The sequence below is a fragment of the Streptomyces sp. 5K101 genome (assembly GCF_046506645.1).
Lineage (GTDB): Bacteria > Actinomycetota > Actinomycetes > Streptomycetales > Streptomycetaceae > Streptomyces.
Window position 1 is genome coordinate 1 of record NZ_JBKFFO010000007.1, and the last position, 229299, is coordinate 229299.

General features: G+C 70.9%; 189 protein-coding genes, 1 tRNA gene, 8 pseudogenes and 1 riboswitch (1 of these 199 only partly in view). Of the genes and pseudogenes, 83 read left to right on the plus strand and 115 right to left on the minus strand.

The features are described 5' to 3' along the window. Positions 1 to 379 precede the first annotated feature (379 nt). The 5 genes from ACLB9X_RS15325 to ACLB9X_RS15345 all read right to left on the minus strand — a co-directional run bounded on the left by ACLB9X_RS15325 (position 380) and on the right by ACLB9X_RS15345 (position 6976). The gene (locus tag ACLB9X_RS15325; protein ID WP_410360908.1) at positions 380 to 1663 is read right to left on the minus strand and encodes an FAD-dependent monooxygenase; all 1284 of its coding nucleotides are present in this window, start codon (positions 1661 to 1663) and stop codon (positions 380 to 382) included. 42 nt (positions 1664 to 1705) lie between these two features. After that, a complete protein-coding gene (locus ACLB9X_RS15330; protein WP_410360909.1) occupies positions 1706 to 2827 on the minus strand; it encodes a monodechloroaminopyrrolnitrin synthase PrnB family protein in 1122 nt (373 codons plus the stop codon). 117 nt (positions 2828 to 2944) lie between these two features. Further along, positions 2945 to 4405: an MFS transporter gene (locus tag ACLB9X_RS15335; protein ID WP_410360910.1), complete on the minus strand. Its 1461-nt coding sequence runs from the start codon at positions 4403 to 4405 to the stop codon at positions 2945 to 2947. Continuing rightward, entirely contained in the window at positions 4402 to 5862 is a 1461-nt protein-coding gene (locus ACLB9X_RS15340) for a 4-hydroxyphenylacetate 3-hydroxylase family protein (RefSeq protein ID WP_410360911.1), read from the minus strand. The genes ACLB9X_RS15335 and ACLB9X_RS15340 overlap by 4 nt, the downstream gene beginning before the upstream one ends. Positions 5863 to 6010: 148 nt before the next feature. Then, positions 6011 to 6976 carry an AraC family transcriptional regulator gene (locus ACLB9X_RS15345; protein ID WP_410360912.1) on the minus strand — a complete coding sequence of 322 codons (966 nt, stop codon included), beginning with the start codon at positions 6974 to 6976 and terminating at the stop codon, positions 6011 to 6013. Between the two features lie 118 nt (positions 6977 to 7094). Here ACLB9X_RS15345 and ACLB9X_RS15350 point away from each other — a divergent pair, with 118 nt between their 5' ends. From ACLB9X_RS15350 to ACLB9X_RS15375, 6 genes are all read left to right on the plus strand, one after another. Beyond that, positions 7095 to 8054, plus strand: coding sequence for an SDR family oxidoreductase (locus tag ACLB9X_RS15350; protein WP_410360913.1), 960 nt, complete (start codon positions 7095 to 7097; stop codon positions 8052 to 8054). 271 nt (positions 8055 to 8325) lie between these two features. Next, positions 8326 to 10371: an alpha-1,4-glucan--maltose-1-phosphate maltosyltransferase gene (locus ACLB9X_RS15355; RefSeq protein ID WP_410360914.1), complete on the plus strand. Its 2046-nt coding sequence runs from the start codon at positions 8326 to 8328 to the stop codon at positions 10369 to 10371. After that, positions 10368 to 12140, plus strand: a complete 1773-nt coding sequence (treS, locus tag ACLB9X_RS15360) for a maltose alpha-D-glucosyltransferase (protein ID WP_410360915.1) — start codon at positions 10368 to 10370, stop codon at positions 12138 to 12140. Before ACLB9X_RS15355 ends, treS begins: the two co-directional genes overlap by 4 nt. Before the next feature lie 175 nt (positions 12141 to 12315). Then, positions 12316 to 13680 (plus strand): maltokinase N-terminal cap-like domain-containing protein, encoded by a 1365-nt coding sequence (locus tag ACLB9X_RS15365; RefSeq protein WP_410360916.1) that lies wholly within the window; start codon positions 12316 to 12318, stop codon positions 13678 to 13680. A 419-nt stretch (positions 13681 to 14099) separates the two neighbouring features. Next, entirely contained in the window at positions 14100 to 16781 is a 2682-nt protein-coding gene (gene glgB, locus ACLB9X_RS15370) for a 1,4-alpha-glucan branching enzyme (protein WP_410361182.1), read from the plus strand. 346 nt (positions 16782 to 17127) lie between these two features. After that, positions 17128 to 18189 (plus strand): IS30 family transposase, encoded by a 1062-nt coding sequence (locus ACLB9X_RS15375; protein WP_410361183.1) that lies wholly within the window; start codon positions 17128 to 17130, stop codon positions 18187 to 18189. A 32-nt stretch (positions 18190 to 18221) separates the two neighbouring features. Here the strand turns inward: ACLB9X_RS15375 and ACLB9X_RS15380 are convergent, their stop codons facing one another. From ACLB9X_RS15380 to ACLB9X_RS15390, 3 genes and pseudogenes are all read right to left on the minus strand, one after another. Then, positions 18222 to 20489: a HelD family protein gene (locus ACLB9X_RS15380; RefSeq protein ID WP_410360917.1), complete on the minus strand. Its 2268-nt coding sequence runs from the start codon at positions 20487 to 20489 to the stop codon at positions 18222 to 18224. Between the two features lie 267 nt (positions 20490 to 20756). Next, a pseudogene (locus tag ACLB9X_RS15385) lies at positions 20757 to 20855 on the minus strand (MerR family DNA-binding transcriptional regulator); the annotation flags it as partial. A 54-nt stretch (positions 20856 to 20909) separates the two neighbouring features. Then, positions 20910 to 21431: an Lrp/AsnC family transcriptional regulator gene (locus ACLB9X_RS15390; RefSeq protein WP_410360918.1), complete on the minus strand. Its 522-nt coding sequence runs from the start codon at positions 21429 to 21431 to the stop codon at positions 20910 to 20912. Positions 21432 to 21517: 86 nt separating this feature from the next. Between ACLB9X_RS15390 and ACLB9X_RS15395 the strand changes: the two genes are divergently transcribed. Continuing rightward, positions 21518 to 22438: an NAD-dependent epimerase/dehydratase family protein gene (locus ACLB9X_RS15395; protein ID WP_410360919.1), complete on the plus strand. Its 921-nt coding sequence runs from the start codon at positions 21518 to 21520 to the stop codon at positions 22436 to 22438. Next, positions 22435 to 22907: pseudogene (locus ACLB9X_RS15400) on the plus strand (aldo/keto reductase). Before ACLB9X_RS15395 ends, ACLB9X_RS15400 begins: the two are co-directional and overlap by 4 nt. Before the next feature lie 245 nt (positions 22908 to 23152). On the opposite strand, the gene ACLB9X_RS15405 reads toward ACLB9X_RS15400, so the two are convergent. Further along, the gene (locus ACLB9X_RS15405) at positions 23153 to 24514 is read right to left on the minus strand and encodes a cation:dicarboxylate symporter family transporter (RefSeq protein ID WP_410360920.1); all 1362 of its coding nucleotides are present in this window, start codon (positions 24512 to 24514) and stop codon (positions 23153 to 23155) included. Between the two features lie 127 nt (positions 24515 to 24641). Here ACLB9X_RS15405 and ACLB9X_RS15410 point away from each other — a divergent pair, with 127 nt between their 5' ends. The 6 genes from ACLB9X_RS15410 (at position 24642) to ACLB9X_RS15435 (ending at position 31141) form a co-directional block, all read left to right on the plus strand. Beyond that, positions 24642 to 26294 carry an ATP-binding protein gene (locus ACLB9X_RS15410; protein WP_410360921.1) on the plus strand — a complete coding sequence of 551 codons (1653 nt, stop codon included), beginning with the start codon at positions 24642 to 24644 and terminating at the stop codon, positions 26292 to 26294. 121 nt (positions 26295 to 26415) lie between these two features. After that, positions 26416 to 27096 carry a response regulator gene (locus ACLB9X_RS15415; RefSeq protein WP_410360922.1) on the plus strand — a complete coding sequence of 227 codons (681 nt, stop codon included), beginning with the start codon at positions 26416 to 26418 and terminating at the stop codon, positions 27094 to 27096. A 150-nt stretch (positions 27097 to 27246) separates the two neighbouring features. Beyond that, positions 27247 to 28605, plus strand: a complete 1359-nt coding sequence (locus tag ACLB9X_RS15420) for an ABC transporter substrate-binding protein (protein WP_410360923.1) — start codon at positions 27247 to 27249, stop codon at positions 28603 to 28605. 7 nt (positions 28606 to 28612) lie between these two features. Then, positions 28613 to 29479: a carbohydrate ABC transporter permease gene (locus tag ACLB9X_RS15425; protein ID WP_410360924.1), complete on the plus strand. Its 867-nt coding sequence runs from the start codon at positions 28613 to 28615 to the stop codon at positions 29477 to 29479. Next, on the plus strand, positions 29479 to 30315 hold the full coding sequence (locus ACLB9X_RS15430) for a carbohydrate ABC transporter permease (protein ID WP_410361184.1): 837 nt from the start codon (positions 29479 to 29481) through the stop codon (positions 30313 to 30315). Before ACLB9X_RS15425 ends, ACLB9X_RS15430 begins: the two co-directional genes overlap by 1 nt. Positions 30316 to 30529: 214 nt before the next feature. After that, on the plus strand, positions 30530 to 31141 hold the full coding sequence (locus tag ACLB9X_RS15435) for a helix-turn-helix domain-containing protein (protein WP_410361185.1): 612 nt from the start codon (positions 30530 to 30532) through the stop codon (positions 31139 to 31141). Between the two features lie 22 nt (positions 31142 to 31163). On the opposite strand, the gene ACLB9X_RS15440 is transcribed toward ACLB9X_RS15435, so the two are convergent. From ACLB9X_RS15440 to ACLB9X_RS15455, 4 genes are all read right to left on the minus strand, one after another. Beyond that, positions 31164 to 32138, minus strand: a complete 975-nt coding sequence (locus ACLB9X_RS15440; protein WP_410360925.1) for a LuxR C-terminal-related transcriptional regulator — start codon at positions 32136 to 32138, stop codon at positions 31164 to 31166. A 194-nt stretch (positions 32139 to 32332) separates the two neighbouring features. Continuing rightward, positions 32333 to 33883: a M4 family metallopeptidase gene (locus ACLB9X_RS15445; RefSeq protein ID WP_410361186.1), complete on the minus strand. Its 1551-nt coding sequence runs from the start codon at positions 33881 to 33883 to the stop codon at positions 32333 to 32335. Between the two features lie 454 nt (positions 33884 to 34337). Continuing rightward, complete coding sequence (locus ACLB9X_RS15450; RefSeq protein WP_410360926.1) at positions 34338 to 35393, minus strand: helix-turn-helix domain-containing protein; 1056 nt, start codon at positions 35391 to 35393, stop codon at positions 34338 to 34340. A 246-nt stretch (positions 35394 to 35639) separates the two neighbouring features. Continuing rightward, a complete protein-coding gene (locus ACLB9X_RS15455) occupies positions 35640 to 36665 on the minus strand; it encodes an ATP-dependent 6-phosphofructokinase (protein ID WP_410360927.1) in 1026 nt (341 codons plus the stop codon). Between the two features lie 263 nt (positions 36666 to 36928). Here ACLB9X_RS15455 and pta point away from each other — a divergent pair, with 263 nt between their 5' ends. The 3 genes from pta to pyk all read left to right on the plus strand — a co-directional run bounded on the left by pta (position 36929) and on the right by pyk (position 41749). After that, positions 36929 to 39022, plus strand: coding sequence for a phosphate acetyltransferase (gene pta / locus ACLB9X_RS15460; RefSeq protein WP_410360928.1), 2094 nt, complete (start codon positions 36929 to 36931; stop codon positions 39020 to 39022). Continuing rightward, the gene (locus ACLB9X_RS15465) at positions 39019 to 40227 is read left to right on the plus strand and encodes an acetate kinase (protein ID WP_410360929.1); all 1209 of its coding nucleotides are present in this window, start codon (positions 39019 to 39021) and stop codon (positions 40225 to 40227) included. Before pta ends, ACLB9X_RS15465 begins: the two co-directional genes overlap by 4 nt. Positions 40228 to 40315: 88 nt before the next feature. Next, positions 40316 to 41749, plus strand: a complete 1434-nt coding sequence (gene pyk, locus ACLB9X_RS15470; protein WP_410360930.1) for a pyruvate kinase — start codon at positions 40316 to 40318, stop codon at positions 41747 to 41749. 97 nt (positions 41750 to 41846) lie between these two features. Here pyk and ACLB9X_RS15475 read toward each other — a convergent pair whose 3' ends face one another. The 4 genes from ACLB9X_RS15475 to ACLB9X_RS15490 form a co-directional block, all read right to left on the minus strand. Beyond that, on the minus strand, positions 41847 to 43100 hold the full coding sequence (locus ACLB9X_RS15475) for a hypothetical protein (protein WP_410360931.1): 1254 nt from the start codon (positions 43098 to 43100) through the stop codon (positions 41847 to 41849). Then, a complete protein-coding gene (locus ACLB9X_RS15480; protein WP_410360932.1) occupies positions 43090 to 43644 on the minus strand; it encodes a DUF6114 domain-containing protein in 555 nt (184 codons plus the stop codon). Before ACLB9X_RS15480 ends, ACLB9X_RS15475 begins: the two co-directional genes overlap by 11 nt. Before the next feature lie 100 nt (positions 43645 to 43744). After that, positions 43745 to 44377 (minus strand): DUF6230 family protein, encoded by a 633-nt coding sequence (locus tag ACLB9X_RS15485; protein ID WP_410360933.1) that lies wholly within the window; start codon positions 44375 to 44377, stop codon positions 43745 to 43747. 646 nt (positions 44378 to 45023) lie between these two features. Then, positions 45024 to 45992, minus strand: a complete 969-nt coding sequence (locus ACLB9X_RS15490) for a tetratricopeptide repeat protein (RefSeq protein ID WP_410360934.1) — start codon at positions 45990 to 45992, stop codon at positions 45024 to 45026. Positions 45993 to 46209: 217 nt separating this feature from the next. On the opposite strand from ACLB9X_RS15490, the gene ACLB9X_RS15495 reads away from it, so the two are divergent. Then, the gene (locus ACLB9X_RS15495) at positions 46210 to 46857 is read left to right on the plus strand and encodes a TetR/AcrR family transcriptional regulator (protein ID WP_410360935.1); all 648 of its coding nucleotides are present in this window, start codon (positions 46210 to 46212) and stop codon (positions 46855 to 46857) included. Between the two features lie 96 nt (positions 46858 to 46953). Here the strand turns inward: ACLB9X_RS15495 and ACLB9X_RS15500 are convergent, their stop codons facing one another. The 5 genes from ACLB9X_RS15500 to ACLB9X_RS15520 form a co-directional block, all read right to left on the minus strand. Then, positions 46954 to 48654, minus strand: coding sequence for a methylmalonyl-CoA mutase (locus ACLB9X_RS15500; protein ID WP_410360936.1), 1701 nt, complete (start codon positions 48652 to 48654; stop codon positions 46954 to 46956). A 79-nt stretch (positions 48655 to 48733) separates the two neighbouring features. Continuing rightward, the gene (locus ACLB9X_RS15505; protein WP_410360937.1) at positions 48734 to 49063 is read right to left on the minus strand and encodes a DUF3817 domain-containing protein; all 330 of its coding nucleotides are present in this window, start codon (positions 49061 to 49063) and stop codon (positions 48734 to 48736) included. 73 nt (positions 49064 to 49136) lie between these two features. Beyond that, the gene (locus tag ACLB9X_RS15510) at positions 49137 to 49646 is read right to left on the minus strand and encodes a MarR family winged helix-turn-helix transcriptional regulator (protein WP_410360938.1); all 510 of its coding nucleotides are present in this window, start codon (positions 49644 to 49646) and stop codon (positions 49137 to 49139) included. A 103-nt stretch (positions 49647 to 49749) separates the two neighbouring features. Next, a complete protein-coding gene (locus ACLB9X_RS15515) occupies positions 49750 to 50043 on the minus strand; it encodes an MTH1187 family thiamine-binding protein (RefSeq protein ID WP_410360939.1) in 294 nt (97 codons plus the stop codon). Next, the gene (locus ACLB9X_RS15520) at positions 50040 to 50384 is read right to left on the minus strand and encodes a DUF3817 domain-containing protein (RefSeq protein ID WP_410360940.1); all 345 of its coding nucleotides are present in this window, start codon (positions 50382 to 50384) and stop codon (positions 50040 to 50042) included. Before ACLB9X_RS15520 ends, ACLB9X_RS15515 begins: the two co-directional genes overlap by 4 nt. 187 nt (positions 50385 to 50571) lie before the next feature. On the opposite strand from ACLB9X_RS15520, the gene ACLB9X_RS15525 reads away from it, so the two are divergent. The 4 genes from ACLB9X_RS15525 to ACLB9X_RS15540 all read left to right on the plus strand — a co-directional run bounded on the left by ACLB9X_RS15525 (position 50572) and on the right by ACLB9X_RS15540 (position 53243). Continuing rightward, positions 50572 to 51210: an AIM24 family protein gene (locus tag ACLB9X_RS15525; RefSeq protein WP_410360941.1), complete on the plus strand. Its 639-nt coding sequence runs from the start codon at positions 50572 to 50574 to the stop codon at positions 51208 to 51210. Position 51211: 1 nt separating this feature from the next. Continuing rightward, positions 51212 to 51862 (plus strand): AIM24 family protein, encoded by a 651-nt coding sequence (locus ACLB9X_RS15530; RefSeq protein WP_410360942.1) that lies wholly within the window; start codon positions 51212 to 51214, stop codon positions 51860 to 51862. Beyond that, positions 51859 to 52641 (plus strand): AIM24 family protein, encoded by a 783-nt coding sequence (locus tag ACLB9X_RS15535; protein WP_410360943.1) that lies wholly within the window; start codon positions 51859 to 51861, stop codon positions 52639 to 52641. The genes ACLB9X_RS15530 and ACLB9X_RS15535 overlap by 4 nt, the downstream gene beginning before the upstream one ends. A 125-nt stretch (positions 52642 to 52766) precedes the next feature. Then, on the plus strand, positions 52767 to 53243 hold the full coding sequence (locus ACLB9X_RS15540; RefSeq protein ID WP_410360944.1) for a MarR family winged helix-turn-helix transcriptional regulator: 477 nt from the start codon (positions 52767 to 52769) through the stop codon (positions 53241 to 53243). A 47-nt stretch (positions 53244 to 53290) separates the two neighbouring features. Here the strand turns inward: ACLB9X_RS15540 and ACLB9X_RS15545 are convergent. Beyond that, a pseudogene (locus tag ACLB9X_RS15545) lies at positions 53291 to 54543 on the minus strand (sensor histidine kinase); the annotation flags it as partial. Between the two features lie 15 nt (positions 54544 to 54558). Here ACLB9X_RS15545 and ACLB9X_RS15550 point away from each other — a divergent pair. Beyond that, positions 54559 to 54687 carry a hypothetical protein gene (locus ACLB9X_RS15550; RefSeq protein WP_410360945.1) on the plus strand — a complete coding sequence of 43 codons (129 nt, stop codon included), beginning with the start codon at positions 54559 to 54561 and terminating at the stop codon, positions 54685 to 54687. 169 nt (positions 54688 to 54856) lie between these two features. Here the strand turns inward: ACLB9X_RS15550 and meaB are convergent, their stop codons facing one another. Both meaB and ACLB9X_RS15560 read right to left on the minus strand, forming a co-directional pair. Beyond that, a complete protein-coding gene (meaB, locus tag ACLB9X_RS15555; RefSeq protein ID WP_410360946.1) occupies positions 54857 to 55813 on the minus strand; it encodes a methylmalonyl Co-A mutase-associated GTPase MeaB in 957 nt (318 codons plus the stop codon). Between the two features lie 30 nt (positions 55814 to 55843). Continuing rightward, complete coding sequence (locus ACLB9X_RS15560; RefSeq protein ID WP_410360947.1) at positions 55844 to 57046, minus strand: acetyl-CoA C-acetyltransferase; 1203 nt, start codon at positions 57044 to 57046, stop codon at positions 55844 to 55846. A gap of 144 nt (positions 57047 to 57190) precedes the next feature. On the opposite strand from ACLB9X_RS15560, the gene mce reads away from it, so the two are divergent. The 7 genes from mce to ACLB9X_RS15595 all read left to right on the plus strand — a co-directional run bounded on the left by mce (position 57191) and on the right by ACLB9X_RS15595 (position 67011). Continuing rightward, the gene (mce, locus tag ACLB9X_RS15565; protein ID WP_177147620.1) at positions 57191 to 57619 is read left to right on the plus strand and encodes a methylmalonyl-CoA epimerase; all 429 of its coding nucleotides are present in this window, start codon (positions 57191 to 57193) and stop codon (positions 57617 to 57619) included. A gap of 167 nt (positions 57620 to 57786) precedes the next feature. Beyond that, the gene (gene scy, locus ACLB9X_RS15570; protein ID WP_410360948.1) at positions 57787 to 61830 is read left to right on the plus strand and encodes a polarized growth protein Scy; all 4044 of its coding nucleotides are present in this window, start codon (positions 57787 to 57789) and stop codon (positions 61828 to 61830) included. Positions 61831 to 62000: 170 nt separating this feature from the next. Beyond that, positions 62001 to 62939 (plus strand): cellulose-binding protein, encoded by a 939-nt coding sequence (locus ACLB9X_RS15575; protein WP_410360949.1) that lies wholly within the window; start codon positions 62001 to 62003, stop codon positions 62937 to 62939. Between the two features lie 139 nt (positions 62940 to 63078). After that, positions 63079 to 64065: an ATP-binding cassette domain-containing protein gene (locus ACLB9X_RS15580; RefSeq protein WP_410360950.1), complete on the plus strand. Its 987-nt coding sequence runs from the start codon at positions 63079 to 63081 to the stop codon at positions 64063 to 64065. A gap of 3 nt (positions 64066 to 64068) precedes the next feature. Further along, a complete protein-coding gene (locus ACLB9X_RS15585) occupies positions 64069 to 64848 on the plus strand; it encodes an ABC transporter permease (RefSeq protein WP_410360951.1) in 780 nt (259 codons plus the stop codon). A gap of 160 nt (positions 64849 to 65008) precedes the next feature. Further along, entirely contained in the window at positions 65009 to 66181 is a 1173-nt protein-coding gene (locus ACLB9X_RS15590) for an ABC transporter ATP-binding protein (protein ID WP_410360952.1), read from the plus strand. Continuing rightward, positions 66178 to 67011: an ABC transporter permease gene (locus ACLB9X_RS15595; RefSeq protein ID WP_410360953.1), complete on the plus strand. Its 834-nt coding sequence runs from the start codon at positions 66178 to 66180 to the stop codon at positions 67009 to 67011. The genes ACLB9X_RS15590 and ACLB9X_RS15595 overlap by 4 nt, the downstream gene beginning before the upstream one ends. Before the next feature lie 3 nt (positions 67012 to 67014). On the opposite strand, the gene ACLB9X_RS15600 is transcribed toward ACLB9X_RS15595, so the two are convergent. Then, positions 67015 to 67347 carry an ATP/GTP-binding protein gene (locus ACLB9X_RS15600; protein ID WP_410360954.1) on the minus strand — a complete coding sequence of 111 codons (333 nt, stop codon included), beginning with the start codon at positions 67345 to 67347 and terminating at the stop codon, positions 67015 to 67017. 214 nt (positions 67348 to 67561) lie between these two features. On the opposite strand from ACLB9X_RS15600, the gene ACLB9X_RS15605 reads away from it, so the two are divergent. Further along, on the plus strand, positions 67562 to 68593 hold the full coding sequence (locus tag ACLB9X_RS15605; protein ID WP_410360955.1) for an LLM class flavin-dependent oxidoreductase: 1032 nt from the start codon (positions 67562 to 67564) through the stop codon (positions 68591 to 68593). Between the two features lie 133 nt (positions 68594 to 68726). Here ACLB9X_RS15605 and ACLB9X_RS15610 read toward each other — a convergent pair whose 3' ends face one another. Further along, entirely contained in the window at positions 68727 to 69119 is a 393-nt protein-coding gene (locus ACLB9X_RS15610) for an SCO5389 family protein (protein WP_410360956.1), read from the minus strand. Between the two features lie 243 nt (positions 69120 to 69362). Here ACLB9X_RS15610 and nucS point away from each other — a divergent pair, with 243 nt between their 5' ends. Continuing rightward, the gene (nucS, locus tag ACLB9X_RS15615; RefSeq protein ID WP_177147610.1) at positions 69363 to 70025 is read left to right on the plus strand and encodes an endonuclease NucS; all 663 of its coding nucleotides are present in this window, start codon (positions 69363 to 69365) and stop codon (positions 70023 to 70025) included. Positions 70026 to 70257: 232 nt separating this feature from the next. On the opposite strand, the gene ACLB9X_RS15620 is transcribed toward nucS, so the two are convergent. The 3 genes from ACLB9X_RS15620 to ACLB9X_RS15630 all read right to left on the minus strand — a co-directional run bounded on the left by ACLB9X_RS15620 (position 70258) and on the right by ACLB9X_RS15630 (position 74462). Further along, positions 70258 to 72648: an ATP-binding protein gene (locus ACLB9X_RS15620; RefSeq protein WP_410360957.1), complete on the minus strand. Its 2391-nt coding sequence runs from the start codon at positions 72646 to 72648 to the stop codon at positions 70258 to 70260. 490 nt (positions 72649 to 73138) lie between these two features. Then, the gene (locus tag ACLB9X_RS15625) at positions 73139 to 73462 is read right to left on the minus strand and encodes an STAS domain-containing protein (RefSeq protein ID WP_177147608.1); all 324 of its coding nucleotides are present in this window, start codon (positions 73460 to 73462) and stop codon (positions 73139 to 73141) included. Positions 73463 to 73613: 151 nt separating this feature from the next. Continuing rightward, entirely contained in the window at positions 73614 to 74462 is an 849-nt protein-coding gene (locus tag ACLB9X_RS15630) for a 3-hydroxyacyl-CoA dehydrogenase family protein (protein WP_392325530.1), read from the minus strand. 220 nt (positions 74463 to 74682) lie between these two features. Between ACLB9X_RS15630 and ACLB9X_RS15635 the strand changes: the two genes are divergently transcribed. Beyond that, entirely contained in the window at positions 74683 to 75255 is a 573-nt protein-coding gene (locus ACLB9X_RS15635) for a cob(I)yrinic acid a,c-diamide adenosyltransferase (protein WP_410360958.1), read from the plus strand. Here the strand turns inward: ACLB9X_RS15635 and ACLB9X_RS15640 are convergent. Then, complete coding sequence (locus tag ACLB9X_RS15640) at positions 75188 to 75877, minus strand: hypothetical protein (RefSeq protein ID WP_410360959.1); 690 nt, start codon at positions 75875 to 75877, stop codon at positions 75188 to 75190. The two genes, ACLB9X_RS15635 and ACLB9X_RS15640, sit on opposite strands and share 68 nt — an antisense overlap. A 735-nt stretch (positions 75878 to 76612) precedes the next feature. Here ACLB9X_RS15640 and ACLB9X_RS15645 point away from each other — a divergent pair. From ACLB9X_RS15645 to ACLB9X_RS15655, 3 genes and pseudogenes are all read left to right on the plus strand, one after another. Further along, positions 76613 to 76711: pseudogene (locus ACLB9X_RS15645) on the plus strand (hypothetical protein); the annotation flags it as partial. A 439-nt stretch (positions 76712 to 77150) separates the two neighbouring features. Next, positions 77151 to 77576: pseudogene (locus tag ACLB9X_RS15650) on the plus strand (LuxR C-terminal-related transcriptional regulator); the annotation flags it as partial. A 251-nt stretch (positions 77577 to 77827) separates the two neighbouring features. Further along, positions 77828 to 79594, plus strand: coding sequence for a glycosyl hydrolase family 18 protein (locus tag ACLB9X_RS15655; RefSeq protein ID WP_410361187.1), 1767 nt, complete (start codon positions 77828 to 77830; stop codon positions 79592 to 79594). Between the two features lie 119 nt (positions 79595 to 79713). On the opposite strand, the gene ACLB9X_RS15660 is transcribed toward ACLB9X_RS15655, so the two are convergent. The 25 genes from ACLB9X_RS15660 to ACLB9X_RS15780 form a co-directional block, all read right to left on the minus strand. Beyond that, the gene (locus ACLB9X_RS15660; RefSeq protein ID WP_410360960.1) at positions 79714 to 80160 is read right to left on the minus strand and encodes a DUF2550 domain-containing protein; all 447 of its coding nucleotides are present in this window, start codon (positions 80158 to 80160) and stop codon (positions 79714 to 79716) included. Positions 80161 to 80289: 129 nt separating this feature from the next. After that, a complete protein-coding gene (locus ACLB9X_RS15665; RefSeq protein ID WP_410360961.1) occupies positions 80290 to 80664 on the minus strand; it encodes a F0F1 ATP synthase subunit epsilon in 375 nt (124 codons plus the stop codon). A gap of 196 nt (positions 80665 to 80860) precedes the next feature. Further along, the gene (gene atpD, locus ACLB9X_RS15670) at positions 80861 to 82303 is read right to left on the minus strand and encodes a F0F1 ATP synthase subunit beta (RefSeq protein WP_410360962.1); all 1443 of its coding nucleotides are present in this window, start codon (positions 82301 to 82303) and stop codon (positions 80861 to 80863) included. Then, positions 82303 to 83220, minus strand: coding sequence for a F0F1 ATP synthase subunit gamma (locus ACLB9X_RS15675; protein ID WP_410360963.1), 918 nt, complete (start codon positions 83218 to 83220; stop codon positions 82303 to 82305). The genes atpD and ACLB9X_RS15675 overlap by 1 nt, the downstream gene beginning before the upstream one ends. 20 nt (positions 83221 to 83240) lie before the next feature. Next, positions 83241 to 84839, minus strand: a complete 1599-nt coding sequence (atpA, locus tag ACLB9X_RS15680) for a F0F1 ATP synthase subunit alpha (protein ID WP_410360964.1) — start codon at positions 84837 to 84839, stop codon at positions 83241 to 83243. A gap of 148 nt (positions 84840 to 84987) precedes the next feature. Continuing rightward, positions 84988 to 85803: a F0F1 ATP synthase subunit delta gene (locus tag ACLB9X_RS15685; protein WP_410360965.1), complete on the minus strand. Its 816-nt coding sequence runs from the start codon at positions 85801 to 85803 to the stop codon at positions 84988 to 84990. Further along, positions 85800 to 86348, minus strand: a complete 549-nt coding sequence (locus ACLB9X_RS15690) for a F0F1 ATP synthase subunit B (protein ID WP_410360966.1) — start codon at positions 86346 to 86348, stop codon at positions 85800 to 85802. The genes ACLB9X_RS15685 and ACLB9X_RS15690 overlap by 4 nt, the downstream gene beginning before the upstream one ends. Before the next feature lie 38 nt (positions 86349 to 86386). Further along, complete coding sequence (atpE, locus tag ACLB9X_RS15695; RefSeq protein ID WP_307708312.1) at positions 86387 to 86623, minus strand: ATP synthase F0 subunit C; 237 nt, start codon at positions 86621 to 86623, stop codon at positions 86387 to 86389. 76 nt (positions 86624 to 86699) lie between these two features. After that, positions 86700 to 87470, minus strand: a complete 771-nt coding sequence (atpB, locus tag ACLB9X_RS15700) for a F0F1 ATP synthase subunit A (protein ID WP_410361188.1) — start codon at positions 87468 to 87470, stop codon at positions 86700 to 86702. A gap of 274 nt (positions 87471 to 87744) precedes the next feature. Then, complete coding sequence (locus ACLB9X_RS15705; RefSeq protein ID WP_410360967.1) at positions 87745 to 88182, minus strand: hypothetical protein; 438 nt, start codon at positions 88180 to 88182, stop codon at positions 87745 to 87747. Positions 88183 to 88523: 341 nt separating this feature from the next. After that, positions 88524 to 89852, minus strand: a complete 1329-nt coding sequence (locus tag ACLB9X_RS15710; RefSeq protein WP_410360968.1) for an MraY family glycosyltransferase — start codon at positions 89850 to 89852, stop codon at positions 88524 to 88526. Positions 89853 to 89953: 101 nt separating this feature from the next. Continuing rightward, a complete protein-coding gene (glyA, locus tag ACLB9X_RS15715; protein WP_410360969.1) occupies positions 89954 to 91213 on the minus strand; it encodes a serine hydroxymethyltransferase in 1260 nt (419 codons plus the stop codon). A 128-nt stretch (positions 91214 to 91341) separates the two neighbouring features. Beyond that, complete coding sequence (locus tag ACLB9X_RS15720; protein WP_410360970.1) at positions 91342 to 91992, minus strand: protein-tyrosine-phosphatase; 651 nt, start codon at positions 91990 to 91992, stop codon at positions 91342 to 91344. A 28-nt stretch (positions 91993 to 92020) separates the two neighbouring features. Further along, positions 92021 to 92668 carry an L-threonylcarbamoyladenylate synthase gene (locus tag ACLB9X_RS15725; protein ID WP_410360971.1) on the minus strand — a complete coding sequence of 216 codons (648 nt, stop codon included), beginning with the start codon at positions 92666 to 92668 and terminating at the stop codon, positions 92021 to 92023. Positions 92669 to 92912: 244 nt separating this feature from the next. Next, on the minus strand, positions 92913 to 93758 hold the full coding sequence (gene prmC / locus ACLB9X_RS15730) for a peptide chain release factor N(5)-glutamine methyltransferase (RefSeq protein ID WP_410360972.1): 846 nt from the start codon (positions 93756 to 93758) through the stop codon (positions 92913 to 92915). A gap of 41 nt (positions 93759 to 93799) precedes the next feature. Beyond that, positions 93800 to 94879 (minus strand): peptide chain release factor 1, encoded by a 1080-nt coding sequence (gene prfA / locus ACLB9X_RS15735; protein WP_410360973.1) that lies wholly within the window; start codon positions 94877 to 94879, stop codon positions 93800 to 93802. A gap of 107 nt (positions 94880 to 94986) precedes the next feature. Then, on the minus strand, positions 94987 to 95211 hold the full coding sequence (rpmE, locus tag ACLB9X_RS15740) for a 50S ribosomal protein L31 (protein WP_264247201.1): 225 nt from the start codon (positions 95209 to 95211) through the stop codon (positions 94987 to 94989). Positions 95212 to 95413: 202 nt separating this feature from the next. After that, positions 95414 to 96481 (minus strand): LCP family protein, encoded by a 1068-nt coding sequence (locus ACLB9X_RS15745; protein WP_410360974.1) that lies wholly within the window; start codon positions 96479 to 96481, stop codon positions 95414 to 95416. Positions 96482 to 96695: 214 nt separating this feature from the next. Continuing rightward, positions 96696 to 98732 (minus strand): transcription termination factor Rho, encoded by a 2037-nt coding sequence (gene rho / locus ACLB9X_RS15750; protein ID WP_410360975.1) that lies wholly within the window; start codon positions 98730 to 98732, stop codon positions 96696 to 96698. Positions 98733 to 99125: 393 nt separating this feature from the next. After that, positions 99126 to 100046 (minus strand): homoserine kinase, encoded by a 921-nt coding sequence (gene thrB / locus ACLB9X_RS15755; RefSeq protein ID WP_410360976.1) that lies wholly within the window; start codon positions 100044 to 100046, stop codon positions 99126 to 99128. A gap of 345 nt (positions 100047 to 100391) precedes the next feature. Beyond that, positions 100392 to 101462 carry a threonine synthase gene (gene thrC / locus ACLB9X_RS15760; RefSeq protein ID WP_410360977.1) on the minus strand — a complete coding sequence of 357 codons (1071 nt, stop codon included), beginning with the start codon at positions 101460 to 101462 and terminating at the stop codon, positions 100392 to 100394. A gap of 7 nt (positions 101463 to 101469) precedes the next feature. Continuing rightward, complete coding sequence (locus tag ACLB9X_RS15765) at positions 101470 to 102762, minus strand: homoserine dehydrogenase (protein WP_410360978.1); 1293 nt, start codon at positions 102760 to 102762, stop codon at positions 101470 to 101472. Positions 102763 to 102857: 95 nt separating this feature from the next. After that, positions 102858 to 104249 carry a diaminopimelate decarboxylase gene (gene lysA, locus ACLB9X_RS15770; RefSeq protein ID WP_410360979.1) on the minus strand — a complete coding sequence of 464 codons (1392 nt, stop codon included), beginning with the start codon at positions 104247 to 104249 and terminating at the stop codon, positions 102858 to 102860. A 14-nt stretch (positions 104250 to 104263) separates the two neighbouring features. Beyond that, positions 104264 to 105394 carry an ArgS-related anticodon-binding protein NrtL gene (nrtL, locus tag ACLB9X_RS15775; protein WP_410360980.1) on the minus strand — a complete coding sequence of 377 codons (1131 nt, stop codon included), beginning with the start codon at positions 105392 to 105394 and terminating at the stop codon, positions 104264 to 104266. Between the two features lie 95 nt (positions 105395 to 105489). After that, on the minus strand, positions 105490 to 105981 hold the full coding sequence (locus ACLB9X_RS15780; RefSeq protein ID WP_410360981.1) for a response regulator: 492 nt from the start codon (positions 105979 to 105981) through the stop codon (positions 105490 to 105492). Positions 105982 to 106125: 144 nt separating this feature from the next. On the opposite strand from ACLB9X_RS15780, the gene ACLB9X_RS15785 reads away from it, so the two are divergent. Next, positions 106126 to 106197, plus strand: a tRNA-Arg gene (locus ACLB9X_RS15785). Positions 106198 to 106454: 257 nt separating this feature from the next. On the opposite strand, the gene ACLB9X_RS15790 is transcribed toward ACLB9X_RS15785, so the two are convergent. From ACLB9X_RS15790 to ACLB9X_RS15825, 8 genes are all read right to left on the minus strand, one after another. Further along, on the minus strand, positions 106455 to 107846 hold the full coding sequence (locus tag ACLB9X_RS15790) for a tyrosine-type recombinase/integrase (protein WP_410360982.1): 1392 nt from the start codon (positions 107844 to 107846) through the stop codon (positions 106455 to 106457). Continuing rightward, positions 107843 to 108064 (minus strand): helix-turn-helix transcriptional regulator, encoded by a 222-nt coding sequence (locus tag ACLB9X_RS15795; RefSeq protein WP_410360983.1) that lies wholly within the window; start codon positions 108062 to 108064, stop codon positions 107843 to 107845. The genes ACLB9X_RS15790 and ACLB9X_RS15795 overlap by 4 nt, the downstream gene beginning before the upstream one ends. Then, the gene (locus ACLB9X_RS15800; protein ID WP_410360984.1) at positions 108045 to 109418 is read right to left on the minus strand and encodes a replication initiator; all 1374 of its coding nucleotides are present in this window, start codon (positions 109416 to 109418) and stop codon (positions 108045 to 108047) included. The genes ACLB9X_RS15795 and ACLB9X_RS15800 overlap by 20 nt, the downstream gene beginning before the upstream one ends. Then, on the minus strand, positions 109415 to 109675 hold the full coding sequence (locus ACLB9X_RS15805; protein ID WP_410360985.1) for a hypothetical protein: 261 nt from the start codon (positions 109673 to 109675) through the stop codon (positions 109415 to 109417). The genes ACLB9X_RS15800 and ACLB9X_RS15805 overlap by 4 nt, the downstream gene beginning before the upstream one ends. 104 nt (positions 109676 to 109779) lie before the next feature. Then, positions 109780 to 110070, minus strand: a complete 291-nt coding sequence (locus ACLB9X_RS15810) for a hypothetical protein (protein WP_410360986.1) — start codon at positions 110068 to 110070, stop codon at positions 109780 to 109782. A 32-nt stretch (positions 110071 to 110102) separates the two neighbouring features. Next, the gene (locus tag ACLB9X_RS15815; RefSeq protein WP_410360987.1) at positions 110103 to 110297 is read right to left on the minus strand and encodes a hypothetical protein; all 195 of its coding nucleotides are present in this window, start codon (positions 110295 to 110297) and stop codon (positions 110103 to 110105) included. A 12-nt stretch (positions 110298 to 110309) separates the two neighbouring features. Continuing rightward, positions 110310 to 111623, minus strand: a complete 1314-nt coding sequence (locus ACLB9X_RS15820) for an FtsK/SpoIIIE domain-containing protein (protein ID WP_410360988.1) — start codon at positions 111621 to 111623, stop codon at positions 110310 to 110312. A gap of 5 nt (positions 111624 to 111628) precedes the next feature. Further along, complete coding sequence (locus ACLB9X_RS15825; RefSeq protein ID WP_410360989.1) at positions 111629 to 111976, minus strand: hypothetical protein; 348 nt, start codon at positions 111974 to 111976, stop codon at positions 111629 to 111631. Positions 111977 to 112180: 204 nt separating this feature from the next. Here ACLB9X_RS15825 and ACLB9X_RS15830 point away from each other — a divergent pair, with 204 nt between their 5' ends. Together ACLB9X_RS15830 and ACLB9X_RS15835 are read left to right on the plus strand one after the other, a co-directional pair. Beyond that, positions 112181 to 112921, plus strand: coding sequence for a GntR family transcriptional regulator (locus tag ACLB9X_RS15830; RefSeq protein WP_410360990.1), 741 nt, complete (start codon positions 112181 to 112183; stop codon positions 112919 to 112921). A gap of 672 nt (positions 112922 to 113593) precedes the next feature. Continuing rightward, entirely contained in the window at positions 113594 to 115393 is a 1800-nt protein-coding gene (locus ACLB9X_RS15835; protein WP_410360991.1) for a hypothetical protein, read from the plus strand. Between the two features lie 448 nt (positions 115394 to 115841). On the opposite strand, the gene ACLB9X_RS15840 is transcribed toward ACLB9X_RS15835, so the two are convergent. After that, a complete protein-coding gene (locus ACLB9X_RS15840; RefSeq protein ID WP_410360992.1) occupies positions 115842 to 116225 on the minus strand; it encodes a hypothetical protein in 384 nt (127 codons plus the stop codon). Positions 116226 to 116823: 598 nt separating this feature from the next. Between ACLB9X_RS15840 and ACLB9X_RS15845 the strand changes: the two genes are divergently transcribed. Further along, positions 116824 to 118425, plus strand: coding sequence for a restriction endonuclease (locus tag ACLB9X_RS15845; RefSeq protein ID WP_410360993.1), 1602 nt, complete (start codon positions 116824 to 116826; stop codon positions 118423 to 118425). A 256-nt stretch (positions 118426 to 118681) separates the two neighbouring features. Here the strand turns inward: ACLB9X_RS15845 and ACLB9X_RS15850 are convergent, their stop codons facing one another. From ACLB9X_RS15850 to ACLB9X_RS15865, 4 genes are all read right to left on the minus strand, one after another. Then, positions 118682 to 119641 (minus strand): restriction endonuclease, encoded by a 960-nt coding sequence (locus tag ACLB9X_RS15850; protein WP_410360994.1) that lies wholly within the window; start codon positions 119639 to 119641, stop codon positions 118682 to 118684. 634 nt (positions 119642 to 120275) lie between these two features. Continuing rightward, entirely contained in the window at positions 120276 to 120503 is a 228-nt protein-coding gene (locus tag ACLB9X_RS15855; RefSeq protein ID WP_410360995.1) for a hypothetical protein, read from the minus strand. Positions 120504 to 120609: 106 nt separating this feature from the next. Next, the gene (locus tag ACLB9X_RS15860) at positions 120610 to 120921 is read right to left on the minus strand and encodes a hypothetical protein (RefSeq protein ID WP_410360996.1); all 312 of its coding nucleotides are present in this window, start codon (positions 120919 to 120921) and stop codon (positions 120610 to 120612) included. Further along, the gene (locus tag ACLB9X_RS15865; protein ID WP_410360997.1) at positions 120911 to 121462 is read right to left on the minus strand and encodes a bifunctional DNA primase/polymerase; all 552 of its coding nucleotides are present in this window, start codon (positions 121460 to 121462) and stop codon (positions 120911 to 120913) included. The genes ACLB9X_RS15860 and ACLB9X_RS15865 overlap by 11 nt, the downstream gene beginning before the upstream one ends. A 413-nt stretch (positions 121463 to 121875) precedes the next feature. Here ACLB9X_RS15865 and ACLB9X_RS15870 point away from each other — a divergent pair, with 413 nt between their 5' ends. Next, the gene (locus tag ACLB9X_RS15870) at positions 121876 to 123123 is read left to right on the plus strand and encodes a hypothetical protein (RefSeq protein ID WP_410360998.1); all 1248 of its coding nucleotides are present in this window, start codon (positions 121876 to 121878) and stop codon (positions 123121 to 123123) included. 20 nt (positions 123124 to 123143) lie between these two features. On the opposite strand, the gene ACLB9X_RS15875 is transcribed toward ACLB9X_RS15870, so the two are convergent. Both ACLB9X_RS15875 and ACLB9X_RS15880 read right to left on the minus strand, forming a co-directional pair. Then, positions 123144 to 124073 (minus strand): phosphotransferase, encoded by a 930-nt coding sequence (locus ACLB9X_RS15875; protein ID WP_410360999.1) that lies wholly within the window; start codon positions 124071 to 124073, stop codon positions 123144 to 123146. 398 nt (positions 124074 to 124471) lie between these two features. Further along, on the minus strand, positions 124472 to 125590 hold the full coding sequence (locus tag ACLB9X_RS15880; RefSeq protein WP_410361000.1) for a site-2 protease family protein: 1119 nt from the start codon (positions 125588 to 125590) through the stop codon (positions 124472 to 124474). A 426-nt stretch (positions 125591 to 126016) separates the two neighbouring features. Here ACLB9X_RS15880 and ctaD point away from each other — a divergent pair, with 426 nt between their 5' ends. Both ctaD and ACLB9X_RS15890 read left to right on the plus strand, forming a co-directional pair. Then, positions 126017 to 127681 carry a cytochrome c oxidase subunit I gene (gene ctaD, locus ACLB9X_RS15885; RefSeq protein ID WP_410361001.1) on the plus strand — a complete coding sequence of 555 codons (1665 nt, stop codon included), beginning with the start codon at positions 126017 to 126019 and terminating at the stop codon, positions 127679 to 127681. Continuing rightward, entirely contained in the window at positions 127678 to 128097 is a 420-nt protein-coding gene (locus ACLB9X_RS15890) for a cytochrome c oxidase subunit 4 (RefSeq protein WP_410361002.1), read from the plus strand. Before ctaD ends, ACLB9X_RS15890 begins: the two co-directional genes overlap by 4 nt. On the opposite strand, the gene ACLB9X_RS15895 is transcribed toward ACLB9X_RS15890, so the two are convergent. Continuing rightward, entirely contained in the window at positions 128058 to 129677 is a 1620-nt protein-coding gene (locus tag ACLB9X_RS15895; RefSeq protein WP_410361003.1) for a cytochrome b, read from the minus strand. The two genes, ACLB9X_RS15890 and ACLB9X_RS15895, sit on opposite strands and share 40 nt — an antisense overlap. A gap of 439 nt (positions 129678 to 130116) precedes the next feature. On the opposite strand from ACLB9X_RS15895, the gene ACLB9X_RS15900 reads away from it, so the two are divergent. Further along, positions 130117 to 130878 carry a hypothetical protein gene (locus ACLB9X_RS15900; RefSeq protein WP_410361004.1) on the plus strand — a complete coding sequence of 254 codons (762 nt, stop codon included), beginning with the start codon at positions 130117 to 130119 and terminating at the stop codon, positions 130876 to 130878. Positions 130879 to 130988: 110 nt separating this feature from the next. On the opposite strand, the gene ACLB9X_RS15905 is transcribed toward ACLB9X_RS15900, so the two are convergent. The 3 genes from ACLB9X_RS15905 to ACLB9X_RS15915 form a co-directional block, all read right to left on the minus strand. Further along, entirely contained in the window at positions 130989 to 131063 is a 75-nt protein-coding gene (locus ACLB9X_RS15905) for a 50S ribosomal protein bL37 (RefSeq protein WP_373297613.1), read from the minus strand. A gap of 238 nt (positions 131064 to 131301) precedes the next feature. Next, positions 131302 to 133368, minus strand: coding sequence for an RICIN domain-containing protein (locus tag ACLB9X_RS15910; protein WP_410361005.1), 2067 nt, complete (start codon positions 133366 to 133368; stop codon positions 131302 to 131304). A gap of 732 nt (positions 133369 to 134100) precedes the next feature. After that, positions 134101 to 135126, minus strand: a complete 1026-nt coding sequence (locus ACLB9X_RS15915; RefSeq protein ID WP_410361006.1) for a Ku protein — start codon at positions 135124 to 135126, stop codon at positions 134101 to 134103. Positions 135127 to 135167: 41 nt separating this feature from the next. On the opposite strand from ACLB9X_RS15915, the gene ligD reads away from it, so the two are divergent. From ligD to ACLB9X_RS15930, 3 genes are all read left to right on the plus strand, one after another. Next, positions 135168 to 136043 (plus strand): non-homologous end-joining DNA ligase, encoded by an 876-nt coding sequence (gene ligD / locus ACLB9X_RS15920; RefSeq protein WP_410361007.1) that lies wholly within the window; start codon positions 135168 to 135170, stop codon positions 136041 to 136043. Next, complete coding sequence (locus ACLB9X_RS15925; RefSeq protein ID WP_410361008.1) at positions 136040 to 136945, plus strand: ATP-dependent DNA ligase; 906 nt, start codon at positions 136040 to 136042, stop codon at positions 136943 to 136945. The genes ligD and ACLB9X_RS15925 overlap by 4 nt, the downstream gene beginning before the upstream one ends. Positions 136946 to 137025: 80 nt before the next feature. Next, positions 137026 to 137457, plus strand: a complete 432-nt coding sequence (locus tag ACLB9X_RS15930) for a DUF4440 domain-containing protein (protein ID WP_410361009.1) — start codon at positions 137026 to 137028, stop codon at positions 137455 to 137457. Between the two features lie 22 nt (positions 137458 to 137479). Here the strand turns inward: ACLB9X_RS15930 and ACLB9X_RS15935 are convergent, their stop codons facing one another. After that, on the minus strand, positions 137480 to 138286 hold the full coding sequence (locus tag ACLB9X_RS15935; RefSeq protein ID WP_410361010.1) for an NERD domain-containing protein: 807 nt from the start codon (positions 138284 to 138286) through the stop codon (positions 137480 to 137482). Positions 138287 to 138443: 157 nt separating this feature from the next. Here ACLB9X_RS15935 and ACLB9X_RS15940 point away from each other — a divergent pair, with 157 nt between their 5' ends. From ACLB9X_RS15940 to ACLB9X_RS15965, 6 genes are all read left to right on the plus strand, one after another. Beyond that, a complete protein-coding gene (locus tag ACLB9X_RS15940; protein ID WP_410361189.1) occupies positions 138444 to 140549 on the plus strand; it encodes a PBS lyase in 2106 nt (701 codons plus the stop codon). A 93-nt stretch (positions 140550 to 140642) separates the two neighbouring features. After that, positions 140643 to 140918, plus strand: coding sequence for a zinc-ribbon domain-containing protein (locus tag ACLB9X_RS15945; RefSeq protein ID WP_410361011.1), 276 nt, complete (start codon positions 140643 to 140645; stop codon positions 140916 to 140918). A 101-nt stretch (positions 140919 to 141019) separates the two neighbouring features. Continuing rightward, on the plus strand, positions 141020 to 142399 hold the full coding sequence (locus tag ACLB9X_RS15950; protein ID WP_410361012.1) for an FtsW/RodA/SpoVE family cell cycle protein: 1380 nt from the start codon (positions 141020 to 141022) through the stop codon (positions 142397 to 142399). Further along, on the plus strand, positions 142396 to 143853 hold the full coding sequence (locus ACLB9X_RS15955; RefSeq protein ID WP_410361013.1) for a penicillin-binding transpeptidase domain-containing protein: 1458 nt from the start codon (positions 142396 to 142398) through the stop codon (positions 143851 to 143853). Before ACLB9X_RS15950 ends, ACLB9X_RS15955 begins: the two co-directional genes overlap by 4 nt. 4 nt (positions 143854 to 143857) lie before the next feature. Further along, on the plus strand, positions 143858 to 144916 hold the full coding sequence (locus tag ACLB9X_RS15960) for an amidase family protein (protein ID WP_410361014.1): 1059 nt from the start codon (positions 143858 to 143860) through the stop codon (positions 144914 to 144916). Further along, positions 144913 to 145374, plus strand: coding sequence for a DUF3291 domain-containing protein (locus tag ACLB9X_RS15965; protein WP_410361015.1), 462 nt, complete (start codon positions 144913 to 144915; stop codon positions 145372 to 145374). The genes ACLB9X_RS15960 and ACLB9X_RS15965 overlap by 4 nt, the downstream gene beginning before the upstream one ends. On the opposite strand, the gene ACLB9X_RS15970 is transcribed toward ACLB9X_RS15965, so the two are convergent. Beyond that, on the minus strand, positions 145375 to 145974 hold the full coding sequence (locus tag ACLB9X_RS15970) for a Uma2 family endonuclease (protein WP_410361016.1): 600 nt from the start codon (positions 145972 to 145974) through the stop codon (positions 145375 to 145377). A gap of 111 nt (positions 145975 to 146085) precedes the next feature. Then, complete coding sequence (locus ACLB9X_RS15975; RefSeq protein ID WP_410361017.1) at positions 146086 to 147201, minus strand: ferritin-like domain-containing protein; 1116 nt, start codon at positions 147199 to 147201, stop codon at positions 146086 to 146088. Positions 147202 to 147380: 179 nt separating this feature from the next. Here ACLB9X_RS15975 and ACLB9X_RS15980 point away from each other — a divergent pair, with 179 nt between their 5' ends. The 3 genes from ACLB9X_RS15980 to ACLB9X_RS15990 are packed head-to-tail and all read left to right on the plus strand — an operon-like array spanning position 147381 to position 149362. After that, entirely contained in the window at positions 147381 to 148316 is a 936-nt protein-coding gene (locus tag ACLB9X_RS15980; RefSeq protein ID WP_410361018.1) for an AurF N-oxygenase family protein, read from the plus strand. A 31-nt stretch (positions 148317 to 148347) separates the two neighbouring features. After that, the gene (locus tag ACLB9X_RS15985) at positions 148348 to 149076 is read left to right on the plus strand and encodes a TetR/AcrR family transcriptional regulator (protein WP_410361019.1); all 729 of its coding nucleotides are present in this window, start codon (positions 148348 to 148350) and stop codon (positions 149074 to 149076) included. Between the two features lie 10 nt (positions 149077 to 149086). Then, positions 149087 to 149362 carry a hypothetical protein gene (locus ACLB9X_RS15990; protein ID WP_410361020.1) on the plus strand — a complete coding sequence of 92 codons (276 nt, stop codon included), beginning with the start codon at positions 149087 to 149089 and terminating at the stop codon, positions 149360 to 149362. 471 nt (positions 149363 to 149833) lie between these two features. Here ACLB9X_RS15990 and ACLB9X_RS15995 read toward each other — a convergent pair whose 3' ends face one another. From ACLB9X_RS15995 to ACLB9X_RS16015, 5 genes are read right to left on the minus strand one after another with little or no spacing between them, the layout of a single operon-like run. After that, positions 149834 to 151072, minus strand: coding sequence for a styrene monooxygenase/indole monooxygenase family protein (locus ACLB9X_RS15995; RefSeq protein ID WP_410361021.1), 1239 nt, complete (start codon positions 151070 to 151072; stop codon positions 149834 to 149836). A gap of 29 nt (positions 151073 to 151101) precedes the next feature. Further along, positions 151102 to 151800, minus strand: coding sequence for a GTP-binding protein (locus ACLB9X_RS16000; protein ID WP_410361022.1), 699 nt, complete (start codon positions 151798 to 151800; stop codon positions 151102 to 151104). After that, complete coding sequence (locus tag ACLB9X_RS16005) at positions 151781 to 152191, minus strand: DUF742 domain-containing protein (protein ID WP_177147545.1); 411 nt, start codon at positions 152189 to 152191, stop codon at positions 151781 to 151783. Before ACLB9X_RS16005 ends, ACLB9X_RS16000 begins: the two co-directional genes overlap by 20 nt. Further along, complete coding sequence (locus tag ACLB9X_RS16010) at positions 152188 to 152670, minus strand: roadblock/LC7 domain-containing protein (protein WP_410361023.1); 483 nt, start codon at positions 152668 to 152670, stop codon at positions 152188 to 152190. The genes ACLB9X_RS16005 and ACLB9X_RS16010 overlap by 4 nt, the downstream gene beginning before the upstream one ends. Then, complete coding sequence (locus ACLB9X_RS16015; RefSeq protein ID WP_410361024.1) at positions 152667 to 156341, minus strand: nitrate- and nitrite sensing domain-containing protein; 3675 nt, start codon at positions 156339 to 156341, stop codon at positions 152667 to 152669. Before ACLB9X_RS16015 ends, ACLB9X_RS16010 begins: the two co-directional genes overlap by 4 nt. Positions 156342 to 156707: 366 nt before the next feature. On the opposite strand from ACLB9X_RS16015, the gene ACLB9X_RS16020 reads away from it, so the two are divergent. After that, positions 156708 to 157496, plus strand: coding sequence for a hypothetical protein (locus ACLB9X_RS16020; RefSeq protein ID WP_410361025.1), 789 nt, complete (start codon positions 156708 to 156710; stop codon positions 157494 to 157496). Between the two features lie 31 nt (positions 157497 to 157527). On the opposite strand, the gene ACLB9X_RS16025 is transcribed toward ACLB9X_RS16020, so the two are convergent. Next, positions 157528 to 158010 carry a MarR family winged helix-turn-helix transcriptional regulator gene (locus ACLB9X_RS16025; protein ID WP_410361026.1) on the minus strand — a complete coding sequence of 161 codons (483 nt, stop codon included), beginning with the start codon at positions 158008 to 158010 and terminating at the stop codon, positions 157528 to 157530. Positions 158011 to 158243: 233 nt separating this feature from the next. Between ACLB9X_RS16025 and ACLB9X_RS16030 the strand changes: the two genes are divergently transcribed. Beyond that, positions 158244 to 159086 carry a lysozyme gene (locus tag ACLB9X_RS16030; protein ID WP_410361027.1) on the plus strand — a complete coding sequence of 281 codons (843 nt, stop codon included), beginning with the start codon at positions 158244 to 158246 and terminating at the stop codon, positions 159084 to 159086. Between the two features lie 76 nt (positions 159087 to 159162). Here the strand turns inward: ACLB9X_RS16030 and ACLB9X_RS16035 are convergent, their stop codons facing one another. Both ACLB9X_RS16035 and lon read right to left on the minus strand, forming a co-directional pair. Further along, complete coding sequence (locus ACLB9X_RS16035; RefSeq protein WP_410361028.1) at positions 159163 to 159963, minus strand: pentapeptide repeat-containing protein; 801 nt, start codon at positions 159961 to 159963, stop codon at positions 159163 to 159165. A 268-nt stretch (positions 159964 to 160231) separates the two neighbouring features. After that, positions 160232 to 162643 (minus strand): endopeptidase La, encoded by a 2412-nt coding sequence (gene lon, locus ACLB9X_RS16040; RefSeq protein ID WP_410361029.1) that lies wholly within the window; start codon positions 162641 to 162643, stop codon positions 160232 to 160234. A gap of 190 nt (positions 162644 to 162833) precedes the next feature. Here lon and ACLB9X_RS16045 point away from each other — a divergent pair, with 190 nt between their 5' ends. The 5 genes from ACLB9X_RS16045 (at position 162834) to ACLB9X_RS16065 (ending at position 170744) form a co-directional block, all read left to right on the plus strand. Next, positions 162834 to 163475: a GNAT family N-acetyltransferase gene (locus ACLB9X_RS16045; RefSeq protein ID WP_410361030.1), complete on the plus strand. Its 642-nt coding sequence runs from the start codon at positions 162834 to 162836 to the stop codon at positions 163473 to 163475. 544 nt (positions 163476 to 164019) lie between these two features. Further along, positions 164020 to 164715: a spermidine synthase gene (locus ACLB9X_RS16050; protein ID WP_410361031.1), complete on the plus strand. Its 696-nt coding sequence runs from the start codon at positions 164020 to 164022 to the stop codon at positions 164713 to 164715. A 103-nt stretch (positions 164716 to 164818) separates the two neighbouring features. After that, positions 164819 to 165556: a response regulator transcription factor gene (locus ACLB9X_RS16055; protein ID WP_177147533.1), complete on the plus strand. Its 738-nt coding sequence runs from the start codon at positions 164819 to 164821 to the stop codon at positions 165554 to 165556. Beyond that, complete coding sequence (locus ACLB9X_RS16060; RefSeq protein WP_410361032.1) at positions 165553 to 166656, plus strand: ATP-binding protein; 1104 nt, start codon at positions 165553 to 165555, stop codon at positions 166654 to 166656. The genes ACLB9X_RS16055 and ACLB9X_RS16060 overlap by 4 nt, the downstream gene beginning before the upstream one ends. A 278-nt stretch (positions 166657 to 166934) precedes the next feature. Next, positions 166935 to 170744, plus strand: a complete 3810-nt coding sequence (locus tag ACLB9X_RS16065) for a multifunctional oxoglutarate decarboxylase/oxoglutarate dehydrogenase thiamine pyrophosphate-binding subunit/dihydrolipoyllysine-residue succinyltransferase subunit (protein ID WP_410361033.1) — start codon at positions 166935 to 166937, stop codon at positions 170742 to 170744. A gap of 204 nt (positions 170745 to 170948) precedes the next feature. On the opposite strand, the gene fxsT is transcribed toward ACLB9X_RS16065, so the two are convergent. From fxsT to ACLB9X_RS16100, 7 genes are all read right to left on the minus strand, one after another. Beyond that, positions 170949 to 173930 (minus strand): FxSxx-COOH system tetratricopeptide repeat protein, encoded by a 2982-nt coding sequence (gene fxsT, locus ACLB9X_RS16070; protein ID WP_410361034.1) that lies wholly within the window; start codon positions 173928 to 173930, stop codon positions 170949 to 170951. A gap of 68 nt (positions 173931 to 173998) precedes the next feature. Continuing rightward, the gene (locus ACLB9X_RS16075; RefSeq protein WP_410361035.1) at positions 173999 to 175225 is read right to left on the minus strand and encodes an FxsB family cyclophane-forming radical SAM/SPASM peptide maturase; all 1227 of its coding nucleotides are present in this window, start codon (positions 175223 to 175225) and stop codon (positions 173999 to 174001) included. Further along, the gene (locus ACLB9X_RS16080; protein ID WP_410361036.1) at positions 175222 to 175398 is read right to left on the minus strand and encodes a YxD-tail cyclophane-containing RiPP peptide; all 177 of its coding nucleotides are present in this window, start codon (positions 175396 to 175398) and stop codon (positions 175222 to 175224) included. Before ACLB9X_RS16080 ends, ACLB9X_RS16075 begins: the two co-directional genes overlap by 4 nt. Then, complete coding sequence (locus tag ACLB9X_RS16085; protein WP_410361037.1) at positions 175395 to 178766, minus strand: SAV_2336 N-terminal domain-related protein; 3372 nt, start codon at positions 178764 to 178766, stop codon at positions 175395 to 175397. The genes ACLB9X_RS16080 and ACLB9X_RS16085 overlap by 4 nt, the downstream gene beginning before the upstream one ends. 7 nt (positions 178767 to 178773) lie before the next feature. Next, positions 178774 to 179784, minus strand: a complete 1011-nt coding sequence (locus tag ACLB9X_RS16090; RefSeq protein WP_410361038.1) for an AAA family ATPase — start codon at positions 179782 to 179784, stop codon at positions 178774 to 178776. 126 nt (positions 179785 to 179910) lie between these two features. Further along, entirely contained in the window at positions 179911 to 181878 is a 1968-nt protein-coding gene (locus tag ACLB9X_RS16095; protein WP_410361039.1) for a trypsin-like peptidase domain-containing protein, read from the minus strand. Beyond that, positions 181871 to 182227, minus strand: a complete 357-nt coding sequence (locus ACLB9X_RS16100) for a CU044_2847 family protein (protein WP_410361040.1) — start codon at positions 182225 to 182227, stop codon at positions 181871 to 181873. The genes ACLB9X_RS16095 and ACLB9X_RS16100 overlap by 8 nt, the downstream gene beginning before the upstream one ends. 167 nt (positions 182228 to 182394) lie before the next feature. On the opposite strand from ACLB9X_RS16100, the gene ACLB9X_RS16105 reads away from it, so the two are divergent. The 3 genes from ACLB9X_RS16105 (at position 182395) to ACLB9X_RS16115 (ending at position 185352) form a co-directional block, all read left to right on the plus strand. Next, positions 182395 to 182577: a DUF6104 family protein gene (locus tag ACLB9X_RS16105; RefSeq protein WP_019075209.1), complete on the plus strand. Its 183-nt coding sequence runs from the start codon at positions 182395 to 182397 to the stop codon at positions 182575 to 182577. 947 nt (positions 182578 to 183524) lie between these two features. Continuing rightward, on the plus strand, positions 183525 to 184385 hold the full coding sequence (locus ACLB9X_RS16110; RefSeq protein ID WP_410361041.1) for a DUF4097 family beta strand repeat-containing protein: 861 nt from the start codon (positions 183525 to 183527) through the stop codon (positions 184383 to 184385). Between the two features lies 1 nt (position 184386). Beyond that, positions 184387 to 185352: a helix-turn-helix transcriptional regulator gene (locus ACLB9X_RS16115; RefSeq protein WP_410361042.1), complete on the plus strand. Its 966-nt coding sequence runs from the start codon at positions 184387 to 184389 to the stop codon at positions 185350 to 185352. Between the two features lie 45 nt (positions 185353 to 185397). Here ACLB9X_RS16115 and ACLB9X_RS16120 read toward each other — a convergent pair whose 3' ends face one another. The 4 genes from ACLB9X_RS16120 to ACLB9X_RS16135 all read right to left on the minus strand — a co-directional run bounded on the left by ACLB9X_RS16120 (position 185398) and on the right by ACLB9X_RS16135 (position 192299). Continuing rightward, positions 185398 to 188154 carry an ABC transporter substrate-binding protein gene (locus ACLB9X_RS16120; protein ID WP_410361043.1) on the minus strand — a complete coding sequence of 919 codons (2757 nt, stop codon included), beginning with the start codon at positions 188152 to 188154 and terminating at the stop codon, positions 185398 to 185400. Between the two features lie 102 nt (positions 188155 to 188256). After that, on the minus strand, positions 188257 to 189657 hold the full coding sequence (locus ACLB9X_RS16125; RefSeq protein ID WP_410361190.1) for a cellulase family glycosylhydrolase: 1401 nt from the start codon (positions 189655 to 189657) through the stop codon (positions 188257 to 188259). A gap of 72 nt (positions 189658 to 189729) precedes the next feature. Further along, positions 189730 to 190695 (minus strand): zinc-binding dehydrogenase, encoded by a 966-nt coding sequence (locus ACLB9X_RS16130; RefSeq protein ID WP_410361044.1) that lies wholly within the window; start codon positions 190693 to 190695, stop codon positions 189730 to 189732. Between the two features lie 392 nt (positions 190696 to 191087). Then, positions 191088 to 192299: an NADP-dependent malic enzyme gene (locus tag ACLB9X_RS16135; protein WP_410361045.1), complete on the minus strand. Its 1212-nt coding sequence runs from the start codon at positions 192297 to 192299 to the stop codon at positions 191088 to 191090. A gap of 524 nt (positions 192300 to 192823) precedes the next feature. Between ACLB9X_RS16135 and ACLB9X_RS16140 the strand changes: the two genes are divergently transcribed. The 4 genes from ACLB9X_RS16140 (at position 192824) to ACLB9X_RS16155 (ending at position 196325) form a co-directional block, all read left to right on the plus strand. After that, entirely contained in the window at positions 192824 to 193783 is a 960-nt protein-coding gene (locus ACLB9X_RS16140) for an ABC transporter substrate-binding protein (protein ID WP_410361046.1), read from the plus strand. A 43-nt stretch (positions 193784 to 193826) separates the two neighbouring features. Further along, on the plus strand, positions 193827 to 194780 hold the full coding sequence (locus ACLB9X_RS16145) for an amino acid ABC transporter permease (RefSeq protein WP_410361047.1): 954 nt from the start codon (positions 193827 to 193829) through the stop codon (positions 194778 to 194780). Between the two features lies 1 nt (position 194781). Next, complete coding sequence (locus ACLB9X_RS16150; RefSeq protein WP_410361048.1) at positions 194782 to 195543, plus strand: amino acid ABC transporter ATP-binding protein; 762 nt, start codon at positions 194782 to 194784, stop codon at positions 195541 to 195543. A gap of 167 nt (positions 195544 to 195710) precedes the next feature. Then, positions 195711 to 196325 (plus strand): CGNR zinc finger domain-containing protein, encoded by a 615-nt coding sequence (locus ACLB9X_RS16155; protein WP_410361049.1) that lies wholly within the window; start codon positions 195711 to 195713, stop codon positions 196323 to 196325. Here the strand turns inward: ACLB9X_RS16155 and sodX are convergent. After that, a complete protein-coding gene (gene sodX, locus ACLB9X_RS16160; protein ID WP_410361050.1) occupies positions 196244 to 196669 on the minus strand; it encodes a nickel-type superoxide dismutase maturation protease in 426 nt (141 codons plus the stop codon). The genes ACLB9X_RS16155 and sodX overlap by 82 nt on opposite strands. Positions 196670 to 196818: 149 nt before the next feature. Here sodX and sodN point away from each other — a divergent pair, with 149 nt between their 5' ends. Next, a complete protein-coding gene (gene sodN, locus ACLB9X_RS16165; protein ID WP_089511141.1) occupies positions 196819 to 197214 on the plus strand; it encodes a superoxide dismutase, Ni in 396 nt (131 codons plus the stop codon). Between the two features lie 212 nt (positions 197215 to 197426). Here the strand turns inward: sodN and ACLB9X_RS16170 are convergent, their stop codons facing one another. The 4 genes and pseudogenes from ACLB9X_RS16170 to ACLB9X_RS16185 all read right to left on the minus strand — a co-directional run bounded on the left by ACLB9X_RS16170 (position 197427) and on the right by ACLB9X_RS16185 (position 201595). Continuing rightward, positions 197427 to 197960 carry an SMI1/KNR4 family protein gene (locus ACLB9X_RS16170; protein WP_410361051.1) on the minus strand — a complete coding sequence of 178 codons (534 nt, stop codon included), beginning with the start codon at positions 197958 to 197960 and terminating at the stop codon, positions 197427 to 197429. Between the two features lie 96 nt (positions 197961 to 198056). Further along, positions 198057 to 199015: pseudogene (locus ACLB9X_RS16175) on the minus strand (zinc-dependent alcohol dehydrogenase). 182 nt (positions 199016 to 199197) lie between these two features. Beyond that, the gene (locus ACLB9X_RS16180; RefSeq protein ID WP_410361052.1) at positions 199198 to 199641 is read right to left on the minus strand and encodes a DUF6304 family protein; all 444 of its coding nucleotides are present in this window, start codon (positions 199639 to 199641) and stop codon (positions 199198 to 199200) included. Between the two features lie 535 nt (positions 199642 to 200176). Next, positions 200177 to 201595, minus strand: a complete 1419-nt coding sequence (locus ACLB9X_RS16185) for a family 2B encapsulin nanocompartment shell protein (protein ID WP_410361053.1) — start codon at positions 201593 to 201595, stop codon at positions 200177 to 200179. Positions 201596 to 201746: 151 nt separating this feature from the next. Between ACLB9X_RS16185 and ACLB9X_RS16190 the strand changes: the two genes are divergently transcribed. Further along, a complete protein-coding gene (locus ACLB9X_RS16190; protein ID WP_410361191.1) occupies positions 201747 to 202694 on the plus strand; it encodes a 1-aminocyclopropane-1-carboxylate deaminase/D-cysteine desulfhydrase in 948 nt (315 codons plus the stop codon). Here the strand turns inward: ACLB9X_RS16190 and ACLB9X_RS16195 are convergent. After that, complete coding sequence (locus ACLB9X_RS16195; protein ID WP_410361054.1) at positions 202676 to 204271, minus strand: Na+/H+ antiporter; 1596 nt, start codon at positions 204269 to 204271, stop codon at positions 202676 to 202678. The two genes, ACLB9X_RS16190 and ACLB9X_RS16195, sit on opposite strands and share 19 nt — an antisense overlap. 43 nt (positions 204272 to 204314) lie before the next feature. Here ACLB9X_RS16195 and ACLB9X_RS16200 point away from each other — a divergent pair, with 43 nt between their 5' ends. The 3 genes from ACLB9X_RS16200 to ACLB9X_RS16210 all read left to right on the plus strand — a co-directional run bounded on the left by ACLB9X_RS16200 (position 204315) and on the right by ACLB9X_RS16210 (position 206202). Next, complete coding sequence (locus ACLB9X_RS16200) at positions 204315 to 204575, plus strand: UBP-type zinc finger domain-containing protein (RefSeq protein WP_410361055.1); 261 nt, start codon at positions 204315 to 204317, stop codon at positions 204573 to 204575. 245 nt (positions 204576 to 204820) lie between these two features. Further along, complete coding sequence (locus ACLB9X_RS16205; RefSeq protein WP_018845530.1) at positions 204821 to 205234, plus strand: anti-sigma regulatory factor; 414 nt, start codon at positions 204821 to 204823, stop codon at positions 205232 to 205234. A gap of 23 nt (positions 205235 to 205257) precedes the next feature. Further along, a complete protein-coding gene (locus ACLB9X_RS16210) occupies positions 205258 to 206202 on the plus strand; it encodes an RNA polymerase sigma factor SigF (RefSeq protein WP_410361056.1) in 945 nt (314 codons plus the stop codon). Positions 206203 to 206451: 249 nt separating this feature from the next. Here ACLB9X_RS16210 and ACLB9X_RS16215 read toward each other — a convergent pair whose 3' ends face one another. Then, the gene (locus tag ACLB9X_RS16215; RefSeq protein ID WP_410361057.1) at positions 206452 to 206862 is read right to left on the minus strand and encodes a hypothetical protein; all 411 of its coding nucleotides are present in this window, start codon (positions 206860 to 206862) and stop codon (positions 206452 to 206454) included. 70 nt (positions 206863 to 206932) lie between these two features. Between ACLB9X_RS16215 and ACLB9X_RS16220 the strand changes: the two genes are divergently transcribed. Together ACLB9X_RS16220 and ACLB9X_RS16225 are read left to right on the plus strand one after the other, a co-directional pair. Further along, positions 206933 to 207901 (plus strand): diacylglycerol/lipid kinase family protein, encoded by a 969-nt coding sequence (locus ACLB9X_RS16220; RefSeq protein ID WP_410361058.1) that lies wholly within the window; start codon positions 206933 to 206935, stop codon positions 207899 to 207901. 317 nt (positions 207902 to 208218) lie between these two features. Continuing rightward, complete coding sequence (locus ACLB9X_RS16225) at positions 208219 to 208476, plus strand: WhiB family transcriptional regulator (protein ID WP_003953983.1); 258 nt, start codon at positions 208219 to 208221, stop codon at positions 208474 to 208476. A 165-nt stretch (positions 208477 to 208641) separates the two neighbouring features. Here the strand turns inward: ACLB9X_RS16225 and ACLB9X_RS16230 are convergent, their stop codons facing one another. The 6 genes and pseudogenes from ACLB9X_RS16230 to ACLB9X_RS16255 form a co-directional block, all read right to left on the minus strand. Then, the gene (locus ACLB9X_RS16230) at positions 208642 to 210117 is read right to left on the minus strand and encodes a sensor histidine kinase (RefSeq protein WP_410361192.1); all 1476 of its coding nucleotides are present in this window, start codon (positions 210115 to 210117) and stop codon (positions 208642 to 208644) included. Between the two features lie 298 nt (positions 210118 to 210415). After that, positions 210416 to 211519, minus strand: a pseudogene (locus ACLB9X_RS16235) (SIS domain-containing protein). A 94-nt stretch (positions 211520 to 211613) separates the two neighbouring features. Next, the gene (locus tag ACLB9X_RS16240; protein WP_410361059.1) at positions 211614 to 213161 is read right to left on the minus strand and encodes a glycoside hydrolase family 3 protein; all 1548 of its coding nucleotides are present in this window, start codon (positions 213159 to 213161) and stop codon (positions 211614 to 211616) included. A gap of 9 nt (positions 213162 to 213170) precedes the next feature. Continuing rightward, positions 213171 to 214037 (minus strand): carbohydrate ABC transporter permease, encoded by an 867-nt coding sequence (locus ACLB9X_RS16245; protein WP_410361060.1) that lies wholly within the window; start codon positions 214035 to 214037, stop codon positions 213171 to 213173. Continuing rightward, positions 214034 to 215032, minus strand: coding sequence for a carbohydrate ABC transporter permease (locus ACLB9X_RS16250; RefSeq protein WP_410361061.1), 999 nt, complete (start codon positions 215030 to 215032; stop codon positions 214034 to 214036). Before ACLB9X_RS16250 ends, ACLB9X_RS16245 begins: the two co-directional genes overlap by 4 nt. A 121-nt stretch (positions 215033 to 215153) precedes the next feature. After that, positions 215154 to 216452 carry a sugar ABC transporter substrate-binding protein gene (locus tag ACLB9X_RS16255; protein ID WP_410361062.1) on the minus strand — a complete coding sequence of 433 codons (1299 nt, stop codon included), beginning with the start codon at positions 216450 to 216452 and terminating at the stop codon, positions 215154 to 215156. Between the two features lie 300 nt (positions 216453 to 216752). Here ACLB9X_RS16255 and ACLB9X_RS16260 point away from each other — a divergent pair, with 300 nt between their 5' ends. From ACLB9X_RS16260 to ACLB9X_RS16285, 6 genes and pseudogenes are all read left to right on the plus strand, one after another. Continuing rightward, a complete protein-coding gene (locus ACLB9X_RS16260; RefSeq protein WP_410361063.1) occupies positions 216753 to 217520 on the plus strand; it encodes a GntR family transcriptional regulator in 768 nt (255 codons plus the stop codon). 269 nt (positions 217521 to 217789) lie between these two features. Then, complete coding sequence (locus ACLB9X_RS16265) at positions 217790 to 218071, plus strand: DUF3311 domain-containing protein (RefSeq protein WP_410361064.1); 282 nt, start codon at positions 217790 to 217792, stop codon at positions 218069 to 218071. Beyond that, entirely contained in the window at positions 218068 to 219702 is a 1635-nt protein-coding gene (gene mctP / locus ACLB9X_RS16270) for a monocarboxylate uptake permease MctP (RefSeq protein ID WP_410361065.1), read from the plus strand. The genes ACLB9X_RS16265 and mctP overlap by 4 nt, the downstream gene beginning before the upstream one ends. Before the next feature lie 84 nt (positions 219703 to 219786). Then, a pseudogene (locus ACLB9X_RS16275) lies at positions 219787 to 220297 on the plus strand (GNAT family N-acetyltransferase). Between the two features lie 44 nt (positions 220298 to 220341). Next, a riboswitch (cobalamin riboswitch) is annotated at positions 220342 to 220475 on the plus strand. Between the two features lie 140 nt (positions 220476 to 220615). Then, positions 220616 to 222979: a ribonucleoside-diphosphate reductase subunit alpha gene (locus ACLB9X_RS16280; RefSeq protein WP_410361066.1), complete on the plus strand. Its 2364-nt coding sequence runs from the start codon at positions 220616 to 220618 to the stop codon at positions 222977 to 222979. Further along, on the plus strand, positions 222979 to 223992 hold the full coding sequence (locus tag ACLB9X_RS16285) for a ribonucleotide-diphosphate reductase subunit beta (RefSeq protein ID WP_410361067.1): 1014 nt from the start codon (positions 222979 to 222981) through the stop codon (positions 223990 to 223992). The genes ACLB9X_RS16280 and ACLB9X_RS16285 overlap by 1 nt, the downstream gene beginning before the upstream one ends. A gap of 76 nt (positions 223993 to 224068) precedes the next feature. Here ACLB9X_RS16285 and ACLB9X_RS16290 read toward each other — a convergent pair whose 3' ends face one another. The 5 genes from ACLB9X_RS16290 to ACLB9X_RS16310 all read right to left on the minus strand — a co-directional run. After that, positions 224069 to 224806: a D-Ala-D-Ala carboxypeptidase family metallohydrolase gene (locus ACLB9X_RS16290; protein ID WP_410361068.1), complete on the minus strand. Its 738-nt coding sequence runs from the start codon at positions 224804 to 224806 to the stop codon at positions 224069 to 224071. A gap of 170 nt (positions 224807 to 224976) precedes the next feature. After that, on the minus strand, positions 224977 to 225609 hold the full coding sequence (gene def, locus ACLB9X_RS16295; RefSeq protein ID WP_410361069.1) for a peptide deformylase: 633 nt from the start codon (positions 225607 to 225609) through the stop codon (positions 224977 to 224979). A gap of 81 nt (positions 225610 to 225690) precedes the next feature. After that, positions 225691 to 226671: a tetratricopeptide repeat protein gene (locus tag ACLB9X_RS16300; protein ID WP_410361070.1), complete on the minus strand. Its 981-nt coding sequence runs from the start codon at positions 226669 to 226671 to the stop codon at positions 225691 to 225693. A 118-nt stretch (positions 226672 to 226789) separates the two neighbouring features. Then, positions 226790 to 228085, minus strand: coding sequence for an HD-GYP domain-containing protein (locus ACLB9X_RS16305; RefSeq protein ID WP_410361071.1), 1296 nt, complete (start codon positions 228083 to 228085; stop codon positions 226790 to 226792). Next, positions 228082 to 229299, minus strand: the 3' portion of a protein-coding gene (locus ACLB9X_RS16310) for an HD-GYP domain-containing protein (protein WP_410361072.1). 120 nt of this gene lie beyond the right edge of the window; 1218 of the gene's 1338 nt are visible here — the last part of the coding sequence; the start codon falls outside the window, past its right edge; its stop codon occupies positions 228082 to 228084. The genes ACLB9X_RS16305 and ACLB9X_RS16310 overlap by 4 nt, the downstream gene beginning before the upstream one ends.

A 229299-nucleotide genomic window follows, 5' to 3' on the forward strand; every position in this document is an offset into this window, starting at 1 on the left:
ACCCTGCGGCCGCGATGGAGCAGGCGGAACCACCCGCTCGAACAGCTCCCACAACTCGTCCGGCACAAAGCGCTCAACTATCACCACGCCGTGCAGACTACCCAGCACCCCAAATGAGACGACGTCTAAGACGGCGTCGACGGTCGATCGTGCTCGGTCCCCCCCAGACTTCGTCCGGGGGTACCCCCACGTTCCTCGGGACCTCCGCGCTCCCCCAGCTACCGCTGGGTGGGGGTCCCACCACGCCCGCAGGGCGTAGGGGGAGTGCCCCCATCCCTTTCGACACCGCCGCGCCCCTTCGGCTCACTCGCCCATGTGCGCGGCCAGGACCTGCCGTCGGCCGCGGGAAACCGCCGCCGACGGCAACCACCAACGGCCGCTAGAGGGACGTGCGCAAAGTTCCCCCGTACGGGGAACCCTGGTTGACACTCTGCGGGTCGAACGCGCCGGCGGCCGCGTACCGGGCCGCGATCTCGGCGAGTTCGGACTCCGGGATCACGTCGTGGACGTCCGTGAATCCGCCGGGCGCACGCCGGTGCGCCAGATCGATGACCACTTCCGGGCCCTGCTGCCGGTTCGACAGCTGCAGGCGGGTCATGGCCGGCCGGCGGTCCGCCTCGTAGGCGGCGAGCGCGGTCACGGGGTCGCGGTGGCGGGCCAGCGCGTGGGCCAGCGCGCGGCCGTCGACGATGGACTGGGTCGCCCCGTTGGAGCCGATCGGGTACATCGCGTGGGCCGCGTCGCCGATCAGCGTCGTACGGCCCAGGGACCAGGCGGGCAGCGGGTCGCGGTCCACCATCGGGTACTCGTACGCGGCGTCGGCGGCGGCGAGGACCTCCGGGACGCTGACCCCGTCGAACTCCCAGCCCTCGAAGCGGCCCGCGAAGGATGCCACGGGGACGGCCCGGTTCCAGTCGCCGCGGAAGGTGCCCCCGGCCGTCCCGGAGGGCGCGGCGAGCGCCCAGTTGACGAGGACGTCGCCACCGTCGGCGGGCTCGGAGATCGGGTAGACGACCGCCCTCAGCCGGTCGTCCCCGGCGATGAGCATGAAGCGGCCCGCGCGGGCGGCGGGCATGCGGGAGATCCCGCGCCAGACGAGCATCCCGTTCCACGGCGGATCCCCCTCGCCGGGATGGAGGGCGGCGCGTACGGCGGAGCGGATGCCGTCCGCGCCGATGAGCAGATCGGGTTCCAGCGAGGCGCGGCCCCGGGTGGATCCGTCGCTGTGCTCCAGGGTGACGCGCGGGCGGGCGCCGGGGAGGGGGTCGACGCCGATCACGCGTACGCCGCCGAGCAGGGCGCACTCGCCGAGCCGGGCCCGCACGGCCTGTGCCAGCACACGGTGCAGCTCGCCACGGTGGACGGACAGCTGGGGCCAGTGGTAGCCGGCACCCAGCCCGCGCGGGTCGCGGGAGATGAGGCCGCCGCTGCGGTGGTAGTAGCGCAGTTCCCGGGTGCGTACGGCGCGTTCCTCGACGCGGTCGAGCACGCCGAGCGCGTCGAGTTCGCGCACCGCGTTGGGCATGATGTTCAGGCCGGCGCCGACGGGGCGGATCTGCTCGGTCGCCTCGACGACCGTGATCCGCTCGAACCCCGCCTGGTGCAGGGCCAGCGCCGCGGTCAGACCGGCGATGCCGCCGCCGGCGATCATGATGTGGGTCATGGGGACGGTCTCCTCGGACTCTCCTGTGGCTCTCCTCGACGGTCAGCGGGCGACACGGGCGGGCGGCTCCACGGAGCGGCGCACCAGGGTCTCGTTGTCCCGGGTCAGGTCGAGCACGGAGCGCAGGAGGGCGACGGGGGCGCCGCCGCTGCCCGCGTCGTAGAGCCGTACCTCGTCGCTGTACGCCTTGCGCGCGATGGTGAGGTGGCGGGCGCGGAAGGTCTTGAGGATGCGCAGGACGCGGGCGAGGGAGACGGCCGACGCGGTGAGCGTGGCGGGGACGCGGCCGCCGCCCTCCCAGCTGAAGGCGGCGGAGAGCTTGGAGACCGCCGAGACGCCGCCGCGGTGGGCCGCGTAGTGCGCGCGCCAGGACGGCAGGCTGTACTCGACGGACTCGTCGAGGAAGGCGTCGTAGCGCTCGTTACCGCGGTCGCACTGCCACAGCGTCAGGTCGACCAGCCAGAGCGGGACCTGGGCGGCGGCGGGGCCGAGATAGGCGCGGCCGGCGACGTCGATCTCCTCGAAGTAGGAGCGCATTTCGCGGGCGAAGAAGGCGGGCGAGACGCGGGCGACGGTGAGGTCGATGGCGTCGACCATGGCCTGCACCTGCTGGGCGACGCGGTCGAGGACGAGGGCGAAGCAGGGATCGTAGGGCTCCAGACGGGCGAGTTCCGCGCAGGTGTCGAGCGAGGCGACGAGGCTGGGGAAGACCATGCGGACGGCGTCCTGGAGATTGCCCTCCATCGGGTCGCCCGTGTACATCCGCCGGCGCTTCCCGGACGGGTTCCAGGTCGTGTAGTGGTGCACGGTGTCGCGCGGGATCATGTCGGTGCGGCGGCCGAGTTCCTCGAGGACGGGCAGCGCCTCGGGGACGGCCGCGAGCGGCTGCGTGCCGTGACGTTTCAGCGAGCCGAGGAGGATGCCGAGGTCGCGCATCGCGGCGAGCGCGTCGACGATGCCGAGGGAGGCCACCCGGTCCTCGTCGGGTACGAGGGTGCGCAGGGCGACGGTGAGCGCGGGGACGTCCGCGTCCGCGTTCATCGCGGGGAGTGCGGCGAGGAGCGCGTCCGCGCCGAGCGGGTCCGCCGCGCATATCTCCGATATCCGGTAACGCGGTTCGCCAAGCACATCGAGACCGGGCGCGACAAGGTCGTACAGGGTCAACGGAATGTCCCTTCGGACAGAACGGTTCACTGGGTGGGATGTGGGGCGGGTGGTGCGCGGGCGCCGTGGTGCCGCAGGGCCGCACGGCTCTCGCAGGGGACACCGTCCCGCCCCGGTTCACTCCACGGCGCCGCCGACCCGGTCCTGGCGTGGCGGCGCCATGGCGGGCGCGGGCAGCCGCAGCCGGGAGGAGAGGAGGGTGGCCAGGGCCGCGAACACGGCTCCGGCCAGAAGGGCCGACCTGAAGCCCGCGGTCTCGGCCGCGGCGTCACCGGCTGCCGCGGTCCCCGCGGTGGCGACGGCGACCAGGACGGCGAGCCCGAGGACCGAGCCGAACTGCTGGCTGGTGTTGACGAGTCCGGAGGCGAGTCCGGTCTCGTCGGGCGACGCGTCGGCGGTCGCCGCCACGTTGGTGGTGACCATGACGAGGGGCAGGGCGACTCCCAGGACGAGGCTCGGGGCCAGGACGGTGGCCGGGAACGTGCCGTCGGCGTCGAGGGCGAGCGCCAGCCACACCATGCCGGCGAGCAGCAGGCCGAAGCCGAGCGTCATGGTGCGGCGCAGCCCCAGTCGGCCGATGAGCCGGCCGGTCTGCGGCGCGACCGCGACGACGACCAGGGACAGCGGCAGCAGGCCGAGGCCGCCGGCGAGCGGGGTGTGGCCGAGCACGCTCTGCAGGAAGAGGCTGACCAGGAAGAACATCGGGAACAGCGCCATCTGCGCCAGTGCCGCGAGGACGTTGGCGAGCCGCAGGGCGGGCCGGCCCAGCACGGCGGGCGGCACGAGCGGCCGGGCGGCGCGCCGCTCCAGCAGGGCGAACGCGACGAGCAGGGCGAGCCCCGCCGCCCCGCTCAGCAGCGTCCGCACGCCGGTCCAGCCGGCCTCGCCCGCGCCGACGAGGGCGTACGCGAGGAGCCCGAGCCCGCCGGTGGCGGTGAGGGCGCCGCCGATGTCGAAGCCCCGTTCGCGGCGGCGTGCGCCCGGGGCGAGCAGCCGCAGGGCGGCGGCGGCGAGCACGAGCGCGACGAGGACGTTGAGCCAGAACGTGGCGCGCCAGCCGAGGAGATCGGTGAGCACGCCGCCGAGCACCGTGCCGAGCACCCCGCCGAGCCCGCCCATCGCGGCGAACACCCCGAGCGCCCGGTGCCGGCCGGGCCCGTCGGGGAACAGCGTGAGCAGCAGGGCGAAGGCGGCGGCCGCGGCGAGCGCCGCGCCCACGCCCTGCGCGGCACGCGCGGCGATCAGCGGCCCGGGACTGCCGGCGACGGCGCCCGCGGCGGACGCGGCGGCGAGCAGCCCGAGGCCGGTCAGGTAGAGCCTGCGGTGTCCGAACAGGTCGGCGGCCCGACCGCCGAGCAGCAGCAGTCCGCCGAAGGTGATGAGGTACGCGTTGGCCACCCACGACAGCCCGGCGGAGCCGGACCCGAGGTCGTCGCCCACGGAGGGCAGGGCGACGTTGACGATCGCGGTGTCCATGATGAGGAGCAGCTGGGTGGCGGCGAGCAGCAGGAGCGCGGGGCCGGCCCCGGACGCGGCCCGGTCGGCGTGGGTCGCGTCCGCGCTGCGGTCGGGGGTCACCGTCGCGGGGTCCTCTCGTCGAGCGCGTACCCGGACAGACACGCCCGTGCCAGCGCCTCGCAGCTGTCGGTGTCGCCCTCCCACACCTGCTGCGTCAGGTAGACGTGCGGTGCGCCGTGGTAGAAGCGCTCATACTGCTCGTGGCGGGAGGCGAACTCCGAGCCGAGCGCGTCCCACGCCAGCTTCAGCAGTTTGACGCGGTCCTCGGCCGGGTGGCCCGGCGAGCGGATGTACTTCCGTACCAGCGGCCCCAGTTCGGGGTGGAGCAGGTCCTCGGCGGAGGCGGGGAGCTGGATGACTCCGCCGCCCGCCAGCGTCTTGATCTCCTGCACCGCCGCCGGGTACAGCTCGCCCGCCACGATGCGCTGCGCGAACGAGATCTCCTTGCCGGGCATCACGCCACCGCGGCCGCCGTCGACCTGCTCGTACGACGCCTCGGCCGCCAGCACGAACGCCTTGGCCTGCGCCACCCTGCCCATCAGCCGCCCGATCGCCTGGGTGACGGGCGGCAGCTGGTAGGTGTTGTTCGCCTTGGTCAGCAGGATGGCGATGCCGGTCAGGAACTCCAGCTTGGTCCAGAAGCGGGTGGCGGCCTGGTGCACGAAGTTCACGTACGCCGGGGTGCGCCACCACATGCCGAACGTCGCGTCGACGTTCCGGTAGGTCAGCACCCGCTCCCACGGCACGAACACGTCGTCGCACACGAGCAGCGCGTCGTTCTCGTCGAACCGCGAGGAGAGCGGGTTGTCGAAGACGCTGCGGGCCTGTGCCTCGTAGGAGGTACGGGAGAGGAACTTCAGGCCGGGGGTGGCGATGGGCACCGAGAAGCACAGGGCGTGGTCGACGTCCTGGGGCGCGAGCGGTTCGATGGTGCCGACGACGACCTCGTTGCCGAAGACGGCCGCCGTGCCGATCATCTTGGCGCCGCGCACCACGACGCCGCCGTCCTTCTCCGCGACGACCCGCACGACCAGGTCGTCCTCCTCCTGCTCGGACGCCGCCTTGGTGCGGTCGATCTGTGGGTTGGTGATGGTGAACGTCGGGTAGAGGTCGCCCTCGGCCAGCCTGCGGTGGCAGGCGACCGCGTTGTCCGCGCCGTCGAAGCCGTCGGTGGTGAACACCGCGGGCGCCGCCGCGAATCCGGCCGCGCCGCCCGCCATGTAGTCGGGGGTGCGCCCGAGGAAGCCGAAGCTCGACTCGGCCCACACCTTGTACGCGCGGCGCCGCTCGACGAGGTCCTCGTACGAGCGCGGGACCTTGAACGCGCGGTGCGCGCCGTCCGCGGTGAGCACGGACGCGTACCGCGGGTCCTGTGCCAGGTCGTAGAGCCGGGCGAGCGACGCGGCGGTGTTGCGGAAGGCGGCATGGCGCGTGACGTCGGCGACGCGTTCGCCGTCGAGCCACACCTCGCGCCCGTCCCGCAGCGATGCGAGGTATTCCTGGCCGGACCTGGTCAACGTCTCTCCTCGAAGGGACTGCGGCTGGACGGACTCCGCCCAGCCGCGCTCGGGGCCGGCCGGCGGTGCCCGGTTTCAGCCGAGCCTGTCCCCCGCCGAGGACACCGGGCAATGAACGACCGTCCAGCGGTCCTTAAGAACCGGCCATTCATGCGGCTGACGCACCCTTGCTGCGGTACTCGCCGGGCGTCATCCCGTACCACTTGCGGAAGGCCAGGTGGAAGCCGACCGTGCTCTGGTAGCCGACCCGTTCGGGCACGGCCGACTGCGGCAGCGAGGTCTCGCCCAGCAGCCGGGCAGCCTCCTGCATCCGGCGGCCCGTCAGATGGCGGGCGGGCGCCTCGCCGACGAGGTCCCGGAAGGCCGCGGTGAACGCGGAGCGGGACATGCCGACCTCGCGGGCGAGCGACTCGATGGTCCACGGCTCGGCGAACCGGGTCGCGATGATCACCATGGCCCGGCTGATGCCGGGGTGCCCGAGGACGGGCAGCGCCGAGGGGTTTCCGGCCAGGTCGCGCAGCAGCGGCCGCAGCGCGAGCACGAGCGCCATCTCGAAGGCGCGCAGGGTGATGAGCCGGTCGCCCGGTCCCACCGGCCGGTCGGTCGTGGCGAGCAGCCGCAGGGTGTCGCGCAGCAGCGGCTCCCGGTCGACCTGGGAGCCGTCGAGCACCAGGGCCCAGGGCAGCGCCTTGTACAGGCTGCTGGCCGCGCTCGCGTCGTAGTGCAGTCCGGCGCACAGCATTCTGCTGACGGGCCCCTCCCCCTCGATGCGGATCTCGCCGGACGTGCCGGGGCGGCGCTCGGGCAGCACCGCCGCGAGCGAGACGCCCCGCCGGTCGGGGCGGTCCGCGAGCCGGTGCGCCGTCCCGGTCGGGAAGACGGCCAGGTCGCCGGTGCGCAGTTCGATCGGCGTCTGGTCCTCGCCGGTGATCCAGCAACCCCCTTCGGTGATGAAGTGCAGTACGGCGCAGCTCTGCTCGGCGTCCCCCTCGATGGCCCACGGCGCGCGCAGATGCCACCTGCTGTCGAACACCCCGGTGAGCCGCAGCGGTTTCAGCAGCTCGCTCAGGAGGTCGTCACGCTCACTATGGGTCGGTTCCAGTGGTCGGTCCATTGGACGATCCTTCAACCCCCGCCCCGGATTGTTAATTGATCGGCCGAAGCCGCCGCCGCGAGCCTGGAAGTGCCGTTCACGGCAGCAGCCACACCCTATCGAAGGGCCCTTCTGAGACATGTCCGATCACATTCCGATGCGCGTAGCCGTGGTGGGGGCGACCGGTTTCCAGGGCGGTGCCACGGCCCGTCTGCTGGCCGAGCGGGGCCACCGGGTACGCACCCTGAGCCGCAAGCCCGAGGAGGACCGCCCGAAGCTGCCCGGGGTCTCGGTCGCGAGCGGCGACCTGGGGCGGCAGGAGGACGTGCGGCAGCTCTTCCAGGGCGCGACCCATGCCGTGGTGACGATGCCGCTGGTGTACGAGGCCGAGAAGGTCATGCGCTACGCCCAGCACATCGCGCGGGGGGCCCGGGACAGCAAGGTGCACCGGATCGTCTACAACGCCAACACCCGTGTCCCGCAGCGGACGACGAACATCGCGGCCTTCGAGACACGGCGCCTGGTGGAGACGGTGCTGCGCGAGAGCCTCGCGGAGAGCGGCGTGGAACTTGTCGTCGTGCGCCCTCCCGTGTATCTGGACAACCTCTTCAGCCCGTGGAACGGACCGGCGCTGGTGAACGAGGGCGTGCTCGCCTACCCGCTGCCGGCCGGCGTCCGCACCGCCTGGATCTCCCACGGCGACCTGGCCCAGGCGGTGTACGGGGCCCTCACCGCCGAGGGGGCGGCCGGCCGGGCCTTCGACATCGGCGGCGAACGGACCCTCACCGGACCGGAGCTGGCCGAGGCGTTCGCCCGGGGGCTCGGACGTCCCGTGCGCTACACGGCACTCGACCCGCACGTCTTCGAGCAGGGACTCGCGCAGATCCTGGGCCATCGAGCAGCGGCCGGCGTGGCCGGGATCTACCACTTCATGGCGAGCGGCGCCGAGCCGGGCCTGATGGCGGGCGACGACGGCGCGGCGGCTCGGGAGCTGTCGTTCACGGCGGCGCCGGTGGACGAGTGGGTCACCCGGCAGCCGTGGCAGATGTGGTCGGGCCGTACGGCCGAGTCGCAGTCGGAGTCCGCCGAGACGGCCTGACGGCCCGTCGGCAGCGATCGTATACAAGGGTCAAACAGGAAGGACCGGTTCCGTCACCGTGACGGTCCGGTCCTTTTTCGTCCACCTTGCGCGCCCCGCTACGTCCTAGTAGTTAACACATCGCCGGATTGGCCTCCCCGACGGCGTGGGAAGGCTCATCCGGTACGTACGCGAGCGCAGCCCCCGATCGCATCCTTTCCGGCCACCCGAGTGAACGCGGACAGGAGCCGACATGCCCGCACCCGGCCAGTCACCGACCGAGCAGTTACAAATGAGACGCATCCGACCCGCCCTGCCCGTACAGCCCTCAGGTGATGTTGTGAACTCGCTCATTGGTCGCATTCCCGTCCTGGACGTACGCCCGCTCGTCGACTGCGGCAGAAGGCCGGCGAAAGCCGTGGCGGGTGAGACCTTCCAGGTCACCGCCACGGTCTTCCGCGAGGGCCACGAAGCGGTCGCGGCCAATGTCGTGCTGCACGACCCGAAGGGCCGCCCGGGGCCCTTCACCCCCATGCGGGAGCTCGCCCCGGGCACCGACCGGTGGGGCGCCGACGTCACGCCCGACTGCGAGGGCGCGTGGACCTACACGGTGGAGGCGTGGAGCGATCCGGTCGCCACCTGGCGGCACCACGCCGAGATCAAGATCCCGGCCGGCATCGACACCGAACTGGTGCTCGCGGAAGGCGCCGAGCTGTACGAGCGGGCGGCGGCCGGGGTGCCCAAGAAGGACGGCCGGGAGGCGGTCCTCGCGGTCGCCGACGCGCTCCGCGACACCGAACGGTCCGCCGACGCGCGGCTCGCCGCCGCCCTCGCCGCCGACGCCGCCGCCGCGCTCGCCCGTCACCCCCTGCGCGAACACGTCAGCTGCTCGGCTCCGCTGCCGCTCAAGGTCGAGCGCCGGCGCGCGCTGTACGGCTCCTGGTACGAACTGTTCCCGCGCTCGGAGGGCGCGGTGGTGACGGAGGGCGAGCCGCCCGTCTCCGGGACGCTGCGCACCGCGGCCGAGCGGCTGCCGGCCGTCGCGGCGATGGGCTTCGACGTGGTGTACCTGCCGCCCGTCCACCCCATCGGCACCACCCACCGCAAGGGCCGCGACAACTCCCTGACGGCGGGCCCGCACGACGTCGGCGTGCCCTGGGCGATCGGCTCGACCGAGGGCGGACACGACGCGATCCACCCCGACCTCGGCACGCTCGCGGACTTCGACCACTTCGTGCGGGCGGCCCGCTCGCTGCGCATGGAGGTCGCGCTGGACTTCGCGCTCCAGTGCTCGCCCGACCACCCCTGGGTGAAGGAGCACCCGGAGTGGTTCCGCCACCGCCCCGACGGCTCCATCGCGTACGCGGAGAACCCGCCGAAGAAGTACCAGGACATCTACCCCATCGCGTTCGACGCGGACATGTTGGGTCTGGTGCGCGAGACGGTGCGGCTGCTGCGGTTCTGGATGGACCGCGGAGTGCGCATCTTCCGCGTCGACAACCCGCACACCAAGCCCGTCGTCTTCTGGGAGCAGGTGATCGCCGAGATCAACGGGACGGACCCCGACGTGGTCTTCCTCGCGGAGGCGTTCACCAGACCGGCCATGATGCACACCCTGGCCGCGATCGGCTTCCAGCAGTCGTACACCTACTTCACCTGGCGCAACAGCAAGCACGAACTCACCGAGTACGTCCGGGAACTGTCGGGCGAGGCCGCCTCGTACATGCGGCCGAACTTCTTCGTGAACACGCCCGACATCCTGCACGCCTACCTCCAGGAGGGCGGCCGGCCCGCGTTCGAGGTGCGTGCGGTGCTGGCGGCCACGCTGTCGCCGTCGTGGGGCGTGTACGCCGGGTACGAGCTGTGCGAGAACGTCCCGCTGCGCGGCGGCAGCGAGGAGTACCGCTGCTCGGAGAAGTACCAACTGCGGCCCCGCGACTGGGAGTCGGCCGAGCGGGAGGGCCGCACGATCTCCCCGCTCATCACCCTGCTGAACCGGCTCAGGCGTCGTCACCCCGCGCTTCAGCAGCTGCGCGACGTCCACTTCCACCACGCCGACAACGAGGCGGTGATCGTCTACTCCAAGCGCTCGGGCCAGGACGTCGTACTCGTCGTCGCCAACCTCGACCCCCACCACACCCAGGAGGCCACGGTCTCGTTGGACATGCCGCGACTCGGACTCCGAGAACACGAGACCGTACCGGTGCGCGACGAGCTCACCGGAGAGACCTATCACTGGGGCAGGGCCAACTATGTGCGCCTCGAGCCGGGCATCACGCCCGCGCACATCGTCGCCCTGCGACCGTCCCCGCAGACCGGAGGGTCACCCACATCATGATCGTCAATGAGCCCGTTCCCGACACCTTCGAGGACACTCCCGCCCGCGACCGCGACCCCGACTGGTTCAAGCGGGCCGTCTTCTACGAGGTCCTCGTCCGCTCCTTCCAGGACAGCAACGGCGACGGCATCGGCGACCTCAAGGGAATCACCGCCAAACTGGACTATCTGCAGTGGCTGGGCGTCGACTGCCTGTGGCTGCCGCCGTTCTTCAAGTCACCCCTGAAGGACGGCGGTTACGACGTCGCCGACTACACCTCGGTGCTGCCCGACTTCGGCGACCTGGCCGACTTCGTGGAGTTCGTGGACGCCGCCCACCAGCGCGGCATGCGCGTCATCATCGACTTCGTGGTGAACCACACCAGCGACCAGCACCCGTGGTTCCAGGAGTCCCGGACCAACCCCGACGGCCCGTACGGCGACTACTACGTCTGGGCCGACGACGACAAGCAGTACCAGGACGCCCGCATCATCTTCGTCGACACGGAGTCGTCGAACTGGACCTTCGACCCGGTACGCAAGCAGTACTACTGGCACCGGTTCTTCTCCCACCAGCCGGACCTCAACTACGAGAACCCCGCCGTGCAGGAGGAGATCATCTCGGCGCTGCGGTTCTGGCTGGACCTGGGCATCGACGGATTCCGGCTCGACGCCGTGCCGTACCTGTACCAGGAGGAGGGCACCAACTGCGAGAACCTGCCGCGCACGCACTCCTTCCTGAAGCGGGTGCGCAAGGAGATCGACGCCCACTACCCCGACACCGTGCTCCTCGCCGAGGCCAACCAGTGGCCCGAGGACGTCGTCGACTACTTCGGCGACTACGCCGCCGGCGGCGACGAGTGCCACATGGCGTTCCACTTCCCGGTGATGCCGCGGATCTTCATGGCGGTGCGGCGCGAGTCCCGTTACCCGGTCTCGGAGATCCTGGCCAAGACCCCCGCCATCCCGAAGAACTGCCAGTGGGGCATCTTCCTGCGCAACCACGACGAGCTCACGCTCGAGATGGTCACGGACGAAGAACGCGACTACATGTACGCGGAGTACGCCAAGGACCCGCGGATGCGCGCCAACATCGGCATCCGCCGCCGCCTCGCCCCGCTGCTGGACAACGACCGCAACCAGATCGAGCTGTTCACCGCGCTGCTGCTGTCCCTGCCCGGCTCGCCGATCCTCTACTACGGCGACGAGATCGGCATGGGCGACAACATCTGGCTCGGCGACCGCGACGCGGTGCGCACGCCGATGCAGTGGACCCCCGACCGCAACGCCGGCTTTTCCTCCTGCGACCCGGGCCGGCTGTACCTGCCGACCATCATGGACCCGGTCTACGGCTACCAGGTCACCAACGTCGAGGCGTCGATGTCGTCTCCGTCGTCGCTGCTGCACTGGACCCGCCGGATGATCGAGATCCGCAAGCAGAACCCGGCCTTCGGACTCGGTTCGTACACCGAACTGCCGTCGTCGAACCCGGCGGTGCTCGCCTTCCTGCGCGAGGCCCCCTCGAAGGAGGACGGCGGGGACGATCTGGTGCTCTGCGTGCACAACTTCTCCCGGTTCGCCCAGCCGACCGAGCTCGATCTGCGGACGTACAGCGGGCGGCACCCGGTGGAACTGATCGGCGGGGTGCGGTTCCCGGCCATCGGCCAGTGGCCGTATCTGCTGACGCTCGCGGGCCACGGCTTCTACTGGTTCCGCCTGCGCAAGGACGCCGCACCGGCGTCGGCACCGGCCGTGCTGCCCGGCACCGCCACGGGAAACACCGTGCCCTGACGGCCCCCTGAGGGGGAATCACGGTCGAAAGGCGCCCCCGGCGCCGGCGGGGCGGTTTCCGCCGCCCCGCACCGGGCACTCTCCCCCTCATCCCCGCGCGCCGCCGGACAGCCACAGCTGTAATCCGGGACACTTTGCGCATTCGTGGTGTACCCGGGGAAAGGACGCGATGCCCATGTCGGAGGCTGCATCCACCCGGATCCCGCTCGCTCTGCTTCCGTCGCTCGCCCCCTTGCTCCACCAATGGCTGCCCCTGCAGCGCTGGTTCGCGGGCAAGGGAACGCCGGTCACCGGTTTCTCGCTCGTGTCGGTGACCGAGCTGCTGCCTCTGCGGGGTCCGGGACCGGGCCTGCTGCACCTGCTCGTACGGGTCGAGCAGCCCGGGTCGCCGGGCGACTGCTACCAACTGCTCGTCGGGGTACGGGAGGCCCTGCCGCCCGCACTCGCCCCCGCGCTCATCGGCCATCTCACCGACGGCCCGCTGGCCGGGCGCACCGTGTACGAGGGCACCCACGACCCACGGCTCGCCGCCCTGCTCCTGGAGCGGCTGCGCACGCCGGGGTCGCTGGGGCCGCTGCGCTTCCGGCGGTACGACGGCTCGCCCGCGGTCCCCGGCGGGCTCGCGCCCCGGCTGCTCGGCGCCGAGCAGTCCAACTCCTCGCTCGTATACGGCGACACGTACATCCTCAAGCTCTTCCGCCGCCTGCACCCCGGCCCCAACCCCGATCTGGAGCTGCCGCTCGCGCTGGCCCGTGCCGGATGCGAGCGCGTCCCCACGCTGGTCGCCTGGTACGAGTCGGCCGCGCCGGAACCTTTCACCCTGGGGGTGCTCCAGCCGTTCCTGCGCGGCTCGCGCGACGGCTGGGTGCTCGCCCTGGAGGCCCTGGCCGAGGGCCGCTCCTTCCGGGCGGAGGCCCGCGAGCTCGGGCACGTGACCGCCGAGGTGCACACCGCGCTGGCGCGCGCGCTGCCGAGCGTGAAGCTGAGCGGCGGGCAGAGCGAGGAGCTGGCCCACGCGATGACCCGGCGGCTGGAGGACGCCGTGGGCGCCGTTCCCGCGCTGGAGCCGTACGCGCCGGGACTGCGGAAGGCGTTCGAGGCGGTGGCGGTGCTCGGGCGGCGCGGACGCATCTGGGCCGCGCAGCGCGTGCACGGCGATCTGCACCTCGGCCAGATACTGCGCGGTCCCGTGGCGACGCCCTGGTCCGTCATCGACTTCGAGGGCGAGCCGGCCCGGCCGCTCACCGAGCGCTGCCGCCCGCAGCCGGTGGTGCGCGACGTCGCCGGGATGCTCCGCTCGTTCGACTACGCCGCCCGTACGCACCGCCCGTGGAATCCGGCCTGGGCGGAGGCGTGCCGCGACGCGTACTGCACGGGCTACGCGGAGGCGTGCGGCAGCGACCCGCGCACCGAGCCCGAACTGCTGCGTGCCTACGAGACCGACAAGGCCGTGTACGAGGTCGTGTACGAGGCCAGGCACCGGCCGGACTGGCTGCCGGTGCCGATGGCCGCGATCGACCGCCTCGCGACGCTCGACTGACCCCTCAGGAGGCCCACCCCGTGACCCCGCGCCGCTCCCCCCACCCCGCCGCCCCGCCCCCCACCGAGCCCCCGGCACCGCCCGTACCCACCACACCGGCCCCACCCGAGCCGGCGCCCGCGCCCGGGGGGCGCGACACCGGCCGGGAGCGGGCCGGAACGCCCGCTCCGGCGGGGGCGGGGGCGGGGGACACCACGGCGGCGACCCCCCGGCCCGCAGCGGCCGTGCTCGCACCCGAGGGACGGTGCACAGGCACCGAGCCCGCGACCGGTCCCGACGCCGGACAGGAGCCGGGCGGGGCGCCCGTGCCCACGGCGGGCGAGGGCTCGTCGCCCGAGGTCGGCCGGGAACCGGGCGCAACACCCGCGCCCACGGTGGCCGGGGACACCACGGCGGCGACCCCCCGGCCCGCAGCGGCCGTGCTCGCCCCCGAGGGACGGCGCACAGGCACCGAGCCCGCGACCGTAGCCAACACCGGCCGGGAGCCGGACGGAACACCCGCGCCCACGGCGGGCGCGGCTGAGGGGCGTGACACGGCAGCCGCGGCCCCGGCCGGTGCCGACGAGGCCGCAGACGGGGGCGCTGCCGGGACGACGGCCACGGCCCGGTGCGCGGGCGACGCACCCGTGCCCTCCGCGCGGCGCGGGACCGGGGCCGACGCCCCCGCCCGCAAGGCCACGGCGGACCCCGTCCCCGCGGTCGGCGGTGAGGCAGCCGCGTCGCGGCGCGTCACCGCGGCGCGCAAGGCCGATCCCGTGGAGGACGGCCCCGCGCGCGAGCCGTTGGCCGTGGGCGGGGCCACGGCGCGCGCGGCAAGGACCGCGGCGAACCCGGCCGGCGGGTCCGCGCCCGCCAAGCGCGGCGGCCGCACCGGCACGGGCTCCGGCGGGCGCGGCACACCGCGCCCCCGGACCGGCGGCGTACGGGCCGCCAGGCCGCTCGGGGACGACGACCGCGGACGGCTCCTGTCCGGCAGCCACCACGACCCGCACGCCGTCCTCGGCGCGCACTCGGTCCGCGGCGGCATCGAGATCCGCGCCCTGCGTCCGCACGCGCTCTCCGTGACCGTCGTCGCCAAGGGGCTGCGTGCCGAGCTGAACGACGAGGGCGACGGCTTCTTCTCCGGTGTGCTCCCCCAGCGGACCGTCCCCGACTACCGGCTGCTCGTCACCTACGAGGGCCACGAGGACGGCTTCGAGGTCGAGGACCCGTACCGCCTGCTGCCCGCGCTGGGCGAACTCGACCTGCATCTCATCGGCGAGGGTCGGCACGAGGAGCTGTGGAAGGCGCTCGGCGCGCACCCCATGACGCACCAGGGCGTGACCGGCACCCGGTTCACGGTCTGGGCGCCCGACGCCCGCGGCGTCCGTGTCGTGGGCGACTTCAACTTCTGGGACGGCACCGGCCACCCCATGCGGTCGCTCGGTGCGACGGGCGTGTGGGAGCTGTTCCTGCCGGGCGTCGGCGAGGGCACCCTGTACAAGTTCGAGATCACCCGCCCGGACGGCTGGCGTACGCAGCGGGCCGATCCGATGGCCCGGCGCACCGAGGTGCCGCCCGCGAACGCCTCGATCGTGACCGTGTCCCACCACGTGTGGCAGGACGGCGAGTGGATGGCGCACCGCGGCGACCGCCCGGTCCACGAGGCGCCGTTCTCCGTGTACGAGGTGCATCTGCCCTCGTGGCGCCCCGGCCTGACGTACCGCCTGCTCGCCGAGCAGCTGCCCCGGTACGTGAAGGATCTCGGCTTCACGCACGTGGAGTTCATGCCGGTCGCCGAGCACCCCTTCGGCGGCTCCTGGGGCTACCAGGTCACCGGCTTCTACGCGCCGACGTCCCGCATGGGCACCCCGGACGACTTCCGCTTCCTCGTCGACAGCCTGCACCAAGCGGGCATCGGCGTGCTGGTGGACTGGGTGCCCGCGCACTTCCCGCGCGACGACTGGGCGCTGGCGGAGTTCGACGGGCGGCCGTTGTACGAGCACAGCGACCCCGGGCGGGCGGCGCACCCGGACTGGGGCACGCTGGAGTTCGACTACGGGCGCAAGGAGGTGCGCAACTTCCTGGTCGCGAACGCCACGTACTGGTGCGAGGAGTTCCACGTCGACGGGCTGCGCGTGGACGCCGTCGCGTCGATGCTCTATCTCGACTACTCGCGCGAGGAAGGCCAGTGGTCGCCGAACGAGCACGGCGGCCGGGAGAACCTGGACGCGGTCTCCTTCCTGCAGGAGATGAACGCGACCGTCTACCGGCGCAACCCCGGCGTCGTCACGATCGCCGAGGAGTCGACGGCGTGGAACGGCGTGACCCGGCCCACCCACCACGGCGGCCTCGGCTTCGGTCTGAAGTGGAACATGGGCTGGATGCACGACTCGCTGCAGTACGTGGCGAAGGAGCCGGTGCACCGCAAGTTCCACCACAACGAGATGACGTTCTCGATGGTGTACGCGTACAGCGAGAACTACGTGCTGCCCATCTCGCACGACGAGGTCGTGCACGGCAAGCGGGCGCTGGTGAGCAAGATGCCGGGCGACTGGTGGCAGCAGCGGGCCAACCACCGCGCGTACCTCGGCTTCATGTGGGCCCATCCGGGCAAGCAACTGCTGTTCATGGGCCAGGAGTTCGCCCAGGGCGCGGAGTGGTCCGAGGGCCACGGCCCCGACTGGTGGCTGCTGGACCCGTCGTACTCGGCGGAGCCCGACCACCGGGGCGTACGGGACCTGGTGCGCGAGCTGAACGCGGTCTACGCCGACGCGCCCGAGCTGTGGCAGCTGGACACCGTGCCGGAGGGCTTCGCCTGGGTGGACGGCGGGGCGGCCGAGGACAACGTCTTCGCCTTCCTGCGGTTCGACAAGGAGGGCACGCCACTGCTCGCCGTGAGCAACTTCTCGCCGGTGGTGCGCCACGACTTCCGGCTCGGGGTGCCGGGGTCGGTGTCCGCCTGGGTGGAGGTCCTGAACACCGACGAGGAGCGGTTCGGCGGCTCGGGCGTGCGCAACGCGGACCCGATGAAGCCCGAGCAGGTGGAGTCGCACGGCCGGCCGGCGTCGATCGCGCCGACGCTGCCGCCGCTGGCGACGATCTGGCTGCGCCCGGCCTGACGGGCGCGAGGTGCCCCGCTGCCGGTGCTTGGGTTCTAATGATCGTCGCAACACCTGACGTCCGGGTGGGCGATGAAAAGCAAGACCAGTACTGCCGGGGGGCGCCCGAACGGTAAGAGGGCGTCCCCCGAGGTGAAGCAGCGGTTTCTCGAACTGGTACACGAAGGTGTGAGCATCAGGAGAAGCCAGCCGCATCGTCGGGATCAACCGCAGGACCGGCCAAGAGTGGCTGAACGGCCGCGCCGAGCGTGTAACGGCCAGGGGCGGCAACAAGGCGATCCGCGCCGCGGTGCAACCAGTTGTCGGTGCTCCACGCACGTTTCCCCTTAACCCGCGCAGGGGCGAGCTGAGAGCCCCTGCGCTCCCCGTTTCGAGCCGATACCTGTCCGAGGAGGAGCGCATCCGCATCGCTGACCTGCGGCGGGAAAAGAAGTCCATCCGGTCGATCGCGGCCGCCCTGGGCCGCAGCCCGTCGACCGTCAGTCGTGAGATCCGACGTAACTGCAACAGCAACGTCAGGCCGACGCACCCCTCGTACTACAGGCCGTTTGCCGCTCAGAAACGGGCGGAGTCACGGCGCTCGCGCCCCAAGCCGAGACGAGTCGAAACATGTCTTGAGCTGCAATCTTTCATCCAGAGGCGCCTGGACGAGAAGTGGAGTCCTGAGCAGATCGCGAACATCCTCCGCCTGGAGTTCCCAGACCGCCCGGAGATGAACGTGAGTCACGAGACGATCTACCGGGCCCTGTATGCCCAGCCCCGAGGCGGCCTATGGCGCGAGATCGGCCGTCGTCTGCGAACCGGCCGAAGCCTGAGGAAGCGGCGCCGGCGCCCCGACCAGAGAACCCCTCGCTTCACACACCCGAGGGTCATGATCAGCCAGCGTCCCGCCGAGGCCGACGACAGGGCGATCCCGGGCCACTGGGAAGGCGACCTGATCGTCGGCGCGAAGAACGGATCCGCCATCGGCACCCTCGTGGAACGCAGCACCCGCTACACGCTGCTCGTTCACCTGCCAAACGGCCATAGCCCCGGAGTCATGCAAACCGCCCTCTGGGAGGCCGTCAGGGGCCTGCCAGCCACCTTGAAGCGGTCGCTGACCTGGGACCAAGGCACGGAGATGGCGCACCACCACGCCTTCTCGAAGACATCCGGGGTGCCGGTGTACTTCTGCGATCCTCACAGCCCCTGGCAGCGAGGATTGAACGAGAACACCAACGGCCTGCTGCGGCGGTACTTCCCGAAGGGCGCGAACCTGTCGAAGTACTCCAGGGAGGACCTGGACGCCGTAGCGGCTGAGCTGAACGCAAGGCCGCGGAAGACGCTCGGCTGGAACAGTCCAGCCGAGCGCTTCTCCGAGCTACTGAAGAACGACCCCAACACTCCCTGTGTTGCGACGATTTGTTGAATCCACCGTGCGGCGGCGGGGCACCGGTGCGTCTACGCCTCGGTGCTCACCAGGCCGAGCCGCTGGGTGGCGCGGGTGCAGGCGACGTAGAGGTCGTTCACGCCGCGCGCGGAGCCCGAGCGGATGAGGCCGGGCTCGACCACGATCACCGTGTCGAACTCCAGCCCCTTCGCCGCCTTCGGGTCGAGCAGCACGACGGGCCGGGTCAGGTCCGGCTCCTCGCCCGCGGTCACGTCCGGCAGTTCGGCGGCGAGCGCGGTGTGCAGCGCGGCTGGTGCGATCACCGCGAGCCGCCCCTCGTGCGGCGCCCGGGCGACGTGCTCGGCCACGGTGCGGGCGAGTTCGTGCGGGGCGACCACGACCTGCCAGGGGTCGACACCGGTCGAGCGCACCGAGCGTGGCGGCTCGAACGCCGGGTCCTCGGCACGCCGGACCTCGGCCGCGAGCGCCATGATCTCGGCGGGCGTACGGTAGTTGACGCCGAGCCGGGTGTGCTCGAAACGGTCGCCCACGTACGGCTCCAGGATCTCCCGCCACGATGCGCAGCCCGCCGCGTCACCGGTCTGCGCCGGGTCGCCGACGAGGGTCATCGACCGGGTCGGGCAGCGGCGCATCAGCAGCCGCCACGCCATCGCGGACAGCTCCTGGGCCTCGTCGACGATGATGTGCCCGAACGCCCAGGTGCGGTCGGCGGCCGCGCGGGCGGCCGCGCTGCGGTGGTCGGCCTCCTCGTGGCGCTCGGCCATGCGCTCGGCGTCGATGATGTCGTGCGCCGCGAGCACCTCGGACTCCTCGTCCTCGAACTCGTACGTCTGCGAGCCGTGCGACAGCTCCAGGACACCCTGCGCGTAGGCGATCCGGTCCTGGCGCTCGGCCTCGGCCGCGGCCCGCTCCGCGCTGTCGTCGAAGCCGAGGAGCTCGGCGGCCTCGTCGAGCAGCGGCACGTCGGCGGGCGTCCAGGCTCCGCCGGTGCGCCGGACGGCGGCGGCGTCCTCGGGGTCCAGGTACGGCTCCGGCTCGGCGAGGAAGTCCGCGACCAGCTGCTGCGGCGTGAGCGGGGGCCACAGCGTGTCGATGGCCGCGTGGACCTCGGCGCTGGTGGCGATCTCCTTGCCGAGCTGGGCGATGTCGTCGAGTCCCAGCAGGTTCTCACCGCCGTACGGGTCGGCGCCGAGCCGGTCGACGAGCTGCTCGGTCAGGGCGTCGATGATGCGGAAGGCGAAGTGGGGGCGGGCCAGGTTGTGCGGGAGTGCGGTGTCCCGGGCCCGGTCGCGGGCCTCGTACGCCATCTCCCGGTGCAGCAGCAGCGTCCCGTACTCGGCGTGGTCGATCTCCAGGGCGGGTTCGGGCAGGGCGCCGCCGTCCTCGCCGCTGGCCGCGGGCAGGGTCTCGGGGAGTGTCTGCCGGCCGGCGACGACGCGGGCGAGGACGTCCGCCATCCGGGCCGAGCCCTTGACGGCCGCGGCCTCGGGGGTGTCGGTGCCGGTGGCGTGCACGCCGGGGAACAGCTCGCCCATCGTCGACAGCAGGACGCCGGTCTCGCCGAGGGAGGGCAGCACTTCGCCGATGTAGCCGAGGAAGGCGGGGTTGGGGCCGACGATCAGGACGGCACGGCGGGCGAGCTGCTCGCGGTGGGCGTAGAGGAGGTACGCGGCGCGGTGCAGCGCGACCGCGGTCTTCCCCGTGCCTGGTCCGCCCTCGACGACGAGCACGCCGTGGCGCGGGGCGCGGATGATGCGGTCCTGTTCGGCCTGGATGGTCTGCACGATGTCGGCCATACGTCCGGTGCGGGCGGCGCCGAGGGCGGCGAGCAGCACCTCGTCGGCGTCGTGTGCCTCGTATCCGGTGCGGGTGGTGTCCGCGAGGTCGAGGATCTCGTCGTGGAGCGCGGTGACGGTCCGGCCCCGGGTGCTGATGTGCCGCCGCCTGCTGAGTCCCATCGCCTCGTGGCCGGTGGCGAGGTAAAAAGGCCGGGCGACGGGCGCGCGCCAGTCGATGAGCATCGGGGTGCGCTGCGGATCGTCCTTGCGCATTCCGATGCGGCCGATGTGATGGCGGGTGCCGTCCTTGAGATCGATGCGGCCGAAACACAGACCGTTGTCGACCGCGTTGAGCGCGGAAAGGTGCGCACCGTGTTCGGCGACGCACACGTCCCGTTCCACGCGGGACTGGGCGAGACCGGTACTGGCCTGCCTCAACGTGGTCGCGACGGCCCCTTCGGCCTCCTCGCGCAGCGCGTCGAGACGCTCGTAGAGCCCGGTGATGAATTGCTGCTCGTTCTGCAATTCCTCGGTTGACAATTCAGCTCCTGACGCGATATCGTGTCACCCAATGCACTTCTCCGCGTTTATCGCCATGCCGTGAAGCAGGCGAACTTGGAAACATTCAATATACGCAGAAAAAGCCCCGTGCCGTCAATTCGGCCCGGGGTGTTTTTCTGCCCGTGGACACACCCATGCATGTATCGACGCACATCGCCGCGGCGACGGCGCTGCTGCGTCGGCACGGCGCGGCCGGCCTGGCCCACCCCGGAGGCACCCTCCTCGCCCACCTGGCGCGGGTCGAGCGTTCACCGCGCGCCGGGCGGGCAGGAGCCCGCGGGACTCGTAGTGGCGCAGAGTGCGGGTGGTGGTGCCGGCCCGCTCCGCGAGCTCGCCGATTCGCATGTCCCCGACCGTGATCCTTGACGCCGACGTCAAGGCAACAACGGCGGGCGGCGCTCAACCGCCGTACGGCAGCAGCGGCTTGCGCTCCAGCGGGGAGGTCAGCACGATCGACGTCGTCGTGCGGCCGAGCGCCGAGACCTGTTTGAGCACGTCCTCCAGATGGACCGTGTCCGTGACGGCGACCTTGAGGATCCAGCAGTCCTCGCCCACGACGTGGTGCGCCTCGATCACCTCCGGGCGCTCCAGCAGCTCCAGCGTCCTCGGGTGCTTGAAGTCGTGCCCGCCGTGGGGACTCACACGGATGAACGCCTGGATGCCGTGCCCGAGCCGGGCCGGTGAGACACGCGCCCCGTAGCCCGTGATCACCCCGGACGCCTCCAGTCTGCGGACGCGCTCGGTGACCGCCGCCGGGCTCAGCCGGACCCGGCGTCCGAGCTCGCTGAGCTTGACGCGGCCGTCCCTCTGGAGGATCTCCAGGATGTGCCGGTCGACGGCGTCCAGAGCGGCGACCGACGTTTCCCCGGCGCCGGCCCTCGAAAGCCGTGGTTCTTTCGGCGCGGCGGCCGGATCTCCCATGTCTCCCCCTTCAGGACACGACCCGCAAACATAACACTTGTATCCCGCAAGGAAATCGGCGGGCAGGAAACGAGGATCCGGGTCGGATGAGGGACGTACTGGTCATCGGTGGAAATCGGTATTTCGGAAAGCGGCTGATATCCCGGCTGCTGAATTCCGGCGACCGGGTCACCGTGCTCAATCGCGGTTCGAGCGCCCCGCCCGCGGGCGTGACGGCCTTGCGGGCCGACCGCGGCGACGAGCACGCCCTGCGGACCGCGCTCGGCCCGCGCGGCTTCGACGTGGTGGTCGACCAGGTCTGCTACACCCCGCGCCAGGCGGACATCGCCCGCCGCGTGTTCGCGGGCCGCACCGGGCGCTACGTCATGACCTCCACCGTGGAGGTCTACGAGTACGAGGACTCCGCCGCGCCGGTCGGCGAGAACGCCGTGGACCCGCTGACCCTGCCGGTCGACCTCGCCGCCCCGTGGGACGACGCAGACTTCCGGGACGGGCACTACGGCGAGGGCAAGCGCCAGGCGGAGGCCGTCTTCGCGGCCGGTGCCGGCTTCGACTGGGTGTCCGTGCGGACCGCCCATGTGCTGGGCGGGGCCGACGACTTCACGGGGAGGCTGGGGCACTACGCGTCCCTGATGCGCGCGGGCCGCCCGGTCGCGGTGCCCGCGACGAACCACCCGGCCACCTACATTCACGTCGAGGAGATCGCCGACTTCCTCTTCTGGGCGGCCGCGCGGGACTTCACCGGCCCCGTGAACGAGAATTCCCACGGACCGCTCACGACCGCGGACATCTGCGCGGCGATCGGTCCTCTCACGGGCACCGAGGCGGAATTCACGGCGGTGGAGGTGGGCGAGACGTCGCCGTTCTCCTTCGCCCGTTCCTACGGCATGGACAATGCCCGCGCCACCGCACTGGGCTTCGCGTTCGGCCACACCGCCGACTGGCTGGGCCGCGCCGTCGCCGAGACGCTCGGCGCGCACGGGGGCGACGGGGAGGCCCGGCGGTGAGACACCACATGCTCGGCGACCTCCGCGTCGGCGCCATCGGGTACGGGGCCATGCCCCTGTCCATCGAGGGCCACCCCGACGAACGGCAGGCCGTCGCCACCGTCCACGCGGCGCTCGACGCGGGCGTCACCCTGATCGACACGGCCGACTCGTACCACGTGCCCGTCGGCGAACCGGGAACCGGCGAACTGCTCGTGGCCCGCGCGCTCGCCTCGTACGGCGGGGACACCGGCTGCGTGCTCGTCGCCACCAAAGGCGGCCGGGGGCGCACGGCCGACGGTCGGCCTTCCACACCGTGGCGCGCGAGCGCGGGGTCAGCCCGCAACGCGTCGCGCTGGCGTGGCTGCTGGCGAAGTCGCCCACGGTCGTGCCCATCCCCGGGGCGAGCCGCCCGGCCACGGTCACGGACTCCGCGGCGGCGGCCGGACTGGAGCTGACCGAGGATGAGCTGGCGGCGCTGGACGCGTGAGCGCGTAAGCGGCGGCGGCTCCGTCCGGATCAACGGCGTTCGGGGGCGGGCGGCTCCGCCCGGCCGGTCAGTTCCGGGCGGCTCCACGAGGGCCGGTCACGTTCGGGGCGACTCCGCCAGGGCGTGGTCAGCGGTGTGCGCCGGGCCCGAGGGGGTGGGGCCCGGCGCACTCCGGTGGCGGTGGCGGGAGCGGAGCTCCGCCGGTGGCGGTGGCGAGGGTCGTCACCTCCGCCGGTGGCGGGGCATCAGACCTTCACCGGCTCGCGCTCGTCGTCGCGCGGCTCCGGCACACCGGCCTTCTCCACGACCGCGTGGTCGTCCAGCAGGGTCTTCTCGTCGAACGGCAGCCGTCCCGAGAGCACCTCGCGCACCTGCCCCTTGTCGATCTCCTTGGTCCAGGTACCGATCAGCACCGTCGCCACGGCATTGCCCGCGAAGTTCGTCAGGGCGCGGGCCTCGCTCATGAAGCGGTCGATGCCGACGATCAGGCCCACGCCGTCGACCAGCTCCGGCCGGTGCGACTGCAGACCGCCCGCCAGCGTCGCCAGACCGGCGCCCGTGACACCCGCCGCACCCTTCGACGCGACGAAGAGGAACAGCAGCAGCGCGATCTGCTCCCCGATCGACATCGGGTTGCCCATGGCGTCGGCGATGAAGAGCGAGGCCATGGTCATGTAGATCATGGTGCCGTCGAGGTTGAAGGAGTATCCGGTCGGGACGGTGATGCCGACGACCGGCTTGCTCACGCCCAGGTGCTCCATCTTCGCGATGAGCCGCGGGAGGGCGGACTCGGACGAGGAGGTGGAGAGGATCAGCAGGAACTCGCGGCCCAGGTACTTGAAGAGCGTGAGGATGTTGAGACCCGCGACGACCCGAAGCAGCGCGCCGAGCACGATGACGACGAACAGGAAGCAGGTCACGTAGAAGCCGAGCATCAGCACGGCGAGGCTCTTGAGCGCGTCCAGACCGGCCGAACCGGTGACCGCGGCGATCGCGCCGAACGCGCCGATGGGCGCGGCCCACATGACCATCGCGAGGATGCGGAAGACGAGCCGCTGGATGTGCTCGATGCCGCGCAGCACCGGGCGGCCGGCCGGGCCCATGGCCTGGAGCGCGAAGCCCGCGAGCAGGGCGACGAGGAGGGTCTGCAGGACCTCACCGGCGGTGAAGGCGGAGACGATCGTGGTCGGGATGATCCCGAGCAGGAACTCGGTCGTGTCCTTGGCCTCGGCGGAGACCTGCTCCTGGCCCACCTCCTTGACCGCGTCGGTCACCGCGAGGTTGGAACCGGGGTCCAGGACGTTGCCGACGACCAGGCCGATGCCGAGGGCGACCAGCGACATCACCACGAAGTAGCCGAGCGCGATGCCGCCGACCGCGCCGACCTTCGCGGCCTTCCGCACCGAGCCGATGCCCAGCACGATCGTGCAGAAGATGATCGGCGAGATCATCATCTTGATCAGGTTCACGAACCCGGTGCCGATCGGCTTGAGCTCCACGGCGAAGTCGGGAGCGACCAGGCCGACGGCGATGCCGAGCGCGACCGCGATGATCACCGCGATGTACAGATAGTGGGTACGGTCCCGCCTGACGGCTCCTGTGGCCACGGGGTCCTCCTCGATTTCCATGTACGTCCATGTCCCGATGGATGTCGTGAATATCCACCAGCCCTGTGACTCCGGTCACCCTTGCGTTCGTTTCGTTCACACAAATCCGGCCAGGCAGACTGAACCCATGCGCATCCCCCGTCCTCGCAGCCTCGCCGGCCAGCTCTTCGCGATGCAGGTCGTGCTGGTCGCCGCGATCGTCGCGGGCTGCGCGCTCTTCGCGTACTTCACCGACCGCTCGCAGGCCGAGGAGTCCGCCCGGCTCCAGACCAGCGCCACCGCGGCGGCCGCGGCCCGGGCCCCGTCGGTCGTCCAGGCGGTCCGCTCGGACGACCCCTCGGCGGCGCTCCAGCCCTACGCGGAAGCCCTGCGCAAGGACGCGGGCATGGACTTCGTCGTGATCATGGATCCGAGGGGGCGGCGCTTCACCCACCCCGAGCCGGGCGAGATAGGGCGGACGTACCTAGGCCACATCGAGCCGGCCCTGCGCGGCGAGATCTACAGCGAGCGGTACACGGGCACGCTCGGCCTGTCCGTACGCACGGTGGCGCCGGTCCGCGCCGACGGGAAGGTCGTCGCACTCGTCAGCGCCGGCATCACGGTCGAGGAGATCGGCGAGCAGGTGGCCAAGCAGCTCACGGCACTGCTCGTGATGGCGGGCGGGGCGCTCGCCCTCGGCGGCGTCGGCACGTACGTGATCAACGCCAGGCTGCGCCGGCACACGCACGGCATGAACGCGGCGGAACTGGGGCGGATGCACGACTACCACCAGGCCGCGCTGCACGCGGTGCGCGAGGGCCTGATCATGCTCGACGGCGCCCGGCGCATCGCGCTCGTCAACGACGGGGCGCGGGAGCTGCTGGGACTCGGCGACGACGCCGTGGGCCGGCCGGTGGCGGAACTCGGCCTGCCCGCCCCGCTCACGGGGGCGCTGCTGGCGTCCGAGCCCCGGGTCGACGAGGTGCACCTGACGGCGGACCGGGTGGTCGTGGTGAACACGCAGCCGGTCGTCGGGGGCGAGAAGCGCGGGACGGTGGTGACCCTGCGCGACCACACGGAGCTCCAGGCTCTCTCGGGCGAGCTGGACTCGGAGCGCGGCTTCACGCAGGCCCTGCGCTCGCAGGCCCACGAGGCGGCGAACCGGCTGCACACCGTGGTGTCGCTGATCGAGCTGGGCCGCGCGGACGAGGCGGTCGACTTCGCCACGGCGGAACTGGAGCTGGCGCAGGCCCTCACCGACCGCGTGGTGGGCGCGGTCGGCGAACCGGTCCTCGCGGCGCTGCTGCTCGGCAAGGCGGCGCAGGCGAACGAGCGCGGTGTGGAACTCGTCCTCACGGAGGACAGCCGCATCGACGACGGCGTCCTGCCGGCGTCGCTGCCGGCGCGCGACCTGGTGACGATCCTGGGCAACCTGATCGACAACGCGGTCGACGCGGCGGCCGGCGTGAGCGCGCTGGTGCCGGCCGGGCCCGACGCGGACCTGCGGGTCGCGCCGCCCCCGGGCGGCAGCCGCGCACGGGTCACCGTGACGGCGCGGGCGGGACGGGGCGAGCTGCTGCTGCGCGTGGCCGACACCGGTCCCGGCGTCGAACCCGCCTCCGTGGAGGACGTCTTCCGCCGCGGCTGGTCCACGCACGGCCCCGGCCGCGGCATCGGCCTGGCGCTGGTCCGCCAGGCGGTCCACCGCGGCCGTGGCACGATCACGCTCACACGCGCTCCGGAAGGCGGAGCGGAGTTCACGGTCCTGCTCCCGCTGCACACGACGGAGACCCCCAGATGACCCCGCCCCCCACGCCTCCCGACGGCAGGCCGGACGCCCCCACCCCGCGCGCGGGTGCGGGGCGCAAGCGCCCGTGCGCTGCCGCCGCCGGGGCACGCGGCGCTGCCGGGGAGGTGGGGACGTGACCATCCGCGTACTCGTCGTCGAAGACGACCCCGTCGCCGCCGACGCGCACGCGCTCTACGTCGGGCGCGTGCCCGGGTTCGTCGTCGTCGGGGTCGCGCACTCCCGGGCGGAGGCCGTGCGCGCGCTGGAGCGGGCCGAGGTCGACCTGCTGCTGCTCGACCTGTACCTGCCCGACGGGCACGGCCTGCAGCTCGTACGGTCCCTGCGCGCCGCCGGGCACTCCACGGACGTCATCGCCGTCACCTCCGCCCGTGACCTCGCCGTCGTCCGGGAGGGCGTGTCGCTCGGGGTCGTGCAGTACGTGCTGAAGCCGTTCACGTTCGCCACCCTCCGCGACCGACTCGGCCGCTACGCCGAGTTCCGGGCCGCGGCCGGGGAGGCCAGCGGCCAGGAGGAGGTCGACCGCGCCCTCGCCGCGCTGCGGGCGCCGCGCAACGCGACGACCCTCCCCAAGGGCCTGAGCGCCCCCACCCTGGAGGCCGTCACCCGCACCCTGCGCGATTCCACCGAGGGGCTCACCGCCACCGAGGCCGCCGCGGCCGTCGGCATCTCGCGGATCACGGCACGCCGTTACCTGGAGCATCTGGTCACCGCCGGACGGGCCGTCCGCAGCCCTCAGTACGGCCAGATCGGCCGCCCGGAGCTCCAGTACCGCTGGGTCAGCGCCCGGCACTGAGCACTCAACGACCTACAACTCCCGTGATCTGCACGGGGATTGATTTTGTCAACTGACCGGCCATACCGTCACGGGCAGCAGCCCGCAGCCCCGCGCCGCCCGCAGCCCGCCCCGGCGCCCGGCTCCCCCGGCTCAGAGGAGGTCGTGCCCGTGCGCCCCACCGCCCCGCTGATCCTCGTCACCGCCGTCACCGCCCTCGCGGCGAGCCTCACCGCGTGCGGCAGCGGCTCCGGTGGCGATCCGGACACCGTCGAAGTCGCGTACAACCGGTCCACCGACAACAAGATCCGGTTCAAGGACGCCTATCTGGAGGCGGCCAAGAAGCAGTTCGAGAAGGAACACCCGGGCAAGAAGGTCAAGCTGATCCCGATCCAGGCGCCGGACAACGACTACGCCACCAAGGCGCAGCAGATGATGCGCTCCCCCAAGACCGCGCCCGACCTGCTCTACGAGGACACCTTCCGCATCAACTCCGACATCAAGGCCGGCTACTTGAAGCCGCTGGACGACTATCTGGCCGAGTGGGACCAGTGGGACCGCTTCGTGGACACCGCGAAGGCCGCGGCGAAGGCGGAGGACGGCAGGACGTACGGGGTGCCGGACGGCACCGACACCCGCGGGCTGTGGTTCAACAAGGAGATCTTCGCCAGGGCCGGGCTGCCGGCCGACTGGGCGCCGAAGAACTGGGCGGAGGTCCTGGACGCGGCCCGTACGGTCAAGAAGAAGGTCCCCGGCGTGATCCCGATCAACGTCTACACCGGCAAGGGCCCCGGTGAGGCGGCGGTCATGCAGGGCTTCGAGATGCTGCTCTACGGCACGGGCGAGGACCCCCTCTACGACTCGTCGGCCAAGAAGTGGGTGGCGGGCGGCAAGGGGTTCGAGGACGCCCTCGGCTTCGTGGGCACGGTGTACGAGGAGAAGCTCGGTCCGGACGTGTCCGACGCGCTCGACCCGAACATCGGCACCCGGGTCGCCACCGAGTTCTTCCCCGAGGGCAAGCTCGCGATCTCCCTCGACGGTTCGTGGATGGGCCAGAACTGGGTGAACGAGGGCCCCAAGGAGTGGCCCGAGTGGAGCGAGAAGCTGGCACAGGCGCCGATGCCGACGCAGAACGGCCAGGCGCCCGGCAAGGTGTCCATGTCCGGCGGCTGGGCCTGGTCCATCCCGGCGAAGGCCCAGAACCCGGACCTGGCCTTCGCGTTCATCAGGACTCTGCAGTCGAAGGAGAACGCGACCGAGTGGTGCGTGGTCGGCGCGCAGATCGCGGTGCGCGAGGACGTCGCCGCCGATCCCCGGTACCTGAAGTCGATGCCGGGCATCGACTTCTTCACCGGCCTGGTGCGCTACACCCACTACCGGCCGGCCCTGCCCGTCTACCCGCAGGTGTCAACGGCGATCGGCGAGGCCATGGAGAAGGTGACCACGGGTGACGCGTCGCCGGCTGAAGCGGCGAAGGCGTACGACGAGCGCCTGAGGACCATCGTCGACGGCGCGGTCGTCTCCCGGTGAGCGGTCGGTGAGCGCGTCCCGGACGGGACGGTGGCGGTGGGTCCCGCTCACCCCCGCCACCGTCCTCCTGCTGCTGTTCCTCGCGGGCCCGATCGGCTACTGCGTGTGGATCGCCTTCACAAATGCGCAGCTCACCGGCCAGTCGGGCGCGGACTTCGTGGGGCTCGCGAACTTCCGGCGGGCCTTCGCCGACGACGACTTCCGCACCGCGGTGTGGCTCACGCTCGTCTTCACCTTCGTCTCGGCGATCGCCGGCCAGAACACGCTGGGCCTGGCGCTGGCCGGCCTGATGCGGGTCGCGTCACGTCCGGTGCGTACCCTCACCGGCGTTCTGGTGATCACGGCATGGGTGCTGCCGGAGATCGTGGCGGCGTTCCTGCTGTACACCTTCTTCCGGCGCGAGGGCACGCTCAACGCGATACTGGACTGGCTCCAACTCCCTTCGCAGAACTGGCTGTTCACGCTGCCGATCCTGGCCGTGTCGTTCGCCAACGTCTGGCGCGGCACCGCGTTCTCGATGCTGATCTACTCCGCCGCCCTGGCCGAGATCCCGCGTGACATCACGGAGGCGGCCGAGGTCGACGGGGCGAGCGGCCCGCGCCGCGTCTGGCACATCACGCTGCCGATGATCCGCCGTTCCATCGGCACCAACCTGATGCTGAACACCCTCTCCACGCTGTCCGTCTTCGGTCTGATCTGGGCGATGACCCGCGGCGGCCCGGGCAACCGCAGCCAGACGCTGCCGGTGTTCATGTACGACCAGGCGTTCCTGAAGTCCCTGATCGGCTATGGCACGGCGGTGGCGCTGCTGCTTCTGCTGGTCGGGTCGCTGTTCTCGGTGGTGTACCTGCGTCTGATGAAGGTGGAGGTGTGATGCGGCCCGTGCTGCGCCGTGCCACCCGCGCCCGTCTGGCGGCGGACGGGGCGCTGCTGGTGACCGCGGCGGCCTTCGCCCTACCGCTGGTGTGGCTGCTGCTGGCATCGGTGGACGCGGACGCCGACCTGCGCGTACGGCTGCCGTCGTCGCCGACGGCGGAGAACTTCGACGCGGTGCTCACGGACGAGATCACCTTCACGCCGATGCTGAACAGCCTGCTGCTGTGCGGCGGGGCGACGGTGGTGTCGGTGGTGTGCGCGGCGCTCGCCGCGTACCCGCTCTCGCGTCACCGGTCGCGGTTCACCCGCCCGTATCTGCTCACGATCCTCTTCACCACCTGCCTTCCGATCACCGCGATCATGGTGCCGGTGTACGGGCTGTTCGTGCGGGTGAACCTGATCGACACGATGTACGGCACGGCGCTGTTCCTCGCCACCTCCCAACTGCCCTTCGCGATCTGGCTCATGAAGAACTTCATGGACGGCGTGCCGGTGGTGCTGGAGGAGGCGGCCTGGACGGACGGCGCGTCGAACCTCCGGACGCTGACCCGGGTGGTGCTGCCGCTGATGGGCCCCGGTCTGACGGTGGTGACGATCTACACCTTCATCATGCTGTGGGGGAACTTCTTCGTCCCCTTCATGCTGATCCTGTCCCCCGACCAACTGCCCGCGTCCGTGTCGATCTTCACGTTCTTCGGCAACTACGGCTCCGTGGTCTACGGTCAGCTGGCGGCGTTCTCCCTGCTGTACTCGGCGCCGGTGCTGGTGCTGTACGTGCTGATCGCGCGCCGGCTCGGCGGCGGGTTCGCGCTCGGCGGCGCGGTCAAGGGGTGACGCCGGCCGTCGGTCACGCGGGGCCCGTACCCTTCGGTAGCTCCGGTGTACGTGGACGGCCGCGGATCAGCTCGGAGATTCCTACGACATGTAGCTTGATGGGAACGCACCGTAGTCGCCGGGGCGCACGTCCCCGTACCTTGTGCGCGTGCACCACTCCCCTTCGCCACCCTTCAACGCCCCCGCCGCGCGCCGACTCCGCGAGGCCCTGGGGATGGCGCCCGGTCACGTCGCCTACGGACTGCGGGCCCAGTACGGACTCCACGTCTCGCCGGACACGGTCGTGGCCTGGGAACGCGGGCTCGCCGCGCCCGACACCCGTGAACTGACCGCCCTCGCGGGCGTCCTGTGGTGTTCCACGGGCGAACTGCTCGCCGCGGCGACGACCCTGCGCGAGCACCGCATGGCGCGTGGCATGGCCCCCGAGGACCTCGCCCGCCGGGTCGGTCTCGACGCTTCCGCGTACCAGCGGATGGAGGACTCGGGCCGCTGGCGCGGCAACGAGCGCCAGACCGCCGTGCTCGCCGAGACCCTGGGACTGACGCCGCGCGAACTGCTGGCCGCCACGGGCCGCGACGAGGACCTGGCGGGGCTCCTGCGCAGCGCGGTGACCGCCCGCTGGCAGGCGTACGTCCGTCCGGTCGGCAAGATGCTCCCGCTGGACCGCGACCACCTGGAGGCCGTGCTCCAGCAACTGCACGCCGACTACCAGTCCCGGATGGTGGCGACGCTGAGCTGGGGCGAGACGTCGAGGGACACGGGCGAGCCCGGCCGTGACTTCCTGGACAGCATCGTGGACCACTTCTGGGCCCTGTCCGGCGCCTGACCGGGGCCGGCGCGCGCGGGGGTCAGAGCCAGCCGCGGCGGGCGGCCAGGGCACCGGCCTGGAACCTGCTCGTGGCGCCCAGCCGTTCGAGCACCGTCTTGATCCGTCGTTCGACCGTGCGCGGGGAGACCCCGAAGTGGCGGGCGATACGCAGATCGGTCGAGCCCGCCGCCATCAGGCACAGCAACTCGCGTTCGTCGTCGCCCAGATCGGTGTCGACCGTGCCCTCGACACCCAACGGCATCGCCATCTCCCAGACGGTCTCGAACAGGCTGAGGAACCCGTCGAGCAGGTCGGAGCGGCCGATCACCAGGGACTCAGCCGTCCGGGTCCGCGACACCACCGGCACCAGGGCGAGTTCCTCGTCGAAGATGACGAGTTTCATCGGGGTCTTGGCGATGAATCGCCCCTCCTCGCCGTGCGCGAGCATGTGGAGCATGCTCGTGCGGGCGGCCGGGTGGTTCAGCGCCTCGGCCGCGTAGATCGTCCGGTACGAGATGCCCTGGCCCATCCGCCGCAGCTGGCGTTCGTCGTTGGTGCCGATCACCGCCGCGAAGGGCGGCGCGGCTATCCCCCGCACGCTGCCGCGGCAGTTCTCCTGGCCGGTCTCGAAGAGGTGCAGCATCTCCTCGGCGGACACGGCCCGGATCCGCGAGGCGCTGCCCGCTCCTCGGGCGGCGAGGTACTCCTGCGTGAGCGATTCGACGGCCTGGTGCGACTGGATCACCTGATCCTCCAGTCGGCGCACCCACTCGGCGGCGACCGCGCTGGGCGGCAGCACGACCACCTTCAGCGGCACTCCGACGGCGTGCTCCGCGGCCCCCATGTCCACCAGGCGGCCGAGCGCTCCGCGGGTGTCGTGCTCGGTGAGGGAGGTCAGTGCGGCGAGCTCCGTGATCTCCAGCCAGGGCGAGCGGGCGAGCTCGGCATAGACCTTCTCGGCGACGGGGTCGTCGACCGGGAGGACACGGCCCTTGCCTCGTACCCGCTCCGCCATGACCCTCAGCTCCCCTCGACCCGTTGCGTACGGCGGAAGGGATCATGTCAGAGGCCGGGCCGGGGCACGGTGCGGGGAAGCACAGTTGGTGCAGGGACCTTGCGGAATGTGCAAGGGCCGTGCGGTACCGCCGGTGGGCGGCGGTACCGCACGGCCCGGGGCGACGAGGTCGCCCCGCCCGGTTCAGTGGGTCGTCACGTGACGTTGACCGCGGCCCAGGCGGCGTTCACCGCCTGGTACTCGGCGCTGCTCGCGCCGTACAGGTCGGTCGCGGCCGACAGCGTGGCGGTGCGGGCGCCCGCGTAGTCGGTGGTGGAGGTCATGTACGCGGTCAGCGCCTTGTACCAGATCCGCTCGGCCTTGTCCCGGCCGATGCCGCTGACGGCCTTGCCGTCGTAGGTCGGGCTGTCGTAGCTCACGCCGTTGATCGTCTTGGCGCCGCTGCCCTCGGACAGCAGGTAGAAGAAGTGGTTGGCGGGGCCGGACGAGTAGTGGACGTCGATCCGGTTGATGCCCTTGTACCAGTAGTCCTTGGAGTTGCCGTCCTTGCTCGGCTTGTCCATGTAGCGCAGCGGGGTGCCGTTGCCCCGGATGTCGATCTTCTCGCCGATGAGGTAGTCGCCCGGGTCGGCGGTGTTGGCCGCGGCGAACTCGGCGGCCGCGCCGAAGATGTCGGAGGTGGCCTCGTTGAGGCCGCCGGACTCGCCGCGGTAGACGAGCCGCGCGGTGTTGGAGGTGACGCCGTGGGTCATCTCGTGGGCGGCGACGTCGAGCGAGGTGAGCGGCTTGGCGTTGTTCGCGCCGTCGCCGTAGGTCATGCAGAAGCAGGAGTCCGACCAGAAGGCGTTGACGTACGCGTTGCCGTAGTGGACGCGGGAGTACGCGGCGACGCCGTCGTTCCTGATGCCGCTGCGGCCGTGCACGTTCTTGTAGTAGTCCCAGGTGACCGCGGCGCCGTAGTGCGCGTCGACCGCGGCGTTCTGCCGGCCGCCGCCCCAGACGTCGTCGGCGTCGTTGAACAGGGTGCCGGAGCCGGACGTGCCCTGGTTCATGTCGGTGGTGCGGTGGCCGCCGCGCAGGCCGTCCAGCAGGTCGAAGGTGCTGCCGTTGGGCGTGGTGGTCAGCGGGACGGTGCCGTTGTAGTCGCCGGTGCCGGTGCCGGTGTGGACCGTCTCGTAGGAGAACAGCTCCGCTCCGGTGGCCGCGTCGGTCACGACGTGCCGCTCGCTCGGCGTGCCGTCGTGCTGCACGCCGGTGACGACGGTCTCCCAGGCCAGGACGGGCTTGCCGGACGCCGCCCAGACGACCTTGCGCGGCGCGCCCTCGGTCGCGGCCTCGTCGGTGTCGTGGGCCTCGGCGGCCTTCAGCGCCGACTTCTCCGCGGCCGCCGCGGGGACCTTCGCGACCGTGCCGGGCACGGATATGCGGGCGGCGGTCGCCTTGGTGACGGAGCGCTTGCCGTTCTTCTTCTCGTGGACGACGAGATCGCCGCCGAGCACCGGCAGTCCGGCGTACGTGCGCTCGTACCGCGTGTGCACGGTGCCGTCGGCGTCCTTGATGACATCGCGGACGACGAGCTTCTCCTTGTCGCCGAGACCGAGGGCGTCCGCCTCGGCGCCGGCGCCGGCCTGCGCCGCCCTGAGGGCGAAGACGCGGTCTGCGGGCGCCTGGACGGTCGCCGTCGCGTCGTCGGTCCGGTCCGCCCGGGCGGTCGCCGAACCGGTCTGCACACCGACGACGACCATCGCGGCCGACGCCACGAGAACCGCGGCTCGGGTGGTCGCCCTGCGGGTGGTGCTGCGTGTCACTCAGGTCTCCTCGGCAGGGGGCCGCTGGGGTGTCTGCGGCCCGGTGGGGGTGGAGCGGCGTGGGGTGGCACCGCCCTGATGCTGTGTCAGGAGCTTGCGGGCAGGCCGGTGCCACGAGCCGGGCGCTCACCTTGGGGGAGGAAGTGCCGGGCCGTGGCGGGGCGTTCGGTCGGTCTGCCGGGTCGAACCCGGCCGAGACTGCCAGCAACCACTGGGCGAATGACAGTGGTCAGACAAATGAAGTGCTGTCGGATACCCGACATGCCGAATCGCGTCAGGGGCGACGTCACGTGGGGCGTGCGTCACGTGGAAGGTGCCCCCGTGGGGGGACGTGCGCGCCGAACGTGCGCCACGCGGGACGTGGCGCGTGCGCGCGGCGGCAGGCGGCCTCTCAGCCCGTCGCCGCGGGCTGCCTGCGGTCGAAGGCGAAGAGCTGCCCCTTGCCGTCAGCGGTACAGGTGAGCTGCCGCAACGGCGTCCCGGCCTGCTCGGTTCCGTCCTCCACACCGACGCACAGGTCGCTGTGGAGCGGCCGCAGCCGGTATCCGCGTACGGGGCTGCCGACCGGCTCCAGCCGGAACGCCTCGGCCGGGCCTCGCTTGCCGCACTCCTGGTCCTCGACGGGGGCGCCGACCCAGACCGACTTGTCCTGCACACCCGTGCAGCCCTCGCCGAACCTCTGATGGAACGTCACCAGACGCCAGCCGCCCTCGATCCGCTTGAGCGAGAAGCGCGGGATCGAATCCGGTGCGCAGGCGCGCTGGTACACCTGGCCGTTCTGGCCGCCGTCCTCGGCGAGGCACAGACCGGAGTGCACGGCTCTGATCGTCACGGCTCCGGGCGCGGGCGCGGGGCCCGGCCCCGACGCGGCGGCGGCGGGCCGGCCGTCCTCCCGCCCCTGTGCGCGTCCCTCGCCGTCCCCGTCCCCGTCGCCGGGCAGGACGACGGCGGCGGCCACCGCCGCTGACGCGAGCAGGAAGCCGCCGACAGGCAGCAGGACCCGGGCCCGGCGGCGCGGCCGGGGCGCGGCAGGACCGGGGGCGGGTGAAGGCTCGTCGGAGGTGCCGCCGGGTACCTGCGCGGTCCCGCCGGGGGTATGACCGCCGGCCGCCTCCGCGGCGGCCGGGGCGGTGTCCGCTGCCTCTCCGGCCTGGCGCTCCCCGCGGGCCAGCTCCTTGCGCACCCGCAGCCATGTGTCCAGGTCGCCCGGGTCGCAGCCGCATGCCCGCACGAACGCGGCGACCAGTTCCTCGCGCGGCAGCGAGGCCCGGCCGAGCATGTTGGCGACCGTGGAGCGCGGCAGCACGTCGCCCACCGCGTCGGCGCGGGAGGTCAGTTCGCGATAGGTCAGACCCGACCAGTCCTTCAGCGCCTGCAGAGCGGCCACGAACTCGGCCGCGTCGGCGGCCCGTTCCGGATCCGGAGCACCGCTCCTGTCCCCCGCCATCCGCTCTCCTTCCGCCGGTCACCAGCTGGGACAGGGTGGGACATGTCCCGGACAGGGGACAGCCTTGCGATCGGCGTCGCGGAACTCAAGAGTGATCTGCGCCAACCGGATTCCGGCACCGACCGCGTCGGGCCGCCCGGGGCGTACGGGGGAAGACGGGGGATCACGGGGGAAGCACGAGCGGCCCCGACCGTCACGCAAGGACGGTCGGGGCCGCTCGGCGAACAACAGCCCGGGGTGGGCCGCTCAGAAGACGGACTCCGCCTCGAACATCCGGTCCTCCGGCACGGTCTTCAGCCGCGTGACCGCGTCGGCCAGCGGCACCATCACCACGTCCGTGCCGCGCAGCGCCGTCATCTTGCCGAAGTCGCCGCGGTGCGCCGCCTCCACCGCGTGCCAGCCGAAGCGGGTGGCGAGGACACGGTCGTACGCGGTCGGTGTGCCGCCGCGCTGCACATGGCCCAGGATGACCGGCTTGGCCTCCTTGCCGAGGCGCCGCTCCAGCTCCGCGGCCAGCCGGTTGCCGATGCCCTGGAAGCGCTCGTGGCCGAACTGGTCGATCTCGCCCTTGGCGTACTCCATCGACCCCTCGGCGGGGTGCGCGCCCTCGGCGACGCAGACGACCGCGAACTTCTTGCCGCGCGCGAAGCGCTCCTCCACCATCTTCACCAGGTCGTCGACCTCGAAGGGGCGCTCGGGCAGGCAGATGCCGTGCGCACCGCCCGCCATGCCCGACTCCAGGGCGATCCAGCCCGCGTGTCGGCCCATGACCTCGACGACCATCACGCGCTGGTGCGACTCGGCGGTCGTCTTGAGGCGGTCGATGGCCTCGGTCGCGACCATGACGGCGGTGTCGAAACCGAAGGTGCGGTCGGTGGACGAGATGTCGTTGTCGATCGTCTTGGGGACGCCCACGACGGGCATCCCGGCCTCGGACAGCAGGCGGGAGGCGGTCAGCGTGCCCTCGCCGCCGATCGGGATCAGCGCGTCGATGCCGTACTGCTTCGCCAACTCGGCGGCGTTCTCGGCGGCTTCGCGCAGCCGGCCGCGCTCCAGGCGGGTGGAGCCGAGGATGGTGCCGCCGCGGGCGAGGATGCCGGCCACCGCATTGAGGTCGAGCGGTCGGTAGTGGCCGTCGAGCAGACCGCGGAACCCGTCCTCGAAGCCGATGACCTCGTCGCCGTGGCCGGTCAGGGCGCGGTGGACGACCGACCGGATCACTGCGTTCAGGCCAGGGCAGTCGCCGCCTGCCGTGAGAACTCCGATACGCATCGTGCCGTGTCTCCTGCTCGTCGTGGGTACGTGTGAGCCCGGTCCGATTGTCCCACGGTGCCCGAACCGGCCGCGCTCCCAGCCGCTCCCCAGCGGACCGCCCCTGCGGTGCCCGACGGGCGCTTTATCCATCCCCAGGGGTATTGTCAAGAGGGCAATGCCGCCCCGGGCGGTTTTTCTGCACGCCCACATCCGGTCGGCCGCCCGCCCGCGGCACGGCCGGAACGACGTACCGGAACCACGCTATGGACGGGAGAGCACGCGTGACGCGCAGCGTTTACGTGACCGGGATCGACCGCGGAGACGGACGGCAGGTGGTCGAGCTGGGGGTCATGGAGCTCCTGACCCGCCAGGTGGACCGGGTGGGCGTCTTCCGCCCGCTCGTCCACGACCGCCCCGACCGGCTCTTCGAGCTGCTACGGGCGCGCTACCGGCTCTCCCAGGACCCGGCGTCGGTGTACGGCATGGACTACCACGAGGCGGCGGCGCTGCAGGCCGAGAAGGGCACCGACGAGCTGGTCTCCGCCCTGGTCGAGCGCTTCCTGCGGGTGGCCAGGGACTACGAGGTGGTCCTGGTCCTCGGCACGGACTACGCCGGCACCCAGCTCCCGGACGAGCTGGCGCTCAACGCGCGGCTGGCGAACGAGTTCGGCGCCTCGGTGATCGCGGTGGTCGGCGGCCAGGGCCAGACCCCGGAGTCCGTACGGGCGGAGACGAGCAACGCCTACCGCGCCTACGAGGGCCTCGGCTGCAACGTCCTCGCCATGGTCGCGAACCGGGTCGCGCCCGGCGACCGCGCCGCGATAGCCGAGCGGCTCGCCGCCCGCCTCCCCGTCCCCTGCTACGCGCTGCCCGACGAGCCCGCGCTCGCCGCGCCCACGGTCTCCCAGATCACCCACGCCCTGGGCGGCACCGTGCTGCTCGGCGACGACTCGGGCCTCGCACGCGACGCCCTGGACTTCGTCTTCGGCGGCGCGATGCTGCCGAACTTCCTCGGCGCCCTGACGCCCGGCTGCATGGTGGTGACGCCGGGCGACCGTGCCGACCTGGTGGTGGGCGCCCTCGCCGCCCACTCCGCGGGCACCCCGCCCATCGCGGGCGTGCTGCTCACCCTGAACGAGCGACCGAGCGAGGAGATCCTCACCCTCGCCTCCCGCCTCGCCCCCGGCACGCCGGTGGTGTCGGTCGCGGGCAACAGCTTCCCGACGGCGGCCGAACTGTTCGCGTTGGAGGGCAAGTTGAGCGCCACCACGCCCCGCAAGGCGGAGACCGCGCTGGGCCTGTTCGAGCGCCATGTGGACACCGCGGACCTGCTGGCCAGGCTCGCGGTCGCGCGCAGCGGCCGGGTGACGCCGATGATGTTCGAGCACGAGCTGCTGGAGCAGGCCCGTGCCGACCGCCGCCGCGTCGTCCTGCCCGAGGGCACCGAGGAGCGTGTGCTGCGCGCCGCCGACGTGCTGATCCGCCGCGACGTGTGCGACCTGACGCTGCTCGGCGACACCGAGCGGATCCGCAAGAAGGCCGCCGACCTCGGCATCGACCTCTCGGCGGCCCAGCTGATCGACCCGCAGACCTCGGAGCTGCGCCAGACCTTCGCCGAACGGTACGCGGCGCTGCGCGCGCACAAGGGCGTGACGGTGGAGGTGGCGTACGACGCGGTCGCGGACGTCAACTACTTCGGCACGCTCATGGTCGACGAGGGACTGGCCGACGGCATGGTGTCGGGCTCGGTCCACTCCACGGCGGCGACGATCCGCCCGGCCTTCGAGATCATCAAGACCAAGCCCGAGGCCTCGATCGTCTCGTCCGTCTTCTTCATGTGCCTGGCCGACCGGGTGCTCGTGTACGGCGACTGCGCGGTCAACCCGGACCCCGACGCCGAGCAGCTCGCGGACATCGCGATCCAGTCGGCGGCGACGGCCGCCCGCTTCGGCGTGGAGCCGCGCATCGCGATGCTGTCGTACTCCACGGGCACGTCCGGCACGGGCGCGGACGTGGACAAGGTCCGCGAGGCGACCAAGCTGGTCCGCGAGTCCCGGCCCGACCTGCGGATCGAGGGCCCGATCCAGTACGACGCGGCGGTCGAGCCGTCCGTCGCGGCGACGAAGCTGCCCGACTCGGAGGTGGCGGGCCGGGCGACCGTCCTGATCTTCCCCGACCTGAACACGGGCAACAACACGTACAAGGCCGTCCAGCGCTCGGCCGGCGCCGTGGCGGTCGGCCCGGTGCTGCAGGGTCTGCGCAAGCCGGTCAACGACCTGTCGCGCGGCGCGCTCGTCAGCGACATCGTCAACACGGTCGCGATCACCGCGATCCAGTCCCAGGACCCGTCGAAGGCTCAGGAGCTACCCGCATGACCGGCACCGCCACCCGCGTTCTCGTCCTCAACTCCGGCTCGTCGTCGGTGAAGTACCAGTTGCTGGACATGCGCGACAGCTCCCGGATGGCGGTCGGCCTGGTCGAGCGGATCGGCGAGGCCACCTCGCGCCTGGTGCACACCCCGCTGGCCGGCGGCGGCGAGCGGCGGGAGCGCACCGGCGCGATCGCCGACCACTCGGCCGCGCTGAAGGCGGTGGCCGACGAGCTGGCGCGGGACGGTCTCGGCCTGGACTCCCCCGAGCTGGCGGCAATCGGCCACCGGGTGGTGCACGGCGGCCTGCGGTTCACCGAGCCGACCGTGATCACGGACGAGGTGATGGCGGAGATCGAGCGTCTGGTCCCCGTAGCCCCGCTGCACAACCCGGCGAACATCACCGGCATCCGTACCGCGCAGGCGCTGCGGCCCGATCTGCCGCAGGTCGCGGTGTTCGACACCGCCTTCCACACGACGATGCCCGAGTCCGCCGCCCGGTACGCCATCGACGTCGAGACCGCCGACGCCCACCGGATCCGCCGCTACGGCTTCCACGGCACCTCGCACGCGTACGTGTCGCGGGCGACGGCGGCGCTGCTGGGCAGGGACCCGTCCGAGGTGAACGTCATCGTGCTGCACCTGGGCAACGGCGCGTCCGCCTCGGCGGTGGCGGGCGGCCGCTGCGTGGACACGTCGATGGGGCTGACCCCCTTGGAGGGGCTCGTGATGGGTACGCGCTCCGGGGACGTCGACCCGGCGGTGACGTTCCACCTCATGCGGGTGGCGGGAATGTCGGCCGACGAGATCGACGTCCTGCTCAACAAGAAGAGCGGCCTGGTGGGCCTGTGCGGTGACAACGACATGCGGGAGATCCGCCGCCGGGTCGACGCGGGCGACGAGCGGGCGAAGCTGGCGTTCGACATCTACGTCCACCGGCTGAGGAAGTACATCGGGGCGTACTACGCGGTGCTCGGCCGGGTCGACGCGGTCGCCTTCACGGCCGGCGTCGGTGAGAACGCCGCGCCGGTGCGCGAGGCTGCGATCGCCGGCCTGGAGCAGCTTGGCCTCGCGGTGGACGCCGGGCTGAACGCCGTGCGCTCGGACGAGGCGCGGCTGATCTCGCCGCAGGGTGCCCGGGTCGCGGTGGCCGTGGTCCCGACCGACGAGGAGCTGGAGATCGCCCGACAGACCTTCGAGCTGGTGCAATAAAAATGAACGCCTGAGCGGCATGGCGCCCATTTGTACATTCCACCAGACGGAATATTCCGCAGAGGAACAAACCGATAGGATCCGCCTTATGCGCCGTTCCAAAATCGTCTGCACACTGGGCCCCGCCGTCGACTCCTACGAGCAGCTGAAAGCGCTCATCGAGGCCGGCATGAACGTGGCCCGTTTCAACATGAGCCACGGGACCCACGCTGAGCACGAGGAGCGGTATCACCGCCTGCGTCAGGCGTGCGAGGACACGGGACACGCCGTCGGCGTGCTGGCCGACCTCCAGGGCCCCAAGATCCGCCTGGAGACCTTCGCCGAAGGACCCGTCGAGCTGGTCCGCGGCGACGAGTTCACCATCACCACCGAGGACGTCCCCGGCGACAAGTCGATCTGCGGGACCACGTACAAGGGCCTGCCCGGGGACGTCTCCAAGGGCGACCAGGTTCTGATCAACGACGGCAACGTCGAGCTGCGCGTCGTCGAGGTCGACGGGCAGCGGGTCAAGACGATCGTCGTCGAGGGCGGCGTGATCTCCGACCACAAGGGCATCAACCTGCCCGGCGCGGCGGTCAACGTCCCCGCGCTGTCCGAGAAGGACGTCGAGGACCTTCGCTTCGCGCTGCGCATGGGCTGTGACCTGGTGGCGCTCTCGTTCGTCCGCGACGCGAACGACGTCAAGGACGTCCACAAGGTGATGGACGAGGAGGGCCGCCGGGTCCCGGTCATCGCCAAGGTGGAGAAGCCGCAGGCCGTCGCCAACATGCAGGACGTCGTGATGGCTTTCGACGGCGTGATGGTGGCGCGCGGCGACCTGGCCGTCGAGTACCCCCTCGAGCGGGTCCCGATGGTGCAGAAGCGGCTCATCGAGATGTGCCGCCGCAACGCCAAGCCGGTGATCGTGGCGACCCAGATGATGGAGTCGATGATCACCAACTCCCGTCCCACGCGCGCCGAGGCGTCCGACGTCGCCAACGCGATCCTGGACGGCGCGGACGCGGTCATGCTCTCCGCGGAGTCCTCGGTCGGCGCGTACCCGATCGAGACGGTCCGAACGATGTCGAAGATCGTCGTCGCGGCGGAGGAGGAGCTGCTGGCCAAGGGCCTCCAGCCGCTGGTGCCGGGCAAGAAGCCGCGCACCCAGGGCGGTTCGGTGGCCCGCGCGGCCTGCGAGATCGCGGACTTCCTGAACGGCAAGGCGCTGGTCGCCTTCACCAAGTCCGGCGACACGGCCCGCCGCCTGTCCCGCTACCGCGCGACCCAGCCGATCCTGGCCTTCACGACGGACGAGTCCACCCGCAACCAGCTGTCGCTGAGCTGGGGCGTCGAGTCCTTCCTGGCGCCGTTCGTGGAGACGACGGACGCGATGGTGGACCTGGTGGACGCGGCACTGCTGAAGCTCCAGCGCTACAACGAGGGCGACACCATGATCATCACCGCGGGCTCCCCTCCGGGCGTCCCGGGCACGACGAACATGGTCCGTGTGCACCACCTGGGCGGCGCCGAGTCGAAGTCCTGACGCCTCGCCGACCCACTGCGGTCACCACTGCGGGCCGCGCCTCTCGAAGAGGTGCGGCCCGCAGTTCTTTTCGCGGCTCCCGGTGGATCGGGAAAATTCAGGCGTTCCCGCCCGTGATGTAGTTGTGCAGGCCGGGCACCGTCAGCGTCCCGCCGAACTGGCCCGCCTGAGTCACCTTCACGTCCGTGAAGAAGGCGACCGGGAGATTCAGCGGCGGCGGCGTCTGCGGGCTGAACGTCACCGGGAGGAAACCGAAGAGGTTGCCCTTCAGCTCCTCGGTGTACATCGTGACCTCGCCGTTGGTGATCGTCGAGGTCGAGCCCTTGGCCGCCTCGACGTGCCCGGTCGTGCCCATCGGGCCGACCACCAGCTGGTGCAGGTCCTTGATGTCCACGCCCGTCGCGGTGAACTTCAGGACCTTCTTGGTCTTTCCGCTGCCGGTCTTCACCTCGACGATGCCGTGGTAGTCCAGGCCGTTGAGGGTGAGCCGCGAGCTCTCCAGGATCCACGGGTCGTCGGGGAGCAGCGGGATACCCGGCTCCGCCTTGGCGTTGGCCAGGGCCTCCGGGTCGGCGGTCGGGCACGGGAAGCGCGGCTTGGCGCCGTCCGGGATGTTCTCGTCCTTCTTCGGGTCGAGTCCCTTGGCGTCCTCGTCCAGCTCCTCGACCGTGGCGCCCACCTTGTCGGCGGCGTCCTTGATCGCGTCCTTGGTCTTGTCGACGGTGTCGTCCACCACGTCGGTGGGCTTCTCCGACGGCTCCTCGGCAGGCTCCTCGGCCGGCTCGGTGCTCTCGCTCGGCGTCGGCGTCGGCGTCGGCGTCGGGCCGGCCTCCGGCTCCTTGTCGGGGCCGTCGAACAGGTCCTTGAGCGCGTCACCCACAACCAGCGGGTCCAGCGGGTTCCTGGTCTCGCTCGGGGTCGGTGCCACTTCCTCGGCCGTGTCGGCCGCATCCGCGGCCGGACTCTCCGCAGGCTTCGGCTTCAGGACATCCGTGAGGGACGTGTCGCTCGGCGTCGGCACCGGCTTCGCGCTGTCGGAGGGCGACGGCGTCTCGGACGGCTTCGCCGACTCGGAGGGCGACGGGGACTCGGACTCCGCCGGCTCGTCGGAGCGGGTCACACACGGCCCGGGAGCGAAGGGGATGTCCTTGTCGTCGGCGAGCGCCAGCTTGGGCGTGAGGCCCATGCCCACGAAGACGGCGGTCGGCATCGCGGCCAGCGCGATGGCCTTGCCGGCGGGTGCCTGGAGCCTGGTCAGCAGCGACTTCTTCGGGGCCGCGTGCCGAGGCCCCCTTCTGGCCAGAGCGCCGTCGCCCGCAGTCGTCACCGACTGCGTTTCGTCACCCCGCACTGTTCCTCCCGCCGTCGGCATGGGTCGTCGCGTCGATCACGTGCGCATCCGCCTCGTCATCAGCTCGCCGTCCTGGGATGACGGCGTCGGTCGCCGCGCCGTCAGAAATGGCGGCCAGACCTCGCACCGTGTCCTCGCCGGCTTCGTCCTGAGGGACACCCGGGGCCCACGAGATGGACAGCGCGCCGCCGATCAGGGCGAAGAGGAACCCTACGAGAAAGCCACCGATGTTGGAGATCGGCAGTGACACGAGCGCCAGGACGATGGCGGCCACACCCGCGAAGACCCGGACGATGGAGTGGAACCACATCGTCAGGCCCAGCGTGGCCAGCAGCAGCCCGATGATGAGCGAACCGGCTCCTGCCGTGGTCGCCATCGCGATCGTGATGTTGCCGAGCCGCACGTCGGCGTACGGCAGGTAGGCGATCGGCACGCTGCCGAACAAAGTGAACAGTCCCGCCCAGAAGGGCCGGTTGCCACGCCATGCCCGGAAGCGAAGCCGCCAGTAGGTGAATCCGCGGGAACCAGTGGACTCGGCGCTCATGGAAAACAGCTCCCTGGAAGCGGTTGTTGCTGTGAGAAGAGGTGGAGTGACATTGAGCGGGCGGGGCTTGAGGCAGCGGCCCCGCCCGCTCAGTGAGGTGCTAGAAGCACTCCTTGACGCCCTGGTGCAGGCGCAGGGACAGGCCGCTGAGCTTGAAGGTACCGGCCGTCGTCGCCCACGCCTTCTGCTCGACGTTCTTCAGCACGGCCTTCTCGGCACGCTGCGAGAATCCGTAGGGGTTGGCCTTCGTGCCGGGCTGGATGCCCGGGTTCTTCAGGGACCCCGCGGCGACACCGATGTCGATGTTGCTGAACTCGGCGTCGGCGTTGAGCTCCGAGACATCCAGATAGATGTCCTTGGCGTAGACACGTTCATGGCCCGGCGTACCTGCCCGCAGCTCGAGGCTCACGTTGCCGAGGAAGGGCACCTTCGGCGTGACGACCGACTGACACATGTCGGTGATGTAGGCCTCGCTGAAGCCCGATACGCCGACGGGGTCCGCGAAGTCCTTGCCTTCGAGGTCCTTGCCGTGCGCCACGCTGCCGTACTGGATGAAGTCGTAGCCCTCGAGTTCCTTGGCCTTGACCTTGAACTCCTGGCCGGAAATGCTGAACGACGCCGCCAGCGCACCCTGGGCCAGGCCGATGCCTATCGCGGCCGTCGCGGCCACGCTCGGCACCATGACAACGGCGAACCGCTTCCATCTCGTCCCACCGCGAATCTGGGACTTCATAGTTCCTCCTTCTCGGACGTACATCTCCGGTCCGGGCCCGCGGGCCCGTCCTGGGATGGGAGAAGTGCTACGTCCTCGGGAAGAAGAGCGCCTGCACTTTCAGGCGCTGACTGCGTCCGAAACACCGGCGATCACCCCCGAGCGACAACCACTGGCCGCACTCTCGCGCAACCGGTCGGACAGGCCCTGCTGGTCGGCAGGAACCCCCCTGTCCGCGGCCGGCGCCACTGCCGCCGACCGGCCCGGTGGGGACCCAAGGGACCGCGGCGCGGCGAGGAGCCGGGCGATGCGGTATTGGACCGAGCGTCGACGATCGTGGTCCATTCCCAGCGCGGATACAAGGGGGTTCGTTACTCGCTAGTAACGACCCGATAACCACGCCACGACCGCGTGGCACCGACCGAGCACTCAGGGTGCCGTGGGGTGACGGATCAGAGCAGGAGATTGCCGTCGATAAACGGACAGAACAAGCGGACTGTTGTACTCGGAGTAACAGCCGTTCTCATTGCCAAGTTTTGGCAAAGCAGGGCTGCGCTTTGTCACTGTGTCGCCAAATCGGCGGTGGCGCCGCAGCCGGCACCACCGCCGCAAAACCGTCAGACCGGCACACTCGGGCGCCGTTGTCAGAAGGTCTGTCAACGTGACGTCAGAACAGCACCCGCGCCAGCGCCTGACGCGACGCCGTCACCCGCGGGTCCTCCGGACCGACCACCTCGAAGAGCTCGAGCAGGCGCACCCGCGCCGCGTCGCGGTCCGCGCCCGCCGTGCGCCGTACGGTCTCGACGAGCCGGCCGAACGCGTCCTGAACGTGACCGCCCACGAGGTCGAGGTCGGCCGCGTCGATCTGGGCCTGCACGTCACCCGGGTTGTCGGCGGCGTCCCGGCGGACCTTCTGCGGGTCCATGTCCCGTACCCGGCCGAGCAGTTCGGCCTGGGCGAGGCCCAGCTTGGCCTCGCTGTTGGCCGGGTCGTCCGCCAGCACGTTCTTGTACGCCTGGATCGCGCCGCCGAAGTCGCCGGCGTCGAGCGCGTCCATGGCCGCACTCAGCAGCGCGTCGTACGGGCCCGCGGGGGCGGGGGCCTCGGCCGCCTCGCCGGACACGTCCGGGTCCACGGTGAGGCCGGTGAGCCCGAAGCGCTCCTCGGCCACCTGGACCAGCTGGTCCAGGGTCTGGCGGATCTGCGCCTCGGGGGCCGCACCCTGGAAGAGGGGCAGCGCCTGGCCCGCCACCACGGCGAAGACCGCCGGGATGCCCTGGACGCCGAACTGCTGCATCAGCATCTGGTTGGCGTCGACGTCGATCTTGGCGAGGACGAACCGGCCGTTGTACTCCTTCGCGAGGCGGTCCAGGAGCGGGCTCAGCTGCTTGCACGGCTCACACCACTCGGCCCAGAAGTCGATGACCACCGGGACCTCGGTGGAACGCTGCAGGACGTCGCTCTCGAAGCGCGCCTCGTCGGTGTCGATCACGAGGGCGGCGGGCGACACGGCACCCCCACCACCCTGTCGGGCGGACTCCGCGCGGGCCTGTTCCGCCTTGGCCTTGGCCTCTCCGGCCGCCTTCACCGCGGCGAGGTCGACGACGCCGCTCATGGACATGTTCCTAGGCTGCATGGGTACATCCTCCCCCTTCCGCGCGCGCATGTGAAAAAGCGGCCGTACGATCTGCCGGAACGGCACCGGGTCCCCACCTCGGCGCCTGTGGTCGTCGCTCCGGGCCCGGCCGCCGGGGCCAGGCTTTCGCTACGGCTCGTAGCGTATCTCCATCACGCTCGTCGTGTGTGAGATGTCCCCGGTGAACTGCCTCACAGCGATCGGCTTACCGGCCGGTATGGTCTCGGGCATGCCCAGCACCGCCCACCCCGAACCAAGGCGTCAGGGTCGTACGGGACGGCCCCGCAGCGCGGAGACCGATGCCGCGATCCTGGCCGCGACCCGTGCCGCGCTCGTCCAGCTCGGCTGGTCGAAGCTGACGATGGGTGATGTGGCCGCGCGGGCCGGGGTCGCCAAGACCACGCTCTACCGCCGCTGGACCAACAAGAACGAGCTCGTCGTCGACGCCGTCGCCGTGCTCTTCGACGAGCTCGAACTCCCCGATCGGGGCAGCCTCGCCGCCGACGTGGAGGGGGTGGTCCTCCAGTTCGCGGACCTGCTCGGGCAGCCGGAGACCAAGACCGCGTTCATGGGCGTCGTCGCGGAGTCCACGTGCGACGACGCGCTGCGCGGCCGGATCCGCGAGGCGATCGTCGAGCGCCAGAAGCGGCTGGTGGTGGAGGGCCGGGAACGCGCCCAGGCCCGCGGCGAGCTTCCGTACGAGGACGACCCCGCGGCGGAGGCCCGCAACGCGGACCTGATCTTCGATGTGGTGGCGGGCGCCGTGGTCCACCGGGCGCTGGTGAGCGCGGAGCCGGTGGACGCGGAGTGGGCCCGCCGCTTCACGTCCCTGCTGCTCTCCGGGCTCGAGTCGCTGTCGGCCTGACCGGACCGGTCGGCCCGGTCGGCCCGGTCGGCCCGGTCGGCCCGGTCGGCCCGGTCGGCCCGGTCGGCCTGACCGCCCGGTCGAGCGTGAGGCCCGTCAGAAGCCCGGGGGCTCCGTGTAGACGCCCCACTCGTCCCGCAGCGCCCCGCAGATCTCGCCGAGCGTCGCCTCCGCGCGGACCGCGTCGAGCATCGGCGCGATCATGTTGACGCCGTCGCGCGCGGCGACGAGCATCGCGTCCAGCGCGGCCCGCACCGCGGCGTCGTCGCGCCGGGCCTTGCGCTCGCCGAGCACACGGACCTGCTCCCACTCGACCTCGTGGCTCACCCGGAGGATCTCCAGGTCGCCCGTGACCGAGCCGGTGGCGGTGTTCACGCCGACGACCTTCTTCTCGCCCTTCTCCAGCGCCTGCTGGTAGCGGAACGCGGACTCGGCGATCTCGCCGGTGAACCAGCCGTCCTCGATCCCGCGCAGGATGCCGGACGTCATCGGTCCGATCGGGTGCTTGCCGTCGGGGTGGGCACGCAGTCCCCGCTCCTTGATCTGCTCGAAGATCCTCTCGGCGTCCGCCTCGATCCGGTCCGTGAGCTGCTCGACGTACCAGGAACCGCCCAGCGGGTCCGCGACGTTGGCGACGCCGGTCTCCTCCATGAGCACCTGCTGGGTGCGCAGTGCGATCTCGGCGGCCTGCTCGGAGGGCAGCGCGAGGGTCTCGTCGAGGGCGTTGGTGTGCAGCGAGTTGGTGCCGCCGAGCACGGCGGACAGGGCCTCGACGGCGGTGCGCACCACGTTGTTGTACGGCTGCTGGGCGGTGAGCGAGACGCCGGCCGTCTGGGTGTGGAACCGCAGCCACTGCGCCTTGTCCGTCGTCGCCCCGTACACCTCCTTCATCCAGCGGGCCCAGATCCGGCGCGCGGCGCGGAACTTGGCGATCTCCTCGAAGAAGTCGAGGTGCGCGTCGAAGAAGAAGGACAGGCCGGGCGCGAAGGTGTCCACGTCCAGGCCGCGGGACAGGCCGAGCTCGACGTAGCCGAAGCCGTCCGCGAGGGTGTACGCGAGCTCCTGCGCGGCCGTCGCGCCGGCCTCGCGGATGTGGTAGCCGGAGACGGACAGCGGCTTGTACGCGGGGATGCCCTGCGCGCAGTGCTCCATCAGGTCGCCGATCAGGCGCAGATGCGGCTCGGGCTGGAAGAGCCACTCCTTCTGCGCGATGTACTCCTTGAAGATGTCCGTCTGCAGCGTGCCGTTGAGCACCGCCGGGTCGACGCCCTGGCGCTCGGCGGCGACCAGGTACATGCAGAAGACCGGGACGGCCGGACCGGAGATCGTCATCGACGTCGTCACGTCACCGAGGGGGATGTCCTTGAAGAGGACCTCCATGTCGGCGGCCGAGTCGATGGCCACGCCGCAGTGGCCGACCTCGCCGAGCGAGCGCGGGTCGTCGGAGTCGCGGCCCATCAGCGTCGGCATGTCGAAGGCGACGGAGAGCCCGCCGCCGCCGACGGCCAGGATCATCTTGTAGCGCTCGTTGGTCTGCTCGGCGTTGCCGAAGCCGGCGAACTGGCGGATGGTCCAGGTGCGGCCCCGGTAGCCGGTGGGGTGCAGGCCGCGGGTGAAGGGGTACTCACCGGGCCAGCCGATGCGCTCGAATCCTTCGTAGGCGTCCCCGGGCCGCGGCCCGTAGACCGGCTCGACCGGGTCCCCGGAGAGCGTGGTGAAGTCGGCGTCCCGCTTGCGGGCCTTGTCGTAACGGGCCTGCCAGCGTCGGCGGCCTTCCTCGATCGCGTCAGCGTCCATGCTTCGAATTTACTAGGACGTCCTAGTAAATGTCGACGCCTGACGACCGCGAGCCTCTGCTCGCGGCCGTCACCAGGTATTACGCCTCGGCCTCGACCGGGGTCGCGCCGCCCGTGATCAGGGCGCGGGCCTCACGGGTCACCTGCGGCTCGACGAAGAAGGAGGCGAACGGGATGCAGCCCGCGGCCAGCACCCACAGCAGCTTGCCGAACGGCCACTTCGCCTTGGAGCCGAGGTCGAAGGCGAAGATCACGTAGATGATGAACAGCACACCGTGGATCTGCGAGATCAGCATGGTGTCGCCGGTGTCGAACCCGTACTTCAGGACGATGGCGCCGGTGAACACGAGCAGCCACACGGCGGTGATGTAGGCCATCACCCGGTAGCGGGTCAGCACATTCGCTTTCATGGCATCGAGCGTAACGGGGCTCAAGGAGCGATCTTCGCCGGGGTTGCCGAGGCCGTTGCCTCTCGAAGCGGGGCTACTTCTCCTCGAAGTCGTGCGCCGCCACCCGCAGCGGGCGCAGCATCGCGAAGATCTCGGCGCACTCCTCGTCGTCGTACGCGCCGAGCCCGAAGTCCATCGCCATCAGGTCGCGGGTGGCGGCCTCGACGACCTCGCGGCCCTTGTCGGTGATGGAGGCGAGCGTGCCGCGTCCGTCGTTGGGGTTGGGCCGCTTGGCGACCAGGCCGGACCTCACCAGGCGGTCGACGGTGTTCGTCACGGACGTCGGGTGCACCATCAGACGCTCGCCGATCTTGGACATGGGCAGCTCGCCGGCCTTGGAGAAGGTCAGCAGCACCAGCGCCTCGTACCGGGCGAAGGTCAGTCCGTACGGCTTGACGACGGCGTCGACCTCGGCGAGCAGGATCTGGTGCGCGCGCATGATGGAGGTGATCGCCGCCATCGAGGGCACGGGGCCCCAGCGCTGCTGCCAGAGTTCGTCGGCGCGGGCGATGGGATCGAAGGGAAGGCTGAGCGGCTTCGGCACGCCAGAGACCTTACCGACTGGTCATATCGTGGTCAGCCCTGTCTCGCTCTCGGTCCCTGCCCGCCGACGGCCAGGGGGTTCACAACGCCGTGACGGCGACCGGTCAGGCGGACAGATGCCGTTCGACGGTGTCGACCTTGGAGGTCAGGCCGTCCGTGACGCCGGGACGGATGTCCGCCTTCAGGACGACCGACACGCGCGGGGCGCGCGCCTCGACCGCGGCGACGGCGCGCTTGACCACGTCCATCACCTCGTCCCAGTCGCCCTCGATCGAGGTGAACATCGCGTCCGTACGGTTGGGCAGGCCCGACTCGCGCACCACGCGGACGGCGTCGGCGACGTACGCGCCGACGTCCTCGCCCACCCCGAGGGGAGTGACGGAGAAGGCGACGATCACGCGTTGACCGCGCCTTCCTTACGGGCGCGGGAGGCGATGACCGCGGCCTCGGCCTCGCGCTTGAGCTTGCGCTCGGCGAAGAAGCCGCCGAACGGCAAGACGGAGAGCACGAAGTAGAGCGCCGCCGTCTTCAGGTTCCACTTGGTGCGGTTCCAGGCGTCCAGCCAGAACAGGACGTAGAGGATGAAGAGCACACCGTGGATCGCACCCATGACCGGGACCGCGTTGAACTCCGTCGTCCGCTTGAGCACCGAGCAGACGAGCAGCAGCAGGAACGACACGGCCTCCGGCGAGGAGACCAGGCGGAGGCGGTGGAGGGAGGAGGCGGTCTTGATGTCCACGGAAGGCACCTTCGACGTCGGGCGGGCATGACGGGCGGGCGATCTTGTGAACGAATGCACAAGCGCCGCCCCCATTGTGGCAGCTCTCTTTGCCAGGACTTTGTCAGGGTCCGCGTCGTGTTTGTCAGGGTCCGAGTCCTCCCCACGAATGCTGTCCGCGGCCGGGATCACCGGTTAACGTCAGCGCGTGGCAACGTTCCGACTCCAAGGCAGCAAGGTGCTCGCCGTCGACATGACCGGCGACGCCGTCAAAGCGAAGAACGGCTCGATGGTCGCGTACGACGGCCAGATGGCGTTCAAGAAGATGTCCGGCGGCGGTGAGGGCCTCCGCGGGATGGTGACCCGCCGGCTCACCGGCGAGCAGATGGAGATGATGGAGGTGAAGGGGCAGGGCACCTGCTACTTCGCCGACCGTGCCAGTGAGATCAATCTGGTGCACCTGCACGGGGACAAGCTCTACGTCGAGTCGAGCAACCTGCTGTGCACCGACGGCGGGCTGCGCACCGGCACCACCTTCACCGGCCTGCGGGGCGCCTCGCAGGGCAACGGCCTGTTCACGACCACCGTCGAGGGCAGCGGCCAGGTCGCCATCATGTCGGACGGCCCGGCCGTCGTCCTGCGGGTCACGCCCGCCTACCCGCTCTCCGTCGACCCCGGCGCCTACATCGCCCACCAGGGGAACCTGCGGCAGGACTTCCAGTCCGGTGTGACCTTCCGCACCTTCCTGGGCGAAGGCGGCGGCGAGGCGTTCCAGATCCGCTTCGAGGGCGACGGCCTGGTCTACGTCCAGCCCAGCGAGCGCAACACGGTGGGAGGGGACGTCTGACATGCCGTTCCGCGAGATCAACTCGAAGATGGTCGAGGCGACGATCCTCCCCGGCCAGAAGATGTTCAGCCAGCGGGGCGCGATGCTCGCCTACAAGGGCGAGGTGTCCTTCACCCCCGACATCCAGGGCGGCCAGGGCGGGCTGGCGTCGATGATCGGCCGCCGCGTGGCCAACGAGGCGACGCCGCTGATGACCGTGGAGGGCAGCGGCACGGTGATGTTCGGCCACGGCGGTCACCACATCCAGGTGATCGAGCTGACCGGCGACACGCTGTACGTGGAGGCCGACCGGCTGCTCGCCTTCGACGGGACGCTGCAGCAGGGCACGATGTTCATGGGCTCGCAGGGCGGGGTCATGGGCATGGTGCGCGGACAGGTCACGGGCCAGGGCCTGTTCACGACGACCCTCAAGGGCCACGGCGCGGTCGCGGTGATGGCGCACGGCGGAGTGATCGAGCTGCCGATCACCCCGGGCCGGGCCGTCCACGTCGACCCCCAGGCGTACGTCGCGCACCACGGCGACGTACGCAACAAGCTCTCCACGGCGCTCGGCTGGCGCGACATGGTGGGGCGCGGCTCCGGCGAGGCGTTCCAGCTGGAGCTCAGCGGCAGTGGTGCGGTGTACGTTCAGGCGTCGGAGGAGAAGCTGTGAGCACGCCCGTCATTCTCGACCCGACCACCCTGCCGAGCGACGACAACGTCAACGCGTACACCTTCTGCGTGGAGCTCAAGGGCAGCCAGTGGTTCCTGCAGAAGGGCAAGATGATCGCCTACTACGGGCGCATCGACTTCAACGGAATCGGCCACGGCCGGCTCGACCGGCTGATGCGTACGTCGTTCCACTCGCCGCTGCACGCGAGCGACTGGGTGGTCGCCGAGGGCAGCGGCAAGATGCTGCTCGGCGACCGCGCGTTCGACGTGAACTCCTACGACCTCGAGGACGGCAACCTCACCATCCGGTCGGGGAACCTGCTCGCCTACCAGCCGTCGCTGGCGCTGAAGCAGTCGATCGTGCCGGGCTTCCTGACGCTGATCGGCACGGGCAAGTTCGTGGCCGCCTCCAACGGGCCGGTGGTGTTCATGGAGCCGCCCATCAGGGTGGATCCGCAGGCCCTGGTGGGGTGGGCGGACTGCCCCTCCCCCTGCCACCACTACGACCACGGGTACATGACGGGCGTGATGGGCGGGCTGCGGGCCCTGACCGGGATCGGCGGGGCGTCGGGCGAGGAGCACCAGTTCGAGTTCGTGGGTGCGGGAACGGTCCTGCTGCAGTCGAGCGAGGCGCTGATGCCCGAGCAGGCGACGGGCGTCGTGACGGCGGAACCGGGTGTTCCGGGGAGTGGCGGCGCCATGGGCGGCGCTGGTCACCACGGTTCGTCACCGCGCCTTCCCGGCCAGCTCGGGGACCTCCAGCGTCGCTTCGGCCTGTGAGCGGTAGTCTGCGGAGTGTGACGTCGAACGTCTGCGCACCTCGTGCGGCCTTCGGGTCGCGCGGGTGCCGGACGTCACACCCCCCAACTTCGTCCGCTTTTCAACTTCTTAGGTAGAATCCATATATGGAGACCGAGACGGCCCCTCGCTGGCTGACCGATGACGAGCAGTGCACCTGGCGCACCCATCTGGAGGTCAACAAACTCCTGATGCACCAGCTCGAAAAGGACCTCCAGCCGTTCGGCCTGACCAACAACGACTACGAGATCCTGGTCAACCTCTCCGAGTCGGCGGACCAGCGCATGCGCATGAGCGACCTCGCCGCGGCCACGCTGCAGTCCAAGAGCCGCCTCTCGCACCAGATCACCCGTATGGAGAACGCCGGCCTCGTGCGGCGGGAGAACTGCGAGTCGGACCGGCGCGGCCTGTACGCGGTCCTGACCGACGAGGGCATCGCGACGATGCAGCGGGTCGCGCCGCACCACGTCGCCTCCGTGCGCAGGCACTTCATCGATCTGCTGACGCCCGAGGCCCTCGCCGACCTGCGCGAGTCCCTGACCCCGGTCGCCGAGCACCTGCGCGGACGGCGCGGCAAGCTCTGAGCGACGGGGCCGTCCGCCCGGGGCCGCCACCCCGGCCCGCGCCCGCCCTACGAGGGCTCCGACGCGCGCGGCAGGCTCAGCTCGAACAGCGCTCCTCCCGCCGGGGAACGGCTCACCCTGAGCGTCCCGCCGTGGCGCTGCGCCACATCCCGGGCGATCGCCAGGCCGAGCCCCGCACCGCCTTCGTCCCGGCTCCGGGCGTCGTCCAGGCGGACGAACCGCTCGAAGATCCGCTCCCGCTGGTCCTCGGGCACACCCGCCCCGTCGTCACCGACGGCGAACACGACCCGGCCGCGCTCACCCCGTACGGACGCGGAGACCGAGCCGGCCGCGTGACGCCGGGCGTTGTCGAGCAGATTGCCCAGCACCCGGCCCAACTGGCCGCGTGATCCGGCCACTTCGAGCCCCTCCTCGGCGCTCACGGCGACCGGCACCCGGCCGGCCTGTGCGCCACCTCCTCGCGCAGCAGCCGCGCCGCGTCGAGGCGCGTCTCCCCCGGCCGCTCCCCGGCGTCGAGCCGTGCCAGCAGCAACAGGTCCGCGGCGAGCTGCTGGAGCCGTACGGTGTCCTCCACCGCCCCTGGCACGTCCAGCAACTCGGGATGCGCCGCGCCCACTTCGAGCTGGGTGCGCAGCGACGCGATGGGGCTGCGCAGTTCGTGCGAGGCGTCCGCGACGAACCGCCGCTGCCGTTCGGCGGACGCCTCCAGCGCGGCCAGCGTCTCGTTGGTCGTCCGGGCCAGCCGGGCCACCTCGTCCCGCGAGCGGGGCTCGGGGACGCGGCGGGAGAGGTCCGACGCGGTGATGGCCGCCATCTCGCTCCTGATGTCCTCCACGGGCCGCAGGGCGCGGCGGGTCACCAGCCAGGTCACCGATCCGACGACCGCGAGGAGCAGCGGCAGGCCGGCCAGCATCGCGTCGCGGACCGTGCCCACGGCCTCCTGTTCGGTCGCCGGCGGGGCCCCGGCGTACACGGTGTAGGTCCGCTGCTCCCGGCCGGAGGTCACCTCGACGGCGGCGAACCGGTAGTCGGCGCGTTCGCCGTCGACGGTGGCGGTGCCGGAGGTGAACCGCGGGGACTCGTTCGACACTTCGCCGCGGGCCGGGTCGTCGTCGTCATCGTCATCGCCGCCCGGCGACGCCGGCGCCGAGGCCTGGGGGGCGACGGCGCTGCTCGACGTCCCCGAGACGGCGTCCAGGCCCTCGCTGACGGCGGCCACCCGTCCGCCCTCCTCGACGATCTGCACGGGCCGTTCCTCGTCGTCCGGGAGCTCCAGCCGGTCCGGCGGCGTGTCGAGGGCCCGGGCGCGACGGTGATGTCGGTCGACCTCGACGACGACGGGGGTGACCACTGGGAGGTCGAGCTCGGCGACGACGAGACGCAGGTGACGGTCGACGCGGGGACGCCGAGGACGTCGCTGGAACGGGACGGCGCGGACGACTGACCGGGGGCTCCGCCCCCGGACCCCCGCGCCTCAATCGCCGGCGGGGCTCCAAAGGAGCCCGTCCGGCGTTTGAGGACACCGCGCGAAGCGCGGTACGGGTCCGGGCGGAGCCCGGTTTCGGGAAGGGACGGGGTGGGGAAAGGGCCCCGCGCAGCGGACCCCGCCCCGCCTACGACTCCGTCAGGCCCGCCACCAGCTCGTCCGCCGCACCGTACGGGTCCAGCTCACCCGCCACGATGCGCGCCGCCAGCGCGCCCAGGCGGCGGTCGCCGTGGAGGTCGCCGATGCGGGCGCGCAGGGCCGTGACCGCGATCGTCTCGACCTCCGTCGCCGCCCGGCGCGCGCGGCGCTCCGCGAGGACGCCGTGCTCCTCCATCCACGCCCGGTGCTTCTCCAGCGCCTCGACGACCTCGTCCACGCCCTCGCCCCGCGACGCGACCGTCTTGACGATCGGCGGCCGCCAGTCGCCGGGGCCGCGGGCCTCGCCGAGGCCCAGCATGTGGTTCAGCTCCCGGGCCGTCGCGTCCGCGCCGTCCCGGTCCGCCTTGTTGACGACGTACACGTCGCCGATCTCGAGGATGCCCGCCTTCGCCGCCTGGATGCCGTCGCCCATGCCGGGCGCGAGCAGCACCACGGAGGTGTCGGCCTGGGAGGCGATCTCCACCTCGGACTGGCCGACGCCCACCGTCTCGACGAGGATCACGTCGCAGCCGGCCGCGTCCAGGACGCGGATCGCCTGCGGCGCGGCCCAGGCCAGGCCGCCCAGATGGCCGCGGGTGGCCATCGAGCGGATGTAGACGCCCGGATCGGAGGCGTGGTCCGACATCCGGACCCGGTCGCCCAGCAGCGCCCCGCCCGAGAAGGGCGACGACGGGTCGACGGCCAGGACGCCGACCCGCCTGCCTGCCCGCCGGTAGGCGGAGACCAGCGCCGAGGTGGAGGTGGACTTGCCGACGCCCGGGGAGCCCGTCAGCCCGACGACGTACGCCCCGCCGGTCAGCGGCGCCAATGTCGCCATGACCTCGCGCAGTTGCGGCGCCGCCCCCTCCACGAGTGAGATCAGCCGGGCCACGGCCCTCGGCCGGCCCTCCCTCGCCTGGGCGACCAGCTCGGGGACGTCCACCATGGTGCTGCTCCGATCCTCGTCGGGTCTGTCCTACTTGGCCGGGACGCGGACGATCAGCGCGTCGCCCTGACCGCCGCCGCCGCACAGCGCCGCCGCACCGACACCGCCGCCGCGGCGCTTGAGCTCCAGCGCCAAGTGGAGCACCACACGTGCGCCGGACATGCCGATGGGGTGGCCGAGCGCGATCGCGCCACCGTTCACGTTCACCTTTTCCGGCGTAACGCCCAGGTCCTTCATTGACTGGTGGGCGACCGCGGCGAAGGCCTCGTTGATCTCGATGAGGTCGAGGTCGGAGACCTCCAGGCCCTCCTTCTTCAGCGCGTGGCGGATGGCGTTGGACGGCTGCGACTGCAGGGAGTTGTCGGGGCCGGCCACGTTGCCGTGGGCGCCGATCTCTGCGATCCACTCCAGGCCCAGCTCCTCGGCCTTGGCCTTGCTCATCACGACGACGGCCGCGGCGCCGTCCGAGATCTGGGAGGACGTGCCGGCGGTGATCGTGCCGTCCTTCGTGAACGCGGGGCGCAGCTTGCCCAGCGACTCGGCGGTGGTCTCGGCGCGGATGCCCTCGTCCTTGGAGAACAGGATCGGGTCGCCCTTGCGCTGCGGGATCTCGACGGGCGTGATCTCGGCCTCGAAGAGGCCGTTCTTCTGCGCCGCCGCCGCGCGCTGGTGGGAGAGCGCCGCGATCTCGTCCTGCACGTCGCGCGGAATGCCGAGGCGGGTGTTGTGCTTCTCCGTCGACTCGCCCATGGCGATGTTCTCGAAGGAGTCGGTCAGACCGTCGTACGCCATGGCGTCGAGCATCTCGACCGCGCCGTACTTGTAGCCGTCGCGGGACTTGGGCAGCAGGTGCGGCGCGTTCGTCATGGACTCCTGGCCGCCGGCGACGATCACGTCGAACTCACCCGCACGGATCAGCTGGTCGGCGAGCGCGATGGCGTCCAGACCGGAGAGGCACACCTTGTTGACGGTCAGCGCCGGGACGTTCATCGGGATGCCGGCCTTGACCGCGGCCTGCCGCGCGGGGATCTGCCCGGCGCCCGCCTGAAGCACCTGCCCCATGATCACGTACTGCACCTGGTCGCCGCCGATGCCCGCACGGTCGAGGGCGGCCTTGATGGCGAAGCCGCCGAGGTCGGCGCCGGAGAAGGACTTGAGCGAGCCGAGCAGACGGCCCATGGGCGTACGGGCACCCGCGACGATCACGGAAGTGGTACCGGTCGTTCCAGACATGTGCACGATCCCCTTTCAGCCGCAGCTGAGGAGTGAACGAGGGTTTACTCAAATGTACTGAGCGGTACCGTCACCGGTCACCGGTCGGTCGGTGTGATCGCGCGCACGTTGCGTAACCGGCCGCCGGAGCGCTGCACTGGAGAAATGCTGACGCGAATCGACCACATCGGAATCGCCTGTTTCGACCTCGACAAGACCGTCGAGTTCTACCGGGCGACCTACGGCTTCGAGGTCTTCCACTCCGAGGTCAACGAGGAGCAGGGCGTGCGGGAGGCCATGCTCAAGATCAACGAGACGTCCGACGGCGGCGCCTCCTACCTCCAGCTCCTGGAGCCCACCCGCGAGGACTCCGCGGTGGGCAAGTGGCTGGCCAAGAACGGCGAGGGCGTGCACCACATCGCCTTCGGAACGGCGGACGTGGACGGCGACGCCGCGGACATCCGCGGCAAGGGCGTACGCGTCCTCTACGACGAACCGCGTATCGGCTCCATGGGGTCGCGCATCACCTTCCTCCACCCGAAGGACTGCCACGGCGTTCTCACCGAACTCGTCACCTCTGCAACGGAGCACTGACCGACACGATTCCCGGCCCGGTAGAGTGGGCCGTTCCGGGCCGGGGCCGGGTCGGGGCCGTGCCGCGTCTCCGTCGTTGATCTGTCACCATTCCCCGGGGGGCCGTTCGCCGGCGAACGGTGCTCGTGTGGAGACAGTTGCGACCAGGGGACGGATGGGACCGCGCAGTGCGGGGCTACGAACGCCAGGAGAGCCACCGAGCTGACGACGACCACCTCTCGCGGTTCGAGGCCGAGATGGACCGGCTGAAGACCGAGCGGGAGAAGGCCGTCCAGCACGCCGAGGACCTCGGTTACCAGGTCGAGGTGTTGCGCGCCAAACTCCATGAGGCGCGCCGCACCATCGCCTCCCGTCCCGCGTACGACAGTGCCGACCTCGGTTACCAGGCCGAGCAGTTGCTCCGTAATGCCCAGATCCAGGCGGACCAGCTGCGCTCGGACGCCGAGCGGGAGCTGCGCGAGGCGCGCGCCCAGACCCAGCGCATCCTGCAGGAGCACGCCGAGCACCAGGCGCGCCTGCAGGCCGAGCTGCACGCCGAGGCGGTGCAGCGCAGGCAGCGGCTCGACCAGGAGCTGGCCGAGCGCCGCCAGACCGTCGAGTCGCACGTCAACGAGAACGTCGCCTGGGCCGAGCAGCTGCGCGCCCGCACCGAGTCCCAGGCCCAGCGTCTGCTGGACCAGTCCCGCGCCGAGGCCGAGCAGTCCCTCGCCGCCGCGCGCGCCGAGGCCGCGAGGATCGCGGAGGAGGCCCGTCGCCGGCTGGGCAGCGAGGCCGAGGCGGCCCGCGCCGAGGCCGAGGCGATCCTGCTGCGTGCCCGCAAGGACGCCGAGCGGCTGCTGACCGCCGCGTCCAACCAGGCGCAGGAGGCCACCGCCCACGCCGAGCAGCTGCGTTCGTCGACCACGGCCGAGTCGGACCAGGCCCGCCAGCAGGCCACCGAGCTGAGCCGGGCCGCCGAGGCGCGGATGCAGGAGGCGGAGGACAAGCTCCGCGAGGCGCGGGCGGAGGCCGAGAAGCTGGTCGCCGAGGCCAAGGACTCCGCCGCCAGGCAGCTCTCGTCGGCCGAGTCGGCCAACGAGCAGCGCACGCGTACCGCCAAGGCGGAGATCGCCCGGCTCGTCGCCGAGGCGACCAAGGAGTCCGAGGCGCTGAAGGCGGACGCCGAGCAGGCGCTCGCGGACGCCCGCGCCGAAGCGGAGAAGCTGGTCGCGGACGCCACCGAGAAGGCCCGTACGGCCGCGGCCGAGGACTCGGCCGCCCAGCTCGCGAAGGCGGCCCGCACCGCTGAGGAGGTGCTGACCAAGGCGTCGGAGGACGCCAAGGCGACCACCCGCGCGGCGAGCGAGGAGGCCGAGCGCATCCGGCGCGAGGCCGAGGCCGAGGCGGACCGGCTGCGCGGCGAGGCGGCCGAGCAGGCCGACCAGCTCAAGGGCGCGGCGAAGGACGACACCAAGGAGTACCGCGCCAAGACGGTCGAGCTGCAGGAGGAGGCCCGCCGGCTGCGCGGCGAGGCCGAGCAGCTGCGGGCCGAGGCGGTCGCCGAGGGCGAGCGGATCCGCGGCGAGGCGCGGCGCGAGGCCGTCCAGCAGATCGAGGAGGCGGCGAAGACCGCCGAGGAGCTGCTGACCAAGGCGCGTACGGACGCGGACGAGCTGCGGACGAAGGCGGCGGCCGACTCCGAGAAGGTGCGCACCGAGGCGATCGAGCGCGCCACCACGCTGCGCAAGCAGGCCGAGGAGACGCTGGAGCGCACCCGCGCGGAGGCCGACCGGCTGCGCGCGGAGGCCGAGGAGCAGGCGGACGCCATGCGCGTGGCGGCCGAGGCCGCCGCGGACAGACTGCGCGAGGAGACGGAGCGCGGCGTCGCGGCCCGGCAGGCGGAGGCGGCCGAGGAGCTGACGCGGCTGCACGGCGAGGCCGAGGCCCGGCTCGCGAGCGCCGAGGAGAACCTGACCGAGGCCCGCGCGGAGGGCGAGCGGATCCGGCGCGAGGCGGCGGAGGAGACCGAGCGGCTGCGCGCCGAGGCCGCGGAGCGGCTGCGCACGCTCCAGGCGCAGGCCGAGCAGGAGGCGGAGCGGCTGCGCACCGAGGCCGCGGCGGACGCGTCGGCGGCCCGTGCGGAGGCCGAGTCCGTCGCCGTACGGCTCACCAGTGAAGCGGCTGCCGAGGCGGAGCGGCTGCGCACGGAGGCGCAGGACACCGCCGACCGGGTGCGGGCGGAGGCCTCGGCGGCGGCCGAGCGGCTCGGTGCGGAGGCCGCCGAGGCACTGGCCGCCGCGCAGGAGGAGGCGGCCCGCCGGCGGCGGGCGGCCGAGGAGACCCTCGAGTCCGCGCGCGCCGAGGCGGGCCAGGAGCGCGAACGGGCCCGCGAGCAGAGCGAGGAGCTGCTGGCCTCGGCCCGCAAGCGGGTCGAGGAGGCGCAGGCCGAGGCGCAGCGGCTCGTGGAGGAGGCGGACCGGCGGGCCACCGAGATGGTCTCGGCCGCCGAGCAGACCGCCCAGCAGGTACGGGACTCCGTCAGCGGGCTGCAGGAGCAGGCCGAACAGGAGATCGCCGGGCTGCGCAGCGCCGCCGAGCACGCGGCGGAGCGCACCCGCGGCGAGGCGCAGGAGGAGGCGGACCGGGTCCGCGCCGACGCGTACGCGGAGCGGGAGCGGGCCTCCGAGGACGCGGCCAGGCTGCGGGAGCGAACCCAGCAGGAGACGGAGGCGGCGCAGGCGCTGTCCGAGCGGACCGTCGCCGAGGCGATCGCGGAGGCGGAGCGGCTGCGGGCGGATGCCTCTGAGTACGCACAGCGGATGCGCACGGAGGCGTCGGACTCGCTGGCCGCCGCCGAGCAGGACGCGTCGCGGACACGGGCGGAGGCGCGCGAGGACGCGAACCGGATCCGTTCCGAAGCGGCGGCGCAGGCGGATTTGTTGGTCGGCGAGGCGACGAGCGAGAGCGAGCGGCTGCGCACGGAGGCCGCCGAGGTGCTGGCCACCGCCGATGCGGACGCGACGCGGCTGCTCACCGAGGCCGAGCAGATCAAGACGGACGGCGAGGCCGAGGTCGAGCAGATGCGCGCGGCCGTGCGCACCGACCGGGAGCAGGTGCTCGACGAGGCGCGGAAGGCCGCGGACAAGCGCCGTGCCGACGCCGCGGCGCAGGCGGACCAGCTGATCGCCGAAGCGACGAGCGAGGCCGAGCGGCTCGCGGCCGAGGCGGCCGCGGACGCGGAGCGGGTACGGACCGAAGCGGCGGGCGACGCCGAGCGGATGCGTGCGGAGGCCGCCGAGACGGTGGGCTCCGCGCAGCAGGCCGCCGAACGGATGCGCGCGGAGGCGGAACGGCACCGCGCCGAGGCGGAGGCCGCCACCGAGCAGCTGCGCAACGAGGCGCGGGCCGAGGTGGACCGGCTGCTGGACGAGGCGCGTGAGGCGGCGGCGAAGCGCCGCGCGGACGCGGCCGAGCAGGCCGACCAGTTGATGGCCAAGGCACAGGAGGAGGCCCTGCGCGCGGCCACCGAGGCGGAGGAGCAGGCCGACACGATGGTCGGTGCCGCCCGCAAGGAGGCGGAGCGGATCGTCGCCGAGGCGACCGTCGAGGGCAACGCCCGGGTGGAGAAGGCGCGTACGGACGCCGACGAGCTGCTGGTCGGCGCGCGCCGGGACGCGACGGCGATCAGGGAGCGCGGCGAGGAGCTGCGGGCCCGGGTCGAGAGCGAGATCGAGGAGCTGCACGAGCGGGCCCGCCGGGAGACGTCCGAGCAGATGAAGACGGCCGGCGAGCGCGTCGACAAGCTGGTCAAGGCCGCCGAGCAGCAGCGGGCCGAGGCGGAGGCCAAGGCCAAGGAGCTGGTGTCCGACGCCGATTCGGAGGCCGGCAAGGTCAGGATCGCCGCCGTGAAGAAGGCCGAGGCGCTCCTGAAGGAGGCCGAGACCAAGAAGGCCGAACTGATCCGGGAGGCCGAGCGTGTGAAGGCCGAGGCCGACCGCGAGGCCGAGCGCACGATCACCGAGGGCCAGCGGGAGCTCGACGTGCTGGTGCGCAGGCGGGAGGACATTCAGGCCGAGATCTCGCGTGTCCAGGACGTACTCGAGGCGTTGGAGTCCTTCGAGGCGCCGACGGGGGGCAAGACTTCAGCCAATGGCGGCTCGGGCGCGGGAGCCGTCAAGGCCGGGGCGTCAGCAGGGGGTACACGTTCGGGTGGCAAGTCATCCGACGACTAGCCACTCAAAAGGCTGGACATTCTTCACACCAAACCGGCATCCGCTCGATGACACGCCGGTTCGGCCCCTAGGATTCCCCCTGGGGGCTGTCCGACGGACCAGGGCCTTTCCTACCCTGGTCCGTCGGACAGCCCCTGGACACCTCACCGGTCTCATTCGACAGGAACCCCATGAGCGACACTTCCTCCCCCTTCGGCTTCGAGCTCGTGCGGCGTGGTTACGACCGCGGTCAGGTGGACGACCGCATTACCAAGCTCGTCGCCGACCGTGATAATGCTCTGGCCCGAATCACCTCTCTGGAAAAGCGCATCGAGGAGCTCCACCTCGAGACGCAGAACGCCCAGTCCCAGGTCAACGACGCGGAGCCCTCGTACGCCGGGCTCGGTGCGCGTGTCGAGAAGATCCTCCGCCTCGCCGAGGAGGAGGCGAAGGACCTGCGCGAGGAGGCCCGTCGCGCGGCCGATCAGCACCGCGAGCTCGCCGATTCCGCCGCCCAGCAGGTGCGCAACGACGCCGAGGCGTTCGCCGCGGACCGCAAGGCGAAGGCCGAGGACGAGGGCGTCCGGATCGTCGAGAAGGCGCAGGGCGAGGCCAACTCGCTGCGTGCGGAGGCGCAGAAGGACGCGCAGTCCAAGCGCGAGGAGGCGGACGCCCTCTTCGAGGAGACCCGCGCCAAGGCCGCCCAGGCCGCCGCGGACTTCGAGACCAACCTGGCCAAGCGCCGCGAGCAGTCGGAGCGCGACCTGGCCTCCCGTCAGGCGAAGGCGGAGAAGCGCCTGGCGGAGATCGAGCACCGCGCCGAGCAGCTGCGCCTGGAGGCCGAGAAGCTGCGCACGGACGCGGAGCGCCGGGCGCGCCAGACGGTGGAGACCGCGCAGCGCCAGGCCGAGGACATCGTGGCCGACGCGAACGCCAAGGCCGACCGTATCCGCAGCGAATCGGAGCGCGAGCTGGCGGCGCTGACGAACCGCCGCGACTCGATCAACGCCCAGCTGACCAACGTCCGCGAGATGCTGGCGACGCTGACCGGTGCGGCCGTCGCCGCGGCGGGTACGCCGGGGGACGACGAGCCGGTCTCCCGCGGGGTGCCGGCGCAGCAGTCCCGCTGACGCCTTTCGCAGATCCGACGAGTGCCCGGTGCCGTTTCGGTGCCGGGCACTCGCGCGTCCTCGGATCTATGCGGAATGGGTCTTTTCCGTTGGGGGAACCCGGTGGCGGACGCCATGACGCCCCCGTAGCGTGACACGCATGATCGAGCTCGAGGGCCTCACCAAGCACTTCGGTACGAAGGTCGCCGTCGACCGTCTGTCCTTCACGGTCCACCCGGGGATGGTGACCGGTTTCCTCGGTCCCAACGGCGCGGGCAAGTCGACGACGATGCGCATGATGCTCGACCTGGACAACCCCACCAGCGGCACGGTCCGGATCGACGGCAGGCACTACCGGGACCTCGACGAGCCGCTCAAGTACATCGGCGCCCTGCTGGACGCCAAGGCGATGCACGGCGGCCGGAGCGCCTACCACAACCTGCTGTGCCTGGCCCAGGCGAACCGGATCCCGGCGAGCCGCGTGGCCGAGGTCCTGGACGTGGTCGGACTGACGGCGGTGGCGCGCAAGAAGACCAAGGGCTTCTCCCTCGGCATGGGCCAACGGCTCGGCATCGCTTCGGCGCTGCTCGGCGATCCGGAGATCCTGATGTTCGACGAGCCCGTCAATGGTCTGGACCCCGAGGGAATTCACTGGATCCGCAATCTGATGAAGACCCTTGCCGCCGAAGGCCGGACGATCTTCGTCTCGTCCCATCTGATGAGCGAAATGGCCCTCACCGCCGACCATTTGATCGTGATCGGCCAGGGCAGACTGCTCGCCGACACATCGATGGCCGATTTCATCCACGAGAATTCCCGCAGTTATGTCCGGCTGCGCACTCCGCAGCGGGAGAGACTGCTGGACATCCTGCACACGGCCGGTCTGATCGCCGTCGAGTCGGGCAACGGCACGCTGGAGATCGACGGGGCGTCCACCGAGCAGCTGGGCGAGCTGGCGGCGGAGCACCGGATCGTGCTGCACGAGCTCAGCGCCCAACGTGCCTCGCTGGAGGAGGCGTTCATGCAGATGACGGCCGGCGCGGTGGAGTACCACGCGCATTCCACCGGCCCGGCCGCACCGCCCTCCGCACCCGCCGCCACCGGCGCCGCCGCCCCGCAGTGGGCCCCGCGCAGCAAGGGAGCCTGACCGATGGCATCCGTACCCGCCGTCCTCCAGTCCGAGTGGACCAAGATCCGTACGGTCTCCTCGACGCGCTGGACCCTGATCTGCGCGCTCGGGGTCACGGTCGCCATGAGCGCCGCGCTCTGCGCCCTGATGAACGCCACCTTCGACGACCTGCCGGCGGCCGAGCGGCTCACCTTCGACCCGACGCTGATCAGCTTCTCGGGGATGGTGCTGGGCCAGCTGGCGATGGTCGTGTTCGGCGTCCTCGTGGTCGGCACGGAGTACAGCTCCGGCATGATCCGCACCTCGCTCGCGGCCGTTCCGCAGCGTGCCACCTTCCTCTTCAGCAAGGTCGCGGTGGCCGGACTGCTGGCCCTGGTGGTCGGGATGGCGACGAGCTTTCTGACCTTCTTCCTCGGCCAGGCACTGCTCGGCGAGCACAGCACCACGATCGGCGAGGAGAACGTGCTGCGCGCGGTGGTGGGCGGCGGCCTCTACATGGGCCTGATGGCGGTCTTCTCGATGGGCGTCGCGGCGATGCTGCGCAGCTCGATGCTGTCGCTCGGCATCCTGATGCCGTTCTTCTTCCTGGTGTCCCAGATCCTGTCCGCGGTGCCGGGCGCGAGGGACGTGGCCCGCTACTTCCCCGACCAGGCCGGCGCCACGATCATGCAGGTCGTCCCGGGCGCGATGAACAGCGCCGACTCCCCGTACGGGCCCTGGGGCGGTCTCGGCATCATGCTGCTGTGGGTGGTGGCGGCGCTGATCGGCGGGGTCCTGGTGCTCAGGAAGCGGGACGCCTAGGCGTCGTGGTCGACCGGGATGCGGCAGACGCGGAATCCCGCGTACCTGTGCGCGGCTTGATGGGAACCGTCAAGGCCCGGATATCCTCCTAAGTCTTACGGGGGGCGTACGGCGTGCATGGCCTGTGCCCCGACGACCCGAAAGTCGATGGGGCTGGAGAATGATCGAGGCAGTCGGCCTGACGAAGCGCTACGGCGCCAAGACGGCCGTGTACAACCTTTCCTTCCAGGTACGGCCCGGCGCCGTCACCGGGTTCCTCGGACCCAACGGCGCCGGCAAGTCCACGACCATGCGCATGATCCTCGGACTCGACAAGCCGACCGAGGGGCAGGTCACCATCAGCGGCCGGCCGTACCGGCAGCTGCCGAACGCGCCGCGGCAGGTCGGCGCGCTGCTGGACGCCAAGGCCGTGCACGGCGGGCGCAGCGCGCGCAGCCACCTGCTGTCGCTGGCGCAGCTGTCCGGCATCCCGGCCCGCCGGGTCGACGAGGTACTGGGTGTCGTCGGCCTCCAGGACGTCGCCAAGCGCCGTTCCAAGGGCTTCTCGCTCGGCATGGGGCAGCGGCTCGGCATCGCCGCCGCGCTGCTCGGCGACCCGCAGGTGCTGCTCTTCGACGAACCGGTCAACGGTCTCGACCCCGAAGGCATCCTGTGGGTGCGCAATCTGATGAAGCAGCTGGCCGCCGAGGGCCGTACCGTCTTCGTCTCGTCCCACCTGATGAGCGAAATGGCGCTCACCGCCGACCACTTGATCGTCATCGGCCGGGGGCAGCTGCTCGCGGACATGAGCGTCAAGGACTTCATCTCGAACAACTCGGCCGATTTCGCCCGGGTGCGCACGCCGCAGACCGATCCGCAGCAGCGGGAGAAGCTTCTCGCGGCGCTCACCGAGGCGGGCGGGCAGGTCATGTCCGAGCCGGACGGCGCCCTGCGCGTCACGGGCCTCGCCCTGCCGTGGATCAGCGACGTGGCCCACGAGGCGGACGTCCGGCTGTGGGAGCTGTCGCCGCACCAGGCGTCCCTGGAGGAGGCGTACATGCGGATGACGCAGGGCGCCGTCGACTACCGCTCCACCGACGACCAGAAGGCGGGGCTGATGCAGCAGCCGCCGATGGGCTACCTGCCGCCGCAGCAGCCGCAGATCCCCGAGGTCCCGCAGCAGGGCTGGTACGCCCCGCCGCCGCCCGGAGCCGGGCAGAACCCGTACGCGGCCGGGGTGCCGGGTGCCCCCGCCCAGCCCGCGCCCGTGCAGCCCGCGCCGCCGGCCGCACCGCCCGCCGCTCCCCCTGCCGCCGCCCCCGCCGACCTGACCAAGCCCGAGGACGCCCGATGACCACCCCCTACCAGCACCCGGGCGCCGCGGCCCCGACGTACGCCTCCCCGATCCCGGTCCGCAGCGCCCACCTCGGGGACGCTCTCGCCTCGGAGTGGACCAAGATCCGCTCGGTGCGCTCCACGATGTGGACGCTCGGCGTGATGATCGTGCTCATGGTGGGCATCGGCCTCGGCACCGCCGCGATCGTGGCCGCCGGCGACGTCGACCTCCAGGGCGAATCGGCGCTCGGCTTCGGCTTCTTCGGCGTCCTGCTCGGTTCGATCTGCGTGATGACGCTGGGCGTTCTGACGATCGCCTCCGAGTACGGCACGGGCATGATCCGTACGACCCTGACCGCCTGCCCCAGCCGTTCGCGCGTGCTGGCCGCCAAGGCGATCGTCTTCTTCGCCCTGGTCTTCACGATCACGGTGGTCTTCGCCGCGCTCGTCGCCGTGGTACAGACGGCCATGGTGGAGGCCGCGGAGCCCACCGGCGACGAGTGGCTGCGCGCGACGGTCGGGGTGGCGCTCTTCGTCGCCTCGATCGGTCTGCTGTCGCTGGCCGTCGGCACCATGATCCGGCACTCGGCCGGTGCGATCACCATCATGATCGGCGTGATGCTGCTGCCGCTCGTCGCGGCCATGTTCATGTTCTCGGAATCGCTCGACGAGGTGCAGGAGTTCCTGCTGAACTACGCCATCCCGAGCCAGCTCATCGGCATCTACGGGGAGGCCGCGGCCGGTGGCTCCGCGGGCCCGGTCGGCTGGGAGCCGGTGTGGATCATGCTCGGCGTCACCGCGGCGGCAATGGCCGGCGCGTTCGCCGTCATCAACAGCCGCGACGTCTGAGAGTCAGTACCGAGGCGCGTTCCGGGACCGCTGCACCCGCGTGGTGCGGCGGTCCTTCGCGTTCCAGCACGCCTTGTGCCAGTGCCGCCGTTCCTCGACGCCGCCGCCGTGCTCGGGCCAGGCCACCACGTGCGCGACGCCGGAGGGGATCTCCTGGTCGCAGCCCGGGCAGCGGTACGTCTTGCCGGCGGCACTCGCGCCCGCGACATGGCGCACCGACCAGTCCTCGCCCTGCCAGGTCTCACTGCGCCCGAACCCGCCGTACCGGTCGCCGTCCCCTGCTGCTCGCTCGGTCGGCTTCTCGCCGCCTCGAGGGCGGTTGCGGCGCGGGGACACGTGGACACCTCACGGGGAGTAGGAACTTTTCCCTTCCAGCGTACGGGCCGAGAAGCGGGGGCACTCGTCCCTCCCGGCCGCGGGACCGTGGCCTCAGGCAGCACCGGTTACCGGACAATCGCAACAACTTCCCGATTGGCCGTGCCTTTGGCACGTGTCAGACGTTGTTGCCGGTAGGGGGAGTGACGCGTCGGCCGCAAGGAGGTTCAAGGCGATGCGCGTTGGGACATTCGTACTGGCCGCCCAGTTCCCGGGACAGGGGCAGGGGGAGGCACTGCACCGGGCGGTGCGCACCGCCGAGGTCGCGGAGGAATCCGGGCTGGATTCGGTCTGGTTGGCCGAGCACCACTTCGTACCGTACGGGGTATGCCCGTCCGCGGTGACGCTTTCGGCGCTCCTTCTCGGCCGCACGCGCCGGATCCGGGTCGGCACGGCCGTGAGCGTGCTGCCGACCGCCCATCCCGTGGCGCTCGGCGAGCAGGCGGCGCTGCTGCACCTCACCTCGGGCGGCCGGTTCACGCTCGGCGTGGGGCGCGGCGGGCCGTGGGTCGACCTGGAGGTGTTCGGCGCCGGAACGGCCGCGTACGAGAGCGGGTTCCCGGAATCACTCGACCTGCTGATGCGATGGCTGCGCGAGCCGCGCGTCGGCGCGGACGGCGAGCGGTTCGCCTTCCGCGAGGTCGCGGTCGTCCCGCGGTCCGACGAGCTGATCGGCGGTCCGCCCGGCGGCCCCGAGGTCGTCGTCGCCTGTACGTCCCCGACCAGTGTGAAGCTCGCCGCGGAGCGCGGGCTGCCCATGCTGCTCGGGATGCACTGCGGAGACGAGGAGAAGGCGGAGATGGTCGCGCTGTGGCGCTCGCACGCGCGGGTCTGTGGTCGTTCGCCCGACGAGATCGCGGCGGCGGGGCACGTGTCGGCGGGCGTGGTCCAGATCGCCGACCGGGCCGCCGACGCGACCGAGACCCTGGTGAAGGCGATGCCCGGCTGGCTCAAGCAGGGCCTGGAGGCGCACGTCACGGTCGACGGCCGGCACCGCTCGATGCGCGACCCCCTCGCCTACACGGAACTGCTGTGCGCGCTGCACCCGGTGGGCCCGCCGCGGCTCGCGGCCGACCGGCTCGCGGCGACGGCGGAGCGGACCGGCATCACGCGCTTCGCGCTGCTGGCCGAAGGCTCGGGCGATCTGGCGGCGACCGAGGAGAACGTACGGCGTGTGGGCGCCGAAGTGCTGCCGCAGCTGGCCTGAGCGCCCCGGCCGTACGGCCCCGGCCGGTCCGTCGAACCCGGCCGGGTCGTACGCGCTCACGACAAGCGCATATTGCCGCCGCCCCGGCCGTCCCGGAGGGGTCCTCCCAGGGCACGGAGCGGCAGCGAAGTCCTCAGCAGTCGCGCAGCTCGGGCGACTGGTTGAGCAGCTGGGCCCGTACGGAAGTGAAGCGGGCGAGCCGCTCGTCCACCGAGGAGTCCAGCGGGAACACCGCGACGCGGTGGCAGTTCTGGAATGCCAGACGCACACCGAAGTGCCGCTGGAGCGCACCGCGAATGGCGTCACTCGCGAGTGCGCGCAGCAGCTGACCACGTGCCTGCTCGTCCGGCGGGGGCGTCTGGTTGTCGGCGAAGTCGCCGCCGTCCACCTTCAGCTGAACCACCAGAGAACTGATCATCTCCCATGCGTAGGGCAGGGAGGTCCGGACGCAGTCGACGAAGGCTGCTTCGTCGACCTCGCCTCGCTCGGCCTGTTCCAACAGCGCCGGTGAGACGTCGAGCGACATGGGTTCTCCTCTCGCGGCCCCGGGCGAACGGGGCCTTACGGGCAGGGAAGGAGGTAGCGGACGAAACGACGGCATACGAACGGCGTAGGACGACGCAGAGTGCACGAGCGGCAACCTCCCGCTTCCACGGTAAGTGCGGCGTCTTGAGCGCACCAGGAGATTGGGAACACAACCGGCCAAATAAGAAGGGGGCTTCCGGGGCGAATCGCGCGGTGCGGCGCCGGTCGAGTAGCGTTGCCGACCATGCGTCTCGTCATCGCCCGCTGCTCCGTGGACTACGCGGGCAGGCTCACCGCCCATCTGCCCTCCGCTCCCCGATTGATCCTGGTCAAGGCGGACGGCAGTGTATCCATCCACGCCGACGACAGGGCGTACAAACCGCTGAACTGGATGTCGCCTCCCTGCACGTTGAAGGAGGGCGACGACAGTGTGTGGACCGTGGTGAACAAAGCGGGCGAGAAACTGATCATCACGATGGAAGAGGTCCTCCACGACTCGTCGCACGAGCTCGGGGTGGATCCGGGCCTCATCAAGGACGGCGTGGAAGCGCACCTGCAGGAGCTTCTGGCCGACCGGATCGAGACACTCGGCGAGGGCTACAGCCTGATCCGCCGCGAATACCCCACGGCCATCGGCCCGGTGGACATTCTGTGCCGGGACGCGGACGGCGGGACGGTGGCGGTGGAGATCAAGCGCCGCGGCGAGATCGACGGTGTGGAACAACTGACCCGCTACCTCGAACTCCTGAACCGCGACCCGCATCTGGCCCCGGTCAAGGGCGTGTTCGCGGCGCAGGAGATCAAGCCGCAGGCGAGGGTGCTGGCGACGGACAGGGGAATCGGCTGCGTGGTGCTGGACTACGACGCACTGCGCGGCATCGAGGACGACAAACTCCGCCTCTTCTGAGCCGCCCGCGCCCACGTGCCCGCTGCGCGAGCGGGCGCGGTCGCCCACGGGGGCGTGCGGGCTGCGCCCGCGGGGCAGGGCCCCGTACCGGCTGCGATCCGCAGGGCAGCTGCGAGACGGCCGGCCGCGCCGGCGAGACCGGTGCACGTTGCGCCCGCAGGCGCGTGTGAGGTGCCCCCTACGCCCGGCGTACGCGGGCCCAGCCGGCTCCCCTGGAGCAGGGGCGCGGGACCTACATCACCGGTGCCGAGGAGCTCTCCGTGGACGACGGACCGCTTGCCGAGGTTGCGCCGCTGGGGGTCGACGACGTCTCGGAGATGGTCGGCGACGGCGAACCCGAGGGCGCGGTCTCCGTCGGGGACGGCTTCGGCGGCGTCGACGGCGGGACCGGGGTCGAGCGCGTCGGCGTCGGACGCGGCGGCTGCGCCGTCTGAGACGGCCCGCCCGGCTGCGTCGGGGTCGACGACGGGGTCTCGCCCGGCGACGCCGGCGCGGCGGGGGCCGTGGACGCGCCCGGTGCCGTCGACGGCGTCGGGCTCTTCGTCGCGCCCTTGTCGTCCGGCTTCTCCGACGCGTCGTCCGCCGGGTCCTCAGTCGTGTCCCAGTCCTCCGGGAAATCGTCCTCGTCCGTCTGCTGCCCGTTCTTGACGTTGTCCGTCGGCGCGTCCTCCTTGTCGGAGGCCGCCCCGAGCGTCACCACCGTGCCGAGGACGACCGCGAGCAGCGCACCCGCTCCGGCCGCGACCACGTTGCGGCGGGCGCCGAGGAGAGCGAGGCCGCGCCGGGACGGCGGCTCGGTGACGGTCACCGGCGTCACCTGCGTCGCGGGCTCCTCCGGCTCGATTCGGGGCAGCTGCGACGTCGTGGCCGTCGGCCCGATCAGCGGGAACACGGACGTGGCCGGGCTCTCCGTGCGTATGGTCAGCGCCTCGGGCCTCGGCGTCAGCCCCGACGTACGGTCCTCGACGAGCGCCAGCGCCCGCCGCCCCGCCACCGTGCCGCGCTTGTCCGCGAGCGCGCCGCGCATCCCGATGGACGCCTCCAGCTCGGCCCTGGCGCGCTCGAGGTTGCCGGTGCACAGCCCGAGAACGCCCAACTCATGGTGGAAGTACGCGTCCTGGGCCACCTCACCCGCGATCCTGGCGGCCGTCGAGCCGGCCCGCAGGGCCTTCTCCCAGGCGCTCCAGTACAGCCCCCCGGCGAACACCGGCGCGGCGCGGCGGGCGAGCCGCACGGCGGCGTCGGCGTACTCGTCGTCCCGGCCGCCCGCGACCAGCGCGCCCAGCGAGGCGAGCATGGCGTCCGACTCGGCGATCGCGCGCTCGGGCGTGACCGAGGGGTGCCCGGCCCACCAGGCGTAGTGCTGTGCGGCGGTGTGCGCGTGGGCCGCGGAGTCGTTGTCGTAGCCCTTCTCCCGCAGCTGCGCGAGCACTCCGGCCGCCAGCCGGTAGCGCGTGCCGGCCGGGGAGAGGAGGCCGCAGCCCATGAGTTCGCCGAGCGCCGCGTCCGCGTGGGTGTCGCCGACGAGCGCCGGCAGGTGGGCCTGGTGGGGCACCTCGCCGCCGAGCGCGACGGCGATCCGTAGGGTCTGTCGTGCGGACTCGCTGAGCCGCGAGGCGAGCAGCGGCGCGGGCGCCGCCCCCTCCCCCAGCGTCGGCAGCGGTACGTCCCGGCCCTGCGCGGCCTCGAACGCCGCGAACTCGTCCTCGGCGTCCGGATCCCCGCGCAGCTCGTCGCACTGCCGCAGCAGCGCACCGGCCTGCACGAAACGCAGCGGCAGGCCCTCGGACTCGAACCAGAGGTCGCCCGCCCAGTTCGTCTCGTCCTCGGTGAGCGGCCGCTCCACGATGTGGGAGAGGAGCTCCAGCGCCGTCGCGCGGCCGAGGCCGCCGAGGAAGATCTCTTCGAGGGGCGAGTCCGCGGAGGGCGCGGGCACGTCGGGCGTCGCGGCGAGCAGGAAGGCGCACTCGGGAGCCGCGTCGAGCAACTCGTCGAGCGCGGCGCCGCCGAACTCCAGGTCGTCGAGGACGACGACGGCCCCGATGTCGCGGACGAAGCCCGCGAGCGCGTTCCGGTCGGGCCGGTGGCCGGGCGCGGCGAAGACGACGGTGAAGAGTTCCTGCAGGAGCTCTGCGGGAGTGCGGTGGTGGCCGTTGAGGCGTATGACACCGTCGGGCGCGAAGTCCGCGCAGTCCTCGGCGACCGCGTCGAGGAGGGTGCTGCGTCCGGAGCCCGCGGGGCCGGTGAGCCGTACGGACCGGCCCTGGCCGAGCAGGCGGACGAGCCGCTCCCGCTCCTCGCCCCGTTCCAGCATGGGCAGCCGCGGCGCCGCGGGCCCCGGCGGTACGGGCGGCAGCGCGGCACGCTGCCGCTCCACGCGCTCGGCGGCGCTGCGCCGGGTCGGCCGCGCGGGCCGCTCCCCCGGCGGGCAGGGTTCGATCTCACTGCCGTCGACGGGGTTGACGGTGAGCAGGAAGTCGCCCGAGACGACCTTGACGGTGCGCGCGGGCACCGGTGACGCCTTCGCGGCCGGAGTGACGGCGTCGCGCGGCGGCCCGGCCGCGCCCTTGCCGAGACTGCCGCCGTCGCCGAAGCCGCCCTCGCCGAAGCTGTCGTTGTCCATGGTGAAAGCCCCCAGATACGGTTCGCCTGGCCTCGCTGCGCCGGGATCTGCCGATCCCGGGGCCCGAGCCGCGTGTGGATGCCCTCCCGGCCTTTCCGCACGCTCGCCGTCGCTTCGGTCCGGTGCCCACCTGATGGGTCCTTCACAAGGGTGGGCGATGGAACCCTAGACGCTCTGTCGGCGTCACGGAACCGGCGGGGTCCCGCACCGCCTGGGACGTCACGGTCTCGGGAGATTTGCGCGACTCGTGACGTCCCGCAGGGCTCGTGCCGTCACGGGCGCCTCATGCCGTCACGCGCGGCTCGTGCCGTTGTGCGGCTCGTCCGCCACCTGCGGCTTGTGCGTCACAACGACTCGTGCTTCCCGTGCGGCTGGTGCGTCACGAGCGGCTTGTGGGTCGCTTACGACTCGTCCGTCATCTGCGGCTCGTGCGTCACGCGTGCCTCGCACCGTCACGAGCGCCTCGCGCCGTCGTGCCGACCGGCCCCCGTCAGACCCGCGGCAGCGACTCGGCGGCGAGGCCGCCTTCGATCGCCAGGATGCGGTGCAACCGGGTCGCGACGAGGAGCCTTTGCATCTGCGGCGGGACACCGCGCAGCACCAGGCGGCGGCCGCACCGGCCGGCCCGCCGGTGCGCGCCCATGATGACCCCGAGCCCGGTGGCGTCCCAGGAGTCGAGATGCGTCAGGTCGAGCACCAGGTCGCCGACTCCGTCGTCGACGGCCGAGTGTAGGACCGTACGGGCGTCCGCCGCGCTACGGACGTCGAGGCGGCCCCCGACGACCAGCTCGGCGTGGTCGCCCCTGATGTGCATATGCGCTCCCCGAGAACTCTTCGCTTTACCCCGTAACCGGTACTTCTTCATCTAGCAACAACTGACTGCCCGGCACCCGGAGGGGTTGCTGCTTGTAAGCGAACCGATACCGAATTCACCCCGGCGGGCGATACCGAACCGGTCGATTTGGTCAGTGCTTGTAGAAGCCCTGCCCGCTCTTGCGGCCGATGTCACCGGCATCCACCATCCGGCGCATCAGCTCCGGCGGCGCGAACTTCTCGTCCTGCGACTCGGTGTAGATGTTGCTGGTGGCGTGCAGCAGGATGTCGACGCCCGTCAGGTCGGCGGTCGCCAGCGGCCCCATGGCGTGGCCGAAGCCGAGCTTGCAGGCGATGTCGATGTCCTCGGCGCTGGCGACGCCCGACTCGTACAGCTTCGCGGCCTCGACGACGAGTGCCGAAATGAGGCGGGTCGTCACGAAACCGGCGACGTCGCGGTTGACGACGATGCAGGTCTTGCCGACCGACTCGGCGAACTCCCGCGCGGTGGCGAGCGTTTCGTCGCTGGTCTTGTAGCCGCGGACCAGCTCGCACAGCTGCATCATGGGCACCGGCGAGAAGAAGTGCGTGCCGACGACGCGCTCCGGACGCTCCGTCACCGCCGCGATCTTGGTGATCGGGATGGCGGAGGTGTTGGAGGCGAGGACGGCGTCCTCCCGTACGAGCTTGTCGAGCGCACGGAAGATCTCGTGCTTGACCTCGAGCTTCTCGAAGACCGCCTCGACGACGATGTCCGCGTCCGCGACGGCGTCCAGGTCGGTCGTGGTGGTGATGCGCGCCAACGCGGCCTCGGCGTCAGCGGCTTCGAGCTTGCCCTTGGAGACGAACTTGTCGTACGACGCCTTGATGCCGTCCCGGCCGCGGGTCAGGGCCTCGTCGGTGACATCGCGGAGTACGACGTCCCAGCCGGCCTGGGCCGAGACCTGCGCGATTCCGGACCCCATGAGTCCGGCACCGATGACGGCGAGCTTCCTGGCCACTGCGACACCCCTTAACAACTGTTTACATGTTCGCTCTCTGGCGGAGGTTAGCGCCCGTGAGGTGCCCTGTGACCGCGAAGAGATACGCGTCACGTCCCACATGGCGGACATCACACCGCCGGATGGCACGTCCACCCGGATGGGTGCCGGCTCGTCCCCCGCGCCGTGACGGCGGGCACACGGGTGTCCCGCGGGGCCCGAACGTAACTACGCTGGCCACATGGTCAATCTGACGCGTATCTACACCCGTACCGGCGACCAGGGCACCACCGCTCTGGGCGACATGAGCCGCACCGCCAAGACCGATCTGCGCATCGCCGCGTACGCCGACGCCAACGAGGCCAATGCCGTCATCGGCACGGCCATCGCCCTCGGGCAGCTCGGCGAGGAGGTCGTGAAGGTCCTCGTCCGCGTGCAGAACGACCTGTTCGACGTGGGCGCGGACCTGTCGACCCCGGTGGTCGAGAACCCGAAGTACCCGCCGCTGCGGGTCGAGCAGTCGTACATCGACAAGCTGGAGGCGGACTGCGACCGCTTCCTTCAGGAGCTGGAGAAGCTGCGCAGTTTCATCCTGCCCGGCGGCACGCCGGGGGCGGCGCTGCTGCACCAGGCGTGCACGGTCGTACGGCGGGCGGAGCGCTCGACGTGGGCGGCGCTGGAGGTGCACGGCGAGACGATGAACACGCTGACGGCGACGTACCTGAACCGCCTGTCCGACCTCCTGTTCATCCTGGCGAGGACGGCGAACAAGGAGGTCGGCGACGTTCTCTGGGTCCCGGGCGGCGACCGCTGACGCCGGACGCCCCGGCCGGGAGACCGGGGCGCCGCGGCCGGTGAACGTCAGTCGCGTCCGGCACAGGCCGGTTCGCGCTCCGGCTGCGCCTTCGGGGGCTTTTGGGCCACAGGGCGTACGACAGCGCGATCAGGCCGTGGATCACGGCCGCCCGCCAGGCGACGGTCATCCAGCTCTCCAGGGAAACCGTCCGGCTCGCCTCGCCCACGTACCAGATCGCGATCTGCAGCAGCACGGTGGTGACACCCGCGGCGATCAGGGTGCCGAGCCAGACGCGGCCCTCGTGCTTCGCCCTGGCCATGCCGTAGCGCGGGGGCTTCGCCGGCGGCGGGGCGCCGCCGAAGCGGTGCGCGGCGTGTCCGTCGAGCCACTTGACCGTGCGGTGGCCGTGGCCGACCGTGTAGCCGATGTAGAGCGCGGCCAGGCCGTGCTTCCAGCTCGGTTCGGCGCCGTTGTCGAGGTCGACGGCCGTGGCGACGAGCAGCACGACCTCCAGCAGCGGTTCGCACAGCAGCAGCGCCGCCCCCGTACGCGGCATCCTGAGCAGGTAGCGGGCGGCGAGTCCGGCGGCCAGCAGCACCCAGAAGCCGACCTCGCAGACCACGATCAGCGTGACGATCACGACGGCTCTCCTTTCGTACGGTTCCAGCGTGTCGGCCCGGCACCGCGGTTTCGTCGTCGTGAGTGACGAACTGCGACTGCATCGTTCGATCTAGTCGCGGCTCCGCCCGCACGGTGAGGCAACGGGCGGTCCGCAGCGTGTTGGATGGGGGACGTGACCTTCCCCCGCCCGCACCGCGACGACGTGCTCATGGCGGGCGTAAGCCTGCTCGGCGGTCTGCTGCTGTGGTCGCTGGGCGTCCACTCCAATGGCTCGTACGCCCCGCTGCCGTCGTGGGTGACGCTGGTGCCGCTGGTGGCGCTGGCCGGACTGCAGCTGCTGCGCCGGACCATGCCGCGTACGGCGCTGATCGCCGGCACGGCCGCGGTCGTGGTGGACCCGTTCACTCCAGGCAGCATCGTGTCGCTGCTGGTGTTCGCGGACCTCGTCTACGCGGCAGTGGTGTACGGGCCGCCCGCATCGGCCCGCCGCATCCCGGTCACCACCGGGATGATCACGCTCGCGGTGACGATCGGCTTCCTGGCCTGGCTCAGGGAGCCGAGCGCCCTGCTGGTCGGCCTCGTCACGGGGCTCGTCTCGTTCGGCCCCGCCACCACCGGCGCGATCGTGCGCAACCACCAGGAGGCCGCGGATGCGGCCCGGCTGCGCGCCGAGCAGACCGCGCTGCTGGCCGAGATGGACCGGGCGCAGGCCGTGGTCGCCGAGCGTTCCCGGATGGCCCGGGAGCTGCACGACATGGTCGCCAACCACCTCGCGGCCATCGCCATCCACTCCACCGCCGCACTGTCGCTGGACGACGCGGCGACCACCCGGCAGGCGCTGACGGTGATCCGCAAGAACAGCGTCGAGGGGCTGGCCGAGATGCGCCGGCTCATCGGGCTGCTGCGGGACAGCAGCGGTGACGCGGAACCGGCCGCCGCCCCCACTCTGGCGGGCCTCGACGCCCTGGTGGAGCAGGCCCGGACCAACGGGGCGTCGAGCGGGCTCACGTTCACGCTGCACGACGTGCGCGAGGCGGGCGCGCGGCTGCCCGCGCCGGTGGAGCTCGCCGCCTACCGGATCGTGCAGGAGTCGCTGACCAACGCGATCAAGCACGCGGACGAGGGCGAGGTCCTGGTGGAGGTGTCGAACGACGGGGGCCGCGCGCTGACCGTGACGGTGACGAGCCCGTTCGGGCGGCGGCCGGGGCCGCGGGCGCCGGGGTCGGGCGCCGGGATCGTCGGGATGCAGGAGCGGGCGGCCCTGCTGGACGGGACGTTCGCGGCGGGCCCCGGCCGACGTCCTCGTGCTGACGACGTTCGATCTCGACGAGTACGTCTTCGGTGCGCTGCGGGCCGGGGCCGCGGGATTCCTGCTGAAGAACACGGAGGCGAAGGACCTGATCGGAGCGGTGCGCACGGTGGCGCGCGGCGAGGGCCTGATCGCTCCGGCGGTGACGCGCCGCCTGATCGCGGAGTTCGCGGCGCCGCGCACCGCACGCCCCGCCCACGCGCCCGACCTCTCGGCCATCGAGGCGCTGACGCGCCGGGAGCGCGAGGTGCTGTCGTGCCTGGGCGAAGGGCTGTCGAACGCGGAGATCGCCGGCCGCCTGTCGATGGCCGAGGGGACGGTGAAGACACACGTCAGCAGACTGCTCGGGAAGCTGGAGCTGCGCAGCCGGGTCCAAGCAGCCGTGCTGGCCCAGGAGTTGGGGATCTGACGCGCGTCCGCTTGACAGCGCGTCACCTATGGTCTGGACCTATTGACGATTGGTCCAGACCTTCCTACTCTCACGGCACACGCCGTGTCGAGCCTCGCGGCGTACGCAGTGCACGGACCACCCCGACTTGTCCGTCCGCAACTCGAGGAGCTTCCTTGAGCACTCCCGTCACCGGGGCGCCCCGCCCCCGAAGCAGCTTCAGATCCAGAGCCACCGCGGGCCTGACCGCGCTTCTCCTCCCCCTCGCCGCCATGGTCGGCCTGGCCTCCCCCGCCGAGGCCGCCGCATCGGCCACGGCCTCGTACACCAGGGTCTCCGACTGGGGATCCGGATTCGAGGGCAAGTGGACGGTGAAGAACACCGGCACCACCACCCTCAGCTCCTGGACCGTCGAGTGGGACTTCCCCACCGGCACCGCCGTCACCTCCGCGTGGGACGCGGACGTGACCAGCTCCGGCACCCACTGGACCGCCAGGAACAAGAGCTGGAACGGCTCACTGGCCCCCGGCGCCTCCGTCTCCTTCGGCTTCAACGGCACGGGCTCCGGCTCCCCCTCCGGCTGCAGGCTCAACGGCGCGTCCTGCGACGGCGGCTCCGTCCCGGGCGACGCGCCGCCCTCCGCCCCCGGCACCCCGGCCGCGAGCAACATCACGAACACCTCGGTCACGCTCAGCTGGAGCGCGGCGACCGACGACAAGGGCATCAAGAACTACGATGTCCTGCGTGACGGCGCCAAGGTCGCCACGGTCACCGGCACCACGTGGACCAACACCGGGCTGACCGCCGGCACGGACTACTCGTACACCGTCCAGGCCCGCGACACCGCCGACCAGACCGGCCCGGTCAGCGGCGCCCGCGCGGTGCGCACCACAGGCGGCGGCACCGACCCGGGCCCCGGCCCCGGCGGCAAGGTCAAGCTGGGCTACTTCACCGAGTGGGGCGTCTACGGGCGCAACTACCACGTGAAGAACCTGGTCACCTCGGGTTCGGCGGCGAAGATCACGCACATCAACTACGCCTTCGGCAACGTGACCGGCGGCAAGTGCGCCATCGGTGACGCCTACGCCGACTACGACAAGGCGTACACCGCCGACCAGAGCGTCGACGGCGTCGCCGACACGTGGGACCAGCCGCTGCGCGGAAACTTCAACCAGCTGCGCAAGCTGAAGGCGAAGTACCCGCACATCAAGGTGCTGTGGTCGTTCGGCGGCTGGACCTGGTCCGGAGGCTTCGGCCAGGCCGTGGCGAACCCGGCCGCCTTCGCCCAGTCCTGCTACGACCTGGTCGAGGACCCGCGCTGGGCCGACGTCTTCGACGGCATCGACCTGGACTGGGAGTACCCGAACGCCTGCGGTCTGTCGTGCGACACCAGCGGACCCGCGGCGTTCAAGAACATGATGCAGGCCATGCGCGCCAAGTTCGGCGCGAACAACCTGGTCACCGCGGCCGTCACGGCCGACGCCTCATCCGGCGGCAAGATCGACGCAGCCGACTACGGCGGCGCCGCGCAGTACGTCGACTGGTACAACGTGATGACGTACGACTTCTTCGGCGCCTGGGCCGCCCAGGGCCCGACCGCCCCGCACTCCCCCCTCACCTCGTACCCGGGCATCCCCCAGGCGGGCTTCAACTCCGCCGAGGCGATCGCCAAGTTCAAGGCCAAGGGCGTGCCCTCGTCGAAGCTGCTGCTGGGCATCGGCTTCTACGGGCGTGGCTGGACGGGCGTGACGCAGTCGGCGCCCGGCGGTTCGGCCACCGGACCGGCGGCCGGCACCTACGAGCAGGGCATCGAGGACTACAAGGTGCTGAAGAACACCTGCCCGGCGACCGGCACGATCGCGGGCACGGCGTACGCCCACTGCGGCAGCAACTGGTGGAGCTACGACACCCCGGTCACCGTCACGTCCAAGATGGGCTGGGCGAAAAACCAGGGGCTCGGCGGAGCGTTCTTCTGGGAGTTCAGCGGTGACACCGCGAACGGCGAGCTCGTGAGCGCGCTCAACAGCGGCCTCGGATAATCGCCGGGCCGAGCACGGAAGCGGGGGCGGTGCGCATGCACCGCCCCCGCTTCACGTTCGGTCAAGGAATTCACGCGACTCTCCCGGACTCCGTCCGGGGCTGCCCCCAACCCGTGCTTTCAAGCCACGTTCACGCGCTGCCCCGGCGGGGCCGCCTCCAGCCAGGCGAGGAAGCCGGTGAGCGCGTCCTCGCTCATCGCCAGCTCCAGACGGGTCCCGCGGTGCCGGCAGCCGAGCACGACCGAGTCCGACAACAGCGCGAGCTCCTCCTCGCTGTCCGGCGTACGCCGGGCGAGGACCTCGATCGCCGAGCGCTCCAGGGTGCGCCGGGGTCGGGGGGCGTACGAGAAGACCCGGAACCACTCGATGCGGTCACCGCTGTACCGGGCGACGCCGTACACCCAGCCCTTGCTGGAGGGATCGCCCTGCTCGGGGACGTTCCACCGCAGACTGCAGTCGAACGTGCCGCCGGAGCGCTGGATCAGGCGCCGGCGCAGACCGAAGACCAAGAGCGCGACCACTACCAGTAGGACGACCAGGCCGCTCACAAGAAGAGCGAGGAACATCTCCACCGACCTCCTCGCATCGTCCCGTAAAACCGAATACCACGTGCACCTGCATCGCCTCAGCCGCGGCACGGTCTGGAGTGACTCCAGCCCGGGCCGCGGCTGAGGGACAAAACTGTGGGCGGGGTGTCAGTGCACCGCCACCGCGCGCAACCGGACGTCGGCACGACGCTCGGCGGCAGCGTCCGCGTCCGACTTGGCGCGCTCCAGCGCACGCGCGGCGCGCTGGACATCGATCTCGTCCGCCAGCTCGGCGATCTCCGCCAGCAGCGACAGCTTGTTGTCGGCGAAGGAGATGAATCCGCCGTGAACGGCGGCGACGACGGTGCCGCCCTCGCTCGTGCGGATGGTCACCGGGCCCGACTCCAGCACACCGAGCAGCGGCTGGTGACCGGGCATGACGCCGATGTCGCCGGACGTGGTGCGCGCGACGACCAGGGTGGCCTCGCCGGACCAGACACTGCGGTCCGCGGCGACCAGCTCGACGTGCAGCTCAGCAGCCAAGGTTGGCTCCTCGGGTCACCACCCGGCGGTACTGCCGGGTGTTGGGTCATAAGTCTAGTAGGGCTCGGGATGCCGAAGCGTCCCGGCCCGCCCCGGCACAGAGGCCGGGCTTCCAGGGGTCTCCCCCCGGACGGTGCAGCGCATGGCGTGGCGAAGGGGGCGGGACGCGCCCGCCCCCTTCAGCGAGTCACGGGACTCAGGAGACGCCGAGCTCCTTGGCGTTCTTCTTGAGGTCCTCGAGGCCACCGCACATGAAGAAGGCCTGCTCGGGGAAGTGGTCGTACTCACCGTCGCAGATCGCGTTGAACGCGGCGATCGACTCGTCCAGCGGCACGTCCGAACCGTCCACGCCGGTGAACTGCTTCGCCGCGTGGGTGTTCTGGGACAGGAAGCGCTCGACACGACGGGCACGGTGGACAACGAGCTTGTCCTCCTCGCCCAGCTCATCGATACCGAGGATCGCGATGATGTCCTGGAGGTCCTTGTACTTCTGCAGGATGCCCTTGACGCGCATGGCGGCGTCGTAGTGGTCCTGCGCGATGTAGCGCGGGTCCAGGATGCGGGACGTGGAGTCCAGCGGGTCCACCGCGGGGTAGATGCCCTTCTCGGAGATCGGACGGGAGAGAACCGTCGTCGCGTCGAGGTGGGCGAAGGTGGTCGCCGGCGCCGGGTCGGTCAGGTCGTCCGCGGGGACGTAGATCGCCTGCATCGAGGTGATCGAGTGACCGCGGGTCGAGGTGATGCGCTCCTGCAGCAGACCCATCTCGTCCGCCAGGTTCGGCTGGTAACCCACCGCGGACGGCATACGGCCGAGCAGGGTGGACACCTCGGAACCGGCCTGGGTGAACCGGAAGATGTTGTCGATGAAGAAGAGCACGTCCTGCTTCTGCACATCGCGGAAGTACTCCGCCATGGTCAGACCGGCCAGGGCGACGCGCAGACGGGTGCCCGGGGGCTCGTCCATCTGACCGAAGACCAGCGCCGTCTTGTCGAGGACGCCGGACTCCTCCATCTCCGCGATCAGGTCGTTGCCCTCACGCGTACGCTCACCGACACCCGCGAAGACGGAAACGCCCTCGTGGAGGTTGGCGACACGCATGATCATTTCCTGGATCAGAACGGTCTTGCCGACACCGGCACCACCGAACAGACCGATCTTTCCACCCTTGACGTACGGGGTGAGAAGGTCGACGACCTTCAGGCCGGTCTCGAACATCTCGGTCTTGGACTCGAGCTGGTCGAAGGCGGGGGCCTTGCGGTGGATCGGCCAGCGCTCGCCGACGTTGGCGTTCTCCTCCGGGAGGTTCAGCACCTCACCGAGCGTGTTGAACACCTTGCCCTTGGTGAAGTCACCGACGGGGACGCTGATGCCCACGCCCGTGTCGGTCACCGGGGCCTGGCGGACCAGACCGTCGGTGGGCTGCATCGAGATGGTGCGGACGAGGCCCTCACCGAGGTGCTGTGCGACCTCGAGCGTCAGGGTCTTCTTGGCACCCTCGAGGGCCGGGTCGGCAACCTCGACGTGCAGCGCGTTGTAGATCTCCGGCATCGCGTCGACGGGGAACTCCACGTCGACGACCGGGCCGATGACCCGGGCGACGCGGCCCGTGGCGGCGGCCGTCTCAACAGTGGTCGTCATTACTTGTCACTCCCCGCGGTCGCGTCGGCCAGGGCGCTCGCGCCACCGACGATCTCGCTGATTTCCTGGGTGATTTCGGCCTGGCGGGCCGCGTTGGCAAGTCGGGAGAGCGAGTTGATCAGCTCGCCCGCGTTGTCGGTCGCCGACTTCATCGCCCGGCGGCGGGCCGCGTGCTCGGAGGCAGCGGCCTGCAGCAGGGCGTTGTAGATACGGCTCTCGACGTAGCGCGGCAGAAGGGCGTCGAGGACGTCCTCCGCCGACGGCTCGAAGTCGAACAGCGGAAGGATCTCGCCCTTCCCCGTCGTCTCCTCCGCGGCCTCATCGAGGCTGAGCGGCAGCATCCGGCGGTCGACGGGCGTCTGCGTCAGCATCGACACGAATTCCGTGAAGACGATGTGCAGCTCGTCCACGCCGCCCTCGGCGGTGTCCAGCTGGACGGCCTCGATGAGCGGAGCCGCGACCTTCTTGGCGTCCGCGTAGGACGGGCTGTCCGTGAAGCCGGTCCACGAGTCCGTGACCTTGCGCTCACGGAAGCCGTAGTAGGCGACACCCTTGCGGCCGACGATGTACGTGTCGACCTCCTTGCCCTCGCCGCGGAGCCGCTCGACGAGCCGGTCCGCCGCCTTGATGGCGTTGGAGGAGTAGCCGCCGGCCAGACCGCGGTCGCTCGTGATGAGCAGAACCGCGGCACGGGCCGGGTTGTCCGCCTCCGTAGTCAGAGGGTGCTTGGTGTTCGATCCGGTCGCCACCGCCGTGACCGCGCGGGTGAGCTCGGTCGCGTACGGCGTGGAGGCCGCCACCTTGCGCTGCGCCTTGACGATGCGCGAGGCGGCGATCATCTCCATCGCCTTGGTGATCTTCTTCGTCGCGGTGACGGACCGGATGCGACGCTTGTAGACCCGGAGCTGCGCTCCCATGAGTCAGGTCCCTTCCGTCGTCACTTGGAGACGTTGACGGCCGCCGGGGCGTCCTCGCCGAGCAGCTTGCCGTCGAAGGTCTCGAACTGCTTCTTGAAGTCCGCGATGCAGTCCGCGACCTTGGTCAGGGTGTCGTCCGACATCTTCGCGCCCTCGCGGATCGACGTCATCAGACCGCCCTCCTCACGGTGGAGGTAGTCCAGCAGCTCGCGCTCGAAGCGGCGGATGTCCTGCACCGGGACGTCGTCCATCTTGCCGGTGGTGCCGGCCCAGATGGAAACGACCTGGTCCTCGGTCGCCATCGGCTGGTACTGCGGCTGCTTCAGCAGCTCGACCATGCGCTTACCGCGCTCCAGCGAGGCCTTGGACGCGGCGTCCAGGTCGGAACCGAAGGCGGCGAACGCCTCCAGCTCACGGAACTGGGCGAGGTCCACGCGCAGACGGCCGGAGACCTGGCGCATCGCCTTGTGCTGGGCGGAGCCACCGACACGGGAGACCGAGATACCGACGTTCAGGGCCGGACGCTGACCGGCGTTGAACAGGTCGGACTCCAGGAAGCACTGGCCGTCGGTGATGGAGATGACGTTGGTCGGGATGAACGCCGACACGTCGTTCGCCTTGGTCTCGACGATCGGCAGACCCGTCATCGAACCGGCGCCCATGTCGTCGGAGAGCTTGGCGCAGCGCTCCAGCAGACGCGAGTGCAGGTAGAAGACGTCACCCGGGTAGGCCTCACGGCCCGGCGGGCGGCGCAGCAGCAGGGACACGGCGCGGTAGGCGTCGGCCTGCTTCGAGAGGTCGTCGAAGATGATGAGGACGTGCTTGCCCTCGTACATCCACTGCTGACCGATGGCCGAACCGGTGTAGGGGGCGAGGTACTTGAAGCCCGCCGGGTCGGACGCCGGGGCGGCGACGATCGTCGTGTACTCGAGCGCGCCGGCCTCTTCCAGGGCGCCGCGCACGGACGCGATGGTCGAGCCCTTCTGGCCGATGGCGACGTAGATGCAGCGGACCTGCTTCTTCGGGTCGCCGGAGCGCCAGTTGTCGCGCTGATTGATGATCGTGTCGACGGCCAGGGCGGTCTTGCCGGTCTGACGGTCGCCGATGATCAGCTGACGCTGGCCACGGCCGATCGGGGTCATCGCGTCGACGGCCTTGTAGCCCGTCTCCATCGGCTCGTGGACCGACTTGCGCTGCATGACCGTGGGGGCCTGCAGCTCGAGGGCGCGGCGGCCCGAGGTCGCGATCTCGCCGAGACCGTCGATCGGGTTGCCGAGCGGGTCGACCACACGGCCGAGGTAGCCCTCGCCGACGGCGACGGACAGCACCTCGCCGGTGCGGGTGACCGACTGGCCTTCCTCGATACCGCTGAACTCACCGAGGATGATCGCACCGATCTCGCGCTCCTCGAGGTTGAGGGCGAGACCGAGGGTGCCGTCCTCGAACTTCAGCAGCTCGTTCGCCATGGCCGAGGGCAGACCCTCGACCTTCGCGATACCGTCGCCGGCCAGGCTGACCGTGCCGACCTCCTCGCGCGAGGCCGCGTCCGGCTGGTACGACTGGACAAAGTTCTCCAGCGCGTCCCGGATCTCCTCCGGCCGGATCGTGAGCTCCGCCATCTGGGTTCCCTGCTCTCCTTGTTGGGCCCGAAGTTTCTTTGGGGGTCTGGGGGCCGACCCCCAGGAATCTTCTGCAATCTCTGCACGGCCCAACCGGGCCGCTGGTCTTGCCTGTTCAGTTGATCGACACAGCAGTTGTGGCTGCGTGTCAGCCGGCGATCCGGCGCTGCGCCTCGTCGAGCCGCTCCGCGATGGTGCCGTTGATGACCTCGTCACCCACGCGCACCGAGATCCCGCCGAGGACCTCGGGGTCCACCTCGAGATTCAGGTGCATCTCGCGCCCGTACATCCGCGCCAGACCGGCGCCGAGGCGCTGCTTCTGCGCCTCGGTCAGCGGCACCGCGGAGGTCACGACGGCGACCACGCGGTTCCGGCGCGCCGCGGCGAGCTTGGAGAGGGACTCGAGTCCCGCTTCCAGGCTACGTCCCCGCGGGTAGGTGACGAGACGGACGACCAGACGCTCGGTGACCTGCTCGGCCTTGCCGCCGAGCAGACCGCTCAGCAGCTCGCCCTTGGCGGCGGCGGTGGCCGACCGGCTGGTCAGCGCGGACCGCAGCTCGGTGCTGGACGAGAGGATCCGGCCGAACCGGAACAGCTCGTCCTCGACGTTGTCGAGCACACCGGCCTGCTGGGCCGCCGTGAGGTCTGCGGTGTTCGCCAGCTCCTCGAGCGCGTCGACCAGGTCGCGCGACTGCGACCAACGGGCGCGGACCATGCCCTTGACCAGGTCGGCGGTCTCGCCGCCCACCTGGCCGCCGAGCACGCGGCCCGCCAGCTCGGCCTTGGCCTCGCCGGCCTGCGCCGGGTCGGTCAGGACCCGACGCAGCGACACCTCACGGTCGAGCAGCGCGGTGACGGCGGCCAGCTCGCCGGCGAGCTTCGCCGCGTCGACCGACGTGTTGTCGGTCAGCGCGTCGAGGGACTCGTGCGCGGCGGCCAGCGCCTCGCGGCTGGCTCCGTTCATCGTGCGACCTCGGCCTTCGCCTCGAGCTCGTCGAGGAAGCGGTCGATGGTGCGGCTCTGCCGGGCGTGGTCCTCGAGGGACTCGCCGACGAGCTTGCCGGCCAGGTCGGTGGCGAGCTTGCCCACGTCCTGACGCAGCGCCGCGGCCGCGGCCTTGCGGTCGGCCTCGATCTGGGCGTGGCCGGCCGCGATGATCTCCTCACGCTGCCGCTGGCCTTCCGCCTTCATCTCAGCGATGATCGCGGTGCCCTGCTCGGTGGCCTCCTGGCGCAGCCGTGCGGCCTCGTGGCGGGCCTCGGCGAGCTGGGCCTTGTACTGCTCCAGGACGCTTTCGGCCTCGATCTTGGCCGCGTCGGCCTTCTCCATGCCGCCTTCGATGGCCTCGCGACGCTCTTCGAGAACACGGTTGATGTTCGGGAGGAGCTTCTTCGAGAGGAAGAAGAAGACGATGGCGAAGGCGATCAGGCCGACGAGCAGCTCGGGACCCGGAGGAACGAGCGGGCTCTGCTCCTCCTCGGCCGCCAGCTGAACGATGTTGGCGATCACATCAGTGCCTTTCGTCGAAATGTGTCAGTAGCTGTGAATTAGCGACCGAACACGAACGGCATAACGATGCCGATCAGGGCGAGCGCCTCACAGAAGGCGAAGCCCAGGATCTGGTTGGCACGGATCAGGCCGGCGGCCTCGGGCTGACGGGCCAGGGCCTGGGTGCCGTTACCGAAGACAATGCCGACACCGATGCCGGGGCCGATCGCGGCGAGGCCGTAACCGATGGAGCCGAGCGAACCGGTGACCTGAGCGAGGGTCTCAGTGGCAGCCATGCTGATTCTTCCTTTTCATTTACGGACCGGTGGGGGTTGGCCACCGGACGTTTGCGAGTGGTGCGGGCGGTTTGGCTCAGTGGTGCTCGGCGAGAGCGCCCTGAATGTAGGTGCAGGCCAGCAGCACGAAGACGTACGCCTGGACGGCCTGCACGAAAAGTTCGAAAGCGATCATGGCCATGGTCATCACGAACGAGACGCCGGCGGCCGGGATCAGGAAGCTGTTCAGCAGGTACCAGGAGGCGACGGTGAACATCACCAGCATCAGGTGACCGGCGAACATGTTGGCGAAGAGTCGCACCGCGTGCGTGAACGGCCGGACCAGCAGGTTCGAGAAGAGCTCGATGAACGAGACGAGCCACTTGATCGGGCCGAGCGAGTTGTCGTAGCCGGTGATGTTCTTCCAGCCGCCGACGAAGCCGTGGCGCTTGAAGGTCAGCGACACCCAGAGCACGTAGACGATCAGTGCGAGCACGATCGGGTACGCGATGACCGACGACACCGGGAACTGCGCCAGCGGGATCACGGACCAGATGTTCATGATCCAGACAAAGAAGAAGATCGAGACCATGAGCGGGACGTACTTCTCGCCCTCGCGCTTGCCGAGGGTCTCGTAGACGATGCCGCGGCGTACGAAGTCGTAGCCGGCCTCGCCGATCATCTGCAGTTTGCCGGGTACGACCTTGGCCTTCCCGAAAGCCATCGTGAAGAAGGTGACGACGACCAGCGTGGTGATCAGCGCGAGCAGCATCACCTTGTTGAACTCGAAGCCACCAACGGTGAAGATCGGCTGGAAGAGGAAGGAGTGCAGGCCCGGTGCCGGAAAGCCACAGCCGTTGTCGGCCAGGATGCGGCAGCTCCAGTCAAAGGCGAGCGTGGTCTGTTCAGCACTCACCGCGGGCTCCTTCGGCGTGACGCATGGGTTCGGCAACCTCGTTGTGTCGGAGCGGCGCGCAGCCGCGAGTCGGCACCGGACTGGTGTTTCGGATGTGGGGGCGGCTCTCAGGCATCAAAGCCTCGCGATCGAGCAGGCGTCAGCTCGGATGCCCGCGCCCGCAGTGCCGCAGTTGGCACCGGACGATAGCAGGGTCTCGAACGGGCATTTATTCCGGCCCTACCTGTCACGTCGAGGACCCCGTCTTCTCGCCCTGACGGGAATCAGACGGTTCGGGCTCGACGTAGAGGATCTTGGCCTTCATGTGGGCGCGGGCCTGAGCCGCCACCCAGACGACCGTGGCCGCCACCAACGTCACGGCGAAGGCCTTGGGGTGGAACAGCGTCGTGTCCTTGAAGACGGCGACGAAGATGAACAGCACGAGAAGCTGCGTCGTGTAGAGCATCAGGCCCATGGCCTGGAAAAGATGCGGGAACTGCTTCGCGGTCCGCTGAAGGACGAGAACGCCGATCCCCATGAAGAGGATGACCACCAGCGCAGCCACGACCGCGCCCAGCGCACCCTTTCCACCGGCGACCACCCCACTGATCACGGCGGCGATCACGCCGGCGACAGCGGTGGGTACGACGGTGGGAAGAAGTGAGCGTGCGTCGTTGGACGGCATGGCGGCAGCTCCGCTTGCTGGTGGGGGCAGTGGTGTCGTCATGGACGAGCGTTGGCCCGGTCCCGAGATGGGCCTCGGGGGCCAACGGACCGTCGCACTACGGTCCTTCGGCGCTGTCTCCGGGTCTCGTGAACGGTATCACAAACTATTTGATGAGGTCTTTACCCAGGGGTGTGCCAACTCTCACACATGAGAGTGGTGTCGCGCGTGTGTGCACGACAAAATGCCGCATTGACTGCTAAAGGGTACGCCGACGACGGACACCGGTCGTCTTTCACCGGAACGAGGGTGCCCCCGATGTCCTGATCGATGCGGGCTCGCGGCCGGACAACGCCGGCGGCTCAGCGCGCCGAGCCCGCGTCGTCCCGTTCGCGGAAGCGGGAGCGGCCGCCGATCGCCGTCGCCCCGTTCGCGCCGCTCACGCCGACGCCCACCGGGACCCTCGGCTCGTCCTCGTACGACGCGGACGGCGCGCCCGGCTGCGTGAGGGCCCGCGTGGCCGGCCTGCGGCGGCGGTAGCGCGGCGGGACGAACGACTCCGCCCACCGTGGCGCCCTCGGCGTGAACCGCGGCAGGAGTAGCAGCACCAGGCCCACCGCGCTCAGCACCACGATCACCAGCACGATCCACATCGACGCCGAGTGCACCGAGTACGCGACCGTGCCGAAGGCGATCAGCGCGGACCAGAAGTACATGATCAGCACCGCGCGGCTGTGGGAGTGGCCGATCTCCAGCAGGCGGTGGTGCAGGTGGCCGCGGTCCGCCGCGAACGGCGACTGGCCGCGCCATGTGCGGCGCACGATCGCCAGCAGCAGGTCCGCGACCGGCAGCGCCGTGATCGTCAGCGGCAGCAGCAGCGGGATGAAGACCGGGAGCATCGCGTGTGTCGCCTGGCGCTCGGTCAGGAAGATCCCCAGCTGGTCCGGCTCGACCTGGCCGGTGATCGAGATCGCGCCGGCCGCCAGCACCAGGCCGATCAGCATCGAGCCCGAGTCCCCCATGAAGATCCGGGCCGGGTGCATGTTGTGCGGCAGGAAGCCGAGGCACATGCCCATCAGGATCGCTGCGAACAGGGTCGCGGGGGCGGCGGCCTCGATCCCGTAGCCGTACCAGAGGCGGTAGGCGTACAGGAAGAACGCGCCGGAGGTGATGCACACCATGCCGGCCGCGAGCCCGTCGAGGCCGTCCACGAAGTTGACCGCGTTGATGGTGAGGACCACCAGCGCGACGGTGAGCAGATTGCCCTGCCAGGCGGTCAGCGAGACCGTGCCGACGCCGGGCACCGGGATCCACAGGATGGTCAGGCCCTGCACGACCATCACCCCGGCGGCGATCATCTGCGCGCCGAGCTTGATCAGCGCGTCGATCTCGAACTTGTCGTCGAGGACACCGATCAGCCAGATCAGGGCCGCGCCCGACAGCAGGGCCCGCGGTTCGTTCGACAGCTCGAAGACGTCGTTGAGGTTCGCCAGGTGGTCCGCGAAGAGCAGCCCCGCGCACAGACCGCCGAACATGGCGATACCGCCGAGCCGCGGTGTCGGTTCCCGGTGCACGTCACGCGCACGGATCTCCGGCATCGCGCCGGCGGCGATGGCGAACTTCCGCACCGGTCCGGTCAGCAGATAGGTCACTGCGACCGTGACACAGAGCGTCAGCAGGTACTCGCGCACTGATTCCCCATGAGTTGGACGACGCGCCGTTCCACACCTTAAGACATGGGACGACCGAGGACGGCCGACAGTTGCACGGCCTCCACAGCCTCCTCGCGCCGTCAGCGCGGGTACGGCGGGAAGTTTCCGGTCAGCTCCCGCACCCGGTCGAGTACCCGGCCGTCCTCGTGAATCGCCGCCGCGAACAGCGTCGCGATCCGCGCCATCTCCGGGCGGCCCATGCCCTGCGTGGTGACCGCGGCCGTGCCCAGCCGGATGCCCCGGCCGTCCCCGTACGGGAGGGCGCATGTGTCGAGCACCATGCCGGCGGCGGCCAGCCGGCCCCGTGCGGTGCGGCCGTCGACGCCGAGGCCGGCCGGGTCCGCACCCACGATGTGCGTGTCCGTGCCGCCCGTCAGCACCGCGAAGCCCTCGGCGGCGAGGCCCTCGGCGAGCGCCCTGGCGTTGGCGACCACCTGATGGGCGTACGCCCGGTACGCGGGCGTCGCCGCCTCGCCGAAGGCGACGGCCTTGGCCGCGATCGTGTGCATCTGCGCGCCGCCCTGCGTGAACGGGAACACCGCGCGGTCGACGCGGTCCGCCAGCTCGGCCCCGCACAGGATCATGCCGCCGCGCGGACCGCGCAGGACCTTGTGCGTGGTGGCGCAGACCACGTCGGCGTACGGGACGGGGCTGGGCGCGGCGCCGCCCGCCACCAGCCCGATGGGGTGCGCCGCGTCGGCGATCAGGTACGCGCCCACCTCGTCGGCGATCTCACGGAACGCCGCGTAGTCGGGATGGCGCGGGTAGGAGATCGAGCCGCAGACGATCGCCTTCGGCCGGTGCTGGCGGGCCAGGTGACGCACCTGCTCGTAGTCGATCAGGCCGGTCTCGGCGTCGACGCCGTACGCGACGAAGTCGAACCAGCGGCCCGAGAAGTTCGCCCGCGAGCCGTGCGTGAGGTGCCCGCCGTACGGCAGCCCCATCGCGAGGACGGTGTCACCGGGCCTCAGCAGCGCCGCGTACGCCGCGAGGACCGCCGAGGAGCCCGAGTGCGGCTGCACATTGGCGTGTTCGGCGCCGAACAGGGCCGTGGCCCGCTCGACGGCGAGCCGTTCGGCGGCGTCCACCAGTTCGCAGCCGCCGTGGTGGCGGGCTCCCGGATAGCCCTCGGCGTACTTGTTCGCCAGCGGCGAGCCGAGGGCCGCGAGGACCGCCGGCGAGATGAAGTTCTCCGCCGCGATGAGCTGCAGCGAGGCGGCCTGTCGCTGTGCCTCGCCGAAGAGGATGTCGGCGGCCTGCGGGTCCTGGCGGCGCAGCGCCATGAAGGACGGGCTGTCGTAAACGGCCGGTACGGAACGCACTTCAGGGGTGACGGACATGACGGCTCCGGTCATCGTCAAGGAGCTGCGGCCCCTCCAATGTAGGGCCGGGGCCGGGTGTGCGCGCGGTGTACGGCCGAGCCGGTCACGGCCGCCGCACGTCACCCGGTGCCGCGGCGCACCGGACGTCAGCCCCGCGACTCCACACCCGTCAGCGCGGTCACCACGGGGTCCAGCGCCTGGTGGATCTCGTCGCCGATCGAACGGAAGAACGTGATCGGGGCGCCGTACGGGTCGAACACCTCGTCCGCGTCCGGGCTCGGCGCCAGCAGCCACCCGCGTAGAGCCGCGGCCGCACGCACCAGCGCACGCGCGCGCTCGACGACGCCGTCCTCGCGCGGATCGGGCAGCGTGGCCGGGTCGATGGCCCGCACGAGGCGGGTGAACTCCTTGAGCGTGAAGGTCCGCAGGCCCGCCGAGTGCCCCATCGAGATCACCTGGGCGCGGTGGTCGCGGGTCGCGGTGAGGACCAGGTCCGCGCGGATGACGTGCTCGTCGAGCAGTTCGCGGCCGACGAAGCCGCTCGCGTCGGCGCCGAAGTCCGCGAGGACGATCTCGGCGTTGGCCTCCATGGGGGCGCCCTCGTGGCCCCAGGTGCCGGCGCTCTCCACGATGAGGCCGCCCGTGAGGGGATCGCCGAGGCGGTCGCTCAGGGCATGGCGGGTCAGCCGCTCGGTGATGGGCGAGCGGCAGACGTTGCCGGTGCTGACGTGGAGGATGCGGAAGGTCGACGCCGTTCTGCCGGATTCCGCTATGCCACGCCCCTCAGGGGCGGTCACTGGGCCCGTCCTTCGATGCCCGCTCGCCTCACGGAGCCACCTCGAGGTCGGGTACGACCTTGCGCAGCTCGTCCGCCGAGAGCGCTCCCTCGCGCAGCAGGACCGGGACCTTGCCGGTGACGTCGACGATGGAGGACGGCACGATGCCCGGGGTCGGGCCGCCGTCGAGGTACACGGAGACGGAGTCGCCGAGCATCTCCTGCGCGGCGTCGCAGTCCTCGGGCGAGGGGTGTCCCGTGAGGTTGGCGCTGGAGACCGCCATCGGGCCCACCTCGGTGAGCAGTTCGATGGCGACCGGGTGCAGCGGCATACGGATCGCGACGGTCCCCCGGGTGTCGCCGAGGTCCCACTGCAGGGACGGCTGGTGCTTGGCGACGAGCGTCAGCGCGCCGGGCCAGAAGGCGTCGACGAGCTCCCACGCCTGCTCGGAGAAGTCCGTGACGAGGCCGTGCAGGGTGTTCGGGGAGCCGATGAGGACGGGCGTGGGCATGTTGCGGCCGCGGCCCTTGGCCGCCAGCAGGTCGGCGACGGCCTCGGAGGTGAAGGCGTCGGCCCCGATTCCGTAGACGGTGTCGGTGGGCAGCACGACGAGCTCGCCGCGGCGGACCGCGGCAGCGGCTTCGCGCAGCCCGGTGGTGCGGTCCGTCGCGTCGTTGCAGTCGTATCGCCGAGCCATCAGCGGGCCTCCCTTTTCCTGGTCATTCGGTTCTCCCCCTGCCGTCGGCGGGGGCACCCCCACGAGGTGCTCGAGCGTGCGTCGACGGTCGAACGTGCTCGGGTCCTCACCCGGAGGCGGCCGCAGGTGCGGCACAGCCCTCGGGCCCTGCGCGATCCCCCGGACGCCGTCCGGGGGATTCCCCACTCCCCTTCGGCACCCGCGCGCCTCGTCGGCGCACTCGTGCCGGTCGGTCGCGACGCCGTCATGGCGTCGCCTTGCGTGCGGTCGCGAACCGCGGCCGGTTGTTCAGGTCGGGGTGGTCGGCGGCATCGGCCCACCCGGATTCCTCGTTGAAGATCCACGGCACCTGGCCGCCCTGCGTGTCGGCGTGCTCGACGACGACCAGGCCGCCCGGGCGCAGCAGCCGGTGCGCGGTGCGCTCGATGCCGCGGATGGTGTCGAGGCCGTCCTCGCCGGAGAACAGCGCCATCTGCGGGTCGTGGTCACGTGCCTCGGGGGCGACGTACTCCCACTCGGTGAGCGGGATGTACGGCGGGTTGGAGATCACCAGGTCGACCTGGCCGTCGAGCTCGGGCAGGGCGCTCAGGGCGTCGCCCTGGTGGACGGTGACCCTGGACCCCTCGGCGTTCTTGCGCGTCCACGCGAGGGCGTCCTCGGACAGCTCCACGGCGTGCACCCGCGAGCGCGGCACCTCCTGCGCCATGGCCAGGGCGATCGCGCCCGAGCCCGTGCACAGGTCGACGATGAGCGGCTCGACGACGTCCATGGCCCGGACGGCCTCTATGGCCCAGCCGACCACCGACTCCGTCTCGGGCCGCGGCACGAAGACGCCGGGGCCGACCTGGAGCTCCAGGTAGCGGAAGAAGGCCCGTCCGGTGATGTGCTGCAGCGGCTCACGCGCCTCGCGGCGCGCGACGGCCTCCCAGTAACGGGCGTCGAAGTCCGCGTCCTTGATGTTGTGGAGCTCTCCGCGCTTCACACCGTGGACGTAAGCGGCCAGCTCCTCCGCGTCGAAGCGCGGCGACGGCACGCCGGCGTCGGCCAGCCGCTGGGTGGCCTGGGCCACCTCGGCAAGCAGCAGGTTCACGGGCCCACCCTTCCTGTGACGCTCGTGGGACTGATCGCGGGTTACTGCGCGGCCGCGAGCTTCGCCGCGGAGTCCGCGTCGACGCACGCCTGGATCACGGCGTCGAGGTCCCCGTCGAGCACCTGGTCCAAGTTGTACGCCTTGAAGCCGACGCGGTGGTCCGAGATCCGGTTTTCCGGGAAGTTGTACGTCCGGATCTTCTCGGACCGGTCGACGGTGCGGACCTGGCTGCGACGGGCGTCCGCCGCCTCCTTCTCCGCCTCCTCCTGCGCGGCCGCGAGCAGCCTGGAGCGCAGGATACGCATGGCCTGCTCCTTGTTCTGGAGCTGGCTCTTCTCGTTCTGGCAGGAGGCCACGATGCCGGTCGGCAGGTGCGTGATGCGGACGGCGGAGTCGGTCGTGTTGACGGACTGGCCGCCGGGGCCGGAGGAACGGTAGACGTCGATCCGCAGGTCGTTGGCGTGGATCTCGACGTCGATCTCCTCGGCCTCGGGCGTGACGAGCACACCGGCCGCGGAGGTGTGGATACGGCCCTGGGACTCGGTGGCCGGCACGCGCTGCACGCGGTGCACGCCGCCCTCGTACTTCAGCCGCGCCCACACGCCCTGGCCGGGCTCGGTCGCGCCCTGGCCGCCCTTGGTCTTCACGGCGACCTGGACGTCCTTGTAGCCGCCCAGCTCGGACTCGGTGGCGTCGATGATCTCGGTCTTCCAGCCGACGCGCTCGGCGTAGCGCAGGTACATGCGCAGCAGGTCGCCGGCGAACAGGGCGGACTCGTCGCCGCCCGCGCCCGCCTTGACCTCGAGGATGACGTCCTTGTCGTCGCTGGGGTCGCGCGGGACGAGCAGCAGCCGCAGCTTCTCGGTGAGCTCCTCGCGCTGCTTCTCCAGCACCTTCACCTCGGCGGCGAAGTCCGGGTCGTCCTGGGCGAACTCCCGGGCCGTCTCGATGTCCTCACCGGCCTGCTTCCAGGAGCGGTACGTGCCGACGACGGGCGTCAGCTCCGCGTAGCGCTTGTTGAGTCGGCGCGCGTTCGCCTGGTCCGCGTGGACCGAAGGGTCGGCGAGCTTCTTCTCGACGTCGGCGTGCTCGCCGACCAGTTCCTCGACCGCTTCGAACATCTCCGGGTTCCTGCTTCCGTACACGTGGGTGGCTGCTGCTCAGAACGGACAAAGCGCCGGTCCCGGCCGCCCCCGAGAGGACGGCCGACGACCGGCGCAGTGGCTCGCTACTTCTTGGCGGAGCCGGCAGCCTTGCCGAAGCGGGCCTCGAAGCGGGCCACACGGCCACCGGTGTCGAGGATCTTCTGCTTGCCCGTGTAGAACGGGTGGCACTCGGAGCAGACCTCGGCGCGGATGTTGCCGCTCTCGATCGTGCTACGGGTGGTGAACGACGCACCGCAGGTGCAGCTGACCTGGGTCTCGACGTACTCGGGGTGGATGTCGCGCTTCAAGGTGTCTCCTAGATTCGGGAGGGCACCGGGTCGTACGCGCGGATTGCTCGTACGTGAACCGGGGCCGACGTACCAGTCTGCCAGGACCGGCCGTATCTCCCAAAACCGGGGTGGGGCCCGCGGTATTCCTGGCCCTGCCAGCGGGTACGAACGGTTCTCACGGCTGCCTGTCGTGCCGGAGCGGCTGCGATCCGCGCAGCCGTCATTCGCCGCCGACCACGTCGGCGGCCTCTCCCTTGTCGCCGGCGGAGTCCGCGAGCGCGGCGGCGGGGATCGGCCTGTCCTGCTTGAGCGCCCGCCACACCTGCGTGGCGCCGGTCTCGACGGGGACGACGCGGTTGGGGTCGAGCGGGTCGTAGCGGACCGGCATCGTGACCATATGGACGTCGTCGGCGCCGAGGGCGCTCAGCCCGCGGGCGAAGCCGGCCAGCTCGTTGACGGAGTCGAGCTCGGAGTCCGGGGTGATCGCCTTGCTGCCGGTGTCGGCGAGGTCGAGCAGCTTCTTCGGGTTGCTGAAGACGCCGACGTCCTTGACCTGGTCGATGAACGCCTTCATGAAGGCCTGCTGGAGCTGGATGCGTCCCAGGTCGCTGCCGTCGCCGACGCTCTTGCGGGTGCGGACGAGGCCGAGGGACTGCTCGCCGTCTAGCGTGTGGGTGCCGGGCGGGAGGCTGAGGTGGCTCTTGGAGTCGTCGATGGGGCGCATCGTGGTGATCTCCACGCCACCGAGTTCGTCGATCAGCTTGGTGAAGCCGGTGAAGTCGACCTCGATGTAGTGGTCCATGCGGATGCCGGACATGGCCTCGACGGCCTTGACGGCGCAGGCCGGGCCGCCGGTCTCGTACGCCGTGTTGAACATCGCGCGGGGTGCGCCGGGACGGACGCCGCCGTCGGCGTCGGTGCAGTCGGGCCGCTCGACGAGGGTGTCGCGGGGTATGGAGACCACGCTTGCCTTCTTGTGGCCCTGGTAGACGTGCACGACCATCGCCGTGTCGGAGCGGGCGGCGCCTTCGTCGGTGCCGTACGCGCCGTTCTCGCCGGCGCGGGAGTCCGAGCCCAGGACCAGGATGTCCATCGAGCCGTCGTCGATGTTCTTCGGGCGGTCGGTGCCGAGGGCCTGGTTGATGTCGACGCCCTCGAGGTTTCCGTCGACCTTGACGTACACGTATCCCAGACCGGAGCCGCCGACGAGGACGAGGGCGGCCGCCGACCAGCCCGCGACGGTCCACAGCGTCCCCCGTATTCGGCCGCCGCTGCTGCTGTCGGTCATGGGTCTCCTCGACTCTGTCGGACCGCTGCCCCTGGGGTGACAGACGGTGAAGCGCCCGAAAGGGTTGCACGGCCGTATGAGAAGTCCCTGAGAACGGGACGTGGGAAAGGTCCCTGAGAACGACGTGTGCCCACCGTGCGTCGCACGATGGGCACAGTGGCCGGGCGGCGCCGGGACCCGGCCGGGTCCCGGCTGATGCCGTGGCGAAGATCTCTCAGTCGTTGCCGTTGGCGACGCCGGGAGTGGTCTTCTGGATCTGGAGCAGGAACTCGGCGTTCGACTTCGTCTGCTTCATCTTGTCGAGCAGCAGCTCGATCGCCTGCTGCTGGTCCAGCGCGTGCAGCACGCGGCGCAGCTTCCAGGTGATGGAGAGCTCGTCGCTGCCGAGCAGGATCTCCTCCTTGCGGGTGCTGGACGCGTCCACGTCCACCGCCGGGAAGATGCGCTTGTCCGAGAGCTTCCGGTCGAGCTTGAGCTCCATGTTGCCGGTGCCCTTGAACTCCTCGAAGATCACCTCGTCCATGCGCGAGCCGGTCTCGACCAGAGCGGTGGCCAGGATGGTCAGCGAGCCGCCGTCCTCGATGTTGCGCGCGGCGCCGAAGAAGCGCTTCGGCGGGTACAGCGCGGTCGAGTCGACACCACCGGACAGGATGCGCCCGGAGGCCGGGGCCGCGAGGTTGTACGCACGGCCGAGGCGGGTGATCGAGTCGAGCAGGACGACCACGTCGTGACCCAGCTCGACGAGACGCTTGGCGCGCTCGATGGCCAGCTCGGCGACGGTGGTGTGGTCCTCGGCGGGGCGGTCGAAGGTCGAGGAGATGACCTCGCCCTTGACCGACCGCTGCATGTCGGTGACCTCTTCCGGACGCTCGTCGACGAGGACGACCATCAGGTGGCACTCGGGGCTGTTGACCGTGATCGCGTTGGCGATCGCCTGCAGGATCATGGTCTTGCCGGTCTTCGGCGGAGCCACGATGAGACCTCGCTGGCCCTTGCCGATCGGCGCGACGAGGTCGATGATCCGCGTGGTCAGCACACCCGCGTCGCTCTCCAGACGGAGGCGGTCCTGCGGGTACAGCGGGGTCAGCTTGTTGAACTCGGGGCGGCCGCGGCCGGATTCGGGCGCCATGCCGTTGACCGAGTCCAGGCGGACCAGCGCGTTGAACTTCTCGCGGCGCTCGCCCTCCTTGGGCTGGCGCACGGCGCCGGTGACGTGGTCGCCCTTGCGCAGGCCGTTCTTGCGGACCTGGGCGAGGGAGACGTACACGTCGTTCGGGCCGGGCAGGTAGCCGGAGGTCCGGATGAACGCGTAGTTGTCGAGGATGTCCAGGATGCCCGCGACGGGGATCAGGACGTCGTCCTCGGAGACCTGCGGCTCGCCGCTCGCGAAGTCGTCGCGGCCGCGGCGGCCGCGACGGTCGCGGTAGCGGCCTCGGCGTCCGCGCCGGCCGCCGCCGTCCTCGTCGAAGTCGTCCTGCGGGCCGCCGCCCTGCTGGCCCTGCTGGCCGCCCGGGCGCTGCTGGCGCTGGCCGCCCTGCTGGTCGTCGCCCTTGCCGCGGCGGTCGCGCTGCCGCTCGCCACGGTCCCGGCGCTCGCCGCGCTGGCCGCGCTCCTGGCGGTCCCGGCGGCCCTCGCCCTCCTGGGCGCCACCGGCCGGCTCGGCCTTGGCGTCGCCCTGCGGCTCGGTCCTGACGTCGGTCTTGACGTCGACGGCCGTGTCGGCGCGCACCTCGGTACGGGCCTCGGGGCTGCCCGCCTGCGCGGTGGAGCGGCGACGGCGGCGCTCACCGGCCGGCTGGTCGTCTCCCCCGGAGCCTGCGGCCTGGGAGGTGCCCCCGGCCGGCTGTCCCGGGATCTCGATCTGCTGCTGGGCGACGGCCTTCTCGGCCGCGTCCGCCTTCCCCTCGGCCGGGGCGGTGGACTCGTCGCCCGTACGCGCCTTGGAGGTGGTGCGGCGCTTCGGCTTCCCCGGCGCCTCGCCGGCGGCTTCGGCGCTCTTCGCCGGAGAGGCCCCGGTGCCGGCCTGCGCCTCCTTGATGACCTCGATCAGCTGACTCTTGCGCATGCGCGCAGTGCCCCTGATGCCGAGGCCGGACGCGACCTGCTGCAGCTCGGCCAGGACCATGCCCTCGAGGCCGGTGCCGGAGCGGCGGCGCCGTGCGGTGGTGCCGGAGGCAGCACCTGCGGCGGGCGCGGCGGTGTCGACGTTGTTGTCGGCAGTCACGCCCATCAGATCGGTGGTGTCGCTCACGAAGGGTCCTTCCCTGGAGCGGACGTCGGCCTTCTGGCTCGGCGACCGGTCGTGCTGTCCGCCACGGCCCGTCGCAGCGGACCGTGTCGGAGCGGTGGTCCCGCCGGTGCAGATCAACGGCGGAGAGATATACATGCATACGTGCAAGCCCGGCCCGAGATCCCCCTGCTCGGCCCACTCCTGGGTAAAGCGAGGGGTGTCGTGCCGGTTCCGGAGCGTGCTCGAAACTGCTCAGGCAGGCTGCTCAGGCAGTGTGGGAGGCTCTCGGAAGAATGGTGGTCCCGATGAGGGACACGCAGCACCGCGTCGCGATGACGACGACGGTTGCAGACTTGAGGTTAACACTACCGGCTCCAACAAACATTCCCCCTCTCACTCACCGGCAATCGCGTGTCACTGCGGAGCGAGCGGCAGGACGCTCGCTCCCGCGGCGTCGAAGGCGAGCCGGTTGGCCGCCCATCCCTCGCCCGCCAGCTGTGCGACCTTGTCGGCCACACCGTCCTCGGCCAGCGCGAGCACCGTGGGGCCCGCACCGGAGATGACCGCAGGAACGCCGTCGGCGCGCAGTCGGTTCACAAGATCGATGCTCTGCGGCATGGCCGGGGCCCGGTACTCCTGGTGCAGCCGGTCCTCGGTGGCGGGCAGCAGCAGTTCGGGACGCCTGGTCAGAGCCTCGACCAGCAGCGCGGCGCGGCCGGCGTTCGTCGCGGCGTCGACGTGCGGGACGGTGCGCGGCAGCAGTTCGCGGGCCGTCTCGGTGAGCACCGGCTTCGCGGGGACGAAAACCACCGGAACGACGGAATCCGTGGGGTCCATCCTGATCGCGCGCGCCGCTCCGGCCTCGGTCCAGGCCAGGGTGAAGCCGCCGAGCAGACAGGCGGCCACGTTGTCGGGGTGTCCCTCGATCTCGGTGGCGAGCTCCAGCAGCGCCGCGTCGTCGAGCTTCGCGTCGCCGCCTATCGTCACCGCGCGCGCGGCGACGATGCCGGCGCAGATGGCGGCCGAGGAGGAACCGAGGCCGCGGCCGTGCGGGATGCGGTTGGCGCAGACGACCTCGAGGCCGCGCGGCTGCCCGCCGAGCAGGTCGAAGGCGGTGCGCAGGGAGCGCACGAGCAGGTGGCTCTCGTCGCGGGGCAGTGTCTCGGCGCCCTCACCCGCGATGTCGATGTGCAGACCGGAATCCGCGACCCGGACGACGACGTCGTCGTACAGACCGAGCGACAGGCCGAGGGCATCGAAGCCCGGACCGAGATTGGCGCTGGTGGCGGGGACGCGCACCCGGACGGCGGCGGCACGGAACGCTGGACCGGCCATCGCTCGACGACTCTCCTTGGTTCTGAACTGTGAGATGTACGAGATTTATTCGAGAGGACGAACACCCGATGGCCTCAATGGCAACAACACCGCGGCATATGCGGCGGGGCGGGTTCGGGTACAGCCTATCGAAGGAAGGTTCACCTGCGACATAGGGCGCACGGGAGGCGCACGATGCGTGTCGCAGGACCCCTGTGCCCCTACGTATGCCGTTGTCCCGGTTGCCATACTTTCCAGTAGGGCAACCGGGCGGCCACAAGGGGCCTTTGAGCCGGATCCCGCTCGGCGGGACACCGCCCGCGGGGCGCCTGCCCGGCCGGTCGGGCCGGGCAGGGCCGGAGGGCTCTAGGCAAGGCCGAGGCGCTCGGCCGCGGCCGCGGCGTCCACCGGGACGGTGACCGGCTGGGGAGCTCCGGCGACGGCCCAGTCGGGGTCCTTGAGGCCGTTTCCGGTGACCGTGCACACGATCTTCTGGCCCGGGTCGACCTTGCCCTGCTCCGCGGCCTTCAGCAGACCGGCGACGGACGCGGCCGACGCCGGCTCGACGAAGACGCCCTCCTGCGAGGCCAACAGGCGGTAGGCGCGCAGGATCTCACGGTCCGTCACCTCGTCGATGAAGCCGCCCGACTCGTCGCGCGCGGCGAGCGCCTGCTTCCAGGAGGCCGGGTTGCCGATCCGGATCGCGGTGGCGATCGTCGACGGGTCCTTGACGACCTCGCCGCGCACGATCGGTGCGGAGCCGGAGGCCTGAAAGCCCCACATGCGGGGCGTCCGGGTGGCCATCTTGTCCGCTGAGTACTCGGTGTAGCCCTTCCAGTACGCCGTGATGTTGCCGGCGTTGCCCACGGGCAGCACGTGGATGTCGGGGGCGTCGCCGAGGGCGTCGACGATCTCGAACGAAGCGGTCTTCTGACCCTCGATCCGGTACGGATTGACCGAATTGACCAGCGCCACCGGGTAGTTCTCGGACAGGCCGCGGGCCAGGTTCAGGCAGTCGTCGAAGTTGCCGTCGACCTGGAGGATCTTCGAGCCGTAGACCAGGGCCTGGCCCATCTTGCCGAGCGCGATCTTGCCCTGCGGGACGAGGACCGCGCAGACCATCCCGGCACGCACCGCGTAGGCGGCCGCCGACGCGGAGGTGTTGCCGGTGGAGGCACAGATGACGGCCTGCGCGCCCTCCTCCTTGGCCCGGGTGATGGCCATCGTCATACCGCGGTCCTTGAAGGACCCGGTGGGGTTGGCGCCCTCGACCTTGAGGTGCACCTCGCAGCCCGTGCGCTCGGAGAGGACCTGCGCCGGGACGAGCGGCGTGCCACCCTCACGGAGCGTGACGACCGGCGTCGTGTCCGTGACCGGAAGGCGGTCCCGGTACTCCTCGATGATGCCGCGCCACTGATGGGTGCCGTTGGTGGTCATGGGTCCCTTACTCCCCTTCAACACGCATGATGCTGGCGACACCGCGCACGGTGTCGAGCTTGCGCAGCGCCTCGACGGTCCCGGACAGGGCGGCGTCGGGCGCGCGGTGGGTGACGACGACGAGCGATGCCTCGCCGTCCTTGCCCTGCTGGCGCACGGTGTCGATCGATACGCCGTGCTCGGCGAAGACCGTCGCGACCTGGGCGAGAACGCCCGGCTTGTCGGCCACGTCGAGGCTGATGTGGTACCGCGTCACCACGTCGCCCATGGGGCTCACGGGCAGCTGGGTGTACGCGGATTCGCCGGGCCCCGTTGCCTCGGCGAGCTTGTTGCGGCAGACGGCGACGAGGTCGCCGAGGACCGCGGAGGCCGTCGGCGAGCCGCCGGCGCCGGGGCCGTAGAACATCAGTCGGCCGGCGGCCTCGGCCTCGACGAACACCGCGTTGTACGCCTCGCGGACCGACGCCAGCGGGTGGCTGAGCGGGATCATCGCGGGGTGCACGCGCGCGGTGACGGACTGGCCGTCGGCGGCGCGCTCGCAGATGGCGAGCAGCTTGATGGTGCAGCCCATGCGCTTGGCGGACGCGAAGTCGGCGGCCGTGACCTCGGTCATGCCCTCGCGGTAGACGTCGTCGAGCCGTACGCGGGTGTGGAAGGCGATCCCGGCGAGGATGGCGGCCTTGGCGGCCGCGTCGAACCCCTCGACGTCGGCTGTCGGGTCGGCCTCGGCGTACCCGAGGGCGGTGGCCTCGTCGAGCGCCTCGGAGTAGCCGGCCCCGGACGTGTCCATCTTGTCCAGGATGAAGTTCGTCGTGCCGTTGACGATGCCGAGGACGCGGTTGACCTTGTCGCCCGCGAGGGACTCGCGCAGCGGCCTGATCAGCGGGATAGCGCCCGCGACGGCCGCTTCGAAGTACAGGTCCCGGCCATGCTGCTCGGCGGCGGCGTAGAGCGTCGCGCCGTCCTCGGCGAGCAGCGCCTTGTTGGCGGAGACCACGGAGGCGCCGTGCTCGAACGCCGTGGTGATGAGGGCCCGCGCCGGCTCGATGCCGCCGATGACCTCGACGACGACGTCGATGTCGCCGCGTTTGACCAGGGCGGTGGCATCGGTGGTGACGAGCTCGTCGGGGATACCGGCGCGCGCCTTCCCGGGGCGGCGCACGGCGACCCCGGCGAGCTCCACCGGGGCGCCGATGCGCGCGGCGAGGTCGTCGGCGTGCGTCGTCATGATGCGCGCCACCTCTGAGCCGACCACACCACAGCCCAGCAGCGCCACCTTCAGCGGACGCGTACGCATCATCCGACCTCGTTTCTCTTACTTCTACGGTTGGACCAGTCTCACCCACCGGACCGGAGTTTCTATCCCTCGTCCGGCATTCGAGACACCTATCTCAATTAACCGACGTCGAGACGCAGGAGATCTTCCTCCGTCTCACGCCGGACGATCACCCGCGCCTCGCCGTCCCGGACGGCGACGACGGGCGGGCGAAGTGCGTGGTTGTAGTTGCTGGCCATGGAGCGGCAGTACGCGCCGGTGGCCGGCACGGCGATCAGGTCGCCCGGCGCCAGGTCGGCCGGCAGGAACGCGTCCCTGACCACGATGTCGCCGCTCTCACAGTGCTTGCCGACGACTCGGCTCAGCATCGGGGCCGCTTCCGACGTCCGCGACACGAGCGCGACGCTGTACTCGGCGTCGTACAGCGCGGTGCGGATGTTGTCCGACATGCCGCCGTCGACGCTGACGTACGTCCGCAGACCCTCCAGCGGCTTGACCGTACCGACCTCGTACAGCGTGAACGCCGTCGGCCCGACGATGGCGCGGCCCGGCTCGACGGAGATACGGGGGGTGCGCAGCCCGGCGGCCTCACACTCACGGGTGACGATCTCGCCGAGCGCCTTCGCGATCTCGTGCGGCTCGCGCGGGTCGTCCTCGGGGGTGTACGCGATGCCGAGACCGCCGCCGAGGTCGATCTCGGGCAGCTCCACGCCGTGCTCGTCCCGCACCTGGGCCAGCAGCTGCACGACGCGGCGGGCCGAGACCTCGAAACCGGCCATGTCGAAGATCTGCGACCCGATGTGCGAGTGGATGCCGATGAGCTCCAGCCCGTCGAGCTTCAGCGCGCGGCGCACGGCCTCGGCGGCCTGCCCGCCCGCGAGCGCGATGCCGAACTTCTGGTCCTCGTGGGCCGTCGCGATGAACTCGTGCGTGTGCGCCTCGACACCGACGGTCACCCGGATCTGGACCCGCTGCCGCTTGCCGAGGCCCTGCGCGATGTGCGCGACGCGGACGATCTCCTGGAAGGAGTCGAGCACGATGCGCCCGACGCCCGCGCGCACGGCGCGCTCGATCTCGGCCTCCGACTTGTTGTTGCCGTGGAAGGCGATGCGCTCGGCGGGCATCCCCGCGTCGAGGGCGGTCGCGAGCTCGCCGCCGGAGCAGACGTCGAGATTGAGCCCTTCCTCCTTCAGCCACCGCACGACGGCGCGCGAGAGGAACGCCTTGCCCGCGTAGAACACGTCGGCATCCTTGCCGAACGCCTCGGCCCAGGCGCGGCACCGGGCGCGGAAGTCGGTCTCGTCGAGGAAGTACGCGGGCGTGCCGAACTCCTCGGCGAGCCGGGTGACGTCGATCCCGCCGACGGTCACGACGCCGTCCGTGTTCCGGGTGACGGTGCGGGACCAGACCTTGCCGTCGAGGGCGTTGAGGTCGGTGGGGGGTGCGGTGTAGTGGCCCTCGGGGAGGACGTCGGCGTGGCGGGGCCCGGCGGGGTGGGCGGATCGGCTCATCTGTCTCTCACATCTCACAGGTGTTCGGGTGCGCTGACGCCGAGCAGGGAGAGGCCACCGGCGAGCACCGTCCCGGCGGCCTCGGCGAGGGCGAGCCGGGAGCGGTGGGCGGCCGAGGGTTTCTCGTCCCCGACGGGCAGCACCGTGTGCTGGAAGGCGAGGAGCGCGTCGGCGGTGACGTCCAGGTGCCGCGCGAGCCGGTCGGGCGCGCGCAGCCGGGCGGCGTCGGCGACGACCGCGGGGTAGTCGGCGACGGCGGTGGTGAGGGCGGGGGCGTCGACGTACACGTCGGGGGCGGCACCGAAACCGAGAGCGGCGGCGCTCCGGCTGAGGGCCCTGGCGCGGGCGTGGGCGTATCGGACGCGGTAGAGCGGATTGCGCTCGTGCTGCACGAGGAGCCCCTCGGTCCGTGGCCGGTCGTGCGCGGCGGCGGAGAGGAGCGCCCAGCGGACGGCGTCGCGGCCGAGGGAGGCGGGGAGGGTGGGGGCGTCGCCGCCGGGAGTGTCGGGGAGGTCGCTGTGGGGGGCGTCGGCGCCGGGGGCGTCGAGGAGGCCGGCGCGGGGGGCGTCGGCGCCGGGGGCGTCGGGAAGGACGCGGGGGGCGGGGACGACCGTGACGGTCTCGCCGTCGCGCGCGGGCCGGGCGCCGAGCCGCAGGAGGGTCTCGGCCCAGACGCGTGCGCGCAGCTCGTCGGCGTGGGCGAGGGCGACGGCGTGGGCGGCGGCCTCGCCGGAGCCGTCGGGCATGTCGGCACGGCTTGAGCCGTCGTGCATGTCGGCGCTATGAGGCTTGTCCACACCGCCGGGCATTCCGTACCGATCGCCCTGCTGTCGCACTGTCGCGAGAAGCCGCTGCTGGGCGCTGCCGGCGAGGGTGAAGTTGAGGAACCCGGGCCCGGTGATCTCGATGCGCTCGATGTCGCCTGTGGGGCCGATCCGCTCCTTGAGGAGCGCGGCGACGTGGCCGGCCGGCTGCCCGGCGGGTCCCGCGAGCCGGAGGGCGACGTTGGTGGCGTAGTCCCCGTGCCCGCCGGGCCGGGGCCGCTCGATGCGCACGCTCTCGGGCACGGGCGCCCGCAGCACACCGTCCTCCACCGCACGGCACACGGCGTGCAGGACGGTACGGGAGAGCTCGGCGGGAGTCACGGGACAAGCGTATGGGAGGGAGGGGGTGGCTTTGCGAACCGGTTTCGCCATGCGGTCAGCGGCGGGGCCGAGGTCGGGTCGGGCCGGGGGGGGGATCAGCCGCGGGTGGTGCGGGCCCGCCCGGTCTCATGCCTGCCGTCGACGGACGGCGGACCCTCCCGGTGCTCGCGGTACATCAGCTGCCGCACGATCCGGACGAGCTCGGCGGGCTCGAAGGGCTTGGCGAGGAAGGCGTCGACGCCCGCGGCGATGCCGGTCTCGACCTCGTACTGCGTGCACGCGCTGATGATCGCGAGCGGGACGTGCCGGGTGGCGGGATCGGCCCGCAGGCGAGCGGCGGTCCGCAGGCCGTCGAGCCGGGGCATCACGACGTCAAGGGTGATCACGTCCGGCTCCACCTGATGGACGACGTCCAGACACTCGGCACCATCGGCCGCGGTCACGACCTCGAAGCCCTCCAGCTCGAGGTTGACCCTGATCAGCTGCCGAATCACCCGGTTGTCATCGACAACGAGCACTCGGCCGGACGCGCTGGACACAACTCGAGAGTAGGTGCGCGAGCACGGCGGCGTCCGGGTTTTCCCCACTTCCGACCCGTGCGGGGGACGCGGGGCACGAGGGGGCACAGGGGGCCGCGCACCCGGGACCGTCACGGGCTGGAAATACCTGTTCACGGCGACCCTTCGGGAGCTGGTAGGGTTCTACCCGTCGCCACGCAGCAGCGGGCGCACGCCCCCGTAGCTCAGGGGATAGAGCAACGGCCTCCGGAGCCGTGTGCGCAGGTTCGAATCCTGCCGGGGGCACCCTTTCTGAGGTGCCCAAAGACCCCGTGACCAGCGAGTTCGCTGAGTGCGGGGTCTTGTTGCATGTGCAGGTGGAGGCGGTCGGATGCAGGGCCATGAAAGTGATCATGTAATGACGACGTAATGATCTTGGCGGGCCTTCTGGCAGGTCAACAGCCGTTTCTCGGCAACCTGAGCGTAGCTTCCCGACACACCTCCGACACGGCGAAAGCCCCGGATCGCTCCGAGGCTTTCGTGTGAGGGCCGTGTGGGCCGTTTCATCCCTCGGTGTCGTCGTCCTCCTCCCCTAGACCCCTCAGGATCCGCTCGTTCATCTCCTGCTCTTGGCCGTCGATGCACTTCGCGTAGATCTTCAGAAGCACGTCCACGGAGTGGCCGGCGCGGGCCGCCACCTCCGGGGCGGGGACGCCAGAGTTGAGCCACTGGGAGACGCCTGCGTGACGAAGGTCGTACGGGCGAGCCGCCAGGACGGAGGAGACCTGTTCTGGTGGGAACGCCAGTTTCCGGGCCTGCTTCCACGCACGGGAGTAAGACGACGCGGCTACGACGTTGCCCCGCTCACTGGCGAACAGCCTGCCGTCCTCCGCCGTGCCGAACTCCTTGATGTGGTCTTGGAGCATCCGCACGAGCGGAGGCGGTATCGGCACGATGCGCACCTCACCGTCCGCCCGCTGCTTCAGGCCGCGCCGGTCGTGTGCCTCGCCGGAGTCGGTCCACGCCTTCCCGGCGGTGGGCCGGGTCTCGGCCAGGTCGATCCGGCCCCAGCCCTTTTCCGGGAGCGTGCAGTCCGACAGGCGCAGGCCCAGTGCCTCACTGGGCCGCATGGCCGCGTAGTACAGACAGCCGAAGAACGCCCGCAGGCGTCGACCGCTCGCCCGTTCATAGCCGCCGACGTAGGTGACCGCAGCCAGCAACTCCCGCGCCTGTCGAGGGTTGACCACTACCCGACGGTCGATTTCCTGGACGGCTCGCTTCCCCCGCTTGCGTCGCACGCGACTCAAGGGGTTCGAGGGCAGCATCTCCAACTCCACTGCGTACTCAAGGGCGTTGAAGATCACCGCACGGCGCCGCCGGTAGGTCTGCGTGGCCGCAGGCTTGCCGTCGAGCTTCCGCGTGAGTGCGTCGATCAGGGCGTGCGCGCGGGTGATCTCCTGGAGTTCCGCGACCGGCAGCGAGGCTTTGTCGATCCACTTCGCTGCCGCCGCGATCTCCTCGGGCCGCTCGCGCTCCCGCCGAGGCGGAGGCAGGACGTACGAGCGCAGTGCCCGCCGCAGATCTGCCGGAGTCGGTCGTCCGCGGACCGGCTTTACCAGCGCGGGCAGGACGGTCGCCAAGGCGTCGGTCATGCTGTCGCGTTGCTTGGCCGACGCCTCCGCCCACCGGGCATCGATGTACTTGAGCGCCAGCCCGAGCAGGGACAGGGCCGCCTTGCCCCCACGTAACGAGTCCGGCAGACCGGTCACGGTGTCGAACGGCTCGCCCTTGTCCGCCGCCCGAAGCAGCTTCGCGCGGAAGCGGTCGGCGAGCGCCTTTGTCTTGTGCGACTCGTGGAAGGGTTCGCCGTCGACGGACCAGCGGACGAGGTACGTCGGTTTCTTCGCGGAGCGGTTGATGCTGAGCTTCCAGATGACGACCTTGTATGACTTCACGACGAGGCCCCCTCTGCACGCTCCTCCAACCAGTCGTTGAGCACGTCGCGCCGAACCCGGAGCTCTCCGTTCGGCAGGCGGATGCAGGGCGGGGCGAGGCGCAGTTCCCGCCACCGGTAGAAGGTGCGCCGGGAGATGCCGCCCAGTTCGTCGAGTACCTGGCGCACGGTGAGCAGCTCGGCCGCCCTACCGCGGTTCTCACGCACCATGACGGCCATCGCCCTCCTGCACGGAGGCAGCCAGGAGCGCCGCCTCCGGCGAGTAGCCGCGCCCCGCGTAACGCCACTCCCCGACCGTGATGGTCGGGACGTCAGCCAGTCCGAAGGCTGCCCGCTGTTGCTCCGCGCGGTGGTCGGCACGGGCCTGCCGGAGTGCGGTCAGCGTGGTCGAGTAGCGGCGTGACTTGCTGGAGAAGTGGCCGCCGTACCCAAGCATGTGGGCCCAACGGCGCAGTCCGAGCGACTCGAATTCCGGCAGTCCGCCGAGCCACCAGCACGTGCCGATCATGCGCAGCACGTGCGCCCGCACGGGCAGCGTGACCATGTTCCGCGCGTGGTAGATCCGGCCGTCGACTGCGCCGGCGGTCTCCGCCCCCTTCGTGGCGTACTTGGCGATGTAGCCAGCCACAGCCGCCGCGGAGGCAGGCCGCTCCCCCGTGCTCCGGCCGTACGAGGTGACCGGGCGCACGTCGACCTGCGTGCCGAAGCGCAGCTCCCGCCGACCGACGACGTCCGCCCCCGGAGCGGTCAGCCGTACCCGACCGGCCACCTCCCGTACGGCGTCCGCCAGGAGCGGCACGGTCGCCCAGCCCGGCGGAGCCGAGTCGGGTCCGTCCGGTCCGTCGAGGCGGATCACGCCATGGAAGTGGACCAGGCCGCGCCGCTGGTACTCGGCGACCTTCGCGTACGAGAGCCGAGCGACTTCCCCGAACTCCGTACGCGACAGCCCGGCACACCGGGCGACCTCCCGCCGCAGCTCCAGCCCGAACCGGTGCCATAGCCGACCGGCGTACGCGTGCCAGAGGACAGCGCCCGCGTAGTCGTAGCAGCGCGGGCAGAGAGGTTCGCCGAGGCAAGGATCGTCCGCCGAGTGGCGCGCACGGCATCCGGCCGGCCGCCCGTGGGGGCAGCACTCCCCCGACCGACGAGGGCGGCAGGCCCGTACACGCCCCTCGTCTTCCCGCCGCGTATGGACCGGACCGAAGCCGGGAGCGGTGAGCGTGGCGAACACGCGCGGGTGCCCGCTCACCGCCTCCGTGACGTTCTTGCCGCCGACGAGTCCGGCCCGTACGAGTTGGTACGTGTCCGCCCGGTACAGCGCCGAGCAGGCCGGGCAGACCGTCGCCCGTCGGTTGCCGCACGCGGTGAGCAGGCGACCGCCGTAGACGTCGGACCCGTACGAGAGCAGCGCCGCGCCCGTAGTCGTGTCGAAGACGGTCGCCGTGCCGACCAGGTGAATCGGGTTGGTGCAGCCGCCGAGGCGGACGATGTTCCGGCGCCAGGCGGCGAACTCCGGGTCCGACGCCCTGGCAACCAGATCGGCAGCGCCCCGCGGTATGAGGGCGGTGGTCATCGGCGACCACCCCCGCCGCCGAATGCATGCCCCATCACGGCCGAAATGCCCTCCGGCCGGGTCTTGGCACTGAAGCGGAGTGTCGGCTCCGTGAGCCAGAGCGCCGCAGCGTGAGCGGGGCACAGATGCTGCTCCGTGTCATCGAGCCCGACGAGGACGATCTGATCCTTTCCGGCGCAGGTCGAGACCTCCGAGTCGCGCTGCCTGAGTTCACAGTCGGGCAGCGGGGATTTGCGCGAATGATGCGCGGTGGACAAAGTGTGAGTGCTCCTTTCACTGCTCATGTGGCGGATGGAGTGGGTTCCTGACGGGGTCGGGTTTGGCGACTTCGCGCCCCGTCGGGGGCCCGTCGTACGGGCGATCACTGCCGCTCCTCGGGCGGAATCGCGACGACGACGTACGCGATCGGTCCGAAGTCGCGGCGCGCGTCGAAGTAGCCCCGGCCGAGGTCCTCCGTCGGCACGCCAAGCGGAGCGGCGACGGACTCCACTCCCTCTCGGCGAGTGGCGGAGTCGGAGGCGTCAACCAGGACTGCGACGGATGCGTGGCGCGGTACGACGACCGCAGGGTTGGCCGACAGGAAGTCGACCAGCTCACGCAGACCGGCGAGGAACGCGGCCGGGTCACCGGAGCGGATGACGTACTTGGACACAGGGAGTCCCCTTCTCTTGTCAACGGGTGCTGTCAGAAGCGGAGTTGGCCCAGGAAGCCGCTCACGCCGTCGAGGAACGCCTGAGCGAACGGCGCGGCCACGGTCTTGGAGAGCAGGAAGCCGAAGGCTCCGCAGAGCAGCGCGTCGGCCCACCTCAGGTACCGGATGCGCAGCAGGAACCAGATCAGCAGACCGAGCAGCAGAACGGCGGACATGGACACCAGCACGGCAGGCCCCTTTCACGGCGCTTCGACGTGCAGTTCGGACAGGACGGGAGTCAGGTGCGCGTACTCGGCGGCGACGGCTTCCGCCTCTGCTTCCGTGATCAGGTGCGACCGGGCGCGTTCCCAGCCGTCGCCGGAGGCGAGGACGGCCGTACCGGCCTGTTCCGGGGTGATGGCCTGCGCAGCCTTGAGGGCATCGGGGTTGAGGTCGCCGAGCGCCATTTCCGCGGTCCCCGGGTCGGCAACCCGATGGCACACCCGGCCGCCCAACTGCGCGCGCAGGGCGGTAACGCCGGGCCCCAGGTCGGAGCCGACGCGTTGGCCGGCGACAACGAGGAACACCCCGAGGGCCGCGCCGAGTTGGGCCAGCCGGATCAACGCCGTACCGGCCGCTTGCGCTTCGTCCTTCTCACTTCGGCTCGCGACGAGGAACAGTTCCGCGATCTCGTCGACGATCACGACGACGGGGACCGGGCGTTCCTTGTCCGGCAGACCCCAGACGTTACGGACGCGAGCGGCCCGGCACACGCTCATGCGGTCGAGGGTCAGGTCGACGAGCGCAGCCAGCAGCCGCACCGCCTGTTCACGGTTGGTCGCCAGGGCGGACAACCGCGGCCCGTAGAGGGACAGTTCCATGCCGCCCTTGCAGTCGATCCCGACCAGGGCGACGGATTGCGGAGCCAGGCCCGCAACGAGTGCGTTGATCAACGTAGACTTGCCGGAACGGGTGGCACCCACGATCAGCCAGTGCGGCACGCGCCGCAGGTCGAGCACCCACGCGGCCCCGGTCTCCAGCACGCCCACGGACACCCGGAGCAGATGGCCAGGGCCTCGCTGCATCGGAACCCGAGGAGCGGCCAACGGGTCGGACGCCGATGCAACGATCCGCACGATCCCCGGTTTCCAGGAGGTCACCCGCACCGCATGAACCTCCCAGCCCTCCGCCATGGCGGGAGCAGCCTTGACGAAGTCCTCCGGCACCTGGCCCGGCAACAGCCGTACCAGCAGCACGAAGCCGCCGGAGGTCGGGCGTATGAGTCCGCGACGCGGTACCTGCGGCTGCGGTGGAGGCGCCCCGTTGCCGACGAGCCCTGACACGACGGTCAGCGCCGGTCGCCGACTCACGGCGAGGCCGCAGCCGGCCATCAACGGCCGCCAGGTGTGCATGACCCGGAAGGCCGCAGCCGGGAAGCCGAGTAACAGCCACCAGGCGACGGGATAGCGGCGGCGCAGGGCCGGGCTCGCCAGAAACAGGCCCGGCACCAGCACTGCGGCCACCACCAGAACCCAACTCGGCCCGGACGCACCGGCGGAGGTGGTGGAGGCCATGTTCATCACTGCGCGGCCCCCTTACCCGCCGGGGCGGGAGCGCTCAGGGGCCGGATCTCCGCCGCACGGAACGCGATCCCGTGCCGTCCCTCGTTCTCCCACGGCGTGGCGACCAGGTCCCGCACGGCCACCGGCATGCCGAGCTGCACACCGGTCGGCTCACCGGCCACGTTCACGGTCACGACGTCGGCCGACGCCCCGGCCATCAGGCAGAGTCCGACTTGGTACATGGTCTTTCCGGTCTCGCGGTCAACGCGGAGCTGACCGGTCTCTCGGTTGGCGACCCGCGGAGCCGGGGGCACGGCGCAGATGATCCCCGTGAACTTCGCGGTGTCGATCGGAAGGCTTGCCACTGTTCGTCTCTCCTCTATCTCTGGCACCCGAAGGCGGATCCTCCGGGTTGCTAGACCACCCGTAGTACGGGTGACCCCAGACCAGAGTGACGACCCGTAGTACGGGTTGTCAACCGGCTAGCGATACGAGAAGCTGTCCACGATCGTGGGCAAGCCGTCTACGACGACGAACAGCCGCAGAATCCACGGCCACGGAGGGCCCGCATGCCGCCGAAGGACACGCAGCCGAAGTACCGGCAGATCGCCGACTACCTGCGCGATGGCATCTTGGACGGCACCTTCGCGGCTGGCCAACCGCTCCCGTCCGAGGAGACGTTGGCGAAGCAGTTCGGCGTGACGCGCCCCACAGTCCGTCAGGGCCTAGCCGAACTAAGGGCATCCGGTCTCGTCGAGGCCATCATGGGCCGCGGCACCTTCGCCCGCTCCCCCCACAGCCGCCCCAGCCTCACACGCCCGCGCGGCGTACGCCGAGCCCCCGACGGCCGCTACATCGAGGCCGACGGCATCCGCTGGACCGACGCCGAGCCGCCCGTAGCCACCCGCACCGACGCCCCGCTAGCCCTGGCGGACCTACTCCGCATCCCGCCGGGCGAGCCGATGTTCACGTACGACGCCCTACAAACGGCAGACAATGGCCGCCTGCGCCAACTCCACCGGACGTACGTGCCATTCTCGGTCCTCATCGACACCAAGTACGAGGAGGAGGCCCCGCCGCCAGCACCGGAGCTCTACACCGCACTCGCCGACCTGGGCCACGAACTCCACTTCACGGAGTACGTCCGCACCCGCATGCCCCTACCGGACCAGGCCCAAGCCCTGCGACTCGCGGACGGGGTGCCCCTCTTGCATGTCCTGCGCGTGACGCTCGCGGAGGCAGACAAGCCCCTGGTTCTGGAGGAGTTCCACCTACCGGGCGATGAGTTGGAGCTGTCGTTCAGGCTGTAGCCGAACCCCTGCCAGCCGAACCCAGCCGAACCTGAATTGGCTCAGACTTTCTTCACGTCATCAAGGCGGCTCGCTCCGCTCCCCGCGCGCGGCCCGGCCCCCGGCCGGGCCTGCGCTCCTGCCTCCGTCCCCTCCAGCCCGGCCGGTGCCCGTGCCGCGCGCACAGCAATCAGCCACCTGACGTCAAAGAAGGGGTACGTCGTGGCTGGGGCGGTCGGCTCCACGGCTTGACGGAGCCACTTTGGCGCGAGCCTCGAAGATCATGGCCCCAACGTCGTGCTTTACCAGGCAGGTCTACAGACTGCCCGACGCACCGCAAGCTTACGGGGCCATGATCAGTCGCGCCAAAGCAGCGCCACCCCAAAGCCGCTCCGCCTACCTGATCGTGACGCCGGACGAGGTGATTCAGTGCCCCAACCGGCACCGGCCACGCGGGCTGGTCTGAAACGACCTGACGGCGGAGAAGATCGCGCAAATACCCGTTTTGAGTGCGAGGTTCGGCTCTGGTTGACTGAATGCACCGACACCGACTGCGTGATGTAAGCGGGGCAAGAAGTGGAACGTGTTGAATCTGAAGATCACGACGTGCACCTCGTTGACAGCACGTCACGTGACCAGTCTTCTGCGCCGGGCCTCACCCCGTACCAGCATGACTCGGCTGTCGTACCGGCCTTGGCTCAGCTTGCTGACGTGGCTTGCGAAGGAGCTGAGGGCTTTCTCGAGGTGGGTGCCAACGTACAGGAGCTCGCTGCAAAGCCGACGCCGCCCCTCGATCCCGCTGCGGTGCGCGAACTGGTGACGACTTTCGCGTATCACCTTTCGGTGATGCCGCTCGGATCAGCTCAGCCCGGCGCATCCCTCGTTCCGCTCGATGGACCGGCTATTCCTAGAGCACTGAACTATTCCGACGATGAAGTTCGTGCCCTGTGGCGGGAGCTAGCGGGTAGCGTAACGCATCCTGCGGCACGGGCGCGCTGCGCTGATATTCTCTTCACCCTCCGCCTTGCTAATCCTCGCGATGCGGCTGAGCAGGCCGCTCATGGTTATCTTGACTTGGTCGGCGGAGACTTCCGAATGACCGAGCAGAGTCATGCGTTGCTTCGTGCCTGGACACTGGCCCGCTCTGTCAAGCTCATGCCACTAATGCAACAAGTGGCCTCCGTCATGTTCGATACAGCACAGGACGCACTAACGCGCCAAGACGCTCCCCATGTCTTTGTGAACCTGCTGGACGCGCTTACGGCACCGCAGCGGAAAAAGAATGCCCTGCCAGTGGATCCGAGGGTGGACGATCTGCTCGATCGGGCATTGTTGACGTACACCGATACGCATATCGTCGCCCAGGTTGCGAGACTGGTGCGCCGACGAGCTGTGGGCGACGACTCGCGCATTCGGAAAGCTAGTGAGGCAGAAGTGACGGCCTATCTGAACGACGCTGATCGAGCAACCGATGGGATTGTTATCCGGGCCCACCTGAACAATGCAGCTTCAAGGGCGCGTCAACTAAACTTGCCCGAACTGGAGAAGGTTGCAGTCTCCCGTCTACAATCGGCGCCACCTGTGGAATGGAAGACGATAGAGGCTAAGATCAAGATCCCGAACACCCTGTTCCGCAGCTATCTGCGTCCGTTCGAGCGTGCGGACACATGGCTTGCTGCTCTGGGGTACTGGTTTCATACCGATTCACCCAGCGGCACGCTCGCGGTTAACGAACGCACGGCACGTGAAGTTTTCAATCAGTCTGTGTTTAGCCGACTGGCTACGACTGTCATGTTCGGCGACAACGACCTACCGAAGCGGGTTCTTGGCGACGATGATGATGCCCTCCGGCGGGAGCTCATCCGTGTTGAGACCATGAACATTCACTTGCACGGGATCGTTCTGGCGGATGCTCTGGATCTCATCAAGACCCGCTTTGGTATTCCATCGTTCGAGGACCTGAACGTGTCGCTGGTTGAGTCAGGGGTCCATCCGGACTTTGCATACGCCCTGGCAAAGGCTTTTATCCTCTACTGGGTTGGTGAGTTTGAAGCCAGCGCTCATCTGGCAGTCCCCAAGGTCGAAGCGGCAGCTCGCGCGCTTCTGCTAGAGCTCAATGAACCCCTGTACCGAACGGCAGTCGGCGATGGGAGCGGCCAGTTTCCTGGGTTGGGAGTTCTCCTCGACCCGTTGACACAGAACGACTTCGATCCGGACTGGAGCCGGTTTCTCGAAACATTCCTGCTTGGAGAGGGAATGAACGTCCGTAACCTCATCGCCCACGGCTTCATGAAAGAAGTAGGTCGTGAGAGGGCGGCCCTCGGTCTGCGAGCACTCGCGCTATTGGCTCTGATCACTTCTGCCGATTCTGTAGATCGTGATGAGGCATCCGTACATACGGCCCTAGCCAATCCGCACGGCGCCCCCTCGCGTTCGTGGAGGCAACGGGCCGTAAATGCTGTAAGAGCTGCATGGATCGAGCTTCGTAGGTAACTGAGTGGTCTGCGCCCTAGGACGGCCGAGGCGCTCCGCCAGAGCTGAACTTGTCTAGTGTCTAACTGCGCGACAACGCCAGCAGACGGCGGCGAACAACCGCGAACGTGTGCGGACCACAGCGCAGATGAGTGGCACACCAACCCAAGGAATTGCCCTCACCCAAGTTGCTCTGGGACGAAGAGGTCCTCGCCCAAGGTCTCACCGCCACGCTCCCGCCGGCGCAGCTTGCTCTGGTCGGCGACATGACAGCGTGGCTGAGGCCGGTGGGGGGTGCAGCGAGGCACACGCGCGCGTAGTCGGTCGGCGCACCCGCCGTCGTGGCTGACTGTCGTCGGCTGAGGTTCAGGCAGGGCATGTCGAAGGTGTCGCCGACAGTCGATCGGGTCGAAACTGGGCCGTCTCTGGGCCGTCCGAGGTTGCTCAACAGCGGCGACGTGTACTCATTTCAGCTTCCGCGCTTTACGTTGAAAATGTTGGCATCTAGGTTGCGCTTTGCCAGCGTCATAAGCATGTCCGCTCGACTGTAAGCAATCCCCGCCATGAGAATGATGCGAGTGTGCTCGTCTAGTGCCCGTAGAAGTTCGTCAGGATAGCCTGAAGCCTTAGGAAGATCCCACGCGCCTTTCAGGAGGGAGTCGAGGTCACTCTCTTTTACGCGCAACAAGGTGTGAACGTCCCATTTTGGAAGCTGGTTAAGCGCTGCTCGCGAGGGGCGGTTGTTCACTGCAAGCCGACTGCCGGCTAGTTCGAGGGCGCGAAGCACGGCCACCTCTGAAAGAGAGGTGAAGAGAAGATTCTGATTCGTATCCATATTCTCGCTTCGTAACATGCATGCTCCTTGTGACCCGGCGCTCTGGCTACACCTCAACGCCCCAGGATGTTAGCGCGTCGATCTTCTTCGTCCGACTCGGTTCCGCCAAATTCAGCACAGTCCACGGCTGTCCAGAGCGGACCGGAAGCCTCGACCGGTAGTTGTCCTCCCAGGGCCACACCACGACAGGCCCGCACCATAACCGCACCAGATCGAGCGGGGAACAACGGGGAATCATGGTGAAAGCAGCCGCGCGCCGAGCCGCAGAACCAGCCGTTCGAGCAGGTCAGCTCCTACAGTGGGCCTTCAATACTCGCAGCTTCCCAAGCTGATGGCTCAGGCAGTGTGCTCACGGGCCGGCCGTCATGGCTTCCTCGGTCGACGACACCTCGACAGCGTGGCTGAGGCCAGTAGGAGTGCGGCGAGGCACACGCGCGCCTGGCCGGTTGGCAAACCCGCCATCGTGGCTGACTGTCGTCGGTTGTGGCCAAAACGACTTGAGTCCACGGTGCACCGTGCCGTCCGGCTGAGGTGATGTCTCTGCCCTGCGTGATTCTGCGAGGTGGAAGGGGAATGCAGCCCTGTGGCGGAGTAAGGCCAGGGGAGGGGTGGACAGGTGGCGCAGCGGGGCAGCGGCCGAGGCAACGACTATCAGCGGCAGCAGCAGGCGTTACGACGTGCCCAGGAGCAGCGGGCACGACAAGCGGAGCGAGAACGCAAGGCCGCTGAAACGGCCAGCAAGCGGCAGGAGCGCGAGCGGAAGGCCGCGTATCAGGAGCAGCAGGCCGAGCAGGCGCAGGTGCGCACGATCGGGGTCGAGCACGAGGTCGAGCAGCTCGGGCAGTTGCTCCGTGACGCGTTGGTGGGCGATCCGCCGACGACCTTTGAACGTCGGCGGAGGACTTACGCGCCGAAGAAGTTAGACGAGCGTCCTTGGTCTCGCCCGGAGCCTTCACCGCGCTGGGAGGAGTTCGCACCACCGGAGCCTGGCGGTCTGGCCGCTGTCCTGGGTCTTGGCAGGAAGCGCTATGAAACTGAGGTTGTTGAGGCGCGTGTGCGGTTCAGCGAGGCACAAGAGCGCCACAGGCGAGCCGAGGAGAAGCGGCTGGCAACGCTGGAGCGAAAGCGTGCCGAGCATCGCCAGGCCGAAGCGCAGGCCCTTGACGAGGTGGCGGCCTTCAACTCGAAGCTGGACGAGGAGCGCGAGGCGTACAGGGCCGGGGAGCCCGCGGCGGTCGAGGCTCATCTAGGAGCTGTTCTGGATGCGTCGGAGTACCCATTGGGCTTCCCTCACGAGCATCGGATCGCCTTTCGACCAGCCACCGGTGACGTACTCGTGGAGATCCACTTGCCTCCTGAGGCAATCGTTCCTACGGCGCGGGGCTACCGGTACGTGAAGAACCGAGACGAGATGACCGTGCTGCCTCGTCCGGAAAAGGAGCGCAAGGAGATCTACGCCTCCGTCCTGGCACAAGTCGCTCTGAGGACTGTTCACGAGGTCCTGACGAGCGATCCGGACCGGATCGTCAATGGCGTGATCCTGAACGGCCATGTGAGAACCATCGACCGGGCCACCGGTCAGGAGGTCTCACCCTGTCTAGTGACGCTCAGCGCCAGCAGGGAGCAGTTCGGGAAGCTCCGTCTCAGTCAGGTTGATCCAGCGCAGTGTCTCAGGGGACTCAACGCTCTGGTGTCTCCCAACCCCTACGATCTCGAACCGATTCGCCCCATCGTCGAGTTCGACCTGTCGAAGTACCGGCTCATGGACAGCATGGATGTAGTCGCTGGCCTGGACAGCAGGCCCGTGCTGGTGAAGCTGACGCCCACCGAGTTCGAGCACCTGATTCGCCAACTGTTTGAGGCGATCGGCATGGAGGCCTGGAACACCCAGGCGTCCAAAGACGAGGGCGTTGACGCGGTGGCCGTCAGCAAGGACCCCGTCTTCAACGGTGAGTGCATCATTCAGGCGAAGCGCTACAGCAAGCTCGTGGGTGTTGAGTCCGTGCAGGCGCTCGCCGGAGTGGTCGAGCACAAGCGTGCTGCCAAGGGGGTTCTGATCACGACATCGTGGTTCGGTAGGGCCAGCCACGACTTTGCCCGCCAACATGGTCGGCTCCAGCTCATCGAAGGCCCGGAACTCAAGTACCTAATCAAGGAGCACCTTGGCAAGGATGTGATCCCGGGCCCGGTCCCCCCGAAGAGGCGCCCCTCGCGCTGAGGCTGGCGGGCCGCCCACACAGACCGAGGAGCTGGGCCGTCTCTGGGCCGTCCGAGGCCGCTCAACAGTGGCCAAGGACGACCAATGACGACCACCAGGCGCACGGGATCACTGCTGCTGAGCAGCAAAAACCCAGCTCACCAAGATCCCCGGCAAGACCCAGGGCAAGAAAACAGTTCTTGACGGGCCCATGAGCTCGGTGAGCTGGCACGTCTGGCGGAGACGGTCGGCCAGGCTGTCTCGCGGTCTAGGCAAGTCAGCCATTGCGCTTCTGAAGAGCAATGATGTGGTCAGCTCGTAGGTGCCAACCTGCACCGAGGTATTCGTTAAGCTGCTGAACGGTACGATGGCCATCCAGCAGAACCATGCGGTGCCGCACGGAAGATTCCGTAACCAGCTTTTCCGCAGTCTCTGGGCCCCTCTCTGTGAAACCAGAAACCGAAACAAGAACTCCCGACGTCACATTCTTATCCATTACGACAAACCCGAAGCTACGAACAGTGTTGACGTCAACCTTCTGCTCCCAATTCTTGCACTCGATATAGATTTTCTCGTTGCCGCGCTCCGCCTCAATATCTTTTCCTCCATCCTTTTGCCGAGGAGTAACGCGCACCGCATACCCCATGGCTCGATAAAGGTCAGCGATCAGAAACTCAAGATCTCTCGGATCAAGGCTTCGCAGTAATTCGATCTTCCGCTCGCGTTCCGTTCGCCCTTGCGTGATGTACCGATGACGGATCAGCGCAATAGCATCAGAGAGGCCAGCTTCCCTCCAGTCAGACAGCACCTTGAAGTGCGCCATGAAGTAGGCCGACACCGCATTAAGCGCGTCACGTGGGGAATCCGGGAGGAGATCCAACACCCATGAAATCCCCTGCCAAACCGGCTCCGAGCTCCTGCCAGCTGCTGCAAGTATGGCCCGACCTTCATACTCGCTAAAGTGACGCTCGTTCGGCGCATTGGGATAGGATCGCGACGGACCCTTGGCCTTCAGAACTTGCAAGTGGATCTGATCAAGAATAGAAAGACGGGATGACCCGCCGAGCATGTTCCTGAGGATCGCTCGAACTTCCATCTCTGGCCACGAAGAAACTTGACTCAGATAGGCGGTTCGCAGTTCATCATCCGGAAAGGCAATGACGATGTAGTCGTCCGATGGCTGAGGCCTCTCGCCGCGCATAATGGCGCGCCATTCGTCTAATGCATATTCAGGCATTACAGCTCCCGACGTTCCGATATCTCCGGAGATCGCTTAGCAGGTCTACTGGCAGAAAGAAGGGCCATCAAGCTTGACCGCAAGTGCTCCCCTTCCCGGAGGGGCCGAGACGTAGTCTAGTGCTCAAAAGGACGCTTCTGTCCATGACTTACGCGAAACGCAAATAGAGGACAGCCATCTCAGAAGGCGGGTGGCGCTGACGCTGCCCGCTGGGCCCCCGCTCCTGACGCAGCACCGCTCCCGCACCACAAGCGCACCGGATCGAGCGGGGAACAGCGGGGAATCACGGTGAAAGCAGCCAGGCCCGAAGAGGTCACAGCCCAGCCGTTCGCCCAGGTCAGCGCCCGAGCCGTCTGCCAGTGATCGCAGCTTCCCAAGCTGATGTCCTCACATGCGGGGCAGGTATGCCGCCCATCGCTGCCGCCCACCGAACGTGTTGGTCTGCCGCTTCGTCCGGGCTGCGGCGCTGGGGCGCCGGTCCCGGCCGAGCGGCAGACACGGACGAAGGGCATCGCGTACAGCAGAAGGCCCCGCACATCGACCGCCGGGGGAACGACGACGTACGGGGCCAGGCCGGCCGGTCGCGGGAGCGCGCTCGAACCGCAACTGGCGGGAGTCTCACCAGTTGGCTTGATCAGGCAGCCGACGAATTCCGACGGGCAGTGCCCGCCTCTGCCGTCAACGCATCGGCGTCCATCGATGTCTCTGCCGCGAGGCCCGACACGATCAGTTCGGCCAGCATGCGCGCCGCCTCCGGCCGGATAGTGCCGAGGCGTACCAAGCCGTCACCCGAGACGTTCACGTCGGCCGTGAGGCCAGGGAAGTCCGACTCCAAGCCCAGGGCGGTCAGTTGTGCGGCCAAGGCTCCGGAGCTGCGTCGAGCCTGTGCCCAGCCGCGGACGTAGGGGACGCCAGGTATCAGGTTCTCGGCTCGCTTGGCGACGACTCCCCGTCGGTCCGTCATGACGTCAGTCCCTTTCTTTGCGGTGTTCGGTAGTTTCGTCGCCGCTCTCCTCACGGCGCTGTAACCCGGAAACCAGCGCCAGCCGCAGCAGCTCTGCCAGTCGCTCCGCGGTGGCCGGCGACACACGCCCGAGTTCGACCAGGCCGTGCCCGAAGGCGTTCAAGTCGGCCCGCAGATAAGGGAAGTCCTTCTCCAGTCCCGCGCGGATCAGGGCGTCCCGGAGAGCGGTCGTGGCATTGCGCGCGGCGTACCAACCGTCGTTGTCCAAAGGCGACCAGATAGCAGCGTCGCGTCGGTCCGTAGCGTCATCCCGCATCGGTCGAGGTCCCCTCGATTGTCGATAGAGCGAGGGCAGCCGCAGACGGGTAGCGCTCGCCGTACCGGTCCACACGGGCGAGCAGCTCGGCTGAGGCAACGAGCATGGTCGCCAAGGCGACCGGACGGAGCGGGTTGGCCATCGGTCGCCGGGTCGGGGCGCGGAGCCACTCGTAACGGTCACCGGACATGGGCATGGGGCCAGGGACGACGACCACCGAGCCGCGGCTCAGGTAGCGGTACGCGGGTGGGGTGCCCCCTTCCCGTGCGAGGTAGTGAGCGAAGTCCTCCCGACTCTGTGAACCCAGGAAGAAGCCCACACGGCGGGCCTTATGGTCGAGCACCGTTGGCCCGAAAGGCAGTCCGCGACGCAGCAGTTGATCGAACGTCTCGATGCCGATGCGCTGGTCGACCGTCACCACGTCGAAGAAGCGGCCAGTCGGCAGCATGTACGGTGCTCGGGGGTCGTCCGCCCAGGTAGCCCGGCACGCAGCCGGATCGTCAGCCGCCGCGGAGAGCCATTCGACGCCCCTCCTGGTCATCCTCTGCACGTCATCTCACCTCGGTCAGACTCAGTTGCGGCCGCGATGCCGCTCTGTGTCCAGACTCCGGGTCACAACCCTGGCCAGGGCAGATGACGAGAGGTGACGGGGGATGACGCGTCACGCGTGGACGCGTCATCCCCCGTCACGAGTCAGCCGCCCCCGACCTCTGGTTACTTGCTGCGCGCAGCGATGAACAGCGCGTACATTCGGTCGTAAGGTCAAAGAGTCGTGCGCCCCAGAAGTCGCGCCCATGCACAGGTGGGGAGGGATCGGTCACGTCTTCGCTGGAGCCGACCAGCGTTCGCTTACGGCAAGCCCGTGTGGGCCGAGGCTGGAGTCAGCCGCGGTTGGTGCGTGAGTTGCGTCAGGCTGCGATGTGCCGTGGCCACCAACTCCCGTCGGATGGGAGCGTGAAACGTCGTATCGCCAGTTGGGAGAACGGACACAGCACGCCGGACGACTTCTACGGTCCGTTGCTGTGCGAGGTGTTCGACCTCAGTGCCGCCGAGTTGGGGCTGAACCACGAGGGCAAACGGGACACGGGGCTCTTGGACGCCAGTTATCCGGCGAGCCCCGAGGGCGCGATCGAAACAGTCGGCCAGCTGTGGCGCGCTGATCTCAACCGGTACGAGCCCCTGTTACAGGCTGAGCCGTCCGAGCCTGCGTGGAACGAAGCCTCGCTCCGGTGGTTGGTCGCGCCAGAGCCAGCCGTTCCTCGGCAGCGTCGGGATGGAATGCGCGTCGGTTTCGGAGACATAGCCGCCATCAAGACCACCGCGGACATGTTCGCCGAGTTGGACGACCGTTTCGGTGGTGACCACGCTCGGCACGCAGCTATCCAGTACCTCAGCACCGAAGTGACCCCGCTGCTGCGCGGTCAGTACAGCGAGCAGGTTGGTCGGGCCCTGTTCTCCACCGTGGCAGAGGCAACCCTCCTGGCCGGTTGGATGTCCTACGACGCCTGCCGTCACGGCTTGGCACAACGGTATTTCCTCCAGGCTCTCCGGTTGGCCCAGGACGCCAACGACCGTCGGCTCGCCGGAAGCATCCTGTCCGCCATGAGCCATCAGGCGACGTTCCTCGGTCGCTACACGCAGGCCGCGACACTCGCCCGCGCGGCTCTCATGGGTATCTCTCCCGTGGCCACACCGACACTGCGCGCCCAGTTCCACGCCATGGAAGCCCGCGCTCTCGCCCGAACCGGCGATGTACGGGCCTGCGAAGCCGCCCTGAGCGCGGCCACGAATGCGCTGGAGAGCAGGAACAACGACGACGAGCCGGAGTGGATCAGCTACTTCGACGAAGCCGAACTTGCCGCTGAGGCCGCCCACTGCTTCCGAGACGTCAACAGCGCCCGGCAGGCCGTCGCTCACGCCGAGAACGCCATGAGCGGCAGCCACGTACGGAGCGATTTCTTCGCGACCATGGTCCTGGCCGACGCCCACCTACACGCGGGCGACGTCGAGGAGTCCTGCCGCGTGGCGCTCGATGCGCTCGACCTGGGCGAGCAACTCAAGTCGGCCCGGTGCGTCAGCTACCTTGCCGAATTCCGGCGGAACCTTGCACGGATCGGCAACAATAAGGACGTACAGATCTTCACCGATCAGGTCAGAGAGCACAGGCTGTGGATCGCCTCGGGTGATCATGTCGGTGCCTGAGAGACCCGGTCAGCGTGTGCTCAGAACGGGCCCCATTCGTCTCGGCCCTCCCCGGTGCGAAGGGACCTTACCCGCCGAGCAAATTCGGCGGCGGCCCGGTCGCTGGTCGTGAACTGGTGACCGAGCCAGGCAACCATCATCAGTTCACGCAGGTCCGCGAGGGTCTCGTACCCGGGCCAGTTCATCAGGTCGAAGCCGTACCGGTGCACGAACTCGGCGTACTCCGCTTTTGAGTGCCAGCGGTACCTGTCGTAGAAGATCGCCGTCTGGATCAGATCCCACTCGCGTGGGGCGAGAGCGAAGCCGTCCAGATCGATGAGCACAGCGTGCCCGTCCCGATGGCGGAGGACGTTCCCGATGCTGGCATCACCGTGGATCATGCCGAAGGGAAGGACGAAGTCCAGCCGGTCGTAGTCCTTGGCCACGCTCGCCGCTCGCTCCTCCAAGAACGTTCGGTCCTCCGCCGAGATGCCGTCCAGACCTTCGAGGGACGCCGCCAGCTTGGCCAGCGGGTCGAAGTACGGCAGGCCCAGGGATTCAGGTTCCTCAAGCCAGTGCAAGCGCCGTAGGAGATCTGCCAGTTCGCCGACCGTCGCGTACTCTACGTGCTCCTGGACGCTCTCCCAGAAGGTCACCACCAGGCTGCCGACGACGAGCGGTTGGGCGACCGACGCCGGCACGCGCATGGCCGGCAAATCCTGCGTCTCAAGCCACCGGGCCACGCCCACGGCCCGCTCCATCTCCGCGAGCACCGACGGATCACGCGCTATGCGGACGATGACGGGTAACGACATCAGGCGGTAGACCGCGTTCGACCCGAGCCGCAGCAACTCGGCGCCGCGGGGGTCAAGTCCCACCGTCGCGCATGCTTCCCTGAGGACGGGCTCCAGGCCCTCCTCCGTGAACTCCGCGCCGCCGCCGTCAGATGCCCCGCTGCTGCCCGAGATCATGCTTCGACCATACGGGCCGGACCGACCGCCCGACAGGCCACCCACGTAATGGGGGCGTAATGATCTAGGTCGACAGAGGCCGAGCCCGTGCCTGCCCCGCAGGTCAGCGCCTCAAAAGAGCAACGGTCTCTGATGGGCTCCGGAGCCGTGTGCGCAGGTTCGAATCCTGCCGGGGGCACCCTGTATGAGGTGTCCAAAGACCCCGTCACCAGCGGAAACGCTGAGGCCGGGGTCTTCGTGTATGTGCAGCCGTATGCCGCTCGGAGCGGGCGTATGCCGGGGTCCGTGGACTGTTCGTGGGCAGGCTCTTGGAGCATCGCCCCAGGTCCTGCCCGGGAACGGCGAAGGCCTCCGGACATGTATAGGGGGGAAGAGCGTCGCGCGCGGCGCTCCTCGGCTCACAAGGTGCGGCCACGCCAGGCGGATGAGGAGCTCAGCCAGGAGGTGACCCGGCTGATGTCCGAGGACGTGACGATGCCGGCCAGGCGGCTCCCGTCCAGGACGAGGGCGCGGTGGGCGGAGCCGGTCTCCAGCTCGGGGACGAGCCGGGCCAGCGGGTCGTCGGGGTGCGGGGTCGGCAGGTCGTCGACCGGCACCATCACGTCGGCCACGGTGGTGGTGCCGTGCTGCGCCTCCGGGACCGAGTCGGCGCCCTTCAGGGTGACCAGGCCGACCGCGGCACCCTCCTCGTCGACGACGGGGAAGGCCGAGTGACGGAAGCGGAAGCGCGGGTCGGCGAGGAACTCGCCGACGGTGGTGGTGGCCCGGACAGTGACCGGATCAGGCGTCATGGCGTCTCTCACCGGGATTCCGCCCAGCAGTTCACGCAGCCGTGCCTGGCCGCCCTCCATCGTGGCCATCGCGATGACGAACCAGCCGATGACCACCAGCCAGACGCCGCTGAAGGGGGCCCCGGCAAGCAGGAGGTACACGCCGACACCGACCAGCAGCCATCCGAGCACCCGTCCCGCGGCCGTGGCCACCACGGTGGCGCGCAGCGGGCTGCCGGTTTTCCACCACACGATCGCGCGCAGCAGCCGGCCGCCGTCCAGCGGCGCGGCGGGCAGGGCGTTGAAGAGGGCCAGCAGGATGTTGATCCCGGCCAGCCAGGCCAGCGCCTCCACCACGAGCCCGGCGTCGGACACCCCCTCCAGCAGCCCGGCCGCCAGAGCGAACACGCCTCCGAGCAGGAGGCTGACCAACGGCCCCACGCCGGCGATCCGCAGTTCCGCTCCCGGGGTGGATGCCTCGCTCTTGAGCCGGGCGACCCCGCCGAGCAGCCACAGGGTGATGTCGTCGACGGACACACCGTTGCGACGGGCCACCAGCGCGTGGCTGATCTCATGAGCCAGCAGCGACAACAGCAGGACCGCCGCGGTCACCGATGAGGCGAACCAGTACTGCCATGCCGGACGACCCGGATGATCTTCCGGGAAACGGCTGCCTCCCAAGCCCAGCAGGATCACGACGAAGATGACCAGGACGCTCCAGTGCACGCCCACCCGGATTCCGGCCACGCGGCCCAGTGACAACGTCGCCCGCACAGCAGCCACCTCACTCGTCCGGCCCCTGGGCGGTCTCTGTGCCGGGCAACCCCTGACCACGCACGAGACGAGACCGCCATCGCATCGGGGCCCTGTGTTTTCCCAGGTGACCCTCCCGCCGGCAACGAAACCTCGGTGAACGGGCGCGCTGCCGCCGGCAACGAACGGGGCCACTGCCGCCGGGCACGTCACTGCCCGGCCCGGTTACCCGCCATCGGGGAGAAATCATGACATTCTGGCTGATCCACTCTCCCGACGGAAGTCATCTCCTGACCGGAGTCTCCTGGCGGGGAGCGGGTTGCGGCAGGGGTGGATGGCGCAGCGGAGAGACGGCGGAGAGACGCGAGGGAGCGCCCGGTGGGTGGGTCCAGTGGGTCCAGGTGAACGGCGGACCAGGTCATGACCGAATTGGCACAAGGCCCCGCACGGGCCCGCCGGCCGCAGGCTCCGCCGCTCGGGCGGGCGCTGGTGCGCTGGACACGGACCACCGATCACAAAGTGATCGGCAATCTCTACATGGTCACCGCGTTCGCCTTCTTCCTGCTGGGCGGGGTGCTGGCGCTATTGGTGCGGGCGGAACTCGCCCGGCCTGGGCTCCAGTTGGCAGACCTGCATCAGTACAACCAGTGGTTCACCATTCACGGCACGGTCATGATGCTGCTGTTCGCGACACCCATGTTCGCCGGTTTCGCGAATGCCGTGATGCCGTTGCAGATCGGCGCGCCGGACGTGGCCTTCCCGCGGCTGAACGCCCTGTCGTACTGGATGTTCCTGTTCGGCGGCCTGATGGTGGTCAGCGGCTTTCTGGTGCCGGGCGGGGCCGCGGCCTTCGGGTGGTTCGCCTACGCGCCGCTGAACAGTGCGGTGTTCAGCCCGGGTGTGGGCGGCGACCTGTGGACGATGGGCCTGGTGGTGACCGGAGTCAGCACCACCTTGGGTGCGGTCAACTTCATCACCACCATCACGTGTCTGCGCGCGCCGGGAATGACGATGTTCCGGATGCCGATCTTCACCTGGAACATCCTGTTCACCTCGATCCTCGTTCTCCCCTCTTTCCCGGTGCTCGCGGCAGCGCTGCTGGCCCTGGAATCGGACCGGAAATTCGGCTCGCACATCTACGATGCGGCGAACGGTGGGGCGATCCTGTGGCAGCACCTGTTCTGGTTCTTCGGGCACCCCGAGGTCTACATCGTCGCGCTGCCGTTCTTCGGCATCATCACCGAGGTTCTTCCCGTCTTCTCCAGGAAACCGGTATTCGGTTATCTCGGCCTGGTCGGGGCCACGATCACCATCACCATGCTGTCGGCCATCGTGTGGGCGCATCACATGTTCGCCACGGGCGCGGTGCTGCTGCCGTTCTTCGCTGCGGCATCGTTTCTGATCGCCGTGCCGACCGGGGTGAAGTTCTTCAACTGGATCGGCATCATGCGCTACGGCTCCCTGTCCTTCGAGACACCCATGCTGTTCGCGATCGGATTCCTGGTGTCCTTCCTGCTGGGAGGCCTGAGCGGGGTGATCATCGCGTCACCGCCCATGGACTTCCACCTCACCGACAGCCATTTCATCGTCGCTCACCTCCACTACGTCCTCTTCGGTACGGTCGTCTTCGCGATGTTCGCCGGGTTCTATTTCTGGTGGCCGAAGTTCACCGGCAAAATGCTCGACGAGCGACTCGGGAAGATTCACTTCTGGACGCTTTTCGTGGGATTCCAGACGACGTTCCTGGTGCAGCACTGGCTCGGCGAGATGGGGATGCCCCGGCGCTACGGCGACTATCTGGCGGCGGACGGGTTCACCCTGCTCAACACCGTCTCGTCCGTCGGCGCCTTCCTCCTGGGTATGTCGACGCTTCCGTTCCTCTACAACGTCTGGAAGACGGCGCGGTACGGGAAGAAGGTCGACGCGGACGACCCGTGGGGGTTCGGGCGTTCACTGGAGTGGGCGACCTCCTGCCCGCCGCCGCGCCACAACTTCGTCGCCCTGCCGCGCATCCGCTCCGAGTCACCGGCCTTCGACCTGCATCACCCCGCCATCAAACAGGACGAGAAGAGGCGCCACGGATGAGAACGGAAGCCATGCTCTTCGCCGGTGTGGCGGGCTTCTTCGCGGTCACGGCCGTGAGCTACGGCTGGTTCTCGGCCGACCCGACCGGAACGGCCGTCCTCGTCGTGGCCTTTGTCATGGCGTCACTGGTGTCCTTCTTCTTCGCCGTCCAGTACCGGCGGCGGGGGCGCAGGCCGCAGGACCGCAACGACGCCGAAGTAGCGCCGAGCGCCGGCCCGGTGGAGTTCCTCCCGCCGGACAGCCCCTGGCCGATCGTCGTCGCGGCCGGCTCCGTCATCGTGGCGCTGGGCGTGGTGTACGGGCTGTGGCTGCTGCTGATCGGCCTCGGAGTGCTGGCGCCGGGCGTCCTCGGCATGGTCCTCGAACACGCGGGCCGTCAGGACTCGGGCGAACCGTCCCAAGATCGCCCGCGCTGAGCCGCGCGCCGGGGGGCCGGCTCGACCGGGAACTCCTCCCCGGCGTCCTCCGGAGGCTGCTGCGGCTGTGCGGAGGCCGCGTACCACGTGTGGAGCGCCGCACGCAGCCGCGCGACCTTGCCGGCGGAAGCGGCGGGCTCCTGGGGCGGTGCCACCGGCAGGCTCCCCCGCAGCAGGATGTACCGCTTCCCCGCCTCGACCGGCCGGTGGCTCTCCGTGTAGCCGCCCTCGATGGTCTGCCGTACGTCGCCGGTCTCCACGCCCTCGGCCAGCCGTTCGTGCTCGGCCTCCCGCAGCGCCAGGCAGACCCGCTTGGTCACCAGGAAGGCGAGCACGGGCAGCACGATCACGGCGACGCGCAGCACCCAGGTCAGTGCGTTCAAGGAGACGTCGAAGGTGAATGCCACGATGTCGTTGCCGCCGGCCAGGAGCAGGACACCGTAGAAGACGATCCCCGCGACGCCGAAGCCGGTGCGTACGGGCCGGTCGCGGGGCCGGTCGCACAGATGGTGCTCGCGCCGGTCGCCGGTCACCCACGCCTCGATGAAGGGGTACGCGTACAGGACCGAGAACAGCGCGCCGGGCAGGACCACGGCGGGCAGGAGCACGTTCCACATCAAGGTGTGCCCGGCAATCACCGTCTCCCATGGCGGGATCAGCCGCAGCGCGCCCTCCAGGAAGCCCACGTACCAGTCGGGCTGCGAACCCGTCGACACCAGGTCGGGACGGTACGGCCCGTACGCCCATACGGGGTTGATCTGTGCCAGCCCGCCGAGCAGCGTCAGCACACCGAACACCATGAAGAACAGCCCGCTGGACGAGGCGGCGAACTGAGGAAACATCGGCTTGCCCACGACGTTGCGGTTGGTCCTGCCGGGGCCGGCCCACTGCGTGTGTTTCAGGTAGAACACCAGGATCAGATGGACCGTCACCAGCGCGACGAGCAGGCCGGGCAGCAGCAGAATGTGCATCCCGTACAGCCGGCCGATGATCTCCTCACCGGGATACTCACCGCCGAAGGCGAACATCGAGAGGTAGGTCCCGGCGATCGGGATCGACAGCATGATGCCCTGGGCGATCCGCAGGCCTGTTCCGGAGAGCAGGTCATCGGGCAGTGAGTAGCCGGCGAATCCCTCCGTGATGGCGAGCACGAACAGGGTGAGGCCGATCGCCCAGTTCCCCTCGCGGGGTCTGCGAAAGGCCCCGGTGAAGAAGATCCGCAGCATGTGCACCCCGATGGCCGCCGCGAACACCAGGGCCGCCCAGTGGTGCATCTGACGGATCAGCAGCCCGCCGCGTACGTCGAAGCTGATGTCCAGGGTGGAAGCGAACGCCTCCGACATCGGGACGCCGTCCAGTGGGGTGTACGAGCCGTTGTAAACGACCTCCGTCATGGTCGGCTTGAAGAACAGCGTGAGGTAGACCCCGGTCAGGATGAGGACGAGCAGGCTGTAGAGGGCGAGTTCCCCCAGGTAGAAGGACCAGTGACCGGGGAAGGCCTTGCGCAGCAGCCCACCGGCCTCACCGACGGGCAACCGCTCGTCCAGCGCGAAGGCGCCCCGTTCCGCCGCTCCCGTCATCCGCCGTTTCACCGTGCGTGTCTTCGGACGAGTCCGCCGGAAGAAGATCACAGGCTGCTCCCGCTGTCTCTCCGTTTGAGGCAACGATAGGCAAGAACGGGGGAACGGCGTCGACACGCGCCGGTTCACCCTCCGAAGGGACGCATCCCGGCCGTGGCGCTCTCTCTCCTGTAGACGACCGACGCCCATGTGCCCGTGATGCGCGTCACAGCGATGGTGGCTACCTGGGGTTACAGGCAGCTCCGGTCCAGATGGCGGAAAACAGCCCCTACCCCAGTCGTCACGTGACGGAAAAGTGACCTGCACCTACCTAGCGGTAACAAGATCCCGCGTGCCAGATTCCGCATGCCACCGGCCGGCGGCTCCCCCACCCGTACGCCACACCCTCGTCGAGAACGACCGGAAGTCGCTCTCTTGTGGCCAGGAGCAGGAGTTCGCCGTGTCTGGATTCAGTCTGTTCGGAGTGTTGCCCTCGACGGCTCGGAGGCAGCGGTGGCTGCGGGCCGCCGTCGCCGCGCCGCTCGCGTTCAGTGGACTCGTGGCCGCCGGGGCCGGGACAGCACAGGCCGGGCCGGAGAGTGGGGCGAGTGCGATCGTGGCGCTGGGAGACAGTTACATCTCCGGCGAGGCCGGGCGGTGGCAGGGCAACAGCCTCACCGACACCGGCAGCAGGGACGGCACCGACCGCGCCTGGACCGGGACGGGGTACGACCCGGCGCGGGTGTACGGGACGACGGCGGCGAACGGGTGCCACCGGTCGGACTCCGCGGAGGTGCGCAGCGCCACCGGGACGACCCAGGCGCTGGTGAACCTCGCCTGTTCCGGGGCGACCACGCAGAACGTCTTCCGCGCGTCCAGTGGCGGCACCGCGTTCAAGGGCGAGGCACCCCAGGCGGACCAACTGGCCGCCGTGGCCGCCACGTACGACGTCGAGGCGATCGCGCTGTCGATCGGCGGCAACGACCTCGGGTTCGCCGACATCATCACGAGCTGCGCGAAGGACTACATCATTTACTACTCGTACTGCCACGACGACCAGCAGGAGGTTGTGGACGCGAAGATCGACACCGTGATGGCGAACGTCGGCAAGGCCGTAGACGAGGTCCGCGCGGTGATGTCCGGGGCCGGCTCTACGCGCAGCCGGCGGGCGACTTCAGCTGCCGCAACACGGCGGGCGCGGGGCCGTCGGGCATGTATCTGACGGCGTCCTGACGCCCGGGGGCCAGGAGAGGCCGGCCGGTACTGCCGCCACCGGCCCGCTCTGCGGCACGACGGCGCGGCAGCACCGGGCGGGTACGGCGGCCGGCCCGCTCAGGCGTTGGGCCGCTTGCCGTGGTTCGCGCCCTTCTTCTTGCGGGCGCGTCGCTTGTTGCCTCGCTTCGACATGGTACACATCTCTCTTTTCGGGGTTTATCGGGCGCTCGCCAGTCTAGATTCGGGCCGTGGCCGCCGCATCAGCGTCGCCCACGGCGCTGATCTGCGCCTCCCGCGTCAGGCGCACCGACGCCGACGGCGCGCAGCCGCGTGGGCGGTGCCGAGGATGCGCCGGTAGCGGTGGCGCAGCCGGGCACCGGAGCCGACCTCGACGCGGAGGTATCGTCCAGGCCGCACTCCCGGGTCGTTGCTATGGGCCGACGAGGTACGTGATGTCGCTCACGACGTACGCGCCATAGCGGAACGCCGCCCCGAGCGCCTCCAGCCTCGCGTACTGCTCTGCGGACAGATACAGGTACTCAGGGGACAACGAGGCGCTCTTCGTGGGCAGGACCTGCAGCAGCAGCCGGAAGGCGAGATCGGGAGTGCAGTGGCGGACGCACTCGGCGAGCGCTGCTGCGATGCCAGGTACCGCGACGGCCTGTTCCAGCCCGGCTGCGGCGAATGAGATCTCCGTCGCCACGGTTTCGCGAAGTTCTCCCTCCGATACCACCGGCCGCACCTTGTCCAGGACTCGCACCTCGACGGGATCCCGTTCCCGCGGACGCGTCGAGCGCGCGTCCTCAAGGCGCCACAGCCAGGCACGCATGTCCGTGCCGTCCTCGACCGGGTCGAAGCAGCGTCGCACGCCGGCCAACCACAGGGCGTGGATGTCCTCGGCAAGCAGTGGAGAGTTCATCAGCAGCTGCACATCCGTGCCGAGCTGGTCGTCCTCCTCTTCAGCGGCCGCGTGCTGGGCAAGGGCGAGCACAGTGGGTTCGTCGAGGCGAAGCATCGAACGGGAGCACACCTTCTCGGTCAGTCCGCTGAGACCGAAGTCGTCCACGTGGTCCACGTAGTACACCTCGCGGCGCAACTTCTGCGTACCGGCGTCCTTGCAGTCCCACAGCCGCGCGTCGGTGCTCTTGGCGAACGAACTCAGGTCCAGGCACTTGCCTGTGGACAAGCTCTTCAGGGGTGAGGTGGCGCGAACGTCGCCCTTCCACGACTGCCCCTTGGACTTGTAGCAGTCCGAGATCTGGATCTTCGTACCGTTCGCCGACGCGTTCCCCGCCACATCCAGGCACTTCTGCGAGCCGACGTTGCGGAGGTGGAGGTCGTCCTCACTGCCCTCGAGCGTCCACTGCTGCGCCGCACCGCCGTTGCAGGTGTAGATCTGGACCGGCGTGCCGTTGGTCGTACCGCCGCCCTGAACGTCCAGGCAGCTGCCCCTCGCGCCCGGCACCTCGATCGTCACGTGGCTGTCGCCGATCCAGCCCACACCGCCGGGGGACCAGTAGTCCTGCCAGCGGGTGTAGTAGTCCGCGAGCCACGACTGGCCGACGATCTGCCCCAGGGTGAATGTGCCGTCCTGCAACGCCTTCGTGGCGTCCTTGCCGGCGGCGAGGATCTGCTGCCGCTGCGCGGCCTGCGAGGCGATCTCCTGCTGCCACTCGGCGGACGCCTGCGCCACCTCTTTGCCGAGCACCCGGTTCGGGTCGATCGGGTCGTGCCACGCACACGACGCGAAACGGGTTTTCAGATCCTCGACCGCGACGCGGAACTCCGGCGTGCCCGGGGCCGGTGCCGTACGCGGGAAGCCGCCCGAGGCGAGGAAGATCCGGGCGTCATCGGCGAACACCCTGGGAACGAAGAACTCGTTGGGCTCGACCTTCCCGGAGTTCTTCTTCCACAGCGCCCACGCCTCCTGTTCTTTCGGCGTCCCTCCGGTGGTGTACAGCGGGTCGCCGATCGCGAGCGCGGCGGCCTTCGTCTTGTCGTCAGCGGTGGGCGACGGGTCCCAGAACGGGTTGAGAACCCCCTCCTCCGGATTGGAGTACGACTGCCACAGCCACGGCAGCAGACCGATCCGGTCGTAGATCTTGTTCGCGTCGCGCGGTTCGCCGGGGTAGGACTCCAGGCCGCTTGTGGCACTCGACCACGCGTACCCCTGCTTCTGGACCTTGTCGACCCACTGGTCCTTGCTGTCACTGTCCGCTCTGTAGGCCTGATGCAGCGGGGTCTTGTCGTTGAAGATGTCCCGTTCGAGCTTCTCGTGGAGCTGATCGGGCGGCAGCGCGATGGCCTCCTGCGCAAGGGCGAACATGCTGGGTCCGCCCCTGCGCATGGCTTCGCCGGCCAGGCACTGGTCCTCACGCAGCCGTTCGGCTGCCTTGGCGTCGTAGCCTTCGTACGAGTCGCCGGCCGGGGCCATGCGCGGTTCGGCGTCCCGGCCGAGCAGGCTGGGCTGGACGGCCAGGCCACCGAGGACGGCCAAGGCTGTGACGGACGTGACGGCAGAGGCGAGGGTCGCGGATATTCGGGATCTGGGGTTGAACAACCCCGGTCCAAGTCGCAAAGGATCGTCCTTCGTAGCGAGCGAGGGCAGGCGGGGGCGACCGCCCAAGGGGGCGGTGATGACAAGCCGGGTCAGCCCGCTGTCCCGGCGCGGGGACAGCGGGTGCAGTCAGCGGCGACCAACGCGGCGTTGTCAGCGAGCCGGTATCGCGGCATGACGATCCATCCCTCCCCGTGGCGGCACTGTTCCCCCGGCCGCCTACTGATGTGTGCGTGTCTGGCGGATTGGTCAAGATCCACCACACGCGGGATCACCATAGACATAGGCCAACTGGCCGGTACAAGAGGAAATTTCGGCGCCGGTAGCCCGATGGCGCGAACACGTGTGCGGGCAATACGCCGATATCGCGCCCCTGCGCCCCGTGTTCACCGTCGGGACGACCCGTGTGTTTGCTGTGAAGATCTACGGGCAGGGTGGTGCCTGTTGGCCGGAAATCAACCTGACAACACCCGGTGTGATGCGTGCCACAGGTGGCATCTGCCGCGGCACACGCCTCGGCGGGGCGAAGCCGTCGCCCCGCGCGCGGTGCCCGCCTCGCCCGCCGGCTCACGCTGCAGCAGCTCGACACCTGGCAGGTGCCCCACAGCAGCGAGGCGTCCGACACGGCCACCCCGCCCAGTCATGGACACCCGGCTGAGGCAGTGCGAGCCGTCAGGCCGAACTGCGCCTGCGCGATGCCGTCTTCTTCGGCGTGGGCTTGGGCTCCGTCTTGGACGCTGTCTTCTTGGTGGTCTTCGCCGTGGACTTGGCCGTCGCCGTCTTCTTGGCGGTCTTCGCGGTGGACTTCGCCGCCGTCTTCTTCGCCGCCTGCGACGTCGACTTCCGCGCGCCGGACGGCTTGGGCTCGCGTCTGCCCTTGATCGGCGTGACCTCGGCGCCCGCGCCCTCCCCGCCGCGCGCCTCCCGCGCCGCGCGCACGCTGTTCTCCAGGGCCGCCATCAGGTCGATGACCTTGCCGCCGACGCGCTCGGCGGACGGCTCCGCCTCGGGCGCCGTGGCCCCGCCCTCCATCTTCGCGGCGATCATGGCCTCGACCGCCTCGCGGTAGTCGTCGTGCAGGGTCTCGATGTCGACCTCTCCGAGCGTGTCCATCAGGGCGTCGGCCAGGTCGAGTTCGGCCTCCCGTACGGTCACGTCCTCCTGCGGCGCCGCGCTCTCGGGGGCGCGGATCTCGTCGGGCCACAGGAGGCCGTGCATGGTGATGACGTCGTCGACGACGCGCAGCATGCCGAGCCGTTCCCGGCCGCGCAGCGCGAACTTGGCGATGGCGACCTTGTCGCTGCGCTTGAGCGCCTCGCGCAGCAGCGTGTACGGCTTGGCGGCGGGCACGCCGTTGGCCGACAGGTAGTAGGCCGCGTCCATCTGCAGCGGATCGATCTCGGAGGACGGCACGAAGGCGACGATCTCGATCGTCTTCGCCGTGGGCAGCGGCAGGGAGGCGAGGTCCTCGTCCGTGATCGGGATCATGGACCCGTCGGCGTCCTCGTACGCCTTGCCGATCTCGGCGTTCGTCACCTCCTTCTCCTCCAGCTCGCACACCTTGCGGTAACGGATCCGGCCGCCGTCGGCCTCGTGGATCTGCCGGAAGGACACCGAGTGGTTCTCGGTCGCGTTGACGAGCTTGATCGGGATGCTGACCAGCCCGAAGGAGATCGCACCGTTCCAGATGGATCGCACGTTTCATCCCTTCCATCCGGGATTCGTGGGATTCTCATCGTATGACGCCGATCACGGAGGTGGATGGGCGGCGGCTGGCGCTCAGCAATCTGGAGAAGGTCATCCACCCCGCCACCGGGACGACCAAGGGCGAGATCCTGCACTACTACGCCGTCACGGCCGAGGCGATACTCCCCCACCTCAAGGACCGCCCGGTCTCGTTCCTGCGGTATCCGGACGGCCCCGACGGCCAGGTGTTCTTCACCAAGAACCCGCCGCCGGGCACGCCCGACTGGGTGCGCACCGCCCCCGTCCCCCGGTCGGACGACCCCGGCGCGCGCCAGGTGGTCGTGGACGATCTCGCGTCGCTGGTGTGGGCGGGCAACCTCGTCGTCGAGTTCCACACGCCGCAGTGGCGGGCCGACCGGCCGGCCGTCGCCGACCGCATGGTCTTCGACCTCGACCCCGGTGCCCCCGCCGGCATGGCCGAGTGCTGCGAGGTGGCGCTGTGGCTGCGCGAGAGGCTGGCGGCGGACGGACTCGACGCGTACGCCAAGACGTCGGGATCCAAGGGCCTGCACCTGCTCGTGCCGCTCGTGCCGGCGCCGTCCGAGAAGGTGTCGGCTTACGCGAAGGAGCTGGCCAGGGAGGGCGAGGCCGCGCTGCCGAAGCTGGTGCTGCACCGGATGGCGCGCGCCCTGCGGCCCGGCAAGGTGTTCGTCGACCACAGTCAGAACGCCGCCGCCAAGACCACCGCCACGCCCTACACGCTGCGCGCCCGCGCCGAGCCGACGGTCTCGGCGCCGGTGACGTGGGAGGAGGTGGAGGCGCGGCAGGGTCTCGTGTTCCGCCTCGGCGACATCGCGGCGCGGCTCGACCGGTACGGGGAACTGCTCGATCCGCTCACCGACACGGACAGCGCCGGGCAGCTGCCGTGAGCGTGCCGAGGCCGCCGCTGAAGGTGGCGGCGGCGGAGTCGGTGACCGTGCTGCCGCGCGAGGCGGGCCTGGCGTACGAGCCCAAGTTCGACGGTCACCGGATGGTGGTCTTCCGGGTGGACGGGGAGGTACTGCTGCAGGCCCGTTCGGGGCGGATCGTCACGGCCGCGTTCCCCGATCTCGCCGAGGCGGCGGGGCGGCTGCCGGACGGCACGGTGCTCGACGGCGAGGTGGTCGTGTGGCGGGACGGACGTACGGACTTCGCCGCCGTGCAGAAGCGGGCCGCGGCCACCGCGGGGCGGGCGCCGAGGCTCGCGCGCAGCCTGCCCGCGTCGTACGCCGCCTTCGACGTGCTGGCCGAGAGCGGCGAGGACCTGCGGCGGCTCTCGTACGCGAAGCGGCGGGAGCGGCTGGTCGCCCTGGTGGGCCCGCTCGGGCCGCCGCTCCAGCCGGTGCCGATGACGCTGGACGTGACGGAGGCGGAGACGTGGTTCCGGACGCTGCCCACGATCGGCGTCGAAGGGCTGGTGGTCAAGCGGCTCGACCAGACCTACCGCAGTGGCGCGCGGGCCTGGCGGAAGCTGCGGCACACGAGCAGCCGGGACGCGGTGGTGGTGGGCTTCACGGGCGGGGCGGCACGTCCGGCGTCGCTGGTGCTGGTGCTGCCGGACGACGACACACCGGTCGTGTCGAGCCCCCTGTCGCCGGCGCTGCGGTCCCAGGCGGGAGTGGCGCTGGCCGGGCGGGTGGGCGCCGATACGGGGACGGCGGTCGCGGTGGGAGTGGGCGACGTCGGCTACCGGACCGTCGAGCCGGGTCTGACGGCGGAGGTGGAGCAGCGCACGACACGGCACACGGTCACGACGGTGGTGCGGCTGCGGCTTCCCGAGGAAGTGGATTAATCAAGTTTGACTAGCTGTACGACAGGGCAGTACCTTCAGGACGGACCACGTAGTCAAGTTTGAACAGATGAGGAGACAGAGTGACGCGACTGCCCGACACCGGATACACCCCGACCGCCGAGGAGCTGGCGAGCATCCAGGAGTGGTTCGCCACCTACGACGAGGCGAGCGCCAAGCGCGACGTCGAGCGGATGGCGGACATGGCCGTCTTCCCGCTCAACCTGGTCAGCGACGACTCCGCGGGCAACGGCGCCTCGGCACAGTGGGACCGGCAGCAGTTCGTCCGGACGATGACGCACGTGATGGGCGACGGCAGCGACGACATCACCTTCGAGTCGGTACGGACGCCGGTCTTCCTCTCCCCCGCCATGGCCGTGGTCTTCACGGACTCGACCATGACCATGGACGGTCACACGCAGCAACTGCGGTACGCGGACGTCCTGATCCGGCAGGACGGCCGGTGGGCGTTCCAGACGATGATGCAGGGTGGCTGGGGCGACAACCTGCGCTGACGAGGGGCCGGGGGCGCACCGCTCAGCCGGCCAGCCAGGTGCGGCGGTCACGTGCCGCCGCGTACAGCGCCTCGACGTCGGCCGGTTTCAGGACGCCGCCGAGCCGGGCCAGTGCGGGCACCTCGTCGTCCCGCAGGACGCGGACGTCCTGCGGGACGGACCGCGTCTCCAGCCGCACGGCGCCCACCACCGCCAGGACCGGCCGCACCGCCGTGGCCAGCGCGTGGGCGGCGCGCTCGGGCCGGCGGCGCAGCGCCCCCGCGTACCTGTCCGCCGGTCCGCTGCCGACGCGCACCACGGGGCCGAGGACGCGGACCGGGACGCGCCGCGCCGCGAGATCCTGCACCGCGAGCACCCCGCCGGGGCCGACGGCGAGGTGGTCGATGCGGTCCGCGCCCGGTAGCGGTACGCAGTGCACGGTCCGCCATCCCGCGGACTCCAGCCGGTCCAGCGCCTCGCCCAGCCGCTGCTGCGCCGCGAGGTCGGCCCGGCGCGGGTCCCGCCGCAGCCGGGACAGGGCCGGCGCGGGCCGCAGGTCCAGCTCGGCGTGCAGGGCCTCGCCGGGGCGGTTGGGCGCCAGGTCGTCGTCGGGGTGCAGGGCGAGCCGGGCGAGGTCCGCCGGAGAGGGGACGGGCGGCGGGCCGACGGTGACGTCACCGGTGACATAAGGGGCGAGGGCCGCGAGCACGGGCTCCCTGTACTGCTCCAGAACCACACTGATCCGGCCGTTGTCGGGGTCGTACCAGGCGACCGTACGGCCGTCCGGAAGATTCACGTACAGCCTGTTACGGCCCCCTGGCCGCGTGGGCGTGACCCGCAGTCCCCGCATGACACCACCACCCCTGACCATGGGAGCAGCCATGGCGGCCGGGGGCAACATCCCGGCGTCCGGCGAGCGGCGTGATACAGGTCGCGTCGTCGGGGTCGTGGGGCACACTCTCCCCAGACACACGGACGGACGCAGCGTTCCGGGGGAGGGGGCAATGGTGTTCGCGGGGATCGAAGAGGTCGACTGGGCCTCTCTGGCGCACGCCTACGGCCCGGCAGACGACGTGCCGGAGTTACTGCGCGGACTGGCCTCCGCGGATCCCGAGGAGCGCGAGCACGCGCTCGACGCGATGTACGGGTCCGTGCACCACCAGGGAGACGTCTACGACTCGACGCTCGCGTGCATCCCGTTCCTGATGGAGCTGGTGGCCGACCCCACGGTCGAGGACCGGGGCGGCATCCTGGAGCTGCTGACCAGCATCGGCGGCATCGACCTGGACGGCGACGACGAACTGGACCCCGAGGACGAGGACTTCGAGGGGGCGGCCAACTACGCGATGGCGGCGTCGGCGGTCACGGCGGGCGCCGACGTGTTCCTGGCGCTGGCCGGCGACCGCGACCGCGGGGTGCGGCTCGCGGCGCCGCTCGCGCTGGCGACGCTGCACAGCGACCCGGTGCGGGTGCTGGAGCTGCTGCGGGAGAGGTTCGACCGGGAGACGGACAACGAGGTACGGCTGGCCTGCATCGACGCGGTGGGCCGGATAGCGATGCGGCACCAGTGCCTGACGCCCGACGTCGTGGCCTGGCTGATGACGATCGGCGGCCCGGACTACTGCGCGGGCCTGCGGCTGGGCGCGATCGCGCAGCTCGCCCGCTGCGCGCCGGCGGCGCTGCCCGCCGACGTGGTGCCGTGGGTGACCGGCCTGCTGCGCGAACTGCGGGCGGAGCCCGTCGTGGTGGCCGCGGCGGCCGACACGACCGCGCCGCCGGTGCTGGGGCAGCCGCGCGAGATACGGGCGGCGGCCGCCGCGGGCCGGGTCGCGCCGTGGACCGCGGACCTGCTGCGGACGCTCCACGCCGGTCTCGGCGACCGGGTGGACGACCGGATCGCGCTGCTGGCGGACCAGTTGTGCAGCCCCGACCGGGGGCAGCGCATCGACGCCGTACGGATGAGCGAGGTGCTGCTGCGGACCCTGCGCGGCGCGTACGACGAACTGGTGGGACTGATCGGCGAGCAGCTCGCCGATCCCGAGCCGCGGCTCCGGGACGCGGCGGCCTATGTGCTCAAGGACCTGTTCCAGCTGGCGGAGCCGGCGGCGGACGCGTTGCTGGAGCGGGTGGCGGCCGAGCCGCACGGCTGGGTGCGCGAGTGGGACGCCGGGCCGCCGACGCTCGGTTCGGCGGTCATGGCGCTGGTGCGGGCGGGCGACGCGCGGATCGTGCCCGTCCTGGCGCGGATCCTGGAGCGGGGGGAGGCGCCGGGGGACCTGGGGCGTTCGCTGGACCGGCTCGGGGCGGCGGCGGCGCCGCTCGGACCGGCGCTGTGCGACCGGCTCGCCCGCCTGGCGCTCGACGACACCCTCCCCGAACAGGCCGGGCCGCTGCTGCACGGGCTGTCCGTGCTCCGGGCGGCCGACACGCTGCCCGAGGCGGTGCCCGCCGTGCTGCGGGTGCTGCGGGAGGCTCCCGTGAACCGGCGGGAGTGGGTGGTCGAGTCGGCGCTGCGGGCGCTGACCGCCTTCGGGCCCGCCGCGCGCGAGGCCGCGCCCGAGCTGCGTCGGCTGGTGGCCGGGCCGCGCCGGGTGCGGACCGGCGACGCGGGGCTGCCCGCGGCGCTGGCCGCGCGGGCCGCCGGTGCGCTGTGGGCGGTGGAGGGTGACGCGGACGCGGTGCTGCCGGTGCTGTGCGCGGTGCTGAACGGGCCCGACCCGGGCGCCCGGCGCACGGCCGCAGCCGTGGTCGGGACGCTGGGTCCGGCCGGGGCGCCCGCCGCCCGTCTGCTCGGCGCCCTGCTGTGGTCGGCGGAGCCGTGGACCCGGGTCGAGTCGGCCGCGGCGCTGTGGCGGGTGACCGGGGACCCGAGCCGGGCCTGGCCGGTGCTGCGCCGGGCCTGGGGCGAACTGCCGCACGCCCGGGTGCGGGTGGCGGCGGCCCTCGCCGAGATGACGACGCGGGGGGCCGAGGGCGCGGACCGGCTGGTCGACCGCGAACTGCTGACCGTACGGCGGCACAACGCGATCGACGCGGGCGCGGGCGGCCATGACATCTTCACCGACGAGAGGCTGCTGAGCCTGTGCCGGCAGGCGGTCACGCGCGGGCCGTGACCGCCCGGGCCCGGCCGCCCGCTGACGCCGTGGCCCGGCCGCGCCCGTCGTGGCGCGTGCGCGATCCTGGACCATGACGGAGGGAATCAAAAGATGATCATTTTCGGCACCAAGGGCTACCTGTACCAGCTGGCCGTCCTCACGCTGGTCTGCGGCCACTGCGGCAACCCGTCGGCGCACACGCTCCGCAAGCGGGTCACGAAGTTCACGCTGTTCTTCGTGCCGCTGTTCCCCATCTCGACGAAATTCGCGACGCAGTGCACGTTCTGCGGCGCGGAGCAGCGGCTGACGGCCCCGCAGGCGGAGCAGCTCCAGTTCCAGGCCGCGTCCGCCCCGCCCAGTGCACAACGGGTACGTCCGGGCGAGTAAGAGACGGTACGTCCAGGGAGTGAAAGCGACGTCGTGCGACGCCCCCTGACATAAGGGACAAATGCTCTTACTGATTGCTACGTTGCGTTACGTTGCGTGGCATGACCGCACCGACGGCGGTGTCGCCCCCGCCCGCGCCACGCCCCGCCAAGCGGCGGGGCGTGGAACTGTCGCTGCTCATCTGCGCCGTCCTGGTCTCCGTCTACGGCTACGCCGCCGTCGGCCTCGCCCGGCAGGGGGCCGTGCCCCCCGACACACTGCGCTACGGGGCCGGGCTCGGGCTCCTCGCCCTGCTCGCCCACCTCGCCGTCCGCCTGCGCGCCCCCTACGCCGACCCGCTGCTCCTGCCCATCGCCGTCCTGCTCAACGGCATCGGGCTCGTGCTGATCTACCGGCTCGACCTGGAGACCCCCGGCGAGGCAGCCGCGCCCACCCAGCTCGTGTGGTCCGCTCTCGGCGTCGCACTGTTCATCGCCTCCGTCGTCGTCCTGCACGACCACCGGGTGCTGCAGCGCTACGCGTACGTCAGCGTCGTCGCCGCCCTCGCGCTGCTCTGTGCGCCGATCCTCTTCCCCGCCGTCAACGGGGCCCGCATCTGGATCCGGGTCGCCGGACTGTCCATCCAGCCGGGCGAGTTCGCCAAGGTGCTGCTCGCCGTGTTCTTCGCCGCGTACCTCGCGGCCAACCGCGGCGCGCTCGCCCGCTCGGGCCGGTGGTTCTCCGGACTCCAGCTGCCGGCGGGGCGCGTCCTCGGGCCGGTGCTCACGATCTGGCTGCTGAGCGTGGGCGTGCTGGTCCTGGAACGGGACCTCGGCACCTCGCTGCTGTTCTTCGGACTGTTCGTCGTCATGCTCTACGTGGCCACCGGCCGGATCGGCTGGATCGCCGTCGGCCTGCTGCTCGCCGCGGCCGGCGCGTACGCCGTCGGCTCGCTCGAACCGCACGTCCACAGCCGCGTCCAGGACTGGCTCGACCCGTACGCGAGCATCGAGGCCGGACAGGGGCCGGGCCAGCTCGCCCAGTCGCTGTTCGCCTTCGCCACCGGCGGCATGCTCGGCACCGGCCTCGGGCTCGGCCACTCCGTGCTCATCGGCTTCGCCGCCAAGTCCGACTTCATCCTCGCCACCGCGGGCGAGGAGCTCGGCCTCGTCGGCCTGACCGCGCTCTTCCTGCTGTACGCGCTGCTCGTCGCCCGCGGCTACGGCGCGGCGCTCGCGCTGCGCGACGCGTTCGGCGGGCTGCTCGCCGTCGGGCTGTCCTCGATCATCGCGCTCCAGGTGTTCGTCATCGCGGGCGGCGTCACGGGCCTCATCCCGCTCACCGGCATGGCGATGCCCTTCCTGGCCCAGGGCGGCTCCTCCGTCGTCACCAACTGGGTGATCGTCGCCCTGCTCGTCCGCCTGAGCGACTCGGCCAGGGGGCCCGGGCCCGACGCCGCTGAGCCGGAAGCCGTCGCCGCAGTGCCGGCGGTCGGCCCGTGACCCGGTACGTGCGGCACGCGGCCGCGTTCTGCGTGCTCCTGCTGGCCGCGCTCCTCCTCAACGCGGCCCGCGTGCACGTCGTCGAGGCGCCCGCCCTCGTCGACAGCCCCGCCAACCGGCGCACCGCCATCGCCCGTTACGCCGAACCACGCGGCGACATCGTCGTCGACGGCAGGCCGGTCACCGGCTCCCGCGACACGGGCGGCCGGCTGCGGTACGAACGGACCTACCACCACGGACCGCTGTTCGCCCCCGTCACGGGCTACGCCTCACAGCTGTACGGCACCTCCCTGCTGGAGAACATCGAGGACGGCATCCTCGCGGGCACCGACCCGCTGCTCTCCCCGCTGCCGTTCTGGAACGACCTCAGCCGCGCCCGCCCGCCCGGCGGCAGGGTCGTCACCACGATCAGGGCAGCGGTGCAGCGGGCCGCGTACGAGGGGCTGGACGGCCGGCGCGGCGCCGTCGCCGCGGTCGAACCGGCAACGGGCCGCATCCTGGCCCTGGTCAGCAGCCCCTCGTACGACCCCGGCGAACTGGCGGGCTCCGGCGAGGACACGGCGGACGCCTGGGTGCGGCTGAACGGCCTCCGCACCCGGCCGATGCTCAACCGGGCAATCCGCCAGACGTACCCGCCGGGATCCGCCTTCAAGATCGTGACGGCCGCGGCGGCGCTGGACTCGGGCGTCGTCGACGACGTGGACGCGCCGACCCGCACCCCCCGGCCGTACCTCCTGCCCGGTACCAGCACCAGGCTGCCCGATGCTGCCGAGGACTGTGAGAACGCCTCGCTCGCGTATGCGATCCAGTGGTCGTGCAACTCCGTGATGGCCGGGCTCGGCGCGCGCGTCGGGCTCTCCGGAATGGTCCAGGCCGCCACCGGGTTCGGCTTCAACGACGCGGGGCTGCGCATCCCGGCGGCGGTCTCGCGGTCGAACTTCGACACCGACATGTCCCTGGACCAGCTCGCGCTCTCCTCGATCGGCCAGTTCAACACGACCGCCACGCCACTGCAGATGGCCATGGTCTCGGCGGCCGTCGCCGGCGGCGGCCCCGTCCGGTACCCGTACCTGGTGGAGCGGGTGACCCGGGCGGACGGCGATCCGGTCACGCAGTACGGCCCCCGGCCGTACCGGCAGGCCATGAACCCGGCGACGGCGATGCAGCTGCGCCGGCTGATGGTGCGGGCCGTCGAGGAGGGCACCGGGGCCAATGCGGCGATCAAGGGGGCGATCGTGGGCGGCAAGACGGGCACGGCCCAGCACGGCGTCGGCAACGCCGGCACCCCGTACGCCTGGTTCATCTCCTGGGCGCAGGCCCGGAACGCGCCGCAGCCCGGGGTCGCGGTGGCGGTGGTCGTGGAGGACGCGGCGGCGGACCGGGAGGAGATCAGTGGCGGGGGCAGCGCGGCGCCGATCGCCCGCGCGGTGATGGTGGCGGCGCTGCGAGACTGACGGCATGGACGTGGCGCGGGCTCTGGAGACCATCGGGCGGCTCGATCCCGGTCTGAGCGCCTTCGTCGAGGTGTGGGGCGACCGGGCGCGGGGTCTGGCTGGTGCGGTGGATCCTCGACTGCCGCTCGCGGGGCTGCCGTTCGCGGTGAAGGGGAGATCCGGTATCGGGTCGTACGCGGCTCGCCGGCTGATCGCGGCGGGGGCGGTTCCGGTGGGGTCGACGTCGGTGCCCGGCCCCGGCACGTACTGGCAGACCTGGGGCCTCGGCACGCACGGCCCCACCCGGAACCCCTGGCGCGCGGACCGCACCCCGGGCGGCTCGTCGGCCGGTTCGGCGGTGGCGGTGGCGGCGGGGATGGCGGCGCTGGCGACCGGCAGCGACGGGGCCGGCTCGGTGCGCATCCCGGCGGCGTGGTGCGGGGTGTTCGGCCTGAAGACGACCAACGGGCTGCTGCCGTCGCCGGACCGTACGGGGCTGGCGTCGGCCGGGGTGCTCGCGCCGACGGCCGAGGAGGCGCGCCCGTATGTGCGGTGCGTGCTCGACGGCGACGAGGACACGGTCGTGGAGGTGCCGCTGCGGGCGGTGTGGTCGCCGGACCTCGGGTTCGCGGACGTGGACCGTGAGGTGCTTGCCGTCGCGCGGGCGGCGCTGGAGCGGCTCATGTCGGCCGGTGTCGTACGGCTGCAGGCCCGAAACGCGTCCCTGCTGGACCCGGTGGAGGCGTGGACGGCGGTGCGGGCCGGGCGGGCGGCGGAGGGCGCGGAGGTGCGGGAGGAGAACGACCGGCGGCTCGACGCGCTGTTCGCCGGGGCGGACGTCCTCATCACCCCGGCGACCCCCAACCGCCCGCACGGCCACGACGGCCCCGGCCGCGATGTCTACTCCACGGCCCTGACGTGGGTCTTCAACCTGAGCGGCCACCCCGCGGCCAGCCTCCCGGCGGGCTTCACGAGCGACGGCTGCCCCGTCGGACTCCAACTGGTGGCGCCGCGCGGGTCGGACGTCTCACTGCTCGAAATGTCGGTTGCGGCGGAAAGGCATCTGATTACTGTGCGGCCATGACCGCATACGAACTCGCGCAGGTGAACACAGCCCGGCTCAAACACCCTCTGGACTCGGCCGAGTTGAAGGACTTCGTCGACAACCTGGACCCCGTGAACGCGGTCGCCGACGCGGCCGACGGTTTCGTGTGGCGCCTGCAGGACGAGACGGGCAACGCCACGGACATGCGGGTGTTCGGCGACGACACGATGATGGTGAACATGTCGGTGTGGCGGGACACGAACGCGCTGACGGCGTTCATGTACCAGGGGATGCACCGCGAACTGCTGGCGCGCCGCTACGAGTTCTTCGAGCGGGTCAAGGAGGTCATGACCACGATGTGGTGGGTCCCGGCAGGCCACCGCCCGACGGTCCGCGAGGCGGAGGAACGCCTGCTCCATGTGCGGGAGCACGGTCCGACGCAGTACGCGTTCACGCTGCGGACACCGTTCCCGCCGCCGGGGGCGGGGGCAGCGTGATCAACTGCGCCGGTTGACCGCCGTGAGGTCGATCTCGATCGGGAAGGGTCGCTGGACCTTGAGCCGATTGTGGTGGATGTCCTCCAGCGCATAGACCCGGGTCGCGGGATCGAGCTCGTAGACGTAAACGACCGGCAGGCCGTTGTCCTCCTCGACACGCCAGAAGTGCGGGACGCCGGCCTGGGCGTACTTGCGGGGCTTGACCTCTCTGTCGCGCTCGACGGAGTCGGCGGAGACGACTTCGACGGCGAGGACGACGTCCTCGGGCTCGAACCAGGTCTGCCGCGGGCCGGTGTCCGCGTCCACCGGAACCACGAGAACGTCGGGCTCGGGCCGGTTCTTGCGGTCCATCCTCATGGTCATCTCACCGATGGCCTCAAGATGCTCCGGCGCCTGGTCCGTCAGCGCGTGCACCAGGAAGTGAATGGTGCGCGAATGGAACCGGGTCTGCGGACTCATCAAAACAAGACTCCCGTCGATCAGCTCCGTGTGCGGAGGAAGATTCGGAAGCTTGTCGAGGTCGTCCGCCGTCCAGCCTTCGGCCGGCGGACGAGGCCATTCGAAGTTCTCGTCCAGCCCGTACTCGCGTGCGGCGCTCATGATTGCTCCCATGCGACGGAGTCTGCCTGGCAGATCCAGCGTACCCAGCAGAGATGCCGCATCGACCCATCGAAAGAGTGATCGACGATCTCGTGTTGACGGGCCCGCCCCTCAGCCGTCGGAGACCTGCGCGCCCTCCGCGATCGCGTCCGTCACCTCGGACACGCGCGCCTGCTCCTCCGCGGCGAACCGTTCCCGGTCGAGCTGTTCGGCCACCTCCTCGTCCTGGGTCATCAGCAGGTCGAGGCTCGCGTCGCCCATCTCGAAGACGCCCATGTCCAGATACGCCTTCTGGAGCCGTTCGCCCCACAGTCCGATGTCCTTGACGCACGGCACGATCCGGCTGAACAGCAGCTTGCGGAAGAGATGGAGGAACTCGGACTGCTCCGAGTACTCCTCCGCCTCCTTGCGCGAGATGCCGAAGTTCTCCAGGACCTCGACACCGCGCAGGCGGTCGCGCATCAGGTAGCAGCCCTCGATCACGAACTCCTCGCGTTCGCGCAGTTCGGCGTCGGAGAGCTGCTGGTAGTAGTCGCGCAGGGCCATCCGCCCGAAGGCCACGTGGCGGGCCTCGTCCTGCATCACGTACGCCAGGATCTGCTTCGGCAGCGGCTTGGTCGTCGTGTCGCGGATCATGCCGAAGGCGGCCAGCGCCAGGCCCTCGATGAGGACCTGCATGCCGAGGTAGGGCATGTCCCAGCGGGAGTCGCGCAGCGTGTCGCCGAGCAGGCCCTGCAGGTTGTCGTTGATCGGGTAGAGCATGCCGATCTTCTCGTGCAGGAAGCGCCCGTAGATCTCGGCGTGCCGGGCCTCGTCCATGGTCTGGGTCGCCGAGTAGAACTTGGCGTCGAGGTCGGGGACGGACTCGACGATCCGCGCGGCGCAGATCATGGCGCCCTGCTCACCGTGGAGGAACTGGCTGAACTGCCAGGCCGTGTAGTGCCTGCGCAGCTCCCCCTTGTCCTTCTCGGTCATCTTCGCCCAGTGCCGGGTGCCGTACAGGGTCAGCGCCTCGTCGGGTGTGCCGAGCGCGTCGTACGGGTCCACCTCCAGGTCCCAGTCGATGCGCTTGGCGCCGTCCCACTGCTTGTCCTTGCCCTTCTGGTACAGAGCCAGCAGCCGGTCGCGGCCGTCGTCGTACTCCCAGCTGAAGCGCGCCGAGCCGGAGGCGGGGACCTGCCAGAGCGGGTTCTGGGGGGCGTGCGTGTAGTGCTCGTACGTCGACACTGGCGGCTCCTTCGCCTCGTATCCCGTTGCGTACTCACCGATGTGCAAGGACAGTTGGCAGGCTCACACGGTAGTAGACGGGCAGTCAACAAGTCGTGCGCAAGGGATTGACGAGCTTGCTGACGGGCAGTCTCATAACGGGTGACGACCGGTAACCCACGCGCGAGGTGTCCTCAGCCATGACAACCGTGACCGACCGCGAGGTGCAGGTGCTCCGTGACGCCCTGGGCCCGCTGCGGGACCGCGAGCAGGTGGCCGCCCGCCTGCTCGAGTCCTCCGCCAAGCACTCCTTCGACCCCGACAAGGAGCTCGACTGGGAGGCGCCGATCGAGGACGGCAAGTGGTTCTGGCCACCGGAGCTCGTGTCGCTCTACGACACGCCGCTGTGGCACCGGATGTCCGAGGAACGGCGGAGGGACCTGGCCCGCCACGAGGCGGCGTCGCTGGCCTCGCTCGGGATCTGGTTCGAGATCATCCTGATGCAGCTGCTGGTCCGCCACATCTACGACAAGTCCCTGACCAGCAACCACGTCCGCTACGCCCTCACGGAGATCGCGGACGAGTGCCGGCACTCGATGATGTTCGCGAGGATGATCAAGAAGGGCGGCGCGCCGGCCTACCCGGTGCCGCGGGTCTACCACAACCTCGCGCGCGTCCTGAAGACCGTCTCGACCACGCCCGGGTCCTTCGCGGCCACGCTGCTCGGCGAGGAGATCCTCGACTGGATGCAGCGTCTCACGTTCCCGGACGAGCGGGTGCAGACCCTGGTGCGCGGAGTCACCCGTATCCACGTGGTGGAGGAGGCCCGCCATGTCCGGTACGCCCGCGAGGAGTTGCGCCGCCAGATGGTGACCGCGCCGCGCTGGGAGCAGGAGTTCACCCGTCTCAGCTGCGGCGAGGCCGCCCGCGTCTTCAGCGTCTGCTTCATCAACCCGAAGGTGTACGAGAACGTGGGGCTCGACCGGCGCGAGGCCGTCGCCCAGGTGCGCGCGAGCGGCCACCGGCGCGAGGTCATGCAGTCCGGGGCCCGGCGGCTCACCGACTTCCTGGACGACATCGGCGTACTGCGCGGAGCGGGCCGCCGGCTGTGGAAGAGCTCCGGGCTTCTCGCGTAGCACGACGGGGGCTGCGGTTACGCTGCGAAGCATGACCAGTCCTGCTCCCGCGGCCCGCGCGTACCGACGGCTCAGCGTCGAGGAGCGCCGCGCGCAGCTGCTCGCGGCGGCGCTCTCCCTCTTCGCGCACCAGCCGCCGGAGGAGATCTCGCTCGACGACGTGGCGGAGGCCGCCGGTGTCTCCCGGCCCCTCGTCTACCGCTACTTCCCGGGCGGCAAGCAGCAGCTGTACGAGGCGGCGCTGCGCTCGGCCGCCGACCGGCTGGAGGACTGCTTCGCCGAGCCGGCCGCCGGGCCGCCGACCGCCCGGCTGGCCCGGGTTCTGGACCGCTTCCTGCTCTTCGTCGACGAGCACGACACCGGGTTCAGCGCGCTGCTGCGCGGCGGGAGCGTCGTCGAGACCTCGCGCACGACGTCGATCGTCGACGAGGTGCGGCGGTCCGCGGCGGAGCAGATCCTGCTGCACCTCGGCGCCGAGGGGGCGGGGCCCCGGATGCGGATGATGGTGCGCACCTGGATCGCGGCCGCCGAGGCGGCGTCGCTGATCTGGATCGACGAGGGCAAGCAGCCGCCGGCCGAGGAGATGCGGGACTGGCTGATCGACCATCTGATCGCCCTGCTGGTGGCCACGGCGGCGACCGACGAGGAGACGGCGGGAGCGGTCGCGGACCTGGTGGCCCAGGAGACGTCGGCCGGCGCGGTCGGCACGCTGGCCCGCCGCCTGGTACCGGTCGTCGGCGGGGCGTCGCACCTGCTGTGACACTGGAGGCGTGAGAAGCGAGAACACCCCCTTCGTCGGCGGCCCGATGGACGGACGCGCCCTGCCGGTGCTGGTGGGCCCCACGGGGCATCCGCCGAAGTGGTACACGATCCCAGTGCCTCAGGACGACGGCAGCCCGCCCACGGTCCACGCCTACCGCCGTGTCCCGGCCGGCTACACGAAGCGGCTGGGCCTGCAGCGCGGCTGGAAGTACGAGTACGCCCCCGAGGGCGTGGAGCGCCGTGAGCTGAGGTGGCCCTGGTCGAAGCCGAAGGGCACGCCGTAGATTCACGGGGCCGTGTCGCCGGGACCGTCGGTCGGGGCGGGCGGCGTCCATGGTGGCGCTCGTACGGCCTCGGCGCGCCGCCTCGCGCGCGTTCCGGGGCCGCTGCCGGCGACGCTTCCGGTACGAGACCGGCAGAGGGAGCAGCTCGCCGGGGCTGGGACAGCCCGCTGCCGGGGGGCGGTGCGGATCCTGGGGGCCGCGCCGGCCGACATCCTGTCCCGGCTGCACGCCACGGCGAGGACGCCGCCGCCCCGGGGGCGTGCCGGCATCCCCGCCGCTCCTGCCCGACGGTGCAACGGCAGGAACGGACGGGACGACGGCGACGACCGGGGGCACTGGGACCCGCTGAGGCGGCCCGCCGGCCACGGCGGAGTGACCACCGGAGCGGGGCGGGGTGCGGGTTCGCTCGGCGGAGCCGGGGCACGTACCGCCTCGCGAACCGATGCTCCGCCGACGCTGGAACCGGCGCCGTCAGGCGCCCTGCGCGACCTCCGCCAGGTAGGTGCCCGCCTTCTCGGGGTCGTAGAAGAAGTTCTCGAAGTCGGCCGGGTCGTTGAACCCGTTGGCGAACCGGTTAGCGACGGGCTGGAGCTGGCCGGCCGCGCCGATCAGGTTCAGTACGTGCTCCGGCGGGACGCCGAGCATCGCGTTGGTCCACTTGGTGACGTGCTGTGCGGTCTCCCAGTACCGGTCGAACGTCGCCTGCATCCACGCCTCGTCGAACGGCTTGTCGCCGTGCTCGGTGATCGAGGCCAGGTAGGAGGCCGCGCACTTGGACGCCGAGTTGGAACCCTGGCCCGTGATCGGGTCGTTGGCCACCACGACGTCCGCGACGCCGAGGACCAGGCCGCCGCCGGGGAGGCGGCCGATGGGATTGCGCACGGTGGGCGCGTAGCGGCCGGCCAGCGTGCCGGCCGCGTCCGTCAGCTCGACCTTCGTGGCCCGCGCGTACTCCCAGGGCGTGTACTTCTCCATCAGCTCCAGCGTCAACGCCAGGTGCTCGGAGGGGTCCTTGACGCCCTGGAAGACGTCGAGCGGTCCGCCGGGGATGCCCTCCCAGAACAGGATGTCGGCGCGTCCCGAGACGGTGAGGGTCGGCATCACGAACAGCTCGCCGACCCCGGGCACCAGGTTGCAGCGCACCGCGTCGTAGTCGGGGTGCTCGGGGCGCGGGCCGAGGCCGTGGACGTAGGCGACGGCGAGCGCGCGCTGCGGCTCCGCGTACGGGGAACGGGAGGCGTCCCGGCCGAACATGGAGACCAGCTCGCCCTTGCCGGCCGACACCAGGACCAGGTCGTAGGTGCGGGAGAAGTAGTCCAGGTCGGACACGGCCGCACCGTGGATGACCAGCTGTCCGCCGCGCTGGGCGAACGTCTCCATCCAGCCCGCCATCTTGACGCGCTGGTCGACGGACTGGGCGTAGCCGTCGAGCCTGCCGACCCAGTCGACGGCGCGGCTCGCGTCGGGCGCGGCGACCGAGACGCCGAGGCCCTCGATCTTCGGGGCCTGCGTCTCCCAGAAGTTGATGCCCAGGTCCCGCTCGTGCTGGAGGGCGGTGTGGAACATGCACTGCGTGGACATGACCCGGCCGGACCGGATCTCGTCCGCCGTGCGGTTGGACATCAGGGTGACCTCGTAGCCCTGGGACTGGAGGCCGAGTGCGAGCTGCAGACCGGACTGGCCGGCGCCGACGATGAGTATCTTCCGCATGAGGGGGTGCTCCGTAGATGTTCGGGAGGCTATTCGGGGGTGGCTTCAAGGGCGTGGGCGACGAGCGCGAGCAGCGACTCGATGACCGTGACGCGTCTGCGGGCGTCCATGATCACCACCGGCACGTGGGGCGGCACGGTGAGGGCCTCCCGTACGTCCTCGGCCTCGTAGGCGGTCGATCCCTCGAAGTGGTTGACGGCGACGATGTAGGGCAGCCCGCAGCTCTCGAAGTAGTCGAGGGCCGGGAAGCAGTCCGGCAGCCGTCGCGTGTCGGCCATCACGACGGCGCCGATCGCCCCGCGCACCAGGTCGTCCCACATGAACCAGAAGCGCTGCTGGCCGGGCGTGCCGAAGACGTAGAGCACCAGGTCGTCGTCGAGCGTGATGCGGCCGAAGTCCATCGCCACGGTCGTGGTGGTCTTCTCCGGCGTGGCGGTGAGGTCGTCGGTCTCCTCACTGGCCTGGGTCATCAGCGCCTCGGTCTGCAGCGGAGTGATCTCCGAGACCGACCCGACGAAGGTCGTCTTGCCCACGCCGAAGCCACCTGCCACGACGATCTTGGTGGCGATGGGGGCGCGGGTGGTGTCCAGCTCCCACGCCTGCGGCCGCTCCTCGGGCCGCACGGTGTCCTCGGGGCGTGCGTCCGCCGCGGCCGGGGCGCTCGGCGCGTCCTGGTCCTGCGGGGCGAGCGGGCGGGCGGGGAGCGTGTCAGAGGCGGCGGAGTCCACTCAGCACCCTTTCGAGCAGCGCGCGGTCGGGCTGTCCGGTGCCGTGCCCGGTCCCGTACACACGGATCTTTCCCTGGTCGGCCAGGTCGCTGAGGAGCACCCGGACGACACCCAGCGGCATCTTCAGCAGCGCCGAGATCTCGGCGACGGTACGCATACGGCGGCACAGCTCGACGATCGCCCGCAACTCGGGCATGACGCGCGTCGAGAGGTCGCCGCCGGGCAGTTCGCGGCGCTCGGGCGGGGCCTCGAGCGCGGCGACGAAGGTCTCGACGAGCAGCACGTGACCGAAGCGGGTGCGGCCGCCGGTGAGCGAGTACGGGCGTACGCGGGCGGGCCTGCGTCCCTGGCCGCGTACGGGGAGTTTGGAGGACGAGGCGGCGGCTGTCATCGGATGCTCTCCATCGATTTGCGCAGCTCGCTGCGGACTTCGGGGGTGAGTACGTGTCCGGCGCGGCCGACGAACAGGGCCATGTGGTACGCGACGATGCTCATGTCGCAGTCGGGGGCGGCGTGCACGCCGAGCAGCGAGCCGTCGCTGATCGACATCACGAAGACGCTGCCCTCGTCCATGGCGACCATGGTCTGCTTCACCCTGCCGCCGTCCATGAGACCGGCGGCGCCGATGGTGAGGCTGCCGATGCCGGAGACGATGGTGGCGAGGTCGGCGCTGGAGCCGCGCGGGCCGTCAGGACGGGCCGGCTCGGCCGGGGACGTGTTCTGCGCGGGGTCGGAGGAGAGCAGGAGCAGGCCGTCGGACGAGACGACGGCGACCGAGCGTACTCCTGGCACCTCCTCCACGAGATTGCCCAACAACCACTGCAGATTGCGGGCCTCCTTGCTCAGCCCGAATGTGCCGGTCGCAGTCAACTGCGTGCCTCCTCGACTGTGTCCCCCGTCTCTGTGTCGGTGTTCTGCTGGTCGGTTGACCGGGTGGTTTGCTGGGTGCTGCGCTGGGCGATCTCGGCCTCGGCATCGCGCCAACCTTCCTGCGCGCCCCGTTGGAAGCCGCCGAGCCGCCGCCGCAGCGCCTCGGCGTCGACGCTCCCGGTGGGTCCGGCGGGAGCGGTGGGCGGTGCGACGATCTTCGGGGTCCGTTTGGGCAGGCCCTTGTCGGTGACGCGGTCCCAGGTGACGTCGTCGGCGGGCTGCTCGGGCAGCCGCATGGCGAAGGTGTCCTCGTCGACGGTCCGCTCGTGCGCGCCCCGCTCCTGCTCAGCGGCCCGCACGGCCCGCTCGGCGGCCTCGACGAACGGGTCGGCCGGGGGAAGGGGCTCGGCGGGGGCGTGGGCGGCGTCGGCCGCCGCGTCGGCATCGGCGAACGGGGCCGCATGCGGCGCACGGTCGGCGTCGGCCGCGGACGGGCCGCCGTGCGGCGCACGGTCGGCCTCAGCCGCCGCGTCGGCGGCGGACGCACCATCCATGGTCGCAGTCAGGTCGGCGTCAGCCACGCGGTCGGCGGGAGCGCCGAGGTCCGTGGGCACAGACGCGCGGTCGGCGTCGGCAGGGGCAAAGGGGCCCGCGTGCGAGCCCACCTCGGACGACGACCCGGCCACCACATCGGCGGCAAGCGGCTCCACGTCCGCCGCACGATCGGCGTCAGCCACGCGACCGGCAGGAGCGCCGAGGTCGGTGGGCGCCGCAGAGCGGGCGCCGGCGTCCCGGCCCGCGCCGGACGTGCCGTCCGCGTCAGCCGCAGCGAACGGGCCGGCGTGCGAGCGCTGCCCGGACGAGGACGTGTCCGCCGCATCGGCGATGGACAGGTCGCCGTGCGGCGCACGGTCGGCCTCAGCCGCCGCGTCGGCAGCGAACGCACCGCCTGCGGTCACCGTCAGGTCGGTGTCAGCCACCCGACCGGCGGGAGCGCCGCAGTCGTTGGGCACGGACGCGCGGTCCGCGTCAGCCGGGTCGAACTGACCCGCGGGCGAGCCCGCCTCGGGCGACGACCCGGCCGCCGCGTCGGCGGCAAGCGGCTCCGTGTCCGCCGCGCGGTCCGTGTCAGCCGCCGCGTCGGCCGGCGCGGGCGGAGTCGGACGGTCTGCGTGGGCGGGGCGGCGGGGGCTCGGGGGGAGCGTGTTGGAGTTCGCCTCCGCCGTCGAGCCCGGCAGGTTCAGCGCCGGGCCCGCGCCAGGGACCGGCGTCTGCTGGGACGCCGTGGCCGGCGGGCCGTCCGGCAGGAGCGTCGCCGGGACGACGACCACCGCCGTGATCCCGCCCTGCTTGTGCTCCCGCAGCTGGATCCGTACCCCGTGGCGCGCCGCCAGCAGCGCGGCCACCCGCAGGCCGAGCCCCTCGGTCTCGCGCTCGGTCCCGGTCTCGTACGACTCCGGGTTCTTCAGCCGGGCGTTGAGCTCCTCGATGCGCGCCTCGGTCATGCCGATGCCCGCGTCCTGGACGGAGAGCATCACCTCGCCGCTCTCCAGCAGCCAGCCCGACATCTCGACCTGGGCGTCCGGCGGGGAGAACGACGTGGCGTTCTCCAGCAGTTCGGCGACCAGGTGGCTGAGGTCGTCGGCGGCGAAGCCCGCGACCTGGGCGTGCGGCGGCAGGGACTGGATGACGACCCGGTCGTAGCGTTCGATCTCGCTGACCGCGGCGCGCAGGACGTCGACGAGCGGGACGGGGCCGACGTGGCCCTGGCCGTGCTCGGCACCCGCGAGGACCAGCAGGTTCTCGCTGTGCCGGCGCATGACCGTGGCCATGTGGTCGAGCTTGAAGAGGGTGGCGAGCCGCTCGGGGTCCTGCTCCCGCTCCTCCAGGCTCTCGATGACGCCCAGCTGGCGTTCGACGAGGCCGAGCGTGCGCAGCGAGAGGTTGACGAAGGTGTGGTGGACGGTGCGGCGCAGGCGCTCCAGCTCGGTGCTGAGCTCCTGGGCGCGCTCGCCGAGTTCGGTGCGGACCTCGGCCAGCTCGGCCGCGAGCGTCTCGCGCGAGCCGGTGAGGCCGCCGCGCTCGGCGTCGAGGTGCCGGACGCGTGCGCCGAGGTCGCGCAGCGTGCCGTGCAGGCTGTTGAGGGACCGTACGACCTGGGCGAACTCGTCGTTGCGGCCGGTGAAGCGGACCGGCTCCTCCGTCTCGGGCGACTCCGCGAGCCGGGCCGCGCCGATGCGCAGGACGGCCAGCGGGCGGGTGAGCGTGCGCGAGACGGCCGCCAGCACGCCGATGGTGACGACGAGCAGCCCGCCGAGGAGCGCGATGCGTACTTCGAGCGTGGTGACGTCGTCGTCGCGCAACTGCTCGATGCGCACCAGCCGTTCGACGGCGAGGGAGGTCTCGGCGCCGCGCATCTGCTCGATGCGGGCGGTGAGCGCGGCCGCCAGCTCGGAGCGGTCGGTGCCGCGCTCGGAGGCGGAGAGCCGGGGCTGGTCGGTCAGTCGGGCGAGAAGGCTCTCGGCGCTCTTGACCTCGGAGCCGGTGACGGTGGCGGCGAGGTTGTCGCGGGCGTCCTTGTTCGCGGCCTGGTCGAAGTCGGCGAGCGCGGCGAGTTCGCGGACGCGGGCCTGCTGGGCCGCGGCGGTGAGCTCGTTGCGGGTACGGGCGTCGGTGCCGGAGTCCTCGTCGGCGGTCTGCACGGGCAGGCCCGTGATCGGGTCGTACGTCAGCCGGGTCTCGGGCTGCGGCACGGACAGCGCGGCGAGCAGCAGGCCGCGGGTGGCGGACGCCTGCTCCACGGCGAGGCCGAGGGCCGCGGGCGCGCGGGTGGCCTCGGCGGCGCGCGGCGGGGTCTTCTCGGCGAGTTCGTCGGCGAGCGCCTGGAGCTGGTTGATGACCGCGGTGTAGGCGCGGTGCACCTCCAGGGGGGTGCCCTTGCCGGTGAGGGCGGTGCTGCGCACGCCGGGCAGGGACTCGAGTGCGGTGCGCAGGTCGGTGTGGTCCTCCGGCACAGTGGCGCGGATCTCGCGGATCTGGCGGTCGACGCGGGCGCTGAGGGCCGCGGAGAGCTTCGGCGCGTCGGCGTGGCCATTGCCGTCCTCGCTCCCGGACGCACCGTCCTTCGCGGAGTCGCGGCCGGCTGCGACGTAGGCGGTGACCTCGTCGCGTTCGTCTGCGAGGGAGTGCGCGAGGGTGACGGCCTGGCGGTCGAACTCGGCGAGGGTCACCAATCGCTGGGCCTCGGTCAGTTCCGCGGACGTCGCGAGGATGCCGGGGGTTCCGGCGCCGACGACGACGAGTCCGACGACCGCCACGCCGGTGACGAGCCGGCTGCGCACGCGCGCGCGACGCCCGGAGGGGGTCATGGTGTCCTGCGCGGGGCCGGGACTCGGCACCAGACCGGGGTTCGACGCAGGGCCAGGGCTCGGCGCGGGGCCTGGGCTCGACGCAGGAACGGCGCTCGGCGGCACAGAACCGGCATTCGGCGCTGCATCCGCGCCCGGCGCGGGAACGGTGGACTGCGTGGGGACCCCGGGAGCCCCTGGGGAGGTCCGGAGGGTTTCGCCCTGTCCCTGCGGGGGCAGGGGAGCCACAGGGGCCGGGACCTGGAGTTCGCCTGCTGTTCCAGTGGGCCTGTCGCCCTTGCCCCGAGGCCGCTTCTTCTGCACCGGTGCTCGCAATCTTGCTTGACTCGTCCACCCATGAAGCAGAGATGACGACCGGTCACGCGCGAGAGCCCCACCCCTGGTACGGCTTCCGACCATTCCAGTGCCTTTGGGAGGGAGGCGCGCATCGGCCGCTCCGCCACCCGAACGAGTGAACAACATGCCTGAGTTGGCGAACAACTCTCCCGAACGCCGGAACGCCCGGCTCCCGACGTGTTGGTTGGACCTGGGAGCCACCCTTTGGCAGGATGTGCGCCCGCAGCTTCGCGCAGCGGCCCATTTGGGTCGAAGCAACCCCTCTGACCTGGTAGTACGGCCCAATCCGCGCGGCGCGGACGCGACGTGGGGGAGTCGTGCAGACTGAAGGACATGCGCATCGACCTCGCCACCGCCCCCGGCGTCCGGGAACGCCTCAACGAGGACTGGGCCTCGGTGGCTCTGCCCGCATCGGGACAGGGCGGAACGCTGGTGGTACTGGACGGAGTGACTCCACCCCAGGGGGACGCCGGATGCGTGCACGGGGTTCCGTGGTTCACCGCCCGGCTGGGCGGCGCCCTGGTCGAACTGTCCGGTTCGCGGCGGGATCTGCCCCTGACCGGCGTGCTTTCGCAGGCGATCCGGCGCACCGCGGACGCACACCGGGACACCTGTGACCTTTCTCACGTGCGGACGCCCCAGGCGACGGTGGTCATCGCCCGGTGGGGCGGAGCGGCGGGCGACGTGGAGTACCTGGTGCTCTCCGACTCGACGCTGCTGCTGGAGTCGGCCGACGGCTCGGTCCGGGCGGTGCTGGACGACCGGCTCGACCGGCTGCCCCGCGAGGCCCTGCGCACCCATGCGTCGGCCGACGCCCTGCGCAACGCCGAGGACGGGTTCTTCACGGCGGCGGCCGACCCGGCGGTGGCGGAACGGGCGGTCGCGGGCAGCGTCGCGCGCGGGGACGTACGGGCGGTCGCGGCGCTCACCGACGGCGCGTCGCGCTGGGTGGACCTGTTCGCGGAGGGGGACTGGGCCGCGTGCGTGGGCGTGCTGCGCAAGGAGGGCGCACAGGCGCTGATCGACCGGGTGCGGGCCCTGGAGACGGCGACGCGGCCGCGTACGGGCGAGGGCCGCGGGAAGCGGCACGACGACGCCACGGCCGTTCTCGTCGAGCTGTGAGGCCCCCCGCCTCCTCCGCTCCTCCGCGCGATCAGCCCTCCGCGCGCGCGTTCAGCTGGTGCAGGAGACGGGCCAGTTCGGCGACCTCGCGCCGGTCCCAGCCGGCCAGCTTGCTCCGGTAGCGGTCGCGACGGGCGTCGCGCACATGGCGGAATCGGGTCACTCCCTCCTGCGTGAGCCGTACGAGGGAAGCGCGGCCGTCCGCGGGATCGGGCTCGCGGGTGACGAGGCCGAGCTCCTCGAGGGCCCGCAGCTGCCGGCTCATGGTCGCCTTGCCGACGCCGAAGTATGAGGCGAGTTCGGTGGCGCGCTGCTGTCCGGCCTCCTCCAGACGGACGAGCAGACCATACGCGGCGGGTTCGAGGTCGGGGTGGACCTCGCGCGCCATCTCTCCGGACGAGGCCCTGGCGCGGCGCAGGAAGACCGACAACTCCCGCTCCAGCGCGAGGAATTCGCGGTCCGCACCACTGCTGTCATTGGGGCCGGCTTCACTCGCCGTACCGCTTTCGTGCACGTCAGCACCCCTCGTGCGCTTTCCTGATGATGAAAGTTTCCTCCGGCGGCTCGCGTCGCCGCAGCTCGGCAAGTATTTCGCAGGCGTAGACCAACGGCGGCGACCCGGCCCCCTTCCGGGGGGCGTTCTACGTGCGTAGCGTCATTCATGGCATGTCCACACCATTCAGATCCCGCCACGGCATGCCGACACGTCGTCCGAACCCCCCGACCCGAGGTCTTCGGAGGCACGCCATGCCCGTGCACAGATCCGGAACGACCGGACGCCGGCGGCTCGCTGCGGCCGGCACTCTCCTCGCAGTCCTCTCCCTCCTCCTCGTCTCCCCCGGCTCCGCCACCGCGGACGCCAAGGCCAAGCCCAAGCCCGGGCCCGAGCGCGGCTCGGCGCACATGGGCATGGGCGTCATCGCCCATGACGGCCAGGGCGGCCTTCCCCCGGACACCCGCGCCGTCCAGACGGAAGGCGTCGACGTCTCCAGCCACCAGGGCAACGTCGACTGGGCCGCGCTGTGGAACAGCGGCGTCAAGTGGGCCTACGTCAAGGCCACGGAGGGCACGTACTACAAGAACACGTACTTCACGCAGCAGTACAACGGCTCATACAACATCGGCATGATCCGTGGTTCGTACCACTTCGCGACCCCGGACACGACCTCCGGCGCGGCCCAGGCGGACTACTTCGTCAACAACGGCGGCGGCTGGTCGAAGGACGGCAAGACCCTGCCGGGCGCGCTCGACATCGAGTGGAACCCGTACGGCTCCGCCTGCTACGGCAAGTCCCAGTCCGGGATGGTCACCTGGATCCGCGACTTCCTGAACCGGTACAAGTACCGCACCGGCCGCGACGCGGTCATCTACACGGCGACCAGCTGGTGGAAGCAGTGCACCGGCAACTATTCCGGCTTCGCCGCGTACAACCCGCTCTGGATCGCCCGCTACAACACGACGCCCGGCGAGCTCCCGGCCGGCTGGGCCTACTACACGATGTGGCAGTACACGTCGTCCGGGCCGATCGTCGGTGACCACAACAAGTTCAACGGCGCGTACGACCGCCTCCAGGCGCTCGCCAACGGCTGAGCCCCGCTGAGCCCCGTCGCGCCTCACCGCCCGCCCGCTGTGCCCGCCCCCGCTGCCCGTCCCGTCGCGCCGGCCGTCACGACCAGTGCGCGGGGCGGGTCAGCCCCTTCGGCAGGCGGGTGGCGCCGTCGCCGCGCGCCGCGTTCACCTGCGGCTGGGTGAGGAAGATGCTGCCGGTCAGGTCCGCGCCGGACAGGTCGGCGTCCCGCAGATCGGCCCCGATCAGGTCGGCCTGCCGCAGATCGGCGCCGCTGAGGTCGGCGGCGATGAGATACGCGCCGCGCAGGCTCACCCCGCGCAGATCCGCGCCGCGCAGCCGGGCGCCCATAAGGTCCGCGCCCCTGCGGTCCTTCTTCCGGCGCTGCCCGATCCCCGCGCGGACCAGTTCGCTGGTGCGCAGCAGCAGGACGTTCACGTCGTGACGGTGGGCCGCGACGTCCAGCTTCAGCAGCGCGTCGGCGTCGAGGCGGGTCAGCTCCTCGACGGCCTCCCGCTGCCGGCGCAGTGCACCGTGGACCTCGCGAGCGGCGTCAAACCGCAGTGCCTCGTTCAGGTACCAGAGCAGCTCGTGCAGTTGGCGTACGACGGGGAAGACCCGGAACATCTGCTGCGCGGTCCGTGGCGCCCGGCGCCAGTCCGTGCCGCCGTAGGTGACCTGTGAGACCTGCTGGCCGGCGCCGAAGCAGTCGTAGACGGTGCACCCCTGGAAACCGCTCGCGCGCAGCCGGCTGTGGATGCCGCAGCCGAAGTCGGCCCGGAGATGGGCGCAGGGCGTTCCGGCGTCCTTGTTCACGGCGAAGTCGGCGGAGGCGGTGAAGGGCAGCGCCACACAGCACAGCCCGAAGCAGTTCGCGCAGTCGGCCTGGAGGGACGTCATCGGTCCATTGTGCGGGACGGCGGGCAGGGGGCGGACCGGGCCCGCGACCGCGAGCAGGAGACTTGGCTGAGCGGGCGACCGCGACCGGGGGCCGGGACGGGCCGGGTCAAGGGACCGCGAGCAGGGGACTTGGCTGGGCCGGTGACCGGGGGCAGGCCCGAGGGACCGGTGCGGGGGACGGGCGCGGCCCAGGTGCGCGGGCCGCGAGTACGCGTGCGGGCCCGGCGGTGGATCGCCACCGCCGGGCCCGCACGCCGCCGCCGTACCGTCAGGCCGTGGCCGCCACCGGCACCTCGGCCGGGGAGAGCGCGAGCTCCAGCACCTGCCGGACGTCCGTGACCGGGTGGACCTCCAGCTTGTCGAGGATCTCGGCCGGCACGTCGTCCAAGTCGGCCTCGTTCCGCTTGGGGATCACGACCGTCGTGATGCCCGCGCGGTGCGCCGCCAGCAGCTTCTGCTTCACGCCGCCGATGGGCAGCACCCGGCCGGTCAGCGACACCTCGCCGGTCATCGCCACATCCGTGCGCACCTGGCGTCCGGAGAGCAGCGACGCGAGCGCCGTGGTCATCGTGATGCCCGCGCTCGGGCCGTCCTTGGGCACCGCGCCCGCCGGGAAGTGGATGTGCACGCCCCGGTCCTTGAGATCGGCGACCGGCAGTTCGAGCTCGGCTCCGTGCGAGCGCAGGAAGCTCAGCGCGATCTGTGCGGACTCCTTCATCACGTCGCCGAGCTGGCCGGTCAGGGTCAGCCCCGCGGCGCCGGTCTCCGGGTCGGCGAGCGAAGCCTCGACGAACAGCACGTCGCCGCCCGCACCGGTCACCGCCAGTCCGGTGGCCACACCGGGCACCGCGGTGCGGCGCTCGGCCGGGTCCTGGGCGGACTCGGGCACGTGGTGCGGTCGCCCGATGAGCCCGCGCAGCTCACCGTCGGTGACGGTGAACGGCAGCTCGCGGTCGCCCAGTTCGTGCTGGGCCGCCACCTTGCGCAGCAGCCGCGCGATGGACCGCTCCAGGTTCCGCACGCCCGCCTCGCGGGTGTACTCCCCGGCCAGCTTGCGCAGCGCCGAGTCGTCCAGCGTGACCTCGCCGGCCTCCAGGCCCGCCCGCTCCAGCTGGCGCGGCACGAGGTGGTCCCGGGCGATGACGATCTTCTCGTCCTCGGTGTAGCCGTCGAGCCGTACGAGCTCCATCCGGTCGAGCAGGGCCTCGGGGATGGCCTCCAGCACGTTGGCGGTGGCGAGGAAGACGACGTCGCTGAGGTCGAGTTCGACCTCCAGGTAGTGGTCGCGGAAGGTGTGGTTCTGCGCGGGGTCGAGGACTTCGAGCAGAGCCGCCGCCGGGTCGCCGCGGAAGTCGGAGCCGACCTTGTCGATCTCGTCGAGCAGGACGACCGGGTTCATGGAACCGGCCTCCTTGATCGCGCGAACGATACGGCCGGGCAGGGCACCGACGTAGGTGCGCCGGTGGCCCCGGATCTCCGCCTCGTCCCGTACGCCGCCGAGCGCGACGCGCACGAACTTGCGGCCCATCGCGTGCGCCACGGACTCGCCGAGCGACGTCTTGCCGACGCCGGGCGGGCCGACGAGGGCCAGCACCGCGCCGCCCCTGCGGCCGCCGACGACCCCGAGACCCCGCTCGGCACGCCGCTTGCGCACCGCCAGGTACTCGGTGATCCGCTCCTTCACGTCCTGCAGGCCCGCGTGCTCGGCGTCGAGGGTCGCCTTGGCGCCCTGGATGTCGTAGGCGTCCTCGGTGCGCTCGTTCCAGGGCAGTTCGAGGACGGTGTCGAGCCAGGTGCGGATCCAGGAGCCCTCGGGCGACTGGTCGCTCGCCCGCTCCAGCTTCTCGACCTCCTTGAGGGCGGCCTCCCGCACCTTCTCGGGCAGGTCCGCGGCCTCGACGCGGGCGCGGTAGTCGTCGGACTCGTCCTCGCCCTCCTGGCCGTTGAGCTCGCGCAGCTCCTTGCGCACGGCGTCCAGCTGGCGGCGCAGCAGGAACTCGCGCTGCTGCTTGTCCACGCCTTCCTGGACGTCCTTGGCGATCGACTCGGCCACGTCCTGCTCGGCCAGGTGGTCGCGCAGCTGCTCCGTGGCGAGCTTGAGCCGGGCCACCGGGTCGGTGGTCTCCAGCAGCTCGATCTTCTGGGCGGTGGTCAGGAACGGTGAGTATCCGGAGTTGTCGGCGAGCTGCGAGATCCCCTCGATCTGCTGCACGCGGTCGACGACCTGCCAGGCACCGCGCTTCTTCAGCCAGTCGGTGGCGAGCGCCTTGTACTCCTTGGCCAGCTCCGTGACGGCACCGGGCAGAGGATCGGGAACGGTCTCCTCGACCACGGCGCCCTCGACCCACAGGGCCGCGCCGGGGCCGGTGGTGCCGGCGCCGATGCGGACGCGGCCGACGCCGCGGATGAGCGCGCCGGGATCGCCGTCGGACAGCCGGCCGACCTGTTCGACCGTGCCGAGGACTCCCGTGGCGGCGTAGGTGCCGTCCACGCGGGGAACGAGCAGCACCTTCGGCTTGTTGCCGGAGGGACGGGCGGCAGCCTGGGCGGCCTCGACCGCGGCCCGTACGTCGGTGTCGGACAGGTCGAGCGGCACGACCATGCCGGGCAGTACGACCTCGTCGTCCAGCGGCAGGACGGGCAGGGTGAGCGGTGAGTGAGCCGTGAAATCGGCAGCCATGATCTCCCCTTAGGCAGTCAAGTTGAGCTGTACCGACTCAATTCATATGAGCCCGAGAATGTTCCCCGGGCCTTGTTCGCTCTGAGCGATCAGCCCCTCGCGCATCGAGAAGGGCGCCGTCACCTGCCGCTTCCCCGCCCGACCGTGCTCCGGTCTGGCGCCCGGAGACGGCGCCGTGTGTAATAGCCCCATGCAGACTTCAGCCATTACAGCCGCCTGGGTCCGCGGCTGGGTCGTGTCCCGGGGCGCGGCCGAGCCCGTGGTCCGACCGTGGGGCTTGACCGTCGACGTCGGCCAGGTCACGCACGCCACGCGCCACGTCCTGACCGCCGACGACGAGGCCACCGTCCGCAAGGTCGCCGCCGAGGTCGCCGCGCCCACCGTGTGGCTCAAGGTCTTCGCCGAGCCCGCGGACGTCGTCGCATGGGCGGGACCCGCCTGGCGGATCGACGAGCCCGGCTGGCTGATGCGGACGAGGCTGCGCCGCACGCCTGCGCCCGAGGTGCCGGACGGCTACACCCTCAAGCGCTGGACGCGGGGCGGCGTGACCCGGCTGCTGGTGGTCGCCGCCGACGGTTCGTTCGCCGCGCGCGGCCAGATCGCGCCGACCGGGGACACCGCTGTCGTCGACCAGATCGAGACCGCCCCCGAGCACCGCCGCAAGGGCCTCGGTCGGCTCGTCATGCACACCCTCCACAACGCGGCGCTGGAGCACGGCGCCACGACCGGCGTCCTCGGCGGCACCCCCGACGGCCGGGCGCTGTACGAATCGCTGGGCTGGCAGGTGCAGGCCCCGCTGGTGAGCCTGTTCCACGCCCCCGCAACCGGCTGACGGCACCGGTCCGGCCGGGCGTGAACCGGCGGCCCGCCCCGGGGCGACAGGGAAGACGTGAGACCGATGAACCCCTCGGGGGGGAGAGCGGGACGACGCGGCGCTGCTGCGCGCGGTCGCCCGCGGGGACACGGAGGCGCTCGGCATGCCGGGATCACGGCGGCGCCGTCGCGATCGGGGCGCGCCTGAGCCGGCTGCCCGCGTTCGCCTACCTCACCGCGGTCTGCCTGGGCGCGCCCAGGGCGCACGGCGGTGCGGCACAGGTCTGGGCCTGCCCGATGCAGCCCGGCGACCGGGCCGGGGCGTGGGCGGTGGCGCTCGCAGCCTTCAGGTGCGGTGCCGCTCTCCACGCCTGGCGCGGCCCGGCCCGCGGCCCCGCCTGACCGGCGCGAGGAGGCGGCCCGGCCCGCGGCCCCGCCTGACCGGCGCGAGGAGGCGGCCGGGCCCGGCCACGCCCGGGAAAGGGTTTGGCCCACCGATCGGCGGCCCGACACAATGGGCCCAGATCCCTGTCGTCACCCGCCTGCCGCCCGGAGGTCACCCGATGCCGTTCCCCGTCAGCGACGCCCCCGTCACCCTCGACCGGCGCGAGGGGCCCTTCGGGGAGGTCGTACTGCGCAGACGCGGGGACGGGGACGCGGCGGTCCACGAGATCATCGCGAACGGGTGCTTCCTGATGGACACCTCCGACGGGCGCTCGGAGCGGCTGCTGATCGATGCCGCATACGACGCCCTGGAGACGGGGAACGTCGCGCCGAGCGTGCTCATCGGCGGGCTCGGCGTCGGGTTCTCCCTGGCGCACGCCGCCGCCGGGGACCACTGGCGGCGGATCGCGGTCGTCGAGCGGGAGCAGGCGATCATCGACTGGCACCGCTCGGGGCCGCTCGCGGCGATCTCCGGCGACGCCCTCGCCGACCCTCGGTGCGTGATCCTTCACACGGACCTCGTCGCGTATCTGGGGACGACGGACGACCAGTACGACGCCATGTGTCTGGACATTGACAACGGCCCCGACTGGACGGTCACCGAGGGCAACGGGGAACTGTACTCACCGGCCGGACTCGCCGCCTGTCACCGGGCGTTGAAGCCCGGCGGCGTACTCGCCGTGTGGTCCGCACAGCCCTCCGCCGCGTTCGAGGATGCGTTGCGGAATGCCGGTTTCACCGGGGTAAGAACCGAAGAGATCCGCCTTGCCCGAGGAGTACCCGACGTGGTCCACCTCGGTGTTCGCCCTGCGTAGCCGGGACGCGGTCGATGCCCTTACGCTGCTGGGACACACACGGGATCTACCTCGATCCGGATCCACGTGCAGCAAGCGGTGAAACAGGTACAGGGGCGGGGCGATGGAGCAGACACACACCACGCACAACGGGGTCGCGGCCACCCCAGGGGCCCAGCGCCGGGTGCTGGTCGTCGAGGACGACGCCACGATCGTCGACGCCATCGCCGCACGGCTGCGCGCCGAGGGCTTCCTGGTCCAGACGGCCCTCGACGGCCCGGCGGCCGTCGACGCGGCCGAGGCGTGGCAGCCGGACCTGATGGTCCTCGACGTGATGCTGCCCGGCTTCGACGGCCTGGAGGTCTGCCGCCGGGTGCAGGCCCAGCGGCCGGTCCCGGTGCTGATGCTCACTGCCCGTGACGACGAGACGGACATGCTGGTCGGTCTCGGCGTCGGCGCGGACGACTACATGACCAAGCCGTTCTCCATGCGCGAACTGGCCGCCCGGGTGCACGTACTGCTGCGCCGCGTGGAGCGCGCCGCGCTGGCCGCCGTCACGCCGCGCAGCGGCATCCTGCGCCTCGGCGAGCTGGAGATCGACCACGCCCAGCGCCGGGTGCGGGTGCGGGCCGAGGACGTGCATCTGACGCCGACCGAGTTCGACCTGCTGGTGTGCCTGGCGAACACCCCGCGCGCGGTGCTCTCTCGTGAGCAGCTGCTGGCCGAGGTGTGGGACTGGGCGGACGCCTCCGGCACCCGTACCGTCGACAGCCACATCAAGGCGCTCCGCCGGAAGATCGGGGCCGAGCGCATCCGCACGGTCCACGGCGTCGGGTACGCGCTGGAGACGCCGACGCCATGACCCGGCGTCCCCGCGGGCGAGGGCGCGGGCGGCCGGGGGCCGCCTCCATCGCGATCTCGATCAAGACCAAGCTCAGCACGCTCGTCGTCGTCTCGGTCTTCATCACGACCGGTCTGATGCTGATGGCCTTCCACAGCAAGACCGAGATCCGCTTCATCACCGTCTTCACGATCATCGCCACCCTGCTGATCACCCAGTTCGTGGCGCACGGCCTGACCGCGCCGCTGGACGAGATGAACACCGTCGCCAAGGGGATTTCGCACGGGGACTACACGCGCCGGGTGCGCGGCGCCGACCGCCGCGACGAGCTGGGCGACCTGGCCTCCACGATCAACCGCATGGCCGACGACCTGGAGGCCGTGGACCGGCACCGCAAGGAGCTGGTCGCCAACGTCTCGCACGAGCTGCGCACGCCGATCGCCGCGCTGCGCGCCGTGCTGGAGAACGTGGTCGACGGGGTCTCGGCCGCCGACCCGGAGACGATGCGCACGGCGCTGAAGCAGACCGAGCGCCTCGGCCGGCTCGTGGAGACACTGCTCGACCTGTCCCGGCTCGACAACGGCGTGGTCCCGCTCAAGGCCCGCCGCTTCGAGGTGTGGCCCTATCTGTCGGGCGTGCTGAAGGAGGCCAATCTCGCGTCCTCCCAGCGCGGCCTCGCCTCCGGCTCCGGCCACCACACCCGTACCGACGTCCATCTGCACCTCGACGTGTTCCCGCCGGAGCTGACCGCGCACGCGGACGCCGAGCGGCTGCACCAGGTGGTGGCGAACCTCATCGACAACGCGGTCAAGCACTCGCCTCCGCACGGCCGCGTGACGGTACGGGCCCGGCGCGGCTACGGCCGGGAGTCGCTGGACCTGGAAGTGGTCGACGAGGGCCCGGGCATCCCGGAGCAGGAGCGCCACCGGGTGTTCGAACGGTTCAACCGGGGCCAGGTCGCCTCGCCGCACGGTCCGGGCAGCGACGGGGGCACGGGCCTGGGCCTCGCGATCGCGCGGTGGGCGGTGGATCTGCACGGCGGCCGCATCGGAGTGGCCGAATCGGCTCGCGGCTGCCGGATCCGCGTCACCCTGCCCGGTCTCCCGTCACCCAGAGGTTGACGTAGGGTTCGAAGCGGAGGGACTTGTTCTGCGTGTTGGGGGCAGGACTCGTCCGGGGCAAGGGAAAGACTGCAGGCCACAGGGCTGCAGCCGCGATGACGCGTACCCTCACCGAACCGGAACCTCGCTTGTTTCCCGCCATTCACAACCCCGAAACCCGCCTTTCGGTGTGACTTGCGCGACGATGGCCCGCCCGGCCTGCACCTCCCGGCCAGGGAGGCGTAGCCTTTATTTCCGCTGTCCATCACCTTGTGAAGCGGAAGAGGGCGGTTCTCGCCGTGTCGTCTCAGTCCCCCAGTAACTCGAGTCTCTCGACCGACCAAGGCGGGCAGGGTCAGAACCCTGCCGCCGCGTTCGGAGCCAATGAGTGGCTCGTCGACGAGATCTACCAGCAGTACCTCCAGGACCCGAATTCGGTCGATCGTGCCTGGTGGGACTTCTTCGCCGACTACAAGCCGGGTGCCGCCGGCGCGGCGGACAAGGACAAGGCGGCGCCCGCCGCCGCGGCCCCCACCACCGCTCCGAGCGCTCCCGCGGCAAAGGAGGCGGCACCCGCACAGGCCGCCTCCGCCGCCCCGGCGAAGCCCGCGGCCCAGCCCGCCGCCCCCGCGCAGGCCGCCCCGGCCCCGGCGGCGGCCGCTCCGGCCAAGGCCCCGGCCCCGGCGCCGAAGGCCGCGCCCGCCGCGAAGCCCGCGGCCAAGCCGGAGACCGAGGCGCCCGCCGGCCCCGAGCTCGTGACGCTGCGCGGCCCGGCCGCCGCGGTCGCGAAGAACATGAACGCCTCGCTGGAGCTGCCCACGGCCACGTCCGTGCGCGCCGTCCCGGTGAAGCTGCTGTTCGACAACCGCATCGTCATCAACAACCACCTCAAGCGCGCCCGGGGCGGGAAGATCTCCTTCACGCACCTCATCGGCTACGCGATGGTGCAGGCCATCAAGGCCATGCCGTCGATGAACTGGTCGTACGCGGAGAAGGACGGCAAGCCCACCCTGGTCAAGCCGGACCACGTCAACTTCGGTCTGGCCATCGACCTGGTGAAGCCGAACGGCGACCGCCAGCTGGTCGTCGCGGGCATCAAGAAGGCCGAGACGCTGAACTTCTTCGAGTTCTGGCAGGCCTACGAGGACATCGTCCGCCGCGCCCGCAACAACAAGCTGACGATGGACGACTTCACCGGCGTCACCGTCTCGCTGACCAACCCCGGCGGTCTCGGCACCGTCCACTCCGTGCCGCGTCTGATGCCCGGCCAGTCGGTCATCATGGGCGTCGGTTCCATGGACTACCCCGCCGAGTTCCAGGGCACCTCGCAGGACACCCTGAACAAGCTGGGCATCTCCAAGGTGATGACCCTCACGAGCACGTACGACCACCGCGTCATCCAGGGCGCCGCGTCGGGCGAGTTCCTGCGGATCGTCGCCAACCTCCTCCTGGGCGCGGAGAACTTCTACGACGAGATCTTCGAGTCGCTGCGCATCCCCTACGAGCCGGTCCGCTGGCTCAAGGACATCGACACCTCGCACGACGACGACGTCACCAAGGCCGCGCGCGTCTTCGAGCTGATCCACTCCTACCGGGTCCGCGGCCATGTCATGGCCGACACCGACCCGTTGGAGTACCGCCAGCGCAAGCACCCCGACCTGGACATCACCGAGCACGGCCTCACCCTGTGGGACCTGGAGCGCGAGTTCGCGGTCGGCGGGTTCGCCGGCAAGTCGATGATGAAGCTGCGCGACATCCTGGGCGTGCTGCGCGAGTCGTACTGCCGCACCACCGGCATCGAGTTCATGCACATCCAGGACCCGAAGCAGCGCAAGTGGCTGCAGGACCGGGTGGAGCGCCCGCACCACAAGCCGGAGCGCGAGGAGCAGCTGCGCATCCTGCGCCGGCTCAACGCGGCGGAGGCCTTCGAGACCTTCCTGCAGACCAAGTACGTCGGCCAGAAGCGCTTCTCGCTGGAGGGCGGCGAGTCCGTCATCCCGTTGCTCGACGCGGTCATCGACTCCGCGGCCGAGTCGCGCCTGGACGAGGTCGTCATCGGCATGGCCCACCGCGGCCGCCTGAACGTGCTGGCGAACATCGTCGGCAAGTCGTACGCGCAGATCTTCCGCGAGTTCGAGGGCAACCTCGACCCGAAGTCGATGCACGGCTCCGGCGACGTGAAGTACCACCTGGGCGCCGAGGGCACGTTCACCGGTCTCGACGGCGAGCAGATCAAGGTGTCGCTGGTCGCCAACCCCTCCCACCTGGAGGCCGTCGACCCGGTCCTCGAGGGTGTCGCCCGCGCCAAGCAGGACGTCATCAACAAGGGCGGCACGGACTTCACCGTCCTGCCGGTCGCCCTGCACGGCGACGCGGCCTTCGCCGGCCAGGGCGTCGTGGCCGAGACGCTGAACATGTCGCAGCTGCGCGGCTACCGCACCGGCGGCACGGTCCACATCGTCATCAACAACCAGGTCGGCTTCACCGCCGCCCCGGAGTCGTCGCGTTCGTCGATGTACGCGACCGACGTGGCCCGCATGATCGAGGCGCCGATCTTCCACGTGAACGGCGACGACCCGGAGGCCGTGGTCCGCGTCGCGCGGCTCGCCTTCGAGTTCCGCCAGGCGTTCAACAAGGACGTCGTGATCGACCTCATCTGCTACCGCCGCCGCGGTCACAACGAGGGCGACAACCCGCAGTTCACCAACCCGCAGATGTACAACCTGATCGACAAGAAGCGCTCGGTGCGCAAGCTCTACACCGAGTCGCTGATCGGTCGCGGCGACATCACGCTGGAAGAGGCCGAGCAGGCGCTCCAGGACTTCCAGGGCCAGCTGGAGAAGGTGTTCGCGGAGGTCCGCGAGGCCACCTCCGCCCCGGCCACGGTGCATGTCCCGGACACCCAGGCCGAGTTCCCGGTCGCGGTGAGCACGGCGGTCTCCCAGGAGATCGTCAAGCGGATCGCCGAGTCCCAGGTCAACATCCCGGACCACGTCAAGGTGCACCCGCGTCTGATGCCGCAGATGCAGCGCCGCGCCGCCTCCGTCGAGGACGGCACGATCGACTGGGGCATGGGCGAGACGCTGGCCATCGGCTCGCTGCTGATGGAGGGCACCCCGGTCCGGCTGTCCGGCCAGGACACCCGCCGCGGCACGTTCGGCCAGCGCCACGCGGTGCTGGTCGACCAGGAGACCGGCGAGGACTACACCCCGTTGCTCTACCTGACCGACGACCAGGCCCGGTACAACGTCTACGACTCGCTGCTCAGCGAGTACGCGGCGATGGGCTTCGAGTACGGCTACTCCCTGGCCCGCCCGGACGCGCTGGTCATGTGGGAGGCGCAGTTCGGTGACTTCGTCAACGGCGCGCAGACCGTCGTCGACGAGTTCATCTCCTCGGCCGAGCAGAAGTGGGGCCAGCACTCCGGCGTCACGCTGCTGCTGCCGCACGGGTACGAGGGCCAGGGCCCGGACCACAGCTCCGCGCGCCCCGAGCGCTTCCTGCAGCTGTGCGCGCAGAACAACATGACGGTCGCGATGCCGACCCTGCCGTCGAACTACTTCCACCTGCTGCGCTGGCAGGTCCACAACCCGCACCACAAGCCGCTCATCGTCTTCACCCCGAAGTCGATGCTGCGTCTGAAGGCGGCGGCGTCGAAGGCGGAGGAGTTCACCACCGGCGGCTTCCGCCCGGTGATCGGCGACGAGTCCGTCGACCCGGCCGCGGTCCGCAAGGTCGTCTTCACGTCCGGCAAGGTCTACTACGACCTCGACGCCGAGCGTAAGAAGCGCGGCGCGACGGACACGGCGATCATCCGCCTGGAGCGCCTGTACCCGCTGCCGGGTGCGGAGCTGCAGGCCGAGATCGCCAAGTTCCCGAACGCAGAGAAGTACCTGTGGGCCCAGGAGGAGCCGGCGAACCAGGGTGCCTGGCCGTTCATCGCGCTCAACCTGATCGACCATCTGGACCTGGCAGTCGGCGCGGACGTCCCGCACGGCGAGCGCCTGCGCCGCATCTCGCGGCCGCACTCCTCGTCCCCGGCCGTGGGCTCGAAGAAGCGCCACGAGCAGGAGCAGGAGCAGCTGGTCAACGAGGTGTTCGACGCCTGAGGCGGCTGCGCCGCCGCGTGACGCAGTACCCGGCCCGGCCCCGCGAGAAGTTCGCGGGGCCGGGCCCTCTGCATCCGGGCGGCGAACCACGCCGAGGTCGTACTGCTCGCGCACCAGGCCACCCGGCACCTGCCGGTCCGCGACGGCGCCGGCCCGCCACCGACGCGATCGGTGGCGGGCCGTTCCCGTGCGCGGGAGGGGAGCTCAGATGGGCTGGGGCTCGAAGTCCCAGAACGGCCTCTCCCCGGCGCGCATGTACCGCACCTGGGGATGGTTCTCGCCGAGCGCGTCGGCCAGCACGCGGAGCGCCTGCTCCCCGGCCTCCTCGGCCTCTCCGCCACGGCCCGTCGCCCGCAGGTCGAGGGCGAGCCCGGCCTTGAGGTTGACGGTCAGGACGTGGTCGTCGCCGACGCGGGCCACCGCCCGGGCCACGGCGTCGCGGCCGAGCTCCACCGCCCCGTCCGCGTCCCCGGCCGCGGCCCTCGCCGAGGCCGTGTTCATCGCGCAGCCCATGCTCCAGAGGTGATCGGGGCTCAGGGCGCGTTCCATCGCGGCCATGGACTCCTCGGCGATCGCGAGTGCCGCACGGTGGTCGCCCATGGTCCGAAGGATGATGCCGCAGTTGTCCCGCGCGCCGACGGCGTAGGGGTGGGCGTCGCCGAGCTGGCCCGCGTACAGGCGGGCGGTGGACTCGGCGATCCGGCGGGCCTCATCCAGCTCTCCCGCGTCCCGCAGCAGCATCGCGTAGTCGGCCGACACCAGCAGCGTCTCCGGATGCGCGGCGCCGCGGCGGGCGGTCATCCTCTCGCGGACCTTGCGCATCAGTGAGCGGGCGAACGGGAGGTTGCCGTCCCTGCGCTTGCACAGGGCCAGGTTGTGCTGGGCGAGCAACGTCTGGGAGTGCTCCCGGTCGAGCACCTGGCTGTGCAGGGCGGTGTTCCGCTCCTGGATGACCAGCGCTTCGCGGTAGCGGCCCAGGAGCCGCAGCATCCAGGCCGTGTGCAGGGCGGACAGCAGCGTGTAGGCGTTGCGGGTGCCGAGGAGCCCGACGCGGGCTTCGAGAATCTCCTGGTGCCGGGCGAGGGAGTCCTTGTAGTGGCCCTGGAGCGCGACGGCGAGGGCCAGGTTGCTGCGGAGTGCGAGCGTACGGGGCACGTTCCGGTCGCCGAGCAGCTCGACGGCCCTGGCGGTGGCCGTCTCGTAAAGGTCGCGGGCCTCGTCGTACTTGGCGAGCGCCATGAGGGTGCCGCCGAGGCCGTTCATGGCGCGGAGTATCTCGATGCCCTGGGCGCCGGGCTCGTCGGAGAGCCGGGCGAGGATGTCGCGGCCGACGTCCTCGGCCTCCGCGTAACGGCCGAGACGGCGCAGCATGTTGGCGTACTGGTGGGTGGCGACCAGGACGGTGCGGTCGGTCGGGCCGGACGCGCTGCGCCAGTGTTCGAGGGCCTTGTGGGCGATGGACCAGCCGACGGCGTACTCGCCCCGCATGCGCAGGTACTCGACGCAGTTGAGGACGAGCCGCCGCACGTCCTCGTCCGTGGACTCCAGCGCGCCCGACGACTCCAGGTGCGGGATGAGATCGGCGTAGCGCTGCCAGTGGCGGGGGGCGGCCGGCTCCCTGGGGTCGGCCGCGACGAGAACGCGGCAGGCGGTCGCCGACGCCGTGCGGCGGTCCCTGGCGGGCAGGGTGTCGCGGACGAACCGGTGGAAGAGCCGGTGCATGCGCAGGGTGCCCACGGTGAGGATGTCGTCGTGGGGGCCGGTCTCGTACTCCAGCCACATCGAGGTGGTCTCGGAGAGCGTCCGCAGGGCGGAGTTCCAGTTGCTGGGCTCGGCGACGAGGGCTGCCAGGTGCTCGGGCAGGTCGGAGGAGCGGGCCGACTGGAGCAGTTTGACCGGTACGACGTCGGCGGAGAAGTGGGCCAGCAGCTTGAGGAGTTCGTGCGTGTGCGGCGCCTCCTCGCGCAGGGTGTTGAGCGTCGTCGACCAGACCGCCTGGAAGGGCTTCGGGTCGTCGCCGGAGGGAACGACGCCGAGGACGTTGAGGTCGCCCTCCCGCAGGATCTCCAGGTACTGCCGTACGGGGATCAGCGGGTGCATCTCGAGCCAGGCCGTCATTTGGTCGATCAGCATGGGGACGTCACCGACCTCGTCGGCGAGCTCGTCGGCCTCCTCCTCCGTGATCCGCGGTGCGCGGCGGCAGGCGAAGGCGACGCTCTCCTCGCGGTCGAAGAGCGGCAGCGCGACGAGTTCCGCGCCGTGGGCGGACCAGGAGGTGCTGTGCGTGGTGATCAGGACGTGGCCGCGGCCGCGCGGCAGCAGTTCCGCGATGCTCTCGGGATCCTCGGCCCCGTCGTACACGATCAGCCAGCGCCGCCTCGACCGGGCGAGGGCCTGCTGCGCGGCCGTGATGAGGCCGCGCAGCTCGCCGCCGTCGCGGATGCCGAGCTCCGCGGCGAGGGCGGCGAAGTCCTCGCGCGCCAGGAGCGGGGTGTGCGACCGGACCCACCAGACGGTGTCGTACTCGCCCGCGTACCGGTGCGCGTACTCGCGGGCCACCTCGGTCTTGCCGATGCCGCCCGAGCCGTGCAGGGCGACGACGGCCGGGGCGTCGGCGGGTGCGTCGGCGGTCTGGGCGGCCAGCATGCGCTGCAGCTGCTCCAGCGTCTGCCGGCGGCCGGTGAACCGGCGGTTGCGGCGCTCCAGGTTGGACACGGGCGGCGGCTCGTCGGGGAACCGCAGGCCGCGGTCGAGGTCGACGCCCTCGCCCCGGTCGACCGCGACCCCGCAGGCGGCGAGCAGCCGCTGCTTGGCCTCCTCACGCCCCACGCCGTGCAGGCGGACGGGGTTCAGCTCGCGGGCGGCCTCGGGGAGCCGGTGCGCGGTGACGCTGACGGCCGTGATCTGTGCGCGGTGGGCGGGCACGACCTGGCGCAGCACGTCCGCCCAGGCGCGGTAGCGTCCGGCGTCGAACCGCAGGTACCAGTCGTCCAGGACGAGCAGGACCCTGCCCGGCGCCGCCAGCAGGTCGGTGAGCGCGCTGTCTTCCGGGGGGCGCCTGAGCGGGTCCCAGCGGACGAGGCCGGTACGGAACCCCGCGGTCTCCAGCTCTCCTTCGACCCATCTGGCCCAGGACTCGCTCTGTCCGGCGAAGACGACCGTGATGTGGTCGCTGTCCTCGGTCATGCGGGGGCTCCCTCGGCAGAGGCGTTCGACTTCGTGCGCAAGCTCTTCGATTGTGCGTCAGATTCCGCTCAGTGAGGGCCCCTTCGCGAACAGTGACGACTGTCGTCCGCGTCACGCAGCCGCCCGGCGATGTGCCGTATGAGGTGCTCGAGGTCGGCGCAGTAGACGCTGGGATGCAGGAAGCCGGTGCGCGGGGCGTACCGGTGGGCGTAGTTGCCGCCGCCGCACACACGCAGCACGGGGCAGGCGCGGCACTCGGGTGCGAGGCCCCGCTCGCCCAGCTGGCGGGCGGCGACTCCAGGGTGCCGCAGGGCTTCGTCGAAGGTGTTGCGGAACACGTCGAGTCCGGTGGCCGGGGCGCCGGCGTAGGCGGTCTTGAGGGAGTCGACCTGCTCGATGGCGCCGTCCGTGTCGACCACGATGGCCGCCATCGGGGACAGCCCGACCGACTCCGCCGTGCTGGAACTGCCGAGCAGCAGCGCCAGGATCTCGGTGAAGAGCCGGATCCTCGTCCGCATCCGGTCCGACCCCCACCACAGGTCGAAGACCTCGGCCAGCCAGCGGCCGTACGGAGCGGGCCCGGGCCGGTGACGGCCGGGCTCGGTGGACGGGAGACCGGCCGGGGGTGCGCCCCAGTGGGCGTGCGGCAGCAGGAAGTCCAGGCCGGGAGGGGCGAGGTCCAGCAGGGAGGCGTAGACCTCGGCCGGTGCGCTCGCCAGGTCGATGGTGCTGAGGATTCCGGCGTACTGGTCGCCGCGGCGGGCAAGCAGGGCGGCGGCGCGCGCCGCGGCCGGCCAGGAGGGCCGTCCGTCGTGGCCGGCCCGCCGCCGGTTGAGGTGCGGGGTGCCGCCGTCGAGGCTCAGCCCGACGCGGATGCCCTCGGCGGCGAGCCGGTCGAGCGTGCGCTCGGTCAGGAGGGTCCCGTTGGTCTGCACGGACGGGGCGACCCGGCAGCCGTCCGGTACGGCCCGGCGCACCGCCGCAGCGTAGGCGACGACCCCATCGGGGCCGTTCAGCAGGGGCTCGCCGCCGTGCAGTTCGATGCGGATGCGGTCCAGGGAGTGGGTGCTCACGTGCTCGGCGATGCGCTGCGCCGTCCGCGCCACGGTCGCGTCGGCCACTCGTGCCGGTCTGCGGCGCCAGCTGTGGTCGGGGCCGCGGTAGATGTAGCAGTAGTCGCAGGCGAGGTTGCACCGGCTGTGGACCTTCAGCACGAACTGCCGCAGCGGGACCGGCCGCAGGCCGGCGACGTCCAGGGTGCGGTGCGGCCAGTGCGGAACGGTCCGCGCGATCACGGCGCGTCCTCGTAGTACGCCACGGCGGGTGCGGCCTCCGCCGCCCGCTCCCCGAGTCCGGCGAGGACCGCGTCGAGCACGGGGTGGCCGGTGGTGCCGCCGTCGCGGGCGAAGGCGGCGAGGGTGCCGAACGCGGGCAGGGGTGTGCCGCTGTCGTCCGAGGGCGACGTCATGCGTCACCCGATTCGAGCCTGCGCACGTCCTCGCGCAGCCGTTCGGCGTCCGAGGACCGCTCGCCCCCGTGCTCGGTGAGGAGGTCGAGCGCCCTGCGGTACTCGTCGAGCGCACGGCCGGGCCCTGCGGTGAGTTCGAGCAGCTGCGCCCGTGCCTCGGTGAACCGGGCGGCGAGCTCGGGCGCGTCCGAGGAGAGCGCCGCCTCGGCCGCGTTGCGGTAGTGCGCGGCGGCCGCGGCGAGCCGGGCCGTGGATCCGGTGCGCCTGCCGAGCCGGCTCGCGACCGAGCCCCGTGCTGCGTGGGCGTTGGCCGCCACCTCGGCGGAGTCGGCACCGCGGGCTGCGGCACCGAGTATCCAGTCGGCCTCGTGGAGATCGGTGAGGGCGTCCGTCGCCTCGAACCGCAGCAAGAGGGCCATGCCCAGCAGTAGCCGCCGGTAGGCCAGCTCCGGGGCACCGGACGGCGTTTCGGCGAGGGACTGCCGCAAGAGGCGCACCGCATCGCCGATGTCACCGGCCCGGCCGGTGCGGACGCGGTCGAGCAGGGCGTTGCCGTGACTCTCCAGCCGCCCGGCGTGCAGCGGGCTGTCGGCGGGCGTCAGGCGCACCGCCTCGGCGAGGGCGTCGACGGCTCGGTCGAGGTGCCGACCGGCGCCGTCCGCCGCCTCCTGGAACCTGCGGCTCTCGATCAGCGCGATCCGCTCGGCGCAGTCGGCGAGCAGGTCGTCGCGTTCCGCACCCGACGCGTGGGCCTCGGCGACGGCACGGGCCTCGGCGAGGGCCGCCAGGGCACGCTGCCGGCCGCTCTCCTCGTCGAGTCCGGTCAGGGCCAGCTCGCACGACTCGGCCAACTCCGTCCAGCCCGCGACGACGTCCCTGGCGTCCGGGGTCCAGGGCTCCTGCGCCGCGGCCGGATCGTCCGGCGCGCCCGTGCCGCCCGCTTCGGGGAGCAGCAGCGCCAGGTCGGGCAGCGCCGCGAGCAGGTCGTCGCGGGCACGCTCGGCCGTCTCCCGCACGAGCTCCGCGGCCGCGCCGGCGCCCGCGCGGTGGCGGGCCAGGAGGGCGTGCACCCGGCCGCGGAAGTAGCGCGCGGGCACGGGGTCCGTGTCGACCACCGCGTCGAGCACCTCGACGGTCTCGGCCGTCTTCGTCTCGTACCACCGCTCCGGGTCGGCGGGCGGCGGACGGTGCAGCAGCACGGCCTGCTCGCCGAACGCGGTGGCCAGCTCCTGCAGGACCCCGATCCGGACGATCGCCGCCTCCCGGCCCTCGTCGCCCTCGGCCCGTGCCGCCTCGGCGAGGGCACGGTCGGCCGCCTCCAGCAGCACGTAGCGCAGCGCGAGGGGGTCGTCGCGCAGGCCCGCCTCCTCGACGCGGTCCCTGAACCGTACGGGCACCGTGTCGGTGTCCGGGCCCGCGGCACTCACCTCGTCGGCCGTCATCAGCAGCACGTCGGCGACGGTCCGGTGGGCGGAGCGCAGTGCGCTCGCGGCCGCCTCCGCCGCCGCGAGCGCGTCCTTGAGGTCCTCCCCGAGCCTGCGCACGTCCCAGCGCTCCAGCAGCGCGTCGGCCAGCTCGGCGTTGAGCAGCGCCCGTGCGGTGGAGCGGCGTTCGGTCCTGACGGCCCCTGCGAGCAGTTCGACTCCCCGGTCCAGGTCCCGTGCCGTGCCCTGTTCACGGAAGCGGGCCAGCCGTTCCCTGGCCCGGTCGGCGAGGTCGCCGGGCCCGGCCTGAGGTGTGCCGGCGACCGGCCGCGCGGACGTGGGCAGTGAGCGGCGCAGCACGCGGGTCGAGACCACCGCGAACTCGCGCAGCAGCGGATCGCTGTCTGCCCCGGTGGGCGGCCCGGGCCGCTCGACGGTCCCCGACAGGTAGGCCGCCGCCATCGCCGGGAAGTTCCGTACGGTGCGGCCGAAGCGGCTTTCGACGTAGCGGGACAGGTGCTTGAAGGCCAGCTCGGCGTCCCCCGGGCCGAGTTGACCGTTCAGCTCCTCCCTGACGTCGTCGTGGAAGGTGTAGGCGGGGTCACCGGTGCCGTTGTCGCTGCGTCTGAGCAGTCCCCCGAGGAGCACTTCGGCGAGGACGTCGGGACCGCTGCCCGGCAGCATGGCGCGCTGCACGAGCTGCATCACCGGCAGCTGGAGGGGTGCGGTGGACAGCCACCGGGCGAGCCGGACGGCTGCCGGAGAGGCGTGGCGGCGGAAGGCCCGCAGCCGCTCGTCGGCGGGAACGTCACCGCTTCCCGCCGCCGGGGCGGGCGCGGGGAGCGGGTCGGGGTCGACCCACCCGGCTGCGGCGCGCAGTGTCAGCTCGCCGGAGCCGGACAGCAGCCGGGCCCAGGTCTCCAGGGCCACACGGTGCGGCGCCAGCACCGGTACGGGGACCGCGTGGCGCGGCGGCCGGTCCGGCGACAGGAACTCCAGCCGCCCGGCCGGGCCCTCCGGCCTCCGCAACAAACCGGGCCAGGCGGGCAGATGGGTGTTGCGCCACATGCGCTGGGGCAGCGGCTGGACGACGGCGACCGGGCCGGCTGCGGCCCAGCGGTGCAGCAGCCGGTGCAGGGCGCCGCTGCGCCACATCGGTCCCGCGCAGTCGCTGAGCAGCAGGGTGAGCTGCTTGCCGGTGGGGTCGGCGAACTGCGCCGGCGGCCGCAGCCGCCGTGGGCCGGGCCTGAGCACGGTCGATGCCCCGGGGCTGCCGTCGGCGTGCTCGTGCAGGTAGAGCACGCGCACCTCGCGGAAAGCACCTGCCCGTTCGAAGATCTCGCGGAGTTCGTCGAGGGTCTGTTCCCAGACGATGGTGGACGACGAGACGTCCATCAGCAGCTGGGCGCGCGCCTCGCGCCGCCGCGAGGGCCGCAGCACGGGAAGGGTGAGCCCGGTTTCGGCGGCGTTGTGCGCGGTGGCCTGCTCGTCGAGGACGCGGCGCACGGGCAGGGACGGCGAACGGAACTGCTGCAGGGGGCGTAACGCGCGCTGCAGGGCCAGTGCGTCGGGCAGCGTGGGGGCGGTGGGCACCCGGACGGGCAGGCCTCCGCGCCGGTCGGCGCCGCCGGCCGTACCGACGCCGTCGGTGTGGGGTGAGCGCAGCCCCGCGCGCCCCTCGGGCGGTGCGGCGGCGTTGCCGGCGGGGCCGGGCGTGGTGGACGGCGGTTCGTGGGCGGGCGGATCGGCGGAGGTCCCGGCCGGGAGCTCCGGTGCGTCGGCCGGAGGCGCGGACCAGTGGGCGGGCCCGACCCAGCGGGCGAGCCACAGGGCGTCCGCCACCTCCTCGGCCATGGGGCCGAGATCGGCCTCCCGCAGCCGGGCGACCAGCGCCGTGAGCACGGCGCTCGCGCCGCCGGGCGCGCGGGGGGAGGCGGCCGTCATCGTCGGATCACCGCTGCTGAGGGTGCTGTTCCAGCGGGCGCATCAGGAGTCCGGCGATGCCGTCCCTGCGGCTGCCGGCCTCCCGGGCGGCGTGCTGGGTGAGGAAGATGGCGTTGAGCAACTGGTCGGTGGGACGCAGTCCGTCGCCGTCACCCTCGTTGAAGCTTTCCACGAGGTCGAGGTTGGCGTCGTGCGCCCCGTCGCCGAAGTGGGCGTGCACCAGGGCGGCGAGGCGTTCGTTGCGCGGCGGTTCCAGGTGGAGATGGATGCAGCGCCGCAACAGAGGCCGCGGGAAGTCCCGTTCGCCGTTGCTTGTCATGACGACGAACGGGAAGGCGTGACAGCGGACTCTGCCGCTGGTGACGGGCACGCTCCTGCCGTCGTCGTCGAGGACGGTCACGGTCTCCCGGCCCGCGCGCTTGGCCGCCCGCTCCAGCTCGGGGATGCGGAACTCGCCTTCCTCCAGCACGTTCAGCAGGTCGTTGGGAAGGTCGATGTCGCTCTTGTCCAGCTCGTCGATGAGCAGGACCCGCGGGCGCTCCGCGGGAAGGAGCGCGGTGCCGAGCGGGCCGAGTTTGATGTACTCGCCGATGTCGTTCTCGCCGGCGCCTCGTTCGCGGGAAAGCTGGGCGTCCTGGAGCCTACCGATCGCGTCGTACTCGTACAGCCCCTGCTTGAGCTCCGTGCGGCTGACGACCGACCACTGCAGGACGCGGCCGAGGCCGAGTTCGTGGGCGACGGCGTGCGGGAGCGTGCTCTTGCCGGAGCCCGGCTCCCCGGTCACCAGCAGCGGCCGGCGCAGGTACAGCGCGGCGTTGATGAGCTGGATCGCCTCGTCGTCCTGGACGGGGAGCAGGGGGCGTCCGCCGAGGCGCCGCCTGGTCGAGGAATCCGGCTCGGGCACGGGAAGGGGCAGCGGCTCGCCGGTGAAGGTCCGCCAGGGCGGCGGTGGCGGAAGCTCGCCGATCCTGGCCGGGGCCGGCTCGCCCTCGCCCCGGTACACCAGCCAGTCACTCATCTGTCGCTCCTCGTCGGCGCTCGGTGGCTTCCCGCGTGACGGCCGACAGGGGCTTGGACGCCCACAACGGGCCCCTGGGAATGTACCCCCGCACGGCGTTGCCAAGGCCGAAATCCGGCCACGTCGTCATGGCGAATTCACCGGTCCCATCGGTCTCTGGGGAACCGGGCGGCGCGGGTCGTCGTACATGACGGCGATCGCTTCGGCCCAGTGCCCCTTGGTCCGTCTTTTGTGGATGTCCTCCCTGATACGGCGCAGCCTGTCGGGAAGTTCAGGCGCCGAGCCGGTCAGCGCGAGCAGCTCGGCCGCGCCTCGGTGCAGTTTTTCGCAGCCGTCGCCGCACGGTCCCCGCTCGTGGCCGTCTATGCGCCACAGCGCGATGCCGTGGCCCGCGTCGAGGGCGAGTCCGATGGCCCGGCGCCCCACACCCCGGCTCGCCCGATGGCACAGGACCGGGACGCCTGACGGCTGCATGTCGGTGAAGTGCTTGCTGCGGGGCGGCTGCTGGACGGGGCGGAGCCGGCTCGCGGCGAGCGCGCCGGATTCGGCGACCGCGTTCCAGCGCTCCTTCCACCGGGTGTCCGGTTCGCCGCGGCGATCGGCGTTGCGCAGGACGAGCCGGCGTCGCGCGCCCAGCGGCAGGTGGGCGTCGTCGCCCAGCGGGGCCTCGTCGGCGAGCTGCCAGCGGTGCACCGGCGTGTCGAAGTACCCGGCGGACAGGACGACTTCACAGGGAGCGGGGACGCCGCCGCCGGCCGCGTCCGCGATGCGGAAGGCCTCGGCGAGGCGTTCGCGCAGGTGATGACGGAGGTGGGCGGGCTGGACGCCGTTGGGGTCCCGCTCGGAGGCGAAGATCTCGTTGTCCCCGCTGCCGTCGTCGATCCTGATCTGCCAGTGGACCGTGCCGTAGGGCAGCTCGTCGAGCTCCACGACGACGATGTACGCCCGCTCGTCGGGACCGGGGTACGGGATGACGACGCGGTCACCGCTCTCCTCCTGGGGCAGGCGCGCCTGCTCCACCAGTCGGCGCAGGTGCGGGGGAAGCCGCCGGAGCCTTCCGGCCACCCACGCGTCGAGGCCGCCGGTGTCGCCGCCGCCTGTGCGCGTCCATTCGCCGACGAGTCGCAGGTAGTGCAGGAAGACGTACGCTTCGAGCGGTGTGCCGTCGCCCTCGTACAGCAGGCCGTGCCCGTCCCGCCAGGTGACGGGCGGTGGTCCCGTTCTCGCCAGCCGCTGGTTGCGCACATGGCCTGCGAGCCGCTCCACGACGCCCGGGTGGGGCGGCGCCAGGGCGGCCAGATGGTTCAGTGCGGCGACGCGGTCGTGCGACGACCACCGTTCGGGGTCGGCAGCGGAGTGCCGGACCAGCTGCGCCTGGTGGTCGGTCCAGCTGCCCGTGGTGCCGTGCCGCCCGTGGTGCCAGCGGTCGTGGGAGGCCATGACCTCCCGGTACAGGGCGCCGAACCGGCGCAGGGCCACGGCGGACACCGCCCGGCCGCCGTCCTGGCCGACCCGGCCGGATTTCACGACTTCGAGGACCGCGCCGGTGACGGGATCGAGCACGGGCCCGCCCGAGACGCCTGGCGGGAACTCGGCGAGCGACGCGAAACGCACGGCGAGGTCGCCGTCGTCCACGTTCGCGGTGACCATGCCGCGCCAGAGCCCGTACCGCGCGCCGGTGTGCACCGCGTCCTGCGGTGTCGGCCGGAACCCGAAGACCTGCCGTTCGCCGCCGGCCGACGCGGCCTGGTCGCCGATCCACACGCATTCGTGCTCGACGCCGTCGTCGAGGAGCCTCACCAGGGCGAGGTCGAGCTGGGCCGGTATGTCCTCCCAGGGATCCGTGACCAGCCATTGCTCCAGGCGGGCCCCGGTGGGTGCGATCCCGTACTGCAGCTCGTCGCCGGCCACCCGGAAGGGCCGGTCCCGGTCCTCCCGGAGGTAGGGCACGAGGACATGGGCGGCGGTCAGGATCCAGCCGGGCGCGACGAAGAACCCGCTGCCCCACATCTCGGTCGCGTACGGGTCCTCGGGCAGGAAGTGGACGGTCGCCGCGCGGGTGAGGGCATGCAGGTCGGGGAGGCCGTCAGACATCCGTGCCGGCCGGCCCCGCCGGGTCCCGTCCGTCGAGCTGCCAGGTCAGGGTCACCTGGACGGACGCCTTGGCCTCGCCGTCGGCGAGGACGGCGATCGCCTTTCCGGGCTTGGCGCTCAGCTCCACGCCGAAGGTGACGGACGCCTCGTGCGGCTTGGCGGCCGCGGCGGCGTCGAGGACCGTGCCGCCGACACGTGCGATCAGCTCGTTGAGCTGCTCCAGTTTGGCGGCGGCGCCGTCGGCGACACCGACGTCGCGGTCCGAGGCGCCGTAGCCATCGGCGGCGCTCACCCGCGCGTAGACGACCTTGCCGTCCCCGAGATCGATCCGGCGCACACGACCACTCACGGCTCCCCCGATCCGCGCGTCAACGCGCTTGTCACAGCACTGACTTGACCGGTTCCAAGATTACTGGGCCACCCGGTGGCGAGCGAGAGGGCGGATGGTCGATATCCGGCCGCGTCGCCGACGCCATACCCTGGAACCGGAACACCCGTCCCCAGCAGGAGCATGTCTTGTACTTCACCGACCGTGGCATCGAGGAACTGGAGAAGCGGCGCGGCGAGGAGGAGGTCACGTTCGAGTGGCTGGCCGAGCAGCTGCGCACGTTCGTGGACCTCAACCCGGACTTCGAGGTCCCGGTCGAACGCCTCGCGACGTGGCTGGCCCGCCTGGACGACGAGGACGACGACGAGTAGGCGCCACCGCGGCTGCCGGCCGCGCCGGGGGGCGTGACACCCCGGGGCCCCGGGGTATTGCCGGCGGCGGCCTGGCGGCGTGGCCCCTCCGAGTGCGGCCGCCGGGGCTGCCAGCTGCCCGGGCCGCTGCAGAGGGCGGGGCGCAGCCCTCTGATCCACGCGCGCCCCTGCCCTGCGCGGGCGGCCTGGCAACTTGCCGCCTTGGAGTACCCCTGCCGGAGATCGGCTCGCCGGGGCTATCGGCCGCCGGGGGCCCGTGCGGGGCGCGCCGGGGCCCTGCCCGGCTCCCCGGCGCTGGGACCGCCGGCCGGCCCGGGCCTGCGGGGCGGGCCGGGGGCGCAGCCCTCTGATTCCGCCGGGTCTCCCGCCCAGGCGAGCCGGGGACCCGAGTGGCCCTGCCGGGGATCGGAGCCGGGGCCGCTGCCCCCGCCCGCACCCCTGCAGGGGGCGGCCCCTGCTCCCCCCGGCCCGCGCCGGGGGCGTTGCTGGGGCTGTCGGCCGCGCCCCGGCGGCGCGCCGGGTGCCTGGCGGCGTGGTGCCCTCGTGCCCATGCCGGGTCCCGGTCGCCGGGGCTGCTGCCGCGCCGGGACCCTGCGTTGAGTGCGCCGGGGGCGCAGCCCCTGATTTCGCCCAGGCCACAGTCCAGCCCGCCGGCGGCCTCGCGGCGGGGCTCCCCCGAGTGCCCCGGCCGGGGGGACGGTCGCCGGCGTTGTCAGCCGCCCGGACCTCTCGCCGGCGCAGCCCCCTGTTTCGCCGGCCACCGCCCAGGCGCGCCGGGGGTCTGGGGGCGCAACCCTCAGTTTCGGGAAGGGGCGGGGTGGGGGAAAGCGCCCCCCGCCCACCTGACGCGCCCCTTGACAACCACCGACCGCGATATATCGTGTCTACCGAGAGACGCGATATGTTGCGTCGTGCCCCGCCCGCCCCGCCCTCGGGAGGTCATCGCCATGGCAGAGACGACATGGGACATCGCCGAGCCCCAGACGCTCGCCTTCGACGAACCGGTCACGGCGGTCAACGTGCGGATCGTCAACGGAACGGTCAACGTCGTCGGGACCGACGAAGGTTCCACCCGGCTGGAGATCTCCCAAATCGAGGGAACCCCGCTCGTCGTCACCCGCGAGGGCGGCACGCTCAGCGTCGGGTACCCGGACCTGCCCTGGAAGGGCTTCCTCGAGTGGCTCGACCGCAAGGGCCGGCGCCGTAGCGCGGTCGTGTCCCTCGCCGTCCCCGCCGAAGCCACCGTCGAGGTCGGCGTCGTCGGGGCGAACGCCGTCGTCTCCGGCATCCGCGGCCCCGCCGCCGTACGCGGCGTCACCGGCGACACCACCCTCGTCGGGCTCTCCGGAGCCGTCCGCGCCGACACCGTCTCCGGCAACGTCGAGGCCCAGTCGCTCAGCGGCGACCTGCGCTACAAGTCCGTCTCCGGCGACCTCACCGTCATCGCCGGCTCCGGCCGCTCCGTGCGGGCCGACTCCGTCAGCGGCGACATGGTCGTCGACATCGACGCGGTGGGCGGCCCGACCGACATCGCGCTGTCCACCGTCTCGGGCGAGGTCGCCATCCGTCTCCCCCACCCGGCCGACGCCCGCGTCGAGGCGAACACCACGAGCGGGGCCGTGTCCAACGCCTTCGAGGACCTGCGCGTCGAGGGCCAGTGGGGCGCGAAGCAGATCACCGGCACCCTCGGCGCCGGCACCGGCCGGCTCAAGGCCACCACCGTCTCCGGCTCCATCGCGCTGCTGCGCAGGCCACCGGCGGAGGAGGACGAGGCGTACGCCGACGCCCCGACCGGGAAGGTTCTCTGACATGCCCCCCGTATTCGCCCACGGCCGCCTGCGGCTGTATCTGCTGAAGCTGCTGGACGAGGCCCCGCGCCACGGCTACGAGGTGATCCGCCTCCTGGAGGAGCGTTTCCACGGCCTGTACGCGCCGAGCGCCGGCACCGTCTACCCGCGGCTGGCCAAGCTGGAGGCCGAGGGCCTGGTCACGCACGCCACCGAGGGCGGCCGCAAGGTGTACTCGATCACGGACGCGGGCCGCGCCGAACTCGCCGGTCGCAGCGGCGAACTGGCAGATCTGGAGCTGGAGATCCGCGAGTCCGTCTCCGAACTCGCCGCGGAGATCCGCGACGACGTACGCGGCGCGGCGGGCAAACTGCGCAGCGAGATGCGGGCGGCGGCGAGCGAGACCCGCCGGCAGTCGGCGGGCCCGCGCGGCGGAGGCGACTTCACCGACAAGGAGTCCTGGCGGACGGCGAAGGAGGAACTGCGCCGCGCAACGCAGGAGTGGAAGGAGCAGACGCAGCGCGCCAAGGACGAGTCGCGCCGGGCGCGCGAGGACGCCAAGCAGGCGCGCCGCCAGGCGCAGGAGGCGGCCGATACCGCCCGCGCCGAGATGCAGCGCATCGCCCAGCAGGTGCAGGACCAGGTCCAAGAACACTTCGCGAGGGGCGACTGGCCGACCGGCGTGCGCGAGGGCCTGTCGGAGCTGGCCGGGCACCTCGGCGGTCTGGCGCGGGGCACCGCCTGGCCGCCGTACGTGAAGCCGGACGCGGCCGGCACCGACCCCGACTGGGCGAAGGACGCCGTGGACGTCGAGGGTTCGGCCGACCCGGCACGTGATCTCGAACGGCTCCTGGACCGCTTCCGGGACGACGTACGGGACGCGGCACGCGACCACGGCGTGACACAGGAGCAGCTGGGCGAGGCCCGTCGGCACCTGTCGACGGCGGCCGCGCACATCGTGACCCTGCTGCGCGGCCCCAAGCAGTAGTGCGGCGGGGCCGGACGGTCGTCCGGCCCCGGACGATCACGGCGGTCACGGGCAGGAGTGCTGCTCCGGTCCCCAGGTCCGGCGTACGTCGCCGCGCCCGACCGCCCCGCACAGCAGCACCGTCTGCGCCCCCTTCGCGCTGCCGCGCTCGACCGCTATCAGCTTCTTCTCGCTGACCCGGCCGCCGCCCGCCGCCCCGTGCGCGTCGATCCGCCCGGTCGCGCCGTCGAAGCCCCCGCCGCCGAGCCCCTGGTAGAGCACCGCCTGGAGCAGCTTGCGGTCGAGGCGCTCGTCGTGGCCGCCGGTGCCCCGCCACGCCTGGTCCACGCCCTCCGCGAGATAGCGCATCGCGTCCCAGGCGAGGGCCACATGCGCGTCCTGGCGCATCGCGCCCGTACGGGTGCCGTGGTCCTCGGCGTAGGTGCGGTCGTACGCCGAGAGGAAGGCCGCCGCCTCGCCGCTGACCTCGGCGAGTGCGGGGGCGCGGCCGTGCGAGACATAGAAGAGGGTCAGCCCGGCGAAGACCTCCCAGGGGCGCCGCTCCTCCGTGAGGGCGTTGGTGACGTCGTCGCCGCCGAGCACGCTCACCTTCGGGCAGTCGCGCGCCACGCGGCTCAACTCTTCGAGGAACAGCTGGAAGTGGCTGCCCCGGCCGGCCCACACCACGGCCGTACGCGGCTCGTCCGCCACCGCCCGGCACACCTCGCGTGCCAGGTCCTCCACCGCCGCGACCGGGGTTCCCGCCGGGGGCCCGGGCAGCGGCGTGGGTTCGGGCGCGTCCGTGGGCGTGTACAGGAGCGACTCGATCCGCTCCTCGTCGTACGCCGCCCGGAACGCCGCCGCGAGGCTCGCGCTGTACGCGTCCGAGGGGTCGGCGATCAGCCGTACCCGCACGGCGGGCTTCCCGTCCACCATGGGGGCGTGCTCGGCGAAGGCGGCCATCACTTGACCGGCTCGCGTGTCGGTCGGCGCGATCTGGTAGTAGTGCCCGCCCTGGCGCAGCAGTTCGTCGGCGGTGCCCGAGGTGCCGACCATCGGCAGTCCGGCCTCGTCGAAGATGCGCATCGCCTCGTACGTGCGGCGGCGGCTCTGGCCGAAGCCGATGACGCCGACGATCGAACGGTCCCGGTCGGCGAGTTCGACGACCCGGTGGGCGACGACCGGGGCGTCCTTGAAGCGGTCGCCGGCGTTCGCGGCGAGGACGCGCAGGGGGACGCGCTCCCCGGAGCGCAGCGCCTGCCCGTTCGCGTACGCCTGGGCGAGAGCGAGGCCGCGCAGTTCGGCGAGGGTGCCGCCGCGTACGGGGTCCTCGGCGTTCTTGCCGCCGCTGAGCGGGCCGAAGAAGACGACGGTGCGGGCGTCCGGCCGCGGGTCGTCGGCATCCCGGCCCGCGAGTTCCTTCTCGACCTCCTTGTTCTGCCGCTCGATGCGCTGCAGGACGTCCCGTACGGCCCGCTCGCTGTCGTCCGTGCCGAAGGACGCCGCGCCTTCCGCGACGCCGACGCACTGCCCGTCCGTGCCGAGGAACGTGGAGCCGAGGCACGGGTCGGGGCCGACACGGGTGAAGGGAACTCCGGCGACGAGCCCCGCGACGACCGCGAGGGCGAGCACGCCCCCGGTGGCGGCCACGGCCACGTCGGTGCCGGCCCCCCAGCGTGTCGCGGGCGGGGCGAGGGTGGGCCAGCGGCCCAGCCAGTAGGTGGCGGCCTGGTCGTCCGCGGGCCCGTCGGAGACCGGCACCACCATCCCGGAGGGCCGCCCCGGCGGGGTGCCGCGCTGGGCGATGTTGGCCAGTTCGGCTCCGGCGGCGGACAGGCCGGGGACCTCGATGTCGGGGATGCGGCTGGCGAGCGTGCGGACGCCCGCGGCGACGGCGACCACGGAGGTGCACCGCAGGTCCTCCATGGCGGAGCGCAGTTCGCGCAGGAAGCGCTGCACGCGCGACTCGGCGGGGCCCGCCTCCTCCACCAGGAGCACGAAGCGGCTGACGCGCCGGCGCCGCCACGGGTTGAACATCCGCTTGCGGGCCGCGCCTTCCAGGTCGGCCAGCAGGGCGTGTACCAGGATCCGGTCGAGCTGCTCGGGGTCGCCGTCGGGGCCGCCGCCGACCAGGTCGAGGGCCGAGCGGAAGAAGTCGGTGGGCGGCGTGCCCTGCTGCTGGCGCACCCATTCGGCGTACCAGCGGCGGCCGCCCTGCCGGCTCCTGCCCAGCATCCTGCGGCCCGCCCGCCTGCCGTACAGGGCGCGCGGCAGCCGCTGGAAGAGCGGCCCCGCGACGAAGTTCCACAGCAGTTCGAGCAGGGTGCCGCCGTTGGCCTGGTCCCGGCCGCCCAGCCACCACAGGCCCCGCGCGAGCGCGGAGACCTCCCGGTGCTCGGCGTAGCAGTGGTCGCGCAGTTCGCCGGGTCGGCGCTCCATGAGGCCGCCGACGGCGGGCGCGGTGACGACGGCGCGCAGCAGCCGGTAGGACGGCAGGCGCAGCCGTCCCGTGCCCGGTGGCATCGTCGCGTCCAGCTGGAAGGCGATCTGCTCGAAGAGGTCGAGCGGCGGTGCGGCCGGGTCGGCCGTGGCCCCGTCCAGGCAGGCGTGCGGGGCGAGCCGGCCCTCGCGCCCGCGCAGCCGGGACCGTAAGCCGGCGACGATCCGGCGCCCCGCCTGCCCGTCCCCCGGCTCGCTCAGCAGCACCACCGGGACGCGGGTGCGACTGCGGCGCGGCTGAACCACGAGTTTGTCGAAGGCGTCCACGAATTTCTCGACGCCCGGATAGGCCGGGACACGGCTCTGCTGATCCCCCGTCGACATGTCTTTCCTCCCCCTTCACGCACGATCACGTGAGTGTCAAGGCTCGTGCCCCGCACGGCCGGTGCGCAATCGTCGCCGGGCGCACGCGACCGGCGCGGGGGTTCATCGTGGGGCACGCGGAGTGACCTCGATGGTGATGTGCGCGCCGGGCCGTGCGTGCACCCGTGCCGTCGCCGCGCGGTCGGTGGGCAGCAGGTGCGTGGCGGTCCGGGCGGGTCCGGTCAGCTCGATCCGCCAGCCGCCGGGCCGGGGCGGTACGGAGATCTCGGTGACGCCGCCCCTGGCCCGGTACGCGAGCCGGTAGGCCGCGGTGTCCGGCTCGTACGTCTCGGCGGTGATCCGGCCGGCGACCGCGGGGGCGTACGGGGCCGCGGTCTGCTCCTTGTTGGTGCGGAAGCGGCCCTCGGCGTCGACGGCGCAGTACCCGCCGCCGTAGCACCAGACGTAGCCCGCCCAGCCGGAGCCGTAGCGGTTCAGGGACCGCAGGGCGTCGCGGTAGAAGCGGCCCATGTTCGGCAGCGCGTTGTTGAGCGGGCCCCACTCCCCCACGACGACCGGCACGCCGTACTGCCGGGGGTAGACGGTCACGGCGGACTCGTACGCCTCGATCCAGCCGGCCGCCGGGTCGTAGTCGGCGCCCGCCTCCATCGCCGTGTTGTAGAAGTGGGGCGCGTAGACGGCCTTGAGGTCGTCGATCCGGCCGAGGCCGGTGGGGACGCCCTCTCCCACGATGGGGGTCGGTTCGAAGAAGACCCACGTGTCGTCGTCGACGGAACGGACGGCGTCCGCGAGGCGGTTGTACATGGGGGTGAGCTGCTCGCGCTCGATGCGCCGGGCCGCCGCCGCAAGGTCCTCGCCCGCCGCGATCTCGCCCATGGGTTCGTTGATCAGGTCGTAGCCGATGACGGCCGGGTGGTCCGCGAGACGTCCGGCGAGCACCCGCCACATGTCCGCCTGGGCGCGCCGCAGGTCCGGGTCCTCGTAGAGGTGGGTGAACGCGCGCTGCACGGCCGGTTCGAAGTACTCGTCGAACCAGTCGTCGGGGTGCGGGGTGAACGGCAACCCGTCGGTCCTCGTCGCCCACTCCGGGATGCCGCGATGCCCGAAGGCAGGCCCGAAGACGTCCTGGTGGGCGTCGATCAGGACCTGGATCCGGTGCTTGTGCGCCCAGCCGAGGACGCGTTCGATCTTGCGCAGGTACGCCTCGCTGTAGCGGCCCCGATCGGGCTCCAGGTCGTCCCAGAAGACGAGCAGCCTGGCGAAGCCGAAGCCCTGGGCGCGCAGGTCGCGGAAGTGGCGCTCGGTGATCGCGGACAGGGCGGCCTCGCCGCGGTGGGTCTTGTCCTCGACGTTCCAACCGCGCAGGGTCAGGACACGACCCCTCTCGTCCGTGAGCCGGGGTATGTCCGGGGGTGTGTCCCGGACGTCCGCGCTCTTCGCGTGAGCGGCGGACGTGGCGAGGACGGCGGCGCAGACGAGGGCGACGAGCAGGCGGCGGTACATCGGACCTCCGGCACGGTCGGTCGGCAGTGCCGGAGATCCCATCAGCAGAACTGACGGTCCATCAAGAGGCCGTCACGGATTGGTCAGGACGATCTTCCCGAACAGGTCGCCGGAGGCCAGCTTCTCGAAGCCCTCCCGGGCCCGGTCGAGCGGCAGCACCTGGTCGATCACCGGCCGGACGCCGGTCGCCGCGCAGAACGACAGCAGGTCCTCCAGCTCGTCCTTGGAGCCCATCGTCGAGCCGACGACCTTCAGCTCCAGGAAGAAGATCCGGGTCAGCTCGGCGTGCGCGGGCCGGTCGCCGCTCGTCGCGCCCGAGATGACCAGCGTGCCGCCGGGCCGCAGCGACTTGACCGAGTGGGACCAGGTCGCCGCGCCGACCGTCTCGATGACGGCGTCCACGCGCCGGGGCAGCCGCGCGCCCGGCTCGTACGCCTCCTCGGCGCCCAGGTCGACCGCCCGCTTGCGCTTGGCCTCGTCCCGGCTGGTGGCGTAGACCCGCAGTCCGGCCGCCTTGCCGAGCACGATCGCGGCGGTGGCGACGCCGCCGCCCGCGCCCTGCACGAGGACGGAGTCGCCCGGCCGGACGCCCGCGTTGGTGAACAGCATCCGGTACGCGGTCAGCCAGGCGGTCGGCAGGCAGGCGGCCTCCTCGAAGGTGAGCTCCTTCGGCTTGGGCAGCACGTTCCAGGACGGCACGGTGACCTGCTCGGCGAAGGTGCCCTGGTAGCGCTCGGTGAGGATGGAGCGGGGCTCGTCGGGGCCGACGCCGTGGCCGCTCTGGCCGATCACGGAGTGGAGGACCACCTCGTTGCCGTCCTGGTCGACACCGGCGGCGTCGCAGCCGAGGATCATCGGCAGCTTGTCCTCGCCGAGGCCCACTCCGCGCAGCGACCACAGGTCGTGGTGGTTGAGGGAGGCGGCCTTGACGTTCACGGTCGTCCAGCCGGGACGGGTCTCGGGGGCGGGGCGCTCGCCCAGTTCGAGTCCGTTCAGCGGCTGGTCGCGGTCGATGCGGGCGGCGTAGGCGGCGAACATGACCTTGAGATTAGGGCGGCACGGTGCGTGGCGGAACCACACATCGGTGTGACGCGCCTTGCTTTCTTCGCGGCCCGGTTCTCCTCCGGGGCGCCCGAGACCCCGTCGACGGTCGATCGTGCTCGACTGCTCTCCCCAGCTACCGCTGGGTGGGGGTCCCCCACGCCCGCAGGGCGTAGGGGGACTGCCCCCATTCCCTTTCGACGGCGCCGCGCCCCTTCGGCTCACTCACCCCTGTGCGGTACGCGGCCGGGGCGCCGGGCTCACTCGCCCATGTGCCTCACGCGCCCCGAAGGTGCGCTCGGTCACCGTCCGGCCCAGCACGCCCCCGGAAAAGAGGAACGGGCCGCGGCCCACCCCCGCGCGGGGTGGCCGCGGCCCGTCGTGGTGCGTCAGCGCCGGGCGACACCCTCCGCGCGCGCGGCCGCGGCGACCGCCGCCGTGACCGCGGGGGCGACCCGCTCGTCGAACGGCGACGGGATCACGTAGTCCGCCGACAGCGCGTCACCGACCACGTCCGCCAGCGCGTTCGCCGCGGCGATCTTCATGCCCTCGGTGATGCGGGAGGCCCGCACCTGCAGCGCGCCCGCGAAGATGCCCGGGAACGCGAGGACGTTGTTGATCTGGTTCGGGTAGTCCGAACGGCCGGTGGCCACGACCGCCGCGTACTTGTGCGCGATGTCCGGGTGGACCTCCGGGTTGGGGTTGGCCATGGCGAACACGAACGCGCCCGGAGCCATCGACGCGACCGCTTCCTCCGGCACCGTGCCGCCCGAGACGCCGATGAAGACGTCCGCGCCGGCGAGCGCGGCCTCCAGGGAGCCCGACAGGCCCGCCCGGTTGGTGAGCTCGGCGAGCTCCCGCTTGACCGGGGTGAGATCCTCGCGGTCACGGCTGACGATGCCCTTGCGGTCGGCGACCGCCACGTCCCCGAGCCCCGCCTCCAGCAGGAACTTCGCGATGGCCACGCCGGCCGCGCCGGCGCCCGAGATGACCGCGCGCAGGTCACCGAGCCCGCGTCCGGTCAGCTTGGCCGCGTTGCGCAGGGCCGCGAGGGTGACCACCGCGGTGCCGTGCTGGTCGTCGTGGAAGACGGGGATGTCGAGGCGCTCCTGGAGCTTGCGCTCGATCTCGAAGCACCGCGGCGCCGAGATGTCCTCCAGGTTCACTCCGCCGAAGGACGGCGCGAGGCGCACGACGGTCTCGACGATCTCGTCCGTGTCGGTGGTGGCGAGGGCGATCGGAACCGCGTCCACGCCGCCGAACTGCTTGAAGAGGATCGCTTTGCCCTCCATGACCGGGAGGGACGCCTCCGGGCCGATGTCGCCGAGGCCGAGCACCGCGGTCCCGTCCGTCACGACGGCGACGACCTGGGACTTCCAGGTGTAGTCGTGAACGAGCTCGGGCCGCTCGGCGATAGCCGTGCACACCTTGGCGACACCAGGTGTGTACGCGAGGGACAGGTCGTCCTTGTTCCGCACCGGCACGGTGGCCTGGACGGCCATCTTGCCGCCGCGGTGCAGCGCGAACGCCGGATCGAAGGGCTCGTCGGAACCCTCCGTGCCGGCATTGTCGCTGCGAGGATTGACGATCTCCGCTGCCATTGTGGTTGACCCCTTAAGTCTTCATCAGTTGAGGGTGGCCGCTCCTGGTTGAGGAGGGGTGGGCGGGCACCGCGTCCGTCCCCTGCACCAGGCGGTTGGCCCGCCCCGGCAGAGGGTTCTCACGCACGCGCGGGCGCGCCGCACAACGCGCCCGTAGCCCCGGATGAGGGGTGTAAGGATCCTTCATACCGGACAGACCGCACCGCGGACGAGTCGGTATCGGCGCGGTGACGTGGTTCATAGCTCCAAAACGGACAACTCAACCGCATGTCATGCACTCGTCCGAATCATGAGACGGCAGAAGATCTTCCGGCCGGAGGGCGGCATCCCAGCGAAAGATCCGGCCTTGATGTACCGGCCCCCTGAGGTTCGCCGATATCCCGTTATGCGATTTTGACATTCGCGCCCCCCTGAATGGGTCAGTCCGAATGGCAAGATGCCGAAAACACACAAGCTGGTGACACTCGAAGATGAGTGCACGGCTGTTCGTACCGCCCCTCTACACATGCCGGAGGACCCCGATCATGACCGCAAGTTTCACCCGTCGTACGACTGCCGCCAGGTCCCGGATCGCCGCGGTCAGTGCGATCGCGGTCGCCGGCGCGCTGGTGCTCACCGCCTGTGGTGACCAGACGAACTCCGGATCCCAGACCACCGAGGGCACCAAGTCCACGAGCGCCCCGCTGTTCGACAAGCTGCCGAAGAAGTACCAGGACTCCGGTGTGATCAAGGTCGGCACGGACGCCGCCTACGCCCCGATGGAGTACGAGGAGGGTGGCAAGATCGTCGGCATCGACCCCGACATCGCCGCCGCCATGGGCAAGGAGCTCGGTGTCCGGTTCGAGTTCACCAGCGGCACCTTCGACGGCCTGATCTCCTCGCTCAACACCGGCCGCCAGGACATCGTCATGTCGGCCATGAGCGACACCAAGGCCCGCCAGCAGGGTCTGGACGACAAGGGCAAGAAGACCGGTGAGGGCGTCGACTTCGTCGACTACTTCAACTCCGGCGTCTCGCTGCTGGTCAAGAAGGGCAACCCGCAGAACATCAAGTCCCTCGACGACCTATGCGGCAAGAAGGTGGCCGTCCAGCGCGGCACGACCTACCACGACACCTTCAAGAAGCAGGCCACCAAGTGTGAGCAGGACGGCAAGGGCAAGCTCACCATCGAGGCGTTCGACACCGACGCCGAGGCCCAGACCCGGGTGAAGTCCGGCGGCGCCGTCGCCGACCTCAACGACTACCCCGTCGCCGCGCACATCGCGAAGACCGCGGGCGGCGGCAACGACTTCGAGGTCACGGGCGACCAGACCGAGGCCGGCCCCTTCGGCATCGCCGTCGACAAGGACAACACCCAGCTGCGCGACGCGCTGAAGGACGCCCTGAACGCGATCATCAAGAACGGCGAGTACCAGAAGGTCCTGGAGAAGTGGGACGTCAAGGACAGCGCCGTGACCGAGGCGACCATCAACGCCGGCCAGTGATCCGACGTACCAGCCTCGCGCGTTCCACTGAAGGGCAGTCACTGTGACTGACAAGTTCGACAAGACACCCGCCGACGGGCCACCGGCCACGACGGCGGTCGACAAGGGGGCCTACACGCCCCCTGAGCAGATCAAGGCCATCCCGGTCCGGCACTGGGGCCGCTGGGTCAGCGGCGTGGTCGTCGTGGTCCTGCTGGGCACGCTGGCCTACTCGTTCTCCCAGGGCGACGTCACCTGGGGGACGGTCGGCGACCTGATCTTCGACGACCGGATCGTCACCGGCATGGGCCGCACGCTGCTGATCAGCGTGCTGTCGATGCTGATCGGTCTGGTCCTGGGCATCCTCTTCGCGGTCATGCGGCTGTCGAAGAACCCGGTGACCGGTGCGGTGGCCTGGCTGTACATCTGGTTCTTCCGCGGCACACCCGTGTACGTGCAGCTCCTGCTGTGGTTCAACCTGGCGCTGATCTTCCCCGTCCTCAACCTTGGGTTCTACAAGGACGAGATGGTGGACGTGATGACCCCGTTCATGGTCGCGCTGCTCGGCCTGGGCCTGAACGAGGGCGCGTACATGGCCGAGATCGTCCGGGCCGGCATCCAGTCGGTCGACGAGGGCCAGACCGAGGCCTCGCACGCGCTCGGCATGTCCAGCGGCAAGACCATGCGGCGCATCGTCCTCCCGCAGGCGATGCGGGTGATCGTGCCGCCGACCGGCAACGAGTTCATCAACCTGTTGAAGACCTCGTCCCTGGTCTCCGCGGTCCAGTACACCGAGCTGCTGCGCGCCGCTCAGAACATCGGTTCCACATCGTTCGCCATCATGGAGACCCTGCTGGTGGCGTCGGTCTGGTACCTGGCCCTGACCAGCGTGTTCAGCGTCGGCCAGTACTACGTCGAGCGGTACTACGCCCGCGGCTCGCTGCGGCAGCTGCCGCCGACACCCTGGCAGAGGGTCAAGGCCAATCTGCTGTCCCGCCGAAGCCCCAGGGGGGTGTGACATGACCGCCATGGTGAAGGCCGAGGGCGTCCACAAGTCCTACGGCTCCGCGCACATCCTGCGGGGCATCGACCTGGAGGTCGCACCCCGCGAGGTGTTCTGCCTGGTCGGCCCGTCCGGCTCCGGCAAGTCCACCTTCCTGCGGTGCATCAACCACCTGGAGAAGATCAACGCCGGCCGGCTGTCGGTCGACGGCCACCTGGTCGGCTACCGGCAGAAGGGCGACAAGCTCTACGAGCTGAAGGACAGCGAGGTCGCGGCCCAGCGCCGGGACATCGGCATGGTCTTCCAGCGCTTCAACCTGTTCCCCCACATGACCGCGCTCGCCAACGTCATGGAGGCGCCGATCCAGGTCAAGGGCGAGACCAAGGCCGTCGCCCGGGAGCGGGCCGAGCGGCTGCTCGACCGGGTCGGGCTGGCCGACAAGGCCGGGAACTACCCCTCGCAGCTCTCCGGCGGCCAGCAGCAGCGGGTCGCCATCGCCCGTGCGCTCGCGATGGAGCCGAAGCTGATGCTCTTCGACGAGCCGACCTCGGCCCTCGACCCGGAGCTGGTGGGTGACGTCCTCGACGTCATGCGCGGCCTCGCCGAGGACGGCATGACGATGATCGTCGTGACGCACGAGATGGGCTTCGCGCGCGAGGTCGGCGACTCGCTGGTCTTCATGGACGGCGGCGTGGTGGTCGAGTCCGGCCACCCGCGCGACGTCCTGACGAACCCGCAGCACGAGCGCACGAAGTCGTTCCTGTCGAAGGTCCTGTAGGCCGAAGGCCTGGGAGCGAGTCAGGGGGCGGTACGGACACCAGGTCCGTACCGCCCCTTCGCCGTACGGGTGCCTCGCCTCCACCGCCGGATCCCTCCCATCCGTAATACCCTCGAAGCAACAGCAGCCGTTACGCCGACACCAGACCGCCGCGGTAAGGAATACAAGTGGAACTGGCCTATTACTCGGACTACGCCGTGCGCCTGGTCAACACCGAGGAGCCGGGCCGCAACAAGGACTCGCTGACCTCCGTCGAGGCCGTCCGGGACCTGTTCGGCCCCTCGACACAGGCCGCACGCCGCGCCACGGACTCGGACGTCACCCGCCTCCGGTCGGTACGCGCCCGTCTGCGCGCGGTCTTCGCCGCGGCGGACGCTGGCGAGGAGACCCAGGCGGTCGACCTGCTCAACTCGCTGCTGCTGGAGTTCCCGGTCAGCCCGCAGATCTCCGGACACGACTACCGCGACGAGGACGGCCGGCCCAAGTGGCACATGCACCTCGCCGACCACCCGTCGAACGCGACGGCCGGATACGCGGCCATCGCGGCGATGGGCCTCGCCTTCCACCTGACCGAGTACGGCGTCGACCGCCTCGGCCTGTGCCAGGCGGCCCCCTGCCGGAACGCCTACCTGGACACCTCGACCAACCGCTCGCGCCGCTACTGCTCCGACCGCTGCGCCACCCGCGCCAACGTGGCGGCCTACCGCGCCCGCAAGCGCCTGGAGACCGAGCGGTCGGCGAGCACGAGCCGCAGCGCGGAGACCGCCCAGGACGCCACGTAGAAGGGCGTGCGCCGGCGCCCGGGCAGCATGGGCCGATAGCGGGCGTACACCCGCGCGAGCACCAGCTCGTCCGGGACGGCGCCGAACGCGCGGCTGTCCACGACCTCCGCGTCCGGGTTGTCCCCGAGGACCCACCAGCCGCCGTCACGCCGCTCGACCAGCCGCTTCACGATGAGCAGGTCCTGCTGCAGGGGATGACGCAGTACGGCCACGTGCCCCGGGCGCACGTCGGCGCCGTTGTGCACGAGCAGCTGGTCGCCGTGCCACAGCGTGGGATACATCGAACGGCCGGTCACCTCGGCGATGCCGAACGGCGCTCCCGCCTGATGCCCCTGCTCACTCATCGGCCACCTCCGACTCCACCGTATGTTCCGCCACCGGTCCCATGGTGACCCCGGACTTTTGTCCTAAGCCCCTGGGGGCACTCGCGAAAACGCGTCCGTCACGGAGTAATCTCCCACCTGAGAAGACGATCACGAGGAAGGACAGCTCCATGCTCTCCCGCCTGTTTGCCCCCAAGGTGAAGGTCAGCGCCCACTGCGACCTGCCCTGCGGTGTCTACGACCCGGCCCAGGCCCGCATCGAGGCGGAGTCGGTCAAGGCCGTCCAGGAGAAGTACCAGGCCAACGAGGACCCGCACTTCCGCGCCCGCGCCACGGTCATCAAGGAGCAGCGCGCGGAGCTCGCCAAGCACCACGTCTCGGTGCTGTGGAGCGACTACTTCAAGCCCCCGCACTTCGAGAAGTACCCGGAGCTGCACCAGCTGGTGAACGACGCGCTGAAGGCCCTGTCGGCCGCGAAGGCGTCGACGGACCCGGCGACGGGCCAGAAGGCGCTGGACTACATCGCCCAGATCGACAAGATCTTCTGGGAGACCAAGAAGGCCTGACCCCAGGCCGGGGCTGCCCGACCCGTACGTCCACGGGTCCCCTCGCCCACCGTCCGCACCCGATCCGCAGGCCGCCGAGCACGGCGCCCGTGCCGGACCGGGTGCGGACGTCTTTGTCCCCGGCCACAGGTGGGCGTAGATCCGCAGCGTGATGACGACAGACGACGCTCACTTCGCCGGCGACGAGTGCGGAGGCGTACACCGGGTCGGGTTCAACGGCACAGCTTCATGATGGTGTCGTCGAAGTCGGGAAACTCCTGTGCGGCCTGCGCGATGATCGCCGGTGCCGACGCACGGCGGTCCGGAGCGAATTGCTCCGCGACAGCCGCCAGGTCGCGATTGACCTGCGGAGCCCAATCCGGCTCGGGCTCGTACGAGGTGGCTGCTTCCCACGGGCCGAAGCCGTCAGCCAGCAGCCACAGGAAGGCACCCAGGTCGCGAGCGACGACGCCTGTCTCTCCTTCGGAGCCCAGAAAGACGACGGGCTGCTCCACCAGTTCCCGACCTGGACGAACCAGCCAGAACGCCGTGTTCCCACCGGTACCGTCCTGGCCGAACACGCGGAAGTCGTCGCCGCTCAGCTCGCCGTTGCCTGTCCACGCACGGAACCACTCGGTGGTCTCATCGGCAGTCAGGAAGGACTCGTAGGGTTCGAAGTCGACACCGTCCTGGTCGAAGCACTCGAGCCGGACCGCCATGGCAGCGGCAAGCGCGGCGGAGAACTGGCGATCTCCGTTCGCGGTCATGCGAAGAGCGTAGCGATCGGTTCGGGCTTGGCGGCACCACTCTGCAACCCACCCAGCCGGCACGGCCACTCAGCGCGCCGCGGCGCCCGGGACGTATCAGCTGTCGGCACGGACGAAGACGGGCTTGAGATGCTTCTCGGGCAGGGCGTCGGGGAGTTGCTCCCAGTCGAGTACGTGGGAGACGACGCGCGCGGGATCGACCGTGCCGGAGAGGGCGAGGTCGAGGGCGTCGGGGATGCGGCCCCGGACGTTGTCACGCGCGATGCGCAGAGTAACGAAAGTGAGGTACATGTCGACCAGGGGCAGCTCGCCGGGGCGGAAGTGGTTACCGGCCGACTCGCAGACCCCTCCGGTACCAGGCACTTGACGGCCAGAGCGAGCTGGTCGACGCGGCCGGTGGCCTCGACCGCGATGTCGAATCCGTGCCGGACGGGTTCGAGCGCCTCGACGGTACGGGCACCGTAGCTCTCGGCGAGCTGGCGGTGTGTGGCGTTCGGGTCGACGTAGAGGACGTCGGAGGCACCCAGCGCGCGGGCCATGTCGCACACGTACAGGCCGATGCTGCCTCGGGCGACGACCAGCACACGCGCGCCGGCACGGGTCCTGAGGTGGGGCGCCACCAGCCGCCAGGACAGTGACCAGTTGTCGCCGGCTGATGCCATGGCGACGGGGTCCAGGCCGTCCGGCAGGGGCACGAGCATGGCGTCCGCGTACGGTACCCGGACAAGGTCGGAGAAGAGGCCGCCCCAGTGGCCGCCGATGGGTGCGCCGTACATGGCCATGTGAGGCACGGCCGTGCAGTGGGCGGTCAGTCCGGCTCGGCAGTTGTCACAGGTGCCGCAGTTGATGGACCAGGGGACAACCACCAAGTCGCCCGGGTTCACGGTGCTCACGGCGTCGCCGGTCTCGACGACCCGGGCCACGCACTCGTGGCCGAGAGCGAAGGGCGGATCGATGAAGCCGTGTCCGGCCAGGATCGCGGTGTCGACGTCGCAGGAGGTCGCGGCCACCGGCGCGACGACCACCTCGCCGGCCGACCGGACCTGGAGCGGCATGTTCGAAGTCGCCGAGCCGTTGGGGCGGCAGGAGGACGAGTCCGAGCGTCGTGAGCTGCCGTGACGGATCTGTCGGGCACGGGCGTACGGGTCCTTCTGATCGCCACGGCCACGTATCAGGGCACCGTGACAGGGCGGCCCGTGTCCGGTGCTCCCCGGACACGGGCCGTCCCGGACGGCTCTCAGGCCTGGGCCGGCTCGCGGCTGCCGAGCGAGGCGCCCGGGGGCAACTGGCCCCGGATCCGGCCGAGCGCATCGTCGAAGTCGCCGTCCGCGACGCCTGCTTCGTAGGCCGCGCCGCCGCAGTGGAGCGTCAGGTTGAGCTCCGCCCGGTCGGGTCCGGCGCCGTCCTGCGCCGTCCCCCCCAGGGTCAGCAGGCAGCTCAGCGTCGCCTGCTGCACGCCGCCGTCGACATGAACGGGCAGCGGCATGTCCCATTCCAGTACGCAGGAGGACAGCACACCGCCCCCGCCGTCCGCCCGCAGCGCGGCGAACGTCGCGCCTTCGTACTCAACACCTCTGACGCACGTACGCACTTGGCCGCCGGCCGCGGTTATCGTGACCGCTTCCGCGCCGGCCCGATCGCGGTACCAGCCCGCCCAGACCTCAGTCGACTCCGATGACATGCGCGGACTGTAGCGCTATGGCCTCCACCGGCGCGCAAGAGGTGCCGCTTCACGCGGTGGCGCACGCCGCGAACGGCGCGGATCAGGTCCGACCGACCTCTTCTTCGCCGGATGCGCCGTCGCCCGATGCCCCGTCGCCGGAAGCGTCGTCGCCGGAAGCGTCGCGTGCGGATGCCTTGTGGCCGGGTGCGACACCGTCCCTCTCCACGCTCAGGGGACAGTTGGGGTTGTGGCAGGGCCCGGGCTCCCAGACCGGTACGAACGCCCCGAGCGTCTTGTGCCGTTTGACGACCGTGCCGACAGGCCGACCGCAGGCGGGACACACGTACTCCTCCTGCGGGCGGCTCGGGGCAGGGCGCGGACCATGTCCTTCACTGTCCATATGGCCAGAATATGCCGCTACGGGCACCTCGGACAGCGGGACGGAAGCGGGCCCCCGCTCCGCCCGTACGCACAGGCCGCCGCGGGCCTGCCGCCGCGGGCCTGCCGCCGCGGGCCCGGGGCGCGGCAGGGCGCGCCCCGGTACGGCACACGGTCAGTGCCAGCGGCTCACCTCCACGTTCTCCAGGACGCCGAGCGCGTCGGGGACGAGGACCGCTGCCGAGTAGTAGGCCGTCACCAGGTACGAGATGATCGCCTGCTCGTCGATGCCCATGAAGCGCACGGACAGGCTGGGCTCGATCTCGTCCGGGATGCCGGTCTGGTGCAGCCCGATGACGCCCTGGTCGGCCTCGCCCGTACGCATGCAGATGATGGACGTCGTGCGGGCCCGGGAGATCGGGATCTTGTTGCACGGGAAGATCGGCACACCGCGCCAGGCCGGCACATGGTGGCCGCCGATCTCGACACTGCCGGGCACCAGCCCGCGCTTGTTGCACTCGCGCCCGAACGCGGCGATCGCGCGCGGGTGGGCGAGGAACAGCTTCGATCCGCGCCGCCGCGACAACAGCTCGTCCATGTCGTCCGGGCTCGGCACACCGTCGTGCGGCTGCAGTCGCTGGCCGTAGTCGCAGTTGTTCAGCAGCCCGAACTCCCGGTTGTTGACGAGCTCGTGCTCCTGGCGCTCGCGCAGTGCCTCGACCGTCAGCCGCAACTGCTGCTCGGTCTGGTTCATCGGCTGGTTGTAGAGGTCGGCGACGCGGCTGTGCACCTTCAGCACGGTCTGCGCGACGCTCAGTTCGTACTCGCGCGGGGCCGCGTCGTAGTCGACGTAGGTGTGCGGGACGACGGCCTCGCCGACGTGGCCGGCGGACAGGTCGATCGCCGCCTCGCCGTACTTGTTGGTCCGCTGCCTCGGCAGTGCGGCGAACTCCGCCAGGTGCGTGCGCAGCGAATCCGTCCGGACCGCGAGATTGAGCACGTCGTCCCTGGTCAGCACGAGCACGGTGCAGGCCGTCGCCGCGCGCGCCGTGTGCTGCCAGACGGCCTCGCGGTCGATGAGGGAGTGAGCGCCGAAGTACGCCCCGTCCGCGAGGACTTCGACCACGGCCTCGTCCCCGTACGGGCCCTCGCCGATGTGCTCGACCCGGCCGTGCGCCAGCAGGTAGACCCGGTCCGCCGACTCCCCGCTGGTGGCCAGCACCTCTCCGGGCGCGAACTCGCGCTGCTCGCACCGCCGAGCCAGCTCCGCGAGGGCGGCCTCGTCGCCGAAGTCGCGCAGCGCCGGAAGCTCGCCCAGCTCGGCGGGGACGACCGCGACCCGGTCGCCGGTCTGGACGAACGTCACCCTGCCGTCGCCGACCGCGTAGCTGAGGCGGCGGTTCACGCGGTACGTGCCGCCCTGCACCTGCACCCAGGGCAGCATCCGCAGCAGCCAGCGTGAGGTGATCTCCTGCATCTGCGGGGCGGACTTGGTGGTGGTCGCGAGATTCCGCGCGGCGGCGGTGCCGAGACTCTGCTGGGGCCCCTGCTCGCGCACGTCCTCGCCGACGGAACCAACCGAACCGACCGTCATGTGACTCCCTCTCGATCACGGGTGACCTGCAAAGGAAAGCCTTCCAGCGCAGTGCGTCATCGCACCATTACACAAATGAGTGGGACTGGATCAGCGTGACCGGGGCAGTGGCCGGATCGCTCGTCCACCTGGCGACAATGAAGGGGTGAACCTGGAGACGTCCGACCTCGCCGCCGCGCTGCGGCCCCGGCTGCCCTCACCGCTGCAGCCCGTCGAGGACGAGCGTTTCGCAAGGCACGGAGTGCGGCTGCTGCTCAAGCGCGACGACCTGATCCACACGGACCTGCCCGGCAACAAGTGGCGCAAGCTCGCCCCGAATCTCCGCGCCGCCGCCGGCCGGCCGGTGCTCACCTTCGGCGGCGCGTACTCCAACCACCTGCGGGCCACGGCCGCTGCGGGACGCCTGCTCGGCTTCCCCACCATCGGTGTCGTACGGGGCCACGAACTGGCCGCGCGCCCGCTCAACCCGTCCCTCAGCCGTTGCTCGGCCGACGGCATGCGCCTGCTGTTCGCCGACCGCGCCTCCTACCGCGCGAAGGGCGACCCCGACGTGCTCGCGCGGTTCCTGCGCACGGCCGGCGTCGGGGCCGACGACGTGTACGTGGTCCCCGAGGGCGGCAGCAACGCCCTCGCCGCGCAGGGCTGCACGGAGCTCGGCCGCGAGCTGCGCGACCACGCCGACCACACCGGGCGCGTCGATGTCGTGGCCGTCGCCTGCGGCACCGGCGGCACGCTCGCCGGTCTCGCCGCCGGCCTCGGGGAGGGGCAGCGCGCCATCGGCTTCCCCGTCCTGCGCGGCAGCTTCCTCGGCGAGGCGATACGCACCCTGCAACAGGAGGCGTTCGGCGGGCCGGCCGGTCACTGGTCGCTCGACGACCGCTTCCACTTCGGCGGCTACGCCCGCACGAGCCCCGGACTCGACGCCTTCGCCCGGGACTTCGGGGAGCGGCACGGGATGCCCGTGGAACGTGTCTATGTCGCCAAAGCGCTCTACGGACTGAGCGTGCTCGCCGCCGAGGGCGCCTTCCCGGCCGGCAGCACGGTCGTCGCCGTGGTCACCGGCCGGGAGGACGGGCCGGCTCAGGCCTCCTCGCGGTAGGCCGCCGCCTCCTCCAGGTCCAGTCGGCGCAGCAGCGTGCGCATCATCTCGTCGTCGATGCGGCGCCGGTTGCGCAGTTCGACGAAGACGTCCCGCTCGGCGGCGATCATCTCCCGGGCCAGCCGGCGGTAAGTGTCGTCGGCGGACTCCCCGGTGACCTCGTTGACCGTGCCGAGCCGCTCCCACACGGAGTTGCGCCGGCGCTCCAGCACGGTGCGCAGCCGGTCGGCCAGCGGCTGCGGCAGCGCGTTGTGCTCGTCGGCCAGCAGTTCCTCCAGTCTCCGTTCGGCGGCCGTGGACGCCTCGCTCTGCGCCTGGGCCTCGGCCAGCGTCTCGGCGTACGTGTCCCGTCCGGGCAGCTTCAGCGCGCGGATCAGCGCCGGGAGGGACAGGCCCTGCACCACCAGGGTGCCGATGACGGTGGTAAAGGTGAGGAACAGCACGAGGTTCCGGGCGGGGAACGCCTCGCCGTCCGCGACCGTCAGCGGAATGGAGAACGCGATCGCCAACGACACCACTCCGCGCATCCCCGCCCAGCCGACGATCAGCGGTGCCTTCCAGTTGGTTCCCGGCTCGCGCTCCCTGATCCGCCTCGACAGCGCGCGGGGCAGGAAGGTCGCCGGGTAGACCCAGACGAACCGCACGACCACGACGGTGACGAAGACCCCGGCGGCGTACCAGAGCGCCTCCCCGATGCCGTACTCGCCGAGCTCCCCGACCACGATCGCCAGTTGCAGGCCGATCAGCGCGAACACGACGGACTCCAGGATGAAGGAGACCATCTTCCACACCGCCTCCTCCTGGAGCCTGGTCGCGAAGTCGACCTGCGAGGAGTGGTGGCCCAAGTAGAGCGCGACGACGACGACCGCGAGCACGCCGGAGGCGTGGACCTGTTCGGCGGCGGCGTAGGCGATGAACGGGATGAGCAGCGACAGGGTGTTCTGGAGGAGCGCTTCCCTGAGGTGGGTGCGCAGCCAGTGGATGGGGATCATCAGGACCAGTCCCACGCCGATGCCGCCGAGCGAGGCGAGCGCGAACTCTCCGAGGCCCCCGGCCCAGCTCGCGCCCTCGCCGACGGCCGCGGCGAGCGCCACCTTGAACGCGGTGATCGCGGTCGCGTCGTTCACCAGGGACTCGCCCTGGAGGATCGTGGTGATGCGGTTGGGCAGTCCGAGCCTGCGGGCGATGGCCGTGGCGGCGACCGCGTCCGGCGGCGCGACGATCGCGCCGAGGACGAGCGCGGCGGTCAGCGGCAGGTCGGGCACGAAGAGGTAGGCGAGGTAGCCGACGGCCAGCGTCGCGAAGAGGACGTAGCCGACGGAGAGCAGCGCGACCGGGCGGATGTTGGCCCGCAGATCGAGGTAGGAGCTGTCCAGGGCGGCGGTGTGCAGCAGCGGGGGCAGCAGCAGCGGCAGCACGATGTGCGGGTCGAGGTGGTAGTCGGGCACGCCCGGCACGTACGAGGCGACCAGTCCGACCGCCACCAGCAGCAGTGGTGCCGGGACCGGGGTCCGGCGGGCGGCGCCCGCGACGGCGGCGCTCGCCGCAATGAGTCCCACCAGTGGCAATGCTTCCATCACACCGACCCCGTATCGTCACTCGCGTCGTAACCTGGCCATCATGAGCGAGTGTGCGCATGTAGCAGAACTGCCACGGCCCGAGCCGGTGCCGCTGACCGATACCTGCCCGGAGTGCCAGGCGGTGGGCAGCCACCCGGTCCAGCTCCGGCTGTGCCTGGTGTGCGGCCACGTGGGCTGCTGCGACTCGTCGCCGCTGCAACACGCGAGCGCACACTTCCGTGAGACGGCGCACGCGGTGATGCGCAGCTTCGAGCCGGGCCAGGCGTGGCGGTGGTGCTTTGTCGACGGTTCGATCGTCTGACGCCTGGGTACGTCAACCATCCCCCGGTTCCGTGCAATTGGGCGACGCAGACCTCTAGCCACTGTGCGTACTCATGTGCTTACCATGAGTGACGGGTCCCGGCTCGGGGGTCCCGGCGACACGGCACCATGGATCGCGATAGCGTCGCCAGGCCAGTACCGGCTACGTAATCGACTACGTACCGCATGGTCGCGGGTCTTTTCGCCCGTGGCCCAGGAAGAGCTTGTGCCACCTTGGAGGTGAGGGTGTCCCAGATCGCAGGCGAGCCCGGGACTCAGGACTTCGTGGAAGTCCGGCTGCCGGCTGCGGGTGCCTACCTGTCCGTGTTGCGTACGGCCACGGCCGGTCTCGCAGCGCGCTTGGACTTCACCCTCGACGAGATCGAGGATCTGCGGATCGCGGTCGACGAGGCGTGCGCGATCCTGCTCCAGCAGGCCGTTCCCGGGTCCGTCCTGAGCTGCGTGTTCCGGCTCGTCGACGACTCGCTGGAGGTGACGGTCTCGGCGCCCACGACCGACGGCCGCGCCCCGGAGCGCGACACGTTCGCCTGGACGGTGCTCTCGGCACTGGCCGGCAAAGTCGACTCCTCGGTCGCCGATGACCGTACTGTCTCCATCAGCCTGTACAAACAGCGCGGCGCGGGACCCGGGCCGGCGTGAGCAACGGAAACGGGGATGGTCCGATGCGGGAGGACGAGGAGCGTGCCCCCAGGGTGCTGAGCGCGTCGGCCGGCATCCCGGAGCAGCATGCGCGGCCGCACCCGGTGGTGGACGAGCCCGACGGCCGGACGGCCTCGGCGGAGCAGGCGCGGGCAGATCAGGCGGACCGTATGAGCGAGCACGAGCACGGCCACGAGCAGCATCACCACGATGCCCACGACCGCAGTGGGGCACGGGCGATGTTCATCGAGCTGCGCAATCTGCCCGAGGACGCCCCGGGCCGGGCGGAGCTGCGCAACCAGCTCGTGCGGATGCACCTGCCGCTCGTCGAGCATCTCGCGCGGCGCTTCCGCAACCGCGGGGAGCCGCTGGACGACCTCACGCAGGTCGCCACGATCGGGTTGATCAAGTCGGTGGACCGGTTCGACCCGGAGCGCGGCGTCGAGTTCTCGACGTACGCGACGCCGACGGTCGTGGGCGAGATCAAGCGCCACTTCCGCGACAAGGGCTGGGCGGTCCGGGTGCCGCGCCGGCTGCAGGAGCTGCGGCTCGCCCTGACCACGGCGACGGCGGAGCTCTCCCAGCAGCACGGCCGCTCGCCGACGGTCCACGAGCTGGCCGAGCGCCTGGGCATCTCGGAGGAGGAGGTCCTGGAGGGCCTGGAGTCCGCGAACGCGTACTCCACGCTGTCCCTGGACGTCCCCGACACGGACGACGAGTCGCCCGCGGTGGCGGACACGCTCGGCGCGGAGGACGAGGCGCTGGAGGGCGTCGAGTACCGCGAGTCGCTGAAGCCGCTGCTGGAGGACCTGCCGCCGCGGGAGAAGCGCATCCTGCTCCTGCGCTTCTTCGGCAACATGACGCAGTCGCAGATCGCGCAGGAGGTCGGCATCTCCCAGATGCACGTCTCGCGGCTGCTGGCCCGGACGCTGGCCCAGCTGCGGGAGAAGCTGCTCGTCGAGGAGTGACGGACCGGGCCGCGCCCACGGGCGCGGCCCGCCGCCTGTGGTCGGCCTCAGTCCTGGACCGCGCCGATACTCAGCGCAACCGCGCGTGGTCGGTGTCCGTCGCGGACGGTGCCGATGTCCCCGCCCCGCCGTGGGACGCGGCGGGCGTCAGTCCCGGACCGGTGCCGATGCCCAGCGTCCGACCGTGCGTGGTCGGTGTCCCCCTGACGGTGCCGGTGCCCAGCGCCCCGCCATGGGACGCGGCGGGCGTCAGTCCCGGGGCGCGCCGATGCCCAGCGCCCGGGCCGTGGTCGGGTTGACCAGCAGCACCAGGCCCGTCACGGCCACCGCGGCCAGCACGATGCCGAGCGGGATCAGCGCGCCGGAGGCGCGCAGCAGCGTCCAGGCCGGGATGAGGGCGATCAGCTGGGTGATGATCGCGGGGCCGCGGCTCCAGGAGCGGCGGTGCAGCAGCCCGCGGGCGGCCAGCAGCGGGATCACGGCGAGTGCGAGCAGCGTCACACCGCCCGTCTCCGCCTGGGAGGGGCTGTCGGGCCGGCCCAGCAGGCCCATCACGAGCATGTAGACGCCTCCGCCGGCAAGCGCCAGCCCCTCGGCGGCGCACACGGCGGCGGCGGCCGTCAGGCGGGTGGGGCGGGGGGTGGTGTCGTCACTGCTCACCCCTGCAGGGTAGCCGTCGCCCGAAACCCGGGGCTGGGCCAGGTACCCCCCGGTAGGTACGCTGCATCGCATGCGCGCACTTCTCGTGGTCAATCCGGCAGCAACCACCACCAGTGCCCGCACTCGCGACGTGCTGATCCACGCGCTCGCGAGCGAGATGAAGCTCGAGGCGGTGTCCACCGAGTACCGCGGGCACGCTCGTGACCTCGGCCGCCGGGCCGCGGAGTCCGACGACATCGATCTCGTCGTGGCGCTCGGCGGCGACGGCACGGTCAACGAGGTGGTGAACGGTCTGCTGCACAACGGCCCCGATCCCGAGGGCCTGCCGCGCCTCGCCGTCGTGCCGGGCGGCTCCACGAACGTCTTCGCCCGCGCCCTCGGCCTGCCGAACGACGCGGTCGAGGCGACCGGCGCGATCCTGGACGCCTTGCGCGACCGGACCGAGCGGACGGTCGGTCTCGGCCTGGCCGCCGGCACGCCGGGGACCGAGGACGAGGGGGTGCCGCAGCGCTGGTTCACCTTCTGCGCCGGATTCGGTTTCGACGCCGGTGTCGTCGGCCGGGTCGAACAGCAACGGGAACGCGGCAGACGCTCCACGCACGCGCTCTACGTCCGCCAGGTGCTGCGCCAGTTCCTCGAGGAGCCGCACCGCCGGCACGGCACGATCACGCTGGAGCGGCCCGGCGCGGCCCCGGAGACGGACCTGGTGCTGTCCATAGTCTGCAACACCTCCCCCTGGACTTACCTGGGCAATCGTCCGGTGTACGCGTCCCCGAAAGCCTCGTTCGACACCGCCCTCGACATACTCGGGCTCGCCAAACTCTCGACGCCGGCCGTGGCCCGTTACGCGACCCAGCTGCTCACGTCGACCCCCGAGCGCGGCCCGCACGGCAGGCACGCTGTCACGCTCCATGATCAAACGGACTTCACCTTGCATTCGAAGGCACCGCTCCCCTTCCAGATGGACGGCGACCACCTGGGGCTGCGCACGAGCGTGACGTTCACAGGCGTTCGCCGTGCACTGCGTGTGATTGTGTGAGCGGAACGCGCAAAAGTCCTTTATCTCGAACGTATGGACTGCCATCCACCCCCTAGAAGTACGGCTGTGACCTAGTCGACACCGAGGAATCAAAAAAAACTTTCCGGAAGGGGTTGTATCCGCCGCCGAGGTTTGCGAATCTCTACATGGCGATCGGGACGGCCCGAAACAACGGCCCCACAGACCGCCGGAACCCCTCCACGAATCCAGGACCCAACGCCGGGCAACTGGCGATCGGCCCTTCCCTTGCGGGGGGATTCGTGAAAGCGTTCACATTCACAAGCAACCCGCATGTCATACAAGGAGAGGTAGCAGCCATGGACTGGCGTCACAACGCCGTTTGCCGCGAGGAAGACCCCGAGCTCTTCTTCCCCATCGGCAACACCGGTCCTGCGCTGCTGCAGATCGAGGAAGCCAAGGCCGTCTGCCGCCGCTGCCCCGTCATGGAGCAGTGTCTGCAGTGGGCGCTCGAGTCCGGCCAGGACTCCGGCGTCTGGGGTGGCCTCAGCGAGGACGAGCGCCGGGCCATGAAGCGCCGCGCCGCTCGCAACCGGGCGCGTAACGCCAGCGCCTGACGCCCCTGCTACGAGCCTGAGCCGGCGGCGCGTGCAGCGAGCACGCACTTACCGCCTTCGAGCCGCAGCGCGCAGTACCCCCGATGCGCATCGCGTATGCGAGCAACGAGCTTCGAGCCCCGGACCGTGTGAAACGGTCCGGGGCTCTTCGCTGTGTTCAGCGGCCTAGCACTTGTCGGGTACGGGGATGTCGAGGACGACACGGGTGCCGTGAGACGGCTCGGGGACCGGCAGCATGTCGAAGCTGCCGCCCAGCTCGCCCTCGACCAGGGTGCGCACGATCTGCAGCCCCAGATTGCCCGCACTCTTGGGGTCGAAGCCCTCGGGCAGCCCCCGGCCGTCGTCCTGGACGGTGATCAGCAGGCGGGGGTTCTGCGCGCGGCTGTCGCCGCGGACCGCGGACACCTCGACCGAGCCGTGCTCGCCCGGTGCGAAGGCGTGCTCCAGGGCGTTCTGCAGGATCTCGGTGAGCACCATGGACAGCGGGGTCGCGGTCTCGGCGTCGAGGATGCCGAAGCGGCCGGTGCGCCGGCAGTCGACCTTGCCCGGGGAGATCTCGGCGACCATGGCTATCACCCGGTCGGCGATCTCGTCGAACTGGACGCGCTCATCCAGATTCTGGGACAGCGTCTCATGCACGATGGCGATCGAACCGACGCGCCGGACCGCCTCGTTGAGCGCCTCGCGGCCCCGCACGGAGTCCATGCGCCGGGCCTGGAGGCGCAACAGGGCGGCCACTGTCTGGAGGTTGTTCTTCACCCGGTGGTGGATCTCCCGGATGGTCGCGTCCTTGGTGATCAACTCCCGCTCGCGGCGGCGCAGTTCCGTGACGTCCCGCAGCAGGACCAGGGAACCGATGCGTACGCCCTTGGGCTTGAGCGGGATGGCGCGCAGCTGGATCACGCCGCCGTTGCCCTCGACCTCGAACTCGCGGGGCGCGTAGCCGCTGGCCAGTTTGACCAGCGCCTCGTCGACGGGGCCGCGGGAGGGGGCCAGCTCGGCGGTGATCTGGCCGAGGTGCTGCCCGACGAGGTCGGAGGCGAGCCCGAGGCGGTGGTAGGCGGACAGGCCGTTGGGGCTCGCGTACTGGACGACTCCGTCGGCGTCGAGCCGGATCAGGCCGTCGCCCACGCGCGGCGAGGCGTCCATCTCGACCTGCTCGCCGGGGTAGGGGAAGGCGCCGGCCGCGATCATCTGGGCGAGGTCGGAGGCGGACTGGAGGTAGGTGAGCTCCAGCCGCGAGGGCGTGCGCACGGTGAGCAGGTTGGTGTTGCGGGCGATCACGCCGAGCACGCGGCCCTCCCGGCGCACCGGGATGGACTCGACCCGTACGGGCACCTCCTCGCGCCACTCCGGGTCGCCCTCGCGCACGATCCGGCCCTCGTCGAGCGCGGCGTCGAGCAGGGGCCGGCGGCCGCGGGGCACGAGGTGGCCGACCATGTCGTCCTGGTAGGAGGTGGGACCGGTGTTGGGCCGCATCTGGGCGACGGACACGTAGCGGGTGCCGTCGCGGGTGGGGACCCACAGGACGAGGTCGGCGAAGGACAGGTCGGAGAGCAGCTGCCACTCCGAGACCAGCAGGTGGAGCCACTCGAGGTCGGATTCGCTCAGAGCGGTGTGCTGGCGGACGAGGTCGTTCATGGAGGGCACGTCTGCGAGGGTACCCGCGGGCCGCGGCGCCGTGACGGGACCCTCAACCCGTCCGGCACCGCAGCCCGGAGTTGCCCGGCCGGCAGGTGTGCGGTCCCGCTCGGCCGTGTGGAGGTCTTCGGCGCAGTCAGGGCAGAGAGTGCCGGGACCTCGTTCCACCCTCCTGTGCGGGGAGGGCGGAGGCTTGTGTCCGTTCATTCTGGACTAGACCACTAGGCCTGTCCATGTATCAGCCGAGTTTAGTTCCCGCGCCATACTTATGCACCGGTCAAAAGGGACGGCCTGTGGTTCAGCGCGTTTCCGTGACCTTGGCCAGCGCCCGGGGCGCGTCCGGGTCCTGGCCGCGGGCGATCGTGACCTCGTACGCCATGAGCTGGAGCGGCAGAATCTCCAGGATCGGCTGCAACTCCTCCGGGACGCCCTCCGTCGGCAGCACGAATCCCGCGGACGCCGCCTCCACCTGGGGCGCCGGGCCTACCACGAACAGGTCCGCGCCGCGGCCGCGCAGCCGGTCGAGCACCGGCTGGAGCGCCTCGCCGCCCTTGCCGCCGGTGACCACGGCGATGACCGGGGAGACGTTGTCGACCATCGCCAGGGGTCCGTGCAGCAGGTCGGCGCCGGAGTACGCCAGCGCCGGGATGTAGCTCGTCTCCATGAGCTTGAGCGCCGCCTCCTTCGCCGTGGGGTAGCCGTATCCCCGGGACGTGATGACCATGCGCTCGGCGAAGCGGTAGCGGGCCGCCAGGGCGCGGATCTCGTCCTGGCGGCCGAGGATCTGCGCGGCGAGTTCCGGCAGCGCCCGGGCCGCCGCCACTGCCCCGGCCTCCGGCCGTGCGGCCCCCCGGCCGCCGCGCAGGCCCTCCACGAACAGGTAGAGGGCCAGCAGCGAGGCGGTGTACGTCTTGGTGGCCGGCAGTGCCTTCTCCGGGCCCGCCATGATGTCGATGTGGTACTCGGAGACCGCCGCGAGGGGCGAGTCCGGGTTGTTGGTCACCGCGAGCGTGATCGCGCCCGACTCGCGGGCCGCCCTGGTCGACGCCACCAGGTCCGGGGAGCCGCCGGACTGGCTGACGGTGACGACCAGCACGTCGGTGAGGTCGGGCCGGGCGCCGTAGGCGGTCGTGGTGGACATGGAGGTCAGCCCGCACGGCAGGCCGAGCCGGATCTCCAGCAGGTACTTGGCTTACAGCGCCGCGTTGTCGGACGTGCCGCGGGCGGTCAGCAGCACGAAGCGCGGCTTGCGCGCCGCGACCCGGGCCGCCACCTCGCCGATCCGCGGAGCGCCCTCGTCGAGGATGCGCCGCAGGACCGCGGGCTGCTGTGCCATCTCGCCGGACATGATCCGGCCCGGTTGCTCGTGTTCGCCGTACTCTGCCGACGTCGTGGCGGACATTGCCGGGTGCCTCCATCGGGGCGGGCGGTTCGGTTGACGGTCGGGCGACCCGGCGCTCCCCGCGTTCGCCCGGCACAGCGCGGTCCCCCCGCGGTCAGCCCCCGGCGATCGTGCCGGTGATGACCTCGGCGGCGGCGCGTCCGCAGACGCGGGCGGCGCCACGGGTCGCGATGTGCAGGGCGCCCCTCGGCGGGGCCGCGTCGACGCCCATCTCGACCACGACCGTGTCGGGGCGGGCCTCGATCAGGGCGTCCAAGGCGGCAGCCATCCAGGGGTGGCGGTGGACGTCGCGGACCACAGCGACGATCCTACGATCCGCCGCCCTGGCCAGCACATCTGCCACCAAAGCGGACGTTCCGGCCTCGCTCGTGCAGGTACCGGTCGTCGTGCCGGGCAGCAGCGCGGACAGTTCGGCCGCGACGCCCCAAGGCGTCTCGTCGCCGACGGCGATGTTGGCGACCGGCGTGAAGGCGGCGACATGGGGCGCGGCGGTGACCGGTCCGTACGCCCGCTCCCCGACGGTGGCCCGCACCGCGCGCCGCGCGGCGACCAGGCCGATCTGCGCTCCGGAGCCGGGCGCGGTCCCCTCCTGTGAAGCCGCGCCCGGCTCTGCTGCAGCCTCCCTGGCCCGGCGCGTCCAGTCGGCGAGGGCGCGCACGCGCGCCGCCGCGTCGGCCAGCCGCTCCTCGGGCAGGTCGCCGTTCCGTACCGCCGCAACGAGCGCGTCGCGCAGTCGCAGTACGGTCTCCTCGTCGGCCAGGCCGCCGCCGACGCAGATCGCGTCGGCTCCGGCGGCGATCGCGAGGACCGAGCCGCGCTCGATGCCGTACGTGGACGAGATGGCCTGCATCTCCATGCCGTCCGTGACGATCAGGCCCTGGTGGCCCAGCTCTTCGCGCAGCAGACCGGTGAGGATCTGCGGGCTCAGGGTCGCGGGACGGTCGGGGTCGAGCGCGGGCAGCAGGATATGCGCGCTCATCACCGCTTTGGAACCCGCCGCGATGGCCGCGCGGAAAGGCACCAGCTCACGGGCGTGCAGTGTGGCGAGCTCCACATCGATCCGAGGCAGCGAGTGGTGCGAATCGACGTTGGTGTCGCCGTGTCCGGGGAAGTGCTTCGTGCAGGCGGCGACTCCGGCGGACTGGAGCCCCTCGACGTACGCCACGGTGTGCCGGGCGGCGAGTTCCGTCCCGGCTCCGAAGGAGCGGACACCGATGACTGGGTTGTCCGGGTTCGAGTTGATATCGGCGGACGGTGCCCAGTTGAGGTCGACGCCGCACTCGGCGAGCCGCCGGCCCAGCTCACGGGCCACGGCCCGGGTGAGGTCCACGTCGTCCACCGAGCCGAGCGCGTAGTTGCCGGGGAAGGAGGAACCGGTGCGGACCTCCAGCCTGGTGACGTCACCGCCCTCCTCGTCGATGGCGACGAGCACGTCCTCGCGCTCGGCCCTCAACCGGGCGGTGAGAGCGGCCAGCTGACCGGGCGTCGCGATGTTGCGGCCGAACAGCCCGACGGCGGACAGTCCTTCGCCGATCCTGCGCAGCAGCCAGTCCGGCGCGGTGGTGCCGGTGAAGCCCGGCTGGAGGACGGTGAGGGCGTCGCGGGTGAGGGTGTCGGATGATCCCCGTACGAGAGTCGTCATGAGGCGGCGTTATCCCTTCACTGCGCCCGAGGTGAGTCCCGCCGCCATCTTCTTCTGGATGACCATGAAGAAGGCCACGACGGGAATGGCGATGAGCGTCGAGGCGGCCATCAGCGCGCCGTAGTCAACACCGCGCGAGGTGGTGAAGTTCGCCAGCCACACGTTGAGGGTGTACTTGTCGTTGTCCTGCAGCACGATGTAGGCGAGCAGGTACTCGTTCCAGGCGTTGATCAGCGAGTAGATGGACGCGGCGGCGAGTCCCGGCGCGAGCAGCGGGAAGACGACCCGCCAGAAGGCGCCCATCTGGCCGCAGCCGTCGACCATCGCGGACTCCTCCAGCTCCTTCGGGATGTTGATCACAAAGCCGCGGATCATCCAGGTCGCGAAGGGCAGCGTGGCGACGAGGTAGATGACGATGACGCCCCAGTACTCGTTCAACGCGCCCAGGTCGTTGAGCTGGAGGTAGATCGGGATGAGCATCGCCGTCGGCGGCAGCAGCTGGACCAAGATCAGCACGATCATGAAGAGCTTGCGGCCGGCGAACCGGAAGCGGCCGATGGCGTAGGCCGCGACGGTCGCCATCACCATCGCGCCGACGACCGCGCTGACGCAGATGATGAGGCTGGACTGGACGGCGGTGCCGAAGTTGGCCTGGTCCATGGCGCGGCCGAAGTTGTCGAACGTGACCGCCGAGGGCCACAGGGTCTGGTCGTAACTGCGGATCTCGGCGTTCGGGCGCAGGGCGCTGATGATCAGCCAGTACACCGGGAAGATCATGACCACGAAGGTCAGCAGCCCGAGGGCGTTGTGGACGTGCCTGCTCTTCTTCTTGCGGTCGGGGCGGATTGCCTTCGGGGCGGAGCTGAGGGCGCTCACTCGACCTCTCCGATCTTGAGCAGCTGGCGCAGGTAGTAGACGGCCACGCCGGACAGCAGGAGCACCGTGATCAGCGAGATCGCCGCGCCCTGGCTGAACGAGTTGGACTCGAACGCCTTGTTGAACGCGTAGAGGCCGAGGACCTCGTACTCGGGCTCCGGCTTGGTGCCGCGCATCAGCCAGACCTGGCCGAGGACGTTGAAGTCCCAGATGACGGACAGCGTGGCCACCATCTGGAATACCGGCTTGATGACCGGGAAGACCACGTAACGGAAGTTGCCGAACGCGCCGACGCCGTCGATGGACGCGGCCTCCTCCAGCTCCTTGGGGACCTGGGTGAGCGCGGCGTACAGCGTGATGGCGACGAACGGAATGGCGCCCCAGACCACGACGGCCCCGATGACGAGGAAGCCCTGCCTGTGGTCGAGGAACCAGTTGTGCCCCTGGAAGTCCAGGCCCAGGTACTTCGACAGGACCATGTTGGCGACGCCGTAGTCCGAGTCGGCGAACCAGCGGAAGATCGAGGCCGCCACCATCAGCGGGATCGACCAGGCGGCGATCAGCGCGGCGGTCAGCAGCAGCCGCGCCCAGGTGGACATGCGCTGCATCATCAGCGAGATCGCGAGGCCGGCCGCGAGCGTGGTGACGACACAGGCGGCCATGAACACGACGGTGAGGACGACCGAGTCCCAGAAGGCGCCGTCCTGGAAGATGCCGGTGAACTGCTCGAAGCCGACCCAGGGGGCCGGCTCACCGGTCCACAGTTCCTTGCGGCCGACGTCCTGGAAGGACATGACCGCCGTCTTGACCAGCGGCCACACGAAGACCGCGGCAATCGCGAGGATGGTCGGGCCGATGAGCAGGTACGGCAGCAGCGCACCGGCCTTGCGGGGCCTGGGCGCCTGCCCCTTCGGCTGCTGGGTGCCGGGCCCCTCCGGGTGCCGCGCTACGGGCACCACCACCGGGTCGGCTGCTTTCATGTCGGCGGCACTCATGGGTGCTGAGCCTTCCGTTCGGACGTACGGGCCGGGAGGTACCGGAGTGCGGGGGCGGCGCTCCGTGCCGAGGCACGGTCCGCCGCCCCCGCGGCTGGTCGACGCGGTGAGAAGTCCGGTGTCAGGACTGCTCGTTGATCAGCTTGTCGATCTCCTGGTCGGCCTTCTTGGTGGCTTCCTCGACCGGCGTGCCCTTGATGATGTCCAGCAGCATCAGCTCCAGGACCTCCTTCTTCTCGATCGCGGCCCAGCCCGGCGCGATCGGGGTGAACCAGGCGTCCGGCACCGCATTGGCGATCGGAGCGGTCTCCGGCTTGGCCTTCAGCGGCTCCAGCTGCTTGGTGTTGTTCGGCAGGATGTTCTTGGCGGCCAGCACCTCCTGCGACTTGGCGCTGGTGAACATCGCGATCCATTCCTCGCCGAGGTCCTGGACCTTGGACTTGGAGATGGTGGCGAGGTCGGAGCCGCCGATGAAGGAGGGGAGCGCCTTGCCGTTCGGGCCGGGCATGCCCGCGGTGAGGATCTTGTCCTTGAGCTTGGCGTTGCCGTTGCCCGCGGGATCGGTGACGCTGCCGGCCTCCCAGCCGTTGCCGTAGAGCAGCGCGGTCTTCTCGTTGGCCATGACGTTGGCGTGGTCCTGCTCGTCCTTCGTCTTGTCGCCGTGGTTGTACTTGGCGACGAGGTCGACGAAGTGCTTGATGCCCTTCTGCGCCTCGGGCGTGGACAGAGCGGACTTCCACTCCTTCGTGCCCTCGTCGTAAGTGGCGATCTCGCCGCCGTACGCGGCGACGTAGGACATGGCGGCGTACCAGTAGCGGCCGGGCAGGTAGAGCGGCGAGAACGCCTTGTCCTTGCCGTGCTTCTGCTGGACCTTGTCGAGGGCGGCGGTCAGCTCGGCCTCGGTGGTGGGCAGGGTCTCGGTTCCCGCGCCCGCCTTGAACATGTCCTTGTTGTAGATGGCCACGCGGGCACCGGCGTAGTAGGGCACGCAGTACTGCTTGCCCTCGTAGGAGCAGGTGTCCTTGAGGCCGCCGATCCAGGTGTCCGAGTTCTCGTACTTCTTCGGGTCTATCTCGCCGAGCGCCCCGTTGAGGATGTACGTCATGGTCTCGGTGTTGCCGAGCTCGACGACGTCCGGGAACTTGTCGCCGGAGAGCGCCGCGTCGAGCTTCTTGGTCTTGTCCGCCCACTGCTGGTACTGGACGTTGACCTTCACTCCCGGGTATTTGGCGTTGAACTGGGCGTTGACGTCCTTGACCAGCTCGGGCCACGTGGACTGCGCGTCGACCATCAGCCAGACGGTCAGCGTCTCCTTGCGGTCCTTCGGGTTCTCGGTCGCTTCGCCGCCGTCCGAACCGCATGCCGCGACCGAGGCCATCATGGCCGCCACACCCACCGCTGCTACGAGATTGCGCTTCACGCCACCCTCCTCAAGGGATGCAAGAGCCCCCCACCACCCGGGAGTCGCGCAGCACTTGACGGTGGCGCGCCGGATTCTGCCCTGGGGCCGGGATCTGATCTTTAATGGTTTAGACCAGTACCGGGAGCTTGGCCTAGACCTTTAGGGGTGTCAAGGGTGTATAAGAAGGGCAGTCGCGTCCGTTACCGGACCGACACCTGAGGGAGGGCGACGACCCGTGACCGGTCCGTGCCACCATGTGAGCCGCTAGAGACGGAGGAGCCGGTGACGGCAGGAGCACAGCAGTCGGGAAGGCGGGTCATGACCACGGACGGGGCCGGCAGCGAAGCCGAGAGCGGGGCAGCAGGCGCCCGTACCGCACGCGTGCCCAAGTACTACCGGCTGAAGCGGCACTTGCTCGACATGACCGAGACACTGCCGCCCGGGACCCCGGTGCCGCCGGAGCGCACGCTCGCCGCCGAGTTCGACACCTCGCGCACGACCGTGCGCCAGGCGCTCCAGGAACTCGTCGTGGAGGGCCGGCTGGAGCGCATCCAGGGCAAGGGCACATTCGTGGCCAAGCCCAAGGTCTCCCAGGCGCTGCAGCTCACCTCGTACACCGAGGACATGCGGGCGCAGGGCCTGGAGCCCACGTCCCAGCTGCTGGACATCGGGTACGTCACGGCCGACGACACCCTGGCGGGACTGCTCGACATCTCGACCGGCGGGCGGGTCCTGCGCATCGAGCGCCTGCGGCTGGCCAGCGGCGAGCCCATGGCCATCGAGACCACGCACCTCTCGGCCAAGCGCTTCCCCGCGCTGCGGCGCTCGCTCGTCAAGTACACCTCGCTCTACACCGCGCTCGCGGAGGTGTACGACGTCCATCTGGCCGAGGCCGAGGAGACGATCGAGACGTCCCTCGCGACCCCGCGCGAGGCGGGGCTGCTCGGCACGGACGTCGGCCTGCCGATGCTGATGCTCTCGCGCCACTCACTGGACGCCCAGGGCGAACCGGTGGAGTGGGTCCGCTCGGTGTACCGCGGTGACCGCTACAAGTTCGTTGCGCGGCTGCAGCGTCCGCAGGACTGAGCGGCGCGGGCCGGGCAGCCCCCGGCCGGGGGTCCGGGGGTTGTCCCCCGGGACAGCACAGCGTGGCGCGGCTGCAGCGTCCGCAGGACTGAGCGGCGCGGGCCGGGGTCGGCATGGCGTCGCAGCGTGTTGCGACGCCATGTCATGTTTTGCGTAGTCGTGGCGCGAAGTCGTTGCCGTACCGATATGCGGACGGGGGGTGACGGGACTCGAACGGCTCGCCTAGATTTCCTGCGCATTACAGGTGACCAGTGAGGGGACGAAGCCGCATGTCAGCAGTGCCCGAAGCACCGGACGCGCCTGAAGCGCCCGAAGCGAAACAACCGGTCGTCACACCGGTGCGCGTGATCATCGCCCTCTGTCTCTTCGCCCCCTTCGTGGCGATGCTCTGGGTCGGTTCCTACGCGAAGGTCGAGCCGACGTTCATCGGCATGCCGTTCTTCTACTGGTACCAGATGCTCTGGGTCCTGGTGTCGACGGCGCTGACGATGATCGCCTACAAGCTGTGGCAGCGTGACCAGCGCGCCCGCAAGGGGGGTGCCTCCCGATGAAGGACGGCGTGAACGGCGTCGCACTCGGCGTCTTCATCTTCTTCTTCCTGGCCGTGACGGTCATGGGCTTCCTCGCCTCGCGCTGGCGGAAGGCCGACAACGAAAACACCCTCGACGAGTGGGGCCTCGGCGGCAGATCCTTCGGCACGTGGGTGACCTGGTTCCTGCTCGGCGGCGACCTCTACACCGCGTACACCTTCGTCGCCGTCCCGGCGGCCATCTACGCGGCGGGCGCGGCCGGCTTCTTCGCGGTGCCGTACACGATCCTCGTCTACCCGCTGATCTTCACCTTCCTGCCCCGCCTGTGGTCCGTGTCGCACAAGCACGGGTACGTGACGACCTCGGACTTCGTCCGCGGGCGCTTCGGCTCCAAGGGTCTGTCCCTGGCGGTCGCGTTCACCGGTCTTCTCGCCACGATGCCGTACATCGCGCTCCAGTTGGTCGGCATCCAGGCCGTGCTCGACGTCATGGGCGTCGGCGGCGGCGAGAACACCAACTGGTTCATCAAGGACCTGCCGCTGCTGATCGCCTTCGGTGTGCTCGCGGCCTACACGTACTCCTCCGGACTGCGCGCGCCGGCGCTGATCGCCTTCGTCAAGGACACGCTGATCTACCTCGTCATCGCGGTGGCGATCATCTACATCCCGATCAAGCTCGGCGGCTTCGACGCGATCTTCTCCGCCGCAGGCGAGAAGTTCTCGCAGATCAACCCGGCCACGGACAAGCCCGTCGGCGCCCTGGTGCCCGGCGAGATGGGCCACTGGGGCTACGCCACCCTGGCACTGGGCTCGGCGCTCGCGCTCTTCATGTACCCGCACTCCATCACGGCGACGCTGTCCTCGCGCAGCCGTGAGGTGATCCGCCGCAACACCACGATCCTGCCGTTGTACTCGCTGATGCTGGGCATGCTGGCCCTGCTCGGCTTCATGGCCATCGCGGCGGGCGTGAAGGTCGCCAACGGTCAGCTGGCCATCCCGCAGCTGTTCGAGAACATGTTCCCGGACTGGTTCGCGGGCGTCGCCTTCGCCGCGATCGGCATCGGCGCGCTGGTCCCCGCGGCCATCATGTCCATCGCCGCGGCCAACCTGTTCACCCGGAACATCTACAAGGACTTCCTCAAGCCCGACGCGACCCCGGAGCAGGAGACCAAGGTCTCCAAGCTGGTCTCGCTGCTGGTGAAGGTCGGCGCCCTGGTCTTCGTCCTCACCATGGACAAGACCGTGGCGATCAACTTCCAGCTGCTGGGCGGCATCTGGATCCTGCAGACGTTCCCGGCCCTGGTGGGCGGCCTGTTCACCCGCTGGTTCCACCGCTGGGCGCTCATCGCCGGCTGGGCGGTCGGCATGCTCTACGGCACGGTCGCCGCGTACGGCGTGGCGAGCCCGACGCAGAAGCACTTCGGCGGTTCGTCGGCCGAGATCCCCGGCATCGGCGAGATCGGCTACATCGGCCTCACCGCGTTCGTGCTGAACGTCGTCGTCACCGTGGTGCTCACCTTCGTCCTGAAGGCGGCCAAGGCCCCCGACGGCGTCGACGAGACGAGCCCGTCCGACTACACGGCGGACGCGGGCGACCCGGGCGTCACGGTGGAACTCCCGCCGGCCACGGCGGGTGCGCCCGGCGGACACTGACGGATCGCGTACGCAAGGGCCGTCGCATTCCCCTCGAGGGAAATGCGACGGCCCTTCGTCGTGCCCTGGTGCACACTGCCGGGCATGGACATCACCATCAGGCGGATCGAACCCGAGGAGTACGGGGCGCTGGGCGAGCTGACCGCACAGGCGTATCTGCGCGGCGGAATGCTCGACTTCGGCGAGGCGGACCCGTATCTGGACGTGCTGCGGGACGTCGCGGGACGCGCCGCGCACACGGAGGTGACGGAGGTGTACGTCGCCGTGGACGGGCGGGGCACCGTCCTCGGCGGGGTGGCCCTCGTTCCCGCCGGCGGCCCGTTACGCCGACCTCGCGGGTCCGGGCGAGGCCGAATTCCGGACGCTGGCCGTGGCCGAGGGGGCCCGTGGGCGCGGGGTGGGCGAGGCGCTGGTGCGGACCTGCATCGACCGGGCCCGGGCGGTGCCCGGGTGCGTGCGCGTGGTGCTCTCGACGCAGTCGATGATGCACGCGGCACACCGGATATATGTCCGGCTGGGCTTCGTACGCACCTCCGCGCGGGACTGGGCGCCGGTCGAGAACGTTCCCCTGTGGACGTACGCCCTGGAGCTCTGAGCCCGCAAGACACAACATGTGGGGGCATGCGCAGCACCCCGCCCCCACATGTATGCTCATCTGGCTGTCGCCGCAGGGGAATCCGGTGCGAATCCGGAACTGTCCCGCAACGGTGTGATCCGGTGCGCTGTGCCGTACCCGACAAGTCCGAGCACCTGCCGACGGTGCATCCGGCTCGACCGATCCGGGTGCCGAGACGTCCGGGCCTCGCGGTTGGGCCGGTGGACGCCAGGCATCGTGCTGCCCCTACGCGGGCCTGCCCTGCATGGCCCCGCCTTCCCCGCTGACGGCCCAGAGCCGAGCGAGGGAGAGCACCACATGACCATCGCGCCAGCCGATCCGGCCTCACAGACGGAGAGCGACGGCCCCGGGACCGCACTGCTGCGGACCCTGACCGACCTGACGGCCGATCTGCCCGACGCCGACCCCGGCCGGGTCGCCGCCGCCGCGCTGCGCGGGCGGCACGCCGGATCCGACGCGGCCGAGCTGCGCTCCCTCGCCACCGACGCCGCCGCCGGTCTGATCTCCGAGGACCCAACCTACTCCCGGCTCGCCGCCCGGCTCCTGAGCCGCACGATCGCGGACGAGGCCGCCGGCCAGGGCGCGCTGTCGTTCTCCGCCTCCGTCGCGGTCGGGCACCGCGAGGGTCTGATCGCCGACCGCACGGCCGCGTTCGTGGCGCTGCACGCGGCCCGGCTTGACGCGCTCGTCGATCCGGCCGCCGACGACCGCTTCGGCTATTTCGGTCTGCGCACGCTCTACAGCCGGTACCTGCTGCGGCACCCCATCAGCCGTCAGGTGGTCGAGACGCCGCAGCACTTCATGCTGCGCGTGGCCTGCGGCCTCGCCGGGAACGACGGCCTGCGTTCGGTGGACGAGGTCGCCGACCTGTTCGGCCTGATGAGCCGGCTCGAGTACCTCCCGTCCTCCCCCACGCTCTTCAACTCCGGCACCCGCCACCCCCAGATGTCGTCCTGCTACCTACTGGACTCGCCCCTCGACGAGCTCGACTCGATCTACGACCGCTACCACCAGGTCGCGCGCCTGTCCAAGCACGCGGGCGGCATCGGGCTCTCGTACTCGCGCATCCGCGCCCGCGGTTCGCTGATCCGCGGCACCAACGGGCACTCGAACGGCATCGTCCCGTTCCTGAAGACGCTCGACGCCTCGGTCGCCGCCGTGAACCAGGGCGGCCGGCGCAAGGGCGCCGCCGCGATCTACCTGGAGACATGGCACGCGGACATCGAGGAGTTCCTGGAGCTGCGCGACAACACCGGTGAGGACGCCCGGCGTACGCACAACCTCAACCTCGCGCACTGGATCCCCGACGAGTTCATGCGGCGCGTCGAGGCCGACGCGGACTGGTCGCTGTTCTCGCCGGCCGACGTGCCCGAGCTGGTCGACCTGTGGGGCGAGGACTTCGACGCCGCCTACCGCCGGGCCGAGGCCGCCGGCCTGGCCCGCAGGACCATCCCGGCGCGCGACCTGTACGGCCGCATGATGCGCACGCTCGCGCAGACCGGCAACGGCTGGATGACCTTCAAGGACGCCGCCAACCGCACCGCGAACCAGACCGCCGAGCCCGGCCACACGGTCCACTCCTCCAACCTGTGCACCGAGATCCTGGAGGTCACCGACGACGGCGAGACGGCCGTGTGCAACCTCGGCTCGGTGAACCTGGGGGCCTTCGTCGAGCAGGGAGCCGACGGCGGAGCGATCGCCTGGGAGCGGCTGGACGCCACCGTCCGTACCGCGGTCACCTTCCTCGACCGGGTCGTCGACATCAACTTCTACCCGACCGAGCAGTCCGGCCGCTCCAACGCCAAGTGGCGGCCCGTGGGCCTGGGCGCGATGGGCCTCCAGGACGTCTTCTTCAAGCTGCGGCTGCCCTTCGACTCGCCCGAGGCGCGGGCGCTGTCCACCCGCATCGCCGAGCGCATCATGCTCGCCGCGTACGAGGCGTCCTGCGACCTCGCCGAGCGCAACGGCCCGCTGCCCGCCTGGGACAAGACCCGGACCGCTCGCGGTGTGCTGCACCCGGACCACTACGGCACCGCCGTGGCGCTGAACTGGCCCGAGCGCTGGGCCGCCCTGCGCGAGCGGATCGCCGCCGTCGGCATGCGCAACTCGCTGCTCCTCGCCATCGCGCCGACGGCGACGATCGCCTCGATCGCCGGCGTCTACGAGTGCATCGAGCCGCAGGTCTCCAACCTCTTCAAGCGCGAGACGCTGTCGGGCGAGTTCCTCCAGGTCAACTCCTACCTGGTGGACGACCTGAAGAAGCTCGGCGTGTGGGACGCGCAGACCCGCGAGGCGCTGCGCGAGTCCAGCGGCTCGGTGCAGGGCTTCACCTGGATCCCGGCCGAGGTGCGCGAGCTGTACCGCACGGCGTGGGAGATCCCGCAGCGCGGCCTGATCGACATGGCGGCGGCCCGTACGCCGTTCCTCGACCAGTCGCAGTCGCTGAACCTGTTCCTGGAGACGCCGACCATCGGCAAGCTGTCGTCGATGTACGCGTACGCCTGGAAGCAGGGCCTGAAGACGACGTACTACCTGCGCTCGCGCCCGGCGACCCGCATCGCCCGCGCCGCCCAGGCGACCATCCCCGTCCAGGCGGCCGCCGATCCCGACGCCGTCGCCTGCTCCCTTGAGAACCCCGAGTCCTGCGAGGCCTGCCAGTAATGCGCTCCACCGAGAAGAACCTGCTCGACCCGGGCTTCGAGCTCACCCTGCGCCCGATGCGCTACCCGGACTTCTACGAGCGCTACCGCGACGCCATCAAGAACACCTGGACGGTGGAGGAGGTCGACCTCCACTCCGACGTCGCCGACCTCGCCAAGCTGACGCCGGGCGAGCAGCACATGATCGGCCGGCTGGTCGCGTTCTTCGCGACGGGCGACTCGATCGTGGCCAACAATCTGGTGCTGACGCTCTACAAGCACATCAACTCCCCCGAGGCGCGGCTGTACCTGAGCCGTCAGCTCTTCGAGGAGGCCGTGCACGTCCAGTTCTATCTGACGCTGCTCGACACGTACCTGCCCGACCCGGAGGAGCGGGCGGCGGCCTTCGCGGCGGTCGAGAACATCCCCTCGATCCGCGACAAGGCCCAGTTCTGCTTCACGTGGATGGACTCGGTCGAGAAGATCGAGAAGCTGGAAACGGCCGCCGACCGCCGCCGCTTCCTGCTGAACCTCATCTGCTTCGCGGCCTGCATCGAGGGCCTGTTCTTCTACGGCGCCTTCGCCTACGTCTACTGGTTCCGCTCCCGCGGCCTGCTGCACGGACTGGCGACGGGCACCAACTGGGTGTTCCGCGACGAGACGATGCACATGAACTTCGCCTTCGAGGTCGTGGACACGGTCCGCAAGGAGGAGCCGGAGCTGTTCGACGACGAGCTGCGGCAGCAGGTCACGGACATGCTCCGGGAGGCCGTCGAGGCGGAGCTCCAGTTCGGCCGTGACCTGTGCGGCGACGGGCTGCCGGGCATGAACACCGAGTCGATGCGCGAGTACCTGCAGTGCGTCGCCGACCAGCGCCTGACGCGGCTGGGCTTCGCCCCGGTGTTCGGCTCCCAGAACCCGTTCTCCTTCATGGAGTTGCAGGGCGTGCAGGAGCTGACGAACTTCTTCGAGCGCCGCCCGTCGGCGTACCAGGTCGCCGTGGAGGGCTCGGTCGCCTTCGACGACGACTTCTGATCCGGGGTCTCTGTTCCACGGCGGAACAGGCCGCGGCCCGCACCTCGCACGGGGGAGGTGCGGGCCGCTTCCGTGGTCAGATGCCGCAGCTGGGAGCCGACCAGTAGCGGCTGCTGCGGTGGTCGACGTGCGTGTGGTCGTTGTGGCCCGGGTAGCCGGGACCGAGGATGCCGTTGAAGCCGTGGTAGCGGGCCTGCTGGGCCAGCTTGCACAGCGAGTGCGGGCCCGCGCCCAGGTCGGCCGCGTCGCCGTAGAGGTGCCGGCTGCTGGACGCGCCGCCGACCGCCTCGTTGCAGGCGTACGACCGGAAGCCGCTGGTCACGGTGATGGGCTGGTCGCCGAGGGCGTGTCGCATGGCCTCCAGCTTCCACATGGTGCGCAGGGCGTTGGACTTGGCGGTCGCGGCGCTGACCGCGCCGCCGGACCAGGTGGAGTTGCAGTCGTTGAGTTCGGCGTAGCTGAAGTGGGCAGGCGTGCAGTCGCTGTCCTGCAGCGCGTAGATCTTGCTGTACGTCGCGGGTCCGGCCACTCCGTCGGCGGCGAGGCCGTAGGCGGCCTGGAAGCGCTTGACGGCGGCGGTGGTCGCCGGGCCGTAGGCGCCGTCGATGGCGAGGACGCCGCCGTAGCCCGGGTAGCCCGCCACCCTGATCTGGAGCTGGGTGACGTCCGCGCCGGACGCCCCCTGCGAGAGGGTGCGCGACCAGGTGTAGCAGTCGTCGGCCTGCGCGGTGCCGGCGGTGGCGACGACCCCCGTGAGCCCAGCAACCATGAGCATGACAATGGACAGCAGAATCCGTGCCGTACGTCTCAGCATGAAGTCTCCCTGCGATGAGAGCCGTGAGAGCGGTCCACAGCAGAGACTGGCGGGACGGTCGACGCGCGTCAACAGCCCCTGGGCTGCCGTCATTTGTCGGTCCAATGACGGGCGGGTGCCGTACGAGGGCCCCGCTCGCACGGAGCGGGGCCCTCGGCCTGCCCGACGGTTCAGTCGTTGGCGACGACGGGGTAGCGCGGGGTGCCCTCGGCCATCTGCTTCAGCGCGTCCTTGCGGTCGCGCTTGGAAAGCCGGTCGATGTAGAGGTACCCGTACAGGTGGTCCGTCTCGTGCTGCAGGCACCGGGCGAAGTAGCCCGTGCCGCGCACCCTGATCGGGTTGCCCTGGGCGTCCTGTCCGCGCACCACCGCGTAGTCGGGGCGGGCCAGCGAGGCGTACGCCGTGGGCACGGAGAGGCAGCCCTCGTTGGAGTCGTCGAGGTTGCGCTGCTCCGGGGGCAGCTCCTCCAGCACCGGGTTGCACACGACGCCGACGTGGCGCACGCCCTCGTCGTCGGGGCAGTCGTAGACGAAGACCTTCAGGTCCACGCCGATCTGGTTCGCGGCGAGGCCGACGCCCTCCGCCGTGCGCTGGCTGGCGAACATGTCGTCGATGAGCGCGGCGAGCCTGTCGTCGAACTCGGTGACGTCCTTGCACTCCTTGTGCAGCACGGGGTTGCCCACGACGGTGATCGGGCGGGAGGTGCCGCGCTCGCGGTACGCGCGCTCGCGCTCCTCACAGTTCTCCGTGTCCACGACGAAACCGTCGTCGACCTGCTGGTCCGTCTCGTGCTGCGACGCCATGTCAGCCGTACGCCCTTCTCAGTACCCGATCCCCGGCCCGATGCCCGGTCACTACGTGTCCGTACAGCCTACGGGCAGGCGTCAGCAGACTTCTTCGAGATCCCGCCATTCCCGGCTGTCCGGACTGTCCGCGACCCAGCCGTCCAGCAGGCCGCGCACGAGCCCGGCCGGCGCGGCGATACCGCATTCGCGCTCCGGCAACCACAGGTCACCCGCCGTGCGGTGGCCCAGCGGGCCCGGGTGGCCCGGTTCGCTGTGGTCGTGCGGGTCCAGGTGCTCGCCTTCGCCCTCGGCGCTCGGCATCCGGCCCTCGGAACAGGCCCGGCACAACAGCCGCACGGAGGACGACCAGTCCTCGGCGGCGAACCCGGCGTCGGCCGCCAGCTTCTCCAGCGCGTCCCGGTCGGCCTCGGTCGCCGCCTCCAGCAGCACCACCCAGGTCGGCACGGGCGAGGGCGCCCACAGCTCGATCTCGTCGAATACGGGATAGGAGGGCCCCGCGCTGGTCGTCCGCTCGCCGTGCGGCACGCCGTCGTGCAGGACGACCTCGCCCCAGCGCCGCCCGGACGAGGGCAGCGGGATGGAGAGCACCTCTATCCGGGCCGGGTCGAGCCTGCGGCCCCAGACCACCTCGGCCTCGCCCTCGGGCGACAGCCGCACGGCGGCGCTGCCGAGGTCCATGCCGACGGGCTCACCGTTCGGCGCGGCGGCTCCCGGCACCTTCAGCCCGTACGCCTGCCAGGCACGGCGGGCCAGCGGCCAGTCCTGCAGCGCGGTGGCGGCGATGCCGACGTTCCACCAGTCCGGGGCGCCGGTCTCCTTGTCCAGCAGGGCGACGGCACGCAGCCCCGCGGCCCGCGCCTGCTCCCAGTCGTGCCGGAACTTGTGCAGCAGCGCCAGGTTGAACCAGGACTCCGAGAGCCAGGGCTCGAGATCCGCCGCCCTGGTCAGCAGCGCCCCCGCGTCCTCGTACCGGCCGTCGCCGATCAGCGTGAACGCGCGGTCGGTGGCCTGCCGCCACGAGGCGGACGGCCGATGCCGTACCTTCCCGAAGATCCTCACGATTCCCGCCTGCCGGTCGCTCGGGTGTCTGTCCCGGACGCATGCCTGAGTGGCCCGCTTCTGTGCCTTCTTTCGCATCCAACCATGCCCGGTCGCAGGCTCGCTCATTACCCATGGGTTACCCGGGTGGCACCGGGCCGAGACCGCCTCGGGCAAGGACTCTGGCCAGTGATTCCACGACCGCCGGCTCGTAGTCGTGGCCCGTGCCGAGGCGCAGCCGCTCCAGTGCCGCGAGCGCTCCGCCCGCACTTCCTCCACTTCCCTGGGCCAGGTCCTCGTACGCGTTCACGGTGCGGACGATCCGCGCGGGCAGGGACTGCTCCCGGTAGGGGTCGGCCTGCTGCTCCACCACGGCCGCGACGGCGGGCGGCACCCCGGTCCGCCGCACGACCGCACCGCCGAGCAGCGCGATACGGCGCTGCTCGGCGGCCGGCAGTACGGCGGTGGCCCCGTCCGGTACGGGGTCGACCAGGGACAGCTGTCCGATGTCGTGCATCAGGGCCGCGTACTCCAGCACCGTCAACTCGGGCCCCGACAGCCGCATCTCCCGGCCCACGGCCGTGCTGAGCGCGGCCACCCGGCGGGCGTGGCCGGGCGGGGTGTAGCCGGCGATCTCGGTGGCGCGGGCGAGGGAGGCGATGGTCTGGCGGTAGGTCGTGCGGACCGCGGCGTACCGGCGGAACGACAACTGGGTCAGCAGCAGCGGCACGCAGAAGACGGGCAGCGCCCACAGGCCGGCGACGGCGACCGCGAGGGCGATCACGGCACCGGTCGCGCACACGGCGGACCCTATGCCGGGCAGCGCGCGCAGCTCGTCGCGGAGCAGCGGCCCGTACGGGTACCCGGGACGGGCCGCGAGGAGGACCGCCGCCAGCACCGCGTCGCACAGCAGGGTGAGCACGAGGAGCACCAGCAGGAACAGGGCGTGGAGGGGGCCGTGTCCGATGCGGTGCTCCAACGCGCCGGAGTGGTACAGCGGCTGGAAGCACACCGCGGCGAACCCGACGGTCAGCACCCGCCGGGCCACGTGGTCCGGCCCGGGGCCGCGCCCACGCGCGACGTGCGGTACGGCCCCGGCGAGCGTGCCCGCGACGACGACGGCGACGACCTGGAGGGGGCTGTGGCCGGTGGGCCGCCCGGCGCACTCGCCGAGCAGGGCGTACGCGAGGGCGCCGGCGGCCGCGAGCGGCGCGGGTTCCCTGCCCCACGCCCCCTCCACCGCGGCGGGCGCCCCCGCCCCGGCCGCGGCCCCCGAGCGCGCGAGCTCCCCCACCGCGATGCAGATCCCGAAGGTGAGGGCGTTCATGGGTCCGGCCAGGCCGCTCCAGGCGACCTGGCCGAGGGCTGCGGCGGTGAGGCAGGCGGCGGCCGCGTACACGGCGACGACGGCCCGGCCCGGCAGGGCCGCGGTCATCCGGTGCGCACCCGGCGCGAGCCGCTCGGCGCCTCCTGCCGCGGCGGCCCCAGCGGTGCCGCCTCGTCCGAGGTGACGGTCGTCTCCCAGCCCCCGCGGTCCAGCGCCCGCACCAGCGCCGCCACCATCCGCGGGTCGAAATGCGTCCCCGCGCAGCGCTCCAGCTCCTCCAGGGCCGCTGCCACCGGGCGGGCCCGCTGGTAGCAGCGGGTCGAGGTCATCGCGTCGAACGCGTCCGCGACCGCCACCACGCGCGCGAACTCGGGGATCTGGTCACCGGCAAGCCCGTACGGATACCCGCTGCCGTCCAGCCGCTCGTGGTGGTGCAGGATCGCCGCCCGCGCCTCGCCCAGGAATCCGATGCCGCGCACCATCTCGTGCCCGTACTCCGGATGCAGCTCGATCACGCGCCGCTCCTCGGGCGTCAGCGGCCCCTCCTTGCGCAGGACGCGGGTGGGCACCCCGAGCTTGCCCACGTCGTGCAGGATCCCGGCGAACCGGAGCAGTTCCAGCCGCTCGTCCGCCATGCGCAGTTCCCGCGCGATCAGCACGGAGGCCCGGCCGACGCGCTCGCTGTGACCGCGCGTGTAGCGGTCCTTGATGTCGACGGCCTGGACGAGCGCGCGGATCGTCGCCTGGTGGGCCGCGCGCTCACGGTGGTACTGGGCGTACATCCAGCTGGAGATGTACATGGGCAGCAGGACGAACAGTGCGGACACCGGCCCGTAGGGGCTGCGCCACAGGACGGCCGTCATCAGCCCGGCGAGGCCGTGCACGCAGTAGGGGGCGGGGGACACGGGCAACAGCGCCCGGCCGGCCCGGCGCAACGGCAGCTGCTCGGCGGTCGCGCGGATGGCGCCGTCGAGGGAGGAGAGCACCAGGCAGAAGGCGAGCGCCCCGGCGAGCGCGTGCACCAGCACGGAGGGGAAGTCGGGCGCGGTCAGGCCGCTGTCACCGCCGGCGAGGCGGTACGCCCGCGCCGCGGCCCAGGTCGACAGCGCCAGTTGGGCGGCGCGCCACACGCGGCGGGCCCCCGGCGACGGCCGGCCGGACCGGCCGAGGAGGGCGCCGGGGACGGGGACGAGCGCGGCGGCCGGGGCCGGCAGCAGGAAGGCGGCCGCCAGCAGCACGGGGAAGAACGAACCGGCCCCGACCGGCAGCGAGTGGCCGGGGCGCAGACGGGCGGGAATCTCACACACCGCGTAGAGGCCGGC

What these genes read in the sequence shown, in the direction of transcription:
- ACLB9X_RS15325 (WP_410360908.1), bottom strand. Translation starts at nt 1,663, where the DNA reads ATGACCCACATCATGATCGCCGGCGGCGGCATCGCCGGTCTGACCGCG.
- ACLB9X_RS15345 (WP_410360912.1), bottom strand. Translation starts at nt 6,976, where the DNA reads ATGGACCGACCACTGGAACCGACCCATAGTGAGCGTGACGACCTCCTG.
- ACLB9X_RS15350 (WP_410360913.1), top strand. Translation starts at nt 7,095, where the DNA reads ATGTCCGATCACATTCCGATGCGCGTAGCCGTGGTGGGGGCGACCGGT.
- ACLB9X_RS15355 (WP_410360914.1), top strand. Translation starts at nt 8,326, where the DNA reads ATGAGACGCATCCGACCCGCCCTGCCCGTACAGCCCTCAGGTGATGTT.
- treS (WP_410360915.1), top strand. Translation starts at nt 10,368, where the DNA reads ATGATCGTCAATGAGCCCGTTCCCGACACCTTCGAGGACACTCCCGCC.
- ACLB9X_RS15365 (WP_410360916.1), top strand. Translation starts at nt 12,316, where the DNA reads ATGTCGGAGGCTGCATCCACCCGGATCCCGCTCGCTCTGCTTCCGTCG.
- ACLB9X_RS15390 (WP_410360918.1), bottom strand. Translation starts at nt 21,431, where the DNA reads ATGGGAGATCCGGCCGCCGCGCCGAAAGAACCACGGCTTTCGAGGGCC.
- ACLB9X_RS15395 (WP_410360919.1), top strand. Translation starts at nt 21,518, where the DNA reads ATGAGGGACGTACTGGTCATCGGTGGAAATCGGTATTTCGGAAAGCGG.
- ACLB9X_RS15410 (WP_410360921.1), top strand. Translation starts at nt 24,642, where the DNA reads ATGCGCATCCCCCGTCCTCGCAGCCTCGCCGGCCAGCTCTTCGCGATG.
- ACLB9X_RS15430 (WP_410361184.1), top strand. Translation starts at nt 29,479, where the DNA reads ATGCGGCCCGTGCTGCGCCGTGCCACCCGCGCCCGTCTGGCGGCGGAC.
- ACLB9X_RS15435 (WP_410361185.1), top strand. Translation starts at nt 30,530, where the DNA reads ATGGCGCCCGGTCACGTCGCCTACGGACTGCGGGCCCAGTACGGACTC.
- ACLB9X_RS15440 (WP_410360925.1), bottom strand. Translation starts at nt 32,138, where the DNA reads ATGGCGGAGCGGGTACGAGGCAAGGGCCGTGTCCTCCCGGTCGACGAC.
- ACLB9X_RS15445 (WP_410361186.1), bottom strand. Translation starts at nt 33,883, where the DNA reads ATGGTCGTCGTCGGTGTGCAGACCGGTTCGGCGACCGCCCGGGCGGAC.
- ACLB9X_RS15450 (WP_410360926.1), bottom strand. Translation starts at nt 35,393, where the DNA reads ATGGCGGGGGACAGGAGCGGTGCTCCGGATCCGGAACGGGCCGCCGAC.
- ACLB9X_RS15455 (WP_410360927.1), bottom strand. Translation starts at nt 36,665, where the DNA reads ATGCGTATCGGAGTTCTCACGGCAGGCGGCGACTGCCCTGGCCTGAAC.
- ACLB9X_RS15465 (WP_410360929.1), top strand. Translation starts at nt 39,019, where the DNA reads ATGACCGGCACCGCCACCCGCGTTCTCGTCCTCAACTCCGGCTCGTCG.
- pyk (WP_410360930.1), top strand. Translation starts at nt 40,316, where the DNA reads ATGCGCCGTTCCAAAATCGTCTGCACACTGGGCCCCGCCGTCGACTCC.
- ACLB9X_RS15480 (WP_410360932.1), bottom strand. Translation starts at nt 43,644, where the DNA reads ATGAGCGCCGAGTCCACTGGTTCCCGCGGATTCACCTACTGGCGGCTT.
- ACLB9X_RS15485 (WP_410360933.1), bottom strand. Translation starts at nt 44,377, where the DNA reads ATGAAGTCCCAGATTCGCGGTGGGACGAGATGGAAGCGGTTCGCCGTT.
- ACLB9X_RS15490 (WP_410360934.1), bottom strand. Translation starts at nt 45,992, where the DNA reads ATGCAGCCTAGGAACATGTCCATGAGCGGCGTCGTCGACCTCGCCGCG.
- ACLB9X_RS15495 (WP_410360935.1), top strand. Translation starts at nt 46,210, where the DNA reads ATGGTCTCGGGCATGCCCAGCACCGCCCACCCCGAACCAAGGCGTCAG.
- ACLB9X_RS15500 (WP_410360936.1), bottom strand. Translation starts at nt 48,654, where the DNA reads ATGGACGCTGACGCGATCGAGGAAGGCCGCCGACGCTGGCAGGCCCGT.
- ACLB9X_RS15505 (WP_410360937.1), bottom strand. Translation starts at nt 49,063, where the DNA reads ATGAAAGCGAATGTGCTGACCCGCTACCGGGTGATGGCCTACATCACC.
- ACLB9X_RS15530 (WP_410360942.1), top strand. Translation starts at nt 51,212, where the DNA reads ATGCCGTTCCGCGAGATCAACTCGAAGATGGTCGAGGCGACGATCCTC.
- ACLB9X_RS15540 (WP_410360944.1), top strand. Translation starts at nt 52,767, where the DNA reads ATGGAGACCGAGACGGCCCCTCGCTGGCTGACCGATGACGAGCAGTGC.
- ACLB9X_RS15550 (WP_410360945.1), top strand. Translation starts at nt 54,559, where the DNA reads ATGTCGGTCGACCTCGACGACGACGGGGGTGACCACTGGGAGGTCGAG.
- meaB (WP_410360946.1), bottom strand. Translation starts at nt 55,813, where the DNA reads ATGGTGGACGTCCCCGAGCTGGTCGCCCAGGCGAGGGAGGGCCGGCCG.
- ACLB9X_RS15560 (WP_410360947.1), bottom strand. Translation starts at nt 57,046, where the DNA reads ATGTCTGGAACGACCGGTACCACTTCCGTGATCGTCGCGGGTGCCCGT.
- mce (WP_177147620.1), top strand. Translation starts at nt 57,191, where the DNA reads ATGCTGACGCGAATCGACCACATCGGAATCGCCTGTTTCGACCTCGAC.
- ACLB9X_RS15575 (WP_410360949.1), top strand. Translation starts at nt 62,001, where the DNA reads ATGAGCGACACTTCCTCCCCCTTCGGCTTCGAGCTCGTGCGGCGTGGT.
- ACLB9X_RS15580 (WP_410360950.1), top strand. Translation starts at nt 63,079, where the DNA reads ATGATCGAGCTCGAGGGCCTCACCAAGCACTTCGGTACGAAGGTCGCC.
- ACLB9X_RS15585 (WP_410360951.1), top strand. Translation starts at nt 64,069, where the DNA reads ATGGCATCCGTACCCGCCGTCCTCCAGTCCGAGTGGACCAAGATCCGT.
- ACLB9X_RS15590 (WP_410360952.1), top strand. Translation starts at nt 65,009, where the DNA reads ATGATCGAGGCAGTCGGCCTGACGAAGCGCTACGGCGCCAAGACGGCC.
- ACLB9X_RS15595 (WP_410360953.1), top strand. Translation starts at nt 66,178, where the DNA reads ATGACCACCCCCTACCAGCACCCGGGCGCCGCGGCCCCGACGTACGCC.
- ACLB9X_RS15605 (WP_410360955.1), top strand. Translation starts at nt 67,562, where the DNA reads ATGCGCGTTGGGACATTCGTACTGGCCGCCCAGTTCCCGGGACAGGGG.
- ACLB9X_RS15610 (WP_410360956.1), bottom strand. Translation starts at nt 69,119, where the DNA reads ATGTCGCTCGACGTCTCACCGGCGCTGTTGGAACAGGCCGAGCGAGGC.
- nucS (WP_177147610.1), top strand. Translation starts at nt 69,363, where the DNA reads ATGCGTCTCGTCATCGCCCGCTGCTCCGTGGACTACGCGGGCAGGCTC.
- ACLB9X_RS15620 (WP_410360957.1), bottom strand. Translation starts at nt 72,648, where the DNA reads ATGGACAACGACAGCTTCGGCGAGGGCGGCTTCGGCGACGGCGGCAGT.
- ACLB9X_RS15625 (WP_177147608.1), bottom strand. Translation starts at nt 73,462, where the DNA reads ATGCACATCAGGGGCGACCACGCCGAGCTGGTCGTCGGGGGCCGCCTC.
- ACLB9X_RS15635 (WP_410360958.1), top strand. Translation starts at nt 74,683, where the DNA reads ATGGTCAATCTGACGCGTATCTACACCCGTACCGGCGACCAGGGCACC.
- ACLB9X_RS15655 (WP_410361187.1), top strand. Translation starts at nt 77,828, where the DNA reads ATGGTCGGCCTGGCCTCCCCCGCCGAGGCCGCCGCATCGGCCACGGCC.
- ACLB9X_RS15660 (WP_410360960.1), bottom strand. Translation starts at nt 80,160, where the DNA reads ATGTTCCTCGCTCTTCTTGTGAGCGGCCTGGTCGTCCTACTGGTAGTG.
- atpD (WP_410360962.1), bottom strand. Translation starts at nt 82,303, where the DNA reads ATGACGACCACTGTTGAGACGGCCGCCGCCACGGGCCGCGTCGCCCGG.
- ACLB9X_RS15675 (WP_410360963.1), bottom strand. Translation starts at nt 83,220, where the DNA reads ATGGGAGCGCAGCTCCGGGTCTACAAGCGTCGCATCCGGTCCGTCACC.
- atpA (WP_410360964.1), bottom strand. Translation starts at nt 84,839, where the DNA reads ATGGCGGAGCTCACGATCCGGCCGGAGGAGATCCGGGACGCGCTGGAG.
- ACLB9X_RS15685 (WP_410360965.1), bottom strand. Translation starts at nt 85,803, where the DNA reads ATGAACGGAGCCAGCCGCGAGGCGCTGGCCGCCGCGCACGAGTCCCTC.
- atpE (WP_307708312.1), bottom strand. Translation starts at nt 86,623, where the DNA reads ATGGCTGCCACTGAGACCCTCGCTCAGGTCACCGGTTCGCTCGGCTCC.
- ACLB9X_RS15705 (WP_410360967.1), bottom strand. Translation starts at nt 88,182, where the DNA reads ATGCCGTCCAACGACGCACGCTCACTTCTTCCCACCGTCGTACCCACC.
- glyA (WP_410360969.1), bottom strand. Translation starts at nt 91,213, where the DNA reads ATGTCCGTCACCCCTGAAGTGCGTTCCGTACCGGCCGTTTACGACAGC.
- ACLB9X_RS15725 (WP_410360971.1), bottom strand. Translation starts at nt 92,668, where the DNA reads ATGGCTCGGCGATACGACTGCAACGACGCGACGGACCGCACCACCGGG.
- prfA (WP_410360973.1), bottom strand. Translation starts at nt 94,879, where the DNA reads ATGTTCGAAGCGGTCGAGGAACTGGTCGGCGAGCACGCCGACGTCGAG.
- ACLB9X_RS15745 (WP_410360974.1), bottom strand. Translation starts at nt 96,481, where the DNA reads ATGACCGACAGCAGCAGCGGCGGCCGAATACGGGGGACGCTGTGGACC.
- thrB (WP_410360976.1), bottom strand. Translation starts at nt 100,046, where the DNA reads ATGGCCGGTCCAGCGTTCCGTGCCGCCGCCGTCCGGGTGCGCGTCCCC.
- thrC (WP_410360977.1), bottom strand. Translation starts at nt 101,462, where the DNA reads ATGACCACCAACGGCACCCATCAGTGGCGCGGCATCATCGAGGAGTAC.
- ACLB9X_RS15765 (WP_410360978.1), bottom strand. Translation starts at nt 102,762, where the DNA reads ATGATGCGTACGCGTCCGCTGAAGGTGGCGCTGCTGGGCTGTGGTGTG.
- lysA (WP_410360979.1), bottom strand. Translation starts at nt 104,249, where the DNA reads ATGAGCCGATCCGCCCACCCCGCCGGGCCCCGCCACGCCGACGTCCTC.
- ACLB9X_RS15795 (WP_410360983.1), bottom strand. Translation starts at nt 108,064, where the DNA reads ATGGCCGTCATGGTGCGTGAGAACCGCGGTAGGGCGGCCGAGCTGCTC.
- ACLB9X_RS15800 (WP_410360984.1), bottom strand. Translation starts at nt 109,418, where the DNA reads ATGACCACCGCCCTCATACCGCGGGGCGCTGCCGATCTGGTTGCCAGG.
- ACLB9X_RS15820 (WP_410360988.1), bottom strand. Translation starts at nt 111,623, where the DNA reads ATGGCCTCCACCACCTCCGCCGGTGCGTCCGGGCCGAGTTGGGTTCTG.
- ACLB9X_RS15830 (WP_410360990.1), top strand. Translation starts at nt 112,181, where the DNA reads ATGCCGCCGAAGGACACGCAGCCGAAGTACCGGCAGATCGCCGACTAC.
- ACLB9X_RS15840 (WP_410360992.1), bottom strand. Translation starts at nt 116,225, where the DNA reads ATGTTACGAAGCGAGAATATGGATACGAATCAGAATCTTCTCTTCACC.
- ACLB9X_RS15850 (WP_410360994.1), bottom strand. Translation starts at nt 119,641, where the DNA reads ATGCCTGAATATGCATTAGACGAATGGCGCGCCATTATGCGCGGCGAG.
- ACLB9X_RS15860 (WP_410360996.1), bottom strand. Translation starts at nt 120,921, where the DNA reads ATGCGGGATGACGCTACGGACCGACGCGACGCTGCTATCTGGTCGCCT.
- ACLB9X_RS15865 (WP_410360997.1), bottom strand. Translation starts at nt 121,462, where the DNA reads ATGACCAGGAGGGGCGTCGAATGGCTCTCCGCGGCGGCTGACGATCCG.
- ACLB9X_RS15875 (WP_410360999.1), bottom strand. Translation starts at nt 124,073, where the DNA reads ATGATCTCGGGCAGCAGCGGGGCATCTGACGGCGGCGGCGCGGAGTTC.
- ctaD (WP_410361001.1), top strand. Translation starts at nt 126,017, where the DNA reads ATGACCGAATTGGCACAAGGCCCCGCACGGGCCCGCCGGCCGCAGGCT.
- ACLB9X_RS15890 (WP_410361002.1), top strand. Translation starts at nt 127,678, where the DNA reads ATGAGAACGGAAGCCATGCTCTTCGCCGGTGTGGCGGGCTTCTTCGCG.
- ACLB9X_RS15895 (WP_410361003.1), bottom strand. Translation starts at nt 129,677, where the DNA reads ATGACGGGAGCGGCGGAACGGGGCGCCTTCGCGCTGGACGAGCGGTTG.
- ligD (WP_410361007.1), top strand. Translation starts at nt 135,168, where the DNA reads ATGACGCCGATCACGGAGGTGGATGGGCGGCGGCTGGCGCTCAGCAAT.
- ACLB9X_RS15935 (WP_410361010.1), bottom strand. Translation starts at nt 138,286, where the DNA reads ATGCGGGGACTGCGGGTCACGCCCACGCGGCCAGGGGGCCGTAACAGG.
- ACLB9X_RS15945 (WP_410361011.1), top strand. Translation starts at nt 140,643, where the DNA reads ATGATCATTTTCGGCACCAAGGGCTACCTGTACCAGCTGGCCGTCCTC.
- ACLB9X_RS15950 (WP_410361012.1), top strand. Translation starts at nt 141,020, where the DNA reads ATGACCGCACCGACGGCGGTGTCGCCCCCGCCCGCGCCACGCCCCGCC.
- ACLB9X_RS15960 (WP_410361014.1), top strand. Translation starts at nt 143,858, where the DNA reads ATGGACGTGGCGCGGGCTCTGGAGACCATCGGGCGGCTCGATCCCGGT.
- ACLB9X_RS15965 (WP_410361015.1), top strand. Translation starts at nt 144,913, where the DNA reads ATGACCGCATACGAACTCGCGCAGGTGAACACAGCCCGGCTCAAACAC.
- ACLB9X_RS15970 (WP_410361016.1), bottom strand. Translation starts at nt 145,974, where the DNA reads ATGAGCGCCGCACGCGAGTACGGGCTGGACGAGAACTTCGAATGGCCT.
- ACLB9X_RS15980 (WP_410361018.1), top strand. Translation starts at nt 147,381, where the DNA reads ATGACAACCGTGACCGACCGCGAGGTGCAGGTGCTCCGTGACGCCCTG.
- ACLB9X_RS15985 (WP_410361019.1), top strand. Translation starts at nt 148,348, where the DNA reads ATGACCAGTCCTGCTCCCGCGGCCCGCGCGTACCGACGGCTCAGCGTC.
- ACLB9X_RS15995 (WP_410361021.1), bottom strand. Translation starts at nt 151,072, where the DNA reads ATGCGGAAGATACTCATCGTCGGCGCCGGCCAGTCCGGTCTGCAGCTC.
- ACLB9X_RS16005 (WP_177147545.1), bottom strand. Translation starts at nt 152,191, where the DNA reads ATGACAGCCGCCGCCTCGTCCTCCAAACTCCCCGTACGCGGCCAGGGA.
- ACLB9X_RS16020 (WP_410361025.1), top strand. Translation starts at nt 156,708, where the DNA reads ATGCGCATCGACCTCGCCACCGCCCCCGGCGTCCGGGAACGCCTCAAC.
- ACLB9X_RS16030 (WP_410361027.1), top strand. Translation starts at nt 158,244, where the DNA reads ATGCCCGTGCACAGATCCGGAACGACCGGACGCCGGCGGCTCGCTGCG.
- ACLB9X_RS16035 (WP_410361028.1), bottom strand. Translation starts at nt 159,963, where the DNA reads ATGACGTCCCTCCAGGCCGACTGCGCGAACTGCTTCGGGCTGTGCTGT.
- lon (WP_410361029.1), bottom strand. Translation starts at nt 162,643, where the DNA reads ATGGCTGCCGATTTCACGGCTCACTCACCGCTCACCCTGCCCGTCCTG.
- ACLB9X_RS16045 (WP_410361030.1), top strand. Translation starts at nt 162,834, where the DNA reads ATGCAGACTTCAGCCATTACAGCCGCCTGGGTCCGCGGCTGGGTCGTG.
- ACLB9X_RS16050 (WP_410361031.1), top strand. Translation starts at nt 164,020, where the DNA reads ATGCCGTTCCCCGTCAGCGACGCCCCCGTCACCCTCGACCGGCGCGAG.
- ACLB9X_RS16055 (WP_177147533.1), top strand. Translation starts at nt 164,819, where the DNA reads ATGGAGCAGACACACACCACGCACAACGGGGTCGCGGCCACCCCAGGG.
- ACLB9X_RS16060 (WP_410361032.1), top strand. Translation starts at nt 165,553, where the DNA reads ATGACCCGGCGTCCCCGCGGGCGAGGGCGCGGGCGGCCGGGGGCCGCC.
- fxsT (WP_410361034.1), bottom strand. Translation starts at nt 173,930, where the DNA reads ATGACCGAGGACAGCGACCACATCACGGTCGTCTTCGCCGGACAGAGC.
- ACLB9X_RS16080 (WP_410361036.1), bottom strand. Translation starts at nt 175,398, where the DNA reads ATGACGTCGCCCTCGGACGACAGCGGCACACCCCTGCCCGCGTTCGGC.
- ACLB9X_RS16085 (WP_410361037.1), bottom strand. Translation starts at nt 178,766, where the DNA reads ATGACGGCCGCCTCCCCCCGCGCGCCCGGCGGCGCGAGCGCCGTGCTC.
- ACLB9X_RS16090 (WP_410361038.1), bottom strand. Translation starts at nt 179,784, where the DNA reads ATGAGTGACTGGCTGGTGTACCGGGGCGAGGGCGAGCCGGCCCCGGCC.
- ACLB9X_RS16095 (WP_410361039.1), bottom strand. Translation starts at nt 181,878, where the DNA reads ATGTCTGACGGCCTCCCCGACCTGCATGCCCTCACCCGCGCGGCGACC.
- ACLB9X_RS16110 (WP_410361041.1), top strand. Translation starts at nt 183,525, where the DNA reads ATGGCAGAGACGACATGGGACATCGCCGAGCCCCAGACGCTCGCCTTC.
- ACLB9X_RS16115 (WP_410361042.1), top strand. Translation starts at nt 184,387, where the DNA reads ATGCCCCCCGTATTCGCCCACGGCCGCCTGCGGCTGTATCTGCTGAAG.
- ACLB9X_RS16120 (WP_410361043.1), bottom strand. Translation starts at nt 188,154, where the DNA reads ATGTCGACGGGGGATCAGCAGAGCCGTGTCCCGGCCTATCCGGGCGTC.
- ACLB9X_RS16125 (WP_410361190.1), bottom strand. Translation starts at nt 189,657, where the DNA reads ATGTACCGCCGCCTGCTCGTCGCCCTCGTCTGCGCCGCCGTCCTCGCC.
- ACLB9X_RS16130 (WP_410361044.1), bottom strand. Translation starts at nt 190,695, where the DNA reads ATGTTCGCCGCCTACGCCGCCCGCATCGACCGCGACCAGCCGCTGAAC.
- ACLB9X_RS16135 (WP_410361045.1), bottom strand. Translation starts at nt 192,299, where the DNA reads ATGGCAGCGGAGATCGTCAATCCTCGCAGCGACAATGCCGGCACGGAG.
- ACLB9X_RS16140 (WP_410361046.1), top strand. Translation starts at nt 192,824, where the DNA reads ATGACCGCAAGTTTCACCCGTCGTACGACTGCCGCCAGGTCCCGGATC.
- ACLB9X_RS16150 (WP_410361048.1), top strand. Translation starts at nt 194,782, where the DNA reads ATGACCGCCATGGTGAAGGCCGAGGGCGTCCACAAGTCCTACGGCTCC.
- sodX (WP_410361050.1), bottom strand. Translation starts at nt 196,669, where the DNA reads ATGAGTGAGCAGGGGCATCAGGCGGGAGCGCCGTTCGGCATCGCCGAG.
- sodN (WP_089511141.1), top strand. Translation starts at nt 196,819, where the DNA reads ATGCTCTCCCGCCTGTTTGCCCCCAAGGTGAAGGTCAGCGCCCACTGC.
- ACLB9X_RS16170 (WP_410361051.1), bottom strand. Translation starts at nt 197,960, where the DNA reads ATGACCGCGAACGGAGATCGCCAGTTCTCCGCCGCGCTTGCCGCTGCC.
- ACLB9X_RS16180 (WP_410361052.1), bottom strand. Translation starts at nt 199,641, where the DNA reads ATGTCATCGGAGTCGACTGAGGTCTGGGCGGGCTGGTACCGCGATCGG.
- ACLB9X_RS16185 (WP_410361053.1), bottom strand. Translation starts at nt 201,595, where the DNA reads ATGACGGTCGGTTCGGTTGGTTCCGTCGGCGAGGACGTGCGCGAGCAG.
- ACLB9X_RS16195 (WP_410361054.1), bottom strand. Translation starts at nt 204,271, where the DNA reads ATGGAAGCATTGCCACTGGTGGGACTCATTGCGGCGAGCGCCGCCGTC.
- ACLB9X_RS16200 (WP_410361055.1), top strand. Translation starts at nt 204,315, where the DNA reads ATGAGCGAGTGTGCGCATGTAGCAGAACTGCCACGGCCCGAGCCGGTG.
- ACLB9X_RS16210 (WP_410361056.1), top strand. Translation starts at nt 205,258, where the DNA reads ATGCGGGAGGACGAGGAGCGTGCCCCCAGGGTGCTGAGCGCGTCGGCC.
- ACLB9X_RS16220 (WP_410361058.1), top strand. Translation starts at nt 206,933, where the DNA reads ATGCGCGCACTTCTCGTGGTCAATCCGGCAGCAACCACCACCAGTGCC.
- ACLB9X_RS16225 (WP_003953983.1), top strand. Translation starts at nt 208,219, where the DNA reads ATGGACTGGCGTCACAACGCCGTTTGCCGCGAGGAAGACCCCGAGCTC.
- ACLB9X_RS16230 (WP_410361192.1), bottom strand. Translation starts at nt 210,117, where the DNA reads ATGAACGACCTCGTCCGCCAGCACACCGCTCTGAGCGAATCCGACCTC.
- ACLB9X_RS16240 (WP_410361059.1), bottom strand. Translation starts at nt 213,161, where the DNA reads ATGACGACTCTCGTACGGGGATCATCCGACACCCTCACCCGCGACGCC.
- ACLB9X_RS16250 (WP_410361061.1), bottom strand. Translation starts at nt 215,032, where the DNA reads ATGAGTGCCGCCGACATGAAAGCAGCCGACCCGGTGGTGGTGCCCGTA.
- ACLB9X_RS16260 (WP_410361063.1), top strand. Translation starts at nt 216,753, where the DNA reads ATGACCACGGACGGGGCCGGCAGCGAAGCCGAGAGCGGGGCAGCAGGC.
- ACLB9X_RS16265 (WP_410361064.1), top strand. Translation starts at nt 217,790, where the DNA reads ATGTCAGCAGTGCCCGAAGCACCGGACGCGCCTGAAGCGCCCGAAGCG.
- mctP (WP_410361065.1), top strand. Translation starts at nt 218,068, where the DNA reads ATGAAGGACGGCGTGAACGGCGTCGCACTCGGCGTCTTCATCTTCTTC.
- ACLB9X_RS16280 (WP_410361066.1), top strand. Translation starts at nt 220,616, where the DNA reads ATGACCATCGCGCCAGCCGATCCGGCCTCACAGACGGAGAGCGACGGC.
- ACLB9X_RS16285 (WP_410361067.1), top strand. Translation starts at nt 222,979, where the DNA reads ATGCGCTCCACCGAGAAGAACCTGCTCGACCCGGGCTTCGAGCTCACC.
- ACLB9X_RS16290 (WP_410361068.1), bottom strand. Translation starts at nt 224,806, where the DNA reads ATGCTGAGACGTACGGCACGGATTCTGCTGTCCATTGTCATGCTCATG.
- def (WP_410361069.1), bottom strand. Translation starts at nt 225,609, where the DNA reads ATGGCGTCGCAGCACGAGACGGACCAGCAGGTCGACGACGGTTTCGTC.
- ACLB9X_RS16305 (WP_410361071.1), bottom strand. Translation starts at nt 228,085, where the DNA reads ATGACCGCGGCCCTGCCGGGCCGGGCCGTCGTCGCCGTGTACGCGGCC.